The organism is Aliamphritea spongicola, from assembly GCF_017051665.1.
Taxonomy (GTDB): domain Bacteria; phylum Pseudomonadota; class Gammaproteobacteria; order Pseudomonadales; family Balneatricaceae; genus Amphritea; species Amphritea spongicola.
Genome location: NZ_JAFIDL010000009.1, coordinates 1 through 188,690, shown reverse-complemented (window position 1 = coordinate 188,690; position 188,690 = coordinate 1). Strand labels below are relative to the sequence as shown.

Annotated in this window: 183 protein-coding genes, 1 rRNA gene, 1 pseudogene and 1 riboswitch; of the genes and pseudogenes, 112 read left to right on the top strand and 73 right to left on the bottom strand. The window is 50.0% G+C overall.

Annotated features, from left to right (window positions below):
* The 3 genes and pseudogenes from rrf to JYB63_RS20640 form a co-directional block, all read left to right on the top strand.
* Positions 1-84 (top strand): 5S ribosomal RNA (gene rrf, locus JYB63_RS20645); the annotation flags it as partial.
* A gap of 420 nt (positions 85-504) precedes the next feature.
* Positions 505-693, top strand: a pseudogene (locus JYB63_RS23695) (PAS domain-containing protein); the annotation flags it as partial.
* A gap of 27 nt (positions 694-720) precedes the next feature.
* Positions 721-2,862, top strand: a complete 2,142-nt coding sequence (locus tag JYB63_RS20640; protein WP_243432093.1) for a putative bifunctional diguanylate cyclase/phosphodiesterase — start codon at positions 721-723, stop codon at positions 2,860-2,862.
* Position 2,863: 1 nt separating this feature from the next.
* Here JYB63_RS20640 and JYB63_RS20635 read toward each other — a convergent pair whose 3' ends face one another.
* Entirely contained in the window at positions 2,864-3,364 is a 501-nt protein-coding gene (locus tag JYB63_RS20635) for a redoxin domain-containing protein (protein ID WP_205659822.1), read from the bottom strand.
* Positions 3,365-3,487: 123 nt separating this feature from the next.
* Between JYB63_RS20635 and JYB63_RS20630 the strand changes: the two genes are divergently transcribed.
* Positions 3,488-4,021, top strand: a complete 534-nt coding sequence (locus tag JYB63_RS20630; RefSeq protein WP_205659821.1) for a cysteine hydrolase family protein — start codon at positions 3,488-3,490, stop codon at positions 4,019-4,021.
* Here the strand turns inward: JYB63_RS20630 and JYB63_RS20625 are convergent.
* Genes JYB63_RS20625 through JYB63_RS20615 form a run of 3 tightly spaced genes read right to left on the bottom strand, consistent with a single transcriptional unit; the run spans position 4,011 to position 7,237 of the window.
* On the bottom strand, positions 4,011-5,135 hold the full coding sequence (locus JYB63_RS20625; protein WP_205659820.1) for a tRNA-queuosine alpha-mannosyltransferase domain-containing protein: 1,125 nt from the start codon (positions 5,133-5,135) through the stop codon (positions 4,011-4,013). The two genes, JYB63_RS20630 and JYB63_RS20625, sit on opposite strands and share 11 nt — an antisense overlap.
* 47 nt (positions 5,136-5,182) lie before the next feature.
* Positions 5,183-6,313: an amidohydrolase gene (locus JYB63_RS20620; protein WP_205659819.1), complete on the bottom strand. Its 1,131-nt coding sequence runs from the start codon at positions 6,311-6,313 to the stop codon at positions 5,183-5,185.
* A 9-nt stretch (positions 6,314-6,322) separates the two neighbouring features.
* Entirely contained in the window at positions 6,323-7,237 is a 915-nt protein-coding gene (locus tag JYB63_RS20615) for a DMT family transporter (RefSeq protein ID WP_243432092.1), read from the bottom strand.
* A 224-nt stretch (positions 7,238-7,461) separates the two neighbouring features.
* Here JYB63_RS20615 and JYB63_RS20610 point away from each other — a divergent pair, with 224 nt between their 5' ends.
* Positions 7,462-8,346: an AraC family transcriptional regulator gene (locus JYB63_RS20610; RefSeq protein ID WP_205659818.1), complete on the top strand. Its 885-nt coding sequence runs from the start codon at positions 7,462-7,464 to the stop codon at positions 8,344-8,346.
* A gap of 44 nt (positions 8,347-8,390) precedes the next feature.
* Here JYB63_RS20610 and JYB63_RS20605 read toward each other — a convergent pair whose 3' ends face one another.
* Positions 8,391-9,551, bottom strand: coding sequence for an ATP-grasp domain-containing protein (locus tag JYB63_RS20605; protein WP_205659817.1), 1,161 nt, complete (start codon positions 9,549-9,551; stop codon positions 8,391-8,393).
* Between the two features lie 476 nt (positions 9,552-10,027).
* Between JYB63_RS20605 and JYB63_RS20600 the strand changes: the two genes are divergently transcribed.
* Positions 10,028-10,288, top strand: a complete 261-nt coding sequence (locus JYB63_RS20600) for an FAD assembly factor SdhE (protein WP_205659816.1) — start codon at positions 10,028-10,030, stop codon at positions 10,286-10,288.
* Positions 10,266-10,730, top strand: a complete 465-nt coding sequence (locus JYB63_RS20595; RefSeq protein ID WP_205659815.1) for a protein YgfX — start codon at positions 10,266-10,268, stop codon at positions 10,728-10,730. Before JYB63_RS20600 ends, JYB63_RS20595 begins: the two co-directional genes overlap by 23 nt.
* Positions 10,731-10,743: 13 nt before the next feature.
* On the opposite strand, the gene nadB is transcribed toward JYB63_RS20595, so the two are convergent.
* On the bottom strand, positions 10,744-12,336 hold the full coding sequence (nadB, locus tag JYB63_RS20590; protein ID WP_205659814.1) for an L-aspartate oxidase: 1,593 nt from the start codon (positions 12,334-12,336) through the stop codon (positions 10,744-10,746).
* A 255-nt stretch (positions 12,337-12,591) separates the two neighbouring features.
* On the opposite strand from nadB, the gene rpoE reads away from it, so the two are divergent.
* The 24 genes from rpoE to rlmB all read left to right on the top strand — a co-directional run bounded on the left by rpoE (position 12,592) and on the right by rlmB (position 37,881).
* Complete coding sequence (gene rpoE / locus JYB63_RS20585; RefSeq protein ID WP_205659813.1) at positions 12,592-13,176, top strand: RNA polymerase sigma factor RpoE; 585 nt, start codon at positions 12,592-12,594, stop codon at positions 13,174-13,176.
* Between the two features lie 73 nt (positions 13,177-13,249).
* The gene (locus JYB63_RS20580; protein WP_205659812.1) at positions 13,250-14,089 is read left to right on the top strand and encodes a MucB/RseB C-terminal domain-containing protein; all 840 of its coding nucleotides are present in this window, start codon (positions 13,250-13,252) and stop codon (positions 14,087-14,089) included.
* A 36-nt stretch (positions 14,090-14,125) separates the two neighbouring features.
* Positions 14,126-14,569 (top strand): SoxR reducing system RseC family protein, encoded by a 444-nt coding sequence (locus JYB63_RS20575; protein WP_205659811.1) that lies wholly within the window; start codon positions 14,126-14,128, stop codon positions 14,567-14,569.
* Positions 14,570-14,592: 23 nt separating this feature from the next.
* Complete coding sequence (locus JYB63_RS20570; RefSeq protein WP_205659810.1) at positions 14,593-15,999, top strand: DegQ family serine endoprotease; 1,407 nt, start codon at positions 14,593-14,595, stop codon at positions 15,997-15,999.
* Between the two features lie 196 nt (positions 16,000-16,195).
* The gene (gene lepA, locus JYB63_RS20565; RefSeq protein ID WP_205659809.1) at positions 16,196-17,995 is read left to right on the top strand and encodes a translation elongation factor 4; all 1,800 of its coding nucleotides are present in this window, start codon (positions 16,196-16,198) and stop codon (positions 17,993-17,995) included.
* Between the two features lie 8 nt (positions 17,996-18,003).
* Positions 18,004-18,825, top strand: coding sequence for a signal peptidase I (gene lepB / locus JYB63_RS20560; protein WP_205659808.1), 822 nt, complete (start codon positions 18,004-18,006; stop codon positions 18,823-18,825).
* A gap of 19 nt (positions 18,826-18,844) precedes the next feature.
* Positions 18,845-19,213: a DUF4845 domain-containing protein gene (locus JYB63_RS20555; protein ID WP_205659807.1), complete on the top strand. Its 369-nt coding sequence runs from the start codon at positions 18,845-18,847 to the stop codon at positions 19,211-19,213.
* On the top strand, positions 19,213-19,896 hold the full coding sequence (rnc, locus tag JYB63_RS20550; protein WP_205659831.1) for a ribonuclease III: 684 nt from the start codon (positions 19,213-19,215) through the stop codon (positions 19,894-19,896). The genes JYB63_RS20555 and rnc overlap by 1 nt, the downstream gene beginning before the upstream one ends.
* Entirely contained in the window at positions 19,893-20,828 is a 936-nt protein-coding gene (era, locus tag JYB63_RS20545; RefSeq protein WP_205659806.1) for a GTPase Era, read from the top strand. Before rnc ends, era begins: the two co-directional genes overlap by 4 nt.
* 26 nt (positions 20,829-20,854) lie before the next feature.
* Positions 20,855-21,559: a DNA repair protein RecO gene (gene recO / locus JYB63_RS20540; protein ID WP_205659805.1), complete on the top strand. Its 705-nt coding sequence runs from the start codon at positions 20,855-20,857 to the stop codon at positions 21,557-21,559.
* Between the two features lie 74 nt (positions 21,560-21,633).
* Complete coding sequence (gene pdxJ, locus JYB63_RS20535; protein ID WP_205659804.1) at positions 21,634-22,413, top strand: pyridoxine 5'-phosphate synthase; 780 nt, start codon at positions 21,634-21,636, stop codon at positions 22,411-22,413.
* Positions 22,414-22,422: 9 nt separating this feature from the next.
* Positions 22,423-22,797: a holo-ACP synthase gene (gene acpS / locus JYB63_RS20530; protein ID WP_205659803.1), complete on the top strand. Its 375-nt coding sequence runs from the start codon at positions 22,423-22,425 to the stop codon at positions 22,795-22,797.
* A 162-nt stretch (positions 22,798-22,959) separates the two neighbouring features.
* Complete coding sequence (gene cysM / locus JYB63_RS20525) at positions 22,960-23,856, top strand: cysteine synthase CysM (protein WP_205659802.1); 897 nt, start codon at positions 22,960-22,962, stop codon at positions 23,854-23,856.
* A gap of 246 nt (positions 23,857-24,102) precedes the next feature.
* Positions 24,103-26,361 carry a GTP diphosphokinase gene (relA, locus tag JYB63_RS20520; RefSeq protein ID WP_205659801.1) on the top strand — a complete coding sequence of 753 codons (2,259 nt, stop codon included), beginning with the start codon at positions 24,103-24,105 and terminating at the stop codon, positions 26,359-26,361.
* Between the two features lie 24 nt (positions 26,362-26,385).
* Positions 26,386-27,201, top strand: a complete 816-nt coding sequence (mazG, locus tag JYB63_RS20515) for a nucleoside triphosphate pyrophosphohydrolase (protein WP_205659800.1) — start codon at positions 26,386-26,388, stop codon at positions 27,199-27,201.
* Between the two features lie 19 nt (positions 27,202-27,220).
* Complete coding sequence (locus JYB63_RS20510) at positions 27,221-27,613, top strand: hypothetical protein (RefSeq protein ID WP_205659799.1); 393 nt, start codon at positions 27,221-27,223, stop codon at positions 27,611-27,613.
* 104 nt (positions 27,614-27,717) lie between these two features.
* Positions 27,718-30,324: a phosphoenolpyruvate carboxylase gene (ppc, locus tag JYB63_RS20505; RefSeq protein WP_205659798.1), complete on the top strand. Its 2,607-nt coding sequence runs from the start codon at positions 27,718-27,720 to the stop codon at positions 30,322-30,324.
* 291 nt (positions 30,325-30,615) lie between these two features.
* Entirely contained in the window at positions 30,616-31,272 is a 657-nt protein-coding gene (adk, locus tag JYB63_RS20500) for an adenylate kinase (RefSeq protein ID WP_205659797.1), read from the top strand.
* Between the two features lie 492 nt (positions 31,273-31,764).
* On the top strand, positions 31,765-32,784 hold the full coding sequence (locus JYB63_RS20495; protein WP_205659796.1) for an amino acid ABC transporter substrate-binding protein: 1,020 nt from the start codon (positions 31,765-31,767) through the stop codon (positions 32,782-32,784).
* 135 nt (positions 32,785-32,919) lie between these two features.
* Positions 32,920-34,110 (top strand): amino acid ABC transporter permease, encoded by a 1,191-nt coding sequence (locus JYB63_RS20490; RefSeq protein WP_205659795.1) that lies wholly within the window; start codon positions 32,920-32,922, stop codon positions 34,108-34,110.
* Positions 34,111-34,121: 11 nt separating this feature from the next.
* Entirely contained in the window at positions 34,122-35,222 is a 1,101-nt protein-coding gene (locus JYB63_RS20485; protein ID WP_205659794.1) for an amino acid ABC transporter permease, read from the top strand.
* Between the two features lie 49 nt (positions 35,223-35,271).
* Positions 35,272-36,000 (top strand): amino acid ABC transporter ATP-binding protein, encoded by a 729-nt coding sequence (locus tag JYB63_RS20480; RefSeq protein WP_205659830.1) that lies wholly within the window; start codon positions 35,272-35,274, stop codon positions 35,998-36,000.
* A 131-nt stretch (positions 36,001-36,131) separates the two neighbouring features.
* Positions 36,132-37,154 (top strand): ferrochelatase, encoded by a 1,023-nt coding sequence (gene hemH / locus JYB63_RS20475; RefSeq protein ID WP_205659793.1) that lies wholly within the window; start codon positions 36,132-36,134, stop codon positions 37,152-37,154.
* Complete coding sequence (gene rlmB, locus JYB63_RS20470; RefSeq protein WP_205659792.1) at positions 37,144-37,881, top strand: 23S rRNA (guanosine(2251)-2'-O)-methyltransferase RlmB; 738 nt, start codon at positions 37,144-37,146, stop codon at positions 37,879-37,881. Before hemH ends, rlmB begins: the two co-directional genes overlap by 11 nt.
* 65 nt (positions 37,882-37,946) lie before the next feature.
* Here the strand turns inward: rlmB and JYB63_RS20465 are convergent, their stop codons facing one another.
* From JYB63_RS20465 to JYB63_RS20420, 10 genes are all read right to left on the bottom strand, one after another.
* Positions 37,947-39,176, bottom strand: coding sequence for an acetate/propionate family kinase (locus tag JYB63_RS20465; RefSeq protein ID WP_205659791.1), 1,230 nt, complete (start codon positions 39,174-39,176; stop codon positions 37,947-37,949).
* Positions 39,173-40,174: a bifunctional enoyl-CoA hydratase/phosphate acetyltransferase gene (locus tag JYB63_RS20460; RefSeq protein ID WP_336510913.1), complete on the bottom strand. Its 1,002-nt coding sequence runs from the start codon at positions 40,172-40,174 to the stop codon at positions 39,173-39,175. The genes JYB63_RS20465 and JYB63_RS20460 overlap by 4 nt, the downstream gene beginning before the upstream one ends.
* A gap of 124 nt (positions 40,175-40,298) precedes the next feature.
* Positions 40,299-40,661, bottom strand: coding sequence for a histidine triad nucleotide-binding protein (locus tag JYB63_RS20455; RefSeq protein WP_205659789.1), 363 nt, complete (start codon positions 40,659-40,661; stop codon positions 40,299-40,301).
* Positions 40,662-40,776: 115 nt separating this feature from the next.
* Positions 40,777-42,294, bottom strand: a complete 1,518-nt coding sequence (locus tag JYB63_RS20450) for a SpoVR family protein (protein WP_205659788.1) — start codon at positions 42,292-42,294, stop codon at positions 40,777-40,779.
* A 6-nt stretch (positions 42,295-42,300) separates the two neighbouring features.
* A complete protein-coding gene (locus JYB63_RS20445) occupies positions 42,301-43,575 on the bottom strand; it encodes a YeaH/YhbH family protein (protein WP_205659787.1) in 1,275 nt (424 codons plus the stop codon).
* A gap of 30 nt (positions 43,576-43,605) precedes the next feature.
* Positions 43,606-45,528 carry a PrkA family serine protein kinase gene (locus JYB63_RS20440; protein ID WP_205659786.1) on the bottom strand — a complete coding sequence of 641 codons (1,923 nt, stop codon included), beginning with the start codon at positions 45,526-45,528 and terminating at the stop codon, positions 43,606-43,608.
* Positions 45,529-45,615: 87 nt separating this feature from the next.
* Positions 45,616-46,779: a dihydrolipoamide acetyltransferase family protein gene (locus tag JYB63_RS20435; RefSeq protein ID WP_205659785.1), complete on the bottom strand. Its 1,164-nt coding sequence runs from the start codon at positions 46,777-46,779 to the stop codon at positions 45,616-45,618.
* Positions 46,776-47,768, bottom strand: coding sequence for an alpha-ketoacid dehydrogenase subunit beta (locus tag JYB63_RS20430; RefSeq protein ID WP_205659784.1), 993 nt, complete (start codon positions 47,766-47,768; stop codon positions 46,776-46,778). The genes JYB63_RS20435 and JYB63_RS20430 overlap by 4 nt, the downstream gene beginning before the upstream one ends.
* The gene (pdhA, locus tag JYB63_RS20425) at positions 47,758-48,849 is read right to left on the bottom strand and encodes a pyruvate dehydrogenase (acetyl-transferring) E1 component subunit alpha (protein ID WP_205659783.1); all 1,092 of its coding nucleotides are present in this window, start codon (positions 48,847-48,849) and stop codon (positions 47,758-47,760) included. Before pdhA ends, JYB63_RS20430 begins: the two co-directional genes overlap by 11 nt.
* 21 nt (positions 48,850-48,870) lie before the next feature.
* Positions 48,871-49,917: a Leu/Phe/Val dehydrogenase gene (locus JYB63_RS20420; RefSeq protein WP_205659782.1), complete on the bottom strand. Its 1,047-nt coding sequence runs from the start codon at positions 49,915-49,917 to the stop codon at positions 48,871-48,873.
* Between the two features lie 472 nt (positions 49,918-50,389).
* Between JYB63_RS20420 and JYB63_RS20415 the strand changes: the two genes are divergently transcribed.
* Entirely contained in the window at positions 50,390-51,592 is a 1,203-nt protein-coding gene (locus tag JYB63_RS20415) for a L,D-transpeptidase family protein (protein ID WP_243432091.1), read from the top strand.
* A gap of 45 nt (positions 51,593-51,637) precedes the next feature.
* On the opposite strand, the gene JYB63_RS20410 is transcribed toward JYB63_RS20415, so the two are convergent.
* From JYB63_RS20410 to JYB63_RS20395, 4 genes are all read right to left on the bottom strand, one after another.
* Positions 51,638-52,084, bottom strand: a complete 447-nt coding sequence (locus tag JYB63_RS20410) for a DsrE family protein (protein ID WP_205659780.1) — start codon at positions 52,082-52,084, stop codon at positions 51,638-51,640.
* A gap of 65 nt (positions 52,085-52,149) precedes the next feature.
* Positions 52,150-52,770, bottom strand: a complete 621-nt coding sequence (locus JYB63_RS20405; protein ID WP_205659779.1) for an OmpA family protein — start codon at positions 52,768-52,770, stop codon at positions 52,150-52,152.
* A gap of 137 nt (positions 52,771-52,907) precedes the next feature.
* On the bottom strand, positions 52,908-53,207 hold the full coding sequence (locus JYB63_RS20400; protein WP_205659778.1) for a YciI family protein: 300 nt from the start codon (positions 53,205-53,207) through the stop codon (positions 52,908-52,910).
* A 12-nt stretch (positions 53,208-53,219) separates the two neighbouring features.
* On the bottom strand, positions 53,220-53,768 hold the full coding sequence (locus JYB63_RS20395; RefSeq protein WP_205659777.1) for a septation protein A: 549 nt from the start codon (positions 53,766-53,768) through the stop codon (positions 53,220-53,222).
* 45 nt (positions 53,769-53,813) lie between these two features.
* On the opposite strand from JYB63_RS20395, the gene JYB63_RS20390 reads away from it, so the two are divergent.
* The 4 genes from JYB63_RS20390 to rluB all read left to right on the top strand — a co-directional run bounded on the left by JYB63_RS20390 (position 53,814) and on the right by rluB (position 56,899).
* Positions 53,814-54,674 (top strand): PHP domain-containing protein, encoded by an 861-nt coding sequence (locus JYB63_RS20390; RefSeq protein WP_205659776.1) that lies wholly within the window; start codon positions 53,814-53,816, stop codon positions 54,672-54,674.
* 121 nt (positions 54,675-54,795) lie between these two features.
* Entirely contained in the window at positions 54,796-55,413 is a 618-nt protein-coding gene (locus tag JYB63_RS20385; protein WP_205659775.1) for an L-threonylcarbamoyladenylate synthase, read from the top strand.
* 143 nt (positions 55,414-55,556) lie between these two features.
* On the top strand, positions 55,557-55,946 hold the full coding sequence (locus JYB63_RS20380; RefSeq protein WP_205659774.1) for an H-NS histone family protein: 390 nt from the start codon (positions 55,557-55,559) through the stop codon (positions 55,944-55,946).
* A 110-nt stretch (positions 55,947-56,056) separates the two neighbouring features.
* Complete coding sequence (gene rluB, locus JYB63_RS20375; RefSeq protein WP_205659773.1) at positions 56,057-56,899, top strand: 23S rRNA pseudouridine(2605) synthase RluB; 843 nt, start codon at positions 56,057-56,059, stop codon at positions 56,897-56,899.
* Between the two features lie 136 nt (positions 56,900-57,035).
* Here the strand turns inward: rluB and JYB63_RS20370 are convergent, their stop codons facing one another.
* The 3 genes from JYB63_RS20370 to ubiG are packed head-to-tail and all read right to left on the bottom strand — an operon-like array spanning position 57,036 to position 59,290.
* A complete protein-coding gene (locus tag JYB63_RS20370; protein WP_205659772.1) occupies positions 57,036-57,776 on the bottom strand; it encodes a YciK family oxidoreductase in 741 nt (246 codons plus the stop codon).
* A gap of 30 nt (positions 57,777-57,806) precedes the next feature.
* Positions 57,807-58,499: an HAD family hydrolase gene (locus JYB63_RS20365; protein ID WP_205659771.1), complete on the bottom strand. Its 693-nt coding sequence runs from the start codon at positions 58,497-58,499 to the stop codon at positions 57,807-57,809.
* Positions 58,500-58,558: 59 nt separating this feature from the next.
* A complete protein-coding gene (gene ubiG, locus JYB63_RS20360) occupies positions 58,559-59,290 on the bottom strand; it encodes a bifunctional 2-polyprenyl-6-hydroxyphenol methylase/3-demethylubiquinol 3-O-methyltransferase UbiG (protein ID WP_205659770.1) in 732 nt (243 codons plus the stop codon).
* A 277-nt stretch (positions 59,291-59,567) separates the two neighbouring features.
* On the opposite strand from ubiG, the gene gyrA reads away from it, so the two are divergent.
* From gyrA to JYB63_RS20280, 16 genes are all read left to right on the top strand, one after another.
* Positions 59,568-62,210 (top strand): DNA gyrase subunit A, encoded by a 2,643-nt coding sequence (gene gyrA / locus JYB63_RS20355; RefSeq protein WP_205659769.1) that lies wholly within the window; start codon positions 59,568-59,570, stop codon positions 62,208-62,210.
* A gap of 143 nt (positions 62,211-62,353) precedes the next feature.
* A complete protein-coding gene (gene serC, locus JYB63_RS20350) occupies positions 62,354-63,436 on the top strand; it encodes a 3-phosphoserine/phosphohydroxythreonine transaminase (RefSeq protein WP_205659829.1) in 1,083 nt (360 codons plus the stop codon).
* Between the two features lie 39 nt (positions 63,437-63,475).
* On the top strand, positions 63,476-64,573 hold the full coding sequence (pheA, locus tag JYB63_RS20345) for a prephenate dehydratase (protein ID WP_205659768.1): 1,098 nt from the start codon (positions 63,476-63,478) through the stop codon (positions 64,571-64,573).
* Positions 64,574-64,604: 31 nt separating this feature from the next.
* A complete protein-coding gene (hisC, locus tag JYB63_RS20340; protein ID WP_205659767.1) occupies positions 64,605-65,708 on the top strand; it encodes a histidinol-phosphate transaminase in 1,104 nt (367 codons plus the stop codon).
* Positions 65,705-67,924 (top strand): bifunctional prephenate dehydrogenase/3-phosphoshikimate 1-carboxyvinyltransferase, encoded by a 2,220-nt coding sequence (locus JYB63_RS20335; RefSeq protein WP_205659766.1) that lies wholly within the window; start codon positions 65,705-65,707, stop codon positions 67,922-67,924. The genes hisC and JYB63_RS20335 overlap by 4 nt, the downstream gene beginning before the upstream one ends.
* Positions 67,924-68,607 (top strand): (d)CMP kinase, encoded by a 684-nt coding sequence (gene cmk / locus JYB63_RS20330; RefSeq protein WP_205659765.1) that lies wholly within the window; start codon positions 67,924-67,926, stop codon positions 68,605-68,607. The genes JYB63_RS20335 and cmk overlap by 1 nt, the downstream gene beginning before the upstream one ends.
* Before the next feature lie 25 nt (positions 68,608-68,632).
* A complete protein-coding gene (gene rpsA / locus JYB63_RS20325; RefSeq protein ID WP_205659764.1) occupies positions 68,633-70,312 on the top strand; it encodes a 30S ribosomal protein S1 in 1,680 nt (559 codons plus the stop codon).
* 78 nt (positions 70,313-70,390) lie between these two features.
* Positions 70,391-70,684, top strand: a complete 294-nt coding sequence (locus JYB63_RS20320) for an integration host factor subunit beta (RefSeq protein ID WP_205659763.1) — start codon at positions 70,391-70,393, stop codon at positions 70,682-70,684.
* Between the two features lie 34 nt (positions 70,685-70,718).
* Positions 70,719-71,024, top strand: a complete 306-nt coding sequence (locus tag JYB63_RS20315) for a LapA family protein (RefSeq protein WP_205659762.1) — start codon at positions 70,719-70,721, stop codon at positions 71,022-71,024.
* A gap of 1 nt (position 71,025) precedes the next feature.
* The gene (gene lapB, locus JYB63_RS20310) at positions 71,026-72,204 is read left to right on the top strand and encodes a lipopolysaccharide assembly protein LapB (RefSeq protein WP_205659761.1); all 1,179 of its coding nucleotides are present in this window, start codon (positions 71,026-71,028) and stop codon (positions 72,202-72,204) included.
* A gap of 27 nt (positions 72,205-72,231) precedes the next feature.
* Complete coding sequence (pyrF, locus tag JYB63_RS20305; RefSeq protein WP_205659760.1) at positions 72,232-72,936, top strand: orotidine-5'-phosphate decarboxylase; 705 nt, start codon at positions 72,232-72,234, stop codon at positions 72,934-72,936.
* A 99-nt stretch (positions 72,937-73,035) separates the two neighbouring features.
* The gene (locus JYB63_RS20300; RefSeq protein WP_205659759.1) at positions 73,036-73,356 is read left to right on the top strand and encodes a ComEA family DNA-binding protein; all 321 of its coding nucleotides are present in this window, start codon (positions 73,036-73,038) and stop codon (positions 73,354-73,356) included.
* A 359-nt stretch (positions 73,357-73,715) separates the two neighbouring features.
* Positions 73,716-74,141, top strand: a complete 426-nt coding sequence (locus JYB63_RS20295) for an HvfA family oxazolone/thioamide-modified RiPP metallophore (RefSeq protein WP_205659758.1) — start codon at positions 73,716-73,718, stop codon at positions 74,139-74,141.
* A gap of 100 nt (positions 74,142-74,241) precedes the next feature.
* Complete coding sequence (locus JYB63_RS20290; RefSeq protein WP_205659757.1) at positions 74,242-75,114, top strand: HvfB family MNIO-type RiPP peptide maturase; 873 nt, start codon at positions 74,242-74,244, stop codon at positions 75,112-75,114.
* Positions 75,101-75,871: an HvfC family RiPP maturation protein gene (locus JYB63_RS20285; RefSeq protein ID WP_205659756.1), complete on the top strand. Its 771-nt coding sequence runs from the start codon at positions 75,101-75,103 to the stop codon at positions 75,869-75,871. The genes JYB63_RS20290 and JYB63_RS20285 overlap by 14 nt, the downstream gene beginning before the upstream one ends.
* Positions 75,872-75,887: 16 nt before the next feature.
* Positions 75,888-76,499, top strand: a complete 612-nt coding sequence (locus tag JYB63_RS20280; RefSeq protein WP_205659755.1) for an HvfX family Cu-binding RiPP maturation protein — start codon at positions 75,888-75,890, stop codon at positions 76,497-76,499.
* Between the two features lie 72 nt (positions 76,500-76,571).
* Here the strand turns inward: JYB63_RS20280 and JYB63_RS20275 are convergent, their stop codons facing one another.
* The 3 genes from JYB63_RS20275 to JYB63_RS20265 all read right to left on the bottom strand — a co-directional run bounded on the left by JYB63_RS20275 (position 76,572) and on the right by JYB63_RS20265 (position 78,512).
* On the bottom strand, positions 76,572-76,994 hold the full coding sequence (locus JYB63_RS20275; protein ID WP_205659754.1) for a hypothetical protein: 423 nt from the start codon (positions 76,992-76,994) through the stop codon (positions 76,572-76,574).
* Positions 76,995-77,026: 32 nt separating this feature from the next.
* Positions 77,027-77,743, bottom strand: a complete 717-nt coding sequence (tsaA, locus tag JYB63_RS20270) for a tRNA (N6-threonylcarbamoyladenosine(37)-N6)-methyltransferase TrmO (RefSeq protein WP_205659753.1) — start codon at positions 77,741-77,743, stop codon at positions 77,027-77,029.
* Positions 77,744-77,810: 67 nt separating this feature from the next.
* Positions 77,811-78,512, bottom strand: a complete 702-nt coding sequence (locus JYB63_RS20265) for a ComF family protein (protein ID WP_205659752.1) — start codon at positions 78,510-78,512, stop codon at positions 77,811-77,813.
* Positions 78,513-78,605: 93 nt separating this feature from the next.
* Here JYB63_RS20265 and bioB point away from each other — a divergent pair, with 93 nt between their 5' ends.
* From bioB to JYB63_RS20230, 7 genes are all read left to right on the top strand, one after another.
* Positions 78,606-79,649, top strand: a complete 1,044-nt coding sequence (bioB, locus tag JYB63_RS20260; RefSeq protein ID WP_205659751.1) for a biotin synthase BioB — start codon at positions 78,606-78,608, stop codon at positions 79,647-79,649.
* Between the two features lie 57 nt (positions 79,650-79,706).
* The gene (bioF, locus tag JYB63_RS20255; protein WP_205659828.1) at positions 79,707-80,864 is read left to right on the top strand and encodes an 8-amino-7-oxononanoate synthase; all 1,158 of its coding nucleotides are present in this window, start codon (positions 79,707-79,709) and stop codon (positions 80,862-80,864) included.
* Positions 80,861-81,652 carry an alpha/beta fold hydrolase gene (locus tag JYB63_RS20250; protein WP_205659750.1) on the top strand — a complete coding sequence of 264 codons (792 nt, stop codon included), beginning with the start codon at positions 80,861-80,863 and terminating at the stop codon, positions 81,650-81,652. The genes bioF and JYB63_RS20250 overlap by 4 nt, the downstream gene beginning before the upstream one ends.
* Positions 81,649-82,440, top strand: coding sequence for a malonyl-ACP O-methyltransferase BioC (bioC, locus tag JYB63_RS20245; protein WP_205659749.1), 792 nt, complete (start codon positions 81,649-81,651; stop codon positions 82,438-82,440). Before JYB63_RS20250 ends, bioC begins: the two co-directional genes overlap by 4 nt.
* Before the next feature lie 24 nt (positions 82,441-82,464).
* Positions 82,465-83,151 carry a dethiobiotin synthase gene (bioD, locus tag JYB63_RS20240; RefSeq protein WP_205659748.1) on the top strand — a complete coding sequence of 229 codons (687 nt, stop codon included), beginning with the start codon at positions 82,465-82,467 and terminating at the stop codon, positions 83,149-83,151.
* An 82-nt stretch (positions 83,152-83,233) separates the two neighbouring features.
* Positions 83,234-83,479, top strand: coding sequence for a hypothetical protein (locus JYB63_RS20235; RefSeq protein ID WP_205659747.1), 246 nt, complete (start codon positions 83,234-83,236; stop codon positions 83,477-83,479).
* Positions 83,480-83,510: 31 nt separating this feature from the next.
* Entirely contained in the window at positions 83,511-84,512 is a 1,002-nt protein-coding gene (locus tag JYB63_RS20230) for a putative metalloprotease CJM1_0395 family protein (RefSeq protein ID WP_205659746.1), read from the top strand.
* A gap of 22 nt (positions 84,513-84,534) precedes the next feature.
* Here the strand turns inward: JYB63_RS20230 and JYB63_RS20225 are convergent, their stop codons facing one another.
* From JYB63_RS20225 to xseA, 3 genes are all read right to left on the bottom strand, one after another.
* Entirely contained in the window at positions 84,535-85,299 is a 765-nt protein-coding gene (locus JYB63_RS20225; protein WP_205659745.1) for an alpha/beta fold hydrolase, read from the bottom strand.
* A gap of 80 nt (positions 85,300-85,379) precedes the next feature.
* Positions 85,380-86,006, bottom strand: coding sequence for a BamJ family beta-barrel-assembly machinery protein (gene bamJ, locus JYB63_RS20220; RefSeq protein WP_205659744.1), 627 nt, complete (start codon positions 86,004-86,006; stop codon positions 85,380-85,382).
* A gap of 77 nt (positions 86,007-86,083) precedes the next feature.
* Complete coding sequence (gene xseA / locus JYB63_RS20215) at positions 86,084-87,430, bottom strand: exodeoxyribonuclease VII large subunit (RefSeq protein ID WP_205659743.1); 1,347 nt, start codon at positions 87,428-87,430, stop codon at positions 86,084-86,086.
* A gap of 177 nt (positions 87,431-87,607) precedes the next feature.
* Between xseA and guaB the strand changes: the two genes are divergently transcribed.
* From guaB to tadA, 3 genes are all read left to right on the top strand, one after another.
* Positions 87,608-89,077, top strand: a complete 1,470-nt coding sequence (gene guaB, locus JYB63_RS20210) for an IMP dehydrogenase (protein WP_205659742.1) — start codon at positions 87,608-87,610, stop codon at positions 89,075-89,077.
* 102 nt (positions 89,078-89,179) lie between these two features.
* A complete protein-coding gene (guaA, locus tag JYB63_RS20205; RefSeq protein WP_205659741.1) occupies positions 89,180-90,760 on the top strand; it encodes a glutamine-hydrolyzing GMP synthase in 1,581 nt (526 codons plus the stop codon).
* A gap of 77 nt (positions 90,761-90,837) precedes the next feature.
* Positions 90,838-91,353 carry a tRNA adenosine(34) deaminase TadA gene (gene tadA / locus JYB63_RS20200; RefSeq protein WP_205659740.1) on the top strand — a complete coding sequence of 172 codons (516 nt, stop codon included), beginning with the start codon at positions 90,838-90,840 and terminating at the stop codon, positions 91,351-91,353.
* Positions 91,354-91,356: 3 nt separating this feature from the next.
* Here the strand turns inward: tadA and JYB63_RS23435 are convergent, their stop codons facing one another.
* Both JYB63_RS23435 and mltF read right to left on the bottom strand, forming a co-directional pair.
* The gene (locus tag JYB63_RS23435; protein WP_243432090.1) at positions 91,357-92,907 is read right to left on the bottom strand and encodes a M14 family zinc carboxypeptidase; all 1,551 of its coding nucleotides are present in this window, start codon (positions 92,905-92,907) and stop codon (positions 91,357-91,359) included.
* Between the two features lie 192 nt (positions 92,908-93,099).
* Entirely contained in the window at positions 93,100-94,680 is a 1,581-nt protein-coding gene (gene mltF, locus JYB63_RS20190) for a membrane-bound lytic murein transglycosylase MltF (protein WP_205659739.1), read from the bottom strand.
* Between the two features lie 115 nt (positions 94,681-94,795).
* Here mltF and purL point away from each other — a divergent pair, with 115 nt between their 5' ends.
* A complete protein-coding gene (gene purL / locus JYB63_RS20185) occupies positions 94,796-98,698 on the top strand; it encodes a phosphoribosylformylglycinamidine synthase (protein WP_205659738.1) in 3,903 nt (1,300 codons plus the stop codon).
* 241 nt (positions 98,699-98,939) lie between these two features.
* On the opposite strand, the gene JYB63_RS20180 is transcribed toward purL, so the two are convergent.
* The 10 genes from JYB63_RS20180 to aroQ all read right to left on the bottom strand — a co-directional run bounded on the left by JYB63_RS20180 (position 98,940) and on the right by aroQ (position 109,875).
* Positions 98,940-100,358 carry a tetratricopeptide repeat protein gene (locus JYB63_RS20180; protein WP_205659737.1) on the bottom strand — a complete coding sequence of 473 codons (1,419 nt, stop codon included), beginning with the start codon at positions 100,356-100,358 and terminating at the stop codon, positions 98,940-98,942.
* A 213-nt stretch (positions 100,359-100,571) separates the two neighbouring features.
* Complete coding sequence (purD, locus tag JYB63_RS20175) at positions 100,572-101,855, bottom strand: phosphoribosylamine--glycine ligase (protein ID WP_205659736.1); 1,284 nt, start codon at positions 101,853-101,855, stop codon at positions 100,572-100,574.
* A 59-nt stretch (positions 101,856-101,914) separates the two neighbouring features.
* Positions 101,915-103,498 carry a bifunctional phosphoribosylaminoimidazolecarboxamide formyltransferase/IMP cyclohydrolase gene (gene purH / locus JYB63_RS20170; protein WP_205659735.1) on the bottom strand — a complete coding sequence of 528 codons (1,584 nt, stop codon included), beginning with the start codon at positions 103,496-103,498 and terminating at the stop codon, positions 101,915-101,917.
* A gap of 38 nt (positions 103,499-103,536) precedes the next feature.
* Positions 103,537-103,821 (bottom strand): DNA-binding transcriptional regulator Fis, encoded by a 285-nt coding sequence (gene fis, locus JYB63_RS20165; RefSeq protein WP_205659734.1) that lies wholly within the window; start codon positions 103,819-103,821, stop codon positions 103,537-103,539.
* Positions 103,822-103,850: 29 nt separating this feature from the next.
* Positions 103,851-104,837: a tRNA dihydrouridine synthase DusB gene (gene dusB / locus JYB63_RS20160; protein ID WP_205659733.1), complete on the bottom strand. Its 987-nt coding sequence runs from the start codon at positions 104,835-104,837 to the stop codon at positions 103,851-103,853.
* 167 nt (positions 104,838-105,004) lie between these two features.
* Positions 105,005-106,489: a DUF3426 domain-containing protein gene (locus tag JYB63_RS20155; protein ID WP_205659732.1), complete on the bottom strand. Its 1,485-nt coding sequence runs from the start codon at positions 106,487-106,489 to the stop codon at positions 105,005-105,007.
* Positions 106,490-106,492: 3 nt separating this feature from the next.
* Positions 106,493-107,386 carry a 50S ribosomal protein L11 methyltransferase gene (gene prmA / locus JYB63_RS20150; RefSeq protein WP_205659731.1) on the bottom strand — a complete coding sequence of 298 codons (894 nt, stop codon included), beginning with the start codon at positions 107,384-107,386 and terminating at the stop codon, positions 106,493-106,495.
* Between the two features lie 184 nt (positions 107,387-107,570).
* Positions 107,571-108,914 carry an acetyl-CoA carboxylase biotin carboxylase subunit gene (gene accC, locus JYB63_RS20145; RefSeq protein WP_205659730.1) on the bottom strand — a complete coding sequence of 448 codons (1,344 nt, stop codon included), beginning with the start codon at positions 108,912-108,914 and terminating at the stop codon, positions 107,571-107,573.
* Between the two features lie 23 nt (positions 108,915-108,937).
* Positions 108,938-109,396: an acetyl-CoA carboxylase biotin carboxyl carrier protein gene (gene accB, locus JYB63_RS20140; RefSeq protein ID WP_205659729.1), complete on the bottom strand. Its 459-nt coding sequence runs from the start codon at positions 109,394-109,396 to the stop codon at positions 108,938-108,940.
* 35 nt (positions 109,397-109,431) lie between these two features.
* Positions 109,432-109,875, bottom strand: coding sequence for a type II 3-dehydroquinate dehydratase (aroQ, locus tag JYB63_RS20135; RefSeq protein ID WP_205659728.1), 444 nt, complete (start codon positions 109,873-109,875; stop codon positions 109,432-109,434).
* Positions 109,876-110,266: 391 nt separating this feature from the next.
* Here aroQ and JYB63_RS20130 point away from each other — a divergent pair, with 391 nt between their 5' ends.
* From JYB63_RS20130 to JYB63_RS20120, 3 genes are all read left to right on the top strand, one after another.
* A complete protein-coding gene (locus JYB63_RS20130; RefSeq protein WP_205659727.1) occupies positions 110,267-111,298 on the top strand; it encodes a DUF2333 family protein in 1,032 nt (343 codons plus the stop codon).
* A gap of 302 nt (positions 111,299-111,600) precedes the next feature.
* Positions 111,601-112,227 (top strand): uracil phosphoribosyltransferase, encoded by a 627-nt coding sequence (gene upp / locus JYB63_RS20125; RefSeq protein WP_205659726.1) that lies wholly within the window; start codon positions 111,601-111,603, stop codon positions 112,225-112,227.
* A gap of 195 nt (positions 112,228-112,422) precedes the next feature.
* Positions 112,423-113,727 (top strand): uracil-xanthine permease family protein, encoded by a 1,305-nt coding sequence (locus JYB63_RS20120; RefSeq protein ID WP_205659725.1) that lies wholly within the window; start codon positions 112,423-112,425, stop codon positions 113,725-113,727.
* Positions 113,728-113,799: 72 nt separating this feature from the next.
* Here JYB63_RS20120 and msrA read toward each other — a convergent pair whose 3' ends face one another.
* The 4 genes from msrA to gatC form a co-directional block, all read right to left on the bottom strand.
* The gene (gene msrA, locus JYB63_RS20115) at positions 113,800-114,270 is read right to left on the bottom strand and encodes a peptide-methionine (S)-S-oxide reductase MsrA (protein ID WP_205659724.1); all 471 of its coding nucleotides are present in this window, start codon (positions 114,268-114,270) and stop codon (positions 113,800-113,802) included.
* A 294-nt stretch (positions 114,271-114,564) separates the two neighbouring features.
* The gene (gene gatB / locus JYB63_RS20110; protein ID WP_205659723.1) at positions 114,565-116,016 is read right to left on the bottom strand and encodes an Asp-tRNA(Asn)/Glu-tRNA(Gln) amidotransferase subunit GatB; all 1,452 of its coding nucleotides are present in this window, start codon (positions 116,014-116,016) and stop codon (positions 114,565-114,567) included.
* Between the two features lie 96 nt (positions 116,017-116,112).
* Positions 116,113-117,567 carry an Asp-tRNA(Asn)/Glu-tRNA(Gln) amidotransferase subunit GatA gene (gatA, locus tag JYB63_RS20105; RefSeq protein ID WP_205659722.1) on the bottom strand — a complete coding sequence of 485 codons (1,455 nt, stop codon included), beginning with the start codon at positions 117,565-117,567 and terminating at the stop codon, positions 116,113-116,115.
* A 78-nt stretch (positions 117,568-117,645) separates the two neighbouring features.
* Complete coding sequence (gene gatC, locus JYB63_RS20100; RefSeq protein ID WP_205659721.1) at positions 117,646-117,933, bottom strand: Asp-tRNA(Asn)/Glu-tRNA(Gln) amidotransferase subunit GatC; 288 nt, start codon at positions 117,931-117,933, stop codon at positions 117,646-117,648.
* A gap of 431 nt (positions 117,934-118,364) precedes the next feature.
* Between gatC and JYB63_RS20095 the strand changes: the two genes are divergently transcribed.
* From JYB63_RS20095 to JYB63_RS20070, 6 genes are all read left to right on the top strand, one after another.
* The gene (locus JYB63_RS20095) at positions 118,365-119,408 is read left to right on the top strand and encodes a rod shape-determining protein (RefSeq protein WP_205659720.1); all 1,044 of its coding nucleotides are present in this window, start codon (positions 118,365-118,367) and stop codon (positions 119,406-119,408) included.
* Between the two features lie 47 nt (positions 119,409-119,455).
* Complete coding sequence (gene mreC / locus JYB63_RS20090) at positions 119,456-120,370, top strand: rod shape-determining protein MreC (RefSeq protein ID WP_205659719.1); 915 nt, start codon at positions 119,456-119,458, stop codon at positions 120,368-120,370.
* 1 nt (position 120,371) lies between these two features.
* A complete protein-coding gene (gene mreD, locus JYB63_RS20085; protein WP_205659718.1) occupies positions 120,372-120,860 on the top strand; it encodes a rod shape-determining protein MreD in 489 nt (162 codons plus the stop codon).
* 17 nt (positions 120,861-120,877) lie between these two features.
* Positions 120,878-121,465, top strand: coding sequence for a Maf family protein (locus JYB63_RS20080; protein ID WP_205659717.1), 588 nt, complete (start codon positions 120,878-120,880; stop codon positions 121,463-121,465).
* 67 nt (positions 121,466-121,532) lie between these two features.
* A complete protein-coding gene (rng, locus tag JYB63_RS20075; protein ID WP_205659716.1) occupies positions 121,533-123,014 on the top strand; it encodes a ribonuclease G in 1,482 nt (493 codons plus the stop codon).
* Positions 123,015-123,019: 5 nt separating this feature from the next.
* Positions 123,020-126,934 carry a YhdP family protein gene (locus tag JYB63_RS20070; RefSeq protein ID WP_205659715.1) on the top strand — a complete coding sequence of 1,305 codons (3,915 nt, stop codon included), beginning with the start codon at positions 123,020-123,022 and terminating at the stop codon, positions 126,932-126,934.
* Positions 126,935-126,960: 26 nt separating this feature from the next.
* On the opposite strand, the gene yjgA is transcribed toward JYB63_RS20070, so the two are convergent.
* From yjgA to JYB63_RS20005, 13 genes are all read right to left on the bottom strand, one after another.
* Positions 126,961-127,503 carry a ribosome biogenesis factor YjgA gene (gene yjgA / locus JYB63_RS20065; RefSeq protein ID WP_205659714.1) on the bottom strand — a complete coding sequence of 181 codons (543 nt, stop codon included), beginning with the start codon at positions 127,501-127,503 and terminating at the stop codon, positions 126,961-126,963.
* Between the two features lie 38 nt (positions 127,504-127,541).
* Positions 127,542-128,891, bottom strand: a complete 1,350-nt coding sequence (gene mgtE, locus JYB63_RS20060) for a magnesium transporter (protein WP_205659713.1) — start codon at positions 128,889-128,891, stop codon at positions 127,542-127,544.
* Positions 128,892-129,020: 129 nt separating this feature from the next.
* Complete coding sequence (locus tag JYB63_RS20055; RefSeq protein ID WP_205659712.1) at positions 129,021-129,290, bottom strand: HPr family phosphocarrier protein; 270 nt, start codon at positions 129,288-129,290, stop codon at positions 129,021-129,023.
* A gap of 60 nt (positions 129,291-129,350) precedes the next feature.
* Positions 129,351-130,217 carry an RNase adapter RapZ gene (rapZ, locus tag JYB63_RS20050; protein WP_205659711.1) on the bottom strand — a complete coding sequence of 289 codons (867 nt, stop codon included), beginning with the start codon at positions 130,215-130,217 and terminating at the stop codon, positions 129,351-129,353.
* 1 nt (position 130,218) lies between these two features.
* Positions 130,219-130,680 carry a PTS IIA-like nitrogen regulatory protein PtsN gene (gene ptsN / locus JYB63_RS20045; protein WP_205659710.1) on the bottom strand — a complete coding sequence of 154 codons (462 nt, stop codon included), beginning with the start codon at positions 130,678-130,680 and terminating at the stop codon, positions 130,219-130,221.
* Positions 130,681-130,698: 18 nt separating this feature from the next.
* Positions 130,699-130,989 (bottom strand): ribosome hibernation-promoting factor, HPF/YfiA family, encoded by a 291-nt coding sequence (hpf, locus tag JYB63_RS20040; RefSeq protein ID WP_205659709.1) that lies wholly within the window; start codon positions 130,987-130,989, stop codon positions 130,699-130,701.
* Positions 130,990-131,034: 45 nt separating this feature from the next.
* On the bottom strand, positions 131,035-132,540 hold the full coding sequence (locus JYB63_RS20035) for an RNA polymerase factor sigma-54 (protein ID WP_205659708.1): 1,506 nt from the start codon (positions 132,538-132,540) through the stop codon (positions 131,035-131,037).
* A 40-nt stretch (positions 132,541-132,580) separates the two neighbouring features.
* Entirely contained in the window at positions 132,581-133,306 is a 726-nt protein-coding gene (gene lptB / locus JYB63_RS20030) for an LPS export ABC transporter ATP-binding protein (protein WP_205659707.1), read from the bottom strand.
* Positions 133,306-133,848 carry a lipopolysaccharide transport periplasmic protein LptA gene (lptA, locus tag JYB63_RS20025; RefSeq protein WP_205659706.1) on the bottom strand — a complete coding sequence of 181 codons (543 nt, stop codon included), beginning with the start codon at positions 133,846-133,848 and terminating at the stop codon, positions 133,306-133,308. The genes lptB and lptA overlap by 1 nt, the downstream gene beginning before the upstream one ends.
* A complete protein-coding gene (gene lptC / locus JYB63_RS20020) occupies positions 133,838-134,407 on the bottom strand; it encodes an LPS export ABC transporter periplasmic protein LptC (RefSeq protein WP_205659705.1) in 570 nt (189 codons plus the stop codon). The genes lptA and lptC overlap by 11 nt, the downstream gene beginning before the upstream one ends.
* Complete coding sequence (locus JYB63_RS20015; protein ID WP_207758423.1) at positions 134,404-134,940, bottom strand: KdsC family phosphatase; 537 nt, start codon at positions 134,938-134,940, stop codon at positions 134,404-134,406. Before JYB63_RS20015 ends, lptC begins: the two co-directional genes overlap by 4 nt.
* Positions 134,940-135,914 (bottom strand): KpsF/GutQ family sugar-phosphate isomerase, encoded by a 975-nt coding sequence (locus JYB63_RS20010; RefSeq protein WP_205659704.1) that lies wholly within the window; start codon positions 135,912-135,914, stop codon positions 134,940-134,942. Before JYB63_RS20010 ends, JYB63_RS20015 begins: the two co-directional genes overlap by 1 nt.
* 3 nt (positions 135,915-135,917) lie before the next feature.
* A complete protein-coding gene (locus JYB63_RS20005) occupies positions 135,918-136,892 on the bottom strand; it encodes a calcium/sodium antiporter (protein WP_458576233.1) in 975 nt (324 codons plus the stop codon).
* A gap of 422 nt (positions 136,893-137,314) precedes the next feature.
* On the opposite strand from JYB63_RS20005, the gene mlaF reads away from it, so the two are divergent.
* The 10 genes from mlaF (at position 137,315) to JYB63_RS19955 (ending at position 145,017) form a co-directional block, all read left to right on the top strand.
* Positions 137,315-138,121: a phospholipid ABC transporter ATP-binding protein MlaF gene (gene mlaF, locus JYB63_RS20000; RefSeq protein ID WP_205659703.1), complete on the top strand. Its 807-nt coding sequence runs from the start codon at positions 137,315-137,317 to the stop codon at positions 138,119-138,121.
* Positions 138,122-138,126: 5 nt separating this feature from the next.
* On the top strand, positions 138,127-138,906 hold the full coding sequence (gene mlaE, locus JYB63_RS19995) for a lipid asymmetry maintenance ABC transporter permease subunit MlaE (RefSeq protein WP_205659702.1): 780 nt from the start codon (positions 138,127-138,129) through the stop codon (positions 138,904-138,906).
* Between the two features lies 1 nt (position 138,907).
* Positions 138,908-139,366, top strand: coding sequence for an outer membrane lipid asymmetry maintenance protein MlaD (gene mlaD / locus JYB63_RS19990; protein ID WP_205659701.1), 459 nt, complete (start codon positions 138,908-138,910; stop codon positions 139,364-139,366).
* An 11-nt stretch (positions 139,367-139,377) separates the two neighbouring features.
* Positions 139,378-140,001, top strand: coding sequence for an MlaC/ttg2D family ABC transporter substrate-binding protein (locus JYB63_RS19985; protein ID WP_205659700.1), 624 nt, complete (start codon positions 139,378-139,380; stop codon positions 139,999-140,001).
* The gene (locus JYB63_RS19980) at positions 140,002-140,304 is read left to right on the top strand and encodes an STAS domain-containing protein (RefSeq protein WP_205659699.1); all 303 of its coding nucleotides are present in this window, start codon (positions 140,002-140,004) and stop codon (positions 140,302-140,304) included. It abuts the gene before it with no gap.
* Positions 140,305-140,428: 124 nt separating this feature from the next.
* On the top strand, positions 140,429-140,671 hold the full coding sequence (locus JYB63_RS19975) for a BolA family protein (RefSeq protein ID WP_205659698.1): 243 nt from the start codon (positions 140,429-140,431) through the stop codon (positions 140,669-140,671).
* A 20-nt stretch (positions 140,672-140,691) separates the two neighbouring features.
* Complete coding sequence (gene murA / locus JYB63_RS19970; RefSeq protein ID WP_205659697.1) at positions 140,692-141,954, top strand: UDP-N-acetylglucosamine 1-carboxyvinyltransferase; 1,263 nt, start codon at positions 140,692-140,694, stop codon at positions 141,952-141,954.
* 81 nt (positions 141,955-142,035) lie between these two features.
* Positions 142,036-142,686: an ATP phosphoribosyltransferase gene (hisG, locus tag JYB63_RS19965; RefSeq protein WP_205659696.1), complete on the top strand. Its 651-nt coding sequence runs from the start codon at positions 142,036-142,038 to the stop codon at positions 142,684-142,686.
* Positions 142,686-143,993 carry a histidinol dehydrogenase gene (hisD, locus tag JYB63_RS19960; protein WP_205659695.1) on the top strand — a complete coding sequence of 436 codons (1,308 nt, stop codon included), beginning with the start codon at positions 142,686-142,688 and terminating at the stop codon, positions 143,991-143,993. The genes hisG and hisD overlap by 1 nt, the downstream gene beginning before the upstream one ends.
* 94 nt (positions 143,994-144,087) lie before the next feature.
* Positions 144,088-145,017 carry a 2-hydroxyacid dehydrogenase gene (locus JYB63_RS19955; protein WP_205659694.1) on the top strand — a complete coding sequence of 310 codons (930 nt, stop codon included), beginning with the start codon at positions 144,088-144,090 and terminating at the stop codon, positions 145,015-145,017.
* Positions 145,018-145,090: 73 nt separating this feature from the next.
* Here JYB63_RS19955 and JYB63_RS19950 read toward each other — a convergent pair whose 3' ends face one another.
* A complete protein-coding gene (locus JYB63_RS19950) occupies positions 145,091-145,852 on the bottom strand; it encodes an SDR family oxidoreductase (protein WP_205659693.1) in 762 nt (253 codons plus the stop codon).
* Positions 145,853-146,222: 370 nt separating this feature from the next.
* Here JYB63_RS19950 and JYB63_RS19945 point away from each other — a divergent pair, with 370 nt between their 5' ends.
* The 5 genes from JYB63_RS19945 to ykgO all read left to right on the top strand — a co-directional run bounded on the left by JYB63_RS19945 (position 146,223) and on the right by ykgO (position 149,580).
* A complete protein-coding gene (locus JYB63_RS19945; RefSeq protein WP_205659692.1) occupies positions 146,223-146,708 on the top strand; it encodes an FxsA family protein in 486 nt (161 codons plus the stop codon).
* Positions 146,709-146,948: 240 nt separating this feature from the next.
* Positions 146,949-147,242, top strand: a complete 294-nt coding sequence (locus tag JYB63_RS19940) for a co-chaperone GroES (RefSeq protein WP_205659691.1) — start codon at positions 146,949-146,951, stop codon at positions 147,240-147,242.
* 61 nt (positions 147,243-147,303) lie between these two features.
* Complete coding sequence (gene groL / locus JYB63_RS19935; protein WP_205659690.1) at positions 147,304-148,953, top strand: chaperonin GroEL; 1,650 nt, start codon at positions 147,304-147,306, stop codon at positions 148,951-148,953.
* 217 nt (positions 148,954-149,170) lie between these two features.
* Positions 149,171-149,428, top strand: a complete 258-nt coding sequence (locus JYB63_RS19930; protein WP_205659689.1) for a type B 50S ribosomal protein L31 — start codon at positions 149,171-149,173, stop codon at positions 149,426-149,428.
* Positions 149,429-149,439: 11 nt separating this feature from the next.
* The gene (gene ykgO, locus JYB63_RS19925; protein ID WP_205659688.1) at positions 149,440-149,580 is read left to right on the top strand and encodes a type B 50S ribosomal protein L36; all 141 of its coding nucleotides are present in this window, start codon (positions 149,440-149,442) and stop codon (positions 149,578-149,580) included.
* Between the two features lie 81 nt (positions 149,581-149,661).
* On the opposite strand, the gene JYB63_RS19920 is transcribed toward ykgO, so the two are convergent.
* From JYB63_RS19920 to bcoG, 3 genes are all read right to left on the bottom strand, one after another.
* Positions 149,662-150,750 carry an HD-GYP domain-containing protein gene (locus JYB63_RS19920; protein ID WP_205659687.1) on the bottom strand — a complete coding sequence of 363 codons (1,089 nt, stop codon included), beginning with the start codon at positions 150,748-150,750 and terminating at the stop codon, positions 149,662-149,664.
* Positions 150,751-150,973: 223 nt separating this feature from the next.
* Entirely contained in the window at positions 150,974-152,443 is a 1,470-nt protein-coding gene (locus JYB63_RS19915; RefSeq protein ID WP_205659686.1) for a carnitine 3-dehydrogenase, read from the bottom strand.
* A 79-nt stretch (positions 152,444-152,522) separates the two neighbouring features.
* Complete coding sequence (bcoG, locus tag JYB63_RS19910; RefSeq protein WP_205659685.1) at positions 152,523-153,440, bottom strand: 3-dehydrocarnitine:acetyl-CoA trimethylamine transferase BcoG; 918 nt, start codon at positions 153,438-153,440, stop codon at positions 152,523-152,525.
* 212 nt (positions 153,441-153,652) lie between these two features.
* Between bcoG and JYB63_RS19905 the strand changes: the two genes are divergently transcribed.
* The gene (locus tag JYB63_RS19905; protein ID WP_205659684.1) at positions 153,653-154,642 is read left to right on the top strand and encodes a GlxA family transcriptional regulator; all 990 of its coding nucleotides are present in this window, start codon (positions 153,653-153,655) and stop codon (positions 154,640-154,642) included.
* A 1-nt stretch (position 154,643) separates the two neighbouring features.
* Here JYB63_RS19905 and JYB63_RS19900 read toward each other — a convergent pair whose 3' ends face one another.
* From JYB63_RS19900 to cysD, 5 genes are all read right to left on the bottom strand, one after another.
* Positions 154,644-156,290, bottom strand: a complete 1,647-nt coding sequence (locus JYB63_RS19900) for a phosphoethanolamine transferase (protein ID WP_205659683.1) — start codon at positions 156,288-156,290, stop codon at positions 154,644-154,646.
* Between the two features lies 1 nt (position 156,291).
* Positions 156,292-156,660, bottom strand: coding sequence for a diacylglycerol kinase (locus JYB63_RS19895; protein ID WP_205659682.1), 369 nt, complete (start codon positions 156,658-156,660; stop codon positions 156,292-156,294).
* 150 nt (positions 156,661-156,810) lie between these two features.
* Positions 156,811-157,074, bottom strand: a complete 264-nt coding sequence (locus JYB63_RS19890) for a SemiSWEET transporter (RefSeq protein WP_205659681.1) — start codon at positions 157,072-157,074, stop codon at positions 156,811-156,813.
* A gap of 303 nt (positions 157,075-157,377) precedes the next feature.
* On the bottom strand, positions 157,378-159,072 hold the full coding sequence (cysN, locus tag JYB63_RS19885) for a sulfate adenylyltransferase subunit CysN (protein ID WP_205659680.1): 1,695 nt from the start codon (positions 159,070-159,072) through the stop codon (positions 157,378-157,380).
* A 101-nt stretch (positions 159,073-159,173) separates the two neighbouring features.
* Positions 159,174-160,091, bottom strand: a complete 918-nt coding sequence (gene cysD / locus JYB63_RS19880; protein WP_205659679.1) for a sulfate adenylyltransferase subunit CysD — start codon at positions 160,089-160,091, stop codon at positions 159,174-159,176.
* A 345-nt stretch (positions 160,092-160,436) separates the two neighbouring features.
* Between cysD and JYB63_RS19875 the strand changes: the two genes are divergently transcribed.
* On the top strand, positions 160,437-161,231 hold the full coding sequence (locus JYB63_RS19875) for a sulfite exporter TauE/SafE family protein (protein ID WP_205659678.1): 795 nt from the start codon (positions 160,437-160,439) through the stop codon (positions 161,229-161,231).
* 52 nt (positions 161,232-161,283) lie between these two features.
* The gene (locus JYB63_RS19870; protein WP_205659677.1) at positions 161,284-162,042 is read left to right on the top strand and encodes a phosphoadenylyl-sulfate reductase; all 759 of its coding nucleotides are present in this window, start codon (positions 161,284-161,286) and stop codon (positions 162,040-162,042) included.
* A gap of 158 nt (positions 162,043-162,200) precedes the next feature.
* On the opposite strand, the gene JYB63_RS19865 is transcribed toward JYB63_RS19870, so the two are convergent.
* Entirely contained in the window at positions 162,201-162,887 is a 687-nt protein-coding gene (locus tag JYB63_RS19865; protein ID WP_205659676.1) for a 4'-phosphopantetheinyl transferase family protein, read from the bottom strand.
* A gap of 240 nt (positions 162,888-163,127) precedes the next feature.
* Here JYB63_RS19865 and JYB63_RS19860 point away from each other — a divergent pair, with 240 nt between their 5' ends.
* The 16 genes from JYB63_RS19860 to JYB63_RS19785 are packed head-to-tail and all read left to right on the top strand — an operon-like array spanning position 163,128 to position 176,528.
* Positions 163,128-163,850 (top strand): beta-ketoacyl synthase chain length factor, encoded by a 723-nt coding sequence (locus tag JYB63_RS19860; RefSeq protein WP_205659675.1) that lies wholly within the window; start codon positions 163,128-163,130, stop codon positions 163,848-163,850.
* A complete protein-coding gene (locus JYB63_RS19855; RefSeq protein ID WP_205659674.1) occupies positions 163,847-164,623 on the top strand; it encodes a lysophospholipid acyltransferase family protein in 777 nt (258 codons plus the stop codon). The genes JYB63_RS19860 and JYB63_RS19855 overlap by 4 nt, the downstream gene beginning before the upstream one ends.
* On the top strand, positions 164,616-164,876 hold the full coding sequence (locus JYB63_RS19850) for a phosphopantetheine-binding protein (RefSeq protein WP_205659673.1): 261 nt from the start codon (positions 164,616-164,618) through the stop codon (positions 164,874-164,876). The genes JYB63_RS19855 and JYB63_RS19850 overlap by 8 nt, the downstream gene beginning before the upstream one ends.
* Positions 164,877-164,885: 9 nt before the next feature.
* Complete coding sequence (locus JYB63_RS19845) at positions 164,886-165,137, top strand: acyl carrier protein (RefSeq protein WP_205659672.1); 252 nt, start codon at positions 164,886-164,888, stop codon at positions 165,135-165,137.
* 8 nt (positions 165,138-165,145) lie between these two features.
* Positions 165,146-165,694: a COG4648 family protein gene (locus JYB63_RS19840; RefSeq protein ID WP_205659671.1), complete on the top strand. Its 549-nt coding sequence runs from the start codon at positions 165,146-165,148 to the stop codon at positions 165,692-165,694.
* On the top strand, positions 165,681-167,360 hold the full coding sequence (locus JYB63_RS19835; protein ID WP_205659670.1) for an ApeI family dehydratase: 1,680 nt from the start codon (positions 165,681-165,683) through the stop codon (positions 167,358-167,360). Before JYB63_RS19840 ends, JYB63_RS19835 begins: the two co-directional genes overlap by 14 nt.
* Positions 167,353-168,117, top strand: a complete 765-nt coding sequence (locus JYB63_RS19830) for a glycosyltransferase family 2 protein (RefSeq protein ID WP_205659669.1) — start codon at positions 167,353-167,355, stop codon at positions 168,115-168,117. Before JYB63_RS19835 ends, JYB63_RS19830 begins: the two co-directional genes overlap by 8 nt.
* Positions 168,114-169,046, top strand: a complete 933-nt coding sequence (locus JYB63_RS19825) for a lysophospholipid acyltransferase family protein (RefSeq protein WP_205659668.1) — start codon at positions 168,114-168,116, stop codon at positions 169,044-169,046. Before JYB63_RS19830 ends, JYB63_RS19825 begins: the two co-directional genes overlap by 4 nt.
* A 27-nt stretch (positions 169,047-169,073) precedes the next feature.
* Positions 169,074-169,484, top strand: a complete 411-nt coding sequence (locus JYB63_RS19820) for a thioesterase family protein (protein WP_205659667.1) — start codon at positions 169,074-169,076, stop codon at positions 169,482-169,484.
* Positions 169,477-170,052, top strand: coding sequence for an outer membrane lipoprotein carrier protein LolA (locus tag JYB63_RS19815; RefSeq protein ID WP_205659666.1), 576 nt, complete (start codon positions 169,477-169,479; stop codon positions 170,050-170,052). The genes JYB63_RS19820 and JYB63_RS19815 overlap by 8 nt, the downstream gene beginning before the upstream one ends.
* Positions 170,052-172,376 carry an MMPL family transporter gene (locus JYB63_RS19810; RefSeq protein WP_205659665.1) on the top strand — a complete coding sequence of 775 codons (2,325 nt, stop codon included), beginning with the start codon at positions 170,052-170,054 and terminating at the stop codon, positions 172,374-172,376. The genes JYB63_RS19815 and JYB63_RS19810 overlap by 1 nt, the downstream gene beginning before the upstream one ends.
* Positions 172,366-172,953 carry a DUF3261 domain-containing protein gene (locus JYB63_RS19805; protein ID WP_205659664.1) on the top strand — a complete coding sequence of 196 codons (588 nt, stop codon included), beginning with the start codon at positions 172,366-172,368 and terminating at the stop codon, positions 172,951-172,953. Before JYB63_RS19810 ends, JYB63_RS19805 begins: the two co-directional genes overlap by 11 nt.
* The gene (locus JYB63_RS19800; protein ID WP_205659663.1) at positions 172,950-174,131 is read left to right on the top strand and encodes a beta-ketoacyl-[acyl-carrier-protein] synthase family protein; all 1,182 of its coding nucleotides are present in this window, start codon (positions 172,950-172,952) and stop codon (positions 174,129-174,131) included. The genes JYB63_RS19805 and JYB63_RS19800 overlap by 4 nt, the downstream gene beginning before the upstream one ends.
* A complete protein-coding gene (locus JYB63_RS19795; protein ID WP_243432089.1) occupies positions 174,131-174,580 on the top strand; it encodes a hotdog family protein in 450 nt (149 codons plus the stop codon). Before JYB63_RS19800 ends, JYB63_RS19795 begins: the two co-directional genes overlap by 1 nt.
* Positions 174,577-175,302: a 3-ketoacyl-ACP reductase FabG2 gene (locus tag JYB63_RS19790; RefSeq protein ID WP_205659661.1), complete on the top strand. Its 726-nt coding sequence runs from the start codon at positions 174,577-174,579 to the stop codon at positions 175,300-175,302. The genes JYB63_RS19795 and JYB63_RS19790 overlap by 4 nt, the downstream gene beginning before the upstream one ends.
* On the top strand, positions 175,302-176,528 hold the full coding sequence (locus JYB63_RS19785; RefSeq protein ID WP_205659660.1) for a beta-ketoacyl-ACP synthase: 1,227 nt from the start codon (positions 175,302-175,304) through the stop codon (positions 176,526-176,528). The genes JYB63_RS19790 and JYB63_RS19785 overlap by 1 nt, the downstream gene beginning before the upstream one ends.
* Positions 176,529-176,585: 57 nt before the next feature.
* On the opposite strand, the gene rarD is transcribed toward JYB63_RS19785, so the two are convergent.
* Both rarD and JYB63_RS19775 read right to left on the bottom strand, forming a co-directional pair.
* Positions 176,586-177,488, bottom strand: coding sequence for an EamA family transporter RarD (gene rarD, locus JYB63_RS19780; RefSeq protein ID WP_205659659.1), 903 nt, complete (start codon positions 177,486-177,488; stop codon positions 176,586-176,588).
* Positions 177,478-178,494 carry a hypothetical protein gene (locus JYB63_RS19775; RefSeq protein WP_205659658.1) on the bottom strand — a complete coding sequence of 339 codons (1,017 nt, stop codon included), beginning with the start codon at positions 178,492-178,494 and terminating at the stop codon, positions 177,478-177,480. The genes rarD and JYB63_RS19775 overlap by 11 nt, the downstream gene beginning before the upstream one ends.
* A 168-nt stretch (positions 178,495-178,662) precedes the next feature.
* On the opposite strand from JYB63_RS19775, the gene JYB63_RS19770 reads away from it, so the two are divergent.
* Both JYB63_RS19770 and thiC read left to right on the top strand, forming a co-directional pair.
* Positions 178,663-179,127 (top strand): Lrp/AsnC family transcriptional regulator, encoded by a 465-nt coding sequence (locus JYB63_RS19770; protein ID WP_205659657.1) that lies wholly within the window; start codon positions 178,663-178,665, stop codon positions 179,125-179,127.
* A gap of 618 nt (positions 179,128-179,745) precedes the next feature.
* Positions 179,746-179,852: riboswitch (TPP riboswitch) on the top strand.
* Positions 179,853-180,127: 275 nt separating this feature from the next.
* Positions 180,128-182,008: a phosphomethylpyrimidine synthase ThiC gene (thiC, locus tag JYB63_RS19765; RefSeq protein WP_243432088.1), complete on the top strand. Its 1,881-nt coding sequence runs from the start codon at positions 180,128-180,130 to the stop codon at positions 182,006-182,008.
* Positions 182,009-182,091: 83 nt separating this feature from the next.
* Here the strand turns inward: thiC and JYB63_RS19760 are convergent, their stop codons facing one another.
* Positions 182,092-182,355 carry a DUF5062 family protein gene (locus tag JYB63_RS19760; protein ID WP_205659656.1) on the bottom strand — a complete coding sequence of 88 codons (264 nt, stop codon included), beginning with the start codon at positions 182,353-182,355 and terminating at the stop codon, positions 182,092-182,094.
* 155 nt (positions 182,356-182,510) lie between these two features.
* Between JYB63_RS19760 and JYB63_RS19755 the strand changes: the two genes are divergently transcribed.
* Both JYB63_RS19755 and JYB63_RS19750 read left to right on the top strand, forming a co-directional pair.
* The gene (locus tag JYB63_RS19755) at positions 182,511-183,152 is read left to right on the top strand and encodes an MBL fold metallo-hydrolase (RefSeq protein ID WP_205659655.1); all 642 of its coding nucleotides are present in this window, start codon (positions 182,511-182,513) and stop codon (positions 183,150-183,152) included.
* A gap of 174 nt (positions 183,153-183,326) precedes the next feature.
* Positions 183,327-183,569: a hypothetical protein gene (locus tag JYB63_RS19750; RefSeq protein WP_205659654.1), complete on the top strand. Its 243-nt coding sequence runs from the start codon at positions 183,327-183,329 to the stop codon at positions 183,567-183,569.
* Positions 183,570-183,578: 9 nt separating this feature from the next.
* Here JYB63_RS19750 and zapE read toward each other — a convergent pair whose 3' ends face one another.
* Positions 183,579-184,766, bottom strand: a complete 1,188-nt coding sequence (gene zapE / locus JYB63_RS19745) for a cell division protein ZapE (protein WP_205659653.1) — start codon at positions 184,764-184,766, stop codon at positions 183,579-183,581.
* 123 nt (positions 184,767-184,889) lie between these two features.
* Here zapE and JYB63_RS19740 point away from each other — a divergent pair, with 123 nt between their 5' ends.
* Positions 184,890-185,639: a lipoyl protein ligase domain-containing protein gene (locus JYB63_RS19740; protein ID WP_205659652.1), complete on the top strand. Its 750-nt coding sequence runs from the start codon at positions 184,890-184,892 to the stop codon at positions 185,637-185,639.
* Between the two features lie 11 nt (positions 185,640-185,650).
* Here the strand turns inward: JYB63_RS19740 and pfkA are convergent, their stop codons facing one another.
* Positions 185,651-186,655 carry a 6-phosphofructokinase gene (gene pfkA / locus JYB63_RS19735; RefSeq protein WP_205659651.1) on the bottom strand — a complete coding sequence of 335 codons (1,005 nt, stop codon included), beginning with the start codon at positions 186,653-186,655 and terminating at the stop codon, positions 185,651-185,653.
* Positions 186,656-186,800: 145 nt separating this feature from the next.
* Here pfkA and aceK point away from each other — a divergent pair, with 145 nt between their 5' ends.
* Positions 186,801-188,519 (top strand): bifunctional isocitrate dehydrogenase kinase/phosphatase, encoded by a 1,719-nt coding sequence (gene aceK, locus JYB63_RS19730; protein WP_205659650.1) that lies wholly within the window; start codon positions 186,801-186,803, stop codon positions 188,517-188,519.
* The last annotated feature ends 171 nt before the right edge of the window (positions 188,520-188,690 follow it).

Below are 188,690 nucleotides of genomic sequence, written 5' to 3'. Positions count from 1 at the left end.
TCCCTTACCGAACTCGGAAGTGAAACGTCTTAGCGCCGATGGTAGTGTGGGGCTTCCCCATGTGAGAGTAGGTCATCGCCAAGCACCTAATTAAGAAAGCCCTGCTACGTTGTAGCAGGGTTTTTTTCGTCTGCAGGAAATGGTACTGCAACTAACCTGTCGCTAACGTGGTATGAGCGGTGATCCATAGCTTGCTGTGAGAACTACCATCGCCAAGCACCTAATTAAGACTCTCTTTAAGAAACAGGCCGCTACGCTGTAGCAGGTTTTTTTCGTCTGCAGGAAAACGACGCTGTCGGCAGGCTCTTGGCTGATAGAAGGTCATCGTTAAAGATGTAATTAAGACTTTCTTTAAGCAAGAGGTCGCTTCCTTGGAACCGATTGTGTGCTTTACAGAGCTGGCTGTTTGTTATCAGCTGGTTTTTTTAGTGATGCGTTAGTGTTAAGAATCAAACGTATGTTATAAATGTCTCTCGGCGTAATCCTTGGATGTAAGGGGGTTGAGTGGATACGGTTGTAGTGGGTGACTCAGCTACTTTGGATAAGACGTATATATCAGTATCAGCGATACTGGTTTTTAATTCTGATGGTCGGATCAGCTTTGTTAACGAGCAGGCCGCTGCACTGTTAAATTACAGTCCGGCTGATGTTATAGGCTGTAAGATATCAGAACTTTTTCATTCTGCAGGCGAGATACTGACAGAAGAGTTCTGGAGCACTTTGCTCCGAGAGCTTGGTCATAATCTCTCTGCCCGGTTGAACTTCCTTTCAGAAACACAGTGGCTTGTAGAATTTTTTACTGACTCTGCTTTTCATTCCCCTGATGATGATCTTCATGCCCGCCTGCGTCACGCCGTTGACAGTGGTATGGAGGGGCTTTCACTTCATAATGCCGAGGGATTATTTGTTTATGTTAATCCTGCTGAGGCTGAATTATATGGCTACCGGGTTGAAGAACTCATAGGTGAGCACTGGAGTAAGCTGTATTCTGTTGATCAGGTCGAGCTGATTAATGAGTTATATTTCCCTGTTGTGCTTGCTGAAGGTAAGTGGCGGGGTGAGCTTATTGGTCAGCGGAAAGATCAGAGCAGATTTGATGTTGAAGTATCTCTGACGCTTATCCGTGATGATTCAAATGCGCCCGTTGGACTTATTTGTACCTGCCGGGATATTTCAGAACGTAAATTTATAGAGCATCAGCTTCGGCAGGCTGCGGCAGTATTTGCCAGTGCCGGCCAGGGTATTGTTATTACGGACGTTGATTTTCGGATCATTGCTGTTAATCCGGCAACGCTGGAGACATCCGGATACACTGAAGAACATCTGCTGGGTAAACCTATTTATTTTCTTTCCAACAAGGATCGCCGGAACATCCGGGTAGCTGATTTGTTTTCACTGGCCGCAGAGGGGAAATGCTGGCAGGGGGAGGTATGGGCGAAACGTGCCAGCGGTGAGATCTATCCAATCTGGATGACCATGTCTGCGGTATATGCTGAAAATGACAGCCTTACCAGTCTTGTTTTTGTATTCTCTGATATCTCCAGTACTAAAGATGCGCAGGCCAAGCTGGATCGGTTAGCGCATTACGATCATCTCACAGGGCTACCTAACCGGCTGTTACTGAATCAGAAACTGGATATGGCGATTGCCCGGGCTCAGCGCCGGGATCAGAATATTGCTGTATTGTTTCTGGACCTGGACTACTTCAAAAACATAAATGATAGCCTTGGTCATGCTGTCGGTGATGAGCTTTTACAGGAAGTTGCCAGACGTATCCGTCAGAGCTGCCACCCGGATGATCTGGTAGCCCGTCTTAGTGGTGATGAGTTCACAGTTGTCTGTCAGAATCTTCCGGGCGTGGAACAGGCTGAGCATTTAGCATCCCGGCTGATCACTTGTATTTCCGAGCCTATGGATGTTGCGGGCCATGATTATTATCAGAATGTCAGTATTGGTATTGCTATGTATCCCCGCGATGGCGGCTGTATATCGGAACTGATGAAATGCGCTGATATTGCAATGTACAAGGCTAAGGCAGAAGGCCGGCAAAGTTATCGTGTTTACAACCATGATATGGCTAAGCAGGCGAATGAAATTCTCGTTGTAGAGCGTGAGTTACGGGAAGCTTTGCTTTACAACCAGTTTGTTCTTCATTATCAGCCGGTCTTGTGTGCTGAAGGCGGTCTGAAAGGTTTAGAAGCTTTAGTTCGCTGGCAGCATCCTGAGCGGGGGCTGGTTTTCCCGGATTATTTTATTCATATTGCTGAAAGCTCCCGGATTATTATTAACCTCGGTGAGTGGGTCTTGCGTGAGGCTTGTGCCCAGGCACGCCGCTGGCTCGATGCTGGGCTTGTCTTTGAGTATGTCGCGGTTAACGTTTCCGGTGGACAGCTGGAGTGGGATTTCTATCAGTTGGTCGAAAGAGTATTGGAAGAGACCGGATTACCAGCCAGTTTTCTTGAGCTGGAAATCACCGAAACTTACCTGATGACTGACTTGCAACGGCCTGAACTTGTGCTGCAATCACTGCGCAGTCTTGGTGTTCACTTGGCGATTGATGATTTCGGGATTGGTTATTCTTCTCTTGCAAGGCTAAAGCAGTTACCGATAAACCGGCTCAAAATTGACCGTTCTTTTATACGGGATATCGTTAATGATGATGGTGATCTTTCGATTGTGAATGCCATCATTGCGATGAGTAATACTCTGGGCCTGAATGTCACTGCAGAGGGTGTGGAGACAGAAGCGCATTATGAACTTCTCAAACAGCACTCACGTGTGTGTTCTCAGGGATATTACTTCTCCCGCCCGGTGGATGTTACGTCTGTGGAGCGTTGGTATTGGGATAAATACGGAAGTTAGTTCAGAGCGTTCTCCAGCGCAGTCCCAGTGAGCTGCTGTAGCCCATGCTTTTCTCAGCGATTTTGCCGTCCGTATCGATCAGATAATAGGTTGGGAATGCAGAAATTTTATATGCACTGCTAACCAGGCGGTTGCCCATTAATACCGGCACCTGAACTTCCTGCTCGCCTACAAATTCCGAGACTTCACTGGTTGAAGTGTAATCCAGAGCGACTGCTACGGCGTTTACATCATCTGATATTGCCGCAAGATTACCGATACTGAGCTTACAAATACTGCACCAGGGAGCAAAGAAATACACCAGTGTCTGTTTGCCCGGCGTGAACATAAGAGAACTGTCAGATGACTGAAGAACCGGCAGTTCAAAGTTTTCAGCAGGCTGGTTATCTGCCAGTAAGTTACGTTCCTGCCAGGCAGTTATGCCTGTAATAACGATAAGTATCAGGGCGATATCTTTCCAATACTTTTTAATCAGTGTTTTGGGATTCAGGAAAGTTGGCATAAAAGTCTTGTTGTTATTGGGAAGTTTCGGTTAATGATCTGACAACTAAACAGGCTAAAAAATTCAGGTTGTTAGATGTAAACTGAGCAATCATTTCATTTTGCCCGGAGTGGTGCTGGTTTTATGGCTAAAGCAGTTATTGTGATTGATGTGCAGCGTGCTTTTTTTGAGCAGGAGCCTTTACCGGCAAATGCTGAACAGACCATTGATAATATTAACCGGGTGACGGTGGCTGCAAGAGCCGCATCGGTACCGGTGATATTTATTTACCATGAACGTCCACAAAATGGTCTGCATGCGGATTCAGAACCGTGGCAGCTGCAGAAAGATCTGGTTACAGATGTCGATGACCGGCAAGTAAGAAAAACGACACCGGATGCGTTTTTAGATACAGATCTGCAGTCTCAGCTAACAGAAATCGGTGCGGATCAACTGGTGATTTGTGGTTTTGCCAGTGAGTTCTGTGTGGATACCACTACAAGGCGGGCGGCTGGTCTTGGGTATCGGGTAGAGCTGGTAACTGATGCTCACACTACCCATGATAAAGCCCATGCGACAGGTGAGCAGATCAGTTTGCATCATTCTAATACGCTGACCTCGATTATCAGTTTCCCGCAAAAGGTGGAAGCGGTTACCAGTAAGTCAGTCAGTTTTTAGCGGTGATTGAATTCAGCATGTCTTCATAAGCTCCACGCTGATTGTTCCAGCTAATATAACTGACGTCCGGAGGCATTCGTGTGTCACGTTCTGTCGCTGCTTCAGATAGCTTATTGCATGCAGCTGTTGCTTCCTGATCAATATCTTCTGCGCAGTTATAAAGATATTGTTCCGCAAACAGGGCCGGGTATACCTCACGTGCCGGTAAAACTGGCGTACAGCCGCAGGCGACTGCTTCAAGTACTGAAAGCCCCTGAAATTCATGTAATGCAGTAGACAGAAAAGCGTCTGCAGATCGCAACCACTGAAGATATTCCTCACGGCTTTCGGCGTAGCCAAACTGAACCAGCCTGTGCTTAAAGCGTTCACTAATGAGTTTGAATTCCTTTGGGGAATGGCGAAAACTCTGGCCCATCAGGCAAAGGCGGTAGTCGGTGTTCTGTTTTTCCAGCTGTTCTAAAATTGCCAGTAAATGTGTTGGCCCTTTATCGTATTCCCAGCGGGCTGCCCAGACAATTCTTAATGCTTTCCGGTCGTTATCACGCCAGTCAGTTAATTTTGTTTGAAGCTTCTGGGCTGGTGAAAACAGCTCATTTTCCAGTGGTACAGGCAGGACAGAAGCACGTTCCCTGAGTTGAGTTAGCAGGCCTGCGGGTACATGGTCCGGCAGTTTTTTCAGTAGTGCCTGTGCGCCACTAAAAAAGCTGTCCCGGTTATAGGTGGTATTGAATAAGATGCGATCAGCGCAGGCAGCGGTGTAAATGTTGAGAATCTGCGGTTCTACGCTTTTATGGGCATTGTCCGTTGCCGGATAGGCAAACTGATTTTCATGAAAGTACACAACTGACGGTATGCTGGCCAGATTAGGTACCATACCTTTCAGTGCGGAAAGGTCTGTCATAGAGGTGGCAATAACCAGGTCGTAAGGCTGTTCGAGCAGAGGGCGTTGTTCGCCGAAGGCCCAGCTCAGGCTGTTGCCGCGGATCCGCCAGGCAAAGTAGCGCGCCGGCAGGGTCAGCAATGTCCATTCATGTTCAGGAAATTGTCTGATCAGATTTTGATGCCAGTATCGGTGACTGTCGGCATCATAGGCGGAAAGTAACAGGATCTTCACTGTGCAGCTCGGGTCTCTCTTCGGGGAGGGCAGTATAGCGGTTAAGTTTATCTGAGTAACTGCCTGTAAATAGCAGCGAAAATATCTTTGCCAGTGGGAATTAACTGATCAGGAAAGTCGTAGTCAGGATTGTGTATCTGTGGCGTTGTTTCACCTGCGCCCAGTGCGAACATAGCCCCCCGGCTGGCAGCACTTATGGCACCAAAGTCTTCAGACCAGCGAAACGGTTCATCCAGCCATTGAACCGGTTGCCCGTATTCACTTGCTGCCCGGGCAACATAGTCTGCACATTCAGAATCGTTACGGCTGGCGGCAAAGATATCATTCCACTCAAAGCTGATGCTTAAACTGTGCTGTTGTGCCACTGCGCGGCAATGCTCTGTAACGGTCTCGATTAACCGGTTCATTGCTGAATCTGACTCGGTGCGCAGTGTGGCGAGAAGCTCTGCCTCTCCCGGGGATGTGCCGAATGCTGCCTCGCCGAGTTTGCAATGAATGAGTGTTAGCATTACCAGTTCTTCTTGTGTGATGTTCTTAGCCAGGCCGGGCAAGGTTTGAATAAGTTCTGCAATGGCACTGGCCGGGCTGATACCGGTTTCAGGGTAAGCGGCATGGGCCGTTTTTCCGGTGAGTCTGACGGTCAGGCCCCGTGAAGCACAGTTGAAACTGCCTGAGCGTATCATGACCTGGCCCATGGGGTAGCCAGGCAGATTATGCAGTGCAAAGCAGTAGTCCGGTGCAAGTTCTGAAAATACAGGATCCGCAACGATTGCTCTGGCACCTTCTCCGGTTTCTTCTGCCGGCTGAAACAGTACGATGACGGTTCCCCGTTCAGGCCGGTTGTTGGCTATATAACTGGCAAGGGATAGCAGAATTGTCATATGACCATCATGCCCACATTTATGAGATATGCCCGGTGTGACTGAACGGTGAGCAAAAGTGTTTATTTCATTAATGGGCAGGGCATCAAGTTCTGCCCGGAATAAGACCGTAGCTCCGGGGTTCGGGCTGTCAAAGCAGGCCGCGACGCCATGACCACCAATATCGGTATACAGACGGTCAGGTACTAAGTCTTGCAGCTGACTGGCTATAAACCGGGCCGTTGCCTGTTCGCTTCCGGACAATTCCGGGTGTTGATGTAACCGGTGACGGATTTGTAGCCAGTGAGTCTTGTGCATAATTTCGTTTTACTTTGAGGCATTGGACAGGCCTGTGAAGCCGAAAGCAGGCAGCCTGAATTTACTGAAGATTATAATATTGCCGCTGATAACCAAGAGTAAACCACCGATGGCTGCAGGTGACCAGTTATAGCCTTCATATAACGAGGATATCGTCAGGGCGACTACCGGAAACATCACTGTTGCATAGGCTGCAGAGTCCGGGCCTATCCGCCCGACCAGCATCAGATAGGCAGTAAAGCCGATTACCGTTCCGGGAATAGCCAGATACAACAGTGCAGAAACGTAGCTCGCCTCATAGCTGATGGTGAATTCAACACCGTTTATCCGGCTTATGACAAACAGAATAGCCACACCGTAGAACATGCCCCAGGCGTTGGTTGTCGGTGGTTTCAGACCCTGTTTCTGATGTCTGACAGAGAGCATGTTACCCAGTGAAAAGCAGTAAGTACCCGCTGCAGCCAGGGCGATACCGGGCAACAGTGTCCAGATATCTGACTGTTGCTGCAATTCTGGCCAGAACAGAATGCTGATGCCCAGTAAGCCCAGTACGGCGCCGCAGAGTACCCTTGTTGTCGGCCGTTTACCAAACCATATCCAGTTATTCACAGCATTCAATACGGTTGCCAGCGAGAAAATGACAGAGATTAATCCGCTGGATACATAGCCTGTGGCAAGGTAGAAACAGTAAAAGTTAACGCAAAAAAGGCAGGCTCCCTGTAATAGACAGAAAAGATGGTCTCTTGGGGTCAGGGGCTGTCGTTTTCTGAACAGCTGCAGCAAGCTGAACATAACAATTGCCGCCAGCGAGAACCGGTAAATGATAGATGCCTCGATGGCGACATCGCCCAGCTGCAGTTTGATTGCTATCCAGGTTGTTCCCCAGATGATCACTGTTAACAGGTATAAAAAAGCTGTCAGCATAATAGAGTTTTCCACTGTGTTTGGATTTGGAGCGGATTAAAGTGTGACACGGGTGTAATCTCATGGCTGGTAGCTTATTGCGCAGTGTCCGGGCATTCTGAACGTTTTTGGTACATTCTTGCTGTTTTGTCTGCGGGGGAATGGTCAGCAACAGGTAGCTGAATTAGCATAGGGTGAAAGGTTAGCGATTTTTACACAAAGGTTCGTGAACACGGCAGTCAGCTATGAGTCAGTTAAGCCACCAGGATTATCTGGTTTTCAGTCAGTTAAATGCTTCTAACGCGACACTTGAGCAAAGCGTCAGTCTTGGCAGCGGTGTTGCGGCGGCAGTCTGGTCGAACGCTGAGGATTACGTTGTTTATGACGGGCCGGCTCATCATACCCTCAGTTGTTATCTGGACGGGGGGTACGATATCAGCCGTAGCAGCGAAGGGCAGCGGCTGACTGGCGGAGCACCGGGTAAGGTGTGTGTTATGCCGCAGGGGCACGAGTCTTATTGGGAAGTCTCAGGCTATCTGCGCTTTTTCCATCTGTACTTTGATCACAATAAGCTGTCTGAGCTGACAACCCGTATCTGGGACCGTGATCAACAGGTTCAGATGCCAGATCTGACGTTTGAAGATATCGCCTGGATTGATGCTTTATGCCGAAATGTGGTGATGCCACTTAACTGGACATCGGCAGCGGACCGGCTCACCCTGAGCAGTGCTGCTGATATGTTGATGACTTATCTGCTGCAACATTATGCCCGTGAGAAATCTTTGCCGGATATTTCGGGAGGGCTGGCACCTCATGTTAAACGTCAGGTGCTCGAATATATGCACGCGCATCTGGGGCAGGGGGTTCGTCTTGAGGAGCTGGCGGATCTCGCTAATCTGAGTAGCTATCACTTTGCACGGATGTTTAAGCAGTCTCTGGGGGAGCCCCCACACCGTTATATGACTGAGTTAAGGTTGCAGAAAGCCCGTCGTCAGGTACTGGAAAGTAAAGTCTCTCTGAAGGACCTTGCGCTGGAGCTGGGATTCAATGATCAGAGTCATTTCGGTAAAAAGTTTAAGCAGCGTTTTGGTGTCAGCCCGGCTCAGGCGCGCCGTTCTGAAAAGCTGTAAGTGACCGGCGCTCATTGCAGCGCCGGCATATCAGAGTGTCTGTTTTATCCGGACAGTTGGGCTTTTTTCTGTAGCATTGCCAGGAAGTTATTGAATATCCGCTGCATCTGAGGGCGTTTGTAAGGATACATTTCGCTACAGTCCATTGCGTGAATGTTCAGCGAAGCACCCACTTCGAAGATCAGCAGTTTGCCGTCCTGGGTTTCACTGCAGTCCATGCCGAAATAATCCAGGCCAACGGTTTCATGCAGTGTTTTTATTGCTGCTGCGTGTCGTTTGGCAAAGCCTTGCCTGAAGTTACCCATCGCGCCGGCCTCTTCAAAGCGTTTTGCAGCGCTTTGTTCCATTCCCGCATTTCCGTAATGCACCATCCAGTGATCAGAGACAGCCATGTGGGCCAGTTCTGGCTGGCCGTCGATCATTACAACACGGTATTTTCGGAATTGGCCGTCCTTGCTGCGATAGTCCACATAACGGGAAACAAAGAATTCTGCATCGTTATAGCGTGCAAGATAATCCTGTAAGGCTTCAGGCTGATCGAGCCGTTCCAGGCCATAACCTGCATGAGAATCTACCGGGCGGATAATAACCGGCATATTGCCGTCAACAATGAGTTCTTCAAGAGGCGGGTTGCCCCCGGCGACCTGAAATAATGTTTCACGGCTGACCCGGATGGTAACCGGCATTTCAATGTGCGGCAGGTTTTGCAGCTGATGGCAGATTAAATCTCTTCCCAGTACGCTGACAGGTGCCGGCATATTGAGAACCGGACGGGGCCACTGGCTAATCCAGTTGTTTATATAGTCCAGCGTTGCAAGGTTCCGGTCCAGCTCGCTGAGTGCCACGATTGCTATATCATGATCCGGTAATTCCTGAGGAAATGGCAGGGTGGGATCAACATAGAGAAACTGCATACTGAAACCGGCACCTTCGGCGATAAACTCCAGTGGTGTATTGGTCATCAGGTTGCCGGGCGCGACGAGTGCCAGTAAGCGAACAGTGTGCCGCTTAATGGTTGGCTCAAGACAGAAGTGCTGCTGAATTGCCAGCGCCTGTTGCTGAACTGCTACGCCGGTATCCGGCTGTCCACGTAATTGCAGCAAAATTGACAGATCAAAAAGTGCCTGGGCATCACCTTTGCCACCACGGTCGATGAAGTCGAGACCGAGATCAGTGAGGTCTTCGCCGTGGTATACCCTGGACATTAAGTTTGCCAGGCCGTGCAGGTGAGGCACGTGTGAATCTGAATTGAGTTGCGGTGCTGGACTATTCATAGCAATCCCTACAGCTGTTAACCCGGTGGAAGCCGGGCTTTGTAAGGGAGCAATAAAGCAATTCCTGTGCCATGACATCAAAAAGTCTGATTGAAATGCATGGTTTCTGGCGTTATTAGCTTATAGCGATTTTAAGAGAAATTGGTTTTGATACTGGAGCCTTCGTTAAGTCAGTGCCTGTGAAGAAAGTGGGCACTTACATTCAGGTTTAAGTCGCCACATAACAGTCGATTCGTGTATCTGTTTTCTCATTTTTTGTAAGACGGTGGGCGGCAGGTTTTGCCGTTTTCTTTTGTGAAAGCGGCAATAATCCGCCGTTGTCAGATCAATACTTTGGGATGCTGGGGTTGCTCCGGGTACGCTTACTTTATATATTGCCCGCATAATTAAGCTGAGGAAGTCCGCAGATGTATACAGAAGAAGATGTACGACGATTAAAATGGCAGAGCCGGCGCGGTATGCTTGAGCTGGATGTGTTATTTGTGCCATTTGTTGAAGAAGCTTTTTCTGATCTTGATGAAGCAGACCAGGACCGCTTCGTGAAGTTGCTGGCCTGTGAAGATACAGACCTGTTCGTCTGGTTGATGGAGAGGGAAGAGCCTGCTGATCCGGATTTACAGCGTATCGTCAGAATCATTCTTGACCGTGTCCAGCCAGCTAAAGATTAAGCTATATCCTTCTCGCCAGCTTGGAGTCCTTTACGCCGGGCTGGCATTATTAGCGTATTACAGCGTCTGGCTGTTACACCTTCCCTGGTTTCTGAATGTTATTTTAAGTCTGTTGCTGGGGCTGATGTTTTTCTCTGTTTGGCGCCGCTATATTTCTCTTACCCATGACCGTTCTGTTATCGCACTGCACTGGCAGGCTAAAGATAAATATTTGAGTATCTGCCTGCATTCAGGTGAGTGGCTGACTGTTACTAGGATAGAACAGCGGGTGCTTTGGCCCTGGCTGACGGCCATGCGTGTCAGAGTGGAAGGGGCAGGTAATGGAGCGCTGAATCTGATTGTGTTATCTGATTCGCTAAGTGAGTTTTCGCAGTACCGGCAATTCAGAATGTTTTGCCGGTTTGCGCGAATTAAAGACAGTTTATTGCAGGCTGCAAAGTAAAAATCAGAGCTGCTTACCAGTCATAGTTAATCGGTGTAAGAATGCTGTCGCGGGGTTCTGCATGTGTATCAGGATAGTCCAGCGTGTAATGCAGGCCCCGGCTTTCTTTACGAAGCATAGCGCAGCGGATAATCAGATCGGCTACAACCGCCAGGTTTCTTAATTCCAGTAAGTCACGGCTGATTTTATAATTGCTGTAATAGTCAGTGATTTCCTGCTGTAACAGATCAACCCGGTGTTTGGCACGCTGCAGGCGTTTGTCTGTGCGTACTATGCCTACGTAATCCCACATAAAGCGGCGCAGTTCATCCCAGTTGTGAGCAATAATGACGTCTTCATCAGAATCTGTTACCTGAGATTCATCCCAGCCTGGCACGTCGGGAATGACCGAGTCTGTGTTTAAGTGCTCGCTGATATGCCGGGCCGCAGATGATGCGTAAACGATACATTCCAGTAATGAGTTACTTGCCAAACGGTTAGCGCCGTGAAGCCCGGTGAATGCTGTTTCGCCAACGGCATAAAGACCTTCTATGTCCGTGCAACCGTGTTTGTCCGTCATGATGCCACCACAGGTGTAATGTGCAGCAGGTACTACCGGGATAGGCTGGCGGGTAATATCAATGCCGTAACTCAGGCACCGTTCGTAAATCGTCGGGAAATGCTCTTTGATAAAACTTTCCGGTTTATGGGATATGTCGAGGAACAGGCAGTCGGAACCAAGACGCTTCATTTCATGGTCGATGGCTCTGGCGACGATATCCCGGGGGGCAAGTTCACCGCGGGGGTCGAACTTATCCATAAACCGTTTGCCATCAGGCAATAGCAGTTTTCCGCCTTCTCCCCGCACTGCCTCGGTAATCAGAAATGACTTTGCCTGAGGATGATAAAGGCAGGTTGGATGAAACTGATTGAATTCAAGGTTGCTGACGCGGCAGCCAGCCCGCCAGGCGATGGCAATGCCGTCACCGGAAGCGCCGTCTGAGTTACTTGTATAGAGGTAAGCTTTACTGGCTCCGCCTGTTGCCAGCACAACCGCCCGTGCTTTGAACACATCGACTTTTTCTGTCTTGTTGTTCAGGACATATGCTCCGATGCAGGCGTTGTTGGCCAGGTTGAGTTTTCGTCGGGTAATCAGGTCAACGGCGATACAGTCTTCGAACAGGTCGATGTTGTTGCTTTCTTGTGCCCGCTGAATCAGGGTTTGCTGAATTGCCTGACCGGTAGCATCCGCAGAGTGAATAATCCGCCGATGGCTGTGACCTCCTTCTTTGGTCAGGTGATATTCGCCGTCATGCTGGGTAAAAGGAACGCCCTGATCTATCAGCCAGTCGATGCTGTTTTTACCCTGTTCGACGGTAAAACTGACAGCTTCCGGCCGGCTCAGGTTAACACCGGCGGTTATGGTATCGTCGATATGTGCCTGCGGGGTGTCTGTGTTATCCAGTACGGCAGCAATGCCGCCCTGTGCCTGATACGTTGATCCGCTGGTCAGATTGGCTTTACTCAGTACGGCAATTCGTTGCTCCCCGGGCAGTTGCAGTGCAAGACCCAGGCCAGCAGCACCACTGCCTATAATTAAAACGTCGTACTGAAATTCTTTACCCATGAGAAAGGTCCGCAAGCAAAAGGCTGTTAATCAACTGCTAATTATTGCCTGAACGCGGTGCTGTCACCAGCCTGAAATAATAATTCCGAAAAATATTTATCAAAAACATGATGCTGGTGGAACTTAACGTGCTGACCATGTTCATACTTTATGATTTAGCAGTCATTGGTGAGCTGATTGCACAGCAGGCATTCATTTTTTCCTGCGGGCTGAATAAGATAGCCATTATTGTAGAGTTTTGTATTAAGGAAACGAATGTCTAGCGAAAGCCAAGCATCGGTTGATCAGAGGTTGGTTGAGCGGGTTCAAGCGGGTGACAAGACCGCCTTTGATTTATTGGTAAAAAAGTATCAGCACAAGATTATTGGTCTCATCGGGCGGTATGTGTATGACCACCATGAGGCGATGGATGTTTCTCAGGAAGCATTCATTAAAGCGTACCGTGCATTGCCAAAGTTTCGCGGCGACAGTGCGTTTTATACCTGGCTGTACCGTATAGCGATTAATACGGCCAAAAATCATCTTGTGGCTAAGGGCCGTCGTCCTCCGGATATGGATGTGGATGTTGACGATGCGCATCAGTTAGAGAGTGGCCGGGGTCTGAGAGATATTGAGAACCCGGAAAACAACTTATACCGCGATGAGTTGTCACAAGTGGTAAGAAAGACATTAGATAAGCTCCCTGAAGATCTCCGTGCGGCTCTGTCGTTACGTGAGTTTGAGGGGCTTAGTTATGAAGATATCGCGAATATTATGGATTGTCCGGTGGGCACCGTACGTTCCAGAATATTCCGGGCACGTGAAGCAATCGATAAAGAAATTGCTCCGTTTATACAATAAGGATTGAGAGATCCTGTGTTGTATACAGAAAAGGTGAAATGCGTACTACTTTTAGTGTGTGAGGAGATCAGCAATGAGTGATCATCAGCAAGAGACTATCTCAGCTCTGATGGATAATGAAGTCAGTGAGTTAGAGTTAAGAAGTCTGCTAAAACGGCTGCCTGAAGATCAGAAGTCCGGCGAAAAATGGCAACGGTACCACCTGGCCAGTTCCGTTCTGAAACAGGACGAGTCTCCGGTAGTGATGGACATCAGCAGCTCTGTGATGGCGGCACTGGATGATGAACCGACTTATACAATGAAGCCGGGTGGAGACTCTTCGACGACGCGGACAATTAGTTGGCGTGAGTACCTGCTGAAGCCTGTGGCAAGTATGGCAATGGCGGCCTCTGTGACTGCCGTTGTTATTCTGGGGGCACAGCAGTACGGTGCAGCTCCTGCAGATGAAGGTTTAGCTCAAAGCACACCGAATACCGGTTTTATCCTGCCGAATACACCGGTCTCTGCCGATGTGTTGCCGGCACAGTACGGTGATCGCACTGCCGCTACGGCTGAAGGTGAACCTGATGTTATTCGTCTTAACCAGAGTCTCACTAAATATATTAAACAGCATGAAACACTGGTTGCTGCCGATGCGTCATCCTGGCAGCCTGGCTGGGTTCCTGAAGGCTATTCGCCGGTGAAGAACGGACGCACTTCTACAGCGGAAGTTGCAGTCTTTTCTAACGGTAAAAATGCATTTACTGTATGTGTTGAAGAGCTGAAACAGCAGGCTTCACTTGAAGGCGTGACCCGGGTGGGGGATGTTGTTGCTGTCGGAAAAGCGCAGGATGATCGTTTTATAACGGTTGTTGGTGATGTGCCTTTAACCGTTGCAGACCGGATTGCTAATTCAGTTAAAGCAAAAGACTGATTCAGAAAGCTGAATCTTGTTATATAGATATCTGACATGATTGAAGAAACAGGCCGGGTTATCTCCGTTAGTGAAGATAATCTGGTCGTGGAAACCGTTAAGCAGAGCAGTTGCTCTACTTGCAGTTCACAAAAAAGTTGTGGGCAAAGTGTGCTGGCAAAAGTAGGAGATGGCAGGAAGCTACAAATCTCTGTCGATAATCCGGATCGCCTGCCGGTTAAGCCTGATGATCAGGTTGTGCTGGGTGTTGAAGAAAGCACATTCCTGAGTGCTTCGTTACTTATTTATCTGTTACCTCTGGTTGCTATGTTTGTGCTGGCTGTTTTTGCACAAATGGCAGCCTATTCAGAACCCGTTGTTATTTTAAGTGCGCTGGCAGGTCTGCTGGTCGGGTTTCTTGCTGTGCGGCTGATTAGCCGGCGCTTTGGCAGGAACTGTCGCTTTCAGCCAGTCTTATTGCGTGTTGTTACACATACCTGATGTGGATGATTCAAGGATCCTGTATGAAATCATTACATAAATTATTCAGTTTTATCATTCTGTTTGTCACTGTGGCTCCGGCTCAGGCAGCATTACCTGAATTTAAGGAACTGGTAAAAAAAGCATCGCCGGCAGTTGTTAACATCAGTACGACTCAGTCTCAGTCGCAGCGGCCGAGTAACTTTCCGGAGTTTGAAGGGCCTAATGGTGAACAGATTCCTGAAATCTTCAGACATTTCTTCCGTTTGCCACCGGGTAATGACGGTTCCCAGCCACGTCGTCAGGCGCCTCAGTCACTTGGTTCCGGATTTATTATTTCTGAAGACGGCTACGTACTGACAAATCACCATGTTGTTAAAGATGCGGATGAGGTCATTGTTCGTCTGAATGATCGTCGTCAGTTAGATGCAAAGGTCATCGGTTCAGATGAACGCTCCGATGTGGCGCTTCTGAAAATAGACGCAGATAACCTGCCGACAGTTCCTATGGGAAATTCAGACAAGGCAGAAGTTGGTGAGTGGGTTCTGGCTATCGGATCACCATTCGGATTTGATTACTCTGTTACTGCAGGGATCATAAGTGCCACAGACCGTAGCTTATCTAATGGTACTTATGTGCCGTTTATCCAGACAGACGTTGCGATTAATCCGGGTAACTCGGGTGGTCCGTTATTCAACCTGGACGGAGAAGTGATCGGAATAAACTCTCAGATCTATACCCGTTCAGGCGGTTTCATGGGGCTTTCGTTCGCTATACCAATGAATGTGGCAATGGATGTTGTTGATCAGCTCAAAGCAAATGGCGAAGTACAGCGTGGCTGGTTAGGAGTGGTTATTCAGGAAGTCAGCCGGGATCTGGCAGAGTCTTTTGGTCTGGATAAGCCGGAAGGCGCTCTGGTTGCAAAAGTGCTGCCAGGTAGCCCTGCAGAAGCTGCGGGTCTGATGGAAGGCGATGTGATTTACAGCTTTAACGGTATGGCTATTAACCGGTCCAGTGATTTGCCCCACCATGTGGGCAGAGTTAAGCCGGGTTCTGATGCTGTTGTCAGTGTGATCCGTAATGGCAGCCGTGAGGATGTTGATGTCTCTATAGGTGTGCTTGATGACGGCGCAATGGCCATGAATACCCGTTCGCCAAAAAGCAGCAAGCCTGATGCTAACCGGCTGAATATTCAGATCGGTGAGTTGGATCAGCAGGTAAAAGATCGCTGGAATGTTACTTCCGGAGTGATTGTACGCCGTGTTGATGCAGGTGCCGGTGCTGATGCAGGCCTGTTGCCCGGTGACGTAATTACAATTCTGAATGGTCAGCGTATTGAGTCTGCCCGTCAGTTTGGAGACGTTGTTGCAGAGTTGCCGACAGGGAAGGCTGTTCCGATGCGGATTGTACGCCGCGGGAGTCCGATGTTTATTCCGCTCAAACTGAAGTAAACACATCGTGAAATATGAAGGGAGCATGACTCCCTTCTTTTTTATTATTTGCTTGTTTCGGCTGTCATCATAGGTTGGCTTTATCGGCGGGTTTCAATGGCCGCGCAAAGTTAAATACGGTACACTTGGCCGCTTCTGATTTCGCGCCTGTTTGTAAGCAATCGCGCGCCCTATATCTTATGCTGGTGAATGCACGGTGAGTAAGCTCGATCATATTCGAAATTTTTCAATTATTGCCCATATCGATCACGGTAAATCTACCCTGGCGGACCGCTTTATTCAGACCTGTGGAGGTCTGTCTGAACGTGAAATGGCAGCCCAGGTGCTTGACTCAATGGATATTGAGCGTGAGCGTGGTATTACGATCAAGGCGCAGAGTGTCACGCTGAACTATACAGCGAAAGACGGCGAAACCTATCAGCTGAACTTTATCGATACGCCGGGACACGTAGACTTCAGTTATGAGGTGTCTCGTTCGCTGGCTTCCTGTGAAGGTGCTTTGCTGGTGGTGGATGCGGCACAGGGTGTTGAAGCCCAGTCTGTTGCTAACTGCTATACAGCGCTGGAACAGGGTCTGGAAGTCCTGCCGGTACTGAACAAAATGGACCTGCCTCAGGCTGAGCCTGATCGCGTTCGTCTGGAAATCGAAGAAGTTATTGGTATCGATGCCACCGATGCAGTGCCTTGCAGTGCTAAAAGCGGTCTGGGTATCGAGGATGTACTTGAAGCGTTGGTGGAAACCATTCCTGCACCGGAAGGTGATGTGGATGCACCGCTTCAGGCCCTGATTATTGATTCCTGGTTTGATAACTACCTGGGTGTGGTCTCGCTGGTACGTGTTAAAGACGGTGTACTGCGTAAGAAAGACAAGATTGTAATTAAGTCGACAGGTCAGGTTCAGAGCGTAGACAGTGTCGGTATTTTTACACCGAAACGGAATGAAACGGGCGAGCTTAAAGCGGGCGAAGTAGGCTACGTTGTCGCAGGTATCAAAGACATTCATGGTGCACCGGTAGGTGATACCATTACCCACGCCAAAACCCCTGAAGTTGAAAGCCTGCCAGGCTTCCAGAAAGTTCAGCCACAGGTATATGCTGGCTTGTTCCCAACAAGCTCGGATGATTATGAAGATTTCCGTGAAGCGCTGGATAAGTTAACCCTGAACGACGCTTCTTTATTCTTTGAACCTGAATCTTCTGATGCGCTGGGCTTCGGTTTCCGTTGTGGCTTCCTGGGAATGCTGCACATGGAAATCATCCAGGAGCGTCTGGAACGTGAATATAATCTGGATCTGGTGACCACTGCACCGACAGTAATTTACGAACTTGAAATGAATAATAAAGAAATTATTCATATTGATAGTCCTTCGAAACTGCCGGATCTTGGTTCTATTAACGAGATGCGTGAGCCGATTGTGGAAGCCAACATTCTGGTACCGCAGGACTATCTTGGCCAGGTTATCGGTCTGTGCGTTGATAAGCGTGGTGTTCAGAAGCAAATGAACTTTGTCGGTAATCAGGTGCAGATTTCCTATGAGCTGCCGATGGCCGAGGTGGTTCTGGATTTCTTTGATCGTCTGAAATCAGTCAGCCGCGGTTATGCTTCACTGGAATATAATTTTGTCCGGTTTGAAGAAGCGAAACTGGTGCGGCTCGATATTTTGATTAACGGTGAAAAAGTCGATGCGCTGGCGGTTATTCTGCATAAAGACAATGCCCAGTACCGTGGTCGTATGCTGTGTGAAAAGATGAAAGAACTGATTCCGCGTCAGATGTTTGATGTGGCCATTCAGGCAGCTATCGGTGGCAAGATTATTTCCCGGACAACTGTAAAAGCGCTGCGTAAAAACGTAACTGCTAAATGTTACGGCGGTGACGTGAGCCGTAAGAAGAAACTGCTGCAGAAGCAGAAAGAAGGTAAGAAACGTATGAAGCAGGTTGGTCGTGTTGAGATTCCTCAGGACGCTTTCCTGGCTGTATTAAAAGTTGATAACTAGGAACAAGCATGGACTTTGACTTTGCACTGGTACTGGTCGCGTTAACCTTTCTGGCTGCGCTGGGATGGGTATATGACCGGGTAATGCTGTCTGCGAACCGTCGTCAGCGGATTGCTGTTGCGGCTGCACAGGCTGCTGAAAACGGCACATCACTTTCTGATGATACGCTCGACGGGCTGAATAAAGAAAATCCGCTGATTGATACAGCGCGGTCTTTATTCCCGGTATTGTTCATTGTCCTTATTCTTCGTTCTTTTTTGGTGGAACCGTTCCAGATTCCATCCGGTTCTATGCTGCCAACACTTAAAATCGGTGATTTTATACTGGTGAATAAGTGGGAGTATGGCTTCCGTTTGCCGGTGCTGGGGACCAAGGTTATTCCGATGAATGACCCTCAGCGGGGCGATGTTGTTGTTTTCAAATACCCTAAACAGCCGACCATTAATTACATAAAGCGGGTAGTTGGTTTGCCTGGCGACCGTATTAAGTACTTTAATAAAGTGCTATATGTAAATGATAAGCCCCAGTCGCAAAAGGTGCTGGCGCAGCTGCCTCCGGGTAAGCCTGTGCGGGCACTGATTGAAGAACAGCTGGGGCCGGTGACTCACGAGATGTATCGTGATCTGACTCCGCCAAGGATTGCGGCAGAGTGGGTAGTACCGGAAGGACATTATTTCATGGTTGGGGATAACCGCGACAACAGTAACGATAGCCGTTACTGGGGCTTTGTGTCTGATGAGTTGCTGGTTGGTAAGGCATTTGCAGTGTGGATGCACTGGAATACCTTCTTCTCGATCCCCGACTTTGGTGATGCAAGGATGATTAAATAACCTCGGAGAGGTCCGCAATATGAAACGACAACAGCGTGGTGCGTCTTTTTTCTCAACCATGATGATTCTGATGGTCATCGGTATTTTTGCAGCCGTAGGTCTGAAGCTTTATCCGGTCTACTTTGATCATTACCTGATCAACTCTACGGTTGTTGATCTGACGGAGAATCAGTCAGAGATTGCCAAATCGAACCGTGAAATCCGGTTGTCGTTATCGAAACGTTTCCGCATCAATCAGGTTAAGCTGCCTTCAGAAGAAGCGCTGAAACTGGAGCGGGACGAAGGTGTATTAACTATTACACTGAATTACCAGGTCGAAGTGCCAATGTTTTTCAACGTTGCTGCTTTGGTAAAGTTTGATGAGAAGTATGAAGTGATTCCCCGTTGATTATTAAGTCTGTCACAGAGCTGGCCCGAAAGCTGAATTACACATTTAAAGACGAAAGTCTTGCTGAACTGGCCGTTACCCACCGCAGTCACGGAAAGCGGAATAACGAACGCCTGGAGTTTCTCGGCGATTCTATTCTGAATTTTGTGATAGCCGAAGCACTGTTTAAACGTTTTCCTGAAGCGAAAGAAGGTCAGTTAAGCCGGTTACGGGCGCAGCTTGTTAAAGGCGAAACCCTGGCTGAGATTGCCCGTGAAATGAAGCTGGGTGATTACCTTAAGCTGGGGTCCGGTGAACTGAAAAGCGGCGGTTTTCGTCGTGATTCGATTCTGGCCGATGCCGTTGAAGCGATTATTGGTGCCATTTATCTGGACAGTGATATGGACGTATGCCGGGGCTATGTTCTGCGCTGGTATAAAGAACGTCTTGAGCAAACCAATCTTCAGAATACCCAGAAAGATTCCAAGACCCGCTTGCAGGAGTTTTTACAGTCCCGCCGGGTTGCTTTGCCTGAATACGAACTGATGTCCGTAGAAGGGGAGGCTCATCAGCAGACATTCTATATTCGCTGTACCGTAAGTCTGCTGGATAAGCCCACTGAAGGGATTGGTAACAGCCGTCGCCAGGCGGAGCAGGAAGCTGCCCGTCAGGCACTTGTTGAACTCAAGGTTGGTGTAGCATGAGCCGTGATCTGAGTTACATGCTGGCAGAGCCGAACGATAATCAGCACTGTGGGTTTGTGGCAATTGTTGGGCGCCCTAATGTGGGTAAGTCAACGCTGCTGAATTACATTCTCGGTCAGAAGCTGAGCATTACCTCCCGTAAGCCACAGACGACCCGTCATCAGATCTCAGGTATTAAAACCGAAGGTGATATTCAGGCAGTTTATGTTGATACTCCGGGTTTGCATAAAGATCAGGATAAAGCGATTAACCGCTATATGAATAAAGCGGCAAGTTCGGCACTCCGGGATGTGGACGCGGTGATTTTTATCATTGACCGTACTGCCTGGACTGAAGAAGATCAGATCGTGTTCGATAAGGTGCAGGGGGCTAAATGCCCGGTCATTCTGGCGGTTAACAAGATTGATCAGCTGGAAGATAAAGAGTCCCTGTTACCACACCTGGCTACATTATCTGAAAAAATGGATTTTCAGGAGATTATTCCAATCTCTGCCGAGAAGGGTACAAACGTTGATCGGCTAGAAGCAGCGGTCAACGCACAGCTGCCTAAGAGCATGCATTTTTACCCGGAAGATCAGATCACCGACCGCAGCTCCCGTTTCTTAGCCGCAGAGCTTGTACGTGAAAAGCTGATGCGTAACCTGGGGGATGAAATCCCTTACGGTACGACGGTTGAAATCGAAGAGTTCGGCAGAAATGAACGGGGAATCCTGGTTATTCATGCGCTGATTCTGGTTGAGCGGGAAGGTCAGAAGCGTATTGTAATCGGTGACAAAGGTGCCAAGATCAAAGGTATTGGCCGGGATGCACGTATCGATATGGAAGATATGTTTGAAACCAAGGTCATGCTGAATCTCTGGGTAAAAGTGCGTTCAAATTGGTCCGATGATGAAAGGGCACTTCGCAGCCTTGGCTACAACGATCTGGACTGATCTGACTATCCGGAAGGCGGCTTAATATGGCCTTTCAGGTTGATGCGCAGGCCGCTTATGTTTTGCATAGCCGGCCTTACCGGGATACCAGCGCGCTGGTGGACTTCTTCACTCTTGAGCATGGTAAAGTCAGTGCAGTCGTCAAAGGTGCCCGCAATCCCAAGTCGAAATTCCGTGCAGTTCTGCAACCTTTTACACCTCTGCAAATAAGTTGGCGAGGGCGTCAGGAACTTAAAACGCTTATTACGGCTGAAGCTGTCGCAGCGCCTGTTTTTCTGACAGGTTCTACGCTTTTGTGCGGCTTGTATGTGAATGAACTTCTGGAACGTTTACTGCAGAATATTGATCCACACCCCAGACTCTATGTTTATTATCAGTATGTGCTGAATGAGTTGCTTGACGGCAGCGATATTGAGGTAGCGCTGCGGGTCTTTGAACGTCAGTTGCTGCAGCAGTTGGGGTATGATTTTGATTTTTCCCGTTGTCTTCCTGAGCGGCATTATTATTATCATCCGGAGCAGGGCTTTTGTCAGACCAGTCCGATGAATAAGGCTGCCTTGCCGGCGGAGCTGCTGCAGGCTATGGGACGGGAAGAATATACTCAGGCGGCCGTCAGAAAGGTTGCCAAACGATTAATGCGCCAGGTGTTCGATCACTTGCTCGGACATCAGCGTTTACGCAGCCGTGAGTTATTCACTAAAATAAATACTCAGGCTGGTACCGGTAATTAGTCGCTGCTGACTGATTACTTTTTATTTTGATTTTTCTACCCGGCTCATAAGAGCCCGTGTATTAGGGGATTACAGTGGTCGAACCAAAACGCTTACTTCTTGGGGTGAATATTGATCATATCGCGACCTTACGTCAGGCGCGCGGAACACGTTACCCTGATCCTATACAGGCTGCTGCAATGGCTGAAGAAGCCGGTGCTGATGGCATAACCGTACATTTGCGTGAAGATCGCCGTCATATCCAGGACCGTGATATCTACCTTCTGGCTGAAACACTCCAGACCCGGATGAATTTTGAGATGGCAGTCACGGATGAAATGCTGACGATTGCTGAAAAAGTAAAACCTTCCCATGCCTGTCTGGTACCAGAGAAGCGTGAAGAGCTGACTACTGAAGGCGGTCTGGATGTTGTCGGACAGGAAGATAAGGTAAAAGCGGCCTGTGATCGTCTGGCACGTGCCGGTGTTGAGGCCTCGCTGTTTATCGATCCTGATAATGCTCAGATTGATGCGACTATCCGTTGCGGTGCCCCGGTGATTGAATTACATACCGGTGCCTATGCTGATGCGGAAACTGCTGAAGAACAGGCTGCGGAGCTGGCACGTATCCGTGAAGCTGCCAGCTATGCTTATAAAAAAGGCCTGATTGTGAATGCAGGTCACGGTTTGCACTATCATAATGTTGAGCAGATCGCTGAAATTCCTGAGCTGACCGAACTGAATATTGGCCACGGAATTATTGCCCGCGCGGTATTTGTGGGTCTGAAGGATGCCGTTTCTGAAATGCGTGATCTGTTGCGGGTGACCCAGGCGCGGGTTCAGCCGTTGCGTGATGCCCTTCAGAATGCTGAGTAAGAGCCATATATGATCTGCGGTATCGGCACTGATATTCTTGAAATTGCCAGAATTGAAAACGCGCTGAGCCGTACACCTAAGCTGGCGAACAGAATTCTGACTCCGGCAGAGCTTGAGAAGTTTGCTCAGAGTGCTCAGCCGGCCAGATTCCTGGCTAAACGCTTTGCAGCCAAAGAAGCGGCAGTTAAAGCGCTTGGTACAGGTATCGGTCACGGAATTGGCTGGCAGCAGTTTGAGATTTGTCACAACGCGTTGGGAAAGCCTCTGCTGAAGGTGACAGGGAATGCTGAGATAAAGGCCGGTGAACTGGGTATCAGAAGCTGGCATTTATCCTACAGTGATGAGCAGGCTCACGTGGTTGCGTTTGTTATCGCGGAAAGCTGACAGCTTTACCACTTTAGTAGCGATAAGATGCGCCGGTTTCACTTGAGCTTTGTGGATGGTGTCGTTAGTATCCGCTTTAAGAATTGCATTTTAAAAAATAGTTTTTTTATGCAAAAAAGTTATATTTATGCGCCCTGAAGTTCAGGGCCTGTCAGGTGACCTATGACGACTCAGTTCCCAACCATTGAAGATTATGTCGGCAATACACCATTGGTGCGTTTACAGCGCCTCGATGTTGGCAAAGGCAATACCGTGCTGTGTAAGCTGGAAGGTAATAATCCGGCGGGTTCGGTTAAGGATCGTCCGGCGCTGAGTATGATTCAGCAGGCAGAAGACCGGGGTGATATTAAACCCGGTGATGTTCTGATTGAAGCAACCTCCGGAAATACCGGTATTGCACTGGCGATGGCTGCTGCTATCAAAGGTTATAAAATGAAGCTGATCATGCCTGACAATGGCAGTGAAGAGCGTAAAGCTTCAATGACGGCTTATGGTGCTGAGCTGATCACCGTTACCCCTGAAGAAGGTATGGAAGGTGCCCGGGATCTGGCACTGCAAATGCAGGCTGAAGGTCAGGGTGTTGTGCTGGATCAGTTCGCCAACCTGGACAATCCGGTTGCCCACTACACGGGTACCGGTCCTGAAATCTGGCAGCAGACGCAGGGTAGAGTGACGCACTTTGTCAGCTCGATGGGAACCACGGGAACCATTATGGGAACGTCCCGCTACCTTAAAGAGCAGAATGCGGATATTGAAATCATTGGGTTACAGCCAAGTGACGGTGCTTCCATTCCGGGCATTCGCCGCTGGCCGGAAGAATATCTGCCATCTATCTTTGATGCTTCCCGTGTAGATACCGTACTGGATATTGGTCAGGAAGAAGCTGAAAACACCATGCGTGCACTTGCCAAAGAAGAAGGCATTTTCTGTGGCGTGTCTTCAGGTGGTGCTGTAGCCGGTGCATTACGTATTGCTCAGCAGGTAGAGAATGCGGTGATTGTCTGCATTATTTGTGACCGTGGTGACCGCTATCTGTCTACTGGCGTATTTAACGCTTAAGGCTGTTGATATCTGTTTTAAAGGCAGCTTCGGCTGCCTTTTTGCGTTTCTGGATATCACTTAATAAAACTGAACTTGCTCGCTATCGAAGGTCATAACGACTAAAATATGCGCGCAGTCAGTAAGGGGTTTATAGGTATTTTGTATACGCTTATTGACGAAGAATAAAAATTATAAGTGTTTTTCTCAGGGGTAAATACGCAAGCAGGGCATTGTTCTGCTGGCATAGAGGGAGTGGCGTGAGCCATGGTTAAAGTACGTGAAGATCATCCTATCCATGATGACGGCAGTGTCGATCTGGATTTATGGATAGAACGTTTACAGGAACAGGTTGAGCTCGACGATGTTGAAGTGGTTCGTCAGGCCTGTGAGTTAGCGCAGAGTTTAAAAGAGCAGGAAGCGCCGTCCGAGGAGGCCTGGGCCGAAACTGAAGACAGTTATGTCACCGGTCTGAAAATGGCCCAGATTCTGATTGAACTGAATCAGGACCAGGATGCGCTGGTCGCGGCAATTCTTTATCGCAGTGTGCGTGAGCAGAAGCTGGCACTGGATGATGTGCGCCGCCGTTTCGGCGCCAATATTGAAAAGCTGGTCAATGGTGTTCTGCAGATGGCGGCCATTGGCAGCCGGCAGAATCCGCGTCGGGAAAAGGTACTGGGGCAGAGCGGTAACCCGCTGGATAATGTCCGTCGCATGCTGGTTTCCATGATCGACGATGTTCGTGTGGTTCTGATCAAGATTGCTGAGCGTACCTGCGCAATTCGTGGCGTGAAGCAAGGGTCACGTAAGAAACGTTACATCGTGGCCCGCGAAGTTTTTGATGTTTATGCACCACTGGCGCATCGCCTTGGCATCGGGCATATCAAGTGGGAACTTGAAGACCTTTCTTTCCGCTATCTTAAGCCGAATGACTATAAACGTATTGCCGGTTTACTGGACGAAAAACGTCTGGACCGCCAGGAGTTTATTGATACGGTTCTGGAAATCCTGCAAACCGAACTGGATAAAGCCAATATCAAGGGAGATATGTCTGGCCGGGCTAAACATATCTACAGTATCTGGCGCAAAATGCAGCGTAAGAATATCGACTTTAATCAGGTTTACGATATTCGGGCGGTGCGGATACTGGTACCGGAAATCCGTGACTGTTATACCGTATTGGGTATCGTACACGGTCTGTGGCGTAATATTCCCCATGAGTTTGATGACTACATAGCCTCGCCTAAAGCGAATGGCTACCGCTCACTGCATACCGCTGTTTTCGGACCGGATAACAAGGTTCTGGAAATTCAGGTGCGTACTCACACCATGCACGAAGAAGCCGAGCTGGGGGTGTGTGCTCACTGGCTGTATAAGGGCACGGATACTCAGTCTCACAGCAATTCTTATGAAGAGAAGATTGCCTGGTTACGTCAGGTACTTGAGTGGACTGAAGATCTGGGCGGCAGCGAAGAATTCTCTGACATGATCAGTGGCGATGTTACCCATGACCGGGTGTATGTATTTACACCGGACGGTCACGTGGTGGACATGCCGTCTGAATCCACACCGGTGGACTTTGCATACCGGGTGCATACCGAAGTTGGCCACCGCTGTCGGGGGGCTAAAGTTAACGGAAGAATTGTTCCGCTGACCCGCCAGCTGCAAACCGGTGATCAGATCGAAATCCTGACATCCAATGTAGAGCATCCACGCCGCGACTGGTTAAACCCTAACCTGGGATACATTACCAATTCCCGTTCCCGTGCCAAAGTTCAGCACTGGTTTAAAGAGCAGGATAAAGACAAGAACGCCGCGGCTGGCAGGAAGATTATTGAGCGTGAATTCCACCGTCTGGCCATTGAGCTGGCGGAAATTAACTTTAATCAGCTGGCTGAACAGGTTAATTACAAGAACGCTGAAGATATGAATGCGGCGCTGGGTGCTGGGGATCTGCGTTTGTCGCAGATTATTAATGCCGCTCAGCAGCAGGTGGAAACCGAGCAGGCAGATGAGCAACTGGATCTGGAGCTGCCATCATTTGCGGAGCAGTCTTCAGAAACCTACGAAGGAATTAAAATCCGAGGTGTTGGCAACCTGCTGACGACCATTGCTTCCTGCTGTAAGCCGGTACCAGGTGATCCGATTATCGGATATATCACACTGGGACGTGGCGTTTCGATTCACCGGGAAGACTGTAACAACGCCTTCCAGCTGCGTCAGAATGAAGCAGAGCGCATCATTGAAGTCAGCTGGAGTGAAGAGGGCGAATCGACCTATCCGGTGGATATCTTTATCGAAGCGTTCGACCGTTCCGGCTTATTACGTGACGTGATGATGGTACTGGCTAATGAAGACATTAACGTCATTGCTGCACAGACCCGTTCTGATAAAAAGAGCAACGTTGCTCAGCTGAGCCTGACCGTTGAAATTGGCCGTCTGGATTTGCTAGGACGGATAATGGATAAGATCAATCAGGTACAGAACGTCACCGACGTCCACCGTCAGCGTAACAGCGGCCTGTAAAGGCCGCTTCAGCAGGAACATTTCATGAAGCCCTATACTCTGGAAGATTTACTGTATCTGATGGGTCGCCTGCGTGATCCGGATACCGGCTGCCCCTGGGATGTGAAGCAGGACTTTGCCAGTATCGTGCCGCATACACTGGAAGAAGCCTATGAAGTGGCAGATACCATTGAGCGCAAGGACTGGCCCCATTTACAGGACGAACTGGGTGATCTGCTTTTTCAGGTGGTTTTTTATGCCCAGCTGGGTAAAGAACAGTCCAGTTTTGATTTTGAAGCAGTAGTCGACGGGCTTGTCACTAAACTGATACGTCGGCACCCGCACGTCTTTCCGGACGGGGACTTACGTGCAGAACGTCCTGCCGGCGAACTGTCGGATGCGGATATCAAAGCCAACTGGGAAGCTATTAAGCGTCAGGAACGTGCTGATAAACCGGTAGAGAAAGTACGTGTGCTGGATGATGTCCCGCGGGCATTGCCGGCACTGACACGGGCAGAAAAACTGACCCGCAGAGCTTCACAGGTAGGGTTTGACTGGGGTGCTGCGTTGCCGGTTCTGGATAAAATTGAAGAAGAAATTACCGAACTGCGTGAAGCTATTGCCGAAGGGAATCTGGATGAAGTTCGGGATGAGTTTGGTGACTTGCTGTTTGCCCAGGTAAATCTTGCCCGCCACTTAGGAATTAATCCTGATACCGCATTGCGAGGCTGTAATCAGAAGTTTGAACGCCGCTTCAATTATATTGAAGATCAGGTCGATGCTGGTAAAGGTGACTGGCATGCCTACACGCTGGATGAGCTGGACGAGTGGTGGGATGAGGCTAAAGCTAAAGGCCTGTAGTCCCCGGGACTGAATATTTATGAAACGACCTCCGGTTAAGTTTTTTGTAATAGCAGGGCTGATTGTTCTGCTGGCAGCCTGGAATCATTTCCGGGAATCAGACCAGCGCCAGTTGCTGGTGGCGGAAGGTTTTGTGGTGAGTGCTGAGCTGGAAAGTTCGCCAGCGATTCTTATCAGTGAATCCCGTCAGCAGTTGGCGGTGCTGTATCCTGATGGTTTCGTGCGTACTGCGTTCGGTGAAGTCGCCAGCGTGGCTGTTGATATTCAGCTGAACAAGCAGCTGGAACCGGTTAACCGTCAGTTAGTGATCACCCTTAAGGGAGGTACTTCAACTGAATGGCGGGTGCATTTTAAGGATGATCAACAGCTGGAGCAGGCTAAAAATACGCTCGACAGTTTGATCTTTAACTGAACACTTCGACGCTTATCCGTCCTTTTAGCTCGTTCTTAAGCCCTATTGTGCCCATTACAGAATAGAGTAGTATCGTAATCACATGCTCGTCTGAGGAGATTACGATGAATAGTCTGCACGAAGACCTACGCGATGATGTAAGGATGCTGGGGGATTGTCTGGGGGAAATCATTGCCGCGCAACGTGGCGATGACTTTGTGGCTAAAATTGAACAGATCCGCCATCTGGCTAAGCAGGCAAGGGCTTCCGGGCAACCTGCTGATGAAGAGCTGCTGGACGCACTTAAACAACTTTCCGATGATGAGCTGCTGGCCGTCGCCAGAGCATTCAGTCAATTTTTAAACCTTGCGAACCTTGCCGAAGAACATCACCGGGTGCGACGCCGTTCAGGTGTGCTGGATGCCTGCCACAGTGATTCCTTTTGTGGTTTGCTGGGCAGATTGTTGCAGCAGGGGCTGAGTAAAGAAAAGATTGCAGAGCAAGTGAGCCAGCTGGATGTTGAACTGGTGCTGACTGCCCATCCTACCGAAGTAAACCGCCGTACCCTGATCCAGAAATTTGATGCGATGACGGATTGCTTAAAGCGTAATGACCGTGGAGAGTCGGTAGAGCACCGTTTGCGGGATCTGATTGCGCAGGCCTGGCACACCAATGAAATCCGTACCCAGCGACCAACCCCGGTAGATGAAGCGAAGTGGGGCTTTACGGTCATTGAAAACTCTTTATGGCATGCCGTACCGGCTTTTTTACGCCGGATGGACCGACAACTGTTTGAGGCCACCGGGCATCATTTACCTTTAGATGCTGCACCGGTGCGGTTTGCTTCCTGGATGGGCGGCGACCGGGACGGTAATCCTAATGTGACCGCCGATGTTACTGAACGGGTGCTGCTGTTATCGCGCTGGATGGCAACGGACTTATACCTGAAAGATATCGAGCAGTTACGCATTGAGCTATCCATGGGGGAATGTTCGGATGAGCTGCGTGCCGCTGTGGGCGATCATAAAGAACCGTACCGGGAATTACTGCGTAAGCTGCGTCAGCGTTTTCAGACCAGCCAGCAGTGTTTGCAGCAGTGTCTGCGGGGGGAGCCGGTTGATCATTATGACATGATCATCACCCGTGAACTGGTAGCGGTACCGCTGCTGCTGATTGACCGTTCACTGCGAGCCTGCGGTATGGCAGTTATTGCCGATGGTTTACTGCAGGATATGTTGCGGCGGGTGGCCTGCTTTGGAATGAACCTTGTGCGTCTGGATATTCGTCAGAATTCAGACCGGCATGAACAGGTCTTCTCAGAACTCTGTGAATATTATGATCTTGGGGATTATGTCAGCTGGACAGAAGCAGAAAAGCAGGCCTGGCTGATCAGTGAGCTGGAGAATAAACGGCCGTTACTGCCTGCCCACTGGCAGCCCTCAGCCGATGTCGCAGAAGTGCTCGAAACCTTTAAGGTAGTTGCCCGTGAAGAGGCAGATGCGCTGGGCTCATATGTGATTTCAATGGCCAGCCAGCCATCGGATGTGTTGGCGGTTATCCTGCTGCTGAGAGAGCAGGGCATTACGCATAACATTCCGGTCGTGCCGCTATTTGAAACCCTGGATGATCTGGATAACGCCCGCCACTGTATTAGCCAGTTGTTAGATATTCCCTGGTATAAAGCTTATATCGATGGACACCAAGAGGTGATGATTGGCTATTCCGATTCAGCAAAGGATGCCGGTCAGCTCGCAGCCGCCTGGGGCCAGTACCGGGCACAGGAAGCGCTGACAGAACTGTGTAAGTCCCATGATGTACATCTGAAACTGTTTCATGGGCGGGGCGGTACCGTTGGCCGTGGTGGTGGTCCGAGCCATACAGCAATTCTTGCACAGCCCCCCGGGTCCGTGGATGGCAGCCTGAGGGTGACTGAACAGGGTGAGATGATCCGGTTTAAATTTGGTGTGCCGGAAATTGCCGAACGTAATATGGAGCTTTATACCTCTGCCACGCTGGAAGCCACATTAAATCCCCATGCGCAGCCGAAAGATGAGTGGCGGGCGCTGATGACACAACTGTCGGCAACCGGTTTGAAGCACTACCGGGAAGTGGTTCGTCATGATCCACAGTTTGTTGCTTATTTCCGGGCGGCGACACCTGAGCAGGAGCTGGCAAAATTGCCGCTGGGAAGCCGGCCTGCAAAAAGAAAGGCCGACGGTGGGGTTGAAAGCTTGCGGGCGATTCCCTGGATTTTTGCCTGGACCCAGATCCGTTTAATGTTACCGGCCTGGCTGGGGAGCGATAACGCCTTACAGGATGCTGTGGATAAACAGCAGCTGCCGCTGATTAATGAAATGCGGCAGCAGTGGCCGTTTTTTCGAACCTACATCGACATGCTGGAAATGGTGGTCGCCAAAGCGGATGAAAATATAGCGGCTTATTATGACAAGCGCTTAGTGTCTGATGAGTTAATGGTATTAGGTGCTGATCTGCGTTGCCGACTGGCCCATACGATCTCTTTGGTAAAACAGATTAAGGGGCAGGATGCACTGCTGGTGGAAAACCCTGTTATCCGGCAGTCGATTGATGTGCGAAATCCCTATATTGATCCGTTACATTTACTGCAGGCTGAGTTGCTCTACCGCGACAGAAATCAGCCTGATGAGCGGCTCGAACAGGCCCTGATGATTACCATGGCAGGTATCTCCGCCGGGATGAGAAATACCGGATAAACCGGTTTCAGATCAAAACTGTCGTATCCGGGCAAGATGTTAGCCTATTAGGGGGTTGAACCCGGCTGCGGTTTTGACTAGCCTTGATGGCTTGTATTTGCTTTGGCAGTTTCATTACTGACAAATCAGAGCGAAGCGCCGGTGTCTGAGCAGATTTCACCGAGTTAAGCAGGGCTGGCGGTACGCGCGATTCCCGCGTGACGTGCAAAAGTACGGAAAACAGAATTTTACTCCGGTTGCCAGGGCAGCCGGAGTCCGGATTATTATAAATTGACGAGGAGCAATCCTGATATGCGTATCATTCTTTTAGGTGCCCCGGGTGCCGGTAAAGGTACTCAGGCACAATATATTTGTGACAAGTACAGCATTCCACAAATCTCAACCGGCGATATGTTACGCGCGGCGGTAAAAGCAGGTACGCCTCTGGGTATTGAAGCTAAAAAGGTAATGGACGCAGGTGGTCTGGTATCTGATGACATTATCATTGGTCTGGTAAAAGAGCGCATTAAAGAAGCAGACTGTGTAAACGGTTGTCTGTTTGACGGTTTCCCACGGACCATTCCTCAGGCAGATGCCATGAAGGATGCAGGTGTTGAGATTGATGCCGTGGTTGAAATTGATGTTGCTGATGAAGAAATCATCAAGCGTATGAGCGGTCGTCGGGTTCACCCGGGTTCAGGTCGTACCTACCACGTTGTCTTTAATCCGCCTAAAGAAGAAGGTAAGGATGATGTGACCGGTGAAGAGCTGGTTCAGCGTGATGATGATCAGGAAGAAACCGTACGTCAGCGTCTGAGTGTTTATCATGAGCAGACTGCACCGCTGGTAAGCTACTACAAAGGCTGGTCTGAAGAAGCACCTGAGTCTGCACCGAAGTACAAGTATATTGCCGGTGTTGGCAGTGTTGATGATATCCGTGATGCAGTATTTGCTGCGCTGGATGCTTGATAAGACTGCTTTATGATTATGAAAAATGGGCCGGATGGCCCATTTTTTTTTTTGCCTGATTTTCACTTTTGTTGTTTAAGAGGGCTAAATTTTGAACAGCTTGAATCGCCCCTAACGCCTTTATATTAGGGAGGTTTAATTAAGAAGAAATGATTATGTGCAGAATAATGCACACTTTTTTCGTGCTTTACGACTTATGTAACAGATTTTTTTGCGTCAGTGATAATTACTGGTTTCGCAAGCGAAAACCGAGGAAATATGCTGCTTTAAGCGGTGTTTAAACGGTCATTTAAGTTCCATAGTTTTTACCTGCCGGTCAGTTAGATGTTGTTTTTGTACTATATTTAACCGACAGCTGTGTTGCGCCTGAAAATACCTCATGTTATTAAATTGGGGTGTTTGAATAGCTCATCTTGAATAGATTTACCGTTTCAAGGCTGCACAACAATAATAAAACTGTGTTTGGACAAAACTATCGTGAGGACACTTTCAATGTTCAATAAAAAATTACTGACCGCCGCTGCAGTATCTGCGGCTCTTGCATCTTCTGCATCTTTCGCTGGTACTCTGGACAGCGTTAAAGAGCGTGATTCCCTGCAGTGTGGTGTAAGCTCCGGTGTGCCTGGTTACTCTGTACCGGACGATAAAGGTACCTGGACTGGCCTGGATGTTGACGTATGCCGTGCAATTGCTGCTGCTGTTCTGGGCGATGCCAGCAAAGTTAAGTATATCCCTCTGACAGCGAAAGAGCGTTTTACCGCACTGTCTTCCGGCGAGATTGATGTTTTATCCCGTACCACTACCTGGACACTGACCCGTGACAGCCAGCTGGGTATTAACTTTGCCGGTGTAAACTATTATGACGGTCAGGGCTTCCTGGTGAAGAAAGATCTGGGCGTAAGCAGTGTTAAAGAACTGGACGGTGCAACCATCTGTATCCAGTCCGGTACTACTACTGAGCTGAACACTGCTGACTACTTCAACGCGAACGGTCTGGCACATACGCCGGTAACTTTCGATACTAACGATCAGGCAGCAACTGCATTCGATACTGGCCGTTGTGATGCCTTCACAACTGACTTGTCTCAGGCTTTCGCACTGCGTTCACGCATGGGTGATCCAAACTCTGTTGTAGCGCTGCCGGAAGTAATTTCCAAAGAGCCTCTGGGGCCATCTGTTAAGCAGGCTGATGACCAGTGGTTCAACATGGTTAAGTGGTCTCTGAATGCCATGATCAACGCAGAAGAACTGGGTGTTACTTCTGAAAACGTTGATGACATGAAAGCAAACAGCAAAAACCCAAGCATCCAGCGTCTGCTGGGCGGTTCTGAAGGTCTGTCCAAAGGTCTGGGTGTAGATGATGACTGGGCATACCGCATCGTGAAGCAGGTAGGTAACTACGGCGAGTCTTTCGAGCGTAACCTGGGTGCAAGCTCTCCACTGGGCATTGATCGTGGTATCAACGCACTGTGGAACCAGGGCGGTTTCCTGTACGCGCCACCAATCCGCTAATTTAAATCATTAGCTGAAACCCCGGCAGATCTTTGGTCTGCCGGGGTCATCTTATCAAATAAACCGTCTGATACTCAGATAAGTCGCCGTCTGCAGCACTTGTCGCAGTGGCTATCAGATGAGCGGAGATTTTATATGCCTACCGATCTATCTCGCAGCGCGCCTGTGGGAGAGAAAACTCGTTTTTGGAATGATCCGGCTAAACGAGCAATTCTTTTCCAGGTTCTTCTCATTGGCGCAATCCTTCTCTTTGCCGGATTTCTGATTTCCAATACGCTTAACAACCTTGAACAACGTGGTATCACCACCGGTTTTGGCTTCCTGTCTCAGAAAGCCGGTTTCGGTATTCCACTGACTCTCATCGAGTATAATGAAGCATCTACTTACGGAGCGACTTTCTGGGTCGGTCTGTTAAATACCCTGTTAGTGTCTGTTTTAGGCATTATCGCGGCGACAATCCTTGGTTTTATCATGGGTGTGGCGCGTCTGTCTGATAACTGGTTAATTGCTAAGTTATCGTCGGTGTATATCGAAGTATTCCGTAATATTCCTTTGCTGTTACAGATTTTCTTCTGGTACTTTGCCGTGCTGCGTACATTGCCGTCGCCGCGTCAGAGTATTGAGTTTATGGGTAGCTTCCTGAATATCAGGGGCCTTTCAATGCCTGCTCCGGTCGCGGAGAGTGGTTTCAGCCTGGTAGTGGGCGCTTTCGTAGTTGGGATTGTTCTGACCTTTGTTATGACGCGCTGGGCGCACAAACGCCAGGATGAGACCGGACAGATCTTCCCAACCTTCTGGGCAGGTATTGGTCTGATTGTTGGTTTGCCGCTGGTGGTATTCCTGTTTGCCGGTATGCCGATGCATCTGGATTACCCTGTGCTGAAGGGCTTTAACTTCCGCGGCGGTATGACCCTGATTCCGGAGCTGGTGGCTCTGTGGTTAGCACTGACCATCTATACGGCTGCATTTATCGCAGAGACAGTACGTGCCGGTATTCTTGCGGTGCCTAAAGGGCAGCTTGAAGCGGCATTCGCGCTGGGATTGCCAAAAGTACGTACCCTGCGCCTGATCGTAATCCCTCAGGCGATGCGGGTAATCATTCCGCCGCTGACCAGTCAGTACCTGAACCTGGCGAAGAACTCTTCGCTGGCAGCTGCGGTTGCCTATCCGGATCTTGTGGCGGTATTTGCCGGTACCACACTGAACCAGACAGGACAGGCGGTTGAGATTATGTCGATGACCATGGCAGTTTATCTGACCATGAGTATTCTGACGTCTCTCTTCATGAACTGGTACAACAAGCGCATGTCGCTGATTGAACGATAGGAGGCGGGCTGATGATTAATGAACAACAACCTACTCTGCCCGCACCGGCGAGTACCATTGGCCTGGTAGGCTGGCTGCGCACCAATCTGTTCAACACTCCGCTGAACAGTATTGCAACGATTGTCATGCTTTACCTGTGTTATATCTGGCTGACGCCGATATTTGACTGGGTTTTCATCAGTGCTGACTGGACCGGTACAAGCCGGGAAAGCTGCACCAGTGGCGGTGCATGCTGGGTATTTATCACCCAGCGGATAGACCAGTTTATGTATGGTTTCTATCCGTCAGAAGAAACCTGGCGTCTGGATCTGACCTTCCTGGTCTTTGTTGCCCTGATTGCCTGGCTGGTATGGCCAAACCTGCCTAAGAAAGGTCTGGTTGCGGCATTTACCCTGCTGGTATTCCCGTTCATCGCGTTTGTGCTGCTGAGCGGTGGTTACTTTGGTCTGGAACACGTTGAAACCCATAAGTGGGGCGGCCTGAGCCTGACACTGGTACTGGCTGTCGTCGGTATTGTTGCCGCATTGCCGCTGGGTATCCTGCTGGCACTGGGACGCCGTTCTGAAATGCCGATTGTTCGCGCTATGTCGGTGGCTTATATCGAAATCTGGCGGGGCGTTCCGCTGATCACCGTACTGTTCATGGCATCGGTAATGCTGCCTCTGTTCTTACCTGAGGATATGCACTTCGATAAGCTGCTGCGGGCCCTGATCGGTATCACCATGTTCCAGACTGCTTATATGGCAGAGGTTATCCGTGGTGGTCTTCAGGCAATCCCGAAAGGTCAGTATGAAGCTGCGGATGCACTGGGTCTGGGTTACTGGCAGAAGATGGTAATGATCATTCTTCCACAGGCTCTGAAACTGATGATTCCGGGTGTTGTAAACACCTTTATTGCACTGTTTAAAGATACCAGTCTGGTATTGATTATCGGTCTGTTTGACCTGCTGGCAATTGTGCAGGCTGCGCAGAACGATCCTAAGTGGATTGGTTATGCAACGGAAGGTTATGTGTTTGTTGCCTTCGTATTCTGGATTTTCTGTTTCGGCATGTCCCGTTACAGCCAGCATTTAGAAAGACTGTTGCATACCGGTCACGGAAATCGAGCCTGATTCTGGAGTAAGAATAATGAGTGAAGTAAATAAGCAAGAAGACCAGTTGATGGTTCAGATCCGTAACATGAATAAATGGTATGGTGATTTCCATGTACTGAAGAATATAAATCTGGATGTGCGACGCGGCGAAAAAATCGTTATCTGTGGCCCTTCAGGTTCCGGTAAATCAACCATGATCCGCTGCATCAACCATCTTGAAGAGCATCAGGAAGGGGATATCTTTGTTAACGGCATCGAGCTGGCTTCGGATATCAAAAAGATCGATGCGATCCGTAAAGATGTGGGCATGGTGTTCCAGCACTTTAACCTGTTTCCGCACCTGACCGTGCTTGAGAACTGTGTACTGGCTCCTATCTGGGTGAAGAAGGTTCCGCGTAAGGAAGCAGAAGCGTTAGCGATGCAGTACCTGGAGCGGGTTAAAATTCCTGAGCAGGCGCTGAAGTATCCGGGTCAGCTGTCCGGTGGTCAGCAGCAGCGTGTAGCGATTGCACGTTCACTGTGTATGAACCCTGATGTCATGCTGTTTGATGAGCCGACGTCCGCACTTGACCCTGAGATGATTAAGGAAGTACTGGATGTAATGATCGAGCTGGCACACGAAGGTATGACCATGTTGTGTGTAACACACGAGATGGGCTTCGCGAAAACGGTTGCCGACCGGGTTATCTTCATGGATGGCGGTCAGATTATCGAAGAAAATGAACCACAGGAATTCTTCAACAATCCGCAGCATGAACGTACCCAGCTGTTCTTAAGTCAGATTCTGAATCACTGATCAGATGATCTGAAATCAGAAACGGGCCGTATGGCCCGTTTTTTATGCCCGGAATTTGATGTCGGTCGGCTGTGTTGTCACCGTAATTCTGGGATAATGCCGCCTGAATTACTGATTGTTTAGGAAGATCAATGCCACAGCAAAAACTCGCTGTTGTTCTGGTGAATCTGGGAACGCCGGATGCACCCACCCCCGGGGCCGTTCGCCGCTATCTGAAAGAATTCTTATCTGATGCCCGGGTTGTTGAAGGTAAGGGTATAAGACGGCTGTTCTGGCTCGCGGTACTGAATTTTATAATTCTTAATATCCGGCCTAAAAAAGTGGCGAAGCTCTATGCCAGTATCTGGGATGAGGATTCCCCGTTACGTAAAATTCTTAACCAGCAGGTGGCGGGTTTAAGCGTCCGGTTACAGAATGCATTTCCGGCGGCCAATGTTCAGGTGTTTCCGGCAATGACCTATGGTTCGCCTGGCTTGCAGCAACGCCTGGCGGATCTGTCGGCAGCTGGCTATGAGAAAGTGCTGATTATTCCGTTATATCCCCAGTATTCTGCGACGACCACTGCGCCTGTGTATGATCAGGTGCAGGCATTCCAGCGAAAGCAGCGTAATGTTATGGATATCCGGATTGTGAAGGAGTATCACGACCATCCACTGTACATCAGTGCGCTGGCAGATGGCGTAACGAGCTTTTGGCAGGAAAATGGCCGCAGCGAAAAACTGATTCTTTCTTATCACGGTATTCCGCAGGAATATGCGGATAAAGGTGACCCGTATGCAGTGCAGTGTCAGCAGACCTCCGCTTTACTGGCCGCTAAACTGGGATTGCAGGAAGGTAAGTGGCAGCAGACCTTCCAGTCCCGTTTCGGGCCGATGGAGTGGTTGCAGCCTTATACTGATAAAACCCTGGAGTCGCTTGGTAAGTCCGGCTGTGAATCGGTGGATATCATGTGTCCGGCGTTTGCTGCAGATTGCCTTGAGACCCTTGAGGAAATCACCGTAGAAAACTGTGAAGTTTTTCGCGAAGCCGGTGGTAAGCAATATCAGTATATTCCTGCACTGAATGCCTCACCGATGATGATTGATTTACTGGCTGCGCTGACGGAAGCGCAGGCAAATGACTGGCTACAGGCGGAGAAGAACCATGCAGCTTGATTATATTTTTGGTATTCACGCCGTCACCACTGCATTACAGCGTGATGCAAAGCGTTGCCGTGAACTGCTGGTTCAGAAAGGGCGACAGGATGATAAGGTGCAGAAAATCCTGCATTTGGCGCAAAAGAACGGGCTGAAGTGTACTCAGGTCCAGCGTAAGCAGTTGGACGAGCTGGCCGGCGATGGTGTTCATCAGGGCGTTGTGCTGGGGTGTGAACTGGTACAGGCAAAGAACGAACAGTTTCTGCAGGCGTTGCTTGACCGTACTGAAGAGCCTGCTTTTCTGTTGGTGCTGGATGGCGTAACAGACCCGCATAATCTGGGAGCATGTCTGCGTACTGCCGATGCAGCCGGTGTACATGCGGTAATTGCGCCTAAAGATAAGTCTGCACCATTGAATGCGACGGTCAGTAAAGTGGCCTGTGGTGCTGCTGATGCTGTCCCTTATGTACAGGTGACTAATCTGGCGCGAACTTTAAAAGATCTTCAGCAGCGGGGTATCTGGATTACCGGAACTGCCGGTGAGGCAGAAGTGATGGTATATGACGCTGACCTCAAAGGTCCGATGGCGCTGGTGATGGGCGCTGAGGGTAAAGGGTTGCGTCGCTTAACCCGGGAGCATTGCGATCATCTGATTAAAATCCCGATGGCCGGTGAGGTCAGTAGTCTGAATGTTTCCGTTGCGACAGGCGTATGCTTGTTCGAGGCAGTACGTCAGCGGCGATAATCAACCCTGTATCGCTAACAAAAGAATGCCGGATAAATATCCGGCATTTTGTCTTCTTTTCTTTATTAAACGGCAGCCTGTTCTTCCCGGGCAGCAAGCCAGTCCATCACTTCTTCAGTATGTCGGGCAATCATGGCCTCTTCGTTGGTAGCAATGACCCGGACGCTGACAGTACTGTCTGACGTGCTTATGCTGGCCATGTTATTACTGTTTGCCAGGTCATTTATTTTAATGCCAAGCCAGGCGCTGCGCTGACAAATCTGTTCGCGTATGTAGCTATCGTTCTCTCCGACACCGCCGGTAAACACCAGTTGCTGAAGCCCACCTAATGCTGCACTTAAGCGGCCAATTTCAAGTGCTGCACGGTAGCAGAACATATCAATGGCTTCCTGGGCATGGGGATTATCACTGTGCCGCAGGGTTAGCATATCGGCGCTCTCTCCGGATACTCCCAGCCAGCCACTTTGCTGATAAAGTACATTTTCCAGCTGGTCGTTATCTAACTGGTAGTGACGCTGTAAAAACAGTAAAACACCGGGATCAATGGTACCGCACCTAGTGCCCATTGGCAGACCTTCTACAGCGGTAAAGCCCATGCTGGAAGCGACTGATTTACCGTCTTTGATGGCACACATGCTGGCACCGGCACCGAGATGGCAAACGATGGTATTGGCCTGCTTGTCCGGCTCAGGCAGCTCTTCCAGTTTATGATTAATGAATTCATAAGACAGGCCGTGAAAACCGTATTTATGGATACCTGCTTCGCTGTATTCCCGGGGAATGGCGTAATACTTTTCTTCCGGTGCGTGGCCATGGTGGAACATTGTATCGAAGCTGGCTACCTGAATAGCGGAGGGGACCAGCTGCTGGCAGACTTCAATCAGTTTCAGGTTGTAAGGCTGATGCAGAGGTGCCAGAGGAATCAGCTGTTCCAGCTCTTCCATTACCTCGTCGGTGACCAGTACCGGTGCGGTAAAGGTTTCTCCACCGTGAACGACCCGGTGGCCAAATGCGCTGATTTCGCCATCCAGAAACTGAGCATCAATCCATTCCATGACGTACTTAAGGCAAGCCTGGTGGCGCTCTTCCCGGGGGATGTCTGACAGTGGTAAGTCGTTTTTCTCAACGCTGGCTTCGCGGCCAAAGGCCTTGTCACGGCGGATCAGCACCTGGGCTTTTTCGAGAATATTGCTGAACCGGAACCGGTACAGGCATTCATCGTGGTCAGCATAACGAATAAAAAGGGCGCATTTGAGGCTGGAGGAGCCACCGTTAACGGTAAGAATTAAACTCATGAGTTTGTCAGAATCTCTCTTAGGGATTGTTGCGAATGTTGTACGATCAGTGAGGCCAGCGCGCAGGAAGTCAGGCGGGCTTCGCTGCCGTCAGCACGGCTGTTCAGTATGACGGGGACGCTGGCGCCCAGTAACAGTCCCGCTGAGCGGGCATCGGCCAGGTAGATCAGTTGTTTTGCCAGCATATTAGCGGCTTCCTGGTCCGGGGCGAGCAGGATGTCTGCATCACCGCTCACGGGGGATTGAATGTGTTTATCCCGTGCAGCCTGCAGGGAGATGGCATTATCGAAAGCCAGTGGGCCGTCAATAATGGCATTCTGAATTTGCTGGCGGTCTGCCATTTTGCATAAAGCTGCTGCGTCCAGCGTGCTGGGCATTGCCGGCTTCACCTTTTCAACGGCAGCCAGAACAGCAGCTTTCGGGCTGGAAATGCCCAGTGCCCGGCAAAAGTCGATGGCATTTTGCAGGATGTCAGCTTTGGCCATCAGGTCAGGTGTGACGTTAATGGCAGCATCTGTAATCACCAGCGGTTTATGGTAACGGGGGATATCCAGTAAAAAGACGTGGCTTAGACGGCGTTCCGTTCTCAAGCCTGATGCTTTATTTAAAATGGCGCTAAGCAGCTCTGCCGTTGCCAGATCACCTTTCATCAGTGCCTGAACGTCACCGGTTTTGGCAAGTTCCACGGCCTTTTCAGCGGCCGCGTGGCTGTGCGGTGTATCGATGATCCGGTAATGATCAACAGGACGCTTCAGCTGTTCAGCCTGGGCCTGTATACGGGCCGCCGGTCCCACCAGTATTGGTGTGATAATTCCCTGTTCTGCAGCATCCAGTGCACCGCTCAGACCGTTGGGTTCTACCGGATGAACGATCGCTGTTATTACAGGTGGATGCTGTTTTGACTGGCTGATTATGTCATCAAGGCGGGAGGGCATCATCGTAGCCGTTCTCTGCTCGGTTAAATCGTTGGCTGTATTTTGCGCTGCTCTATGTTGCACTGCAATATAAAAGCCTCCGATTTTGGGTAACTGCGCTTAAGAGTGATTGTTTATTGATGTGCGACAAAAGTTGAATACGCAAAAAGCGGGAATGTCCGGCAGCGCTGTGCCGGACAGGCAGGGATCAGGCTGTCTTAAGTTTTTCCTGATAGGGTGGCCAGCCCATGGGTTTGCCGCCCAGCAGATGCAGGTGGATGTGATAGACCGTCTGTCCGCCGTCTTCATTACAGTTAAATACCGTACGGTAGCCGTCATCTGCAAATCCTGCCTGCTTAGCAATTTTTGCAGCGGTGGCGACCATGTGACCCACCAGTTCGCAGTCCTGGGCTTCAATATCGTTGATGGTTGCGATGTGTTTACGGGGAATGATCAGTACGTGGGTAGGTGCTTCAGGATTAATGTCGTTGAATGCAATTACCTTATCGTCTTCATAAACGATCTGGGCGGGGATTTCCTGATTAAGGATTTTACAGAAAAGGCAGTCCATGGTGCTTCCTTAAATAGTGTCTCGTTGGCTATGTTGATGATACTAATCGCGGCGGCGCGAATTAGCCAGCAGACATATAAAGAGCCAGCGCCTGATAAACAGGCGCTGTGACAGGTTATTCAGCCATTGCCGGCTCCGGTTGTGGCGGACAGTGATAGCTTTTATGGACATTCCCTTCAGGGGTAACGGATTCGAGGTGTATATCAAACCCCCAGAGTACGTGAAGGTGTTTCATAACCTCCTGAGTGGAGTCTCCCATTGGTTGTCCGTTGTGTATGTAGTGGCGCAGTGTCAGGGATCGGTCTCCGCGAACATTCACGTTATATACCTGAATATTGGGTTCCCGGTTACCGATATTGTACTGAGCAGCCAGATTTTCACGGACTCTCTGATAGCCGCTGCTGTTGTGGATAGCGCTGACCTGCAAGGTATTGCTGCGGCTGTCATCGTCGATAGTGAATAATTTAAGTTCGCGAATCATGTTGGGTGACAGGAACTGCAGGATAAAGCTTTCATCCTTATAGTTGCGCATGGCGTCCTGAATGGTGTCGTTCCAATCACTGCCGGCAATGTCTGGGAACCATTCCCTGTCTTCATCTGTTGGGTTTTCACAGATCCGGCGAATGTCCTGCATCATCCCGTAGCCCAGTGCATAAGGGTTTATGCCACTGAAGTAGGGGGCATCAAAGGGGGGCTGAAACACCACGCTGGTATGAGAGTGGAGGAATTCCATGATGAAACCGTCTGTTACCAGGCCTTCATCGTGGAGGTGATGCAGAATGGTGTAATGCCAGAAACAGGCCCAGCCTTCGTTCATCACCTGGGTCTGACGCTGTGGGTAAAAATACTGGGCAATCTTACGGACGATACGTACCAGCTCCCGCTGCCAGGATTCAAGTAATGGTGCATTTTTTTCAACAAAGTAAAGTAAGTTTTCTTCAGGGTCGCTGGGGAAGCGAACCTCTTTAACAACTTCTTCTTCGTCTTTTTTGGGGATGGTATTCCAGAGCTGGTTAATATGACGCTGGACGTATTCTTCACGCTCTGCCTGACGGGCTTTTTCTTCATCAGGCGTAATTGGCTGAGGACGCTGGTAGCGATTGACGCCGTAGTTCATTAACGCGTGGCAGGCATCAAGTATTTGTTCGACAGCTTCCAGACCGTGCCGCTCTTCACACTTGGCAATGTAGTTTTTTGCGAATAACAGATAATCGATAATGGCAGAGGCATCTGTCCAGGTCCGGAACAGGTAGTTGCCTTTGAAGAACGAGTTATGACCGTAGCAAGCGTGGGCAATAACCAGTGCCTGCATGGTCATGGTGTTTTCTTCCATGAGGTAGGATATACACGGGTCTGAATTGATCACAATCTCATAGGCAAGGCCCATCTGGCCGCGCCGGTACTGCTGTTCTGTGGAAACGAACTGTTTGCCGTATGACCAGTGGTTGTAGTTCAGCGGCATCCCGACTGATGAATATGCATCCATCATCTGTTCTGAGGTGATGACTTCTATCTGGTTAGGGTACGTATCCAGCCCGTAGTGTTTAGCCACCCGGGCGATTTCAGTATCGTATTTCTGGATCAGTTCGAATGTCCATTCTGACCCGGTAGAAATCGGCTCGCGCTTCTTCATATTAGGTCACTCCTTTTTTTCGAACAGTTTACGGAAGACCGGATAGATATCTGCCGCTTCTGTAATGTTATGCATGGCAAAACTTTCTTCGAACTGCTCCTGTATCTGCTGGTATTCCAGCCAGAGGTTTTGGGGTGGGCCTGTGGTGATTTCTATATAGGCGAAATACTGGGTAAGTGGCAGGATTTGTTCCTGCAGTACCTGACGGCAAATATGTGAATCGCCATCCCAGTTGTCGCCGTCTGAAGCCTGGGCTACATAGATGTTCCAGTCATTGCTTGGGTAGCGGTCGCGGATAATGTCTGCAGACAGGTTCAGTGCACTGGAGACAATGGTACCGCCGGTTTCGCGGGAATAGAAAAACTCCTGTTCATCCACTTCCTTGGCATGGGTGTGATGTCGTACAAATACCAGTTCAATCTGCTTGTAGTTCCGGTTAAGAAACAGGTAAAGGAGAATGAAAAAACGTTTGGCGATGTCTTTTATCGATTGGGTCATAGAGCCTGACACGTCCATGATGCAGAGCATCATCGCTTTACTGCTGGGAACAGGGGTGCGTATCAGGTTGTTATATTTAAGATCAAACTCATCGATAAACGGCATGCGTTTAATGCGTTTTTGCAGGGCTTCGATTTGAGCCTCGATATCGCTTATTTTCAGGGCTGCTTCGTCATCGGGCAGCATAGTTTGCAGCTGCGCCAGTTCTTTTTTCAGTACTCTTATTTCCCGGCGTTCCTTGCCGGATAAAGCAATACGGCGTGCCTGAGCCGAACGCAGAGAGCGGACAACGTTAAGCTTGTCCGGGGAGCCGACATTGGTGAATCCTGCCCGGCGGGTTTCAAAGCTGGTGGCATCACGCAACTGTTTTTTGATCATGTAGGGCAGCTCTAGATCTTCAAACATGAAGTCGAGAAACTCTTCCTGATTGATCTGGAAGGTGAAGTCGTCTTCACCTTCCCCCTGGTTGCTGGCGGAGCCTTCACCGGCACCGCCGCCTCCGCCACCTTGTGGGCGTTCGATTTCATCCCCGACAACAAATTCTTTGTTGCCCGGGAATACCCGTTGCCTGAAACCACCGTCACCGTGATGAAACACCGGTTCAGAGACATCTTTATTCGGAATAGATATTTCACTGCCCTGGTTGATGTCGGTGATGCTGCGGCTGTTTACCGCTTCTTCCACTGAACGCTTAATATGCGCTTTGTACCGCCGTAAAAAGCGCTGGCGATTCACGGTACTCTTCTTCTTCGCGTTGAGGCGACGGTCAATGATATAACTCATACTCGTCCTCCAGCTGTTTTCAGGGGGCAGTTACTGCGATTTTCTGACCCGTATATACCATTCAGACAACAAGCGAACCTGTTTCTCTGTATAACCCCGTTCGGTCATACGTTTCACGAACTCGCTGTGTTTCTTCTGGTCTTCGCTGGATGCCTTCGGATTGAAGGAAATGACCGGCAACAGATCTTCTGTATTAGAGAACATTTTCTTCTCGATGACCGTACGCATTTTTTCGTAGCTGTTCCAGGCCGGGTTCTTGCCTTTGTTGTCAGCCCGGGCGCGGAGCACGAAATTGACGATTTCATGGCGGAAGTCTTTCGGATTACTGATACCGGCCGGCTTCTCGATTTTTTCAAGCTCTTCGCTGATCGCTACCCGGTTAAGAATATCGCCGGTTTCCGGATCTCTGTATTCCTGATCCTGAATCCAGAAGTCGGCGTAGGTAACATAACGGTCGAAGATGTTCTGGCCGTATTCTGAATAGGATTCAAGATAAGCGGTCTGGATTTCTTTACCCAGGAATTCGATATATTTCGGTGCAATATATTCTTTCAGAAAGCCAATCAGGCGTTCCTGTACTTCAGCCGGGAATTGCTGTTGTTCAATTTGCTGTTCCAGTACATACATCAGGTGTACGGGGTTAGCGGCAATTTCCACAGGATCGAAGTTAAATACCTTGGACAGAATCTTAAAGGCAAAACGGGTTGATAAACCTTCCATGCCTTCATCCACACCGGCAGAGTCTTTATATTCCTGCAGGGATTTAGCTTTCGGATCAGTATCTTTCAGGTTTTCACCGTCATAAATACGCATCTTCGAGAATGTATTGGAGTTTTCCGGTTCTTTTATCCGTGACAGTACTGAGAACTGTGCCAGCATATGCAATGTATCCGGTGCACACGGAGCATTACGTAACGAGCTGTGTTCCAGCAGTTTCTGATAAATATGGATCTCTTCAGAGACACGCATGCAATAAGGCACTTTGACGATATATACCCGGTCAATGAATGCCTCATTGGTTTTGTTGTTTTTAAAGCTCTGCCATTCTGACTCGTTAGAGTGTGCCAGCAGTATGCCTTCGAACGGGATGGATGCCATCCCCTCTGTACTGTTGTAGTTACCTTCCTGTGTGGCTGTCAGTAACGGGTGCAGTACTTTAATCGGTGCCTTAAACATCTCAACGAATTCCATCATACCCTGGTTGGCATGACACAGTGCGCCGGAGAAGCTGTAAGCATCGGGATCGTGCTGTGGATATTCTTCCAGCATCCGGATATCTACTTTACCCACAAGGCTGGAAATATCCTGGTTGTTCTCGTCACCGGGTTCCGTTTTGGCGATGGCAATCTGATTCAGGATCGACGGATACAGTTTAACTACTTTGAACTGGCTGATATCACCGCCAAATTCGTTCAGGCGCTTCACTGCCCAGGGGGACATCAGGCCTTTCAGATAGCGGCGGGGGATACCGTACTCTTCTTCAAGAATATCGGCGTCTTCAGCCGGGTTGAAAAGCCCCAGCGGTGACTCGTTGATCGGAGAGCCTTTGATCGCATAGAACGGAATATGCTCCATTAATGCTTTCAGACGTTCTGCCAGTGAAGATTTACCGCCACCTACCGGGCCAAGCAGGTACAGAATCTGTTTACGTTCTTCCAGGCCCTGCGCCGCATGTTTGAAGTAAGAAACAATCTGTTCGATGGCATCTTCCATGCCGTAGAACTCATCGAAAGAAGGGTAGCGCTGGATCAGTTTGTTAGAGAAGATCCGGCTTAATCTTGGGTCCAGTGATGTATCAATCAGTTCAGGCTCGCCGATGGCATCCAGGATACGTTCTGCAGCACTGGCGTAGGCCATCGGATCTTCTTTACAGATGTCCAGGTACTCTTGCAGGGTGTATTCCTGTTCTTGCGTGGCATCAAAGCGTGCTTTGTATTGTTCAAAAATATTCATGTCCCACCTTCCTTAAACGTGAATTAAATTGTCTTACTTAAGGACTCATAACGCTTTTCTCGGTCAACCTTTATTAATCAGTGTAGTTCAAGATTGCTCTTCCCTGACGAAATTTTCCTCATTTTGTGTTGAATCAACTATTTGATTTTTAATCAGATCCTCTTTAACAGCCCGCATGAAACGGGCGGCTTCGCCTCCGGTTGCTGCACGGTGATCGAAGGTCAGGGAGAGAGGCAGAGTGGGTTGCATTTCGAGCTCATCCTGAGCATTTACGCAGGCCGTCATGTAGATAGCGCCGGCACCGAGAATGGCAACTGTTGGCGGTACGACAATCGGGTTTGCATAGCGTCCGGCAATGGTTCCGAAGTTGGAAAGGGTAATCGTGTTACCGGTCAGTTCAGCGGGTGGAATGGTCCGGTTGATGACATCCTTACGCAGGTTATCAAGGCCCTGTCGCAGGTCATTCAGATCTCTGTTGCCGATATCTCTCATGACAGGCACAAACAGCCCCTGTTCAGTATCAACCGCCACGCCGAGATGAATCTTGCTGTGCAACCGTCTGGCCAGCCGGGGGCCATCAAACCATGCGTTGAGTGAAGGTTCAGCGCGGCAACCGGCGGCAATGGCATGCATCAGCCGCATGGTTATATCCTGCTTACCCTCCCAGGCACTGATATTAACGTCATCGTTCAGGGTAACGGGCACCACTTCAGCCTGCGCACGGGCCATGTTTTTGGCCATTTGTTTACGTACGCCACGAAGCGGTTCAGCTTTACCGTGTAACTGATCAAGGTGGGCCGCATGCTCAATGTCCCTCGGAGTTATATGCCCGTCGTGTCCGCTTCCCTGCAGCTGATTGATATCCACCCCCAGACGCTGTGCAAGTGCTCTGACCGCCGGGGTCATTTGTGGCTGGTGGTTTTGTGTGCTGGGGGCTGCACCAATATAAAAATGATCATCTGTGCTGCTGGCTTCCTGAGTGAGTTTGCCGACGACGGTACCGCTGTCGGCATCTTCTTCGCCGGCGAACTCGATCAGGGGTTCCCCGGTATGGATAGTGTCGCCGGCGGCACCAAACAGATGGGCGATGGTACCGTCCTGAGGGGAAGGGATCTCGATGATTGCTTTTGCCGTTTCGACCGAGACGAGTACCTGGTCGGTTTTGACGGTATCACCTTCCTGTATGAGCCATTCCAGAATTTCGGCTTCCGGTAAGCCTTCGCCTAGATCCGGTAATTTGAAATACTTCATGCGAACTCCAGTGTTGTCTGAACTGCTGCTAGAATGTCGGCCGTGTTGGGCATATATTGCTGCTCAAGCTTGTAGTAAGGCATGACGGTGTCGTAACCGGTCACACGCTGTACCGGTGCTTTGAGGCTGAGCAGGGCTCTTTCTGCAATGGTGGCAGAAATTTCAGCGCCGACTGCGCAGCTTTTGGGGGCTTCGTGGATAATCACACACCGGCCGGTTTTAGCCACAGAAGAGAGAATGGTGTCGTGATCCAGCGGATTCATACAGGCAACATCGATGACTTCACATTCGATGTTCTGTTCTTTAAGGGTGTCAGCTGCTTCAAGGGTTTCTTTAATCATGGCGCCCCAGCTCACCAGAGTGATGTCGTTACCTTCCCGGAGGGTGAAGCAGGTATCCAGTGGCAAGGCCTGGCCATTATCTTCTACGGGCTGTGCACTGAGCCGGTAGATTCGCTTGGGCTCAAGAAAAACTACCGGGTCAGGATTGCGGATTGCTGCCAGCAGGAGGCCGTATGCACGGGCGGGGGATGAAGGGATCACAACCCTGATGCCCGGAATATGCGCCAGCAGTGCCTCTGTGCTTTCTGAATGATGCTCCGGAGCGTGAATACCACCACCGAAAGGCGCGCGGATGACCATCGGGCAACTGAGGCGTCCCCGGGTGCGGTTACGCATCCGTGCACCATGGCAGATCAGTTGCTCCATGGTTGGGAAGATGAATCCCATGAACTGAATTTCAGCAACCGGTTTTAATCCCTGAGTAGCCATACCGATGCTCACGCCGGCAATCATGTTTTCTGCAAGAGGTGTATCGAGTACCCGTTTTAGTCCAAATGCTTCACGAAGGCCTACCGTGGCCCGGAAGACACCGCCGTTAGTACCAACGTCTTCTCCCAGTACGATAACGGTTTCGTCTTTTTGCATTTCAGACATCAGTGCCAGGTTGACGGCTTCTACCATGGTAACGTTATGGATTTCATGACTCATGATGTGATCCTCCCGTCATCGCTTTAATGGTTGCGCTGGTACGTTGTTCCTGAAGTGCTTTAGGCAGTTCTGCATAGAGGTAATCAAAGATGCTTTCTACCGGCTGGGTATCCATGTTCAGATACGTATCAACCTGATCCTGAATGATTTGCTGAACTTCATTCAGCCAGGCCTGTTCCTGAACTTCGTCCCACCATCCGTTCGCAACCAGATAGTTCTGTAAGCGTTTAACCGGTTCTTTTTGCCAGGCTGCTTTGAGCTCATCGTTGTGACGGTATCGGGTCGCATCATCAGCGGTTGTATGATCGCTCAGCCGATAACTGATGGCTTCAATAAGCGTGGCGCCTTTACCGTCGCGGGCATGCTTCAGTGCATCTGCCATTGCTTCGTGAATGGCGATGACATCATTACCGTCAATTTGCTCACACCGGATGCCTGCCCCGAGACCTTTTTGTGCCAGTGTTTCAGCGCCGCACTGAATGCTTCTGGGTACAGAAATAGCCCACTGATTGTTATTTACGAAAAACACCACCGGTAATTGCCAGGCACCTGCAAGGTTAAGGGCTTCCATAAAGTCGCCTTTAGAGGTAGCGCCGTCACCACAAAAGGTGACCGCGACGCGTTTTTCTCCGCGAATTTTGAATGCGGTTGCTACCCCTGTGGCATGCAGGCTTTGAGTGGCAATCGGAACCGCGTTGGGAAAATCTTCTCCGTAGCCGGGAGAAGCACTGCCCCGCTCATCACCGCCCCAGTAGTTAAGAATGTCGAGTATCTCTGCACCACGGATTATTTGCAGAGAGTGATTGCGGTAATAGGGGACCAGTACGTCGCCCTGCTGCATGAGTTCTCCGCTGACCGCATCCATGGCCTCTGCGCCCAGCATTGAAGGGTAGGTCCCCATCTGTCCTGTGCGCTGCAGAGCAATGATTTTAGTGTCAAGTTGCCGTGCGAGTACCATATTGCGGTAGTAGCTTTGCAGGGTTTCGGGCTGTCTGGCCCAGCCAGGCAGTTCTGCTACCGGGGTGCCCTGTTCGTCCAGAAAACGGCGAAACTGTATCTCGCCCTGATATACCTGTGTCATCTGCTGCACTCCTGTAGGGTTTCAGGCTGCCTGAAAGTGACCCGAATCTGCCTGTTGAATAATCTCTGATGCACGCTGATCCGCTACATCACTGATAACCTGATTGCTTTGTCTGGCCTCCATGTACAGGTCTGATAACGTGTCAAAAATTCCGGCTATTTTGGATTCGATGGCAACGTCAGACTGCTGTTGATAACGCATGGCAACAAACATCAAACCACCGGCATTAATGACGTAGTCCGGTGCGTACAGTATGTTTCGCTGCTTTAATTGCAGGCCTGTTTCAGGTGTCTCTAACTGGTTGTTTGCAGAGCCGGCAATGCTGTTACAGCGTAACCGGGGTAGGGTATCGGCATTGATTACTGCTCCCAGTCCACATGGACTGAATACGTCGCAATTCACATCGTAGATCTCTTCAGGCCTGCAAATTGCTGCATTGAGTTGTTGCCTGGCCTGCAGCATCTTGTTGTCATCAATATCTGTAACGGTCAGATGGGCACCGGCCTGATGAAGCCGGTAAGCCAGATTAAGGCCAACATGACCAAGGCCCTGGATGGCGATGTGTCTTCCTTTCAGAGAGTCACTTCCGGTGGTGTATTGCAGATTTGCCCGGATACCGGCAAAGACGCCTCTGGCGGTTGCGGGAGAAGGGTCTCCCATATGTTGTGTGCATGATACATAGGATGTCTGAGTGGCGATGTCATCCATGTCATCCACCAGAGTACCGCTGTCCATGGCGGTAATATACTGACCGCTGAGGCTGTCAATGGCGTGGCCAAAGCTGCGCATCAGAGCATGCCGGTCTTTAAGGTTGCCCGGTCGGATGATAACGGCTTTGCCGCCACCAAATGGCAGCCCGGCTAAAGCTGCCTTATAGCTCATACCTTTTGCCAGCCGGATAGCATCCGTGATGGCATCATCGTCTGTACCGTAGGGAATAAACCGGCAGCCGCCGAGGGCCGGGCCGCGTACTGTGCTGTGAATAGCAACAACGGCTCGTAATTCGGTGCTAGGGTCGCTGAAAAAATGCAGTTGTTCCAGCGCGTCGGTTTCCATTTGTTTAAACATGACGGGATCCTCCGTACGCATAAAACTTTGGAAATTCCTGGTTGAACTGATAAATCAACCGGAACTGAATTTACTAGCGTTTAATAATTGGATAGCACAGGATTCAGTAAAGTTCAGCTGACAATTGTTTATTTTATATACTGTTTTTTTATGTGAGACACGATAAACCCCCGCACCGTGCTGCTTTCAGGGAAATATAAAAAATGATCATTATGGCAGTTAAAACTGAGATGCAGAGAAGACGGTGAATCTATAAAGCGGTATATTTTTGTTGTGCGCTAACCTAACCGTTTAATCAGACTGTGGTTATCCTTTTCGGGAATATCTTAAGAATTATATAATCACAGGGGTTTGTAATCGCTAACATTCATGTTTGCGGCGAATGTACAGAGCTGTATAATTCGGTCACAAATAGCATCAGGGCCTGGTTGATTTCATAATGATACGAAGATTTATTAATCAAGGAGCGTCGTTGCGACGCAGTGTCAGTTTACTGACCTTTTGTGCTTGTTTTTCAACGTCACTGGTTGCAGATGAGATTACTTATGCTGATCAGACACTGGACCGCGAAACATTATTGTTATCGAGCCTGGGTGACTTGCAGCAAAACCAGTTGAACGGTGCTGTTGATAAGCTGAAGACGCTGATAGATGAGCAGCCTGATTTCCGTCTGGCCCAGCTTATTTATGCTGATCTGATGGCTGCACAGGGAGCCCCGCTGAGCACTGTTGGTAATAATAAAACAGATGCTGATGCCAAAGCTTTGAGCGGGCTTATTAAAGAAGCCAAGGCGCGGGTGAATATTGCATCGGTTCGTCCTGATACCGGACTGATTCCTTCCAGCCTGATCAAAATGTCTGACGATCAGGAACATGTCATTGTTATTGATATATCCAGTTCCCGCTTATATCTGTTTGAAAATCAACAGGGCATTCCCGTTTTAATCAAAGATTATTATGTGTCGTATGGTCGCGGCGGGGTTAATAAGCGTGTTCGGGGCGATTTAAAAACGCCACTGGGTGTATATTTTACAACCGGCAGGCTGACTGATGAGCAATTGCCAGCCCGTTATGGTTCAGGTGCATTACCAATTAACTATCCGAATGTCTGGGATGTTCGCCACGGTTATAACGGCAGCGGTATCTGGTTGCACGGATCTCCAAAAGATACTTTCAGCCGCCCACCGCAGGCAAGTGAAGGTTGTGTTTCATTAACGAATGAACATTTCGCTGAGCTGGATGGCATTATTGACTTTAATGCGACCCCGGTACTGTTGGGCACCAGTTTTGAATGGATCGATCAGCAAAACTGGCTGGAAAAGCAGGAAGAGTTGATTCGGGTTGTGAATAACTGGCGGGATGACTGGCAAAGTCTGGATACAGATAAATTTGTCAGCCATTATTCCCGTGATTTTGATAACGGTAAAGAAGACTATAAGCGTTTCGTTGCCCATAAACGCCGGGTAAATGCGGCGAAATCTTTTATTGATGTGGATATCGACAACCTGAGTTTATATCAGTATCCGGATCAGCCAGATTTATTAGTTGCATCGTTTGAGCAAAGTTACAGCAGTAATAACTATAACGGTGACAGCATTAAGCGTCAGTATTGGGTGAAGCAGGACGGCAAATGGAAAATTGCTTATGAAGGTGCTCCCGGCAAAGGGATACCATAGGTCTTTACAGATAGTATTTAAAACCACGTAATTTACGTGGTTTTTTTATGGGCGTACGTAAATATATCCTTGCTGTTGTAAAGCAACGATAGCAGGTAATCCTGCCTGAACCCGGTCTTCAGCTTCTGCACCGTATATATCATCAATTGTTTTGTTATAAGCGTCGAGTGTATTCCCACAGAATAATAACTGTGCACCTTCCAGTCTGATGGTATCAAGGAGGATTTGTTTCGCTTCATCTTCACTGGCGGAAAGGAAGTATTCCAGGGTATCACCGTGAATCATAACTTTAAGGTCTATGTTCTCTTCACCAACGGCGGCAAGGTGATTGCTTATATTTGTGAAGGTGGCATTTATGCGGGAAGCTTCAGAATAATTTATATGATAAATGACTTTTTGGGGTGGGTAAGTTTGTTCAGCAAAGCTGGTATTAATGGTTATGCTGACCAGTAATACAGCGGCTGTAAGGATGCGGTACAGAAAGATAGACATAAAAAAACCGATAGTTTCGTTAAAAATATAACGAATAGCCTATCGGTTTTTTTACTGTCAGGGAATTACTGGCTAACAGTAACCTTGTTCTGACCTTCGATTACAACTTCTACACGACGGTTAGCGCGCAGGCAGCTGATCTGGCTAGCGCCTGATTCAGCACAAGTGCGAACAGGGTCTGCTTCACCGTAGTGGTGAGAAACGATGTTAGAAGTGCTAACACCTGCATTAGTCAGTGCAGCTTCTACCGCTTTAACACGACGCTCAGACAGCGCGTTGTTGTAGTTGTTGCTACCGATATCATCGGTGTAACCGCTTAAACGGATTGCATCCAGCTTTTCCAGAGAGTTCGCGTAGTTAGCGATGTCACTAACGGAATCTACTTTAGAGCTGTCAAAAGCGAAGTTAACAACAAATGATTTAGTTTCAGAAACCATCATCACTTTAGTTTTTGGCTCTTCTTTAGCCATAACTTTTGGTGCTGGTTCTGGTGCCGGTTCTGCGCCACAGTCAACAGTACGGTCTTCAGCTTTGAACTCGGAAATCTGCCAGCATTCACCGGCGCTTGTTTTCCAGTTAGTGTCAGAAGAGTTTACTGCGTAACCAGTATGATCGTTGTGTGCCTGGGCAACACCGGAAAGGCCCATTGCTGTGATTAAACCAGCGCACAGTGCAAGCTTTTTCATTGTTATACGTCCTTATGAGAGATCAAATAAAATCGGGTACATAATAAACCGCTATGTATACCAGATTAACCTGAACAGCAGCTAAATTTGTCCAAATTTGCCTCGAAAAAACAGCCACTATTACTGCGTCAAGCAGCTTATGGTAATACTTTTTTATACGGTTTGACTACTACCCGCTCGTATACCCCCTGGTGCAGATAAGGGTCATCGTTAGCCCATTCCTGCGCTGATTCCAGGGAATTAAACTCTGCGACAACCAGACTGCCGGTAAAACCGGCAGGGCCCGGGTCTTCGCTGTCGATAGCTGGGTGAGGCCCGGCAATAAGAAGACGGCCTTCATCTTTAAGTGCAATCAGACGCTCGAGATGCGCAGGGCGGGCTGCCATGCGCTGATCAAGTGTATTGGGTTTGTCTTCGCTGATGATTGCGTAAAACATGTTCTGAATTCCTCAGTCGCTGTTTGTAGACTCGGTTTCGATGTGTTTGGAGATGTAAAACCCTTGCAACAGAATGAACAGGAAGGTGAGTCCCATCATGCCAAAGAGTTTAAAGTTCACCCAGGTTTCTTCATCCATAGTAAAGGCGACAAAGAGGTTGAGAGCTCCCAGGACAATATAGAAAACAACCCAGGCGTAATTAAGCTGGCGCCAGGCATACTGGGGTAACTGTATTGCGCTTTGCATCAGGCGCTGGATGATGGTTTTGTCGCCAATATACTGGCTGCCAAGGAAGGCGACAGCAAATAACCAGGTAACTACGGTTGGTTTCCACTGAATAAAGGTCTTATCCTGAAAGATAACTGTCGCGCCCCCCAGTACAATCACCAGACCAAGGGTTACCAGCTGAATCATTTCAACCTTGCGGGTTTTGATCCAGGTATAGAGCATCTGCAGCAGGGTGGCAGGGATCAGAACTGCGGTTGCTAAAATTATATCGTCCGTGCTTTTGTAAACGATAAAGAAGATAATAACCGGCAGGAAATCGAGTAATAGTTTCATGTGCGCTCGTCTTCGGAAAAATGCAATCAGTATAAAGTGAGCCTGATGAGTTATAAACCCAATCTGGCGGAGGATTTCGCCTTTTCTGACCTTCATTGTCATTCTTATTGCTCTGACGGTGAATTATCACCCCGTCACTTAGTTGAACGGGCTGCAGAGAAAGGTGTCAGGATTTTAGCGTTAACCGATCACGATACTGTTGATGGCGTTCAGGAGGCTAGAGCGGCCAGTCATGACTATGCACTTAAACTTATTCCCGGGGTTGAGTTAACGGCGTTGTGGGGGAAGCGGGTTGTTCATATTGTCGGGCTGGGGTTTGATCCTGATAATTCTGAACTGCAGGCGTATCTCCATGACCTGAAAAGGCTGCGTGATCAGCGGGCCGAACTTATTGCGGCCAGATTGGTAAAAAAAGGGTGTCCGGATTTACTTGAGAAGGCTCAGCAACTGGCCGGAGAGGGCCAGATTGGACGTCCGCATTTTGCTCAGGCAATGGTGGCAGCAAGGGTTGTGGATTCTCCGGCAAAGGCTTTCAGCTTATATTTAGGTGCAGGTAAGCCTGGTGATATTAAAGTTGATTGGCCTGATATGGCTGCAGCCATTTCCTGCCTACACCAGGCGGGTGGATATGCGGTTTTAGCGCATCCGACAAAATATAAGCTTACCTTTACAAAAATCCGGGAGATGATTGCTGCATTTGCTGAGTCCGGAGGGGATGGAGTAGAAGCGCGCTATCCGGGGGTTGATCCGGGGCAGACACGCCAAATTGAAATTGCTGCACAGCGGCATGATTTATTACTGTCGGCGGGCAGCGATTTTCATTGCACCGGTTTTAGTTGGAGTGAGCTGGGAAAATATCCTAAAGTGCCAAATAGTGAAATGCATATTCTTCATAAGCTTCTCTGAGATTGGCTGCAGCTAAATAATATTTCCTTTTTTGTGTGGCATTACACGTCTGCTCTGTTGCTGAAGGCTATTATTCAGTAGAATTCTGTTCATCTTAGATAACCTTAATGCAGGTCTGATCGTGAGCCAATTTTTCCAGATTCACCCTGATACACCGCAAGCCCGTTTAATCAAACAAGCTGTTGAGATAATCAATAAAGGTGGTGTGGTCGTATACCCTACTGACTGTGCATATGCGCTGGGCTGTCATTTGGGTGATAAATCTGCGTTAGAAAAAATAAAGCGTATCCGAAAGCTTGATGATAAGCATAACTTTACCTTGGTATGTCGGGATTTATCCGATATAGGGACATATGCAAAAGTAGACAATGTCGCTTATCGGTTATTAAAAGCCCATACTCCGGGTGCGTATACTTTTATTTTAAATGCAACAACAGAAGTGCCTCGCCGGTTATTACATCCGAAGCGCCGTACAATCGGTTTACGTATTCCCCAAAATACCATTGCACTGGAATTAATGGCTGCTCTGGGGGAGCCGATTATGAGTACTTCACTGATTATGCCGGGTGATGATCAGCCTTTAACAGATCCTTATGAAATTCGTGATCTTTTACAGCATGAAGTAGATTTGGTTATTGATGGTGGATATTGCGGTATGGAAGCGACGTCGGTAATTAATCTGGTCGATGATGTGCCGGTTGTTGTACGTGAAGGCGCTGGCGATATTTCTGATTTCTAAATATATAGTCTTATACTAAACTGGGATTGTAAGCTGATAAATATTTAAATGGTGTTAGTTTTTCCTGATATATTCTTGAAAAGATATGATCAATGGAAAATAATATAAATCGTTTTTGTTTAGTATATCTTTGGATGGTGAAAATGACTGATTTTGTAAAAATGCTGACCCGCAAAAACTCTCTGAGAAAGCAGTGTCAGGAATTAACAGCTGCAGAAATTGAAAAAGTTGTTACTGATCTGACCCTGATTCTGGAAGAAAAGCGTGAAAGCGAACAGGCGATGATTGCCGCTGAGCAGGAGCGTCTGGATAAAATCGATGCAATCAGAAAAAGTATGCAGGAAGCAGGTATTGAACTTGATGATTTAATGGGCATGGTTGAAACCACAACTAAGAAAAAAGTTGAGCCTAAGTATCAGGTTACTGATGAAGAAGGTGAGCAGCACTTCTGGTCTGGCCGTGGTCGTACACCGATTGCGTTCCAGAAGCATTTTGATAAAGGTTTTTCCAAGGAAGATTGCTTAATTAAATAAGCGCTTTCTTGTATACTCACAGAAAGCTCTCCGGCTTGGTTGTCGGAGAGCTTTTTTTTTCTTTTTGAAATTTAAGCCGGAGTTATATTTCCGGTACTGAGGATGCGCAGATGAGCGATGAGAAATTGCAGAAAGTGCTGGCGCGTTCCGGGTTTGGTTCACGTCGTGAGATGGAACGGTGGATTGAAGCGGGGCGTATCCGGGTTAATGAACAGGTAGCAACGCTGGGGGATCGTATTTCACCGAAAGATCAGGTGGAAATTGATGGTCACCCGAAAGATATGGTGTTTGACCGTAAGAGTGAACGCCGGGTACTGATTTATAATAAACCGCTGGGCGAGGTGTCCACGCGGCATGATCCCGAAGGTCGCAGCACGGTATTTGATCATCTGCCACCTCTGAAGCAGGGGCGCTGGATCGCAGTGGGTCGTCTTGATATCAATACTTCAGGTTTGCTGTTGTTTACGACTGACGGCGATTTGGCCAACAACCTGATGCATCCTTCTGCCAATATTGATCGTGAGTATGCGGTCAGGGTTCTGGGCGATGTAGATGAAGATATGATCAAGCGTCTGAAGAAAGGCGTGCTGTTGGAAGACGGCATGGCGAAATTCACAGATGTTCAGTATTTTGACGGCGCAGGTGCAAACAAGTGGTATCACGTTGTGGTGATGGAAGGCCGTAACCGTGAAGTTCGCCGTTTGTGGGAGTCTCAGGGTATTAAGGTAAGCCGGCTGAAGCGGGTGCGTTACGGGCCTTTCTTCCTGCCGAGCGAAGTTAAAGCAGGTACCTGGAAAGAGCTTGAGCAAAAAGAGATTAATCAGCTTTCCAATATGATGGGGATGAAGCAGAAGCGAAATAAAGCGCTGACGCCAAAAGAGAAAGAAGCAGCTCAGCGGAGAGCTAAGCGGCAGAAGACCCGTCGCGAGGTAGGCCCCAAGCGCGCTGATTAAGTGTGTGGGGCGAGTGAGTTACTAACGGCTACCAATTAGGTAGCCGTTTTTTTTGTCCTTAGAAACAGAGTCTGTACAGTTTGAAGCAGTTTCTGTTAGCAAAGTACTCTGGTTTCGGTGCGGCAGATAGCCGGGTCTACTGAGCGTTTAACGACTCGCCCTTAACATGCAGGCTGTCATCACCAAACAGGTACAGATATACAGGCATAATGTCTGCTGGCGCTGCAACCGTTGCCGGGTTTTCAGCAGGGTAGGCGTTGGCGCGCATATTGGTTCGGGTGGCTCCAGGATTAATACAGTTAACCCGGATGTTGGTAACGGACTCAAGCTCATCTGCCAGTATTTGCATCATGCCTTCAGTGGCAAACTTGGATACGCTGTAAGCCCCCCAGTACGCTTTGCCTTTGCGGCCTACGCTTGATGATGTAAATACAATAGAGGCATTTTCAGCAGCCTGTGTCAGAGACAGTAATGCCTGGGTGAGCATGAATGCGGCATTGACGTTCACCTGCATAACCCGTTGCCAGATGCTTGGGTCATAACCTTCCAGTGGTGTGCGCATGCCCAGCAGGCTGGCGTTGTGCAGAATACCGTCCAGTTTGCCGAACTCCTGTTCCAGCATGGCTGCGAGGCTGTCGTAATCGGTTTCGGTTGCTGATTCCAGATTCAGCGGCACGATAGCTGCCTGAGGGTATCCGGCAGCTTCGATCTCGTCATACACGTATTCGAGTTTTTCTTCTGTGCGGCCCAGCAGGATAACTGTCGCACCATAGGAAGCGAAGCAAAGTGCTGCCGCGCGGCCGATTCCGTCACCGGCACCGGTGATCAGAATGTTCTTATTGGCGAGTAGGTTTGCCGGAGCCTGATAATCAAACATGGGTGTAGTTTCCTGAGTACGTGCCAAAGGTCAGTGAATATTGTAATGCCTGGCTAATAAAGGTTGCAGTTCGGTTGCCTGCGTTATGCAGTAGTTGCTGTTCCAGTCGGAAATGTCTTCATCGTCGTTAATGTAACCGTAAGCGGCGGCGATTGTCAGCATGCCGGCGCGGTTACCTGCTTCAATGTCACGGATATGATCGCCTACGTACACGCAGTGCTGCGGCTCGCAGTTAAGCTGTTGACAGGCAAGTAAAAGGCCTTCCGGATCGGGTTTTTTGTACTGTATGTGTTCCGGGCAAATGAGGCTGCCGGCTGAAGGCTGAAGATTGAGTTGTTTCATCAGCGGTTCGGTATATAACCAGGGTTTATTGGTGACTACCCCCCATGGAATTGACTGCTCACCCAGCCAGTGCAGCAGATCTGTAATGCCATTGAATGGGTGGCTGTCTACACAGGTTTGTTCTAAATACAGAGCCAGCATGCGGGCTTGCAGATCTTCCAGGCTGGCGGATATCGTACTTAAGTGTGCAGAAAATGCTGTTTCTACCATTGCGCGGGCGCCATCTGATACGGAAGGGAGCAGTGCTTCGTAGCTGATCGGCGGCAGATTTTGTTCTTCGCGCAGGATGTTGATAATACGATGAAAGTCAGCGGCAGTATCAATCAGAGTGCCGTCGAGATCGAAAAGAACGGCCTCGAGTTGCTTGCTATGAAGGGTCATTGATTCTGGCCTGTTTGGCTTGGCGGGTGACGGCGCAGCCAGGGGCTGCGCATAAGATCTTAACTCAGTGCCGGTTTGCTGCAGGCAACCATGTAGTTAACGTCTACATCCCGTGGGTTTAGCCGGTAAGCTTTAGTAATCGGATTGTAGGTCAGGCCGGTAATTTCATTACTTTGCAGGCCAGCAGAACGAATCCAGTTAGCCAGCTCTGAAGGGCGGATGAATTTTTTGAAGTCGTGAGTGCCTTTTGGAACCAGTTGCAAAATATGTTCAGCACCGACAATCGCCATCAGATAGCTTTTCGGGTTGCGGTTAAGGGTCGAGAAGAAGACCTTGCCACCGGGTTTGACCAGCCGAGCGCAGGCTTCAACGATGGATGCCGGATCCGGAACGTGTTCCATCATTTCCATACAGGTCACAACGTCAAAACTGCCAGGCTGTTCTTCTGCCAGCTGTTCTACGGTTACCTGGCGGTAGCTGACACTGATGCCGCTTTCCAGGCCATGAAGCTTGGCTACCTTGAGAGGCTCTGCGCCCATATCGATGCCTGTTACTTCAGCACCGCGCTGAGCCATTGATTCTGACAGTATTCCGCCACCACAGCCAACATCCAGAACTTTTTTGCCTGCCAGGCTTGCCTGTTTGTCGATAAAACCAACCCTCAGTGGATTGATGTCGTGAAGGGGTTTGAATTCACTTTCTTTATCCCACCACCGGCTGGCAAGTTCTTCGAATTTGGCGATCTCTTCAGGATCGATATTCGCGGAGTGCTGGTTGTTTGTGTCGCTCATAGTCGTGACTGACCGTCGGTTAAAAATATTGGCGGGGATTTTAGCATTGCTGTCAGGACGAATACAAAAAGCTTTCCCTGTAAGAACGAGCGAGCCGTAAAAATCTGCAGAAATGAGTTGTAATAAATGGATCGATCAGGTATGGCTCAAGGTCTTAATTTTGCGGGATTATTGCTGCATATTTATGGTATACTTCGGCGGTTCTGATCAGGGGTGTAACTGTATACCCTGATCCATTAATTCTCAGCAGTCTGATTCAAGGATAGCCAAAGCTATTATGGGTGATTTAGCCAGAGAAATTCTGCCAGTTAACATCGAAGATGAACTGAAGCAGTCGTATCTTGATTACGCCATGAGTGTAATCGTGGGACGTGCCTTACCTGATGTCCGTGATGGCCTGAAACCGGTGCATCGTCGGGTACTGTTTGCCATGAGCGAACTGGGTAATGACTGGAATAAAGCATATAAAAAGTCTGCCCGTGTGGTTGGTGATGTAATCGGTAAATACCACCCTCACGGCGACAGTGCTGTATATGACACCATTGTACGGATGGCACAGCCGTTCTCCATGCGCTATATGCTGGTTGACGGTCAGGGGAACTTCGGTTCCGTTGACGGTGACTCAGCGGCGGCAATGCGTTATACCGAAATACGCATGGCGAAAATTTCCCATGATTTACTGGCGGACCTGGACAAGGAAACCGTAGATTTCGTTCCGAACTATGACGGAACCGAACAGATCCCGGAAGTTCTGCCGACCCGTGTGCCGGCACTGCTGGTGAATGGTTCTGCCGGTATTGCCGTTGGTATGGCGACTAACATTCCGCCACACAGTCTGTCAGAGGTTGTTCGTGGCTGTATCGCGCTGATTGATAATCCGGATCTGTCAATTGATGAGCTGATGGAATTTATTCCGGGGCCAGACTTCCCGACCGGTGCCATTATTAATGGTCGCGCAGGTATATTGCAGGCTTACCGCACCGGGCGTGGACGGATCTATATCCGTGCCAAACACCACATTGAAGAAAACGAGAAGAACGGTAAAGAGTCGATCATCTTTACTGAGATTCCGTATCAGGTGAACAAAGCACGGCTGATTGAAAAAATCGCCGAGCTGGTAAAAGAAAAGAAGCTCGAAGGTATTACCGAGCTGCGTGATGAGTCTGATAAGGACGGCATGCGGATCGTGGTTGAGTTACGCCGTGGTGAAGTGGCTGAGGTTATTGTTAATAACCTGTTTGCCCAGACTCAGCTGCAGAACGTATTCGGTATTAATATGGTGGCGCTGGTTGATGGTCAGCCGCGTACCCTGGATCTCAAGTCCATCCTTGAGTGCTTCGTACGTCATCGCCGTGAAGTTGTTACCCGCCGTACGGTTTACGAATTACGTAAAGCCCGTGAGCGTGGCCATATTCTTGAAGGTCTGGCGATCGCGCTGGCGAACATCGACCCGATCATTGAGCTGATTAAAACCTCTCCGACCCCTGCGGACGCTAAAGAGCGCCTGCTGGCCAGCTCCTGGGAATTGGGCGATGTGACGGCGATGCTGGAACGTGCCGGTGAAAACGCCTGCCGTCCGGAAGATCTGGAACCTCAGTATGGCATGCGTGATGGTCAGTACTTCCTGTCGCCGGTACAGGCTCAGGCAATTCTGGAACTGCGTCTGCACCGTCTGACTGGTCTGGAGCACGACAAGCTGATCGGTGAATATCGCGAGCTGCTGGAAAAAATTGCAGAGCTGCTGGAAATTCTGAACAGCGCCGAGCGTCTGATGGAAGTTATCCGTGAAGAGCTTGAAGCGGTTGTTGAAGAATACGGTGATGAGCGCCGTACAGAAATTACAGCGTCTCAGCAGGATCTGACCGTTGCCGATCTGATCACTGAAGAAGATATGGTTGTTACCATTTCTCATGGTGGCTATGCCAAGACCCAGCCGCTGACAATGTATCAGGCACAGCGCCGGGGCGGTAAGGGTAAGTCTGCTACAGCGGTTAAAGACGAAGATTTCGTTGAAAAGCTGCTGATTGCCAGCACCCACGATACGATTTTGTGCTTTACCAACTTCGGTAAGGTTTACTGGCTGAAAGTCTATGAAATCCCGCCGGCAAGCCGTACAGCCCGTGGCCGTCCAGTGGTTAATATTTTGCCTCTGTCTGAAGGTGAGCGGATTACCACTATTCTGCCGGTAAATGAATATGCAGATGATCACTATGTGTTCATGGCAACAGCTGCCGGTACGGTTAAGAAAACGCCACTGGAAAACTTCTCCCGTCCGCGTTCTTCCGGTCTGATTGCACTGGCGCTGGATGAAGGTGACTCTCTGGTTGGTGCAGCGATTACCGATGGCACAGCAGAAGTGATGCTGATGTCTAACCAGGGTAAGTCTATTCGCTTTGCTGAAGGTGATGTGCGTCCGATGGGCCGTACTGCCCGTGGTGTACGTGGTATCAAACTTGCGGATGATGCTCACGTTATTGCGCTGATCATTCCTCAGGAAGGTGGTCGGATTCTGACAACCAGTATCAATGGTTTTGGTAAGCAGACGCTGGTTGAAGACTTCCCGACTTATGGCCGTGGTGGTCAGGGTGTTATTGCAATGCAGTGTACTGAACGAAACGGCGATCTTGCCGGTGCAGTACAGATGTTTGAAGGCGATGACGTCATGCTGATCAGTGATCAGGGTACCCTGGTACGGACCCGCAGTGATGAAATTTCAGTGCTGGGCCGGAATACACAGGGGGTTCGGGTTATCCGGATTGCAGAAGATGAAAGCCTTGTTGGTGTGGCACGTATTGAAGAGCCTGAGAGCGATGAGCTGGAAGGTGATGTGCAGGATGCCGCAGGTGACGGTGAAGCTGTTGCTGATACCGAGCCGGCAGCTGGTGCATCGGCTGATTCGTCTGAGAACGATGAAGCATAATATCTGATGGATCAAAATGTGCGGCTTAAGCCGCACATTTTATTTTAGGCAGATACTTAATTATGAGGCTGAAAAAGCCTTTAAAAGGTCTCAGAGAAGATCCTTCGGAAACAGTGTAAAAAAGAAAAGTTGTAATAATGACCATGACACGCAAATTTAATTTCAGCGCCGGTCCGGCGGCATTGCCTGAAGATGTTCTGCTTCGGGCGCAAACAGAGTTACTCGACTGGCAGGGAATGGGACTGTCAGTAATGGAAATGAGTCATCGCAGTCCTGAATACGTAGGGGTTGCAAAAAAGGCCGAGCAGGATTTGCGTGACTTGATGAATATTCCTGACAATTATCAGGTGCTGTTTATGCAGGGCGGGGCGACCAGCCAGTTCAGCATGATCCCTATGAACCTGATGGGAACAAAAACAAGCGCGGATTATATTAATACCGGCGACTGGTCGTCTAAGGCGATTAAAGAAGCTAAGCGCTATATAAATGTGAATGTGGCCGGCAGTACAGAAGATTCCAACTTTACCGGTGTTCCGGCACAGAGTGAGCTGAAACTGGATCCTGATGCCGCCTATGTGCATTACACGCCGAATGAAACGATCCGCGGTGTTGAGTTCGATTACATTCCTGAGACTGGTGATGTGCCGCTGGTGGCTGATATGTCGTCGAATATCTTATCTGCCCCAGTGGATGTCAGCCGTTTCGGAATGATTTATGCCGGAGCGCAGAAAAATATCGGTCCGGCGGGTTTAACAGTTGTTATCATCCGCGACGATCTGTTACAGGCTCCAGTTGATAAAACCCCAACCCTGTTCAGCTATAAAGCGATTGCTGATGCTGATTCCATGTTAAATACACCCCCAACCTTTGGCTGGTACCTGGCCGGGCTGGTGTTTGAATGGCTGAAGGAGCAGGGCGGTGTTCCTGCAATGGACCGCCTGAATGATCTGAAGGCTGAAAAACTGTACGGTTATATTGATAACAGTGCGTTTTACTCTAACCCTGTCGACCTGGCCGTGCGTTCACGTATGAATGTACCTTTCATACTGGCCAGACCTGAACTGGACAAGCAGTTTTTGAATGAAGCGACTGTAGCCGGCCTGTTAAATCTGGCAGGGCACCGTTCAGTTGGCGGTATGCGGGCGAGTATTTATAATGCTGTGCCTGAAGCGGCAGTCGATGCTTTGATTGAGTTCATGCAAGACTTTGCTGAGGCCCATGGTTAATCAGCTTAGGGTAAGAATAATAAGAGGTTGCTGTAAAAGATGAGTAATCAGGAAGCAGAATTAAAAGTATTACGCGATCAGATCGACAGTATTGATCGTCAGATGCACCAGTTGCTGAATGATCGTGCCCGCTGTGCTCAGAAAGTCGCTGAGGTTAAAGAAAAGTATCAGGCCGGTGATGCTGTTTTTTACCGTCCTGAGCGTGAAGCACAGGTACTGCGCCGGGTAATGGAGCGAAATGAAGGGCCGCTGCCTGATAAAGAAGTTGCCCGTTTATTTCGTGAGGTGATGTCGGTCTGTCTGGCGTTGGAAGAGCCTATGCGGGTTGCTTATCTGGGGCCTGAAGGTACTTTTACTCAGCAAGCTGTCACCAAGCACTTTGGCCATTCCGCGCAGGGTGCACCATTCAATTCAACGGATGAAGTTTTCCGTGAGGTTGAAGCCGGCAGTGCACATTACGGTGTTGTGCCGATTGAAAATTCTACCGAGGGTATGGTTAATCATACGCTGGATCTGTTTAAACGCTTTAATCTGCAAATCTGCGGTGAAGTGGAGTTACGGGTACATCATCACCTGTTACGTAAGAATGCTGACGATATCAGCGGTATTAAGCGTATCTATTCCCATCAGCAGTCATTTGCCCAGTGCCGCAGCTGGCTGGACAGTCATTTTCCGTCAGTTGAGCGGGTTGCAGTCAGCAGCAATGCTGAAGCTGCACGCCGTGCCGCTGAAGAAGGCGTTGAAGTGGCCGCTATTGCCAGTGAAATGGCAGCGGATCTGTATCAGATGAATGTGATTACCCGGAATATCGAAGATCAGCCGGATAACTCAACCCGTTTTCTGATTATCGGTGATCAGGAAGTTGGCAAGAGCGGTAATGATAAAACGTCGATCCTGGTGACTGCGCAGAACAAGCCTGGAGCCTTGTATGAGCTGTTACAGCATTTCCATGCTTCAGATATCAGTCTGACCCGGATTGAAACCCGTCCTGCGGGGCAGGAAGCTTGGAAATATATGTTCTACATCGATTTCGAAGGACATTTCAGTGATCCGGGTGTGCAGACGGTTCTCAATGCACTGATTGCTGATTCTGTGGAACTTAAATTACTGGGATCTTACCCGATTGCTGTTATCTGACAGTTATCCAGTGACTGAAGAGAAAACATTCATGGCGTGTGACTTTTATAAGCTTGCAGTTCCCGGCGTTAAGGATCTGCACCCTTACCAGCCCGGTAAGCCTGTTGATGAGCTAGAGCGGGAGCTGGGAATCACTGACAGTATTAAGCTGGCCAGTAACGAAAACCCGCTGGGGCCGAGCAGTGCAGTCAGCCGTGCGATAAATACTGAGCTGGCTGATCTGAGCCGCTATCCGGATGCGAATGGTTTTGCGTTGAAGGCAGCGTTGCAGGCACGCTTTGGAATTGCCGCTGACAGCATTACTTTAGGGAATGGTTCAAACGACGTTCTTGAACTGCTTGGCCGGGTGTTTTTGCAGTCGGGCGATGAAGTTATTTATTCAGCCCATGCGTTTGTTGTTTATATGCTGGTGACGCAGGCCAGTGGTGCAAAAGGTGCGGTGACACCTGCCCGGGACTGGGGGCATGATCTCGATGCAATGGCTGGTGCGATAACGGCAAAAACCCGAATGATCTTTATCGCCAATCCGAATAATCCTACCGGTACCTGGCTGAGTAAAGCGGCATTGCAGAGCTTTTTGGAGAAGGTACCCGAGGACGTGCTGGTGGTGCTGGATGAAGCATATACAGAGTATGTTGCGGAGTCAGACTTTCCCAACGGGCTTGAATTACAAAAAACGTTCAAGAATCTCATTGTTACCCGAACATTTTCGAAGGCTTATGGTCTGGCAGCGATGCGGGTTGGCTATGCGGTTGCAACTCCGGAAATTACCGATTTGCTCAATCGGGTGCGGCCGCCGTTTAATGTTAACTCTCTGGCCCTGGCGGCGGCAGTGGCGGCCTTGGGTGATGAAGAGCATTTACAGCGCAGTGTGAGTTTAAATGCGCAGGGTATGCAGCAATTGGAACAGGGTTTTGCCTCATTAGGATTGAGCTGGATTCCTTCCGTCGGCAATTTTATTACCCTTGATTGCGGCCAGGATGCCGCTCCCGTTTATCAGGGGTTATTACAGGAAGGCGTGATTGTGCGCCCTGTTGCTAATTATGGTTTGCCCAATCATTTGCGTATTACCGTTGGTTTGCCTGAAGAAAATCAGCGTTGTCTGGATGCGTTGCAGAAGGTTTTAAATTTGTGAGTGGTTTTTTAGCGCAGCGCATTGCTGTGATTGGATTGGGGTTGATTGGCGGTTCACTGGCAAAGGCTCTACGTGAACGAGGCCTGTGTCAGACAGTAATCGGCTATGACCGGAACCCTGATGAATTAGCTGCAGGTATACGCCTGGGTGTTATTGATGAAATTGCGGACTCTCTGGTGGAGGCTGCGGCGAAGGCTGACGTCATTGTTCTGGCTGTTCCGGTAAAAGTAATGGAGTCTGTACTGGCGGAATTAAAGCCGGTGCTGAAAGAGACAACTGTTATTACAGACGTGGGTAGCGTAAAGGGTAATGTTGTTCGTGCGGCCGAAGCAATTTATGGCAAAATGCCAGCGCGATTTATACCTGGACATCCGATTGCTGGTTCTGAAAAAAGTGGCGTCGCTGCAGCAGATTCGGGCCTTTTTAAATCTCATAAAGTAATTATTACCCCTTTGCCAGACAGTGATGCTGATGCAGTCACTTTAATCAGTCGTATGTGGCAAATGGTTGGTGCGGAAGTGTTACGTATGCCTGTTGACCGGCATGATGAGGTGCTGGCGTCCACCAGTCATTTACCGCACTTACTGGCGTTTTCGTTGGTGGACACGCTTTCCCAGGAACAGGAACGGAATAATATTTTCCGTTACGCCGCCGGTGGCTTCAGGGACTTTACCCGGATTGCCGCCAGTGATCCGACCATGTGGCATGATGTTGGCATAGCCAATAAGGCCGCAATCTTAAGTAAGATAGATGAATTTACCGAGGGTCTGGCGCAGTTACGTCAGGCGATCGAAACTGAAGACAGCCGAACTATGTTAGGGGTGTTTACCCGGGCAAAGGCGGCTCGCGAACATTTTTCCAAGATTTTATCAGGCTCAGCCTACGCAAACGATATGACTACTACAAAAGAAACCGTATTTCATTTACAGCCTGGCGGACAGGTTAAAGGTCAGGTACGTGTACCTGGTGATAAGTCAATTTCTCACCGTTCTATTATGCTGGGTTCCCTGGCTGATGGTGTTACTCATGTCAGTGGTTTTCTGGAAGGTGAAGACAGCCTTGCCACACTGCAAGCATTCAGAGACATGGGCGTGGTCATTGAAGGCCCGCATCAGGGTGAAGTAAAAATTTACGGGGTTGGTCTGAACGGTCTACGTCAGCCGCCTGGGCCTCTGTATGTAGGTAACTCAGGTACATCAATGCGTCTGTTGTCAGGGTTGCTGGCTGGGCAGGCATTTGATGCTGAACTGACAGGTGATGCATCCCTGACCAAACGTCCGATGGAGCGGGTAGCTGCTCCTCTGCGGTTAATGGGGGCGAAAGTGGAAACCGGTGAAAACGGTTGCCCTCCTGTTAAAGTAACAGGTGGTCAGGCGCTGAAAGGCATTGATTACGCAATGCCGATGGCCAGTGCGCAGGTTAAGTCTTGCCTGATGTTGGCAGGCCTGTATGCAGACGGTACAACCCGGGTGACTGAGCCTGCGCCTACCCGTGATCATACTGAGCGGATGCTGCAGGGCTTTGGTTACAGCGTTAATGCCAACAATGGTGAAATTGATCTGCAGGGTGGCGGTAGCCTGCAGTCAACCAACATTGATGTGCCTGCTGATATTTCTTCGGCGACTTTTTTCATGGTTGCTGCTGCGATTTCACCTGATTCTGATGTGGTTCTTGAGCATGTTGGCATCAACCCTACCCGGATTGGTGTTATTAACATTCTGAGCCTGATGGGCACACAGATTGAAATGCTGAACGAACGTGAAGTCGGCGGTGAACCGGTTGCTGATATTCGGGTACGTTATGCGCCACTGAAAGGTATTCATATTCCTGAAGATCAGGTGCCGCTGGCGATTGATGAGTTTCCGGCGCTTTTTATTGCTGCTGCCTGCGCAGAAGGTGAAACAGTTCTTAGTGGTGCGGAAGAATTACGGGTTAAGGAAAGCGACCGCATTCAGGCAATGGTTGATGGTCTGAAAATTCTGGGTGCTGATGTGGAAGGTACGCCTGACGGTGCAATCATTCGCAAGAGCCAGCTGAAAGGTGGTGTGGTGCAGAGTCACGATGACCACCGTATCGCGATGGCATTCAGTATTGCTTCTCTGCGTGCTTCAGAAAACATTGAAATTCGTGAATGTAATAATGTCGCAACCTCGTTCCCGAACTTTGTAGAGTTAGCACAGGAGCTTGGCCTGAACATCCGTAAGGAGGATGTCTGATGACTCAGGAATTTCCGGTTATAACGGTAGACGGTCCCAGCGGTTCAGGTAAGGGCACAATATGCAGTTTACTGGCCCGGGAGTTGGGCTGGTCATTGCTGGACAGTGGTGCACTGTACCGTCTGGTTGCACTGGCAGCTCGTCATCATGGTGTTGCGTTGGATGATGAAGCTGCGCTAGTGGTGTTGGCTGCGCATCTGGATGTGCAGTTTTTAACTGCTCAGACCGGTGATGTGCAAATTATCCTTGAGGGTGAGGAGGTCACCGATACTATCCGTACTGAAGAATGTGGCGCAGATGCTTCTCAGGTTGCTGCGCTCGGTCCGGTTCGGGATGCGTTACTGGAGCGTCAGCGGGCCTTTGTTGCCGAGCCCGGGCTGATTGCTGATGGTCGTGATATGGGCACAGTTGTATTCCCGGATGCTATGCTTAAAGTCTATCTGACAGCGAGTGCTGAAGAGCGTGCGAAGCGCAGATATAACCAGTTGATAAATAAGGGACTGGGTGCTAGTCTTCAAGCAATCACAGAGGATATCAGGGCGCGTGACGCACGGGATATGGGCCGTTCAGTAGCGCCGTTAAAACCAGCTGAAGATGCTATTAAGCTCGATACTACAACCATGAGTATTGATGAAGTCTTGGCGGAGGTGCTGGAGCAAGCCAGGCATAAAGGCCTGCGCTAACGACCATTCTGCGGGGTTGAGGGGTATGAATGAAAGTTTTGCTGAACTGTTTGAACAGAGTTTAAAAGAAATCGATATGACCCCCGGGACGATTGTCACCGGTGTGGTAATGGCGATTGACGGTGACTATGTCACAGTCAATGCAGGACTTAAGTCAGAAGGGATCATACCCCGGCAACAATTTCTTGATGATAATGGTGAGTTACTCATTGCTGTGGGTGATGAGGTAAGGGTTGCACTGGTATCTCTTGAAGATGGTAACGGTGAAACCCAGCTCTCAAGAGAGCGGGCCAAGCGCTACGAAGCCTGGCAGGTGCTTGAGCAGGCTTATGCCAATGACGAAATTGTCACCGGTCGGATTACCGGTAAGGTCAGAGGTGGCTTTACTGTCAGTGTAAATTCCGTCAACGCTTTTTTACCGGGCTCTCTGGTGGATATCCGTCCCGTCCGGGACACTTCTCATATCGAAAATCAGGAACTTGAATTTAAGCTGGTGAAGCTTGATGCGAAACGAAACAACATCGTCGTTTCCCGTCGGGCGGTGCTTGAAACGGCTTATAACCAGGAACGTGAGAAGCTGCTTGCCACTCTGGAAGAAGGGCAGCGGGTTAAAGGCATCGTGAAGAACCTGACCGACTACGGTGCGTTCATTGATCTGGGCGGTGTAGATGGTCTGTTACATATTACGGACATGGCCTGGAAGCGTATTCGGCACCCCAGCGAGCTGCTGACCATAGGCGATGAGCTGGATGTTCAGATTTTACGCTTTGATAAAGAAAAAAGCCGGGTATCGCTGGGGCTTAAGCAGCTGACAGCAGACCCCTGGGATGAGTTCAGTGAAGCATTTCCTGTGGGGAGCCGGGTAAAGGCGAAAGTAACAAACCTGACAGATTATGGCTGCTTTGCCCAGATCAGGGAAGGTATCGAAGGTTTGGTGCATGTCTCTGAAATGGACTGGACGAATAAGAATGTCCATCCGTCCAAGGTGGTACAGGTTAATGATGAAGTCGAGGTTATGATACTCGACATTGATGCTCAGAAACGCCGTATTTCTCTGGGAATGAAGCAATGTAAAGAGAATCCGTGGGATACCTTTGCGCATACCCATACCAAAGGTACCCAGATATCCGGTGTTATTAAGTCGATTACTGATTTTGGTGTCTTCATTGGTTTGGATGGCGGTATTGACGGGCTTGTTCACCTGTCAGATCTTTCCTGGGATGAAGATGGCTCAGAAGCGGTAAAACAGTACAAGAAAGGTGACAGTCTGGATGCGGTTGTTCTGGCTGTCGACGCTGAGCGGGAAAGAGTCTCACTGGGTGTCCGTCAGTTATCCGGCGATCCGTTTTCAATGTACATTGAAGATGTACGCAAAGGTGCAGTGGTTACTGGTACGGTCAGTAATATTGAACCCCGCCAGTTGATTGTTACCCTTGCTGAAGGGGTGGACGGTGTTATTAAAATTGCTGAAGCCAGCCGCGACAGAATTGATCAGTTGCAGGATCATTTCCGGGTAGGGGATACCCTTGAGGCTCTGGTTATTCAGATTGACCGGCGTAACAGATATTTAGGATTGTCGGTTAAGCAGGTAGAAAAACATCAGGAAAAAGAGGCAATGGAAGCCATATCGAATCAGGATGTTGGAGGCAGTGGGCCAACAACGATCGGTGATTTAATAAAGGCGCAGATGGATAAGAAAAAATAGACTTAGCCAAAAGGTCTGTTTAGCAGTCTGTTCATTAGATGCTTCAATACAACATGATATCAATGCAGGAGGAGAGCTATGACCAAGTCAGAGCTGATCGAGCAACTGATAGATCAGAATCAGCAGCTTTCTATCAAAGATGTAGAACTGGCGGTAAAAACCATGCTGGATCATATGACAGAGTCTTTGTCTGAAGGTGAGCGGATTGAGATTAGAGGTTTTGGTAGTTTTTGTTTACACTACCGTGCGCCTCGTGTTGGCCGGAATCCAAAAACCGGAGATTCGGTCGCATTGTCAGCGAAATATGTGCCTCATTTTAAACCGGGCAAAGATTTGCGCGAGCAGGTAAACAACAGTCTGACGCAGCAATAAAACGCTGCGTTTTTGAGTTATTCAGGGGATAGTAATGCGTTGGTTAAAATATCTGATCATCGTGATGTTGTGTGTAATTGCGTTGGTTGTCGGTATTGGCTTTGCCTGGCTGAATACTGATGATGTGGTGATCGATTTATTTTTTGTAACCTTGCCTGAAGCAAGCCTGTCCCTGTGGCTTATGGCGAGTTTTGTACTTGGTGGTTTCGCCGGCATTCTGGCAACAGGTGTTGGTATGATGCTGCTAAAGGCACGGCTAAACGCGGCAAATCGCAAAATGAATGCTGCTAATCAGGAACTGGACCGACTAAGAACGGCGTCTCTGAAACAAAGTGCCTGATATGTCAGACCTGCTGTTAATAGGGCTGTTTTTTATAGCAGTTGCTCTGGGGTGGATGCTCGGGCGATTACGTAAGACAGTCCCTCAGGAAAAGCCTCCAGGGGCGCTACAGCGAGAATATTTTGCAGGTCTTGATTACCTGCTCAGTGAAAAAACGGATGAAGCAATTGATAGCTTCATCCGTGCATTAGAGATTAACTCTGACACCCTTCCAGCCCATATAGCCCTGGCAAAACTGTTTCGCAGAAAAGGGGATGTTGACCGGGCAATTCAGATACACCAAAACCTGCTCGCAAGGCCTGATCTTTCCCGGCACGATTTTCTGCGTATCCAGATTGCCCTGGCAAAAGATTACTTTGCTATCGGTTTGCTTGACCGGGCAGAGAAGTTATTGCTTGAAATTAATCAGCAGAATCCGCCAGCAGAGCCTCGTCAAAAAGTTCTAACGTTGCTGACAAAGCTTTACGAAAAAGAACAGGAATGGCAAAAGGCATTGCAAATAGCCCGTCAGTTAGCTGTGAATGAAACAAGGGAGATCCAGACGGAGCTGAGTCACTATTGTTGCGAGTTGGCGACGGAAGATATCAGGAAGCACAGGTATAAGCAGGCCCGTGTACGTCTGTCTCAGGCACTGAACTATGACAGTAATGCGGTAAGGGTTTCATTACTGCGTGCACAAATGGAAATGCAACAGGAAAACTGGCGTGCTGCTATAAAAGATCTTAAAGCCGTTTCCCAGCAGGATCCTGTATTTGTTTCAGAAACTGTTCATTTGTTGAAGCGTTGTTATGACGAACTAAACCGTACAGGAGAGTTTGAAGCTTATTTAAAGCAGTGTCTGGCTAATACCCCGTCGACATCCGTTATGCTGGCATTGGCAGATATAATTCTGGAAAAGCAGGGGGCTTATCCGGCAGGCACATTTATCACCGATGAGTTAAAGAAGCGGCCTGCAGTTAAAGGCTTTAACCGGCTGATTGATTTATATATCGCCCATGCGGCCAAAGGAACGAATGAAAGCCTGATTGTGCTCAGGGGGCTCACCGGACAACTTGAGCAGAGTAAGCCTGTATATCTGTGTCACCGCTGTGGTTTTTCTGGGAAAAGTTTGCTCTGGCAGTGTCCTTCATGTCAGAGCTGGGGAACAACCAAGCCTATTCAGGGCCTTGAAGGCGAATAACATATTCACTTGATGTAAGAGAAGCTGATGAGCAAAAAGCAAATTATTGTAGCCCTTGATTATCCGGAGCAGGCAGCTGCGCTGGCGATGGCTGAGCGTCTTGATCCAAATCTGTGCCGCGTCAAAGTAGGCAAGGAGTTATTCACCCGGGCAGGTCCCGGTATGGTGGAAAAGCTGCATGGCATGGGCTTCGATGTTTTTCTTGATCTTAAATACCATGATATTCCTAATACCACTGCAAAAGCCGTTCGCGCTGCGGCTGAACTGGGAGTATGGATGGTTGACCTTCATGCTAGCGGTGGTCGCAGTATGATGGAAACTGCCCGGAATGAACTGGAGAAAGTGAACGGCGCAGAAACACTGCTGATTGCTGTTACTGTGCTGACCAGTATGGAGCGCAGCGACATGGTTGAGCTTGGCCTGGATATGGAACCGTTGGATCAGGTAAAAAGACTGGCACTGCTGGCGGAAAGTTCAGGAATGGACGGCGTAGTCTGTTCGGCTCAGGAGGTTAAGCCTCTGCGGGAAATTATTCAGTCTGACTTTAAACTGGTAACACCTGGTATCCGGCCTGCAGACGCCGATGCGGGGGATCAGAAGCGAATTATGACGCCTTCTCAGGCGATTACTGCCGGTAGTAGTTATCTGGTGATTGGCCGTCCGATTACCCAGGCAGATGCACCTGAAACCGCTTTGATTAATATTCAGCAGGAACTGGCTGGTTTAGCTTAATCCGGTTTAGCGGGTTGATTTGTAAACGGCTGTTTGGATAAGACGGACGAAGTATGCTACTTTTAAAGTCCGACTAATTATTATGCAAGGATGCTTAATATGTATAAATGGACATTTCTAAAATCCGTTCTGGTTTCGTTTGCTCTTCTCGTATCTGCTTTTTCATATGCAGACAATCATCAGCTTGATATCAATACAGCCAGTGCTGTTCAGCTTGCCAGTCAACTGAATGGTGTGGGAGCCAAGAAGGCGGCTGCCATCGTTACTTACCGTGAGAAGCTTGGTGGTTTTACCAATCTTGAGCAGCTTAAAGATGTTAAGGGGATTGGTGACAGTATTTTTGCTAAGAACCGTGATCGGTTAACGCTCTCAGTACCGGCTGAGCCAACAACCGGATCTGAAGTTCAGCCAGAGAGTTAAGCGTTATTTTCATTTAACAATTAAAAGCCCTGCACTGCAGGGCTTTTTTATGTCTGTTCCCCGTCCTGCATAACATCAGCTTATGGCGTAAGCCGGAGTTTTTCTCTTCATATTCATTCTATGTGCGTAAAGCAGTTTCCGAAACCGGCTGGGCGGACGGCATGCAGACTACTGATTTTTATCCCTTAATATTTTTCTTCAGGCTTTTCAGTTTAATTTCAGATTGGAAAATTATAGTGAACTCATTCTCAGAGAAGGACACAGAATAGGTATTCGCAGTCCGCTCTTATAATGCTTTTAATATCAAAGTGTTGTTAAACTAAATCCATACGACGATATCTGTAAACCCGAGGTGAACTATGAAAACTAAGACTACAATTAAGCCGATTACTGCTGCTGTTGGTGCTGTTCTGTTGGCCGGTGTTGCTTCAATGCCTGTTACTGCTGCTGAAAACCCATTTGCTGCGCAGGAACTGACCTCCGGTTACCAGTTAGCTGAAGCTGCTAAGAAAGTAGTTGAAGAAGGTAAGTGTGGTGAAGGTAAGTGCGGCGGTTCTTCTGAAAAGACTGAAGAAGGCAAGTGCGGCGAAGGTAAGTGCGGCGGTTCTTCTGAGAAGTCTTCTGAAGGCAAGTGCGGCGAAGGTAAGTGCGGCGGTTCTTCTGAGAAAGCTGAAGAAGGTAAGTGCGGCGAAGGTAAGTGCGGCGGTTCTTCTGAAAAAGCTGAAGAAGGCAAGTGCGGCGAAGGTAAGTGTGGCGGAGAGAAGAAGCCAATCGTTGAAGGTTAATACCTGATACCGCTTAAGTGACCCCTCCGGGAAGTAAAGCTGAGCTTTATCAGCTTTACTTCATAGCAGAGGGGTTATATTTACGAAGAGAGGATAAACCATGACTAATCAGGCATTTCAGATTGAAGGTGCAGGCCTTGGGTTCCGCCGCTGCATGGGCGACTCGCTGGCTGAGGCCGGGTCCGGTCGGGTTGATTTTCTGGAGGTTGCTCCGGAAAACTGGATGCGCTTAGGTGGCCGGTTTGCCAAGCTGTTCCGCCGGTACACTGAACAGTATGACTTTGTTGCTCATGGTTTATCTCTTTCAATCGGTAGCCCTTCACCTCTGGATGTAGAGTTCCTTAAGGAGCTTAAGGTCTTTATGGCTGAGCATAATATGAAAGGCTATTCCGAGCATCTGAGTTATTGCAGTGATGACGGGCATCTTTATGATCTGATGCCAATACCGTTCACCGAAGAAGCGGTACATTATGTTGCCGGACGTATCCGTCAGGTTCAGGACATTCTGGAGCAACGTATCGCGATGGAAAATATTTCCTACTATGCGGCGCCCGGTTCAGAAATGACTGAAATGGAGTTCTTCACTGCAGTATTGAAGGAAGCAGACTGCGATATGCTGCTGGATGTGAATAACATTTACGTTAACAGCATCAACCACGGTTATGACGCGATTGAGTTCCTGAATCAGGTACCCGGTGAGCGAATCAGTTACATTCACGTGGCTGGTCACTATAACGAAGCAGAAGATCTGATTGTTGATACCCATGGGGCAGATGTTATTGATCCTGTCTGGGATATTCTGCAGCACACCTATGCCCGGTTCGGTACTGTTCCAACATTGCTGGAACGTGATTTTAATATCCCGCCGATGCAAGAATTACTGAAAGAAGTCGATATGATTCGCGGTTATCAGCAAGCGGCAGATGCTGCACGCTTATCTTCAGCAAAGGGAGCTCAGCATGCAGTCGCCTAAGCCGGAGTTTACTGATCTTCAGTACCGCTTTGCCGGTACGATCCGCGATCCGGAGCATGTTGCTACGCTGGAGGATGTTGAAGAGCGTCGCATGAAGATTTATCGCGAGCTCTTTTATAACAATGTGGCAGGCTTTGTAAATTCCGGATTCCCGGTTTTGAAGAGCCTGTGTGATGAGACTTACTGGCAGCAACTGATCCGTGACTTTTTGATTGAGCACCGTTGCCAAACACCTTATTTTCTTGAGATAGCCCAGGAATTTGTTACTTACGTTTCTGAGGTTCGCGAAGCGCGCAGTGAAGATTTACCTTTTTTAGCGGCCCTGGCGCATTATGAATGGGCTGAACTGGCGCTGGATACCGCTGAAGACCCTGATGATCTGGGTGACATTGATCAGGATGGTGATCTGCTTGGCGGGCACCCTGTTCAGTCTCCGCTGGCCTGGTCGCTGATGTATGAGTACCCGGTACATCACATCAGTGAATCATTTATTCCTGAAGCAAAATCAGAAGCGCCTACCTGTCTTGTGGTTTACCGGAATAATCAGGATCAGGTGAAGTTTATGGAGATCAATCCGTTAACCGCACGGTTGCTCCACCTGTTAGCTGAAGATACTGATTTGAGTGGGCGTGATGCCCTGTTACAGATTGCTGCTGAAATGGCGCATCCTGATCCGGAAGTGATTGTGCAGGGTGGCCTGAGCATTTTAGAACAACTGCGACAGTCAGAAATAATTTTAGGTACCAACAATAACTAGAAGCTAGGAATGTTCTATGGCTAACCAATTGGTGAAACACTATAACTCTGTACATAACTTGCTGGATAAGACCCGTTTTGCAGATGGCATTGCGCCTTTGCTGCTCCGGTTGTATCTGGCACCTGTTCTGATGCAGGCCGGTTATAACAAGCTTTCTCATTTTGAAGACACCACCGCCTGGTTTGGTAACCCTGACTGGGGTCTGGGACTGCCGTTTCCGGAAGTCATGGCAGCACTGGCAGCAGGTACAGAGTTCTTTGGCGGTATTCTACTGATTATTGGTCTGGCAACCCGCTGGATTTCCATTCCGCTGATGATCACCATGCTGGTAGCCGCGTTCACTGTTCACATTGATAATGGCTGGCTGGCAATTTCTGATGCAAGCAGCTGGCTGGCAAACGACCGGGTAATGGAAGCGTCAGAGCGTCTGGCCCGTGCGAAAGAGATTTTACGTGAAAATGGTAACTATGGCTGGCTGACTGGCCGGGGATCTGTGGTTATTCTGAATAACGGCATTGAGTTTGCGATCACTTATTTCATTATGTTGCTAAGCCTGTTCTTTACCGGCGGTGGCCGTTACCTGAGCGTTGATTACTGGCTGGCTAAGTCATTCCGTAATCAGGATTAAACAGTTCGCTGTTCTCCACAGTGAGTAGACCTTTGCAGCACCTTTTGGTGCTGCTTTTTTATGTCTGTATTATCAGATGCTCTGGTCGGTTTCTGAACTGAGCGGAGGTCTTTGTGGCAACTTCTCCAGTATCTCATCCAGTAAAAACTGACAGGTTTCGCTGCTGTTTACGCCGGCACTCAGATTGTTGAGTAACTGGCTGAGCCATTCTCTGGTGATCATTTCCGGTGTTTCTATTTCAGGCAGGCTGTCTGTTTCGGCACGGGTATTCTGTTCAATACAGCGAATATAGTCTGCTGTGTTTTTTTCCAGAATCTGGCTTTGTTGCTCCAGTATCTGCAAAAGCTGCTGCAGCTCAATGAATGGTTCAGCTGTTTCAGGGCCGGAAGTCTCATTGTTGCCTGCAAAGGAAGCAGCAGACGGAGTAATCAGACAGCAACACAGAAGTGCTTGTCGTATCAGCCTGTGTGCAGGTTTCAGTTGAGCAGATAACATAGATACCTCCGGGACACTGACAGCAGAAAGAACTAGCTATCCAGTATAATTTCGCTGACCTGAATATACTCGGAATTAATCGTCCAGCGAATGTTCAGGTCATGTAACCGGATGCCGTAAATACGTTCATCCTGCTTGTTCTTATGGTAGGCCGGGCGGGGATCACAACGAAGAATCTCTTCAATCTGTGTCTCCAGAGGTACGTTTAAGCGGGTTGCGTGAGTATGTAAGGCCGCTTCAGCTTCCGGATGGAATCTGACCTCCAGATCCAGCGATTCTGCTTTGGTAGCCAGTTCAAAACTGGCATCTTCAATAATGTCGCTGTAAGGCAGGTAAGGTTTAATATCCAGAATAGGTGTCTGATCCAGTAAGTCTGCGCCGCTGACATCCAGATAGATGCCGTTACTTTCAATACGGATTGCTTCCAGCTTTACCGGTGAAAGCCCGATAGGGTTGGGTCTGAAAGGGGAGCGGGATGCCAGAACCCCGAGTTTCTGGTTACCACCGAGTCGGGGCGGTCTCACACTGGGTGACCAACCTTTATCAACACAGGCGCTGAATACAAATACCAGCCATATATGTGAGCAGGTTTCGAGGCCTTTTACTGCTTCAGCTGATGCGAATTCAGATAACAACTCAATCGTGGCTGTCATTGATGTTGCCAGGCCTGGCTGGCGGGGAATACCAAACTTTTCTTTAAATCCACTGTGAATGATGGCAATTGGTTTAACGTTGAGTTCGGCAATCATTATCAGGTGTCCAGACCGGTTAAGCGAAGCGCAATTATAGCCTCAAACAGACCTGCTTATGATGACTTTATTTACCTGATGGTTTATCAGTTCTTGTCAGCGCAAAAACATCAACCCGTTTACAGCCAGCCTGTTTGAGTAGTTTGCTGATTATATTTGTTGTGGTGCCTGTCGTGACAACATCGTCAACCAGCATGATGTGAGGTGGCGGGCTATTAACGCACTGAAAGCTGTTACGCAGATTTTGTCGGCGTTTGGCTGCACTGAGGTTAATCTGATTTCGGGTGTGTATGCGTTTATACAGGATGTCATTTCTTATCGGGATGTTAAATGTCCGGCTGATATCCTGAGCCAGCAACCAGGCATGATTATATTCCCGTTGCAGCAGTTTCTTAGGATGCATTGGAACGGGCACCAGACAGTCAGGGTAGGTTATAAAGCTGATTGTTTTCAGAGCAAGTTGATTAAGTGCGGACAGATAATCGGTACGGTTGCTGAATTTTCCCGGTGGGATCATTGCGTTAACCGGAAAGGCGTATTTGAAAGCGCAGTATACCTGGTCAAAATCCGGTTTTTTTCGCAGGCATGCCGGGCAGTAATTATTTGCAGAACTTAGCGGAAGCGCGCATCGCACGCACTGCTCTTCAAGCCAGGGCAAATCCACTTGGCAGGCTCTGCATATTGGTGATTGGTCAGAATGTTTAAGCTGGCAGATCAGGCAAACATTCTGTTTAAAAAATAAACAGTTGTTTTTGTGTTTGTGTAACATGAGTTGACAGATTTCCTTATCCGTTTATCATTAGCCACTTGCCAAAAGCGGTTGTTTTCCAACCGTTCATCAAGTGACAGGACCGACATCAGTATGCAGCAATCAAGTGCTATCCGACACGACTGGACCAAAGACGAAGTACAGGCTTTATTTGACCTGCCTTTTAACGATCTGTTGTTTCAGGCACAGCTTGTTCACCGTGAAAATTTTAATCCTAATGAAGTACAGGTAAGTACGCTGCTGTCGATTAAAACCGGCGCCTGCCCGGAAGACTGTAAGTATTGCCCTCAGAGTGGCCATTACAACACAGGCCTTGAAAAAGAGCGCCTGATGCAGGTTGAAAAGGTACTGGAAAAAGCCCGTAAAGCGAAGGAAACCGGTTCAACCCGTTTCTGCATGGGCGCTGCCTGGAAACATCCGGCTGAAAAAGATATGCCGTATGTACTTGAAATGGTTAAAGAAGTGAAAAAGCTTGGCCTTGAAACCTGTATGACACTGGGCATGCTGGATCAGAGCAAAGCTGAGCGTCTGGCGGATGCCGGTCTGGATTACTATAACCACAACCTGGATACGTCTCCGGAATATTACGACAAGATTATTACGACCCGTACGTTCCAGGACCGTCTGGATACGCTGCATAATGTTCGCGAATCCGGCATGAAAGTCTGCAGTGGCGGTATTCTGGGAATGGGTGAAACTGCTACCGATCGTATCGGTTTGTTACGTCAGTTGGCAAACATGCCGACACATCCTGAAAGTGTGCCAATCAACATGCTGGTTAAAGTAAAAGGCACACCGATGGAGAATGTGGATGATCTGGATCATCTGGATTTTGTCCGTACCATTGCGGTTGCACGTATCATGATGCCGGCTTCCCATGTGCGCCTGTCCGCTGGCCGGGAAAGCATGAGTGATGAAATGCAGGCGATGACCTTCATGGCCGGGGCTAACTCAATTTTCTATGGTGAATGTCTGCTGACAACCCCTAACCCGGAAACTCATCGCGACCTGCAGCTCTTTAAACGCCTGGGCATTAATCCTGAACAGCGTATCAGTGAAAATGATGATACTCAGGAGCAGGTTATTATGCAGTCGCTGCAAAAGCAGCAGGACGATTCGTTCTTCTACGAAGCCTGATTTTACGCATTTCTTCCGGCCATGGTGTCTGCCATGGCCGTTTCTGATGGTCCGACTATGTCATTCTCACAGTTACAGGATGAACTGAATCTGCGTAAGCAGGCTTCACTCTACCGTACCCGCAGAACTCTGCAAACGCCCCAGTCGCCAAACATTAAAGTGGATGGCAAAGACTATCTGGCATTTTGCTCCAATGATTATCTGGGGCTGGCTAATCATCCTGATGTTGTCGCTGCTTTTCAGAACGCCGCCAATCTTTACGGTGTAGGAGGCGGTGCCTCACATCTGGTTAATGGCCACAGTCAGGCACATCATGAACTTGAACTGGCGCTGGCGGAGTTTACCGGCCGCGACAGAGCACTGTTATTCTCAACCGGATACATGGCAAATCTCGGGGCGGTAACCGCGCTGCTGGACAAGCAGGATGGTGTGTTTGAGGACCGTGTGAATCATGCATCTCTGCTGGATGCAGGCCTGTTAAGCGGAGCGCGTTTTCAGCGTTATTTGCATAACGATGCTGCTAACTTGCAGACCCGTCTGCAGCGCAGTGAAGCCCGCCGTAAGTTAGTGGTTACGGACGGCGTATTCAGTATGGACGGTGATATTGCACCGTTACCTGAGCTGGCAGAAGTTAGCCGGCAGGCGGATGCCTGGGTGATGGTGGATGATGCTCATGGCCTGGGATGTATCGGTAAAGAAGGTCGGGGCAGTGTTGATCACTTCGGGTTAGGGCAGGATGATGTTCAGATTCTGATGGGCACACTGGGTAAAGCATTCGGCACTGCCGGTGCATTTATTGCCGGTTCTGAAGTGCTGATCGAAACCTTAATTCAGCATGCCCGCAGTTATATCTATACCACCAGTATGCCACCGGCCGTTGCCGCCGCAACCCTGCGCAGCCTGCAGCTGGTGCGTGAGGATGAATGGCGCCGGGAAAAGCTCCAGGCGCTGATTGCACAGTTCCGTACCGGTTGCGAATCCATGGGGTTAACCTTAATGGATTCCCTGACGCCTATTCAGCCAATTATGGTTGGCTGCAGTGAGACTGCTATGCAGATGAGTGCAGCACTGGAAGCAAAAGGTATCTTTATTACTGCAATCCGTCCGCCGACCGTTCCGAAGAATGAAGCACGGTTACGTGTCACTCTCAGTGCCAGTCATACTGAAGCGGATGTAGACCGTTTGCTGGTGGCTCTCAGTGAGGTGAAGGTATGAAGTTGCATCTGAGTTATGCCGGTCAGCCGTTGCATCAGGCACCGACTTTGGTGCTGCTGCATGGCTGGGGAATGCACAGTGAGATCTGGCAGCCGCTTTGTACATTACTGGAAGATGACTTTTCACTGGTACTGATTGATTTACCGGGACACGGTCTGAGTAAGGGTGATGCTGAAAACTGTACTCTGAAAGGTATGGTGACAGAGATTCATAATGAATTACTGAAGGCCGGTATCTCGCAGGCAGCCTGGTTAGGCTGGTCGCTGGGTGGAATTGTCGCAATGGCTTATGCGCAATCTTACAGAGACAATGTCACTTCATTAATGACTCTCTGCACAAGCCCTTGCTTTGTTGTTCGGGAAGATTGGGCGGCGGGGATGGATACCGACACTTTCGCTCAGTTCAGTGATGCCTTTAAGACTCACCCACAGAAAACTTTGCAGCGTTTCGCCATGCTTCAGGTACAGGGATCAGAAACCGCCCGGCAGGATCTTAAACAGCTGAAGTCACTGATCAGCAGTGTATCTGATCCTGATTATCCGGCTGTTAGCACTGCGCTGGAAATTCTCGAGGCGGATTACCGTGCGCTCTACTGTGCTGCGGATCAGTCTGATCTTCCGGTTAGTCATTTTTTGTGTGAACACGATACGCTGGCACCGGCAAGTGTTGCTGAGTATCTCCGGCAGCTTTCGGGCTCTGCTATGGCTGTGTTGGCAGGTTCATCCCATGTGCCTATGTTGTCAGATCCGCAGATGCTTGCTGCCCGGATAAAGGAATCCCTGAAATGAGTCAGTTTTCCAAGCAGGAAGTTGCGACGTCATTCAGCCGTGCGGCCAGCAGCTATGATAACTATGCCAAGCTGCAACAGCAGGTGGGTGATCAGCTGTTGGCTATGGTGCCTTCCGGAGCTGAGCAACAAATCAGGCAGGTTGTTGATCTGGGGTGTGGCACCGGTTATTTCATCCCCCGGCTAATGGACAGGCTTCAGCCTGAATGCCTGACCGGGGTTGATCTGGCACCGGGTATGCTGAGTTATGCAAGGGAGCATCATGCGGCAGATAATATCCGCTGGGTATGCGGCGATGCGGAAGCATTGCCGCTTGCCGGTGGCAGCGTTGATCTGATTTTTTCCAGCCTGGCCATTCAGTGGTGTGAAAATCTGTCCCGGCTGTTTGCTGAAATTTATCGGGTATTACGTCCGGGTGGGCAGTTTGTCTTCAGTACTCTGGGGCCGGAAAGTCTTTGCGAGCTGAGAGCTGCATGGGCAGCTGTTGATGCTTATCAGCATGTCAGTGAATTTGTGCCCCTCCCTCAGTTACGCAACAGTATCGGTAACCTTCAGGAAGTCCGCTTTGAAGTGGCACCGGTTCAGCTTTTGTATCCGGAACTGCGCGGCCTGACGAATGAGCTGAAACGTATTGGTGCACATAATATGAGTGCGGGCCGGCCTGAAGGGCTCACCGGAAAGCGGCATTTACTTGCATTCAGAGATGCTTATGAAGCCTACCGGCGTGATGATGGTTTGCTGCCGGCTACTTATGAAGTGGCTTACGTTGTATTACGTAAACCTGAGTAAAATTGACAATTAAGACGATCCGTTATGGCAAAGAAAAGTATTTTTATTGCAGGCACTGATACCGATGTGGGCAAGACCGTAGTTGCAGCGGGTATTCTTGAAGCAGCTAACCGTAAAGGTCTGTCCACCGTTGCAGTAAAGCCCATTGCTGCCGGGTGTGAAAATACCCCTGAGGGGCTGCGTAATTCAGATGCGTTGCTGTTACAGGCAACGGCAAGCGTTAAGCTGAGCTATGAGCAAATTAATCCGGTTGCTTTTGAGCCGCCGATCGCGCCGCACATCGCTGCTGAACAGGTGGGGCGCAGACTGGATGCGGACCGTATCGCTGCGTTATGCCGTGGCGTAATGCTGCAGCCGGCAGATCTGGCGGTGATTGAAGGTGCCGGCGGCTGGCGGGTGCCGCTGAATAACCGTCAGACCATTGCTGATATTCCGAAAATGCTGAGTACCCCGGTTGTACTGGTGGTGGGTATGAAGCTTGGCTGTATCAGTCATACATTGCTGACGGTTGAAAGTATTGTCAGAGACGGTTTACCGCTGGCCGGATGGGTTGCCAATCAGGTTGACCCGCAAATGAGTTGTTATGAAGAAAATCTGCAAACCTTAAAGAGTATGCTCTCCGCGCCGCTGATCGCTGAGGTACCATATTCTGATGACTGCTCGCCACAAAACATTGCCCAATTTGTGGACATTGATGCTCTGATCGGTTGATTAATTACTGTACAGTTCGGATACTTACAGGGCGACAGGTGAGTCTGTCGCTTCAAAGATCAATCAACCTAGAGGTGTTACCATGAATGTATCCTCTGCTCTTCAGACAGGTGTATTAGGCATAAACCGTGGCCTCGACGGTGTACAGAAAGCTGCGTCTGATATTGCCGGAGCGGGTAAACCGCAGGCACCGGAGGAAGCAACAGGCCGGGATGTTAATGAAGCGCTGGCTGATCTGACTGTTGAGAAAAACGCGACCGCTGCATCCACTAAAGTTGTACAGTCAGCCGATGAAGTGCTCGGTACACTGATAGACATCCGCGTCTGATTCAGTTTTGTATGACCAGTGAGGTGCAGGTATGCAACTCAATATAAATAGCCTTCAGATACAATCCACCAGTACCGGTAATAACACCGGTATCGGGCAGGATGATACTGTCCGTTCAGCCAGGGACCCTGCTGTCAGCGGATCATCTGTCTCCCTGCATTCTGCAGAGTCTTCACCAAATACATCTACCCCGAAATCTGCGGATGTCAGCGGTTCTGATACCCAGAGTGCTGAAAGAAATACCGCTGATCAAAACACATCCGGCCAGGCTGGTGCTGATCAGCGTAGCGCGACTGCTGTAAAAGCAGACCTAACTGCGCTTGAAAATGAACAGATACAACAGTTAGCCACCCGTGACCGTGAGGTTCGGCAGCATGAGCAGGCACATGCTACGGTAGGCGGCCCTCATGCAGGGGCGCCGAGTTATGAGTACAAGAAAGGGCCGGATGGTCGTCTTTACGCTGTCTCCGGTGAAGTGAGTATAGATACTTCCGCAGTGCCCAATGATCCCAAAGCCACCTTAGAGAAAGCTGAAATAGTCTTGCGAGCAGCGCTTGCTGTTGCGGAGCCTTCAGGGGCCGACCGTGCTGTGGCTGCCCGTGCAACTGCACTGGCTGAACAGGCCCGTGCTGAGCTTTCTACTCAGGAGACGTCCGGCGCTGAGTCTGGCGGGGAAGCATCGGCATCTGTTGCAGCAGCGGGTGAGGATGCCGGTCGGGCAGAGGCGATAAAAGAAGAGTTGTCTGAGAATCAGGCAGCTTCAGAGCGCGCTGAAGAAGAGCAGGAGGCAGCCCGTCAGGATGCTCAGCGTGAGTCACAGGCAGCAGATGCTGTTCGGCGACAGGATGCACTGGATGAGCTTAATACCAACCGGGAAGAGCACAGTGCTGCCGTCTCTCAAAGCCTGGAAGACTATAATCAGCGCCTTGATGAAGTGGGAGAGCGGTTTGCAGAAGTGAACCAGCGCCTCGTTGAAGCAGGCGTATTTAAAAAGTTCTTTCCTGAAGGTCTGATTGTCGATCAGAACGTATAAGGTCTTATGTTCCCCAAAGCTCTTAGTTATTTTCCTGCAGGAAATTCAGCACCAGTTTACTGAAAGCCGCCGGTTTTTCCGCATGGGGCCAGTGGCCAGCGTTCTGAATAATTTTATAAGACGCCGCCGGAAAGTACTGTAACAGCGCATCCTTGTGTTCAAGGGTAATGTATTCCGACTGTCCGCCTTTAATAAACAGTGTATTGCCCTGATAGGTGTTTCCTTCAGGAGGCGCACTGATATTGGCATACTGGCTTTCAATAACCGCCAGATTCATTCGCCAGGCAAAGCCATTTTCACTGCGGTAAAGGTTTTTCAGCAGGAACTGCCGCAGGCCGGTGTCAGTCACCTGTTCTGCCAGTTGTTGCTCCGCTTCCCGCCGTGAGGTAACCGTATCCAGTCTGACAGACTTCAGCCCCTGAATAACCGTGTCATGATCGTGGCTGTACTGTACCGGCGCGATGTCAACGATGATCAGTTGCCGGATACGTTCCGGTTGTGTGAGGGCCAGTTGCATGGCTGCTTTTCCGCCCATGGAGTGTCCCAGAATATGGGCGCTTTGCAGGCCGTGATTGTCCATCAATTCAGCAATGTCATCAGCCATGGCGGCATAAGTCATTTCATCGCTATGAGGAGAACGGCCGTGGTTACGCAAATCCACCGCATACACCTGGTATTGCTCGGCCAGAACTTTTATCTGGCTGCCCCAGTTTTCCAGAGTGCCGAATAAACCGTGCAGAATGATCAGCGGTTCGCCCTGGCCCTGAATATTCACGTGAAGTTGCATGGGTGTATCCTCTTTTACATAACCGTAAAAAAGCCGATGCAGGCATCGGCTTAGTCATTGTGCTTAACAGGCCTGTTCCGTTACAGAACAGCCAGCAGCTCAACGTCGAAGATCAGAGTGGCATATGGAGGGATGCCGCCCGGAGAGCCCTGCGCACCGTAAGCCAGTTGATACGGTACGTACAGACGCCATTTGTTGCCCGGAGTCATTAACTGCAGAGCTTCAGTCCAGCCAGCGATTACGCCGCCAACAGGGAATTCAGCAGGCTGACCGCGCTCGTAAGAGCTGTCGAATACTTTACCGTCGGTGAAAGTGCCGTGGTAGTGAACGCGAACGGTAGACTCACGGGATGGCTTTTCACCTTCTTCGCTGCCCGCTTCAATAACTTCGTACTGCAGGCCGGAATCAGTAACGAATACTTCTTCACGCTGAGAGTTTTTCTCCAGAAAGATTTCACCTTCAGCCGCTGCTTTTTTAGCCGCTGCTTCAGCTTCTTCCTGCATACGCTTCTGGATTTCGTTGAATGCTGCCTGGATCTGTTCGCCGGCAACTTTCAGTTCAGCGCCTTCAAAAGCGTCCTGGATGCCGGTAACAACTGCGTTCAGGGAAACGCCTTCAAAGCTGTTGTTGGCCAGTTGGTCGCCCATTTGACGGCCGATACCGTAGCTGGCGATTTGTTCAGTGGTTTCTAGTTTTAGTTCAGACATGAGACTCGATCAATTGATGATTCATTAAGGCGGCCAAGACTAGCAAACTCCGCGGTTAAACGCTATGGCTGGCCGTATCAGAGCAGGTCCGGTATGACCTCGGTCACCTGACTTCGAATCCGTCCATCCTGTAAACGGATGTGGATTTCTTCCCCCGGGTTGACGGCTTTTACCTGCTGAATAACCTTACCGTCGGGGCGTTCAGTAATGGCATAACCCCGTTCAAGGGTAGCCAGAGGACTCACACCATTGAGGCGCCCGGCAATCGCCTGTAAACGTAACTGCTGCCGTGCCTGGTACTGGAGGCTCAGCTGTTCCAGCCGATGGCCCAACTCGTTTACTTTTTGCTGTAAAGCACTGATCCGGGGCTGTTGCAGGCAGCGTTGTTGCCGCTGTTGCAGTTGCTGCAGTTTATCTTGCCGGGTTGTGACGGCTTGCTGCATCGCTTTACTGAGGCGTAATTCCAGATCGTCCAGCCTTTGGGCGTGTTCATTGAGTTTGTCACCCGGATGTTTCAGGCGGTTGCTGATCCAGCGGAGCTTTTCCTGATAGCGACTCAGTTTCTGCTGCATATTATGTTGCAGCCTGTTGTGCAGTTGCTGCAGACGCAGTTGAAGATGTGCCTGGTCAGGGCTGATAATCTCGGCAGCTGCTGATGGCGTCGGTGCACGGACATCGGCGACAAAATCTGCAATTGATACATCTGTTTCATGGCCGACCGCGCTGATAACCGGAATACGGCTGTTAAAAATCGCCTCGGCAACTCTGGCTTCGTTAAAACACCAAAGGTCTTCAAGGGATCCGCCCCCGCGGCCCACAATCAGAACATCACAGGTGTTATGACTGTTAGCGGTTTCAATGGCAGCAACGATTTCATCGGTCGCTTCATTGCCCTGTACCCGGGCCGGATAAATATTAACCGGTAATGAGGGAAAGCGGCGCTGTAAGACAGTCAGAATGTCGTGGACCGCGGCACCGGTTGGGGAAGTAATAATCCCAAGACGTTTTGGCTGGAGCGGTAAGGTCTTTTTATGAGACTGATCGAACAGCCCCTGACGCTGAAGCTGCAGTTTCAGGGCTTCATAGGCCTGCTGTAAAGAGCCGATGCCGGCATCTTCCATGTAATCACAGATTAACTGGTAATCACCACGGCCCGGATACAGGCTGACTTTGGCGCGCACACGGACCTTGTCACCGTTCTTCGGCTGATAATTCAGGTAGTGATTGCGGTTCTTAAACATGGCGCAACGTACCTGAGCGCCGCTGTCTTTCAGCGTGAAATACCAGTGACCTGAGCCGGGGCGAACAAAGTTAGAGAGTTCACCTTCAACCTGAATAATTCTGAAGCTGCTTTCCAGCAGCGATTTAACTTCATTGTTAAGCTCGCTGACGGTAAATGCGGGGGGAGTTTGGTTGCTTTGCATGGCGCGATAGTAAACTATTCAGAACGCTTATTTAAGGGCTTTGCAGAGTCTGCGTCTGAGCGTAAAAAAATAGTCGTGAAAACTGCGTTTTTTCACCCGGTATTAATTGTCGCCACAGTTGTAAAAGGCTATAATCCCGTGCCTTCTTTATATACAGAATAAAGGCACGCCCTCACTATGTTGCGAATTGCTGAAGAAGCACTTACTTTCGACGATGTTCTTTTGGTTCCTGGTTATTCCGAAGTTCTGCCTAAGGACGTGTCACTTAAGACTCGCCTGACCAAAGGGATTGAATTGAATATTCCTTTGGCTTCCGCAGCGATGGATACTGTTACGGAATCCCGCCTGGCCATTGCGATGGCACAGGAAGGCGGCATCGGTATCATCCATAAAAACCTTACGATTGATCAGCAAGCTGACGAAGTTCGCCGCGTGAAGAAGTACGAGGCGGGTGTGGTCAGTGATCCTGTTACCTGTACGTCTGATATGACCGTTGGTGAGCTGAACGCGCTGAGTGCACGGGTTGGGTTCTCCGGTTTCCCTGTTGTGGATAACGGTGATCTGGTGGGTATTGTTACCAGCCGTGATGCACGTTTTGAACACAAGCTGGATGCAACCGTTGCGTCTATCATGACGCCGAAAGACCGTCTGGTTACCGTTAAGGAAGGTGTTGATCCTGACGACGTACGTAACCTGCTGCGCAAGCACCGCATTGAAAAGATCCTTGTTGTTGATGACAGCTTTGGTCTGCGTGGTATGATGACAGTAAAAGATATGAACAAAGCGCAGACGCATCCGAATGCAGCTAAAGACGAGAAAGGTCGTCTGATTGTTGGTGCGGCTGTAGGTACCGGTGCAGATACCGCTGAACGTGTTGAAGCGCTGGTAAATGCTGAAGTTGACGTGATCATTGTTGATACTGCTCACGGTCACTCCAAAGGTGTTATTGACCGTGTTGCCTGGGTGAAGAAAAACTTCCCGAACGTTCAGGTAATTGGCGGTAACATTGCGACGGCTGCCGCTGCTGTTGCGCTGGCGAAGGCTGGTGCAGACGGTGTTAAAGTCGGTATCGGTCCGGGCTCTATCTGTACTACCCGTATTGTTGCCGGTGTGGGTGTACCTCAGGTCAGTGCAGTTGCTAATGTTGCAGCGGCGCTGGAAGAGTACGGCGTACCGTGTATTGCAGACGGCGGTATCCGTTTCTCCGGTGATTTGTCCAAGGCGATTGTTGCCGGTGCATCTGCTGTGATGGTGGGGTCAATGCTGGCCGGTACTGATGAAGCACCGGGTGATGTTGAACTGTTCCAGGGCCGTGCATATAAGTCTTATCGTGGTATGGGCTCGCTGGGTGCGATGGCTCAGACCACCGGTTCTTCTGACCGTTATTTCCAGGACGCTGCGCAGGGTGCTGAAAAGCTTGTACCGGAAGGTATTGAAGGCCGGGTGGCCTGTAAAGGTCCGATGGGCGGTGTCGTGCATCAGCTGATGGGTGGTCTGCGGGCTTCCATGGGTTATACCGGCAGTGCCGATATCACCACCATGCGCTCGGTACCGGAGTTTGTACGCATTACGAACGCCGGTATGGCAGAAAGCCATGTCCATGATGTGAGCATCACTAAAGAGGCGCCGAATTACCGGGTTGGATAATTCGCGACCAGAAAAATACCAGTAGGTGGGATGGCTTCGGCTATCCCACTTTTGTTTTTAACAAGCTACAACACTTGTAGAGATTCCTTTGGAGTCATCGAAATGTCCCAAGATATTCATGCACAACGGATTTTAATCCTCGATTTCGGCTCACAGTACACGCAGCTGATTGCGCGTCGTATTCGTGAGATCGGTGTTTACTGTGAAATTTATCCTTACGATATGGATAACGCCGCAATTACCGAATTCAATCCGCGAGGGATTATCCTGGCGGGTGGCCCGGAATCAGTTACCGAGGGCGACTCTCCGCGGGCGCCACAGGCCGTTTTTGATCTGAACGTACCGATCCTAGGTATTTGCTATGGTATGCAGACCATGGCTGAACAGCTGGGCGGTGCCGTTGTTACCTCCGATAAGCGTGAATTTGGCTACGCTAAAGTTCGTCTGGAAGACAGCCCGAGCCGTCTGTTCGAAGGCATTGAAGACCATATTGCCAACAATGGTTCTTTACTGCTGGATGTATGGATGAGCCACGGTGACAAGGTTAGCGAACTGCCTGATGGCTTCCATGTGATCGCCAGCACTGAAAGTGCACCGATTGCTGCGATGTGTCACCCGGCGAAGAATTACTTTGGCGTGCAGTTCCACCCAGAAGTTACCCACACCAAGCAGGGTGGACGGATGCTGAAGCGTTTCGTTCAGGAAATCTGTGACTGTGAAGCGCTGTGGACGGCTGAAAATATCATTACTGATCTGATTGCCCGTGTTCGCGAACAGGTGGGTGATCAGAAAGTATTGCTGGGTCTTTCCGGCGGTGTTGATTCCTCTGTTGTAGCGGCCCTGTTGCATAAAGCGATTGGCGATCAGCTGACCTGTGTATTCGTAGATAATGGCCTGCTGCGTAAGCACGAAGGTGATCAGGTAATGGACATGTTCGGTAAGAATATGGGCGTTAAGGTTATCCGTTCCGATTCTGAAGATCTGTTCCTGGGTCGTCTGAAAGGTGAAGCAGACCCGGAAACTAAGCGTAAGATTATCGGTAATACCTTCATTGAAGTCTTTGACGAAGAAGCGGCGAAGCTGAAGGATGTTAATTTCCTGGCTCAGGGTACTATTTACCCGGATGTAATTGAGTCTGCGGCTGCTAAAACCGGTAAGGCACACGTCATCAAGTCCCACCACAACGTAGGTGGTCTGCCGGAAGACATGGCATTTGAGCTGGTTGAGCCACTGCGTGAGCTATTCAAAGATGAAGTCCGTAAGATCGGTCTTGAGCTGGGTCTGCCATACGATATGGTTTACCGTCATCCGTTCCCGGGCCCGGGTCTGGGTGTTCGTATTCTGGGTGAAGTTAAGAAAGAATACGCGGATATCCTGCGTGAAGCCGATGCTATCTTCCTGGAAGAGCTGCATGCCGCTGACTGGTACCACAAAACCAGCCAGTCTTTTGCGGTATTCCTGCCGGTTAAATCCGTGGGTGTCGTGGGTGATGGTCGCCGTTATGAATACGTCATTGCGTTACGTGCGGTTGAAACCATCGACTTTATGACAGCTCGCTGGGCGCATCTGCCATATGAGCTGCTGGAGACTGTGTCCAGCCGCATCATTAACGAGATACCAAAAGTGTCCCGTGTGACTTACGATGTAAGCTCTAAGCCGCCGGCGACCATTGAGTGGGAATAATTTCCCGTTAACTCTGAAAAAGCCCGCTTTAGCGGGCTTTTTTGTGTCGGGTGTGATTGCAATATACAGAGGTACTGATGACTGCATCTGAAGAAGATGAAAAGTGGATGGCTTATGCGCTTCAGCTGGCAGATAAAGCTGCTGAAAGAGGTGAGGTGCCTGTGGGGGCGGTGGTTGTCCGTGACGGTGAAATACTTGGGGAAGGCTGGAATCAGCCTATTTCCGGGCACGATCCCTGCGCCCATGCAGAAATTATTGCTTTGAGGGATGCAGCAGCAAATGTTGCTAATTACCGGCTGGTGGATGCCACACTCTATGTGACCATTGAGCCATGTACTATGTGTGCGGGAGCGATTGTACATAGCCGTGTTAAGCGGCTGGTATTTGGTGCAACCGAGCCTAAAGCCGGTGCGATAGTCAGTAACGGGCAGGTGCTTGATCAGCCCTGGATGAATTACCGGGTGGAATATCTGGGTGGAGTAATGGCTGAAAATTGCAGTGGCTGTATCAGTGCATTTTTTCAGCGCCGCCGTGAAGAGAAAAAAGCCGCTAAGCGCGCAAAGCAGCAGGCTGAACGCGCTGGAGGTGAGTGATATTTACTGCGCCGTGTCAGTGCGGCGTGCCAGCAGGCTGTTCTTGCCGTTAGTGCGCTGTTCGACCCAGCTGATCAGATCAGTCCACATGCGGGAAATTTCTGCTTTTTTCGGCATGATACCCGCGTGTTTCAATTCAATCGTCATCACCGGAATGCTTTTCACAAACCAGCCATAGTTTCCGAGGGATCCTGGATAGGTTCCAAGTTGCTTAAGGTAAAGTGGACCCAGTTTTCGCGGCGGCTTAATGCTGCCGTCAAAATCGAGAATGCCGTGTGGTGCGTGTACCGATACGATGACGTCCGGTTTTAATTCATCGATCAGGGTATGAATCGCCTGTGATTCCGGTTCACTCAGCGGTTTGTGGCCCGGGAAGTAACGGGGACGTTTTTTAGCATAAGTCTGCCAGTGCTGTATCGGATCAACAGCCGCTTTAGCCGGGATAAAGTTTCGGTTGAGGTCTACTTTATTGGCGTTCACCCGGGTGGCGCGCTTCTGTAACAGACCGTCAGGGTTTGCCAGCGGCAGAAAATGCCAGTCATAGGCGCCGCTGTGGTTTTCATCCAGTGTCTTCAGCCATTTGAAGGTAACGCTGATACTTGAGTATTCATCACCATGGATGCCACCGATAAAGAGAATTTTGACCGGCGTTTCTGTATCCGGTGATGCCGGGTAATGTTTTTCCAGGATTAGCTCGCCGTTGTTTGAGTAAAAACGGGGAGATATAAACTCCAGATCCAGACATTCTTTAACTGAAACACTGCTGAGTTTGTTGCCGATCTTGGTACAGATATCGGTTACGTCTGGATGGGGTGTGTAGTCTTCCTGGCTGAGCTGATAACGGTCCGGCAAGGGGGATTCTGACAGTGCTTCTGTTGGGGAGGCTTTGGTTGCCTGCTCCAGTGCGTTGCTGTCCAGAGGTTGAGTTTTCGGTTGTGTCGCCTGGGTAGAAGCAGGTTGATGAACCTGGCTGATACTTTCTTGCATTGGAGCAGTCGCACTGATCATGGAAGGCAGTATCGGTGCGTTATGTTCGTTGTTGATTTTCGCTTCAATAGCGGCCTGGCTAAGCAGTTTTTTTGCATCACCTTTCAGAGTGTTATTGTTAGCGTGCTGAGCCGTTCCTGTACTGACCGGTGTTTCTGTGAGGGCCGGCTGTTTCAGTGTTACAGAAGCAGTAACCGTTTTATCTCCCTCCGAAGTATCTTTATTTCCTACCGTCCCGGATGGTGCGTCAGCCGCTTCGGGGGCTGGCAGTGAATTCCCTGCATCAGCGATGGCTGCTTTTTCAGATGATGTCTTAGTGTTGCTGACAACCTGTCTTTCTTCCGCAGCTGAATCAACAGGGATCGTGCCGGTGCTGTTATCAATTGTCAGTTGTTTACTGAGGCCAGACAGCAGTTTTTTAGTGCTGTCAGTCAGTGCATCAGATGCCTCTTCCTGCTGGCCTGAAATGATCGGCTGGCTAAGGCTTTGAGCAGGCAGGGTGAAGCCTCCGGTTGCGACAGCTGATTCTGCATTTGCCGTTTGAAAATTAATTAGCAGGCAGCCCAAAATTGCGGTTCTCAGGGCGGATTTATGCCATAAAATCTGACGTGATGGGGCAAATAAAGTGTCTAGTGATAAAGCCATGAGCACAGGAAAATTCGGTTAGGGTTAAAAAAGCTGAATAAAAACAGGGAGACAGCGATTAAAGTGCAAAAATCGATCACATTTTAATCGCCTTTGGAGGTTATGTGGAGTCTTTTATTCGCTTTTGTGAAGCTCTATAGCCGGCTTAGCTATGGGCAAAACCTGTGCTTCTATGCCGGATTCAGGGGGATTGGCCTGTGCCGAGGGAGGCGTAATATCCAGGTTTGGATCACTATCCTCCGGATTACCGGGCATGACAATTTCACCTTCGTTTTCAGCTGGCGTTGGTTCAGGTTTACTGGCTTCGATTTCTGCAAGTTGCTGCTGCCAGAGGATCAGATCGTAGTACTGCCGGATGTTTTTAACATAGATAACCGGCTCATAGCCTCTGGCGTAACCACGTTTTACGGTTTTATAGTATTTTGGCTGGGTCAGTAATGGCAGAAATTGTTTAACATCTTCCCATAAATCAGGATTTTTCCCCGCGCGGCTGGTAAGAATCCGGGCGTCTTCCAGGTGGCCATAACCGACGTTATAGGCTGCCAGTGCAAACCAGATTCGGTCATCGCCCTGAATACGCTCAGGGATTTTTTTCATTACCCGGGTGAGATATTCCGCACCGCCGAGCACGCTCTGTATCGGATCGGTGCGGTCTTCAACGCCGACTTCCTTCGCTGCCGCGTTGGTGAGCATCATGATCCCTTTTACCCCTGTCGGAGAGACGGCTTTGGGGTTCCAGTGGGATTCCTGATAGGCAATGGCTGCAAGCAGCAGCCAGTCGATGTCTGTTTCCTGCTCGGCCATATAAAAGTACTGCTCAAGCTTGCAGAAGCGGGTGCGCATATCCCGTTTGAAGGTTTCAATGTCTACATAAGTAAGGGTGTTTTCCCGGTTAAAATACTTATCCTGCAGTTCAGTGACCAGCTGTTTGGTTTCCGGTTTTGAGAAAAATGTTTCCAATGCATTAAGAAGGCTCTGGTCATTTTGTTTGGCGACCATCCAGGCAATGGGTTCGGATTTACCCATGGAGAAAGCTGTTTTCAGCCCGGGAAAAAAAGATTTTTGGGCGTTAAATACAATATCGTCTGAAATTGTGTAGCGATATTTCTTGTTGTATACGTCGTCCAGCAGTTCAGTGATGTTGCCAGTACTGTTTTCCTGCCAGGTAATACCGGGGAATTCTGCTTTCAGTTTCTGCATGATTTCCGAATGGCTGCTGTCGGCGAGCACCTCGATGGATTTGCCTTCAAGATCTTTCAGAGATATCGGTTTTTTCTGGCCCTGGGTGACCCGGTAAATGAGTGTGGGTGTGCTGTAGGCGTAAGGCTGGGCAAAACTGAACTCTGCTTCTCTGGATTCCGTAATGGTAAGTCCGGCGGCTGCAATGTGGGCCTTATGGTTTTTAATGACCGGGAATATGTCACCGAAACTGTCGGGAATGACCAGTTCAATTTCCACACCGATTTCATCTGCAAATGCTTTGGCCAGGTCATATTCGAAGCCAGCGGGTTTGCCATCTTTGTCTGATATATAGGTGGTTGGGGTATTACGGGTAACAATTTTCAGGACGCCGGTTTTCTGAATGGCCTCTAACTGATTGTCCGTTGTGAGGTTCGCCAGGAATAGCCAGCCGATGACCGCCAGTATGGTAGTGATAAAGAACACTTCTCTGAGGAAAAAAATTCGCGTTCGCATAATAATAATGGCCCTTATTGATGGCGCCGGAGTGGCGATTTCAGTAAAATGCGGCCTTAGATTTCTCCTACTTCATACATACCTGTTAGGCATACTCAAGAGGCTCGATACTAACATGCTAGTACTGCGTGGAGCGCCTGCTCTTTCTGCTTTTCGTCATGATAAGCTGCTGTCCGTCCTGCAATCCCAACTCAGCCAGGTAACGGCGATTTACGGTGAGTTCATGCATTTTGCTGATCTGCACCAAGACTTGTCTGAGCAAGAGCACACAATTTTGGAGCGAATTCTGCGCTACGGCCCTAAAGCTAAAGTGGAAGAGCCTTCAGGTCAATTGGTTTTAGTTGTGCCTCGTCCCGGCACGATATCTCCGTGGTCCAGTAAGGCGACAGATATTGCCAAAAACTGCGGCCTGTCAGCGATTAAGCGACTGGAGCGTGGTGTTGCGTACTATGTTCAGTCTGAAGCGCCGTTAACGGCGGAGCAACTGGCAATTGTTGAAGCAGCATTACATGACCGTATGGTTGAAGCTGTACTGGATGATGTGGCAGCAGCCGATGTTCTGTTCCGCAATGAAGAGCCTGCCCCGCTGACTGTGGTGGATATCATTGGCGGTGGCCGTGAAGCCCTGGTTGTTGCGAATACTGAACTGGGTCTGGCACTGGCTGAAGATGAAATTGATTACCTGGTTGCCAGCTTTGTTGAGCTTAAGCGTAACCCAAGTGATGTTGAGTTAATGATGTTTGCACAGGCAAACTCTGAACACTGCCGTCACAAGATTTTTAATGCTTCATGGGATATTGACGGTGAAGCACAGGATAAGTCGCTGTTCGCGATGATCCGTAACACCAATGAGCTGGGCGGTGAAAATATCCTGTCAGCATATTCCGATAACGCGGCAGTAATGGTTGGCAGCAAGGCTGGCCGTTTCTTTCCGAACCCGGAAACTAAGCAGTATGAAGCGAATCAGGAAGATATTCACATCCTGATGAAGGTTGAAACCCACAACCACCCAACAGCGATTGCGCCACATGCCGGTGCGGCCACCGGTTCCGGTGGTGAGATCCGTGATGAAGGTGCGACCGGTAAAGGTTCCAAGCCAAAAGCAGGTCTGACAGGTTTTACCGTATCCGATCTGAAAATTCCTGGTTTCGAACAGCCTTGGGAGTCTGATTACGGCAAGCCGGAGCGTATCGTAAGCGCACTGGATATTATGCTGGATGGCCCGATTGGTGGTGCTGCGTTTAACAATGAATTTGGCCGCCCTGCACTGAATGGTTATTTCCGTACTTTCGAGCAGAAGGTGAACGGTGCTGCCGGCGAAGAAATGCGCGGTTACCACAAGCCAATTATGATTGCCGGTGGTTACGGTAATATCCGTGGTGAACACGTTGATAAGGGTGAGATTCCTGTTGGTGCACAACTGATCTGTCTGGGCGGACCTGCAATGCAGATCGGTCTGGGTGGCGGTGCTGCTTCTTCTATGTCTTCCGGCAGTTCTTCAGAAGATCTGGATTTTGCATCCGTACAGCGTGATAACCCTGAGCTGGAGCGCCGTTGTCAGGAAGTTATCGATCAGTGCTGGCAACTGGGTGACGCTAACCCGATTGCCTTTATCCACGATGTGGGTGCCGGTGGTCTGTCAAATGCTTTCCCTGAGCTGGTGAAAGATGGTGGCCGCGGCGGTGATTTTGAATTGCGTAACGTCAACAATGATGAGCCGGGCATGTCACCACTGGCTATCTGGTGTAACGAAGCGCAGGAGCGTTATGTTATGGCGGTTGAGCCGCAGGACATGGCGCGTTTTGAAGCGATCTGTGCCCGTGAGCGTTGCCCGTATGCAGTCGTTGGTACTGCAATCGAAGAGAAACACCTGACCCTGGGTGATACTCACTTCGAAAATAAGCCGGTTGATCTGCCCATGTCAGTGCTGTTCGGTAAGCCACCAAAAATGCACCGTAGCGTAGAGCGTGTTGCTTACAGTGTTCCGGCGTTTAACAGTGCAGAGATTAATCTGGAAGATGCTGCTGAGCGTGTTATGAAACTGCCTGCAGTCGCGTCTAAGTCTTTCCTGATCACCATTGGTGACCGTTCGATTACCGGTCAGGTTGTCCGTGATCAGATGGTTGGCCCGTGGCAGGTACCTGTTGCGGATTGTGCGGTTACAACGTCTGCTTATGATACTTATGCCGGTGAAGCAATGGCGATGGGTGAGCGTACCCCGCTGGCACTGGTTGATTCCCCAGCGTCTGGCCGTATGGCTGTGGGCGAAACCGTGACCAACCTAGCGGCTGCACAGATCGACGATATTATTGATATCAAGCTGTCTGCAAACTGGATGTGTGCTGCCGGTCATCCGGGTGAAGATGAAAAACTGTATGACACCGTGCGTGCGGTGGGTATGGAGCTGTGTCCAGAACTGGGGATTACCATTCCTGTGGGTAAAGACTCGATGTCTATGCGTACAGTCTGGGAAGATGAAGGTAAAGCTAAGTCAATGACGGCACCTACATCTCTGATCATTACCGGTTTCGCACCGGTAACAGATGTACGTAAGACACTGACCCCACAGCTGAAGACTGATCAGGGTGAGACCGATCTGATCCTGCTGGATTTGGGTAATGGCCAGAACCGTCTGGGTCTGTCTGCGCTGGCGCAGGTATATAACGAAGTGGGCCAGGATGTACCGGATGTTGATGATGCTCAGCAGCTGGTTGCTTTCTTCAGCGCTGTTCAGGAACTGAACAAGCAGGGGCTGCTACTGGCTTACCATGACCGTGCAGATGGTGGTTTATTCACAACCGTCGCTGAAATGGCATTTGCCGGCCGTACCGGTGTGGATATTAATCTGGATCTGCTGGCGGCTGACAGTTCTGAATTCGCAGCGGCTCTGTATGCTGAAGAACTGGGTGCGGTTATTCAGGTTAAGCGTGATGATCTGCAAACTGTTCTGACAGAACTGAATGCTGCCGGTCTGGGTGATTGCGCTAAGGTGATCGGTTCCCTGAATCCGGATGACATGCTGCAGTTCAGCTTTGATGATGAAGCGGTTTACTCTGCATCCCGTATTCAGCTGCAGCGCTGGTGGGCTGAAACTTCTTATCAGATGCAGTCTCTGCGGGATAACTCAGAATGTGCACAGCAGGAATATGATGTGCTGCTGGATGCTGAAAACCCGGGTCTGAATGCCAAGCTGAGTTTTGATCAGAATGAAGATGTTGCTGCGCAAGTGAATGCGTCCGGTGAACGTCCGCGTGTGGCAATTGTCCGCGAGCAGGGTGTTAATGGCCATATCGAAATGGCAGCTGCTTTCGACCGTGCCGGCTTTGCTTCTGTGGATGTTCACATGAGCGATATCCTGGAAGGCCGGGTAACACTGGCTGACTTCAGAGGCCTGGTTGCCTGCGGTGGTTTTTCATACGGTGACGTACTGGGTGCCGGTGAGGGTTGGGCTAAGTCTATCCTGTTTAATACCCGTGCCCGTGAAGAGTTCAAGAACTTCTTCGAGCGTGAAGATACATTCGCACTGGGTATCTGTAACGGTTGTCAGATGCTGTCTAATCTTCATGAGCTGATTCCGGGTACAGATCACTGGCCACACTTCGTACGTAACATGTCTGAACAGTTTGAAGCCCGTGTTGCTATGGTTGAAGTGCAGGAAAGCCCGTCTGTATTCCTGAAAGGCATGGAAGGTTCGCAGATGCCAATCGCAATCGCACACGGTGAAGGCCGTGCTGAGTTTGCTGACCAAGCGCATTTTGACAATCTGAACGGTTCCGAGGCAGTTGCACTGCGTTATGTGGATAACTACGGTCAGGTCACTGAACAGTATCCGGCAAACCCGAACGGTTCTCCGGCCGGTATTGGCGGTGTTACCAGTAAGGATGGTCGTGTAACCATTATGATGCCGCACCCTGAGCGGGTTTTCCGTAGCGTAACCAATAGCTGGGCGCCGGATGAATGGCAGGAAGATGGTGCCTGGATGCGGATGTTCCGTAACGCCCGTGTCTGGGTAGGTTAAGCAAAGCAAAGCAAAGCAAAGCAAAGCAAAGCAAAGCAAAGCTTTAGCTGCTGATTTGAAAAGCCCTGTACCTTTGCCGGTATAGGGCTTTTTTGTGTCTGTTTAAAAGTGATCTGAAGTGAATCTCAGTTGGTTGCTAGGTGGTAGGTGGTAGGTGGCAGGGTAAGGAAGGCGCGTTTTATCCGGATAGAAAAAAGCCCCGTATCTTTGCAGATACGGGGCTTTCCTGAAGAAAGGCTGATCAGAGGGTTTTTTCAGCACTGATTTTCCAGCTGCGGTTTTCCAGGGAGAAGATCAGGGACTTATAGATATTGTCCTGGAAGCTGTTGGACGTGTAGTCCTGCAGGAATACAACCCGGACACGGCCATCTGGCAGGGCGCTCATGGTTACATCTGAAACGCCAACACGGATGAAGGTTGGTTTGCTCAGGCGGATGTTACGGGTATTACGCCATGTGCGGTTACTGGTTTGGCTGTTTGGCTGGTAACCAGGCACATAGTAGCTCAGGTAATCCTGAACATTCTGATCAGACCAGGCGCTGGCCCAGCCGTTCAGTGCCTGATTCAGTTCCTGCTGGATCGCCGGGCTCAGCTCAGTATTATTCTGGGCAGCGCTCTTAGCCAGTGCAACGGTGCTGGCTGCAGTCGGTTCAGGTAGCGGGGTTGCCGGTGCCGTCAACGTATCGGTTTGTTGCGTAGAGTCTGCTGTTTCCGTCGTTTCAATCACCGGGCGCGGTGCTGCATCTTCAGGCAAGCGTTCTTCAATCTCGAGTGGCTTATTCTTCGCCGGTGTTGGTGCCGGTGCAGGGGATGGTTCTACCTGTGCAGCCACAGGGCTTACTGATGCCAGAAGTGTCGGATCAACATTATTCGTTGGTGAGAATATTTTGCCGCCGATAGGCCGTGCCAGATATACCTGGTCCAGTGTGGCCAGTTGTGGTGGGGCAATCTTCTCTTTGCTGTCGAGATCCAGGGCACGGTTATAAGCCTGGTTGGCCAGATTGGCATAAATGGCTTTCAGGTTTTGCTGTACCTGGGCGTAACTTGGGTGGGTGTTGAATGCCTGTAACAGGGTGGCAACAGCTTTATCGTTGTTGCCACGCAGGGCGTAGATTGTTGCCAGGTTGTTATAGGCTTCAGGTGCGTCCGGATAAATACCGATCAGCTTATTGAAAACATCTTCTGCCGCCTGAAGCTTATTGCGCTTAATCAGTGCGGTGCCATACAGCAACCAGGCGTTAGCATCTTTAGGGTTATCGTTCAGATAATCATTGATCTGGTTAAAGGCCTGGGTGTTTTTACCGGCGTCCTGTAAATCCCGGACACGCTGCAGTTCTGTTGCCAGTAGCTGTGAATTGTATTCCAGCTTGGTTTGTAGTTCTGTGTTTTGGCTAGCGGCTGATACAGCGCTGTTTGCTGAAGCGGTTTTGCCGTCGGATTCATTGTCCAGCCAGCGCTGAAGCTGATCCAGCTTGGCGTTAATGTCTGCGCTGTTGCTGTTCTGCTGACCGGATTTGGCACAGTCAAATTCATTTTGCGCGCCGGCATTCATGCAGAATGCATCTGATTCCTGGGCGGCAAATGCAGAAGATGCGCATACCATGCCAAGGGATATTGCCAGTGTCAGAGGTTTCAGAAGCGTGCCAGACTGTGTTGCCATAAGATATGATCCGAAGATTGCCCGAACAGCAAAAGCGCTGTTGTAATTTAAGTCCATGTACCCGCGAACGGGCCTGACGATTATAGCTTGAATCCTTGCGTGGGTAAGCCCTGTAAGTCATCAGAGGGGTAAAAAATATTTTTCATGAAGAGTGGTTATAAAAAATGGCGCAGATCCTGAAGGATTTGCGCCATTTTTAGTCGTCATGCCGGTTTATGTGTTTTCTCTGGCGATTGCCCGGTAGGCAATGTCGTCACGGTAGTAAACACCTTTCCAGTCGATCATTTTCGTCAGCGTATAGGCAAGTTTTTGTGCTTCGGTTACGCTGTTGCCCAGTGCAGCTGCGCACAGTACGCGGCCACCGCTGGTGACGATATTACCGTCTTTTTCGCTGGTGCCTGCGTGGAAAACCTTGCTATCTGCAGGTACCTGTTCCGGCAGGCTGATCACGTCACCTTTCGGATAGTTGCCCGGATAGCCGTCTGCCGCCAGTACTACACCTACGGCGCAGCGAGGGTCCCAGTCAGCAGTTGTGGTATCCAGCTTGCCGTCCAGTGCTGCATTAGCCAGTTCAACGATGCTGGATTTCAGACGCATCATGATTGGCTGGGTTTCAGGATCGCCGAAGCGGCAATTGTATTCGATTACCTTTGGTGTGCCGTCGGCAGCAATCATCAGGCCTGCATACAGGAAGCCTACGTAGGTATTACCTTCTTCAGCCATGCCGTTAACGGTTGGGATGATGACTTCATCCATGATGCGGTTGTGGATATCCGCTGTAACGACAGGTGCAGGGGAGTAAGCACCCATACCGCCGGTATTCGGACCGGTATCGCCATTGGCTGCGCGTTTGTGATCCTGACTGGTAGCCATTGGCAGTACGTTTTTGCCATCAACCATGACGATGAAGCTGGCTTCTTCGCCTTCCAGGAATTCTTCAATGACGACGCGGTGACCGGCTTCTCCGAATGCATTGCCGGCAAGCATGTCACGGATAGCAGCTTCTGCCTCTTCCAGTGTCATGGCAACAATAACACCTTTGCCGGCAGCCAGGCCGTCTGCCTTGATGACGATCGGAGCACCCTGTTCACGCACATAGGCAATTGCAGGGTCGATTTCAGTGAAGTTTTTGTAAGCGCCGGTAGGAATCTGATGACGTTCCAGGAAGTCCTTGGTAAATGCTTTGGAGCCTTCCAGCTGGGCTGCGCCTTTGCTCGGGCCAAAGCAGCGCAGGCCTTCGCTTTCAAAACGGTCGACGATGCCTTCTACCAGTGGCGCTTCAGGGCCAACAATGGTCAGGGCAATCTGATTGTTCTTGGCAAAGTCTACCAGAGCATCCTGGTCCATCACGTCGATAGCAACGTTTTCCAGTTTGGCTTCCAGTGCGCAGCCGGCGTTACCCGGCGCAACAAATACTTTGCTGACGTTGTCATCCTGAGCGGCTTGCCAGGCAAGGGCGTGTTCCCGACCACCGGAACCAATGACTAAGATTTGCATAATTTTTTCTGCCTATAAAAACGGTTCAGCCGGCGAAAGCCGGCTGAAGGTGTAACTGATTAGTGACGGAAATGACGCATGCCTGTGAAGACCATGGCGATACCATGCTCATCGGCGGCGGCGATGATCTCCTGATCGCGCATTGAACCGCCCGGCTGAATGATTGCAGAGATACCTGCAGCAGCCGCGGCATCAATGCCGTCGCGGAACGGGAAGAAAGCGTCGGACGCCATGACTGAACCCGGTACAACCAGGCCTTCATCAGCTGCTTTAATTCCGGCGATTTTGGCACTGTATACACGGCTCATCTGGCCGGCACCAATGCCGATTGTCTGGCCGTCTTTGGCGTAAACAATGGCGTTGGATTTAACAAACTTAGCCACTTCCCAGCAGAACAGCAGGTCACGCATTTGCTGTTCGTCCGGTTGCTTCTGGGTAACGATTTTAAGATCAGCTGCGTTGACCATGCCCAGATCCTGATCCTGTACCAGCAGGCCGCCGTTAACACGCTTATAGTCAAAGCGCTGCGCACGTTCTGCGCTCCATTCACCGCAGGCCAGCAGGCGTACGTTAGGCTTGCCGGCAACAATGTCGGAAGCTTCCTGAGTAACAGACGGTGCAATGATGACTTCAACAAACTGACGGTCGATGATGGCCTTGGCAGTGGTTGCATCCAGTTCACGGTTGAACGCGATGATGCCGCCAAATGCTGAGGTCGGATCAGTCAGGTAGGCTTTGTTGTAGGCTTCCAGAATGTCACCACCGATTGCTACGCCGCATGGGTTAGCGTGTTTAACGATAACACAGGCCGGCTCAGCGAAAGGTTTTACGCACTCAAGTGCTGCGTCAGTATCGGCAACATTGTTAAAGGAGAGTTCTTTACCCTGCAGCTGGCGTGCGGTAGCAACGCTGGCTTCAGTTGGGTTGGATTCAACATAGAAAGCAGCACGCTGGTGCGGGTTTTCGCCGTAACGCATTTCCTGTGCTTTAACAAACTGGGTGTTAAAGGTGCGCGGGAATGCTGCTGGTTCTTCTTCGCTGCCATCGGTGATTGCACCCAGGTAGTTAGCGATCATGCCATCGTAAGCAGCAGTATGTTCAAATGCCTGTACTGCCAGATCAAAACGGGTTGCATGGCTCAGACCCTGATTTTCATCCAGTTCAGCTATGATACGCTGATAGTTATCTGCACTGACGACAATTGCCACGTCTTTGTGGTTTTTGGCTGCAGAGCGAACCATAGTCGGGCCGCCAATGTCGATATTTTCAATAGCCAGTGGCAGGTCGCAGTCCGGACGGGCGATGGTTTGCTCGAACGGATACAGGTTAACAACAACCATGTCGATCGGGTTGATGCCGTGTTCTTCCATAATACCGTCATCGGTACCGCGGCGACCGAGAATGCCACCGTGTACTTTCGGGTGCAGAGTCTTAACCCGACCATCCATCATTTCAGGAAAACCGGTGTAGTCAGATACTTCAACCGCAGGGATCTGGTTGTCTTGCAGTAGCTTGTATGTGCCGCCGGTAGAAAGGATTTCAACGCCGCGCTGACTCAAAGCCTGGGCGAATTCAACGATGCCGGTTTTGTCAGATACGCTGATCAGCGCGCGACGAACCGGGGTATTTTTTTGCTCTGCCATGGTTGTTTATCTTCGATGGTTAAGGTTAGACGGGGGATTTACAGAAGACCGTATTGTTTCAGCTTCTTACGCAGGGTACCACGGTTGAGGCCGAGTACTTCTGATGCTTTGGTCTGGTTATCCTTGGTGTAAGTCATCACTGCTTCAAACAGTGGTGCTTCGATTTCCGACAGAACCATCTGGTAGACATCTGTTACCGGTTGACCATCCAGTTGATGGAAATAATCCGATAAAGACGTTTCAACACTGTCACGCAGGGTGCGGTGTGAACTTTCAGTTGGTAGTTCTGAGGTAAACGGCTGAGTATGTGTATTGTTTTCCACGGTATGTCGGTATCCAAATCTGCAACAGGTCAGGCCGCTGCACTTGCACAGGCAAGTTCAGCAAAGTAGGCCGTAATCGCATCACGCTGTTGCGAACATGTTTCTAGTGAGTTAAAAGCTTTTCGGAAGTCAGTGCCACCGGGTTTGTCTTTGAGGTACCAGCCTACGTGCTTACGCGCTATGCGAATACCCAGATATTCTTCATAGAAAGCGTAAAGTGCATTCAGGTGCCCTAACAGGGTGTCTCTGACTTCTGTCCCTTCAGGAGGGGGTAATTCATTTCCAGTAGCAAGGTAGTGGTTTATTTCCCGAAAAATCCACGGATTTCCCTGTGCGGCGCGGCCAACCATGACGGCATCAGCACCGGTAAAGTTAAGTACTTCGCCGGCCTTTTGCGGGGTGGTGATGTCACCGTTGGCAAACAGGGGAATATCAATGCTCTGCCGGATAGCTGCAATGGTGTCGTATTCCACGTCACCTTTATATCCGCAACTGCGGGTACGGCCGTGTACAGCCAGTGCCTGAATACCTGCGTCCTCTGCGATCCGTGCAATGGTAACGCCGTTACGGTTATCAGGTGACCATCCGGTACGGATTTTGAGTGTAACCGGAACATCAACTGCAGCCACGGTGGCTTCGAGAATATCGCGAACCAGTTGTTCGTCTTTCAGTAATGCGGATCCGGCCGCTTTATTGCAAACTTTTTTAGCCGGGCAGCCCATGTTGATGTCAATGATATGCGCGCCGTTAGCGACATTAAGCCGCGCAGCATCTGCCATCATTTGCGGATCTCCGCCGGCGATCTGTACCACCCGGAGAGGATCATTTTCATCGTACTGAAGACGCAGGCTTGATTTGCGGGTATTCCACAGCCGGGTGTCGGAGGTTACCATTTCGGAAGCCGCCATCCCCGCCCCTAACTGCTTACACAGTTGCCGGAACGGTAGGTCAGTGACGCCTGCCATTGGTGCCAGGATTACCTGACTGTCAATGGTATGGTTTCCGATTTGAAACATCTGCCAACCCTGAGCCTGAAAGAAATAGCATTACCCTGACTGCGGGCAGTCGCGGGTTTCATGCTGTCTGGAAGGCGGACAATAATACCTTTATGTGGCAGGCGGGCCAAGCAGTTTTTGATGCTTTTTTAACCGTTTTTGGTGTTGCAAAGCAGCAAGAAATAGGCTTATAGCCGGCGGCTTGTCAGGCTGGAGGGGTGAAGGCTGACTTCATACCCCACTGCAGCGCGTCCAGGGTCAAGAACATCCAGATGAACCTGAATACTGTGTTCCTGTGGCATTCTTGACGGATCCAGAGAGGCGGAATTCAGGTATTCAGCCGGCTGGAATGTTCGTCGCTTAATGATGCTGCCGTTACGGTCGGAAAATGCCAGTCTTATGGCCGGAAAGGCTTGCTCGAAGGCTCCCTGATTTTTCAGCAACATACTGATTTTCAGTACACCCTGATATTCCTTGTGCTCTTGCACAATCAGCTGCTCGGTGATGATGTCCGGAATATTTTCCGGCACGGCTAACCGACAGTCGATCTGCTCACATACCGGTTTATACAGTTTGGCCAGCGCTGGCTGGCGAATAAGATCATTACGCTCGAACCACATGTACTGTAATAGCAGGCAGCTCAGGGCCAGGAAGATAATCAGGGCCAGCGAAAGGGTTTTGCCGGGTGGCTGCTGAGTGGCCCGGATCATAACAGGTTCAGTCTGCTGAGGGACAAAACCGGTTTCTTTATCTTCAGTAGCAGGGTGGAGTGCCAGAATACTGCTGTGTGCCGGGGGAGCCTGGGCTTCGTCTGTCTGCGGTGCCGGTTGCTGATCGGTTGCAGTCAGCGGATTACTAGCGTTTCGTAACAGTTCCTGCAGCTTTTTTTCAGCCGGATTCAGATAACCGTGTTCTTCGTCTCTGGCCTGATAGCTGGTCTGGTGACGATGCAGTGCCTGACGGATCCGTTCACTCTGCTCGCTTGTATCTGTCGGCTGCGAATCCTTTGAGTGCGTAGTAGATGTCTGTTGCTGGTTGCCTTGGGCACCCGGAGAGGCTGTAATCACGGAGATTTGAGGCTGTGATGCTGGCTTGTCTTGTGGTTGAGTGCCGGTAATCTCTAGCTTCTGATCTGAATCAGAGGGCTGTGCTTTGCTTTTTTCGGGAGGTTGTTTTTTGTTATTGCTTAACTTCGGCTGTTGCTGAGGTTTCACCGGACTGGCCTGCCGGATGTGCAAACTGACGGGCTGTTCTGACACTTCCTTTGTTTCAGTTTCTGCAGGCCGTGCCGGTACTGCCATTTCCGTTGGTGAAGGTGTAACGGTTTGTGCTGTATGTTTGCTGTTCTCAAACAGGGCCTGCACAGGCTGATCCAGATCCAGAGGCTGGGGCGTCTCCTGTTGCACGGGCTTTTTTGCCGGAATAAACGCTTTCGGGATTGCGGGACGCACTGGCGGTTTGTCCTGCGGCGCAGCCGGTCTGGTTGGTTCCGTGACAGCTTCAGGCGCTTTTATCGGTTGTCTGGGTTCCGGTACTTTGCACAGTTCAGCATTAAATACCTCCAGGCAGGTACCGCAGCGTACCTTGCCGTGGGCTATTTTTAGTTGTCCTGCGGTGACCTGAAAGCGAGCTTTACAGGCCGGACATTCTGTAATCAGGCGCTGCTGCTTCACGATTTATCGCTTGATTCCGGTAATGCGTATCCAGCCTTCGCGTTCGCTGACCGGGTCCAGAATAAAGTCATTGCCGTAAGCTTCACGGATTTCTTCTTCCTGATGGGCCAGTAAGCCTGAAAGTACTAGTTGTCCGCCGCTGCGGGTGTGTTTGCTGAGGGTTGGGGCAAGTTCAACCAGCGGGCCGGCAAGAATATTGGCTACCAGTACGTCTGCTTCGTGATCCGGTGTCTGTTCGGGTAAGTAAACCTGCATACGGTCTTCTGTCAGGCCGTTACGGTTGAGGTTGTCCTTGCTGGCTGTGAGTGCCTGTACGTCGATATCGACAGCAGTAACATGGCTGGCACCCAGTAGCAGGGTTGCAATACCCAGAATACCGGAGCCACAGCCGTAATCGGTGACCTGTTTCTCATTCAGCTCGAGACCATCAAGGAACTCCAGGCACAGAGCGGTCGTTGGATGGGTGCCGGTACCAAATGCCAGGCCAGGGTCGAGCATCAGGTTGACTGCCTGCGGATCAGGCACGTCTTTCCAGCTTGGGCAGACCCACAGACGTTTGCCAAACCGCATTGGTTGGTAGTTATCCATCCATTCCCGTTCCCAGTCTTTGTCTTCCAGAATCTCTGTTTTGCAGGTTGGAAATGCGCTGTCCGGGAACTGGTCGTTATGGGCCTGTTGCAGAAAGTTCAGGGTTGCATCCAGATCGTGATCAGCTGAGAAAAGGCCTGTCAGTACGGTGTTGCTCCACAAAGGAGTGGTACCCAGGTCGGGTTCGAAGATTGGCTGATCGGCCTGATCGGTAAAGGTAACCGCAGCGCAGCCGGCTGCCAGTAATAGATCTTCGTAAGATTCAGCGTTCTCTGGGGAAACATCCAGTTTGATCTGCAACCATGGCATGAAGGGTCTTCCTGTATTCGGGTAAGCGGTACCGGTAAGCATATAGTATGGGCTTGAACCGTTACAGCTCAGTTACCTGGGGATAATGCGGTGCGATGACCGTCTGTTGGCAGATATGCCTGGGGTAACCGGGTTAATGCGTAAAACGGCAGGCAGCGGGGACCGCCGCCTGCATATACCGGGATCAGTCGAGACCCAGTTTCTTTTCCAGATAGTGGATGTTAACGCCGCCTTCAGCGAAGTTTGCATCGCGAACAATATCCTGGTGCAGCGGGATGTTGCACTTGATACCATCGATCAGCATTTCATCCAGCGCGATTTCCATCCGGCGCAGTGCCACTTCACGGGAATCGCCGTAAGTGATCAGTTTTGCGATCAGGGAATCGTAGTGCGGTGGTACGCTGTAGCCGCTGTACAGGTGAGAGTCTACCCGAACACCGATGCCACCCGGGGCATGGAAGTGGGTGATCTTACCAGGGCTTGGCATGAAGGTAACCGGATCTTCAGCGTTGATACGACATTCCACTGCGTGGCCGTTCAGTTTGATATCTTCCTGTTTGATTGTCAGCGGCAGACCTGAAGCGATACGCAGCTGTTCTTTCACGATATCAACACCGGTAACCATTTCTGATACAGGGTGCTCAACCTGAACACGGGTGTTCATTTCGATGAAGTAGAAACGACCGTTTTCATACAGGAATTCGAAAGTACCTGCGCCGCGGTAGTTGATTTCCAGGCAGGCATCAACACAGCTTTGCAGTACCTGAGCGCGTGCTTCCGGATCCAGGTGCGGTGCAGGTGCTTCTTCAACCACTTTCTGGTGACGACGCTGCAAAGAGCAGTCGCGGTCGTACAGATGGATGGCGTTGCCCTGGCCGTCAGACAGTACCTGAACTTCTACGTGACGTGGGTTTTCCAGGAATTTTTCCATGTAAACCGTATCGTCACCGAAGGCCGCTTTCGCCTCCGCCTTGGTTACGTAAATGGCATTCAGCAGGTGCGCTTCGTTGTGAACAACACGCATACCACGTCCACCACCACCGGCAGCCGCCTTGATGATGACCGGATAGCCGATACGGCGGCCAATCGCCAGTACTTCTTCGCTGTCTTCCGGCAGTTCGCCGTCAGAGCCTGGTACAGTCGGTACGCCTGCTTTCTGCATCGCTTCGATTGCTGATACCTTGTCGCCCATCAGGCGAATGGTGTCAGCTTTCGGGCCGATAAATGCAAAGCCACTCTGTTCAGCGCGCTCAGCGAAATCAGCGTTTTCTGCCAGGAAACCGTAACCCGGGTGGATACCCGTAGAATCGGTAACTTCAGCAGCGGCAATGATAGCCGGAATGTTCAGATAGCTTTGCGGTGACGGTGCAGGGCCGATACATACAGCTTCGTCCGCCAGGCGAACATGCATCAGGTCACGGTCTGCTGTGGAATGGATAGCAACAGTTTTGATGCCAAGTTCCTTACAGGCCCGCAGGATGCGCAAAGCGATCTCGCCACGGTTGGCAATGACTACTTTTTCTAACATATTGTTATGATCCTGTGGCTGATTTATACGATGGTCACCAGCGGCTGATCGAATTCAACAGGCTGGCCGTCTTCAACCAAAATGGCTTCAACAACACCGGACTTGTCTGCTTCGATCTGGTTCATCATCTTCATCGCTTCAACGATGCAGATCGGGTCGCCAGCTTTAACAGTAGAACCTACTTCGATGAAAGCCGGAGAGGTTGGGGAAGGTGCACGGTAGAAGGTACCAACCATTGGTGATTTAACCGCATGGTTGTTGTTTGCCGGTGCAGCAGGGGCTGCTTCAGCAGCAGGTGCAGCAGCCGGAGCTGGCGCAGCAGCGGCAACAGCAACAGGTGCCGGTGCAGCAGCAACAGGCGCTGCAACCAGGTTAGAACCGCGGCTGATGCGTACGGATTCTTCACCTTCTTTGATTTCAATTTCGTTGATGTTTGACTCTTCCAGCAACTCGATCAGTTTTTTTACTTTGCGAATGTCCATGCTAATGCAGTGCTCTATTTAGTAAATTCAGATGATTAGGGTTTTTCCAGCCGGCTGATGGCCGACTGCAGTGCTAATTCGTATCCCTGGGTGCCCAGACCGCAGATAACGCCAACAGCTACATCAGATAGATATGAGTGGCTGCGAAAAGTTTCTCTGGCGTGTACATTCGAAATGTGAATTTCGATGAAAGGGATTGCGACCCCCAGCAACGCATCACGTAATGCCACACTGGTGTGGGTGAAAGCTGCCGGGTTAATGATAATGAAGTCTGTCTGTTCGTCGCGGGCCTGGTGAATCCGGTCAATCAGAACGTGTTCAGCATTACTTTGCAGAGATTCCAGCTGGTGGCCGCTCTGCATAGCGAGTGACTGTAAACGCACGTTGATGTCCTGGAGTGTAGTGGTGCCGTATACCTCAGGTTCCCGGGTGCCGAGAAGGTTAAGGTTGGGACCGTTCAGAACAAGGATTTTAGCCATTAAATTGCCTTAGTGACGCGTTAGTCAGACTTCAAAAGCGTTCAGGGTTGGGGTTTGAGACCCCTTAAGACTGGCTAGTGTGCCGGAAAAGAATGGGGCTGTAAACAGTTCCTGCATTTATTGTGTTTTCTCTGCCAGTTTGCAGAAGTTGCCAGTGCTTTCTGTACATTATTTGACTAGTTAACCGGTTGAAACTGGTGGTTAAGGCCCTATTTATACAGACAGGGTTAAGCCCTTTGCTGTAAATTTCTGACCGGTTGGAAAGTTTATACTGCAGGCAGGGTTTTAAGTATCTTCCGGTGAACGTTAATAAATGTTAAGGAACATTGACCCGGTGTCAGATATCATAGATATTGCGCGCGATAACGCGACTTATTAAGAGGGGTTCAGGATGGAATGGTTACAGCGGACGTGGTTACGTCTGTGGGATAGTATGACCGCAGTTACATTAGGTATTAAAGGTGTGGGTGTCGTTATAGCGGCGCTGTTTCTGTATCTGGTAGTCGCGACCGGTCTGGGAATGTACTGGAGCCTGGAACCTGCACCGTTCGAGGTTCGTTTGGAGCTGGCGGAAGATGGCCAGACACCTGTTGTGGGCACCGCTACCCTGAATGCACTGGTGGGCATTACCGAGGTGCTGCTCGATAAGCCAGGTGGGTATTTATATAACGACCGGATGCCACCGGGCCTCTGGCTGGATAACATTCCTAACTGGGAGTTCGGTGTGCTGGTTCAGGCGCGGGATATGGCCCGGGCATTACGGAAAGACTTCAGCCGTTCTCAGTCTCAGTCGACTGAAGACCCTGACCTGATTGAAGCTGAACCGCTGCTGCATTTTGACAATAACAGCTGGTTACTGCCGGCTACTGAATCTGAATACCGTAAAGGTGTGAAAGCGTTGCTGGCTTATGAGGCACGTCTGGCGCGCAATGACGACGCTGCTCAGTTCTATGCCCGTGCCGATAACCTGCGTGGCTGGCTTGCGGATGTATCTACCCGTCTGGGCAGTCTGTCACAGCGTTTAAGTGCCAGTGTGGGTCAGAAGCGGGTGAATACGGATCTGGCCGGTGATAATGAGGCACGTCAGTCTACCGCTGCTGCCGGTGAGCTGGAAATCAAAACACCGTGGATGAAAATCGATGATGTGTTCTATGAAGCCCGCGGTACGTCCTGGGCACTGATTCATTTGCTCAAAGCCGTTGAGCAGGATTTTGCGCCGGCCCTTGAAAAGAAAAATGCACTGGTCAGCCTGCGTCAGATCATTCGTGAGCTGGAGGCTACTCAGTCAACTATCTGGAGTCCGGTCATTCTGAATGGTACGGAATTCGGTTTTCTGTCGAATCATTCACTGGTGATGGCGTCTTACATTTCCCGGGCGAATGCGGCAATCATCGATTTGCGTGATTTGTTATCTCAGGGGTAACTTAACCACTGTACAGTGTTCTGCGTCACAGCATGTTTCGCAGAATCGACTATTCTTAAAGCCGGCTTTTTAACAGCCGGCTTTTTTGTTTTGATCTGACGGTAAAATTCTGACTAATTGGTAAGACATTTGCTGCATTTGTCAGTATCATGCCCGGCTAATTAATGTTACCTGTTTTGTGATGTAAAAAGCGTGCCAGTTTTAGCTCTGCTTTCAGGCGTCGGTGCGCTTGTTTCTCGGCACCCGAACGTAACAGGTAACGGCTGTGTCGTTTAATTATTTTGATTTCTGGTGAGAACAACATGCGTGTTAATGAGATAAACCATCCTCTGGTAAAACACAAATTGGGCCTGATGCGGGCAGCAAGCGTTAGCACCCGTAGCTTTCGTCAGTTGGCGGCAGAGGTAGGCTGTTTGCTGACCTATGAAGCGACTAAAGATCTGGCGACCGAAGAGTATCAGCTGGAAGGCTGGTGCGGTGAAATTACGGCAGAGCGTATCAAGGGTAAGAAGATTACCGTTGTGCCGATTCTGCGTGCCGGTATTGGCATGCTGGACGGCGTGCTTGATCTGGTGCCAAGCGCAAAGATCAGTGTAGTAGGTTTGTACCGGGATGAAGAAACCCTGCAGCCTGTTGCTTATTTTGAAAAGCTGGCACACGACATTGATGAGCGGATGGCGCTGATCATTGATCCGATGCTGGCAACGGGCGGTTCAATGAACGCCACCATTGATATGCTGAAGAAAGCAGGTTGTACCAGCATCCGTGCGCTGGTGCTGGTGGCTGCGCCTGAAGGTGTGAAGGCTGTTCAGGATGCTCATCCTGACGTGGAAATCTTCACCGCAGCACTGGATAGCCATCTGAATGAGCAGGGGTACATTATTCCTGGTCTGGGTGATGCCGGTGATAAGATCTTCGGTACTAAGTAAGTTATCAGTGAGCCGGATATGGTCCGGTTTACAGTGTGAATTTGGTGCAGGGCTCAGGGCCGCTGCATCTGAGCCCGGGACAGTTCTGCTGATCCCGGGTTTTTATAAGTTCTGCATCTTCGGAGGCAGAGAATAATAACCGTGGCAAGCTGTGCTTTGGCAGCATTGCCCCACAGGATGAGTAAGGTCTGAAGAATGAGTGATTCTAATACCGTGAATCTGGCGCCTGAACCGCTTTGGCGGACAGTGCTGGCCGGATCGCAGATGTTGTTTGTTGCGTTCGGTGCACTGGTGTTGATGCCGTTGCTGACGGGTATGGACCCAAGCGTTGCGCTGTTTACGGCGGGTCTCGGAACCCTGATGTTTCAGTTTGTAACTAAGCGTCAGGTGCCGGTATTTCTGGCGTCTTCTTTCGTATTTATCGCACCGATAATTTACAGCACTAAAACCTGGGGTATGGCTGCCACACTGGGCGCTTTGTTTTGTGCAGGCCTGGTATATATGCTGCTGGCACTGATTGTTAAGGTGCGTGGCGCAGGTTTTCTGCACCGCCTGCTTCCGCCAGTGGTTGTAGGCCCTGTGATCATGGTGATTGGCCTTGGTCTGGCGCCGATTGCGGTGAATATGGCGATGGGTAAAGCCGGTGATGGCAGCATTGAACTGTTCCCGTATGCGGATGCGATGATCGTTTCAATGTCTGCGCTGGTGACGACCTTGCTGGTGGCGACTTTAGGTCAGGGAATCTTCCGTCTGCTGCCGATCCTGTCGGGTGTGGTTGTTGGTTATATCGTTGCGCATTTTATGGGTATGGTTAACTACGACATTGTAGCTGCAGCGCCGTTAATCGCAGTGCCCGCATTTGTGATGCCAGAGTTTCAGTGGCAGGCGATTCTGTTCATGATTCCGGTTGCAATTGCGCCGGCGATTGAGCACGTGGGTGACGTGCTGGCGATTGGTAATGTGACCGGTAAGGATTACATCAAGAAGCCGGGTCTGCACCGGACGCTGTTTGGTGATGGTATCGCGACGTCTGCTGCTGCGCTGTTTGGCGGACCGCCAAATACAACCTATTCAGAAGTGACCGGCGCAGTGATGCTGACCCGTTCATTTAACCCGATGATTATGGTGTGGGCGGCTATCTTCGCAATTGCGCTGGCCTTTGTTGCCAAGTTTGGCATCCTGCTGCAGACCATTCCGGCACCGGTAATGGGTGGTATTCTGATCCTGCTGTTTGGTTCTATTGCGGCTGTGGGTATGAACACACTGATTAAAGCTAAAGTGGATCTGGCGCAGCAGCGTAACCTGGTGATTGTGGCTACTACTCTGGTGTTCGGTATCGGCGGTATGGTTGTTGGCAATGGCGAATTCAGCATGCAGGGTGTAAGCCTGTGTGGTCTGGTAGCAATTGTCCTGAACCTGATTTTGCCAATGGGTCAGGTGGCTGATGATCTGAGCGAAGAGAAAGCAGTGGTTGATGATCTGGTAGATCACGCCAAGTAACTGTTACTAAACAAAAAAGCGCGCTGGGTAACCGTCGCGCTTTTTTTGTGTCTGTATCCAGGCGGGCGTTTATCAGATGCTGCAGCCGCTCATGCCTTTTTTCGCCAGATACTGCTGGTGATATTCCTCAGCCCGCCAGAAATGCTGGGCCGGCTCTATCAGGGTAACTATGGGGTTACCGAAAATACCGCTTTTATCCAGAACGGCAAGGCTTTGTTCTGCCATGATTCGCTGAGTGTCATCATGATAGAAAATAGCTGAGCGGTATTGATCGCCCACATCAGGCCCCTGTCGGTTCAGTGTGGTTGGGTCGTGCATCTGCCAGAACAGGTCGAGCAGGGCATCATAGTCAGTTGCCTGATCATCAAACTCAACCTGAATGACTTCGGCGTGGCCGGTGCCTTTTTGGCAGATTTCTTCGTAGGTTGGGTTTTCAGTGTGCCCGCCCATATAGCCAACGGCTGTGCCGGTGACTCCGGGATGTTGGCTGAAGCGGGCTTCGACACCCCAGAAACAGCCTGCAGCAAAAGTGGCAATTGGCATAAAATGATACTCCTGTAATGTGAGCACCGGATGGGGAGCGTTTGTCGCCTGTATCCCGGTCTCGTCTGTTTTCTTCGTGCCAGTTAGCGGTATACACGATTGTTAAAGTTTAATACACAGTTTTGATCCGGTGCGCCGGCTAAAGTTCGTTGACGGGACTGTTTGTGCGTATGAGTTTATGTGCAGTTAGTATTTTAGTCCGGTTGTCGGGGTTGTGGAGGTGAGGTGTTTTTGAGAGGCGAAAAAAAACCGCTGCCAGCCTGGCTGACAACGGTTTTCTGATGATTTGCTGAATTACACTAACTGATCCAGCTTCTGTTTCAGCAGGCCCTGTACCTGTCCAGGATTGGCTTTACCCTGTGAGGCCTGCATGACCTTACCCATAAAGAAGCCGATCATCTTGCCACGCTTCTCCGGTTCAGCGTTTACATACTGATCTACCTGAGGCTGGTTGGCAGCAATCACTTCATCCACCATGGCTTCAATGGCACCGGTGTCGGTAACCTGCTTCAGACCTTTGGCTTCAATGACCTGATCGGCATCACCTTCACCGGCCCACATCGCTTCGAATACCTGCTTGGCAATTTTGCCGGAAATGGTGTTGTCGCTGATACGCAGTAGCAGGCCGCCCAGCATATCTGCGGTTACCGGCGCATCGGTAATTGCTGTGTCTGTCTGGTTCAGGTGCTTGGAGACTTCGCCCATTACCCAGTTGGCAGCCAGTTTGGCGTCTTTAGCTGTTGCAGCCGAAGTTTCAAAGTATTCGCTCAGGTTACGGTCGGCAGACAGTACCATGGCGTCATAATCGCTCAGGCTGTATTCGCTGACGAAGCGCTCGCGGCGGGCGTCCGGCAGTTCCGGCAGGTTGGCGCGAAGCTGTTCGATGTATTCTTCATCGATGACAATCGGCAGCAGATCAGGACATGGGAAGTAACGGTAATCGTTTGCTTCTTCCTTGCTCCGCATAGAACGGGTTTCGTCTTTGTTGGCATCGTAAAGGCGGGTTTCCTGGGTAATCCGGCCGCCGTCTTCCAGAATGTCGATTTGCCGTTCGATTTCACCCTTGATGGCTTTTTCGATAAAGCGGAAAGAGTTGATGTTCTTGGTTTCAGTACGGTTGCCGAATTCTTCTTCACCCTTGAGGCGAACAGAAACGTTACAGTCACAGCGGAAGGAGCCTTCTGCCATGTTGCCGTCGCAAATGCCCAGGTTGGTTACGATGGCGTGGATTTTACGTACGTAAGCAACGGCTTCAGCGGCACTGCGCATATCCGGCTCAGAGACGATTTCCAGCAGCGGTGTACCGGCACGGTTCAGGTCGATGCCGGTCATATCCGGGAATTCTTCATGCAGGGATTTACCCGCATCTTCTTCCAGGTGCGCTCGGGTAACGCCAACACGCTTGGTGGTGCCGTCATCCAGCTGAATGTCTACGCGGCCCACGCCCACGATCGGGTGGAACAGCTGGCTGGTCTGATAGCCTTTTGGCAGATCCGGGTAAAAGTAGTTTTTACGGTCGAACACTGAAGTGCGGCCAATTTCAGCGTCGATAGCCAGGCCAAACATGGTGGCCATGCGCAGGGCTTCAGCATTGAAGACCGGCAGGGTGCCTGGCAGTGCCAGGTCAATGGCGCAGGCCTGGGTGTTTGGTTCCGCACCGAAAGCGGTGCTGGCGCCGGAAAAGATTTTTGACTTGGTGGCCAGTTGGGCATGAATTTCAAGCCCGATGACTGCTTCCCATTCCATTTTTATAAACCTCTTTGTTTGAATGTCCGGTGAGTAATCTCGAACGCGGAAATTCAGGGTGCGCATCAGCGCGGTAATTGTTCATTGTCGCGAGTGTTACGCGATGCCTTCCGGTGCTTTCGTGTGCCAGTCAGTTGCTTGCTGGAACATGTGAGCAACATTCAGCAGGCGGCTTTCAGCCAGGTAGTTGCCGATAATCTGCAGGCCAACCGGTAAGCCGTTACTGAAACCACATGGCACAGACATACCTGGCAGGCCGGCAAGGTTCAGGGAGATTGTGAAGATATCTTCCATATACATGGCCACAGGGTCAGCACTTTTCTCGCCCAGTTTCCAGGACGGATGAGGCGTAGTCGGGCCCATGATGACATCCACTTCTGCCAGTGCGTTGGCAAAGTCCTGCTGAATCAGGCGGCGGATCTGCAATGCTTTTTTGTAATAAGCATCGTAGAAGCCTTCTGAAAGGGCGTAAGTGCCTACCATGATACGGCGCTGTACTTCCGGTCCGAAACCTTCACCACGGCTGCGCTTGTACAGGTCTTCCAGATCAACCGGATTTTCACAGCGGTAACCGTAGCGTACGCCGTCGAAGCGGGACAGGTTAGATGATGCTTCTGCCGGTGCCACAATGTAGTAAGCCGGAATTGCCAGGTGGGTGTTAGGCAGGCTGATTTCTTTAATCTCAGCACCCATTGCTTCGTATTCTTTAATCGCAGCCTGAACTTGCTCAGCGATACCTGCATCAATGCCTTCGCCGAAGTACTCTTTTGGCAGGCCGATTTTCAGGCCTTGCAGCGGCTGGTTCAGATCGGCGGTAAAGTCCGGTACTGCTTTATCCAGGCTGGTGGAGTCTTTCGGGTCGAAGCCGGCCATGACATTCAGCATCATGGCGGCGTCTTCTGCAGTACGGGTCATCGGGCCGCCCTGGTCCAGGGAGGAGGCGAATGCGACCATACCGAACCGGGAAACCCGGCCATAGGTTGGTTTAATACCGGTGATGCCGGTCAGTGCTGCAGGCTGACGAATAGAGCCGCCGGTGTCTGTACCGGTTGCTGCCGGAGCCAGACGTGCTGCAACGGCCGCGGCAGAGCCACCGGAAGAGCCGCCGGGAACCCGGTCGGTGTCCCAGGGGTTGCGGGACGGACCATAGAAGCTGGATTCGTTGGACGAACCCATGGCGAATTCGTCCATGTTGGTTTTGCCCAGCGTAACTGCGCCAGCCTGGTTGAATTTCTCCACTACCGTGGCGTTATACGGTGAGATGAAGTTGTCCAGCATTTTGGAGCCACAGCTGGTGCGAACGCCTTCAGTGCAGAACAGGTCTTTATGGGCGATTGGCAAACCGGTAAATGGGCCGGCTTCACCGTTAGCACGCTGAGCATCTGCTGCTTTTGCCTGCTCTAAGGCTTGTTCTTCAGTGACGCTGATGTAGCTGTTATAACGGCTGTCCTGTTCGTTAATGCGCTGCAGGTAGGCCTGGGTAAGTTCGACGCTGCTGAATTCGCCGCTTTCCAGCCCCTGTGCCAGTTCGGCAAGTGTTTTTTCAAACATGGTAATGGGTGATCCTTAAATCGAAATTCGGGTAACGGGCTCAGTGACACTTCTCGTTGCAGAGAACCTGAGCAGAGGTTATTCGATAACCTTCGGAACCTGGAACAGGCCGTTTTCAACAGCAGGTGCAACGGTTTGCAAATGGTCGCGCTTGTTAGGTTCACTCACTTCGTCAGTGCGCAGGCGCTGAACTGCATCCAGCGGGTGTGACATAGGCGCTACATCAGCGGTATCCACAGCCTGCATCTGATTGACTAAGTCCAGAATGCTGGAAAGGGTCGTGGTGTATTCCGGGATGTCCTGCTCGTTGATTTGCAGGCGCGCCAGGTGGGCGATTTTTTCCACGTCTGAGCGATCTAGTGCCATGGTTGGATACTCATAAAACTTATTAAAAGATTAGCTCGGGAATTCTGCCTGAGCACAGCGGTGAAAGCCATGGGCAAAATACGCCGTTTGCGTTGATTTCAGTCTTGCTTAAATAACCTGAACTGAATGCATTATCTGCTGTCACCAGCATGGCTGATAGCAGCGAAGCCGGAGGCTTGAATGCACCTCAGTGTGAATTCGTAAGATTATCTATAGCTTATTGAAAATAAAGCGCTACGTTAACACATTTGTTGCTTGCCCAAAATCCCCGCCATTGCTACAGTGGGACATTTTTAAGAGGAAGCTGCGAACAGCTCCGGAACACCTCTGATTTTTAGAGTAAATCTTCAAACTATTTCGCAGGTTTCATAGTCATAGCGCAGTCTTTTTTGCGCCGCTAGAGTAAGATATTCAGGTAAGGCGGACAGTCAATGTTTAAAAAAATTCGCGGGATTTTTTCCAGTGATCTATCTATCGATTTAGGGACAGCAAACACCCTTATCTATGTTCGCGATAAAGATATCGTACTCAATGAACCTTCTGTGGTGGCGATTCGCCAGAGCGGCAACGGTGCGCAGAAAGCGGTTGCGGCAGTCGGTACCGATGCTAAACGTATGCTGGGCCGTACCCCGGGTAACATCACTGCTATCCGTCCAATGAAAGACGGTGTAATTGCCGACTTCCACGTCACTGAAAAAATGCTACAGCACTTTATCAGCAAGGTTCATGATAATAATTTCCTGACACCGAGCCCTCGGGTTCTGGTGTGTGTGCCATGTCAGTCAACCCAGGTTGAGCGTCGGGCAATTAAAGAATCAGCCATGGGCGCAGGTGCCCGTGAGGTTTACCTGATTGAAGAGCCAATGGCTGCGGCAATCGGTGCAGGTTTGCCAGTTGAGGAAGCGAACGGTTCAATGGTTGTGGATATCGGTGGTGGTACTACTGAAATCGCGATCATTTCCCTGAACGGTATTGTTTACGCGGAATCTGTCCGTGTGGGCGGTGACCGTTTTGATGAAGGCATCGTTACTTACATTCGCCGTAACTACGGCAGCCTGATTGGTGATGCAACTGCAGAGCGGATCAAGCAGGAGATTGGTACCGCGTACCCGGCTGCTGAGACCCGTGAAATTGATGTTCGTGGCCGTAATCTGGCTGAAGGTATTCCCCGTAGCTTTACCCTGAACAGTAACGAAATTATGGAAGCGCTGCAGGAGCCGCTGTCTGCCATTGTGCAGTCGGTGAAAAGTGCTCTGGAACAGTGTCCGCCGGAACTGGCGTCTGATATCGCTGAGCGCGGTATTGTACTGACCGGTGGTGGTGCGTTGCTGCGTAATCTGGACAAGCTGATCAGTGAAGAGACCGGTCTGCCGGTAATCGTTGCAGAAGATCCGCTGACCTGTGTTGCCCGTGGTGGCGGTCGTGCGCTTGAGCTGCTGGACAAGCATGCCTTTGAGTTACTGACATACGAATAAAATTGCTATGCTGAAAATGAGCTTCAGGAACAGTGTCTGCCTGACTGATGGTTTTCAGGAGGTGTGGCATTAGCAGTATCTTCAGAAGCGGGTCCTTAAAGGCCCGCTTTGTTATTTTATTAGTCCTCGCAATTGCGCTTGTGGTGCTTGACCTTAAATGGGCCAAGATGAATCAGACACGTGCATACCTCTCTCTGGCGATTACACCATTACAGTGGCTGGTGGATACTCCTGCACAGGTGGCGGATGAGCTCAGTGATGTGCTGATTACCCGGACGCAGCTGATTGAAGAGAACCGTCAGTTACGTCAGGAAGCGCTGTTGCTGAAACGTAAAGTTCTTCAGGTGTCTGCGCTGACTGCTGAAAACGTGCGTTTACGTGAACTGCTCAATGGCAGTCAGCGACTGGCAAATGATGTAACGCTGACTGAACTGATTGGTATTAATCCGGATCCGTTCCAGCATCAGGTTGTTCTGAATAAAGGTTCAGAAGATGACGTGTATGTAGGGCAGGCTGTATTAGATGCAGGCGGTATTATGGGGCAGATTATTGAATTGTCTCACTATACCAGCCGGGCAATGCTGATTACCGATTCCCGGCATGCGATTCCTGTGGAGGTAAACCGTAACGGTTTCCGTTCTATTGCGCTGGGTAACGGTTCTGTTGACGAGCTTGAACTGGGGCATGTACCTGATACTGCCGATGTCCGTGAAGGTGACTTGCTGGTGTCTTCAGGCCTGGGCGGACGTTTTCCTCGCGGCTATCCTGTGGCACGAATTACCAGTGTTAAGCGGGACCCGGGGCAGACCTTTGCTACCGTTAAAGCTAAACCGACTGCCCGGCTAAATAAGAGCCGGCATATCCTGCTGGTGGATTTGTCAGAACAGCAGCCTGAGCCCTTACCGCTTGCCGGAGAGCTAGTCACTGAGGAGGCTGACGCCGCTGCTCAGCCTGAGTCCTGAGGTGAGTCAGCATGAGCCGGGTGGCGGCGCGATCATTTTTGGTACCTTTCTATTGGGGCTGATGCTCAGTCAGGTACCTTTACCTACATCTGTCGAGTGGTTCCGTCCTGAGTGGGTGGTCATTATTCTGATTTACTGGGTGATGGCGTTACCTGAACGGGTCGGACTGGGCAGTGCCGCCTTACTGGGGCTGGCGCTGGATATTATTAAAGGCATTCCGCTGGGCCTGAATGTGATCGCCCTGCTGGTGGTTGCCTATCTGACACTGATGCTGCACCGGCGTTTGCGGATGTTCCCTCTGTGGCAGCAAGCTTTCGTTGTAATGATTCTGGTGGGCATTAATCAGTTATTGTTTAACTGGTTCCATGGTCTTATCGGCACCCGCAGTGACAGTCTGATCTTTTTATTGCCGGCGCTGATCAGTGCCATTTTATGGCCATGGATGTTTGTTATTCTGCGTGGCCTACGGCGTACTTTCAGGGTCAGTTAACCAGACAGGATTTTTAAATGTTCGATCTTATTCTTGCATCTGCTTCACCCCGTCGCCGCGAATTGTTGCAGCAGATAGGCGTGTGTTTTGATGTACAGCCTGTTGATATACCCGAAGTAAAGCAGCCAGATGAAAGCGCTGCTGATTTTGTAAAGCGACTGGCTGTTGAGAAAGCGACCGCCGGCTGGGAGCGGAGTGACCGGCGTTTACCTGTACTGGGTTCTGATACCGTGGTAGTGCTTGATGATCAGGTGATGGGTAAGCCCCGTGACCGTGATGATGGCATTGCAATGCTGCAAGCACTTTCCGGGCGCGAGCATCAGGTTATGACGGCCTTGGCTATAGTTAATAATGAACAAACACAGGTGCGTGCAGTCTCAACCCGTGTACAGTTTAAAGAACTGTCTGAAGAGTTATGCCTGAGGTACTGGGAAACCGGTGAACCGGCAGATAAAGCCGGTGGTTACGGTATCCAGGGACTGGGCGCTGTGTTTGTTGCCAGTATAAGCGGAAGTTATTCGTCTGTTGTCGGTTTGCCGCTGACCGAAACTGCAGACCTGTTAAATATTTTTAAGGTGCCGTTCTGGCAGCGCGCAGCAGAATAAATGTCATGACAATGTAATAACTCCGGCTGATAGTTTCTGTATAGCGGCAAATACGTAAGGATAGATGATGAGCGAAGAGATACTGATTAACTTTACCCCGATGGAAACCCGGGTAGCAGTCATTGAGAACGGAATGCCGCAGGAGATTTACATAGAACGGGCAGAGCGTCGCGGCATTGTCGGCAATATTTATAAGGGTAAGGTTGTCCGGGTATTACCGGGTATGCAAGCGGCGTTTGTTGATATTGGGCTGGAGCGGGCGGCATTTATACACGTTGATGAGTTGCAGCGGCCTGATTCAGCGGATGATTCAGGTAAAGCCAATATTGCCATTAACCACCTGTTGCGCGAAGGTCAGCCACTGGTTGTGCAGGTGACTAAAGATCCTCTGGGTACCAAAGGTGCCCGTCTGACCACCAATCTTTCCATTCCTTCCCGATATCTGGTGTATATGCCAGGCAATGAGCATATTGGCATCTCCCAGCGAATTGAAGACAGTGACGAACGTGACCGGTTACGCAATCTGGTTGAAAAAGCGGTTGCTGATCTTGGTCAGGACGGTGATACCAATATTGGTGGTTTTATCTTACGTACGGTGTCAGAAGGTGCCTGTGAACAGGAGCTGACACTGGATATTCAGTTCCTTTGCCGTTTATGGCGTGCGGTGGAGCGTAAGATTAAAGAGTCTCCGGTGGCATCGATTATCTATGAAGATCTGCCACTGAATATGCGTGCGCTGCGAGATATGGCCCATGCCGGTGTTGAACGTATCCGGATTGATTCTAAAGAGACTTTTCAGAAGTCGGTGGATTTTGCTGCGGCACTGGTACCACAGATTGGCGATATTCTTGAGTATTATCCCGGCGAACGGCCGATCTTCGATCTTTATAATATCGAAGAGGAAATTCAGAAAGCCCTTGGTCGTAAGGTTGAATTGAAGTCCGGCGGCTATCTGATTTTTGATCAGACCGAGGCCATGACGACGGTGGATATTAATACCGGCGCTTATGTGGGCCACCGTAACCTTGAAGAGACGATATTCAAAACCAATCTTGAAGCGGCGACGGCAATAGGCCGTCAGCTGCGTTTACGGAATCTGGGTGGCATCATCATTATTGATTTCATTGATATGGTGGATGAAGACCATCAGCGTCAGGTGTTACGGACGCTGGAGCGGGTATTGGAAAAGGATCATGTAAAGTGCAAGCTTACCGGTGTTTCTGAGCTGGGGTTGGTGGAAATGACCCGTAAACGTACCCGGGAAAGCCTTGAGCATGTGCTGTGTCAGCCCTGTAATCACTGTCAGGGGCGTGGTTCGATCAAAACACCGGAAACTGTCTGTTATGAGATTTTCCGGGAAATTCTGCGTCAGCACCGGGCCTATGATACCGACAGCTACCTGGTGCTTGCTTCGGAGTCCGTGGTGGATATGCTGCAGGATGATGCTTCGGATCATGTGGCGGAGCTGGAGGCATTCATCGGTAAGTCAATCCGTTTCCAGGCTGAATCCATGTATAGCCCTGAGCACTATGACGTGGTGCTACGGTAATTACCATGTGGTTACTTAAAACAGGAGTTCGCTGGCTAAACTGGCTGGTGCTGGCTGTTTTGCTGTTGCTGGTAATTGCGATGCTGGCGATTCGGCAGATGATGCCGCTGGTGAGCGATTATCGCGAAGATATCAGCGATTATCTGAGTCAGCAGCTAAATGCGGAAATCACCATGCAGCAGATCAGTGCTGACTGGGATGGCCGCTATCCCCGTGTTTATATTGCCGGTCTGCAGGCTCGCTTGCCGGATCCGTCACTGGATGTTCAGGTACAAAGCCTGGATTTGAGCTTCAACTTTGTCGCCAGTATGTTACGTGGCGAGCCTCTTTTTCAGCGCATTGATGTGCGTGGTGTCCAGACCCGTGTCACCTTGCCGGCAGACCTTACGGCCGGTGTATCTGTTTCTCCTTCTTCCGCTTCACAAACAACGATTCCGCAATGGCTCACTCTGTTGTTTAGCCAGCCACGAATTTATGTATCCGACAGTCAGATTATGCTTCAGCCTTCACAGGGTGAAGCGGTGGCTGTTCAGCTCCAGTCTGCGCAGTTAGAAAATACCTCTGAGCAGCATCAACTGTCTGTAGGAATGCAGTTAGTGGCAGCCGGACAGCAGGCGAATACCTTACGGTTCGTTCTGGAAAGCAATGACCTTGTACAGTCTCCGGCGGTAGATTTTTATGTGCAGGCGAATGAGTTATCGATTGATCTTCTTAATACAGTCCGGCGGTTGCTGCCGGGAGTTGGTGGGCTGAATGAGGTGGATGTTGACCAGCTTGATGCTGGCATCAGCCTTTGGGGGCACTGGGAAAACGGAGCAGTCAGCCGTTTGCGTACCCGGCTGGATATCAACTCGCTAAAACTGGAGCAGCCCCCCCTCCATTTGGAAGACTTTACGGCGGATCTGGTGTTTTCTGAAAATACTGGCCAGAAGCAGTTGCGGGTCAGTCATCTGGAAGGCGTACTCGATTCTGCCCGGTTAAGGATTAATGAAGCGGTGCTGCAGCAGCGTCAGGATAGTCTGCGTTTTACGATGCCTGAGCAGAACCTGGGACGCCTGGAGGCCTGGTTGTTACAGCAGGCTATTATCCCGCAGGCTGTACGTGACGAAATTGCTTTGCTGGCGTTGCAGGGGAGTGTCCGGAACATTCAGGTGGACTGGCCTGTTCTGGCTGACGCTACCCAAGAGGGAGCCGTTGATCTTGCCGCTGTCGGTTTACCTGCTTTCAGTCCTCTCGACTTTGCTGCTATTGCGGATCTGGACCGGGTCGGATTTAACGGTTATGAAGGCGCGCCGGCCATGCAGGGCGTGGATGGTCGTCTTGAGCTGGCGTATCAGAATGATGAGTTGAATGGCCGGATTGATCTGGCCAGTGATGATCTTGGCCTGTTTTTTCCGGAAGAATTTAACGAAGGTTGGCGTTTTGATTATGCCCGCGGAACCACCTTCTTCCATTTAAAGGAGCAGGTGCTGACTCTCAGTAGTGATTTAGTACGTCTTCGTAAAGAGGGGATAAACGCCAGTGGTCGTTGGAGTCTGTATCTGCCACTTGATCCTCAGATACGCAGTGAGCTGACGTTGCTGATCGGCATTAAAGATGCAGATGGCCGTTTAGCACATACTCTTATTCCCCATAAAGAGCTTTCTGATGCACTGAACAACTGGGTGGCTGATGCCGTGAAACAGGGGCAGGTGACTGAAGGGAGTTTATTGCTTCATACCAATACCCGTTCAGCATTCCGCGATGAGCCGCAGGTTGTGCAGCTGTTCCTGGATGTGAAGGACGGTACCATCGAATACGACCCGAACTGGCCTGCGGTCAGAAATACAGATGCCACCATGTTAATGCGTGAACAGGGGCTGGAAATTTATGCCACCGGCGGTCAGTTAAAGAACAGCTCTTTGGACCAGGCGTGGGTGTATTTACCACCGGGTACCGAAACATTACGGGTACTGGGTTGGGCGCAGGGAGATGCCAGCGATATTCAGGATGTGCTGCTTGGCAGTGATATTTTTTCTGAGCCGGTTGAAGAGTTACAGCAGTGGCGGGTAAGTGGTCAGGCTAAAACAGTGGTCAACCTGAATTTACCGCTGGATGATCCTAAAGCGGCACCTGATGTGGATGTTGCTGTGGATTTATCTGCCGGGCAGCTGAAGTCTGATGCCCGTCAGTTAACCCTGTCAGGGGTGAGAGGAAGGCTGAATTATAATCAGCGTAAAGGGCTGTCATCGCCTTCACTGAAAGGGCAGTTATTTGGTGAGCCGTTCAGTGCTTCTATCCGCAGCCGGAATACCCGGCAGGGCACAGTCACCTCAACGACGTTAAGTTCCCGGGTAGACCTAAAGAAAATACAGCAGTGGACAGGGGAGGCGGTGCTCAGCGGTATGCAGGGCCGACAGGCGTATAAAGCGACGCTGGATATTTGTGCAACGGCCAGTTGCTCTAATTTGCTGATTGAGAGTGATCTGAAGAACACTGCACTGAGTTATTTTGCCCCGCTTAATAAGCCAAAAGGGAGAAGCTTACCCTCGCGTTTTTCCATGAACTTTGCGGATACGCCTACGCTGAGGTTTAACTTGGGTCAGCGCCTGGCGGCGGCGATGGTGCTGAAAGGGAAAGGCATTGAGCGGGCGAAGTTTGATTTTGGCACTGACAGAACCTCGTTACCTTCACAGCCGGGCTACAGCTTGTCAGGTTACCTTGCCCGTTTGAATGTTGATGAGTTACAGCAGTTTTTATCGGCTAACGGGCTGGTGACAGAAACTTCGAAGGCTAAAGGCGGTGCAGGAGCCTCTCCCGCAGCGCTTGAAGCTATATCTGAAATTGATATGACGCTGTCTGAAGTTTCCTTTGGCACAACACAGCTAAAAGATGTCCGGTTAGGGTTACAGGACCTTGGTCATCAGCGGCGTATCAGCCTTAACAGCTCTGCAGTGCAGGGCTCACTTACTTACAGTGATAACCGTCCGTATTCGCTGGATCTGGCGTATATCGATCTTGATGCGCTGTTGCCTGAAGATGAAAGTAAAAAGGTAGTAGACGAGCCATTTGTGGATTCAGCTATCAGACCCGGCCAGTTACCAGCTGCCGACGTAAATATCGGGCAGTTGGTGTACAACGGGAAGCGCTGGGGAGAGTGGGGTTTCAGCCTGCGAACACAGGATGGCGACAGTGTGCTCCGGGATCTTTACGGGCGTATGGATCAGCTGGATATTAAGGGTGATATCCGCTGGTCTTCCGGTACGCCTTCGCAGTCAGAGCTGAGTCTGAGCTTGCGGGGTGATAATGTCGGGCAAAGCCTGATGACGGCAGGATTTCAGCAGGTAATGGAAACCAGAGAGTTTCGTGCCGATACCAAAATGTTCTGGCCGGGTGCGCCCTGGCAGTTCAGTCTGGCACGTCTCAGAGGGGGCGCTGATTTTGTTGCAGAGCAGGGGCGTCTGATTGAAAGCGGTGCTTCCAGTAACTTTTTGCGGATTTTTGGCATCCTGAACCTGAACACCATTGGCCGGAGGCTGCGGCTGGATTTCAAAGACCTGTTTGCCAAGGGCGTCAGCTTCGATGTGCTGAAAGGCCGTTACCGGATCGAGAACGGTATCGCGTCGAGTGTGGAGCCGCTGACACTGGATGGCCCTTCTGCGGATGTTGAACTGAAAGGCGATATTGATCTGGTCACAGAAACGCTCAATACGGAGATGCAGGTGACTCTGCCGGTGACTGATAATCTGCCGATTGCTGCTGCTTTGCTGGGGGCACCACAAATCGCCGGTGCAGCTTTTATAATCGACAAACTCTTCGGTGATGAGATTAAAGAAAAGGTGGCCGCTGTTCGTTACAAAATGCAGGGGGACTGGAGCGATCCGCAGTTTGAGCTGATTACTTCAGGGAAGGATCAGACACGGGGCGTTGTTGAAAACTGACCCGTGTCCTGATTTCGTGATGGGATTTACAGCTGGAAGCGGGATTCTGCCCGTTCCCGTAAATATTTAAACAGTTTGCGGGCAGCAACCGGCGGTTTACCCTGGGACTGTTCTTTTTTGGCGTTACGCAATAACTGACGCAGGTGCTGAATATCGGCGCCGTCGTCTTCATCCAGATAGGCCTGTAAGTCAGAGTTATCACCCAGAATCAGGCGATCGCGCCAGCGTTCCAGTTTATGAAACATTTGTGCGTGTGCCTGTTTGCCTGCTTCAAAGCGGTCCAGTGCCGCCTCAATGGCTTCAGTGTCTTCACTGCGCATCAGCCGGCCAATGTATTGCAGGTGGCGGCGAATCGCTTCTGAGCGGGGCTGAAGGCGGCCTGCTTCAATAATTGCGGCACGCAGTTCGTCGCTCATCGGTACTTGTTCGGCCTGTTCTTTATTCAGCTCGGTGATTTTAGCGCCCAGGTCCTGTAAGGCTTCCATTTCACGCTTACGCTGGGTTTTCGAAACCCATTCTTCATCATCGTTGAACTGTTCGTCGGCGTCCGTAAAATATTGGTTACTCATAATGTCCACTTAACTCAAGGGGGTTAGCGGGTATACCACTAACTATAGAAGAAGGTTGCCAGACCGAGAAAGGCAAAGAAGCCTACTACATCGGTGATGGTTGTCAGTAATACGCTGCCGGCCAGTGCGGGGTCTATGCCCCAGGCTTTCAGAATAATCGGTAGCAGCGTGCCGGCAAGTGCAGCAGCTATCAGGTTAATGATAATGGCGCAGCCGATAATGAGGCCGATGGTGGTATCCTGGAACCACAGAACGGCAATCACCGCGACCACAATGGCCCAGAGGATGCCATTGGCGGTGCCGACTACCAGTTCTCGGTTCAGCAGCCAGCCGGCGTTGGATCGTTCCACGTGGCCCAGAGCCTGACCACGGATCATCAGTGTTAGCGCCTGGCTGCCAGCGATGCCGCCCATGCTGGCAACAATGGGCATCAGAACTGCCAGGGCAACAACTTTGTCGATGGTGTCTTCAAAAATACCAATGACGGCAGAGGCTATGAAAGCCGTAATCAGGTTTACCCCCAGCCATACAGCTCTCCGGCGGGTGGTCTTCATAATAGGTGCGAAGGTGTCTTCGTCGTCGTCCAGACCGGCCATACTCATCAGGGAATGGTCAGCATCTTCACGGATTACATCGACCACGTCATCGATGGTGATACGGCCCAGCAATTTGTTGTTCTCATCAACCACCGGCGCAGATACCAGGTCTTCCTGTTCGAACAGTTGCGCAACCTTATCGTCCGGCATTTCTGCTTCAATAGGTTCAGCGTCTGTCGACATGATTTCCCGAACAGTAATGGTCGGGTCACTGACCAGCATCCGGGTCAGCGGCAGGTTACCGATGTATTCATCTTTCCGGTTAACCACAAACAGGCTGTCAGTCATATCCGGCAGTTCGTCATGACGGCGCAGGAAACGTAATGCTGTTTCCACACTGATGTCAGGGCGTACTGTGATGGTATCGGTATTCATCAGGCCGCCGGCGGTGTCTTCCGGATACGAAAGTACTGCTTCAAGACGTTCCCGGTTCTGACTGCCCATTGAGCGCAAAATTTCCCGGGTAAGGGTCTCCGGCAGTTGCTGGATGACGTCTGCCATGTCATCGGTTTCAAGGGCTTCGGTGATCGCCAGTACTTCCTGAGCATCCATCTGGCTGAGGATTTCAGTCCGTACGTCATCACCCAGGTCCTGCAATACTTCTGCTTCCAGCTCCTGATGGATCAGGCTCCAGAGCAGGCGCCGCTCTTTCGGCGGTGACTTTTCCAGCAGGTGAGCGACTTCAGAAGGGCGCAGGGTATTGTTGAGGGTATAACGAATCTGTTTGAACTCACCACTTTCCACAGCTTCTGAGAGTTTATCTAGATCTGTTCTTTCAGTGGTTTCGATCATTCAGGGCCTCAGCAATTCCGGAAAAAGTGACGGGCAGGCATAACCGGCATCATGCCGGTGAGAGGCTATTATAGCGGATTGTTTTTCAAGGGATAAGGGATGATTGCGGCAGGAACGGGTCTTGCAGGGCTATTCTGCTTCGTCAAAGCGGTTATTTATTAACTCTACGATTGCGTTCAGCGCTTCCTGTTCATCTTCGCCATCAGTACTGATTGTCAGCTCGGTGCCTTTGCTGGCGGCCAGCATCATAACCGACATGATACTTTTACCGTCTACCTGGCGGCCATCTTTGGCCAGCTGAATATCACAGCTGAACTTGCTGGTGAGATTAATCAGCTTAGCGGCAGCCCGGGCGTGCAGGCCAAGTTTGTTGATGATGGTTAGCTGTTGTTCCTGCATAAGTCCTGATACGCCTCCGTTGTTTACAGTGCCTGGCCGGTGCTGAAGTTTTCTGTTACTTCAGGGCAGTTCCCGGTGCCTGACATGAACATTATCCATAGTTCGTCTGAAATGGCTAGCCAGCTGCTCAGCGATAAATACCGAACGGTGGTGGCCGCCGGTACAGCCAATGCCGATTGTGACATAGCTGCGGTTATTTTTTTCAAATACCGGCAACCATTTTTCCAGATAGCCGGTGATGTCTGCCAGCATTTCGTTCACTTCTGTTTCCTGGCTCAGGAAGTCGATAACAGGCTGTTGCAGGCCGGTATACTCCCGTAAGGGGGGCAGCCAGTATGGATTAGGCAGACAGCGGACGTCGTAAGTGAAGTCCAGATCCAGGGGCAGACCATGCTTGAAACCGAATGATTCAAACTGAATGGACAGGCCCTGTTCCTGCTTCTGCATGATGCGCAGCTTGATGCTGTCGCGCAGCTGGTACAGCGACAGGCGGGTGGTGTCCAGGCGCAGGTCAGCCAGTTCCGCAAGAGGGCCCAGTAATTCGCGCTCATATTCGATAGCGTCTTTCAGGCTGCGTTGTTCGTTAGAGAGCGGATGTTTACGCCGGGTTGCGCTGTAACGTTTAAGCAGGACTTCTTCATTGCTGTCCAGGTATAAGAGTTCACAGCTGATGTTTTGTTTTTCCCGCAGTTTCTTCAGGATTGCCGGGAATTCTTCCAGGTTACTGAGCGGGTTACGGGCGTCAATACTGACTGCCAGCAGGGTTTTAGGTGCGTCGCTACTGCTTTTTTCCGGTGGCCGGGTGATCAGTTGGGGTAACAGGTGGGCAGGCAGGTTATCAATGCAATAGAAGCCGATATCTTCCAGTGCCTGCAGTGCAGTACTTTTACCTGAGCCGGAGCGGCCGCTGATCACTACCAGTTTCATGTCAGTTGTTCACCTTGTAATGGATCGCTGCTGCCAGTAGTTCTTCGCCGGAGGTAGCGCTGCGCAACTGCTGACGAAATTCGGTCTGGCTGAACAGTTCTGCAAGGTTACCCAGGGTTTGCAGGTGTTCGTCGCATGCGTCTGTAGGCACGAGCAGTACAAATAACAGGTCGACAGGTGCGCCGTCGATGGCGTCAAAATCAATTGGCTCTGCCAGCTGTACCAGACAGCCGACTACCTGATTGTAGTTGTCCAGTCTGCAGTGGGGGATCGCAACGCCTTCTCCGATTCCGGTACTTCCAAGGCGTTCCCGGCCGATCAGGCCTGAAAATATGTCTTCTTCTTCAAGATCTTCTGATTGTTGGGCGATGGTTTTGCTGATGAGTTCTAAAGTGCGTTTTTTACTGCCGCCCTCAAGAGCGTGAAGCACTCTTGAGGGGGTAAGTAGATCTTTGATTAACATAGGGTTTCAGAAACGTTGCTATTTGTGATTCTTCAGTTTTTCTTTATGTTTGATGACCTGACGGTCGAGCTTGTCGATCAGGCCATCAATTGCTGCATACATGTCATCGTGTTCGTGTGTGGCGAACAGTTGGCCACCGGCTACATGAACATCACCTTCGGCTTTTTGCCGGGTTTTTTCAATGCTCAGTGTAACCTGGGCATTGGTGATGTTGTCGAAATGACGTTCCAGTTTGCTGAATTTGCTGTGCACATAGTTGCTCAGTGATTCTGTCAGTTCGACGTGGTGACCAGAAATATTGATTTGCATGGCAATCTCCTTGTTAGTGCATTACGGATGTTATCCGTAATTTCATTAAACCAGACGCTTTCGCTCATTTGAAGGTGGAATATTCAAAGACTCACGATATTTTGCGATGGTTCGGCGGGCGACTTTGATTCCCTGTTCGTCCAGCAGCTGGGTAATTTTATTATCACTCAGTGGCTTGGCAGGGTTTTCAGCAGCAACCAGTTTCTTTATCAGCGCGCGTATAGCGGTGGAGGAGCAGGTTCCGCCTCCGTCCGTACTGACGTGGCTGGAGAAGAAATATTTAAGTTCGAAGATACCCCGTGGGGTATGCATATACTTTTGTGTGGTAACCCGGGAAATGGTTGATTCGTGCATGTCCACTGCTTCAGCAATGTCATGCAGTACCATTGGCCGCATGGCTTCTTCACCTTCTTCGAGGAAGTCCTGCTGGCGCGCGACGATTTCACGGGTGACCTTCAGGAGGGTTTCATTGCGGCTGAGGATGCTTTTAATAAACCAGCGTGCTTCCTGAAGGTGACTTTTCAGGTATGTGTTGTCAGGACTGTTATCAGCCCGTTTGATTAGATCGGCGTAGCTGTCATTAATGCGTAACCGGGGAGAGGCTTCAGGGCTGAGCTTTACCTGCCAGATGCCTTTTTCCTGGCTGACAAATACGTCAGGGATGACGTATTCAGAGTGGCTGGTGGTAATCATAGCGCCGGGTTTTGGATTCAGGGACTGAATCAGGGCTACCACCGCCTGCAGTTGTGGCTCTTTCAGCCGGGTCTTACGCATCAGTAGTTTATAATCATGGCTGCCGAGAATCGGCAGGTACTGGCTGGCGACTTTACGGGCTTCTTTGAGATACGGAGTATCTGCCGGTAACTGATCCAGTTGCAGTAACAGACATTCGCTCAGGTCACGGGCAGCCACCCCCGGAGGGTCAAATTGCTGTACCCGACGCAGCACTGCTTCGATTTCATCCAGTTCTGTTTCCTGAAGGTGAGGATCATCCTGGCTGGTGAAGTGTTCGTGAATCGCTTCCAGTTCAACGCTCAGGTAGCCGTCCGGGGTAATGCCGTCGATGATATTGGTGGCAATTAACTGATCCAGTTCACTCATCGGTGTGAGGTTTAACTGCCAGTTCAGGTGGTCCTGCAGGGTTTCAACCGCAGTATCATTGGCTTCAAAGTTACTGTCGCTGAAGTCATTATTGCTGGTTGACGCCGGTGTGGCAGTCTGAAAAGTATCTTCCCACTGGCTGTCAGTGGACAGTTCATCCGGAATATCTTCATTCCAGTCGCTGTCGGCTACATGGGTTTCTTCCGGCTCGGCGCTGACGGTTTCGGTGGTTTCCTGCTTGGCAGGTGCGTCAGCATCGAGCTCGGTTTTTGCTTCGGTATTTTCTGCGGCTTCTTCTTCGCCGACTTCAAGCATAGGGTTTGAGTCGAGGGCTTCCTGTATTTCCTGTTGCAGGTCAAGCGTTGACAGTTGTAACAGCCGAATCGCCTGCTGCAATTGCGGGGTCATCGTAAGGTGCTGGCCAATCTTCAGTTGTAACGCTTGTTTCATATAACTGCTTGTACCTGTCAGAGAATAGAAGGGGAGAAAACTACAGACGGAACTGCTCGCCCAGATATGCCTGCTTCACTTGCTGATTACTCAGTATATCTTCTGGTGCGCCAGCGGCAAGGATATATCCTTCACTGACTATATATGCCTGTTCACAAATATCTAATGTTTCACGCACATTATGGTCAGTAATCAGGATGCCGATGTTCTTACTCTGCAGATGTTTTATGGTGGCTTTTATGTCGGTGACCGAAATAGGGTCCACACCTGCGAAGGGTTCGTCCAGCAGAATGAAGCTGGGTTCTGTTGCCAGGGCGCGGGCGATTTCAACCCGGCGACGCTCGCCTCCGGACAGGGCCATCCCAAGGCTGTCAGCCAAGTGCGTTACATGGAACTCTTCCAGAAGTTCTGCCAGCTTTTCTTCACGCTGCTGCTTGTTCAGCTCAGGGCGGGTTTCAAGAATCGCCATGATGTTATTGCGTACACTCAGCTTACGAAAGATAGATGCTTCCTGGGGCAGGTAGCCGATACCTTTGCGGGCCCGGTTATGCATGGCTTGTTTGGTGAGGTCCTGATCATCGAGCAGAATGGTGCCTTTGTCAGCATCTACCAAGCCGACGATCATATAAAAACAGGTGGTTTTGCCTGCGCCGTTCGGACCCAGCAGGCCAACAATCTGTCCACGCTCAATATGCATGGATACATCTTTTACGACGGATCTGCCTTTGTAACTCTTAGCCAGATTTAATGCTTTCAGACTGCTCATTAATTGTCGCCGCTCTTCTCGCTGCTCTTATCACCGCTTTGAGCCGCTTTTGGTTGGATAACCATAATCACCCGTTCATTCGAAGATTTGTCGTCGCTGAATGCTTCAATGGTACTTTTTTTCATGTTGTAGACGATACGGTCTCCGGTAAAGACATCTCCGCCCTGGGTGACCTTGGCTTTGCCAGTAATAACCAGTATTTCAGCGGTAGTATCGTAATCCAGCTTGTTACCATAAGCATGGGTGAGTGGTTCCTGCTTATTGGGTTTTTGCTCGTAATGTGCGGGGCTGCCCAGAGCTTTGATATTCGTCACGCCGCCGTTTTTCTGTTTTAACTCAACGGTGCTGCCTTCAATTTTCAGGGTGCCTTGCTGCACATTGACGGCGCCCTTATATACCGTAATACCGGTCAGCTCATTCATATTGGCACTGTCTGCGGCAATATGGATAGGCTGTGACTTATCTTCAGGCAGTGCGCTTGCCAGCCCGGAAAACAGTGCTGACAGCAGGATAAATGGTGTTGCAATACGGCTAATTGACATAGTGAAGCCCTTTTACTTGGGATTGCAATTCGACAGTGTTGGCGTTGAAATCAGCTTCCATGCCAACACCTGTTGTGCGGCCTGACTGATCGGATATTGTGACTTTTGCAGCGGTTTGCGCAAGCTTTTTCTCGGTATAAACCGTCAGGGTTTCCGTCTTCAGGGTCTGTTTCAGTTCAGGTTGCTGAAGATCCCGGACAATTACATTACCGATAAAATCGACGAGTTTGTTTTTATCCGGCATTTCAGCCTGATGACTGGTGATTGACTGGGTGATGTTGCCGTCTTTATAAAATTGCAGCTGAGGTTTCTGTAATTCAAGTCGTTCTTTAGCCAGCAGGTGCTCGGTAAACTCGGCCGTCAGAGACTGGGTTTGTAAACCGTCGGTGCCGAAGTCTTTAACATGGCTTTGCTTGATAAAGTAATCCGCCTGTGGGTGTGCAGGTTTGTCTGCTTTACTGGCCGCTTTCTTGGCGCTGTCCTGCCAGCCCAGATAAAAAACGCTGATGCTGACAATGATGACGGCGCTGAATATACGCAGGCGGGAACGGATACTCACAGATATTCAGCCCAGATTGCATCAAGTTTATTTTGCGCTGCCAGAATGATTTCGCAAAACTCTCGGCCTGCGCCCTGACCGGCCTGGCGACTGGTACACCAGTCGGCATGCTGGCGGACAAACTGATGGCCACCATTGACGGTCGCGCCAAAGGTTACTGCACGGATGGCTGCCAGATCAGGCAGGTCATCACCGATGTAAGCGGTATTTTCTGCGTTAAAACCGGTATCAGCCCACAGCTCTTCGAGCGCGGTGAGTTTGTCTTCCCGTCCCTGATACAGGTAGGCAATGCCCAGTGATTTGGCTCTTTTTTCAACCTGCGGGGAGCTTCGGCCAGTGATGATTGCCGTCTGGATGCCTGCTTTTTGCAGCATTTTGATGCCAAGGCCATCCAGGGTGTTGAAATTTTTGATTTCGCTGCCGTCGGGCAGAAAATTCAGCTTGCCGTCGGTCAGTACGCCGTCGACGTCAAAAACAGCCAGCCGAATATTTTGCATCTGCCGGATGAGTTCTTCAGAAATATTTGTCAGCATCAGATTACTCCGGCCTGCAACAGGTCATGCATGTTCAGTGCGCCGACAGGTGTGCCGGCTTCGTTCAGAACGATCAGGGCATTAATTTTATGGCTCTGCATGATTTGCAGAGCTTCTGCTGCGAGCATTTCTGCATCGGCAGTGGTGCATTCACGGGTCATGACCTGGCTGATCGGGGTGTTTTTAAGGTCAATATTCTGATCAAGGGTACGCCGTAGATCCCCGTCGGTGAAAATACCGATAAGCTTGCCACTCGTATCCTGAATGCCGGTCATACCCAAACGTTTGCGGGTGACTTCCAGTAATGCGTTATCCAGTGAAGTATCAGGGTTGACCAGCGGGATTTCATCGCCACTGTGCATAATATCTGCAACTTTCAGCAACAGCCGTCGTCCCAGGCTACCGCCAGGGTGAGAAAACGCAAAGTCTTCTGCGCTGAATCCGCGGGCTTCCAGTAACGCAATGGCCAGGGCGTCGCCAATGACAAGCGCTGCAGTAGTGCTTGAAGTCGGTGCCAGTCCAAGCGGACAGGCTTCTTCAGTGACCTGTACATTAAGGTTCGCATTGGCAAACCGTGACAGGGTAGAGTCCGGATTCCCTGTGATACTGATCAGAGGCGCATTCATGCGTTTAATCAGCGGCAGAAGCGCGGTCACTTCACTGGTTTCACCGGAGTTAGATAGGGCAATGATCAGGTCTTCCGGTGTCATCATGCCTAAATCGCCGTGACTGGCTTCGCCCGGATGAACGAAGAATGCCGGAGTACCGGTGGATGCCAGGGTGGCAGCGATTTTCTTGCCGATATGGCCGGATTTTCCCATCCCGGTGATGATCAGCCGTCCTTTGCAGTTGAGTGCCAGTTGGCAGGCGGTATCGAAGTCACCGTTTAAATGTTGTTCCAGATCGGCAATTGCGCTCTGTTCGATCTGGATCGTACGCCGCGCAGAAGCCAGAAAATTAAATGTATTTTGCATTAATTAAACGCTCATCTCGTATAGCACACCCAGGTAAGCAGCATAGCCGATCAGCAGCAGTGCGCCTTCCGGACGGCTGATGCGGGGTGGCTTTTGCCACAGGGCCAGTACCAGAAGTAAAGCGGTAAGGCCAAGGGTAACTCCATAGTCTCGCCATACTACGACCGCATCAAATGCAATTGGTGCCAGAAAACCTGGGACAGCCATTACCGCAGCAATGTTAAAGATGTTAGAGCCAACAATATTACCGATTGCGATATCTGTGTGGCCTTTCAGTGCACTGGCAACCGACGCAGCCAGCTCCGGCAGGCTGGTGCCGATGGCGACAATCGTCAGGCCAATAACAAGATCGCTGACGCCCAGTGCTACGGCGATTTCAGTTGCACCCCACACCAGTGCCCGTGAGCTGATTGCCAGAAGCGCCAGACCCACTACCAGCCAGAACAGTGCTTTGGGTGTGGTCATGTCCGGCAGTTCTTCCTCTTCGCTGGCCAGTTCATCATTTTCTGCTGACTTCTGGAAGCGGGCAAACATAAACAGGCTGAAAATCAGTGCTGCAGCAAGCATCAGAGCATCTGTGAGGCCCAGATACTGATCAAACAGAACCAGACCCGCCAGCAGGGTAACGCCAAGTAGAAGAGGTATTTCCCGCTTGAGTACACCGGATTTTACTGGCAGTTGGGTAATCAGTGCGGTAACACCCAGTACCAGTCCGATATTAGCGATGTTTGAGCCCAGGGCATTACCGATTGCCAGACCGCCAGCACCACTGGTTGAGGCCATGGCGGATACCAGAATTTCCGGTGCTGAAGTTCCGAATGAAACAATGGTTAAACCAATCAGCATTGGCGACATACCAAAGTTTTTAGCGGTGGCTGCGGCACCGTCAACAAAGCGGTCAGCACTCCATACCAGTACGACAAATCCGGCGAGCAAAGCAAGAATAGGGTAGAGCATCAGTTTTAGGGACTCGAACATGAAAAAGAATGAGCCGCATATTTAATGAAGAATCGCACGGATGTGCAAGGCCTGTATAACGGCATACTGATTTTATTGGCTTTTTCTGCGGGATTTTTTTTGGTGGCAGGGTTGGTGCTCTGGTATAGTGCGCGCTATTCGTTGCTATGCTGATGTGATTTTGGCTGACTGAGTCAGAGATCAGGGAATATCGGACGGTTTGCGTGTATCTCTTATGTCAGGCGCCAGATCCTGTATCTGTTCTTTCTATATACCGAAATAACTGAATCGTTAGCCAAACTTTGACGGGGAATTGCAGTCAATACACCTACTGCTTTGCTTGCGGTGTGTTAACCCATATTTTACCTGACTGACGTTAGGATCAGGCTGCACATTCTCAATATATTGCCGGAGTAACTCTGTGGGGAGTTCGAGAGTTTAAGATGAGTTATCTTGACGACAGTATTATCGATATTAAACAGTTAAGTTTTGCACGGGGTGACCGGGCAATCTTTGATGGCGTTGATATTCGCATCCCCCGGGGGAAGGTGACTGCGGTCATGGGCCCCAGTGGTACCGGTAAAACAACCTTGCTTCGTCTGATCGGTGGTCAGCTGAAACCGGACAACGGCCAGATTCTTCTTGATGAAGACAACATCCCGGCGCTTTCCCGTAAAGAACTGTTCCGGGTACGGGAAAAAATGGGCATGCTTTTTCAGAGCGGCGCACTTTTTACCGATATGACGGTGTTTGAGAATGTCGCCTTTCCTATCCGTGTGCATACGGATCTGAGTGAACAGATGATCCGTGACGTGGTGCTGATGAAGCTTCACGCCGTTGGGTTACGCGGTGCTGCGGATATGATGCCCAGTGAAATGTCAGGTGGTATGGCCCGGCGGGTGGCACTGGCGAGGGCAATAGCACTTGATCCGGATCTGGTGATGTATGACGAGCCTTTTACCGGACAGGATCCGATTGCAATGGGCGTGCTGGTAAATCTGATTGCCCGTCTGAACAAAGCGCTGGGGCACACAAGCATCATTGTTTCCCATGATATAAACGAGACCCTGGCCATTGCTGACTATATTTATCTGATTGCCGACGCCAAGGTACTGGCACACGGAACAGCCGCGGAATTACGCGAGAACGATTCGCCGCAGGTACGTCAGTTTCTGGATGGTCTGCCGGACGGACCGGTACCATTTCATTTTCCGGCTGACGATTATCTCGATCAGCTGATGCAGGGTTAACTAAGATGTTTGCAAAAATTCAGGCCCTGGGCGCTGCCGGGCTGAACAGGGTGGAAGCGTTTGGCCGTTCCGGCATCATTCTGTCACAGGCGGTCTTTGCGATACCGGGTCGTCAGGCATGGCCGTTGTTCATTCAGCAACTGTATTCAGTGGGTGTACTGTCGCTGATCATTATTATTGTCTCGGGTTTGTTTATCGGCATGGTGCTGAGCCTTCAGGGCTATACCATTCTGGTTGATTACGGATCTGAACAGGCGGTGGGGCAGATGGTGGCTCTTAGCCTGGTGCGTGAATTGTCGCCGGTGGTTACCGCGCTGTTGTTTGCCGGACGAGCAGGATCTGCACTGACCGCTGAAATAGGCCTGATGAAGGCAACTGAACAGCTGTCGAGCCTCGAGATGATCGGGGTTGATCCGTTACGCCGGATTATTGCACCGCGTTTCTGGGCCGGTATGATCAGCCTGCCACTGCTATCAATGATCTTCAGCGTAGTGGGGATCTGGGGAGGCATGCTGGTTGGCGTGGACTGGCTGGGCATATATGAAGGCTCATTCTGGTCTAATATGCAGAACTCTGTGGATTTTTTTGAAGACGTTGTGAACGGGCTTATTAAAGCGCTGGTATTCGGTGTGGCAGTAACCTGGATCGCGGTATATCAGGGCTATGACTCTGTGCCGACGTCTGAAGGTATCAGCCAGGCAACTACCCGAACGGTAGTGTATGCGTCACTGGCGGTACTTGGGCTGGACTTTATTTTGACTGCTTTGATGTTTGGAGATTTATAAGATGCGAATCCGGGGACTGGAATTAGCAGTGGGCTTTTTTATGCTGGCCAGTGCGCTGGCGCTGCTGGTGCTGGCATTGAACGTAAGCGGACTTACTCTGTCTGAGAGTAACCGCAGCTATAAAGTCTATGCATTATTTGAAAACATTGGCGGCTTAACTTCACGGTCAAAAGTAACCATGTCCGGGGTTAAAATTGGCCAGGTAACGGCAATTGTTCTGGATGAAGATCAGTTGATGGCCCGGGTTGAGATGGCCATTGATTCAGATGTGAATTACCTGAGCCTGGACAGTTCTGCGTCTATACTGACGTCTGGTCTGCTGGGTGAAAAGTATATCGGCATTACGACCGGTGCTGATGAAGAAATGCTGCAGGACGGCGACTTTATTGAAGATACTCAGTCCGCACTGGTATTAGAAGAACTGATTGGTAAGTTTCTGTTTAACGAAGCGACCGAATAAAGAGAAAGGTTATGCGTAAATTATTATCTGTTTTTAGTCTTGCGGTACTGGTTGCTCTGAGCCCGGTGAGTCTGGCGTCATGGCAGGCGGCGAGTGAGCCGGTTGATCAAACCAGTGCTGAAATGATCAGTGTTCTGGGTGACGGCGGATTGTCTGCTGGCGATGATGTAACGCCGCTCATGGCCGAAATTGAGCGCCTGTTAGTACCGGTTGTGGATTTTGATTACATCGCCAAGCGGGTAATGGGTAAATATTACCGCAAGGCTTCCGCCGAGCAGCGCACTGAGTTTGCCGGTGTTTTTAAAAATACCCTGATCAGAACCTATGCTAAAGCGCTGGTGGGCTTTGAAATTACCGGTTATGAACTGCTGCCTGAAGGTCGTCCGAGCCCTAAGCCGAATAAGCAGATCGTCAGTGTAAAAGTCCGTTCCGGCGGCAGTGCTACTTACAAGCTGGACTACTATATGCTGGAACAGCCTGAAGGCTGGAAGCTGGTAAACGTTCACCTGGACGGCATTAACCTGCGTCTGAACTTTAAGAATCAGTTTGCTTCACTGGTGAAGAAAAACCGCGGCGATGTGGGTGGTGTAATTGCCAACTGGAAAGCTCAGGTAGAAACGGACGTAAGTAAATAAATGGCACCGTTCAGCTGTAAACCTGAAGCTCCGGACACCCTGCTGTTAAGTGGGGATCTGATTTTCGCGACTGCTGAGCATGCCCGGCAGGTGACAGAGGCTCGCCTGGCGGAACGCACTGGTCGGGTCGTTATGGACTTTTCTGAAATTTCCCGTGTTGACAGCTCTGCGCTGGCATTCTGGTTAAGTTGTCAGCGCCTGGCTGAGCGAAATAGTCTGTCGCTTGAAGCCTATAATTTCCCGGATGAAATGGTACAGATGGCAGAACTTGTCGGGCTTTCGTCCAGCCGGATCTGGAAATAATCTCCCTGAGATTGCTTTGTCTCAGGAATTCCACCCTTCGGTGTATCCTTCCGTCGCCTTTTATATCGTAATCGGCTATCATTTCGTCTGTTATTTTTCCTCCCAAATTTAAGCGGTATTTTGCATGCAAATCGAACAAGTTAAGCAGTTACTGGAGAGCAAGCTGGAAGGTTGTGTTGTCTATCCTGAAGGTGAAGGCTGTAATTTCCAGGTAACCGTTGTCGGTGAGGTTTTTGAAGGCTTACGTCCGGTTAAAAAACAGCAGATGGTTTCCCAGTGTCTGGCTGAAGAAATCGCTAATGGCAGTATTCATGCGCTGACTATCAAAACTTATACGCCTGCACAGTGGGCTGAGTTACAGAACTGATTTGATAAGGCAAAGCGTCCATGGATAAACTAATTATTACCGGTGGAAGCCGGTTGAAGGGTGATGTAAAGATCTCCGGTGCGAAGAACTCTGCATTGCCTATTCTGGCGGCAAGTCTGCTGGCCGATGAACCTGTTACTATCAGCAACCTTCCTCACCTGCACGATATCACTACCATGCTGGAGCTGTTACGCCAGATGGGGGTGGACCTTACAGTCGACGAAAAGCTGAGTGTCGAAATTGACACCCGTACAATCAAGTCAACCGTTGCGCCATATGAGCTGGTAAAAACCATGCGGGCGTCCATTCTGGTACTTGGCCCTCTGCTGGCTCACTATGGCCATGCGGAAGTATCTCTGCCCGGTGGCTGTGCAATCGGTAGCCGTCCGGTAGATTTGCACATTAAGGGACTTGAAGCACTGGGTGCAACCATTGTGCTTGAGGAAGGTTTTATCCGCGCGACCTGTGACGGACGTCTGAAAGGCGGCCGGGTATTCTTCGATACAGTGACGGTAACCGGCACCGAGAATATTCTGATGGCTGCAGCACTGGCTGAAGGCCAGAGTGTTATCGAGAATGCTGCACGGGAACCTGAAGTGGTTGATCTGGCTGAATTCCTGATTGCCATGGGTGCTGATATTTCCGGCCACGGTACCGACACAATTACGGTTAACGGTGTACCGTCGCTGAAATCCTGTCATTTCCCTGTGGTTGCTGACCGTATTGAAACCGGTACCTATCTGGTAGCCGCTGCGGCGACCCGTGGTTCTATCCGGGTTAAGAATACCCGTCCTGATATCCTTGATGCGGTTATCCAGAAACTGGAAGAGGCAGGCGCCGAAATCAAAACCGGTAAAGACTGGATCGAACTGGATATGCACGGCAAACGTCCAAAGGCAGTTAACCTGGTGACAGCCCCTTATCCGGCTTTTCCAACCGATATGCAGGCGCAGTTTGCAGCCATGAATGTGGTTGCCGAAGGTGTCAGTCGTATTAAGGAAACGGTATTTGAAAACCGTTTCATGCATATGCAGGAAATGAGCCGCATGGGTGCCAAGATTACCATCGAAGGTAATACGGCGATCATGGAAGGTGTGGATAAGCTGACCGCTGCGCCGGTAATGGCGACTGACCTGCGGGCATCTGCGAGTCTGGTTATTGCCGCAATTCTTGCCGAAGGCGAGACCATCATTGAGCGGATTTACCACATTGACCGTGGTTATGAGTGCATTGAAGAAAAACTGCAATTATTAGGCGCTAAGATTAAGCGGGTGCCGGGTTAAGCATTTTTTGCCAGCCGACTTTTTATTTATTTTCAGCAGCGCTGCGGCGCTGCCCTCTTTACGGATTGTCAAACAGCGAACATGAAACAGCAATTGACTATAGCCCTGTCCAAGGGGCGTATTCTGAAAGACACGTTGCCGTTGCTCGAAGCGGCGAATATCCTGCCTGCAGAAGATATCTTCAGCAGCCGTAAACTGATCTTTGATACCAACCATGACAACATCAAGCTGGTTGTGATCAGAGCGACTGACGTGCCTACTTATGTTGAGCATGGTGGCGCAGACATGGGTGTGGCAGGTAAAGACGTGCTGATGGAATGCGGCGCTAAAGGTGTCTATGAGCCGCTGGATCTGGACATTGCCCGCTGTAAGCTGATGACTGCTTCCCTGAAGGATGCGCCACCAGTGTCTGGCCGAATTAAAGTTGCCACCAAGTTTGTAAATGTCACCAAAGAATACTATGCCCGTCAGGGTCATCAGGTAGATATCATCAAACTGTATGGCGCAATGGAGCTGGCGCCGATTATGGGCCTGGCTGACCGGATTGTAGACATTGTGGATACCGGTAACACCATGCGTGCTAACGGTCTGGTACCACTGGAAGAAATTGCTTATGTCAGCTCGCGGCTGGTGGTGGGCAAGGCTGCCATGAAGATGAAGCATCGTCAGATTCAACCGATTATTGAGCAGTTAGCCGCCGCAGTAGAAGCAAGAAAGAGTGAAGGTAAGTAATGGCTGAATTAAACGTATTACGGCTGGACAGCCAGCAAGAAGATTTTGCTACGCAGATGGACAGTCTGCTGGCCTGGGAAGCGGTTTCCAATAAAGAAGTTAATGCCATCGTTGATGATATTCTCCTGCAGGTAAAGCAGCGTGGAGATGCTGCGGTTGTTGAGTTCAGCAACCGTTTTGACCGTCTTGATGTTTCTTCAATGGCTGAACTTGAGTTCTCTAAAGAACAGCTTCAGGAAGCGCTGGATACCTTACCGGCGGATCAGAAAGAAGCGCTGCAGATTGCCGCTGACCGGGTTCGGGATTATCACGAGAAACAGCTGGGTGAATCCTGGCAGTACCGTGAGGCAGATGGCACCTTACTGGGCCAGAAAGTGACGGCAATGGATAAAGTGGGTCTTTATGTGCCAGGTGGCAAAGCCTCTTATCCGTCTTCAGTATTGATGAACGCAATTCCGGCGAAGGTTGCCGGTGTTGAAGAACTGATCATGGTTGTGCCAACGCCGGACGGTGAGGTTAATCAACTGGTGCTGGCTGCTGCTGCATTATCCGGTGTGGACCGTGCGTTCTCCATTGGTGGTGCGCAGGCGGTTGCTGCACTGGCATACGGTACTGAAACAGTGCCTAAGGTCGATAAAATTGTTGGCCCGGGTAACATTTTCGTTGCTACGGCTAAGCGGGCAGTATTCGGTGCCGTGGGCATTGATATGATTGCCGGCCCTTCCGAGATTCTGGTGATCTGCGACGGTCAGACCGATCCGGACTGGATTGCTATGGATCTGTTCTCTCAGGCTGAACACGATGAAGATGCGCAGCCGATTCTGGTATCTCCGGATGCTGAGTTCCTGGATAAGGTAGAAGCGAGTATTAACAAGCTGCTACCGACGATGGAACGTGAAGCCATTATCCGTGTGTCCATGACTGACCGTGCTGCTCTGATTAAAGTACCGGATTTGTCTGCCGCAGCGGTTGTCAGCAATCGTGTCGCGCCGGAGCATCTGGAATTATCGGTTGCAGACCCGGAAGCGCTGTTGCCGGAAATCAAGCATGCCGGTGCGATCTTTATGGGACGTTACACAGCTGAAGCGCTGGGTGACTACTGTGCGGGTCCTAACCACGTGTTACCGACCTCCGGTACAGCACGCTTTTCATCTCCACTGGGGGTCTATGATTTCCAGAAACGCTCGTCTCTGATCATGTTCTCTGAAGAAGGGGCATCAGAAATGGGCAAGGTGGCATCTGTTCTGGCCCGTGGAGAAAGCCTGACGGCACACGCCCGGTCGGCAGAGTACCGGATTAAAGATTGATCCGATCTCATTGTTTTTAAAGAAGCCCGGTACTGTTACCGGGCTTTTTTTTGTTTTACAGTGACCTTTCACAAAGCTCAGACGGCAGGACATTATGAACATCGTTTTTTATGCCCGTGGTGAAGATTTTTCTGACTGGTTACCCTCCATAACAGAAGTATTGCCCGGTGCCGACTGCCGGCTATGGTCGGAAGCAGAGGCACCGGACTGGCAGGCAGACTATGCGCTGGTCTGGCAGCCTCCGCAGATGCTGTTTGAGCGTCATACGCAGCTTAAAGGTATCATCAATCTTGGTGCCGGTGTGGATAAGTTGCTGGCGTTACCGGGGCTGCCGGAAGACGTGCCGGTGCTGAAGTTGCGGGATGCGGGTATGGCTACGTGGATGACTGATTATATCCGCTATGGCTTACTGCATTTCAGCCGTGACTTTGATGCCTATCAGCGGCAGCAGCGCAGAAGTGTCTGGCAGCCGGAGAATATCGATGCCAGGACTGACTGGCCAGTGGGGATTCTCGGCATGGGGGCAATCGGTTCTGAGGTTGCCCGGCGATTGTCGGATGATGGCTATACTGTCCGGGGTTGGAGTCGTACAGAAAAACAGGTTGCCGGTGTTGAAAGCTATGCCGGAGAGGAGGCTTTGTCAGCCTTTTTACAGAGAACCCGGGTATTGGTGAATCTGTTACCTTCAAGCCAGCATACCCAGGGGCTGGTAAACGGGAAAGTGCTGGAGCAACTGTTGCCGAATGCGGTGGTGATTAACGTTGGCAGGGGAGAGGTGGTTGATTCCCCAGCTTTGATTGATGCTTTGCGTAAACAGCGCCTGCGGGGCGCAATGCTGGATGTCTTTGAGTACGAGCCTTTGTCACAGGATTCGCCTTTGTGGTCAATGGATAATGTCATTATCACGCCGCATATCGCGGCACCAACCTCTATCAGAGATGCGATTGAACAAGCAAAAGAATATATCCACGCCATCGGCCTGGGACTGCCGGTGAAAGCGGTTGACCGTACTCTGGGGTATTAATCGGGATCATTAACAGAAAAAGCCAGCATGTTGCTGGCTTTTTTGTTTGTTTCAGGCAGAAGAGCTTGTCAGATCAGATGCGTAATGCACCATCTACTTCAATGCAACGGCCATTGATGTAATCGTTTTCCAGAATAAAGGCCACTGTGCTGGCGATTTCTTCCGGCTTGCCAAGGCGCTTGGCGGGAATGCCGGCTGCAATTTTTTCCAGCGCTTCGGGTTTCATGCTCATGACCATTTCGGTACCGATGTAACCCGGTGCAATTGAGGCTGCACGGATATTGTAGCGTGCCAGTTCTTTCGCCCAGGTAACCGCCATTGCCTGTACACCGGCTTTGGTGGCCGTGTAGTTAGTCTGGCCCATGTTGCCGTTACGGGAAATGGAAGAGATGTTGATGATGCAGCCTTCGCAGCTCAGTTCGATCATCTTAACAGCCGCTTCACGGCCACACAGGAATGTGCCGGTCAGGTTGACGTCCATGACCAGATTCCAGTTATCCAGGCTCATTTTGCTGACGACTTTACCCTCTTTTACTTTTATGAACAGGCCGTCGCGGGTGATACCGGCATTGTTGACCAGCCCGTGAATAGCGCCAAAGTCCTGTGCAATGTCATCAAACAGTTCGGTAACGGCGTCTTCTTCGGCGATATTGGCAATGTAACCCCGGGCTTCAGTGCCCAGCTCCATGCACAGGCCGATGGTTTCATCCAGACCCTGCTGATCCAGGTCTACCAGTGCCAGTTTGGCACCTTTGGCTGCAACCTGTAGTGCCATTGCGCGACCAAGGCCTCTGCCTCCGCCGGTGATAACGATAACTTTATCTTTTAATTCCATCTGCGGATTACCTTAAATGTGTTGTGTTTTTGTTTTTATATGTGCAGTGCAGCAAAGTTTTCTAAAAGTTATACCGCAAATGCGTAAAAGTCCATGCCTTCCTTGATTAAATTTATAATTCTTTTATATATCAATGCTTTACTTGATTTGTTGTTTTTATAAAGTCTTGTTTTTATTCGTATTTGTTGCGAAGCACAAAAAGAATTGATGTGTGGGCATGGTTTTTATGCTGCAGTATTGTCGGTTTTGTTCAGGTCTGAGTGATGACTAAATATCAAGAACCTTAATCGCCTGAATCACGGGACTAAACCCCGTTTACCGGTGTAAACTACAGGCAGTCCCAACGATGTTTTACTGACAGGTTTTAGTTATGCGTTTTTTATTTTTGCTCTTCATCATAGTACCGATTATTGAAATCACCCTGCTGATCAATGTGGGGCAGGCGATCGGTGCCTGGAATACAGTGGGGCTGGTACTTCTGTCTGCATTTATCGGTGTGAATATGCTGCGTTATCAGGGGTTCTCAACCCTGCGCCGTGCTCAGGGAAGAATGGCGACCGGCGAAATGCCGGGCCGTGAAATGGTTGAAGGGATTGTGTTGGCTGTCGGCGGTGCCCTGTTGCTGACCCCCGGATTTGTGACCGATGTTATCGGTTTTCTGTGTCTGATTCCGTTTACCCGCCAGCGTTTTGCAGACATGGTCTTAAGTAAAGTCACTGTGATTAATCCGGCGCAGGGCTTTCATCATCATGCCGGCCCGGGGGATTTCCATCAGGCGGATCCCCGCGATCCCCGTGATTCATCTACTCTTCACAAGGGCGATGTGATCGACGGAGAGTTCCGTCGGGAAGACTGAAACCGGGTACATTGAAAAAATCACACTTTTTTTAATGATAAGTGTTGAAAACCGTTTTGGCGGCCCCATCTAGCTAAACATCATCATTTATTAGGTGATACAGAACATCACTTTGTAAACATGTAAAACATGCTCTGCTTCGGTCTGAAGTTATTATTTTTCAAAGGCTTCAGAGCTAAAAGAGCAGTTTAATAACTATAAACGACTTTTTTTGATCACAAGGATCAGGAGAGATATTCAATGAAAATTCGTCCACTACACGACCGTGTTGTTGTTCGCCGTAAAGAAGAAGAAGCGACTACTGCTTCCGGTATCGTTCTGCCAGGTTCTGCAACTGAAAAGCCTAATCAGGGTGAAGTAGTTGCTGTTGGTAGCGGCCGTGTAACCAACTCCGGTGAAGTTCAGGCTCTGACTGTTCAGGTTGGTGATCAGGTTATCTTTGGTCAGTACGCAGGTTCTAACGTTGTTAAAGTTGACGGCGAAGAACTGCTGGTAATGAGCGAAAGCGAAATTTTTGGTGTTCTGGAAGCGTAATTGCTGCCAGTCCCGGTAAGAATTTTTCATTCAATTTGAATTGAATACAGGATTTTGAAAAATGGCTAAAGACGTATTATTTGGTAACGACGCGCGTCAGCGCATGCTGGCTGGTGTAAACATTCTGGCAGACGCAGTTAAAACTACACTGGGCCCTAAAGGCCGTAACGTTGTTCTGGATAAAGCATTCGGTGCGCCAACCGTAACTAAAGACGGTGTATCTGTTGCTAAAGAAATCGAACTGAGCGACAAGTTCGAAAACATGGGCGCTCAGATGGTTAAGGAAGTTGCTTCCCAGGCCAACGATGTAGCCGGTGACGGTACTACCACTGCAACTGTTCTGGCTCAGGCGATTGTTAACGAAGGCCTGAAGTCTGTTGCTGCTGGCATGAACCCAATGGATCTGAAGCGCGGTATCGATAAAGCAGCAGCTGCTGTTGTAGAACAGCTGCAGGGTATGGCTGTGCCATGTGCAGATACTAAGTCTATCGCTCAGGTAGGTACTATCTCTGCAAACGCTGACTCTCAGGTTGGTGACATCATTGCTGAAGCTATGGAGCGTGTAGGTAAAGAAGGTGTTATCACTGTTGAAGAAGGTACTGGTCTGGAAAACGAACTGGACGTAGTAGAAGGTATGCAGTTCGACCGCGGTTACCTGTCTCCTTACTTCATCAACAACCAGGACAGCATGAGTGTTGAACTGGAAAATCCGTTCATGCTGATCGTTGACAAGAAGATCTCTAACATCCGTGATCTGCTGCCAATTCTGGAGCAGGTTGCCAAGTCTTCCCGTCCGCTGCTGATCATCGCAGAAGACGTTGAAGGTGAAGCGCTGGCTACTCTGGTAGTTAACAACATGCGCGGTATCGTTAAGGTTGCTGCTGTTAAGGCGCCTGGTTTCGGTGACCGTCGTAAGGCAATGCTGGAAGACATCGCTATCCTGACTGCCGGTACTGTGATTTCTGAAGAAGTAGGTCTGAACCTGGAAGGTGCTACTCTGGAGCAACTGGGTCAGGCGAAGCGTGTTTCTATCACTAAAGAAAACACCACTATCGTTGACGGTGTGGGCGAAGCAGCTGCAATCGAAAGCCGCGTTGCTCAGATCCGTGCTCAGATGGAAGAAACGTCTTCTGACTACGACCGTGAGAAGCTGCAGGAGCGTGTTGCTAAGCTGGCTGGCGGTGTTGCAGTTATCAAGGTTGGTGCTGCTACTGAAGTAGAAATGAAAGAGAAGAAAGCACGTGTTGAAGATGCTCTGCATGCAACCCGCGCTGCGGTAGAAGAAGGTGTAATCCCTGGTGGTGGTGTTGCCCTGATCCGCGCAATGGACAAGGTTGGTGAACTGAAAGGTGACAACCATGATCAGAGCGTTGGTATTGAGCTGGCTTTCCGTGCACTGGAAGCACCTCTGCGTCAGATCGTTGGTAACGCCGGTGCAGAAGGTTCTGTAATTGTTGCGAGCATCCGTGAGAAGGGTGAAGGTAACTTCGGTTACAACGCTGCTTCCGGTGAATACGGCGATATGCTGGACATGGGTATCCTGGATCCTGCTAAAGTTACCCGTTCTGCACTGCAGGCGGCAGCTTCTGTTGCGGGTCTGATGATCACTACTGAAGCAATGATCGCTGATGCACCTGTAGAAGGTGGCGCACCTGCTATGCCTGATATGGGCGGCATGGGCGGCATGGGTGGCATGGGCGGCATGATGTAATCAGCCCCCGGCATCCACCGGCTGTTAATCAGCCGGCTTGCTAAAAGAATCCCCGGCGTCTTTACAGGCTCCGGGGATTTTTATTGCCTGTCAGAAAGTATTGCTGAGAGTTCAGTGAACGGATCATTATTCAGCGGAAGATACATTATATCGGGTTGCAAAAGAGAACCATTCGCAATTATAATAATTGTTATAACATAACATTTTGGAGATTGTGATGAAAAAGGGTATTCATCCGGAATACGATTATGTGATTTTTCGCGACACCAGCTGCAGCCGAGACTTCCGTATTCGTTCGACATGTAAGAGTAATCAGACGGTGGTGTGGGAAGACGGTAAAACCTATCCGCTGATCAATCTGGATGTTTCCAGTGCTTCACATCCTGTATATACCGGGGAAAAACGTAAGGTTCAGTCTGAAGGCCGTATTGCTCAGTTTAATAAGCGCTTTGGCAAACGTGCCGGTAAGGCCTGACAGGAGGGGTTATGCAGGTACTGAATTCGCTTAAGTCAGCTAAACAGCGTCATCCGGATTGTCAGGTGGTTAAGCGCCGGGGACGTCTGTACGTGATCTGTAAATCAAACCCACGCTTTAAGGCCCGTCAGGGATCGGCGAAGAAAGGCTGATACCGGGTATGTCTGAGAGAGTGCTCTGCCGACAGGCAGAGCATTTTTGTATTTGTAGACTGACAGTTGTTACTAACAGGGTTATTGCTGTTGTTCGCGGACTACTTTCATGAAGATTTCTACCCACTGCTTGTCAAAATCCACACCTGCTTTGTTGCTGATTTCCAGTAAGGCCCGCATCAGTGGACGTTTGTGCAGGGAGGTGCTGGTATGGCCGTGAGTAATGGCTTCAAAGGTATGCACAATGGCGATGATCTTGGCACCGGTACAAATCTGATTGCCGCTTAAGCCTTTGGGGTAACCGCTGCCGCTGAACAGTTCCTGGTGTTGCATCAGCATGGTGCCCGCGTTTTGTGAATCAAACATTGAGCGCATCAGGTGAGCTGATACCTGAACATGCTGGCGCATCAGCTTGGTCTGGTGTTCATCCAGCGAGCTTTGTTTAGTCAGTAAAGAGGTTGGCAAAAACGCCATGGCGATATCGTGGGTGAACAGGGAGGCTGCCAGGGCATTAGCATCTACCGGGCTACCACCGGCTTCATTTACGGCCAGGGCAAGTTTCACCACACGGTCGGTACGGCCCTGCCAGTAGCCCACCCGCTGTTCACAGGCCTGGGCCATGTTGTAGAGAAAGCTCAGGTCAGCGCTGGGTTCGGTAAAGGTATCCAGCCAGTGCTTTTCTTCGAGAGGAACCTGGCGGGTATTCGGGTCTACCAGTGCGATAATGTTTACCAGCAAAGGGGCAACCATTTCAGGCGGGGCCATGGAAAGTTTTTGCAGGCCTGCTTTGACGGACTCGTAGAGGGCATCATCGTATTCGACCTGCTGAGCGCTGTGGTATTGCTCCATGAAATCACGGGCTTTGTCCATCAGCAGCAATACCAGATCACCGGCACGGTCAGAGAACGGAATCTGGCCTTCACGGACCAGATCCAGAACGTTTTCCAGTTCCTGAAGAATGATAACCATCGGGGCGAAGCTGAGCATGCTCGAGTTCGCTTTTACGGTATGGACGGTGCGAAACAGGTCGTCGAGTAATGCCGCATCTTCAGGCGAGTGTTCCAGGTCAACTATGCTGGATTCACATAGCCGGTACTGCTCGAGAAATTCGTCATAGGCCTCAGCGAAGAGTTCATTATCCAGTGAGCCTCCGAGGGAGAACGTGGCCATCGTGTGTTCCTTTTCCAGCGACAAGTAAACCTAAGAAATATCCACAAAATATGCAGTGTTTTGAAACTATACATGATGCATAACGCATGGGAACTGTTTTATCTGTCACAATGATGACTTTTGTGACTTGCTTTAAGTTTATGATTATAAAACCTAAAACGGACTGCAAAGGCAGTCCGTTGAGGAAGAGGGGCTACGCCTCAGAAAGGCCGTAGATGCGGGGTTATTTCTGTCCGATGGCGTTGCCTGCACCTTCCGGTACGGGCAGATCTGCATGACTGTTAAATACAGCCGTAAGCTTAGCCTGAACAGTATCTGTTGCCGGGCAGGTTTTCCCTGCATTGATGTCCACGTGCAGCAGCATGTGTTCGCCGGTAGCAATCAGGTCGCCTGTTTCCCGGTTATACATAAAGTGGAACAGGTGCATTTTTTTCGCGCTCTGGGCGATCAGTTGAGTACGGACTTCAATGCCCTGGCCCAGCTTAATATCGTCCAGATGGCGAATGTGGGTTTCCACAGTGTAGTAACTCTGGCCCGCCTGAATGTAATCATCATCCACGCCGACAAACGCCATGAAGTTATCAGTGGCATCACTGAATACCCGCAAATAGTTTGCTTCGTTCATGTGGCCGTTATAGTCGATCCATGCCGGTAATACTTTACCGCTGAACATTTGCAGTGGCTCGGCGCTGATTTCTGGCTGTGCCTGTTCCGGCGACATGGCCTTGAGCCGCTGATCGTGTTCGCGCAGCATTGCTCCTACGCCCCAGTCAGCATTTTTCTGTACCCTCATGATGCCAACCAGGTTGTCATCACGAATCTGTTCCAGCTGGCGCAGGTCGTACATACCGGACTGAGCATCGGACTGATCAGCAATTTTCTGAATCAGTTCATCGGTCAGTTCCGGTACGTCCATAAGCTTGGTCCATGGCCAGGCCAGTGCCGGGCCAAACTGGCCGATGAAGTGCGCCATGCCTGCTTCACCACCGGCAATCCGGTAGGTTTCGAACAGTCCCATCTGGGCCCAGCGAAGGCCAAAGCCAAAGCGGATGGCATCATCAATTTCTTCGGTAGTAGCCACATCATCGTTGATCAGCCACAGGCCTTCCCGCCATACAGCTTCCAACAGGCGGTCGGCGATGTGGGCATCGATTTCCTTGCGAACAACCAGGGGCTTCATGCCGATGCCGTCCAGAATATCTTTAGCTGTTGCAACCTGTTCAGGAGAGCATTGCTGGCTCGGCACCACTTCAACCAGTGGTACCAGATACACCGGGTTAAACGGGTGAGCCACCATGATCTGGCCAGGGTTAGCTGCACCTTCCTGCAGTTCAGACGGCTTAAAGCCTGAGGTGGAGGAGCCAATAATGGCATCTGTGCGGCAGGCTGCCTGAATGGAAGCCATGACCTTGTGTTTCAGGTCCAGACGTTCCGGTACACTTTCCTGAATCCACTGTGCTTCACTGACCGCTTCTTCCAGTGTGGAGCAGAGTGTCAGGGTGCCTTCTTCTGGCATCGCGACGTCTGCCAGTGCCGGAAGCGCACGGCGGGCGTTGCTGATTACTTCGTTAACTTTGCGCTCGGCATCCGGTGCCGGATCAAACAGGCGGACATCCCAGCCGTGTAAAAGAAAACGGGCGACCCAGCCGCCACCGATAACACCACCGCCAATACAGGCTGCAATTTTATTCATATCTGTCTCTTTCTATCTCGGGCCCACGGGGGCGGTCAGACAAATCAGCAGCCCGGTGGCTGCTGATGTTCAGGCGGTTTTACAGTGCCAGCGGCGCGCGCTTGGTCAGCTGCATTTTTTCCCGTACTTCTGCCGGTGTCATCAAGGTTGCACCCATGTTGGTGACGATTGTCGCGGCTTTTTCTACCAACTGGGCGTTGGTTGCCAACTGGCCTTTACCCAGCCACAGGTTGTCTTCCAGACCCACGCGGATGTTACCGCCGGCCAGCATAGCGGCAGCAGCAAACGGCATCTGGTTACGGCCAATAGAGAACGCGGAGAAGGTCCAGCTTTCCGGAATGTTGTTAACCATTGCCATGAAGGTGTTCAGATCATCCGGGGCGCCCCACGGAATACCCATACACAGTTGGATCATAACCGGATCTTCAATGATGCCTTCAGATACCAGTTGTTTGGCCAGCCACAGGTGGCCGGTGTCGAATGCTTCGATTTCCGGGCGGACACCCAGATCGGTCATCATCTTACCCATAGCCCGCAGCATGCCCGGGGTGTTGGTCATTACGTAGTCCGCTTCGGCAAAGTTCATGGTGCCGCAATCCAGCGTGCAGATTTCCGGCAGGCACTGACGTACGTGTTCCATACGCTCGGTTGCGCCAACCATATCTGTTGCTGCTTCGTTCAGCGGGAATGGTGCTTCGGTGTCACCAAATACAATGTCGCCACCCATACCGGCAGTCAGGTTCAGGACAACGTCTACTTCTGCATCACGGACCCGTTCAGTCAGTTCGCGGTACAGTTCAACCCGACGGCTTGGCTTGCCGGTATCCGGTTCACGCACGTGGCAGTGAACGACAGCGGCACCTGCCTTGGCGGCATCAATACAGTCGTTAGCGATTTGTTCAGGGCTGCGCGGTACATGTGGTGAACGGTCCTGGGTTCCGCCGGAACCGGTGACGGCACAGGTAATGAAAGGTTTGGTATTCGGCTGTAAAGGCATAGCGGGCTCCGCGTATTTCAGTCTTAACTGGATTATTGTTGTTTGCTGGAGCACAGGGATTGTTCCCGTTGTTGTGCACCGGAATATGCCAATAATTGCATGGGGTATGGCTGATGAGTTTGCACTTAGCGAATATGATTTGATATTTTGCGCAAAAGAGAGGTGTTTTTTTAAGATTTCAACGTGATTTCTTTCTGACCGGAGCGGTTTTTATGAGCTTGTTTAGCCCTGCTAATGACAGTCTGAATGTGGTGATTCTGCTGATGCCGGATTCATCTCTGATGTCACTGGCTTCCACGCTGGATACTATGCGGGCGGCTAACCGGATTTCCCGGCGAACGTTATTTTCCTGGCGGGTGATTACGCTGGATGGGGAGCCGGCGGTGTTGTCCTGTGGGCAGCCAATTCACCCTCAGGGGTCAATGCAATGGACCATGGCGGATACAGAGCTGCAGCGTGACCTGCTGATTTGCATTGCCGCTTTTCACCACGAGAAGCACATGGATAAACAGCGGCTGGCCGGATTCAGGCAGTTTGCCAGGGGCTTCTCATATGTAGGCGGGGTGGAATCCGGCAGCTGGGTGCTGGCAAGGGCCGGGTTGCTGGAAGGAAAGAGTGCCACCACGCACTGGGAAGACCTGGAGGATTTCAGGGACCGTTATCCAAGGGTCGAGGTACGCCCGGACCGCTATGTGGTGGATGGCCGTATTTTTACCACCGGTGGGGCGGCACCGACCTTCGACCTTATTCTTTATCTGATCCGCAGCCGTTACGGGCATACGCTGGCGCTGGAAGTGGCCAGTGCGTTTATTTATGACGGTAAGGCCCAGGCTGACTCTCCGCAGCCGTTGGTGTCTCTTGGTGCGCTGGAGCAGCATGAGCCGCAGTTGAGTGCGGCGGTGCGATTGATGGAAGCCCATCTGGACAGTCCGTTAAAAACTCAGGAAGTGGCGGATGCGCTGGGCTTTAGCGTAAGGAGTCTGGAAAACCTGTTCCGGCGCCGGCTGGATATCAGCCCACATCAGTATTATAAGCGCTTGCGGCTTCAGGCGGCCCGGCGGCTGGTGGTGGACAGCCGGCACAGTATGCAGGAGATTGCTGTGCGTACCGGTTTTAATTCACTGGCGGTTTTTTCCCGGGAGTTCAGTCACTTCTACGGTGAGAGCCCCAGCCGTTACCGGCGTGAGGCTCGCAGCCGTTAGATTATTGCCGGCATTCAGCAAACATATCCAGCGAAGGGGTGTAGACGGATGTTTCCACATCCATTATCCCCAGCATGCTGTGAAAGACGTTGTCATGGGAGTAGCTGCCTGACTGGGCCTGTTTATTCAGGCAATCAGTACTGAGGTTTTTCTGGTGCAGAAAACCCTCAGAGAACCAGGTAATCAGTGGGACTTTTTTCTGGGTATCCGGAGCCAGAAGATAGGGGATTCCGTGCAGGAATACACCATTTTCACCCAGGGATTCACCGTGGTCTGAAATATAGAACAATGCTGTGTTGTACTCTGACTCAAGCGCCTGCAGTTTTTCAATCGTCTGGCTGATGACGTAATCCGTGTAGAGCAGGGTATTGTCGTAAGTGTTGACGATTTCACTGATCTCACAGTTTTCAATGTCACTGCGGGGGCAGTCAGGGGTAAACGCTTTAAACTCTGCCGGGTAGCGCTGGTAATAGGTCGGGCCATGGCTGCCGATCAGGTGCAGGGCGATCAGCCGGTTGCCCTTCAGGCTGCTGACATTATTTGAAAAGTTATCCAGCAGGGCCATGTCGTAGCAGGTTTTGCCATTACACAGCGGGTGGCTGCTGCCCCGGTCGATGACTTCGCTTTTCACCCGGTCGGCGACACCTTTATCGCCACCGTCATTTTCTTTCCACAGTATGTCGATGCCGGCTCTTTGCAGAATATCCAGCAGGTTATCCTGATTGGCGGCTACCTGTTTATCGTAATCTTCGCGGTTCAGGTTAGAAAACATGCAGGGCACGGAAAGTGCTGTTGCGGTACCGCAGGACGTAACATCCTGAAATGAAATGACGTTCATATCACGGGTGAAACGGTTAGTTTCCCGGGGATAGCCATTCAGTTCATAGTTTTGCGCCCGGGCTGTTTCGCCCAGCACAAATACCATCAGGGTTGGTTTTTCAGCGTCGGTGGCGGCTGGTTTTTGCTGCGCGTCAGTACCAATCTGTGTATGGCTGACAGGTTCGGTCAGGTAGGTTTTGTTGATGTAATTGGCGGTACTGTAGATGTATTCGGTCGGGACGATCATCTTCTTCAGGTAGTGATTGTTGCGACCGACGGAGCTGTAATCCTGATAGTAGAGCCAGAAAATCACCAGAATGATGCCAACCGCTGTCGCAATTCCCAGGCATTTTTCCAGCAGTAATGAGAGGATCGTCTGCTTGCGCCGCCGGGTACCGATTAGCAGGAGTGCAGGCATGATGCCCAGTAAGAATACCCAGCAGGCGGAGTAAAGACTGACATAAGCACTGGCTTCGGCAGTATCGGTTTCAAAGATGTTTTCCACCATGCCGTAGTCGATATAAATGCCATAGTTGTACATGGAATAGCTGACCATGCTGGAGGTGATCAGGATCAGGCTAAACAGTGGCTTGGTAATGTAAGGCCAGACTGCCAGATTAAACACCAGGTAGATGACGGCAAAAATAAAGAAGGGGATGGATATGACAAAACCGGTTTTAACCGCGTCCGCGGCGGAAAGAATACTGTAGAACTCCCTGAAAAGGGGCAGATTCAGTATCAGCACATAGTAAAGCGTCAGGCATATAGTCATCTGAGCAATGCTCAGTTGTGGCAGTCTGAAGCGTTGTAAAACAGCTGGAAATGTCATCTTAATACACCAGAGGCAGTAACAGGGTTAACCACAGAGCCGCGGTACCGAGCAGGCAGACAAACACTGCCGCTGAACCAATATCCTTGGCGCGGCCACTCAGTTCATGGTGTTCCGGACTAATCCGGTCGACCACGGCTTCAACAGCCGAGTTGAGCAGTTCGGTAATCAGCAGAATGACCAGGCTGGCAATCAGCAAGATCCGTTCGGTTTGGCTAACGGGGAGGATAATCGCGACAACTGTACCTGCGAGCAGAAGAATTGTTTCCTGGCGAATTGCAGCCTCATGTTGCCAGGCTGCGATCAGTCCTTTGATCGAATATCCGGTAGCAAAGCAAAGTCGTTTCAGGCCTGTATAACCGGGCTTCATAATGGTCTCCGGGTGGTTAAATGCAGGCCATTATCGGGATGTGCTGTGGAAAAAATGTCGAAGTGATTTAGCGTTGTTTAAGTGGTTTTGGCAGGAAGGGGCGTCGGGAATGTATGGACAGAGGTCTTACAGAGGTGATCAGAAAACAGATTATTTCCGCCGGCGTTTTTTGATGGTCAGAATCAGTACTGCCAGGGCGAGTATGAGGGTGATCAGATTGGCCAGCAGCATCGGCAGGTCTTCGAGAATGATGCCGTAGGTCAGCCACATGGCGACACCGCAGGTGAATATGGAGTACATCAGCAGAGAAATCCCTTCGACATTGCCGGTACGCAAAATCTGAATGACTTGTGGGATAAATGCCGCTGTGGTGCAGAAAGCTGCCGTCAGGCCAATCAGAGTGGTGGTGTCCATATGCATTCCGGATGATTCAGATACAGGTACAGAGGTACTTATCTGAGGGTATGTTGATAACAGGAAAGGGAGGCGATTATAGGTGGCTTAGCGAATGACGACAATGTGTTCTCAGGCCGTTTATGATGAAGATTTAATGAAAGGTATTAAGCGCTTTTTATAACGAAGGTCAGAGGCTGAGCAGGAGTAATGGAATTCTCAGATGTATGGAAAAGAAAGCTACCGGAACCGGTGAGGAAGGTCCGGTAGCTAAAAGGGGCAGGTGACAGCCAGTATCGTCACCGGCCGGACAAACAAACAGGTTTACAGCTGTTTACTGATCAGTTCCATGATGGCTTCGTACTGTTCCTGCACCGAAGTACGGTCTGTATTGAGGCTCAGTTCCGCATCGCCGGCGTTAAGGTCCACATGATAGGCTCCCTCAACATTTTCTCTGGCACTGATCAGGACAATTAAACCCTGTTGATTCAGTAAGTTGGCGGTTACTTCTGTGTTATCGCCAAGATCATCAGCATTCAGTGTGACCACTGCACGTCCCTGACGGAAGAGGTTTTGTTCCACCGCGTTCAGCAGTTGTGTCCGGCTCTGGTCATTTTCACCGGTGATCACCAGGCTGAACGGCTTCTGGCCGAAGCGCTGCGCTTTTGCTTCACCGGTAACCGGGCCATCGGTCAGTACCGATTCTTCTTCTGCCTGCTGATCATTGACGATCATGCCGGCAGCTACCGTTGCATTGGTTAAACGGTCGATAACAATGAATGACCCGGTGCCGGCAACTTGCTGATAGTCATCTGCAATGATTGCCTGCTCAAGGCTGATCTCACAGCGGCCGATTTCATTCAGATTCAGGCTGGCTGCCGGCTGATGATCCTGTGTATTTACATCTACACGGTGGCGGATACTGCTGATTTTGCCGGTCAGGGTCTGGGTAGCCAGCTTGATATCATAGTCGCGGCCGGTTTCCAGCTGAGCGTCGGTCAGCCACACAAGGTTAGCATCAAAACGTTCATGGGTCTCAGGTACCGCTTCACTGTGAACCAGGGTATCGCCACGGCTGATGTCGATTTCATCTTCAAGAGTCAGAGTAACAGCCATCTGGGCACTGGCGGATGCTAGTTCGCCGTCCATCGTAATGATGGATTTAACCGTGCTGTGCTTGCCGGATGGCAGGACAGTGATCTGATCGCCAGGCTTCACCGAGCCGGACGCGATGGTGCCGCAGTAGCCCCGGAAATCCAGATTTGGCCGGTTAACATACTGAACCGGGAAACGCAGATCCTGTTGGTTGTTGTCTTCTTCAAGCTCAACGTTTTCCAGAATCTCCATCAGAGAGCCGTCGCGGTACCAGGGGGTATGTTCGCTGGCTGTGACGACGTTATCACCATTCAGTGCAGATATCGGTACAAAGCGGATGTCCTGCAGATTCAGGTTTGCAGAGAAATTCAGGTAGTCCTGTTTTATTTCTTCAAAGCGTTCCTGGCTGAAGTCCACCAGGTCCATTTTATTGATCGCAACAACGGTGTGCTTGATACCCAGTAAAGAGGCAATGAAGCTGTGGCGTTTGGTTTGTACCTGAACACCATAACGGGCGTCGATCAGAATGATAGCCAGATCGCAGGTTGATGCGCCTGTTGCCATGTTACGGGTGTATTGCTCGTGGCCGGGGGTGTCGGCAATGATGAACTTACGCTTATCTGTAGAGAAGTAACGGTAAGCTACATCGATGGTGATACCCTGTTCCCGCTCTGCCTGCAGGCCGTCAACCAGCAGTGCCAGATCAAGTGCTTCACCGGCATTACCCTGTTTGGCGTTATCTGCGTGGAGTGCTGCCAGCTGGTCTTCATAGAGCATTTTTGTATCGTGCAACAGGCGGCCAATCAGGGTGGATTTTCCGTCGTCTACACTGCCGCAGGTCAGAAACCGCAGCAGTTCTTTGTTTTCATGTTGGGTCAGATACGCATTGATATCTTCAGCGATCAGTTCTGATTGATGACTCATGGTGCTAATCCTGATATTCCACCTGCGATTCTGTGAGGCAAGTGGTTAAAAATTATAAAGTTTCCAGCCGGTATCAGAGATGACACCGGCGCAGGTTACCGTCAGAAGTATCCGGCAATCTTCTTTTGTTCCATGGAGCCGGCACTGTCGTGATCGATTACCCGGCCCTGACGCTCTGAGGTAGTACTGAGCAACATTTCCTGAATAATTTCCGGCAGGGTGGTTGCCTGAGATTCCACAGCGCCGGTCAGCGGGTAACAACCCAGTGTACGGAAGCGCACCATCTTGTTTTCAGGCACTTCGCCCGGGTTCAGAGGCATACGGTCGTCATCAACCATGATGTCTACGCCGTCGCGGTTAACCACAGGGCGCTCCGCTGCGTAGTACAGGGGCACGATTGGAATGCTTTCCAGATAGATGTACTGCCAGATATCCAGTTCCGTCCAGTTGGATAGCGGGAAGACTCGAATACTCTCGCCCTTGTCGATACGGGTATTAAAGGTATTCCACAGCTCAGGCCGCTGATCTTTCGGGTTCCAGCGATGGTGCTTGTCCCGGAAGGAGAAGACCCGCTCTTTGGCCCGGGATTTCTCTTCGTCACGACGGGCACCGCCGAAGGCTGCGTCAAACTGGTACTTATCCAGTGCCTGTTTCAGGCCCTGAGTTTTCATGATGTCAGTATGCTTGGCAGACCCGTGTGTAAACGGACTGATATCCATATCAACGCCTTCCTGGTTGATATGTACCAGCAGATCCATACCTGCTTCGGCAGCCATTTTGTCACGGAATTCGATCATCTCTCTGAACTTCCAGGTGGTGTCCACGTGCAGTAATGGAAACGGTGGCTTACCCGGATAGAAAGCTTTACGCGCTAAGTGCAGCATGACCGCCGAATCTTTACCGACCGAGTAAAGCATGACCGGGTTTTCAAACTCGGCAATAACCTCACGGATGATATGGATACTTTCGGCTTCAAGCTGGCGCAGGTGGGTCAGCTTGTGGGGTGATACTAGGCTCATCGCTGTGTGCTCAATAAATGTTCAAAGGAATCTTTCTTAGACTAAAGAGTGCTCGGTGGTTTGTTTTCACCGGTTGACTCGTTGTTGTAATTATTATTTCAACAAAAAATATCAAACATAAAAGAATAAATAATTATTTTTTATTTCTTTTTGGAATATAAGGCCTCAAACACTGGTACCATCAACTTATTCGTTTTGGTTATTGAAGTTAATTTAAATATTATTTCATGGAATAAGTGGTTTGTGAGTAATATGAGGTATTAATTTTTCAATAGTCGGTTTTGATGGTGTTGATACCGGGTATTGTGAAAATATTGGTGAAAGAGACACACAAGTGAGCGGTGAATGGAAATTGGCTATGTGATCGCTGGCGCCATTGTTGGGGTGCTGGTGGGGTTTACCGGGATTGGTGGCGGCGCGCTGATGACGCCCATGCTTATTTTGGGGTTTGGTGTGCCGGTTGTTACTGCAGTCAGTACTGATCTGGCCTATGCCGCCATTACCAAGCTTGCCGGAAGCGTTGCCTATGCAAGGCAGAGGCTGGTGGCCTGGCGGGTAGTGATTCTGTTGCTGTGTGGCAGTGTGCCTGGCAGCCTGTTTGCACTGCATTATCTGAGTGCTGCTGAAGATTTAGAAAGTCAGGTGGCGCTGGTTAATCTGATTTTAGGGATTAGCCTGGTACTGACCTCCGTAGTCTTATGTCTGCGGGGTAAAATCCAGCGCTGGCAGGCAGCGCGGCAGGCGGATACTGATAATACAGTGCAGCCGGTAACGGGCGTTGGTCTTAAGGATCTTATTCTGATTGCTTCAGGATTTGTGCTGGGAGGGCTGGTTACGCTGTCTTCTATTGGCGCAGGTGCGCTGGGTACCGCGTTGCTGATTCTGCTGTTTCCCCGTATGAGCATGCGCAAGATTGTCGGCACGGATTTAGCCCATGCCGTGGTTCTGACAGCTGTTGCCGGTAGTGGTCATTACAGTTTGGGTAACCTGGATTTTGTGTTACTTGGCTACCTGCTTCTGGGGTCTCTGCCGGGGGTCGTTTTGGGGAGCCAGCTGGCAAAGTATCTGTCTTCTGCGGTATTGCAACCGGTGATTGCGGTATTGCTGTTTGGCATCGGCGTACGTTTTATGCTGGTGTAATAATTGATAAAGCATGTCGTTGAACATGTGATAAGAGCGATGGTGAGAAAAAGTGAGTGATTTAATTTCCCCGCAGTTGGCGGCCAAAGTAGAACACAGCCTGAGTGTTTTGCAACAAGCTGCTGCTGAGCACGGTTCCAGTGTGGTATTTGCCAACAGCCTGGGGGCGGAAGATGTGGTTATAACTGATCTTCTACAACGTGCCAAAACCGGTATTACCAGCTTTGTACTGGATACTGGACGGTTGCCGGAAGAAACCCTGACACTGCTGGAAGCCGTTCAGCAACGTTATCCGGAGTTACCCGTAAAGGTCTATTATCCGGTTGCTGAACAGGTTGAAAGCTATGTGGCCAGCCACGGTGTAAATGCATTTTACCGTAGCCAGTCTCTGCGTAAGTCGTGCTGTGCCGTACGTAAACTGGAACCGTTAAAGCGGGCGTTAGCGGGTAATTCTGCATGGATTACCGGGCTGCGCCGTGAACAGTCCGTTACCCGTGAAGAAGTGGGTTTTAAAGAATATGACGCCGGTAACGGGATGGATAAGTTTAATCCGCTGGCTGATTGGACCGATGCCGAGGTGTGGGCCTATATCCGTGCCTTCGATGTGCCTTATAACCAGTTGCATGATAAGAACTTCCCGAGTATCGGTTGCGCGCCGTGTACCCGCGCCGTGAGTCAGGGGGAAGATATCCGCGCCGGACGCTGGTGGTGGGAAAATCCGGAGACCCGCGAGTGCGGTTTGCATCCGGGTACACCTGATCAGTCTGCGCCCGAAGCGTCAAAAGGTGTCGCTGACTTCCTGCCTGAGTAGCAGGTTTTAATTACCCGGCTATAGCTTTATAGCTTTTTTGCTATTGCCGGGTAAGCAGTATCTGTTGTTCTGTTAAGAACATATCTTATGGTTCTTTACCAATTACCTACCGCCAGAGTGACCTGTCTAACTTTTCTTTAATTCATGTGCCCGTGTATTTATATCAGTTCAGGCTCAGATACAAAGCGGCATTTTATTGCGGTTAAAGGATGTGCAGCTGCAACGCTGAGTTGGCAGTTGTATGTGCTCAGCCATGTCTCTGTCAGATGAATATCTGATTCTGCTTTTTTTCTGTTGATCGTACAGAGTTTTTCGATTGGAATCGTTTCTCTCCCCAGTACGGTGCGTAACTTGTAAGTGGCCTCTTTTGCACACCAGCAACGGTAAAAGAAGTCCGTTTGTTTGCTGGCAGGAAGCATTTCAAAGTGTTGTTGTTCAGGCAGCGTCATGAAACTCTGCGCAAGAGCTTCCAAATTCAGTCTTGGCCGGGTGTATTCAATGTCGATTCCTAGGACGTATTCTGTTGCCGTCAGTGCAATGGTATTGTGGCTGTGGCTGAGGCTCAGGTTGATGTTTCTGGTTGGGTGGGTGACAACCGGAGGGCTGTTTTTGTATTCAGTAATCTCCCAGGGCTGGTCGGTCTGACTTATAAGTTGCTTAAGTACATGTCTTATCAAGCTGCGGCTGGTGATGTATTCCCGGCGTTTCCGGGAATGAGAGATATTGTTCAGTCGCTTCTGTTCGGAAGGGAAGAGTAACGGGAGCAACTGCTTTTCCAGATGATGTGTGTCGGCAACGGTTTCTGTTAGCCAGACAGTTATTGGAAGTATGGTGCCGGCGTGCATAGATAAAGAACCGCTTAGCTTAATATAGGTCAGTGTTGGTGCTGTCTGGTAATATTATCATTTGTTTCAGGTGCTGTTTATCAGGTGTTCTAGCGGATATTGATGCTAAGTAGTTGTTTTAATTTTCAGCTACTTGCAACTGACGCCTTCCAAGGTAGAATTCGTCGATTCACAGAAAGCCGCCGATTGTTTAATAACCCGGATGCTTTTGCGGGTAGTTGACACAGGAGAGTGGGAAGGTTGCTACGTTTTAATATTGATGCATGGAATGCGTATGCACCTGGCCTGGAGGATTGCGACGCCTGGCAGGCATGGCTGAATACTCCGTTTGTTCCTGATGACTCAGTTAAACCTGCTGTGATGAAGGCAATACCTGCCATGCTGAGACGGCGCTTTACGCCGTTGGGTAAAGTTGCAATGGGGGCTGCATTACCCCTGTTAACGGAAATGACTTCAGTTGCCAGTGTATTTGCTTCCCGCCACGGTGATACTCCCCTGACACTTGAGCTGTTAAAAGGAATTGGTCAGGACGATCCTATGTCGCCAACTGCTTTCAGCCTTGCTGTTCATAATGCGGTTGGTGGTCTTTATTCGATTGCGCGAAAAGATAAAAGTGCAATCAATGCGATTGCTGCCAGCGAAGGGCTGGTAGTTCAGGCTTTACTGGAAGCTGCCTGTCTGTTGCAGGAACATAGCCAGGTTTTATGCGTTATTTATGATGTGGTGTTACCTGAACTGTACCGGCCTTATTGTAACGGACCCGAATTTCCGCATGCACTGGCACTGATGATCAGTAGTGATGGTGATAACGCTTTTGAGTTGCAGCAGTTACCTGCTACCGGTGATGGCGATGACGGATCTCAGGGTATTCTGAGAATGATTTCATTGCTATCCGGATGCTCTGATGAGTTTGACAGTGTGGTGCGGGGATCCCGGTGGCAGTTAAACCCGGTGAAAGTATGAGCGTAATCTGGCAGTACATTAATCACGGTTGGCGATGGGTAGGTACCGCACTCAGTTTTATGGTGTTTGGTATTGGCGGGGTGTTGCTGCCGCTTATAGTGGTGCCTGTTTTATATATTGTTTACCGGGATGTTCACGCGCGGCAGTCTGCCGCAAAACGCTTTATCCATTATTCATTCCGCTTTTATGTGGGCATGATGCGTTGGCTCGGTGTGCTTGATTACCAGATGGAAGATGTCGGGAAGCTGAAAGGGGCTCAGTTAGTTCTGGCTAATCATCCGTCCCTTATAGATGTTATCTTTCTGATTGCCCTGATACCCAATGCAAATTGTGTTGTGAAAGGCCGTTTGGTTCAGAATCCCTTTACCCGGGGGCCGATCCGGACAGCTGGCTATATCATTAATGATGGCAGTGAAGATGTTCTGGATCTGGCCAGAGCTGCGTTTGCGCGGGGCGAACCGTTAATCGTATTCCCTGAAGGTACCCGGACAGAACCGGATGAGCCGCCACAGTTTAAGCGCGGGGCTGCCCAGATCGCGGTGCGCACCGCTGCAGATATCTCTCCGGTTCTGATAGAGTGCTCGCCAACGACGCTGACCAAGTCTGACCGTTGGTATGAAGTGCCCGACCGTAAAGTACATATCCGTATTCTGGTAAAGGATATGATTCCTGCAACTCAGTATATGGCGCCGGTATCCCCGGCTAAGCTGGCCCGGACGCTGACCCGGGATCTGAACGAATATTTTAATAAGGAATTACGTGCGTATGAGTGATTTAAAAACTGAACTCAAGCATATGATTATCGAGTCACTTGATCTAGAAGATATCGATGTTGAGGAAATCGTTGATGATGAGCCGCTGTTTGTTGAAGGGCTCGGGCTGGATTCCATTGACGCACTTGAAATTGGCCTGGCGCTACAGAAGCGTTATGGCATCACGTTGAATTCGGATTCTGAAGAAACCCGTAAGCATTTTGCTAATGTGGATGCATTGGCGGCGCTGGTTGAGTCACAGCGAACTAAATAAGAGATTACTATGCATAGCCAGGAAGAGATTTATTCAAAAGTTGTAGCCATCCTTGAAGAGCTTTTTGAGGTGGATGCTGAATCAGTGACGCCGGAATCTAACCTGTACCAGGATCTGGACATTGACAGCATTGATGCTGTTGATCTGGTTGTTGAGCTTAAGAGGTATACCGGTAAGAAAATTCAGCCAGATGACTTCAAACAGGTTCGCACCGTTCAGGATGTGGTTACAGAAGTTGATAAGCTGCTTAATAACGCATAACCCGTCCGGTGCTTAAGGTTATTGCGGTTGTCATTTCGCTGGCGTACCCCTTTATTGTGTATTGGGGGGCGCTGACGTTTGATATCAGTTTTATATTGCCCGTACTGCTAGTGCTTTTAGGATTGCGCTGGTTAATCGGTGGGCATGTTAACGAACGTAAGATCCTTCTTATAACTGTCGTTTTACTGTTGTTTGTAATGGCTGGCTGGGGACAGCTGACCGGGCTGAAATTCTATCCGGTACTGATGAATCTCAGTTTTTTAACTGTATTTGCAGGTAGTTTATTTGCACCAATGACTGCGGTGGAACGTATTGCCAGGCTGAAAGAACCTGATTTACCACCGGAGGGTATTGCCTATACCCGTACTGTAACCAAGGTCTGGTGCGTGTTTTTTTGCATTAACGGTTCAGTTGCTGCCGGTACAGCGTTATTCGCCAGTGATGAAGTCTGGTTATTGTATAACGGTTTTATTGCCTACATTTTAATTGCTGTGCTGGTCGCTGGTGAGTGGCTGGTCCGAAAAAAGGTTAAGCCTGAAGAACATGGACGTAGTTAAGTTATCCTGTTGGCTGTCTGATGTGGATGCCGGGCTAACCGTGGCGTTTAATGCCGGTCGTCCGCTGATTAAGGCAGAACTGGAGCAACGGGTAAGGCTGTGGCGGAAGTGCTTTTCCGAAAAAGAAGCAACCCGTTGGGCGGTTTATCATTCAGATCCTTTTGAATTTCTGGCCATTTTACTGGCGCTTTGGACATTAAAACGCACAGCTTGCGTGCCGGGGGATAACCGGCAGGGGACTATCGAATCGTTACGTTCCCGAGTAGACGGATTTGCTGGCGACTTTTCTGTGGTGGATGTTGTGGATGCGCCAGCAGAACATCTGAGCGAGCTTTCAGCGTGGCCTGTGTTGGATGTTTTTTATCCGGCCCTTGAAATTTATACGTCGGGATCATCTGGTGCGCCTGCAGCAATAGTCAAGACGATCGGTCAGCTTGAAAAAGAGTCACAGGCGCTGGCTGAGCTTTTATCCACCGATGTGAAAAATGAAGTGATTCTGGGAACTGTCAGCCATCAGCACTTTTATGGCATGACTTTCAGGCTTTTCCGCTCAATGACTCAGAGCCAGCCATTTGATACAACCCTGTGCGAATATGCTGAAACAGTTATTTCCCAATCAGCGTATTATGAATCGGTGTGCCTAGTTTCCAGCCCCGCTTTACTGGCCCGGCTTAATGCTGCGCTACACTGGTCGGAAATAGCCGGAAAGTGTAGCTTTGTGCTTTCCTCGGCGGCAGCATTGTCGGCGCATGCGAGTGGGCAGACCCACGCACTGATTAATGCCCCTGTTATCGAGATTTACGGGAGCTCTGAGACCGGTGCGGTAGCCTGGCGTAACCAGCAGAACTCGGCTGTTTGGCAGGCAATACCCGGAACAGAGTTGGATGCTGACGGGGATTGTTTACGGGTTTCTGCATCTTATCTGCCGGCGCCGACTGTTTTAGCGGATAAGGTAAAGTTTGTTGATGGTGGATTTGAGTTACTGGGCAGGGCCGACCGGATTGTTAAGGTTGAAGGTAAGCGGGTTTCGCTGACGGGAATCGAGAAACAGTTAATCCGCACTGGTTGGGTGCACGAAGCGAAAACCATTATTCTGGAACGGCGCAGAACAGAAGTTGCGGCTGTTATTGAGCTGAATGAAGCCGGTAACAGAGTGTTGCAGGATGCAGGTAAGAAGGTTCTCGTACGCCAATTAAAAGATTACTTAAAAAACTACTTTGACGCGGTTGCCATTCCGCGCCGCTGGCGTTTTCCCAGCCAGCTGCCATATAACCCGCAAGGAAAATTAACCGTGGAAGACTTAACGGCATTATTCAATTCAGAGCCAGCCCGCTGGCCTGAAGTTATATCTCAGACTCAGGACGGACAGATTGCCGAGCTTACTTGTCGGATACCGGCAGAGTTAGTGTATTTTGACGGGCATTTTGAGCATCATCCTATTCTTCCGGGGATTACACAGGTGCACTGGGCGGAACGTTTTGGCCGCGATTTGCTGGCGGTAAAAGGGCGTTTTTTGCGGCTTGAGGTAGTGAAGTTTCAGCAGGTTATTACACCTGATTCTCAGGTGGTCATTAATCTGAGTTTTAATCCGGATAAGCAGAAGCTGACGTTTAGTTTTACTTCAGATAAAGGTGTTCATTCCAGCGGCAGGATTTGTTTTGGCTGAGTCAGATTTTAATCCGGCGTTTGTGATTCCCGTTTATGATCATGAGCATGCTATCAGAGCAACGCTGTTGGGTGTTCTGGAGTATCAGATGCCCGTGTTGCTGGTGGATGATGGCAGCAGTAAACCCTGTCAGACAGTCCTGGAACAGTTGGCAGATGAATTTTCTCCCCGGGTTTCATTGTTGCGGCTTGATCAGAACCGTGGCAAAGGGGGGGCACTGAAAGCAGGCTTCAGATATATGCTGGAGCAAGGTTTCACTCATGGTATTCAGATTGATGCTGATGGTCAGCATGATGTGGCTGATTTACCGGGTTTTTTACAGGCTGCTGAGCAGCAGCCACAGGCTTTAATTGCCGGTTATCCTGAATATGATGAGTCGGTACCTAAAGTGCGTTACTACGGACGTTATCTGACCCATGTCTGGGTGTGGATTAATACCTTATCTTTTTCTATCCGGGATACTATGTGCGGTTTCCGGTTATATCCGCTGGCACCCCTGGTAACTCAGTTTAATGAGGAGCACTGCGGTGACCGTATGGATTTTGATACTGAGGTTCTGGTGCGCTGGTACTGGCGCGGAGGTTTAGTGATAAATCAGCCGGTGAATGTTCGCTATCCCTTAGATGGAGTGTCACATTTTGATGTATGGCGGGATAACGTGCTGATAACAGTGATGCACAGCCGGTTGTTCTTCGGCATGCTGAGGCGTTTACCCGGCCTTATATGGCGCAAGTTCCGTGCGGATAATACGCAATGAGCGCGCCACAACAGCACTGGTCCCGCGTAGGAGAGGCCGGCACGATACTGGGAATGCGAGTATTACTGTTGGTTTACAGTGTATTTGGCCGGGCTGGATTCAGAATCATTCTGTTTCCTGTGATGTGTTATTACTATCTTGTTCAGGGGGAAGCGCGGCGGGCTTCGGCTGAGTATTTGCAACAAATCAGGCCCTTACTCCCACAGGCACAGGCCAGCAAACTGACGTCGTTTAAGCACTTCATGGCATTTGGCGAAGCGCTTCTGGATAAGTTTATCGTCTGGATGGGAAAAATTCGCCGCGAAGATGTCACATTCGCAACCCCGGAATTGTTTGCTCAGCTGGAGTCTCATCAGCAGGGCGGGCTGATTGTTATATCTCATCTGGGGAATTCAGAAGTTTGTAATGCGTTGGCCCACCAGGTTGATGGCATCAGGCTGACTGTTCTGGTGCATACCCATCACGCAGCAAAGTTTAATTCCATTCTCAGGAAGATTAACAGCAGTGCCACAATTGAACTGTTACAGGTAAATGATATGTCTCCTGTCACTGCAATGATGCTTGCTGAGCGCGTAAACAACGGAGAATATGTGGTCATTGCCGGGGACCGGACGCCGGTCAGTAATGGCGGCAGAGTGACGAGTGTGGATTTTCTGGGGCGCCAGGCGGACTTGCCACAAGGCGCTTTTATCCTGGCGTCTTTATTGCGCTGCCCTGTGTATCTGTTATTTTGCCTGAAGCAAAACGGTCACTATTTTCTGTATCTCGAACTGTTTTCTGAGCAGCTTAAGTTTTCGCGAAAACAGCGGGACAGGGAGCTTGAAGCTGTCGTCAGACAATACGCAATGCGGCTTGAGCATTATTGCTTTAAAGCGCCGTTACAGTGGTTTAATTTTTATCCATTTTGGAACAACGGTCATAACGGATAGATATCCGGGCGGAGAAGGACGCAGGGCATGCTGGATACTGAAGTAACACTTGAAATCCCTTTTCATGATGTCGATGCGATGGAAGTCGCCTGGCACGGACATTATGTGAAGTACTTTGAGATAGCCCGTTGCGCTTTACTTGACTCAATTGCTTATAACTATCGGGAAATGGCCGAGTCCGGATATGCCTGGCCGGTTATTGATTTGCGAATCCGTTATGCCCAGCCGTTGTTTTTCCAGCAAAAGATTAAGGTTCGGGCGAAGTTGTCTGAATGGGAAAATCGTCTGAAGATTGATTATCAGATCAGTGATGCTGAAACAGGACGTCGCTTAAGCAAAGGGACGACTGTGCAGGTCGCTGTGGATATCGATAGTGGCGAAATGCAGTATGTTTCTCCGGCTATTTTATTTTCTAAGCTCGGCCTGTCATATGAATAATTTTATCCGTGCGTGTGTGTTTACTCTGATGAGCAGTCTGGCTGCTATGTCGTGGGCTGAGCCTTTAAACTATGCAATGCTGGCAGATGTTACCCAGTCACCGGAAAGCATGGACGGTGAGTTTACCCAGACTAAATTTCTGGCGGTTTTACAGGTGGGGGTTAAGTCATCCGGACGTTTCAGTTATCAGCGGGACAAACAGGTTACCTGGCTGACCGAGCAGCCGGTTGTAAATGAGCTGATCATTACGCCAACCGCTCTGATCAGCCGGCAGGGTGGGGATGAGTTACTGCGTCTTGATACGCAGAAAAACCCTGCGGCGGTTATCCTGGGCGATATTATTTTTTCGGTTCTGACGGCTGACTGGTCAGTACTGGCGCGTTATTTTACAGTCACCGGTGACTTAAATGACGGAAGCTGGCAGGCCGAGTTACTGCCGTCTGATGAAAGTATCCGGCAGTCTGTTACCCGGGTTGAGCTGCAGGGGGATACATTGTTACGTCAGATTGTCCTTCATGAAGCCAATGGTGACGTCATCACGATTCAGTTTCAGAATCTGCAGTTCTGATGGTGCTGGCAAATCTTATTCGCCGGGGGCGGATTGTCTGGTTAATACTGGTAATTCTGCTGGCCGGCAGCGCGGTTTATAAAGGTGCATCTTTTGAATCGGGCATTATGTCGTTGTTACCGGTTTCTCAACAACAGCCGGTGGTCCGTCAGGCAAGTGAACATATTGCTGACCGTTTTTCCCGGCGGGCCTTTGTGCTTGTAACAGCCGATACGGTGGATGTCGCAATACAGGCGATGACGTTATTCGCCGGTGAGCTGAACTTTGTTGCGGGTGTTGCTGAGTTTTCGTGGCAGCTAAAAACCGGACAGTTGCAGCAGTTTGATGAAATCTATTTCCCATACCGGTTTGCGATACTTGATGAGTCCGTAAGACGTTCTTTACAGTCAGAACGTTACGGGGAGTCGGAACAGCGGGCGTTTCAGTATCTGTATTCTCCGCTGGCATCTTCCGGTGGCAGCCTGATTGAAGATCCTTTCCGGCTATACACTGTGCGTCAGCTGAATCAGAGCAGTGAGTTAAACATCCGGGTTGAACGGGGAATGTTTCGGGTAACCGGGCATGAGCGGCCGACTTTTCTCGGGGTGCTGAGGCTGCAGGACAGTCCGTTTTCAGCGGATCTGCAGCAACAGATTTTTAACCGTGCGGCATTGGTTGAAAGCCGTTTTCCCGAGAACGTTTCTGTCGAGCTTTCCGGCATGCTGGTGCATGCGGCGGCAGGTGCCCGGCAGGCAAAGTCAGAAATACAGACAATCGGTATTGGTTCTTTGCTGGGGATCATATTACTGGTTGGGGTTGTTTTCCGGCGTGGCACGCCTCTAGTTATGATGCTTTTGCCAATAGGCGTTGGCTGCCTTGTTGCTGTCAGTGTCACGGTGCTGGTTTTTCAGCAGGTTCATCTGATTACCTTTGCATTCGGTGCAGGGCTGGTCGGTGTGGCAGTTGATTATGCGCTGCATTTTATTTGTGAGAGACAGACTTCGGATTCAGGTGTTCGTGTAATACACAGGCTGCTGCCGGGGTTAACGCTGGGTTTGCTGTCCAGTGGTCTGGCGTATGCGGTGCAGATTCTGACGCCTTTCCCAGGTTTGCAGCAGATGGCGACATTTTCTGTGGTGGGTTTGCTGGCTGCCTGGTTAACGGTAATTCTGTGGTTGCCTGTGTTCAGGATCAAAGAAGATGCAAGCTCTGAAAAAGTTGCCCGCATTCTGTATCAGGCACGTATGTCTTTTTCCCGGATTACCGGAAGTTTATCGGTACGTATTGGTCTCAGTGTGCTGACAGTGTTAGCGCTGATCAGTATCAGCCAGAGCCGGGGGGTTGATGATGTGCGTCTTTTGCAAACATCGCCTGAAGCGTTATTGGCAAAAGAACAGCGTATTCAGGAATTGTTGGGTATGAGCGGCAGTGCTCAGTTTCTGCTGGTCGAGGCTGCAGATCTTCAGACGTTGCTGGTTAAAGAAGAAGAGCTGAGACAGTCACTGGATACGTTGGTCAACGACCAGGCGTTAGATGGATATCAGGCGTTATCAGTACAGATTCCTTCGTTACAGCGCCAAAGAGAAAATATTGCACTGGCTGAAAAGTTGTATCAGTCACGCTTGACCGGTTTGTTTAACGATGCAGGTTTACCGTCACAGGCTGCATCTGCAGCACAGGAACAGTTTGAGGTTAATAAAGACCGTACCTTAAGCGCAGCGGACTGGCTGGCCAGTGCGGATAAAAGTTATTGGGAAAGCTTGCTCATAGATTGGAGTGAGCAGCGGGTTGTTTCGGTCATTCGCTTTGAGGGGATGAAAGAAGTTGCTGAAAATACTTTGCAGGTATTGGCTTCTGAGCATGATAGCGTTTATTACGTAGACCGCATCCGGGCAATATCTGATCTGATGGAAGATTACAGGGAGCAAATTACTGATTGGCTTGGCCTGGCTTATTTAATCATTCTGCTGATATTGGTCAGTCGTTATCGCACTTCTGTTTGGCGTATAATAATGCCGCCATTACTTGCATCAGTGTTGACGCTGGGGACGCTTGTTCAGTTGGAACAGGGCATTAATCTTTTTCATTTGCTGGCGCTGATTCTGGTACTGGGAATTGGTCTGGATATGGGGATTTTTCTGGCGGAAACCCGTAACAGTTTGCGTACCTGGCTGGCGGTTACCCTGTCTGCTTTTACCAGCCTGATGGCGTTTGGATTGCTGGCTTTAAGTGCAACGCCGGTTTTATATCACTTTGGTCTGACCGTGTTGCTGGGACTGGTGTTTGTCTGGTTGCTGACAATTACTTTCAGAACCGAGGCTGACGGAGTAACAGATGATCAGTGATAAGCCGGGATTTGATGCAATGGCCGGAGCATTGTTGCGCGGATATAAGCGCCTGTTATTGGCAGTTATTCTTACGTTGTCGGCAGGATGCAGCAGCGTTGTGTCGCATCCGGATGAGCCTCTGACTTTACGTTTGCTTCCTCCCTTGTCTGATGTACAGCAGGTACTGAAACAAAAAGTGCTTTTGCAGATACAGGACGTTGAAAAGGAGTTCCTGGTTGTCAGCAGGCTGTCACCTGAAAATACCGTTGCGGTGGTTTTAATGCCGACGGGGCAAACAGTATTGCAATTGCAGTATGACGGGAAGGATTTTTCGCAACAGGTGTTTTTACCCGGTGATGTTCCCGGGCAGGAATTGCTCGCGATCATGCAATTTTCAGTCTGGCCTGAAGCTGTCGTCAGGGATGAGTATAATGCTCTGCCCGGGTGGCATGCACAGTTCAGCCAGGGTATGCGTTCTCTGAGTTGGAAAAATCAGTTGCTCTTACAGGTAAAACAGACTGCTGGTCAGCTAACAGTAATGAATCACTTACATGGTTATCAGGTTGTGATTAATGATTTGGAGAACGATCAATGAAGCAACCCTGTTATCTGAGTGACATGGGGATTATCTGCGCGGCGGGGAATAGTGCCGGGGAAGTATTACAGGCTCTGTCTGATGGCGGTGATTATCTGGTTTCCCGGGAAGGCTTCGGTGTATCTGAATCTCAGATGCTGGGGCTTTGTGAGGGGGAGTTGCCGGATATTCCTTTATCTGAGACACGTTGGCAGACCCGTAATAATCAGTTAGCGCTGGCGGCCCTGAATCAGATTCGGCCTTCTGTAGACCGGTTTATTGAACGTTACGGGGCGCACCGGATTGGGGTGGTGATCGGTACCAGCACTTCTGGTATTTCAGAAGGTGAGCAGGCGATAAGGCAGTGGGTGCAGGAAAGTAAAATTCCATCTGCTTACGATTATAAAATGCAGGAGATGGGAGCCCCGGCAGACTTTGTTGCCACCCTTTTGAAAACTGATGGGCCTGTGTACGGAATCTCGACGGCCTGTTCTTCAGGCGCGAAAGCGCTGGCCACTGCCCGGAGACTGATTCGGGCAGGGGTTTGTGATGCGGTAATTGCCGGCGGTGTAGACAGTATTTGCCGGCTGACGGTACAGGGGTTCAACTCTCTGGAAGCGGTCAGCACAGAGGTTTGTAACCCCTTCAGTGCTAACCGGAAAGGGATCAATATTGGTGAAGGTGGTGCACTGTTTGTTGTCAGCAATGAGCCTGAGGGGGCGGAGCTTTGCGGTGTGGGTGAAGGTTCTGATGCGCATCATATATCCGCTCCGGACCCAACCGGCCAGGGAGCTGCAGGCAGTATGCTTGAAGCGCTGAAGGATGCCGGATTAACTGCCGCTGATATTGATTATGTGAATTTACATGGTACAGCGACAGCGCTGAATGATCAGATGGAAGCTGTTGCTGTACATCAGGTATGTGGAGCAGAAACGCCCTGCAGTTCAACCAAGCCGTTCACTGGCCATACACTGGGTGCTGCCGGTGCTATTGAAGCGGCTATCTGCTGGTTGCTGACAGCAAAGCAGAGCAACGTACTCCCTGTGCATAAGTGGGATGGAGTACCGGATCCTGATTTACCGCCGGTGAATCTGGTTGATACCCGGAACGAATCTGCAGTTCCGAAACAATATGTATTAAGTAATTCTTTTGCATTTGGCGGGAATAATATTTCTTTGATTTTTGGCAGGGTAACTTGATGTCAGAATACAGTGTCAGTCAGTTGGTACCTCACTCCGGAAAAATGAGCTTACTGGATGAAATAATTGACTATGGCGATGAATGGCTGGAGGCCTCAGTCAGAATTCACGCAGGTGCAATGTTTGCAGATGATAAGGGCGTACCTGCCTGGGTTGGCCTGGAGTATCTTGCACAGGCGGTTGGAGCATATGCTGGTTTACAGGAAAGAAAAAATGGTGGCCAGCCTAAGTTGGGCTTTTTATTGGGCAGCCGTAAGTATGAAAGTTCAGACGCGTATTTTCTCCATGGTGAGGTGCTGAAAATACGGGTTGAAGTGGAAATTCAGGCAGAGAACGGCCTGAGTTCCTTTAACTGTATTTTAAATAGCCCGCGGGTGAAGGCTGAAGCAAGGTTAAACGTATTCCAGCCGGAAGATGCCGATAAGTTTTTACAGGAAGCAGGACAATGAAAGGTAGAGTGCTTGTCACCGGTTCGAGTCGGGGAATTGGCAGAGGGATTGCTGAACGGTTAATCACTGACGGCTATGAGCTTGTAATTCATTGCCACAGTAATGTTACGCAGGCCGAAGAAGTTGCGGCAATTGCCAGAGAAAAAGGATCTGCAGCCAGAGTGCTGCAGTTTGATATTTCTGACCGTGATGCATGCCGTGAAGCGATTGAAGCTGATATCGAGGCTCACGGGGCGTATTATGGTGTCGTCTGTAATGCAGGTGTTGCCAGGGATAATGCATTTCCTGCCATTCCCGGTGAAGACTGGGATTTAGTACTGCGTACAAATCTTGATGGCTTTTATAATGTGTTACACCCGGCGATGATGCCAATGATCCGCCGTCGTAAACCCGGTCGCATAGTCACGCTTTCTTCTGTCTCCGGGGAAATGGGTAATCGTGGTCAGGTAAATTACAGTGCAGCCAAAGCGGGTATTATTGGTGCAACCAAAGCACTGGCAGTAGAGCTGGCAAAGCGAAAAATTACGGTAAACTGCGTTGCTCCGGGGCTGATTGATACCGATATGATCGATGATGTGCCGGTTGATGAAGCGTTAAAGATGATTCCTATGCAGCGGGTGGGCAGCATTGAAGAGGTTGCAGGAACCGTCAGTTTTCTGATGTCTGAAGATGCCGGATATATCACCCGGCAGGTTATTTCTGTGAATGGTGGGATGTACTGATGAAGCGTGTGGTAGTAACCGGAGTAGCGGGTTTCTCGCCGATAGGGAATAGCTGGGAAGATATACAGCAGCGTCTGAAGCAGATGGAAACGGGAATCTGTTATGTCGAAGACTGGAATAAGTACGAAGGTCTGAATACCCGGTTGGCTGGTGTGATCACAGATTTTGAAATGCCTGCTCATTTTAAGCGTAAAACCCTGCGCAGTATGGGGCGGGTTGCTCAGCTTGCTGTGTTGAGTGCTGAACGTGCGCTTGAAGATGCGGGTCTTCGCGATGCAGAAGTGCTGACTAACGGAGAAACCGGTGTTTCTTTCGGATCTTCTGCCGGTGATTCTGTCGCAATCGGCGATTTCGGCAATATGCTGATTAATCATTCCTGTGACGGTTTAAATGCTAATTCATATATCAAGATGATGGCTCATACTTCACCGGTTAACATCGGTGTGTATTTTGGTTTAAAGGGCAGGGTCATTACTACCTCCAGTGCATGCACTTCTGGCAGTCAGGGAATCGGCTATGCCTATGAAGCGATACGTTACGGTCATCAGACTGTGATGGTCAGTGGAGGATCTGAAGGTTTGTGTGCTACTCAGGCAGCGGTCTTTGATACCCTCTATGCAACCAGTGTTCGTAATGAAGAGCCTGAAAAGACGCCGCGACCTTTTGACCGGGACCGTGACGGGCTCGTGATTGGCGAAGGGGGCTGTACGCTTATTCTTGAAGAGCTGGAACATGCGGTGGCCCGCGGCGCACATATTTATGCTGAGTTGGTCGGATTTGGTACCAACTCCGATGGCAGCCATGTTACTCAGCCTTCTGCTGCCACGATGGAAGGCGCAATGCGCAAGGCGTTATCTGATGCCGGAGTTGATGCGGCTGAGATTGGTTATGTCAGTGCTCATGGTACAGCAACTGCCCGCGGTGATGTTGCGGAGAGCGTTGCTACTCAGGCGGTATTTGGGACAGAAACGCCAATCAGTTCTCTGAAGAGCTTTACCGGCCATACGTTAGGGGCATGCGGCGCACTGGAGGCCTGGCTGAGTATTGAAATGATGAATGCCGGATGGTTCCATGCAACAGCAAATCTGACGGATCCGGATGAAGCGTGTGGTGATCTCGATTACATTATGCATGAAGGGCGCCGGATAGATACCCAGTATGTGATGAGCAACAACTTTGCATTTGGTGGGATTAATACGTCACTGATATTTAAACGCTGGCAGTAGCCATTGGCTGTTTCTGAAAAAGCCATTCAGTTTCCTGAATGGCTTTTTTGTGTGACTTTATACAGCAGAGCGTTTGTTTTGCCTGCGTCGGATAAGTCCTTCGGCGGTAAAAATCACCAGAGCAAGCCAGATCATGATGAAAGTGATCAGGCGGTTTGAGTCCAGAGTTTCGCCGAAGTAAAAAATCGCAATTAAAAATGAAATGCTCGGTGCGATGTATTGCATCAGGCCGATGTATAGCAGGCTGAGTCGCTGGGTTGCTGAGGTGAAGCAAAGCAAGGGCAGGCTGGTGACGATACCGGCTGCCAGCAGTAACAGGCTTAATCCTGCACTGGCATTGAGTAATACCAGTTCATTGTGGCTTGCCAGCCAGACCATATAACCGATAGCGAAAGGGAAGAGCAACAGAGTTTCGGTGAACAGGCCCAAAATCGAGTCTACCGGAATGGTTTTTCTGAGTAGCCCGTACAAGCCAAAACTGAAGGCCAGGCTCAGTGCTATCCATGGCAGTTTGCCTAACAGTATAAGCTGGTAGCTGACCGCAGCCAGTGCCAGAAGAATCGCCAACCACTGACCTCTTCGCAGGCGTTCGCCGAGAAAAATCATTCCCAGAAATACACTGACCAGCGGGTTTATATAGTATCCCAGTGCGGCTTCCAGTATTTGTTCCTGCGCAACGGCCCAGATAAAGATCATCCAGTTGGCAGAAACGATAATTGCCGTCAGTGTCAGGCTAAGCAGCAGTTTCGGCTTTTTCAGCAGTTCGAGAATGTCTTTGCCCCGCTTGCTGATCAGCAATATTGCCGCTAGAAAAGCCAGTGACCAGGCGATACGGTGCGCAAGTACCTCCATCGCTGGCACGCTGGCGATGGCATGAAAGTAGATTGGAAATACGCCCCACATGCCATAGGCGGCAAGGGCAAAGTAAAAGCCTTTTTTCTGTTCCTGTTCAGCGTGCACCTGAACCTCCGTTTAGCGCAGCAGACTTTGCTACGTTGTGCATGAAGTAACGATATTTGAATTCGCTGCTGCAAAGTTTCAGCAGGCGGGTCATGATGGCGATAAAGATCAGGCTGAATGCGAGTCTGGCCCAGAGAATACCAGACAGATCAGCGCCCAGTGTCATAATCAGCAGGGTATCCTCAATAATGCTGTGGCACAATCCCAGCAGGCATAAGGCGGAGAAACAGTCTTCAGGATCAATATTGCCGCTGCGTGCTTCTCTGATCAGCAGGCCTCCGCCAAAGGATAATCCCAGTGTGATTCCGATGATTGTCAGGGAGGTAGCTTTTGGGCTGATGCCAAGCAGTTTCAGTACCGGTCTCAGTAACCAGATCATCAGCCGTTCAATGTGTAGCCAGCGCAGCAGTCGCAGTAGGCTTAGCAGTACAGCAATTATCACCAGAATCATTGCAAAGCTTTTTACCTGAGAAATTATCCAGGTCAGCAGACTGTCATCGGTTTGTGCTGGTGGTTGCCAGAGGAGCTCAACAGGTTGTTGTAACCAGTTTCCCCAGCTGTAGATATGGTGCAGGATCATGCCCAGGACAAGTGCACAGCCCATACGCAAAGCCAGCGCCGTTACCAGTCTGACCCCTGCTTGCTGAGTGATACGGATTTCCACAGGCAGGCCGTGGGCGATCAGCATCATGGTGCCGAGTACGGTTACCTGCGCCACAGTCAGAACCTGGTCATCTGCCATCTGAAAAAAGATCAGCATGCCTCCGTAGATATTGGTGATCATGGTGGTGGTCCAGACGATGCCCATGTTTTCCGGTAAACCTACCAACAGCATCAGGGGTTCAAGCAGGGCACTGATATAGGGAATCGCGCCCATTTCCTCAAGTATTTTGACGACGATGATTACCGGCAGCGTGAGCTTGAACAGCAGAAAGAAGACATCAAAAATTTCTTTCGCCAGATCTGGCAACGTATGTTTCCAAAAGGAATGCCATATTTTATACATGGTTTAGCCTGTTACTGCGTGGTTTTGATTGTCGGCTGATTCGGGCCGGGGAGCTATATAGTGTAATTCAGAGGAGGTTTTTAATATTTTCTATTTTTGCTTTATTGGTTAATTTAATTTCTCAGATTGGCTTATCTGGATAATAAAAAATCGCTTTTAGGGAAAATTATGAAACTTCAGTTGGATCGCATTGATCGGCAAATACTCAATATTTTGCAGCGTAATAATCGCATCAGTAATTTACAGCTTGCTGAAGAAGTAAGCTTGTCACCACCGGCGTGCCTGAAACGGGTAAAGCGTTTGCGGGAGTCTGGCGTTATAGAAGCAGATGTGGCCATTCTGAATTCCAGAATCTTAGGTAAGATGCTGAACATCATTGTTGAAGTTGAAATGATCCGTGATCAGGCGGACCTGGCGGATGCATTTATGCGTAAGATGCAGCTGGCAGACGAAGTTACCCAGTGTTATCAGGTGACAGGGGAGGTCGATTTTCTGCTGGTGGTCATGGTGCCGGATATGGAAGCTTATGAGGTGTTTGTACGCCGTGATTTGTCCAACGATCCGTATCTGCGTAAGTTCCGTACTCTGATTTCAATGCGGCGGGACAAGTTTACAACCCGGGTCGAGGTGTAGATCTGCAGGCAAAAAAAGAGAGTACTCAGTTCCCCTTGAGTACTCCCTTCAGCCTGGCTTTCCATGTTCCTTGCGGAGGTTACGGCATCCTGCCTTCTTCCCTGATTCCTTTTCCGCTTTCCAGCCATCCTTTCTTCGATCCATGAAGCGTCTTACTCCACGGCGTCTATTATGCTGAATCAGATTTGGATTTATATAGGAATAATTCTTATTTTCCACCCTGGAGCAGGGGGGAATAAGATGAATAACTGAAGTGGTGTTCGGTCAGAAAGAGCAGAGAAAAAAAGAGAGCACTCAGTTCCCCCTAAGTACCCTCTTCGCGCTGGCATCCTTTTTCCGTGCGGTTGATTTGCATCCTGCTACCATCCCTGACCCGGTCCGCAAGCGTGGCCTTCCTCTGTTCTGTCCCTGAAGTTTGATGATCCTGAAGCACATTATCCACGTTATATTTTTTATAAATATAAGAAAAAGTCTTATTTTTGGCCTGGGCCTTATTAGACTTTAGGTGTAGTGGGCGGTTTTGTTTCCTGCGCACTAGACTTTCTGACGAGAGTTAGTGCCATTCATACCGGCCTGTCGGGTGGACAGCGTAAACATGTCATCCTACACTAGGTCGCAATATCTTGGTCGGGGTGCCCTGAATGGGGCTGAGAGCTGTTCGATAAACAGTGACCCGCGAACCTGATCCGGCTAATACCGGCGTAGGAAATCGAGATGAACCGTCATTATTATTCCTTTCTACGGGGTTCTTGCGGTTTAGCTCGGAATAGCTAACTGTTCAATGAACCATTCTCAGTCAGTCCAGCTTCTACGCAGTATTTACCGTTTTCAGTGTTATATGACCCGGAAATTAGCCCTCGTCCGTAATGGTTGGCACGTTGCCAACTTGAGCGTGTTGCCTTTATGGATTGATGGATAACTTTGATTCGTTATGGCTTTTTCTATGAAGGCCAGACCGGTAGTCCCGCAGACAATAACGAGAATAACTAAAGGTAATACTATGACTGATACCAATATTGCATTGAGTCGCAGCGCACAGGTTGATGAAGCTTCCGTTCAGCCGTTTCCGAAATCCCGCAAAGTGTATGTGGAAGGTTCTCGCAGCGATATTCGCGTACCGATGCGGGAAATTTCGCTGGATCAGACCCCAACTGACATGGGCGGTGAAGTAAACGAGCCATTATATGTTTACGATACTTCCGGTCTGTACACCGACCCGGAAGCTGAAATTGATGTCCGTAAAGGCCTTAAGCCAGTTCGTGCCGGCTGGATTGCTGAGCGAAACGATACTGAACAGCTGGACGGCCTGACGTCTGAGTATGGTCGCGTTCGCGAGCAGGATCTGCGTCTTGATCATTTGCGTTTTGAACTGACCCGCAAGCCACTGCGCGCGAAAGAAGGGATGAATGTTACCCAGCTGCACTATGCACGTAAGGGCATCATCACGCCGGAAATGGAATACATCGCCATCCGTGAAAACATGAAGCTGGCGAAAGCTAAAGCTGAAGGTTCCATGGTAGATCAGCAGCATCCGGGCCATAGCTATGGTGCGCAGCTGCCTGAAGAAATTACTCCTGAGTTTGTACGTAAAGAAGTAGCCGAAGGCCGTGCGATCATTCCTGCAAACATTAACCACCCTGAAGTTGAGCCAATGATCATTGGCCGTAACTTCCTGGTGAAAATCAACGGTAACATCGGTAACTCTGCGCTGACGTCTTCTATTGAAGAAGAAGTTGAGAAGATGACCTGGGGTATCCGCTGGGGTTCAGATACCATCATGGATCTGTCTACCGGTAAGAATATCCACGAAACCCGTGAATGGATCCTGCGTAACTCGCCGGTGCCAATCGGTACTGTTCCTATCTATCAGGCACTGGAAAAAGTAAAAGGTGTTGCCGAAGATCTGAACTGGGAAGTGTTCCGTGATACGCTGATTGAACAGGCAGAGCAGGGTGTGGATTACTTTACAATTCACGCCGGTGTGCTGCTGCGTTATGTGCCAATGACCGCTAAGCGGATGACCGGGATTGTTTCCCGCGGTGGTTCGATCATGGCGAAGTGGTGTCTGGCGCATCACGAAGAAAACTTCCTGTATACGCACTTCGAAGAAATCTGCGAAATCTGTAAAGCTTACGATGTGTCTTTCTCACTGGGTGACGGTTTACGTCCGGGCTCTGTATACGATGCAAACGATGAAGCACAGTTTGCTGAACTGGAAACACTGGGCGAACTGACCAAGATTGCCTGGAAGCACGATGTACAGGTAATGATCGAAGGTCCGGGTCACGTGCCAATGCACATGATCAAGGAAAACATGGATAAGCAGCTGACTGAATGTCATGAAGCGCCGTTCTATACTCTGGGGCCTCTGACTACAGATATTGCACCGGGTTACGACCACATTACTTCCGGTATCGGTGCGGCGATGATTGGTTGGTACGGTTGTGCAATGCTGTGCTACGTAACGCCAAAAGAGCACCTGGGTCTGCCAAATAAGGACGATGTTAAGACCGGTATTATCACCTATAAGATTGCAGCTCATGCGGCAGACCTTGCGAAAGGCCATCCGGGGGCGCAAATCCGTGATAATGCGATGTCTAAAGCGCGTTTCGAATTCCGTTGGGAAGACCAGTTCAATATTGGTCTGGACCCGGATACCGCCCGTGCTTACCACGATGAGACGCTGCCTAAAGAGTCTGCAAAAGTGGCGCACTTCTGCTCAATGTGCGGACCGAAGTTCTGCTCTATGAAGATTTCTCAGGAAGTTCGTGATCTTGATGAGAGTCAGGTGGCGGCCATTAATGCCCAGGCTGAACAGGGAATGATGGAAAAATCAGCTGAGTTTAAAGAAACCGGCGCTGAGATTTACCACAAAGTGTAACGCTTAGGTGTTTCCGTTTGTTTCAGACAAACGGATCATAATCAGAAAACCGCCGGATCTCCGGCGGTTTTTTTGTACGCTGTTTATCCTTCTTTCAGTGGGTGTCCGTCCGGTAGTTGGCGTTCTATCCACAGCGCCAGTTTATGCTTCATGTTGGGTTCGTTATCTTCCCCTTTGGCCAGTGGCTGAATCAGCTTATCCAGTACCAGTAACCGGTAGATCGCGGTGATTTTATCGCTGGCGCTGTCGGTGGCTTCGATTTTTCCGGCACCGCGCTTTTCCATATATACCCCACCAATACGGATGGCTTCTTTAACAAGGGCTGCTTCGTGCTTCAGTTTTGCCAAAATACTGACTCCTTATGCTGACGGTACAGTCACTATAACCAAGCGCCGGCCACAGGCAAGATAAATTAAGCCGCTGGCATAACGCGGATTTACGGTATACTTGCGCGGTTTATCGCCAGTTGTGACATTCAGCCAGCCAGAATACGAGATTTTTTATGAAATATTGCATCATTCCTGTTACCGCTTTTCAGCAGAACTGTACGTTACTTTGGTGCGAAGACACGCGCCGTGCGGCGGTGGTTGATCCCGGTGGCGATGTTTCACGCATTGTGGATAAACTGGAGGCTGAAGGGCTGACGCTGGAAAAAATCCTGCTGACACATGCGCATATTGATCATGCCGGAGGAACCGCTGAACTGGCACAGGCGTACGGCGTACCCATAGAAGGGCCGCATCTGGAAGATAAATTCTGGATTGATGCGCTGGATCAGCAAAGTCAGATGTTTGGTTTTCCTTCCGTTGAGATCTTCACCCCGGATCGCTGGTTGAATGATGCTGATACAGTCAGTTTTGGTAATCAGTGTCTGGAGGTGCTGCATTGCCCGGGCCATACCCCTGGTCATGTTATCTTTTTTCACCGGTCAACTCAGCTGGCACTGGTGGGGGATGTTCTGTTTAACGGTTCTATTGGCCGGACAGATTTTCCGAAGGGGGATCATCCGAGCCTGATTCATTCAATCCGTGAAAAGCTCTTTACCCTGGGAGATGATGTGACATTCATTCCTGGCCATGGTCCGCTTTCCACTTTTGGACATGAGCGTTTGAATAATCCGTTTGTCAGTGATCACCGTGGTTAATTTTTACCTGTTTTAACTGTCAGGTATATTGTTCTTTCCGGGCCGGAAGAGCCAGGTATTTCCGGTCCGAAATCCCTTCTTTTTGCATGAATATAAATCCTGTTCAAAGGCAGGCAGAATACCGCCTTCAGCTATACTGTTAAGGCTATGTTCAAGCAACTTAGGGAGGCATGAATGCAGCAGGTTAGATATGGTGATTATCAGATCACCCCGGCCGTTCAGTCGTTAGGTCGTAACCGCTGGAACTTACTGCCAAGGATCACCGGCGCCAATGTATCTGCACTAGTATCGCCAACTATGTTTTCTACTGCCGATCCTGAAAACCAGATAGTTACATCCTCTGAGCATGAGGCCATAAAACAATGCATTGAGCTGGGTAAAATGATCATCGATGCAGATCTTCAGACTTACCCTTAGCTTTATTTTTTAACTCCTGATTTCTCTTACGGGCGCTTGATTTTGATATTCCACCGACTGCATCTCAGTCAGCCTGCTTCGGGTACGGTTGAATTCAAATTCAAGGCTGCCCTGAGAATATAAATGCTCCAGCGGCTGCGCTGCACTCAGAAATAAATTTACTCGCTGATCATACAGTTCATCCACTAAGCTGATAAAGCGTCTGGCAGGATCATCCATCCGGGCATACTGCATTTTTCGCGCACCGGTGGAGGTTGTTTCATATCCGGCACCGATATTACCGTCTTCAACTCCCCGGGTTTTTATCCATTCCTGTGTTTGCCCGCCAAGTACCGGGACATTGCTGAGAAATACATGTTCGAACCGTGAGGCAAGCTCTATGTAATCCAGCTGTGAGCGAGGGCCGTCACACAGTTGATCAAATTCGAACCAGATACAGGTGCGGTTTCTTTTTATCACCGGAATGGTCCGGTTCATAATGCTGACCGGACAGGTAGTTTTCTGATCGCATGCGGGGCTTAATACATCAAACATATCCCCTAAAGCCGAATCAGCCGGGTGGATAAAGTAATTATTCCGGAATGTCAGCTGGCGTAGCCGGTGATCAGTATCTCCGTCCATATGTAAGATATTAAGGTGCTGCTGTAACAGTAAAATAGCGGGCTCGAAACGCTGACGCTGTAAGCCATCTTTATAGAGCGCCTGCGGCGGAGTGTTTGAGGTAGCGACAAATATCATACCCGCGGAAAAAAAGCTTTCCAGCAGGCGTGCAAGGATCATCGCATCGCCGATATCGCTGATAAAAAACTCATCAAAACAGATGACTTTGCATTCGCGGGAGAACTGTTTGGCAACCTGTTGTAACGGATTTTTATGCCCGCTTAATGTTTGGAGTTCCCGGTGAACCCTGGCCATGAAGTGATGAAAGTGCAGGCGAGTTACGTAGCCCGGGGGAAGATATTCAGTGAACAGATCCAGCAGATAGGTTTTACCCCTACCCACCGCACCCCACATATATAAGCCTTTCGGTGTTGGGGATTTATGACCAAAAAGCCTGGGGCGGCCTGGCTGAAGTAATGCATCTGCCAGTGCCTGCAGGTGTTCGGTTGCGAACTGTTGTGCAGGATCGTTCTGATAGCCCAGCTGAGCGTTACGTGTTTGGTAAAACTGGGTAAATGTAGTGCTGTGAGCAGGCATTTAAGTCCGTGATGCTGATCCTGATGAATGTGTTGCGAGAATATCAGTATATGGGCCGGACTTGTATTAGCCAGATGTTACCGGGACAATTGCGCGCAGTTGTTTATCGGGAAGAAGGTTCATATGAGTGTTACGTCAGAAATGGCCAGCCATATCTATAGTGGTGGCATGCCGGAAGAGCAGGCGAAAATTGATGCTGTTCTGTCAGAGCCTGTTGCAGAACCTAAGCTGCTGATCTGGCGTTACGCTGAGCCCGCGGTGATTATGGGGCGTTCACAGCGGCCGGATAATGAGATGCTACAGCGCGCAGCAGCAGCCAGAAATATTCCAGTACAGCAGCGTGGTTCAGGCGGTGGCGCTGTGCTTGCTGGTCCCTGGATGTTGAGTGTTACTCTGTTTTTACCCACGGATCATCCGGCTGCTGAGCTGGGAATTATTGATATTTTTAAGTGGTTTGAGGCGGCCTGGTTAAAGGTATTGTTGGATAGCGGCATACCCTGTCAGTCTGTTGATGAGTCTATGATTGCTGAGTCTAAAGTAGCCGCCAAGGCACAAAAGGTTGAATGGGCCTGCTATGCGGGGCTTTCCCATGGAGAGCTAGTTTCCAATGATGGCCGTAAGTTGTTGGGGCTGGCACAGATTCGCAAACGAAATGGCGTGGCATTGGTCAGTGGTTTACATTTGTCCCCATGCGAATGGTCACTGCTGGCTGACGTTGTGGCTGATGAGCCGTCGCTTGGTGAAAATCTTCAGCGTTTGAACAGTGACTGCTTCAGCCTGAGCGGTATAAGTGCGGATACACTGCTGCATCCGCTGGTGGATGAATTAATCAAAGCGTTGCATGAAGCCAGTGGACATTTAGACGTTATATAGCCGGCCCCCGACTATTTATGCAGCAGCATTGCCATATCGAGAAGCTGCTCATTGACCGGTTTGGTTTTCTCCATGACATCCCGTAGCGGAACGGTACAGATCCGACTTTCCGAGATGCCTACCATGATATCGCTGTAACCTGCTTTCAGATATTCAATGGCAGACGTTGCCAGGCAGGAAGCCAGTACCCGGTCCCGGCCGGTAGGCGTACCACCGCGCTGAATGTGGCCGAGGATACATACTCCCGGCGACTCACCCTGTTCTTCCAGTTGTTGTGCCAGACGATAGGTCAGCCCCGGACGTGGTCCTTCTGCAACGACAATGATACCGCTGCTGCCTTTACCTTCGTGGCGGTTGTTGGCCAGAGAAAAGCATAACGCTTCGATTTTGAATTCGGTTTCGGGCACAACAATCATTTCAGCACCACAGGCGATACCTACCTGAGTGGCGATATGTCCTGAATTACGCCCCATGACTTCCACCAGAAACAGCCGCTCATGTGAAACGGCGGTATCACGGATTTTATCAATACCTTCAAGTGCGGTATTCACCGCAGTATCAAAGCCAATGGTGTCATCGGTACCGTAGATATCGTTATCAATTGTGCCGGGCAGGCCGACAACCGGAATACCGCTTTCCTGGGTCAGAAGGTGGGCGCCTGAAAGAGATCCGTCACCACCAATAACAACCAGCCCGTCGATGCCATTCTTCTTCAGAATTTCTGCTGCCTGGTTTCTCACAACCGGATCGCGAAAAGCATCGCAGCGGTCACTTTTGAGCAGTGTGCCGCCACGCTGAATAATGTTAGTGACATCACTGGCAACCAGTTCAACCATGTCGCCGATGATCAGACCGCTATAACCACGGTTAACACCAAACACTTTAATTCCCTGATTTATGGCTGCCCGTACAACTCCCCGAATAGCAGGGTTCATACCGGGTGAGTCTCCGCCACTGGTGAGTACGGCAATCGCACTTAACGTACGGGTATGTTCAAGTTGTGGTAATTGATACATAAAAAATCCTTTCTGGCGATGCTTTAAATATGAGTGACTTAACTGAATTAAACAAGCACTTTACCGTGTGAGTCTGACGCTTTTATGAAGTGTGCTGCGGGTTGTGCTAATACTTATTGAATTGGCGGGCAGAGGTGCTGAGCAGATGAACACAACATCAGAGATCGCGATCCTGATACTGAACGGATTTAATGAATACCGGGAAATGTTTCAGAGTATTGCCTGGGAAGCAAAAGACTGTTTTCAGCAAAGTCAGTGGAAAACGCTGCAGGAAATATCTTCCCGGAGGATTGATCTGTACGGTGCTAAAGTGAGTGAGGTTGCCGTCACTATTAATGCAACAAAAAACCTTAACTGGCAGTGGTCAGACGTTAAGCAGGATTACGCTCAGTTGGTGGCTGTAAGGGCCGATACTGAGTTAGCAGAGACATTTTTTAATTCTGTTTACAGCCGTGTTGAAGGTGACCACCCAAGTGCTCAGGCACAGTTGTTTATTCCCCGTATACGACCGGAAAATTCTGATTGTAAAAACATCTATAAGCGTTATTCGCTGAAAACCGGTGCATATGTAATGTTGCGAAATGTGCTGGATGATTGCGGGTTTGATATCTGCTGGGAGAATCAGCGCAGGGATATCTGCCATTTGATGCGTTACATGCGACGTCAGTGGCAGGAAAGAGAAAGTAAAGAAGCCCAGATTAATACCGACAGCAATGTGGATGTCATCCGCAGTGTGTTCTACAGAAATAAAGCCGCCTATCTTGTTGGCCGGGTGAATGGGCAATACCGACAATTCCCGTTTGTCATTGCTCTGTTGCTGAATGATAAGGGGCAGTTGTATGTGGATACAGCGGTCAGTGATCCGGATCAGGTATCCGTCATATTTAGTTTTACCCGCGCATATTTTTTGGTGGACGCTGACGCCCCTGTGCAGTTCATTCGTTTTTTACATGAGCTGATACCGTTAAAGTCCCGGGCTGAGCTTTATAACTCCATTGGCTTTTATAAACAGGGAAAAGCGGAGTTTTATCGGGACTTTATGGACCACTTACAACAGTCCTCAGACTTATTCCTGCCTGCTGAAGGTATAAAGGGTATGGTCATGACTGTATTTACCCTGCCTTCATATCCGGTTGTTTTTAAGATTATTAAAGACCGCTTCTCATCGTCTAAATATGTATCCCGTGAAATTGTTAAAGAGCGCTACGCGCTGGTTAAGCACCATGACCGGGCTGGCAGGCTGGCAGATACCCAGGAATTTACCAATCTTCAATTGCCATTAGAGCGTTTTGATTCGGATCTGATTGAAGAGCTGAAACAGGTAGCCGCAGGGTCAGTGGAAATACTGGCAGGTACTTTACTCATAAAGCATGTTTGGGTAGAGCGCAGGATGACGCCACTGAATATATACCTGCAGGAAGCACTGAGAAATGAAAACGAAGAACAACTTTTTCACGGAGTGAATGAATATGGGAAATGTATAAAAGAACTGGCAGCAGCGAATATATTTGCCGGTGACATGCTGTTCAAGAATTTTGGCGTGACGCGACATGGAAGAATCGTCTTTTATGATTACGATGAGATCATGTATCTGACGGACTGTAACTTCAGACATATACCTGAGCCTATGTATCCTGAACAGGAATTGGCGGATGAGCCGTGGTACTCAATAGGGCCGGGGGATGTGTTTCCGGAAGAGTTTAATTTGTTAACCGCCTGCGACCGGAAAATCCGTAAAGTGTTTAATCAGCTTCATGGAGACCTACTAACCCCTGAATGGTGGCTGGAAGTACAAAGCCAGGTCGAACAGGGAGAAATCGTTGATGTTTATCCGTACAGGCGGCAACAACGTTTTAACCGTTAAACATAAGGGGTAATACAGTCTGATTCATATCCTCATGACGGAGTAATGACAATAATATGAAGAAACTGAAAAAGCCTGTTGACTCTTCGGTCAGCGTGCCTATAATACGCCCCCACATTGAGACACAGGGCCGCGACAACGCAGCAAAATGCACTTAATGAGAGTCAGAAT

Excerpts from the sequence above, each read along its gene's own strand:
- JYB63_RS20635 (WP_205659822.1), bottom strand. The coding sequence starts at position 3,364 with ATGCCAACTTTCCTGAATCCCAAAACACTGATTAAAAAGTATTGGAAA.
- JYB63_RS20630 (WP_205659821.1), top strand. The coding sequence starts at position 3,488 with ATGGCTAAAGCAGTTATTGTGATTGATGTGCAGCGTGCTTTTTTTGAG.
- JYB63_RS20620 (WP_205659819.1), bottom strand. The coding sequence starts at position 6,313 with ATGCACAAGACTCACTGGCTACAAATCCGTCACCGGTTACATCAACAC.
- JYB63_RS20615 (WP_243432092.1), bottom strand. The coding sequence starts at position 7,237 with ATGCTGACAGCTTTTTTATACCTGTTAACAGTGATCATCTGGGGAACA.
- JYB63_RS20610 (WP_205659818.1), top strand. The coding sequence starts at position 7,462 with ATGAGTCAGTTAAGCCACCAGGATTATCTGGTTTTCAGTCAGTTAAAT.
- JYB63_RS20605 (WP_205659817.1), bottom strand. The coding sequence starts at position 9,551 with ATGTCCAGGGTATACCACGGCGAAGACCTCACTGATCTCGGTCTCGAC.
- JYB63_RS20600 (WP_205659816.1), top strand. The coding sequence starts at position 10,028 with ATGTATACAGAAGAAGATGTACGACGATTAAAATGGCAGAGCCGGCGC.
- nadB (WP_205659814.1), bottom strand. The coding sequence starts at position 12,336 with ATGGGTAAAGAATTTCAGTACGACGTTTTAATTATAGGCAGTGGTGCT.
- rpoE (WP_205659813.1), top strand. The coding sequence starts at position 12,592 with ATGTCTAGCGAAAGCCAAGCATCGGTTGATCAGAGGTTGGTTGAGCGG.
- JYB63_RS20580 (WP_205659812.1), top strand. The coding sequence starts at position 13,250 with ATGAGTGATCATCAGCAAGAGACTATCTCAGCTCTGATGGATAATGAA.
- JYB63_RS20575 (WP_205659811.1), top strand. The coding sequence starts at position 14,126 with ATGATTGAAGAAACAGGCCGGGTTATCTCCGTTAGTGAAGATAATCTG.
- JYB63_RS20570 (WP_205659810.1), top strand. The coding sequence starts at position 14,593 with ATGAAATCATTACATAAATTATTCAGTTTTATCATTCTGTTTGTCACT.
- lepB (WP_205659808.1), top strand. The coding sequence starts at position 18,004 with ATGGACTTTGACTTTGCACTGGTACTGGTCGCGTTAACCTTTCTGGCT.
- JYB63_RS20555 (WP_205659807.1), top strand. The coding sequence starts at position 18,845 with ATGAAACGACAACAGCGTGGTGCGTCTTTTTTCTCAACCATGATGATT.
- era (WP_205659806.1), top strand. The coding sequence starts at position 19,893 with ATGAGCCGTGATCTGAGTTACATGCTGGCAGAGCCGAACGATAATCAG.
- recO (WP_205659805.1), top strand. The coding sequence starts at position 20,855 with ATGGCCTTTCAGGTTGATGCGCAGGCCGCTTATGTTTTGCATAGCCGG.
- acpS (WP_205659803.1), top strand. The coding sequence starts at position 22,423 with ATGATCTGCGGTATCGGCACTGATATTCTTGAAATTGCCAGAATTGAA.
- cysM (WP_205659802.1), top strand. The coding sequence starts at position 22,960 with ATGACGACTCAGTTCCCAACCATTGAAGATTATGTCGGCAATACACCA.
- relA (WP_205659801.1), top strand. The coding sequence starts at position 24,103 with ATGGTTAAAGTACGTGAAGATCATCCTATCCATGATGACGGCAGTGTC.
- mazG (WP_205659800.1), top strand. The coding sequence starts at position 26,386 with ATGAAGCCCTATACTCTGGAAGATTTACTGTATCTGATGGGTCGCCTG.
- JYB63_RS20510 (WP_205659799.1), top strand. The coding sequence starts at position 27,221 with ATGAAACGACCTCCGGTTAAGTTTTTTGTAATAGCAGGGCTGATTGTT.
- ppc (WP_205659798.1), top strand. The coding sequence starts at position 27,718 with ATGAATAGTCTGCACGAAGACCTACGCGATGATGTAAGGATGCTGGGG.
- adk (WP_205659797.1), top strand. The coding sequence starts at position 30,616 with ATGCGTATCATTCTTTTAGGTGCCCCGGGTGCCGGTAAAGGTACTCAG.
- JYB63_RS20495 (WP_205659796.1), top strand. The coding sequence starts at position 31,765 with ATGTTCAATAAAAAATTACTGACCGCCGCTGCAGTATCTGCGGCTCTT.
- JYB63_RS20490 (WP_205659795.1), top strand. The coding sequence starts at position 32,920 with ATGCCTACCGATCTATCTCGCAGCGCGCCTGTGGGAGAGAAAACTCGT.
- JYB63_RS20485 (WP_205659794.1), top strand. The coding sequence starts at position 34,122 with ATGATTAATGAACAACAACCTACTCTGCCCGCACCGGCGAGTACCATT.
- JYB63_RS20480 (WP_205659830.1), top strand. The coding sequence starts at position 35,272 with ATGGTTCAGATCCGTAACATGAATAAATGGTATGGTGATTTCCATGTA.
- hemH (WP_205659793.1), top strand. The coding sequence starts at position 36,132 with ATGCCACAGCAAAAACTCGCTGTTGTTCTGGTGAATCTGGGAACGCCG.
- rlmB (WP_205659792.1), top strand. The coding sequence starts at position 37,144 with ATGCAGCTTGATTATATTTTTGGTATTCACGCCGTCACCACTGCATTA.
- JYB63_RS20465 (WP_205659791.1), bottom strand. The coding sequence starts at position 39,176 with ATGAGTTTAATTCTTACCGTTAACGGTGGCTCCTCCAGCCTCAAATGC.
- JYB63_RS20455 (WP_205659789.1), bottom strand. The coding sequence starts at position 40,661 with ATGGACTGCCTTTTCTGTAAAATCCTTAATCAGGAAATCCCCGCCCAG.
- JYB63_RS20450 (WP_205659788.1), bottom strand. The coding sequence starts at position 42,294 with ATGAAGAAGCGCGAGCCGATTTCTACCGGGTCAGAATGGACATTCGAA.
- JYB63_RS20445 (WP_205659787.1), bottom strand. The coding sequence starts at position 43,575 with ATGAGTTATATCATTGACCGTCGCCTCAACGCGAAGAAGAAGAGTACC.
- JYB63_RS20440 (WP_205659786.1), bottom strand. The coding sequence starts at position 45,528 with ATGAATATTTTTGAACAATACAAAGCACGCTTTGATGCCACGCAAGAA.
- JYB63_RS20435 (WP_205659785.1), bottom strand. The coding sequence starts at position 46,779 with ATGAAGTATTTCAAATTACCGGATCTAGGCGAAGGCTTACCGGAAGCC.
- JYB63_RS20430 (WP_205659784.1), bottom strand. The coding sequence starts at position 47,768 with ATGAGTCATGAAATCCATAACGTTACCATGGTAGAAGCCGTCAACCTG.
- pdhA (WP_205659783.1), bottom strand. The coding sequence starts at position 48,849 with ATGACACAGGTATATCAGGGCGAGATACAGTTTCGCCGTTTTCTGGAC.
- JYB63_RS20420 (WP_205659782.1), bottom strand. The coding sequence starts at position 49,917 with ATGTTTAAACAAATGGAAACCGACGCGCTGGAACAACTGCATTTTTTC.
- JYB63_RS20410 (WP_205659780.1), bottom strand. The coding sequence starts at position 52,084 with ATGTCTATCTTTCTGTACCGCATCCTTACAGCCGCTGTATTACTGGTC.
- JYB63_RS20405 (WP_205659779.1), bottom strand. The coding sequence starts at position 52,770 with ATGAAAAAGCTTGCACTGTGCGCTGGTTTAATCACAGCAATGGGCCTT.
- JYB63_RS20400 (WP_205659778.1), bottom strand. The coding sequence starts at position 53,207 with ATGTTTTACGCAATCATCAGCGAAGACAAACCCAATACACTTGATCAG.
- JYB63_RS20395 (WP_205659777.1), bottom strand. The coding sequence starts at position 53,768 with ATGAAACTATTACTCGATTTCCTGCCGGTTATTATCTTCTTTATCGTT.
- JYB63_RS20390 (WP_205659776.1), top strand. The coding sequence starts at position 53,814 with ATGAGTTATAAACCCAATCTGGCGGAGGATTTCGCCTTTTCTGACCTT.
- JYB63_RS20380 (WP_205659774.1), top strand. The coding sequence starts at position 55,557 with ATGACTGATTTTGTAAAAATGCTGACCCGCAAAAACTCTCTGAGAAAG.
- rluB (WP_205659773.1), top strand. The coding sequence starts at position 56,057 with ATGAGCGATGAGAAATTGCAGAAAGTGCTGGCGCGTTCCGGGTTTGGT.
- JYB63_RS20370 (WP_205659772.1), bottom strand. The coding sequence starts at position 57,776 with ATGTTTGATTATCAGGCTCCGGCAAACCTACTCGCCAATAAGAACATT.
- JYB63_RS20365 (WP_205659771.1), bottom strand. The coding sequence starts at position 58,499 with ATGACCCTTCATAGCAAGCAACTCGAGGCCGTTCTTTTCGATCTCGAC.
- ubiG (WP_205659770.1), bottom strand. The coding sequence starts at position 59,290 with ATGAGCGACACAAACAACCAGCACTCCGCGAATATCGATCCTGAAGAG.
- gyrA (WP_205659769.1), top strand. The coding sequence starts at position 59,568 with ATGGGTGATTTAGCCAGAGAAATTCTGCCAGTTAACATCGAAGATGAA.
- serC (WP_205659829.1), top strand. The coding sequence starts at position 62,354 with ATGACACGCAAATTTAATTTCAGCGCCGGTCCGGCGGCATTGCCTGAA.
- pheA (WP_205659768.1), top strand. The coding sequence starts at position 63,476 with ATGAGTAATCAGGAAGCAGAATTAAAAGTATTACGCGATCAGATCGAC.
- hisC (WP_205659767.1), top strand. The coding sequence starts at position 64,605 with ATGGCGTGTGACTTTTATAAGCTTGCAGTTCCCGGCGTTAAGGATCTG.
- cmk (WP_205659765.1), top strand. The coding sequence starts at position 67,924 with ATGACTCAGGAATTTCCGGTTATAACGGTAGACGGTCCCAGCGGTTCA.
- rpsA (WP_205659764.1), top strand. The coding sequence starts at position 68,633 with ATGAATGAAAGTTTTGCTGAACTGTTTGAACAGAGTTTAAAAGAAATC.
- JYB63_RS20320 (WP_205659763.1), top strand. The coding sequence starts at position 70,391 with ATGACCAAGTCAGAGCTGATCGAGCAACTGATAGATCAGAATCAGCAG.
- JYB63_RS20315 (WP_205659762.1), top strand. The coding sequence starts at position 70,719 with ATGCGTTGGTTAAAATATCTGATCATCGTGATGTTGTGTGTAATTGCG.
- lapB (WP_205659761.1), top strand. The coding sequence starts at position 71,026 with ATGTCAGACCTGCTGTTAATAGGGCTGTTTTTTATAGCAGTTGCTCTG.
- pyrF (WP_205659760.1), top strand. The coding sequence starts at position 72,232 with ATGAGCAAAAAGCAAATTATTGTAGCCCTTGATTATCCGGAGCAGGCA.
- JYB63_RS20300 (WP_205659759.1), top strand. The coding sequence starts at position 73,036 with ATGTATAAATGGACATTTCTAAAATCCGTTCTGGTTTCGTTTGCTCTT.
- JYB63_RS20295 (WP_205659758.1), top strand. The coding sequence starts at position 73,716 with ATGAAAACTAAGACTACAATTAAGCCGATTACTGCTGCTGTTGGTGCT.
- JYB63_RS20290 (WP_205659757.1), top strand. The coding sequence starts at position 74,242 with ATGACTAATCAGGCATTTCAGATTGAAGGTGCAGGCCTTGGGTTCCGC.
- JYB63_RS20285 (WP_205659756.1), top strand. The coding sequence starts at position 75,101 with ATGCAGTCGCCTAAGCCGGAGTTTACTGATCTTCAGTACCGCTTTGCC.
- JYB63_RS20280 (WP_205659755.1), top strand. The coding sequence starts at position 75,888 with ATGGCTAACCAATTGGTGAAACACTATAACTCTGTACATAACTTGCTG.
- JYB63_RS20275 (WP_205659754.1), bottom strand. The coding sequence starts at position 76,994 with ATGTTATCTGCTCAACTGAAACCTGCACACAGGCTGATACGACAAGCA.
- tsaA (WP_205659753.1), bottom strand. The coding sequence starts at position 77,743 with ATGATTGCCGAACTCAACGTTAAACCAATTGCCATCATTCACAGTGGA.
- JYB63_RS20265 (WP_205659752.1), bottom strand. The coding sequence starts at position 78,512 with ATGTTACACAAACACAAAAACAACTGTTTATTTTTTAAACAGAATGTT.
- bioB (WP_205659751.1), top strand. The coding sequence starts at position 78,606 with ATGCAGCAATCAAGTGCTATCCGACACGACTGGACCAAAGACGAAGTA.
- bioF (WP_205659828.1), top strand. The coding sequence starts at position 79,707 with ATGTCATTCTCACAGTTACAGGATGAACTGAATCTGCGTAAGCAGGCT.
- JYB63_RS20250 (WP_205659750.1), top strand. The coding sequence starts at position 80,861 with ATGAAGTTGCATCTGAGTTATGCCGGTCAGCCGTTGCATCAGGCACCG.
- bioC (WP_205659749.1), top strand. The coding sequence starts at position 81,649 with ATGAGTCAGTTTTCCAAGCAGGAAGTTGCGACGTCATTCAGCCGTGCG.
- bioD (WP_205659748.1), top strand. The coding sequence starts at position 82,465 with ATGGCAAAGAAAAGTATTTTTATTGCAGGCACTGATACCGATGTGGGC.
- JYB63_RS20235 (WP_205659747.1), top strand. The coding sequence starts at position 83,234 with ATGAATGTATCCTCTGCTCTTCAGACAGGTGTATTAGGCATAAACCGT.
- JYB63_RS20230 (WP_205659746.1), top strand. The coding sequence starts at position 83,511 with ATGCAACTCAATATAAATAGCCTTCAGATACAATCCACCAGTACCGGT.
- JYB63_RS20225 (WP_205659745.1), bottom strand. The coding sequence starts at position 85,299 with ATGCAACTTCACGTGAATATTCAGGGCCAGGGCGAACCGCTGATCATT.
- bamJ (WP_205659744.1), bottom strand. The coding sequence starts at position 86,006 with ATGTCTGAACTAAAACTAGAAACCACTGAACAAATCGCCAGCTACGGT.
- xseA (WP_205659743.1), bottom strand. The coding sequence starts at position 87,430 with ATGCAAAGCAACCAAACTCCCCCCGCATTTACCGTCAGCGAGCTTAAC.
- guaB (WP_205659742.1), top strand. The coding sequence starts at position 87,608 with ATGTTGCGAATTGCTGAAGAAGCACTTACTTTCGACGATGTTCTTTTG.
- guaA (WP_205659741.1), top strand. The coding sequence starts at position 89,180 with ATGTCCCAAGATATTCATGCACAACGGATTTTAATCCTCGATTTCGGC.
- tadA (WP_205659740.1), top strand. The coding sequence starts at position 90,838 with ATGACTGCATCTGAAGAAGATGAAAAGTGGATGGCTTATGCGCTTCAG.
- mltF (WP_205659739.1), bottom strand. The coding sequence starts at position 94,680 with ATGCGAACGCGAATTTTTTTCCTCAGAGAAGTGTTCTTTATCACTACC.
- purL (WP_205659738.1), top strand. The coding sequence starts at position 94,796 with ATGCTAGTACTGCGTGGAGCGCCTGCTCTTTCTGCTTTTCGTCATGAT.
- JYB63_RS20180 (WP_205659737.1), bottom strand. The coding sequence starts at position 100,358 with ATGGCAACACAGTCTGGCACGCTTCTGAAACCTCTGACACTGGCAATA.
- purD (WP_205659736.1), bottom strand. The coding sequence starts at position 101,855 with ATGCAAATCTTAGTCATTGGTTCCGGTGGTCGGGAACACGCCCTTGCC.
- purH (WP_205659735.1), bottom strand. The coding sequence starts at position 103,498 with ATGGCAGAGCAAAAAAATACCCCGGTTCGTCGCGCGCTGATCAGCGTA.
- dusB (WP_205659733.1), bottom strand. The coding sequence starts at position 104,837 with ATGTTTCAAATCGGAAACCATACCATTGACAGTCAGGTAATCCTGGCA.
- prmA (WP_205659731.1), bottom strand. The coding sequence starts at position 107,386 with ATGCCATGGTTGCAGATCAAACTGGATGTTTCCCCAGAGAACGCTGAA.
- accC (WP_205659730.1), bottom strand. The coding sequence starts at position 108,914 with ATGTTAGAAAAAGTAGTCATTGCCAACCGTGGCGAGATCGCTTTGCGC.
- accB (WP_205659729.1), bottom strand. The coding sequence starts at position 109,396 with ATGGACATTCGCAAAGTAAAAAAACTGATCGAGTTGCTGGAAGAGTCA.
- aroQ (WP_205659728.1), bottom strand. The coding sequence starts at position 109,875 with ATGGCTAAAATCCTTGTTCTGAACGGTCCCAACCTTAACCTTCTCGGC.
- JYB63_RS20130 (WP_205659727.1), top strand. The coding sequence starts at position 110,267 with ATGGAATGGTTACAGCGGACGTGGTTACGTCTGTGGGATAGTATGACC.
- upp (WP_205659726.1), top strand. The coding sequence starts at position 111,601 with ATGCGTGTTAATGAGATAAACCATCCTCTGGTAAAACACAAATTGGGC.
- JYB63_RS20120 (WP_205659725.1), top strand. The coding sequence starts at position 112,423 with ATGAGTGATTCTAATACCGTGAATCTGGCGCCTGAACCGCTTTGGCGG.
- msrA (WP_205659724.1), bottom strand. The coding sequence starts at position 114,270 with ATGCCAATTGCCACTTTTGCTGCAGGCTGTTTCTGGGGTGTCGAAGCC.
- gatB (WP_205659723.1), bottom strand. The coding sequence starts at position 116,016 with ATGGAATGGGAAGCAGTCATCGGGCTTGAAATTCATGCCCAACTGGCC.
- gatA (WP_205659722.1), bottom strand. The coding sequence starts at position 117,567 with ATGTTTGAAAAAACACTTGCCGAACTGGCACAGGGGCTGGAAAGCGGC.
- gatC (WP_205659721.1), bottom strand. The coding sequence starts at position 117,933 with ATGGCACTAGATCGCTCAGACGTGGAAAAAATCGCCCACCTGGCGCGC.
- JYB63_RS20095 (WP_205659720.1), top strand. The coding sequence starts at position 118,365 with ATGTTTAAAAAAATTCGCGGGATTTTTTCCAGTGATCTATCTATCGAT.
- mreC (WP_205659719.1), top strand. The coding sequence starts at position 119,456 with ATGGTTTTCAGGAGGTGTGGCATTAGCAGTATCTTCAGAAGCGGGTCC.
- JYB63_RS20080 (WP_205659717.1), top strand. The coding sequence starts at position 120,878 with ATGTTCGATCTTATTCTTGCATCTGCTTCACCCCGTCGCCGCGAATTG.
- rng (WP_205659716.1), top strand. The coding sequence starts at position 121,533 with ATGAGCGAAGAGATACTGATTAACTTTACCCCGATGGAAACCCGGGTA.
- JYB63_RS20070 (WP_205659715.1), top strand. The coding sequence starts at position 123,020 with ATGTGGTTACTTAAAACAGGAGTTCGCTGGCTAAACTGGCTGGTGCTG.
- yjgA (WP_205659714.1), bottom strand. The coding sequence starts at position 127,503 with ATGAGTAACCAATATTTTACGGACGCCGACGAACAGTTCAACGATGAT.
- mgtE (WP_205659713.1), bottom strand. The coding sequence starts at position 128,891 with ATGATCGAAACCACTGAAAGAACAGATCTAGATAAACTCTCAGAAGCT.
- JYB63_RS20055 (WP_205659712.1), bottom strand. The coding sequence starts at position 129,290 with ATGCAGGAACAACAGCTAACCATCATCAACAAACTTGGCCTGCACGCC.
- rapZ (WP_205659711.1), bottom strand. The coding sequence starts at position 130,217 with ATGAAACTGGTAGTGATCAGCGGCCGCTCCGGCTCAGGTAAAAGTACT.
- ptsN (WP_205659710.1), bottom strand. The coding sequence starts at position 130,680 with ATGTTAATCAAAGATCTACTTACCCCCTCAAGAGTGCTTCACGCTCTT.
- hpf (WP_205659709.1), bottom strand. The coding sequence starts at position 130,989 with ATGCAAATCAATATTTCTGGTCACCACGTCGAACTGACAGAATCACTG.
- JYB63_RS20035 (WP_205659708.1), bottom strand. The coding sequence starts at position 132,540 with ATGAAACAAGCGTTACAACTGAAGATTGGCCAGCACCTTACGATGACC.
- lptB (WP_205659707.1), bottom strand. The coding sequence starts at position 133,306 with ATGAGCAGTCTGAAAGCATTAAATCTGGCTAAGAGTTACAAAGGCAGA.
- lptA (WP_205659706.1), bottom strand. The coding sequence starts at position 133,848 with ATGTCAATTAGCCGTATTGCAACACCATTTATCCTGCTGTCAGCACTG.
- JYB63_RS20015 (WP_207758423.1), bottom strand. The coding sequence starts at position 134,940 with ATGCTGACAAATATTTCTGAAGAACTCATCCGGCAGATGCAAAATATT.
- JYB63_RS20010 (WP_205659704.1), bottom strand. The coding sequence starts at position 135,914 with ATGCAAAATACATTTAATTTTCTGGCTTCTGCGCGGCGTACGATCCAG.
- JYB63_RS20005 (WP_458576233.1), bottom strand. The coding sequence starts at position 136,892 with ATGTTCGAGTCCCTAAAACTGATGCTCTACCCTATTCTTGCTTTGCTC.
- mlaF (WP_205659703.1), top strand. The coding sequence starts at position 137,315 with ATGAGTTATCTTGACGACAGTATTATCGATATTAAACAGTTAAGTTTT.
- mlaE (WP_205659702.1), top strand. The coding sequence starts at position 138,127 with ATGTTTGCAAAAATTCAGGCCCTGGGCGCTGCCGGGCTGAACAGGGTG.
- mlaD (WP_205659701.1), top strand. The coding sequence starts at position 138,908 with ATGCGAATCCGGGGACTGGAATTAGCAGTGGGCTTTTTTATGCTGGCC.
- JYB63_RS19985 (WP_205659700.1), top strand. The coding sequence starts at position 139,378 with ATGCGTAAATTATTATCTGTTTTTAGTCTTGCGGTACTGGTTGCTCTG.
- JYB63_RS19980 (WP_205659699.1), top strand. The coding sequence starts at position 140,002 with ATGGCACCGTTCAGCTGTAAACCTGAAGCTCCGGACACCCTGCTGTTA.
- JYB63_RS19975 (WP_205659698.1), top strand. The coding sequence starts at position 140,429 with ATGCAAATCGAACAAGTTAAGCAGTTACTGGAGAGCAAGCTGGAAGGT.
- murA (WP_205659697.1), top strand. The coding sequence starts at position 140,692 with ATGGATAAACTAATTATTACCGGTGGAAGCCGGTTGAAGGGTGATGTA.
- hisG (WP_205659696.1), top strand. The coding sequence starts at position 142,036 with ATGAAACAGCAATTGACTATAGCCCTGTCCAAGGGGCGTATTCTGAAA.
- hisD (WP_205659695.1), top strand. The coding sequence starts at position 142,686 with ATGGCTGAATTAAACGTATTACGGCTGGACAGCCAGCAAGAAGATTTT.
- JYB63_RS19955 (WP_205659694.1), top strand. The coding sequence starts at position 144,088 with ATGAACATCGTTTTTTATGCCCGTGGTGAAGATTTTTCTGACTGGTTA.
- JYB63_RS19950 (WP_205659693.1), bottom strand. The coding sequence starts at position 145,852 with ATGGAATTAAAAGATAAAGTTATCGTTATCACCGGCGGAGGCAGAGGC.
- JYB63_RS19945 (WP_205659692.1), top strand. The coding sequence starts at position 146,223 with ATGCGTTTTTTATTTTTGCTCTTCATCATAGTACCGATTATTGAAATC.
- JYB63_RS19940 (WP_205659691.1), top strand. The coding sequence starts at position 146,949 with ATGAAAATTCGTCCACTACACGACCGTGTTGTTGTTCGCCGTAAAGAA.
- groL (WP_205659690.1), top strand. The coding sequence starts at position 147,304 with ATGGCTAAAGACGTATTATTTGGTAACGACGCGCGTCAGCGCATGCTG.
- JYB63_RS19930 (WP_205659689.1), top strand. The coding sequence starts at position 149,171 with ATGAAAAAGGGTATTCATCCGGAATACGATTATGTGATTTTTCGCGAC.
- ykgO (WP_205659688.1), top strand. The coding sequence starts at position 149,440 with ATGCAGGTACTGAATTCGCTTAAGTCAGCTAAACAGCGTCATCCGGAT.
- JYB63_RS19920 (WP_205659687.1), bottom strand. The coding sequence starts at position 150,750 with ATGGCCACGTTCTCCCTCGGAGGCTCACTGGATAATGAACTCTTCGCT.
- JYB63_RS19915 (WP_205659686.1), bottom strand. The coding sequence starts at position 152,443 with ATGAATAAAATTGCAGCCTGTATTGGCGGTGGTGTTATCGGTGGCGGC.
- bcoG (WP_205659685.1), bottom strand. The coding sequence starts at position 153,440 with ATGCCTTTACAGCCGAATACCAAACCTTTCATTACCTGTGCCGTCACC.
- JYB63_RS19905 (WP_205659684.1), top strand. The coding sequence starts at position 153,653 with ATGAGCTTGTTTAGCCCTGCTAATGACAGTCTGAATGTGGTGATTCTG.
- JYB63_RS19900 (WP_205659683.1), bottom strand. The coding sequence starts at position 156,290 with ATGACATTTCCAGCTGTTTTACAACGCTTCAGACTGCCACAACTGAGC.
- JYB63_RS19895 (WP_205659682.1), bottom strand. The coding sequence starts at position 156,660 with ATGAAGCCCGGTTATACAGGCCTGAAACGACTTTGCTTTGCTACCGGA.
- JYB63_RS19890 (WP_205659681.1), bottom strand. The coding sequence starts at position 157,074 with ATGGACACCACCACTCTGATTGGCCTGACGGCAGCTTTCTGCACCACA.
- cysN (WP_205659680.1), bottom strand. The coding sequence starts at position 159,072 with ATGAGTCATCAATCAGAACTGATCGCTGAAGATATCAATGCGTATCTG.
- cysD (WP_205659679.1), bottom strand. The coding sequence starts at position 160,091 with ATGAGCCTAGTATCACCCCACAAGCTGACCCACCTGCGCCAGCTTGAA.
- JYB63_RS19875 (WP_205659678.1), top strand. The coding sequence starts at position 160,437 with ATGGAAATTGGCTATGTGATCGCTGGCGCCATTGTTGGGGTGCTGGTG.
- JYB63_RS19865 (WP_205659676.1), bottom strand. The coding sequence starts at position 162,887 with ATGCACGCCGGCACCATACTTCCAATAACTGTCTGGCTAACAGAAACC.
- JYB63_RS19855 (WP_205659674.1), top strand. The coding sequence starts at position 163,847 with ATGAGCGTAATCTGGCAGTACATTAATCACGGTTGGCGATGGGTAGGT.
- JYB63_RS19850 (WP_205659673.1), top strand. The coding sequence starts at position 164,616 with ATGAGTGATTTAAAAACTGAACTCAAGCATATGATTATCGAGTCACTT.
- JYB63_RS19845 (WP_205659672.1), top strand. The coding sequence starts at position 164,886 with ATGCATAGCCAGGAAGAGATTTATTCAAAAGTTGTAGCCATCCTTGAA.
- JYB63_RS19835 (WP_205659670.1), top strand. The coding sequence starts at position 165,681 with ATGGACGTAGTTAAGTTATCCTGTTGGCTGTCTGATGTGGATGCCGGG.
- JYB63_RS19825 (WP_205659668.1), top strand. The coding sequence starts at position 168,114 with ATGAGCGCGCCACAACAGCACTGGTCCCGCGTAGGAGAGGCCGGCACG.
- JYB63_RS19820 (WP_205659667.1), top strand. The coding sequence starts at position 169,074 with ATGCTGGATACTGAAGTAACACTTGAAATCCCTTTTCATGATGTCGAT.
- JYB63_RS19815 (WP_205659666.1), top strand. The coding sequence starts at position 169,477 with ATGAATAATTTTATCCGTGCGTGTGTGTTTACTCTGATGAGCAGTCTG.
- JYB63_RS19810 (WP_205659665.1), top strand. The coding sequence starts at position 170,052 with ATGGTGCTGGCAAATCTTATTCGCCGGGGGCGGATTGTCTGGTTAATA.
- JYB63_RS19805 (WP_205659664.1), top strand. The coding sequence starts at position 172,366 with ATGATCAGTGATAAGCCGGGATTTGATGCAATGGCCGGAGCATTGTTG.
- JYB63_RS19800 (WP_205659663.1), top strand. The coding sequence starts at position 172,950 with ATGAAGCAACCCTGTTATCTGAGTGACATGGGGATTATCTGCGCGGCG.
- JYB63_RS19795 (WP_243432089.1), top strand. The coding sequence starts at position 174,131 with ATGTCAGAATACAGTGTCAGTCAGTTGGTACCTCACTCCGGAAAAATG.
- JYB63_RS19790 (WP_205659661.1), top strand. The coding sequence starts at position 174,577 with ATGAAAGGTAGAGTGCTTGTCACCGGTTCGAGTCGGGGAATTGGCAGA.
- JYB63_RS19785 (WP_205659660.1), top strand. The coding sequence starts at position 175,302 with ATGAAGCGTGTGGTAGTAACCGGAGTAGCGGGTTTCTCGCCGATAGGG.
- JYB63_RS19775 (WP_205659658.1), bottom strand. The coding sequence starts at position 178,494 with ATGTATAAAATATGGCATTCCTTTTGGAAACATACGTTGCCAGATCTG.
- JYB63_RS19770 (WP_205659657.1), top strand. The coding sequence starts at position 178,663 with ATGAAACTTCAGTTGGATCGCATTGATCGGCAAATACTCAATATTTTG.
- thiC (WP_243432088.1), top strand. The coding sequence starts at position 180,128 with ATGACTGATACCAATATTGCATTGAGTCGCAGCGCACAGGTTGATGAA.
- JYB63_RS19755 (WP_205659655.1), top strand. The coding sequence starts at position 182,511 with ATGAAATATTGCATCATTCCTGTTACCGCTTTTCAGCAGAACTGTACG.
- JYB63_RS19750 (WP_205659654.1), top strand. The coding sequence starts at position 183,327 with ATGCAGCAGGTTAGATATGGTGATTATCAGATCACCCCGGCCGTTCAG.
- zapE (WP_205659653.1), bottom strand. The coding sequence starts at position 184,766 with ATGCCTGCTCACAGCACTACATTTACCCAGTTTTACCAAACACGTAAC.
- JYB63_RS19740 (WP_205659652.1), top strand. The coding sequence starts at position 184,890 with ATGAGTGTTACGTCAGAAATGGCCAGCCATATCTATAGTGGTGGCATG.
- pfkA (WP_205659651.1), bottom strand. The coding sequence starts at position 186,655 with ATGTATCAATTACCACAACTTGAACATACCCGTACGTTAAGTGCGATT.
- aceK (WP_205659650.1), top strand. The coding sequence starts at position 186,801 with ATGAACACAACATCAGAGATCGCGATCCTGATACTGAACGGATTTAAT.